202 protein-coding genes, 1 tRNA gene, 2 pseudogenes and 1 riboswitch (2 of these 206 cut by a window edge) are annotated in these 230686 nt (G+C 59.1%); of the genes and pseudogenes, 129 read left to right on the forward strand and 76 right to left on the reverse strand.

The window, feature by feature from the left end; translation table 11 throughout:
• The 3 genes from Q0931_RS01345 to Q0931_RS01355 form a co-directional block, all read left to right on the forward strand.
• On the forward strand, positions 1-1204 hold the 3' portion of the coding sequence (locus Q0931_RS01345; RefSeq protein ID WP_299256500.1) for an NAD-dependent succinate-semialdehyde dehydrogenase. It extends 263 nt beyond the left edge of the window; only the last 1204 of its 1467 coding nucleotides appear in the window; its start codon lies beyond the left edge, outside the window; the stop codon is at positions 1202-1204.
• 116 nt (positions 1205-1320) lie between these two features.
• Positions 1321-2301: a hydroxyectoine utilization dehydratase EutB gene (eutB, locus tag Q0931_RS01350; protein ID WP_299256502.1), complete on the forward strand. Its 981-nt coding sequence runs from the start codon at positions 1321-1323 to the stop codon at positions 2299-2301.
• A 28-nt stretch (positions 2302-2329) separates the two neighbouring features.
• Positions 2330-3286, forward strand: coding sequence for a cyclodeaminase (locus tag Q0931_RS01355; protein WP_299256504.1), 957 nt, complete (start codon positions 2330-2332; stop codon positions 3284-3286).
• Between the two features lie 56 nt (positions 3287-3342).
• On the opposite strand, the gene Q0931_RS01360 is transcribed toward Q0931_RS01355, so the two are convergent.
• Together Q0931_RS01360 and Q0931_RS01365 are read right to left on the reverse strand one after the other, a co-directional pair.
• A complete protein-coding gene (locus Q0931_RS01360) occupies positions 3343-3918 on the reverse strand; it encodes a hypothetical protein (RefSeq protein WP_299256506.1) in 576 nt (191 codons plus the stop codon).
• A 53-nt stretch (positions 3919-3971) separates the two neighbouring features.
• Positions 3972-5141, reverse strand: a complete 1170-nt coding sequence (locus Q0931_RS01365; protein ID WP_299256508.1) for a zinc-dependent alcohol dehydrogenase — start codon at positions 5139-5141, stop codon at positions 3972-3974.
• Between the two features lie 346 nt (positions 5142-5487).
• Between Q0931_RS01365 and Q0931_RS01370 the strand changes: the two genes are divergently transcribed.
• Positions 5488-6378 carry an NAD(P)-dependent oxidoreductase gene (locus tag Q0931_RS01370; protein WP_299256510.1) on the forward strand — a complete coding sequence of 297 codons (891 nt, stop codon included), beginning with the start codon at positions 5488-5490 and terminating at the stop codon, positions 6376-6378.
• 83 nt (positions 6379-6461) lie between these two features.
• On the opposite strand, the gene zwf (Q0931_RS01375) is transcribed toward Q0931_RS01370, so the two are convergent.
• From zwf (Q0931_RS01375) to argC, 3 genes are all read right to left on the reverse strand, one after another.
• Positions 6462-8084 carry a glucose-6-phosphate dehydrogenase gene (zwf, locus tag Q0931_RS01375; RefSeq protein ID WP_299256512.1) on the reverse strand — a complete coding sequence of 541 codons (1623 nt, stop codon included), beginning with the start codon at positions 8082-8084 and terminating at the stop codon, positions 6462-6464.
• Positions 8085-8195: 111 nt separating this feature from the next.
• A complete protein-coding gene (locus Q0931_RS01380) occupies positions 8196-9008 on the reverse strand; it encodes an ion transporter (protein WP_299256514.1) in 813 nt (270 codons plus the stop codon).
• 69 nt (positions 9009-9077) lie between these two features.
• Positions 9078-10034, reverse strand: a complete 957-nt coding sequence (argC, locus tag Q0931_RS01385; RefSeq protein WP_299256516.1) for an N-acetyl-gamma-glutamyl-phosphate reductase — start codon at positions 10032-10034, stop codon at positions 9078-9080.
• Between the two features lie 229 nt (positions 10035-10263).
• On the opposite strand from argC, the gene Q0931_RS01390 reads away from it, so the two are divergent.
• From Q0931_RS01390 to Q0931_RS01400, 3 genes are all read left to right on the forward strand, one after another.
• Positions 10264-10485: a DUF2188 domain-containing protein gene (locus tag Q0931_RS01390; protein ID WP_299256517.1), complete on the forward strand. Its 222-nt coding sequence runs from the start codon at positions 10264-10266 to the stop codon at positions 10483-10485.
• Between the two features lie 274 nt (positions 10486-10759).
• Positions 10760-12052 carry a sensor domain-containing diguanylate cyclase gene (locus Q0931_RS01395; protein ID WP_299256519.1) on the forward strand — a complete coding sequence of 431 codons (1293 nt, stop codon included), beginning with the start codon at positions 10760-10762 and terminating at the stop codon, positions 12050-12052.
• 107 nt (positions 12053-12159) lie between these two features.
• Entirely contained in the window at positions 12160-12666 is a 507-nt protein-coding gene (locus Q0931_RS01400; protein WP_299256521.1) for a copper resistance protein NlpE, read from the forward strand.
• A gap of 216 nt (positions 12667-12882) precedes the next feature.
• Here Q0931_RS01400 and Q0931_RS01405 read toward each other — a convergent pair.
• The 3 genes from Q0931_RS01405 to Q0931_RS01415 form a co-directional block, all read right to left on the reverse strand.
• Positions 12883-12972, reverse strand: a tRNA-Ser gene (locus Q0931_RS01405).
• Positions 12973-13072: 100 nt separating this feature from the next.
• On the reverse strand, positions 13073-13801 hold the full coding sequence (locus Q0931_RS01410; RefSeq protein ID WP_299256523.1) for a DUF2076 domain-containing protein: 729 nt from the start codon (positions 13799-13801) through the stop codon (positions 13073-13075).
• 90 nt (positions 13802-13891) lie between these two features.
• Positions 13892-14557 carry an HAD-IA family hydrolase gene (locus Q0931_RS01415; protein ID WP_299256524.1) on the reverse strand — a complete coding sequence of 222 codons (666 nt, stop codon included), beginning with the start codon at positions 14555-14557 and terminating at the stop codon, positions 13892-13894.
• 132 nt (positions 14558-14689) lie between these two features.
• On the opposite strand from Q0931_RS01415, the gene Q0931_RS01420 reads away from it, so the two are divergent.
• Entirely contained in the window at positions 14690-15616 is a 927-nt protein-coding gene (locus Q0931_RS01420; RefSeq protein WP_299256526.1) for a sugar kinase, read from the forward strand.
• Positions 15617-15720: 104 nt separating this feature from the next.
• On the opposite strand, the gene dps is transcribed toward Q0931_RS01420, so the two are convergent.
• From dps to Q0931_RS01435, 3 genes are all read right to left on the reverse strand, one after another.
• Positions 15721-16260: a DNA starvation/stationary phase protection protein Dps gene (gene dps / locus Q0931_RS01425; protein WP_299256528.1), complete on the reverse strand. Its 540-nt coding sequence runs from the start codon at positions 16258-16260 to the stop codon at positions 15721-15723.
• A 154-nt stretch (positions 16261-16414) separates the two neighbouring features.
• Positions 16415-17983 (reverse strand): sodium/solute symporter, encoded by a 1569-nt coding sequence (locus Q0931_RS01430; RefSeq protein ID WP_299256530.1) that lies wholly within the window; start codon positions 17981-17983, stop codon positions 16415-16417.
• 184 nt (positions 17984-18167) lie between these two features.
• Positions 18168-18947 carry an FCD domain-containing protein gene (locus Q0931_RS01435; RefSeq protein WP_299256532.1) on the reverse strand — a complete coding sequence of 260 codons (780 nt, stop codon included), beginning with the start codon at positions 18945-18947 and terminating at the stop codon, positions 18168-18170.
• Positions 18948-19176: 229 nt separating this feature from the next.
• Here Q0931_RS01435 and manD point away from each other — a divergent pair, with 229 nt between their 5' ends.
• The 16 genes and pseudogenes from manD to Q0931_RS01515 all read left to right on the forward strand — a co-directional run bounded on the left by manD (position 19177) and on the right by Q0931_RS01515 (position 36921).
• A complete protein-coding gene (manD, locus tag Q0931_RS01440) occupies positions 19177-20388 on the forward strand; it encodes a D-mannonate dehydratase ManD (RefSeq protein ID WP_299256534.1) in 1212 nt (403 codons plus the stop codon).
• 164 nt (positions 20389-20552) lie between these two features.
• Positions 20553-21497 (forward strand): TRAP transporter substrate-binding protein, encoded by a 945-nt coding sequence (locus Q0931_RS01445; protein ID WP_299257235.1) that lies wholly within the window; start codon positions 20553-20555, stop codon positions 21495-21497.
• Between the two features lie 95 nt (positions 21498-21592).
• Entirely contained in the window at positions 21593-22186 is a 594-nt protein-coding gene (locus Q0931_RS01450; protein WP_299256536.1) for a TRAP transporter small permease, read from the forward strand.
• A gap of 4 nt (positions 22187-22190) precedes the next feature.
• Entirely contained in the window at positions 22191-23477 is a 1287-nt protein-coding gene (locus Q0931_RS01455; protein ID WP_299256538.1) for a TRAP transporter large permease, read from the forward strand.
• A 31-nt stretch (positions 23478-23508) separates the two neighbouring features.
• Positions 23509-25008: a mannitol dehydrogenase family protein gene (locus Q0931_RS01460; protein ID WP_299256540.1), complete on the forward strand. Its 1500-nt coding sequence runs from the start codon at positions 23509-23511 to the stop codon at positions 25006-25008.
• A gap of 32 nt (positions 25009-25040) precedes the next feature.
• On the forward strand, positions 25041-26222 hold the full coding sequence (gene uxuA / locus Q0931_RS01465) for a mannonate dehydratase (protein WP_299256542.1): 1182 nt from the start codon (positions 25041-25043) through the stop codon (positions 26220-26222).
• Between the two features lie 154 nt (positions 26223-26376).
• Positions 26377-26955, forward strand: coding sequence for an NfeD family protein (locus Q0931_RS01470; protein WP_299256544.1), 579 nt, complete (start codon positions 26377-26379; stop codon positions 26953-26955).
• A 29-nt stretch (positions 26956-26984) separates the two neighbouring features.
• Positions 26985-27740 carry a slipin family protein gene (locus tag Q0931_RS01475; protein WP_299256546.1) on the forward strand — a complete coding sequence of 252 codons (756 nt, stop codon included), beginning with the start codon at positions 26985-26987 and terminating at the stop codon, positions 27738-27740.
• A 93-nt stretch (positions 27741-27833) separates the two neighbouring features.
• Positions 27834-28472, forward strand: a complete 639-nt coding sequence (locus tag Q0931_RS01480) for a YceI family protein (protein WP_299256548.1) — start codon at positions 27834-27836, stop codon at positions 28470-28472.
• A 1016-nt stretch (positions 28473-29488) separates the two neighbouring features.
• Positions 29489-30984, forward strand: a pseudogene (locus Q0931_RS01485) (SulP family inorganic anion transporter).
• An 11-nt stretch (positions 30985-30995) separates the two neighbouring features.
• Positions 30996-31862, forward strand: a complete 867-nt coding sequence (locus Q0931_RS01490) for a universal stress protein (protein ID WP_299256550.1) — start codon at positions 30996-30998, stop codon at positions 31860-31862.
• 101 nt (positions 31863-31963) lie between these two features.
• A pseudogene (gene cfa, locus Q0931_RS01495) lies at positions 31964-33106 on the forward strand (cyclopropane fatty acyl phospholipid synthase).
• 28 nt (positions 33107-33134) lie between these two features.
• Positions 33135-33644, forward strand: a complete 510-nt coding sequence (locus Q0931_RS01500) for an MFS transporter (protein WP_299256552.1) — start codon at positions 33135-33137, stop codon at positions 33642-33644.
• A gap of 162 nt (positions 33645-33806) precedes the next feature.
• A complete protein-coding gene (locus Q0931_RS01505) occupies positions 33807-34352 on the forward strand; it encodes an MFS transporter (RefSeq protein WP_299256553.1) in 546 nt (181 codons plus the stop codon).
• A 117-nt stretch (positions 34353-34469) separates the two neighbouring features.
• Positions 34470-35969 (forward strand): SulP family inorganic anion transporter, encoded by a 1500-nt coding sequence (locus Q0931_RS01510; protein ID WP_299256555.1) that lies wholly within the window; start codon positions 34470-34472, stop codon positions 35967-35969.
• An 85-nt stretch (positions 35970-36054) separates the two neighbouring features.
• Entirely contained in the window at positions 36055-36921 is an 867-nt protein-coding gene (locus Q0931_RS01515; RefSeq protein ID WP_299256557.1) for a universal stress protein, read from the forward strand.
• 78 nt (positions 36922-36999) lie between these two features.
• On the opposite strand, the gene Q0931_RS01520 is transcribed toward Q0931_RS01515, so the two are convergent.
• From Q0931_RS01520 to Q0931_RS01590, 15 genes are all read right to left on the reverse strand, one after another.
• Positions 37000-37467 (reverse strand): excinuclease ATPase subunit, encoded by a 468-nt coding sequence (locus Q0931_RS01520; protein ID WP_299256559.1) that lies wholly within the window; start codon positions 37465-37467, stop codon positions 37000-37002.
• An 84-nt stretch (positions 37468-37551) separates the two neighbouring features.
• Positions 37552-38151, reverse strand: a complete 600-nt coding sequence (locus tag Q0931_RS01525) for a class I SAM-dependent methyltransferase (protein WP_299256561.1) — start codon at positions 38149-38151, stop codon at positions 37552-37554.
• Positions 38152-38236: 85 nt separating this feature from the next.
• Positions 38237-38959, reverse strand: coding sequence for a 3-oxoacyl-ACP reductase FabG (gene fabG / locus Q0931_RS01530; RefSeq protein WP_299256563.1), 723 nt, complete (start codon positions 38957-38959; stop codon positions 38237-38239).
• Positions 38960-39055: 96 nt separating this feature from the next.
• A complete protein-coding gene (locus Q0931_RS01535) occupies positions 39056-39478 on the reverse strand; it encodes a hypothetical protein (protein ID WP_299256565.1) in 423 nt (140 codons plus the stop codon).
• A 31-nt stretch (positions 39479-39509) separates the two neighbouring features.
• Positions 39510-40688, reverse strand: a complete 1179-nt coding sequence (locus Q0931_RS01540) for a beta-ketoacyl-ACP synthase (protein WP_299256567.1) — start codon at positions 40686-40688, stop codon at positions 39510-39512.
• Entirely contained in the window at positions 40685-41302 is a 618-nt protein-coding gene (locus Q0931_RS01545) for a DUF3261 domain-containing protein (RefSeq protein ID WP_299256569.1), read from the reverse strand. Before Q0931_RS01545 ends, Q0931_RS01540 begins: the two co-directional genes overlap by 4 nt.
• Positions 41299-42615, reverse strand: coding sequence for a tryptophan 7-halogenase (locus Q0931_RS01550; RefSeq protein ID WP_299256571.1), 1317 nt, complete (start codon positions 42613-42615; stop codon positions 41299-41301). The genes Q0931_RS01545 and Q0931_RS01550 overlap by 4 nt, the downstream gene beginning before the upstream one ends.
• Entirely contained in the window at positions 42590-44911 is a 2322-nt protein-coding gene (locus Q0931_RS01555) for an MMPL family transporter (protein ID WP_299256573.1), read from the reverse strand. Before Q0931_RS01555 ends, Q0931_RS01550 begins: the two co-directional genes overlap by 26 nt.
• A gap of 2 nt (positions 44912-44913) precedes the next feature.
• Complete coding sequence (locus Q0931_RS01560) at positions 44914-45474, reverse strand: outer membrane lipoprotein carrier protein LolA (RefSeq protein WP_299256575.1); 561 nt, start codon at positions 45472-45474, stop codon at positions 44914-44916.
• Between the two features lie 83 nt (positions 45475-45557).
• Positions 45558-46520 (reverse strand): glycosyl transferase, encoded by a 963-nt coding sequence (locus Q0931_RS01565; protein WP_299256577.1) that lies wholly within the window; start codon positions 46518-46520, stop codon positions 45558-45560.
• Positions 46517-47305 carry a glycosyltransferase family 2 protein gene (locus Q0931_RS01570; RefSeq protein ID WP_299256579.1) on the reverse strand — a complete coding sequence of 263 codons (789 nt, stop codon included), beginning with the start codon at positions 47303-47305 and terminating at the stop codon, positions 46517-46519. The genes Q0931_RS01565 and Q0931_RS01570 overlap by 4 nt, the downstream gene beginning before the upstream one ends.
• Positions 47302-49023: an AMP-binding protein gene (locus tag Q0931_RS01575; protein WP_299256581.1), complete on the reverse strand. Its 1722-nt coding sequence runs from the start codon at positions 49021-49023 to the stop codon at positions 47302-47304. Before Q0931_RS01575 ends, Q0931_RS01570 begins: the two co-directional genes overlap by 4 nt.
• Positions 49020-49583 carry a hypothetical protein gene (locus tag Q0931_RS01580; protein ID WP_299256583.1) on the reverse strand — a complete coding sequence of 188 codons (564 nt, stop codon included), beginning with the start codon at positions 49581-49583 and terminating at the stop codon, positions 49020-49022. Before Q0931_RS01580 ends, Q0931_RS01575 begins: the two co-directional genes overlap by 4 nt.
• An 8-nt stretch (positions 49584-49591) precedes the next feature.
• A complete protein-coding gene (locus Q0931_RS01585; protein WP_243409211.1) occupies positions 49592-49867 on the reverse strand; it encodes a phosphopantetheine-binding protein in 276 nt (91 codons plus the stop codon).
• A 117-nt stretch (positions 49868-49984) separates the two neighbouring features.
• Positions 49985-50737 (reverse strand): beta-ketoacyl synthase chain length factor, encoded by a 753-nt coding sequence (locus Q0931_RS01590; protein ID WP_299256585.1) that lies wholly within the window; start codon positions 50735-50737, stop codon positions 49985-49987.
• Positions 50738-50933: 196 nt separating this feature from the next.
• Here Q0931_RS01590 and Q0931_RS01595 point away from each other — a divergent pair, with 196 nt between their 5' ends.
• Positions 50934-52586 carry a hypothetical protein gene (locus tag Q0931_RS01595; RefSeq protein WP_299256587.1) on the forward strand — a complete coding sequence of 551 codons (1653 nt, stop codon included), beginning with the start codon at positions 50934-50936 and terminating at the stop codon, positions 52584-52586.
• A gap of 22 nt (positions 52587-52608) precedes the next feature.
• Here Q0931_RS01595 and Q0931_RS01600 read toward each other — a convergent pair whose 3' ends face one another.
• The 4 genes from Q0931_RS01600 to Q0931_RS01615 all read right to left on the reverse strand — a co-directional run bounded on the left by Q0931_RS01600 (position 52609) and on the right by Q0931_RS01615 (position 57306).
• Complete coding sequence (locus tag Q0931_RS01600) at positions 52609-54147, reverse strand: ABC transporter permease (protein WP_299256588.1); 1539 nt, start codon at positions 54145-54147, stop codon at positions 52609-52611.
• Positions 54134-54829 carry an ATP-binding cassette domain-containing protein gene (locus Q0931_RS01605; protein ID WP_299256591.1) on the reverse strand — a complete coding sequence of 232 codons (696 nt, stop codon included), beginning with the start codon at positions 54827-54829 and terminating at the stop codon, positions 54134-54136. Before Q0931_RS01605 ends, Q0931_RS01600 begins: the two co-directional genes overlap by 14 nt.
• Positions 54830-54833: 4 nt before the next feature.
• Positions 54834-55685, reverse strand: a complete 852-nt coding sequence (locus Q0931_RS01610; RefSeq protein ID WP_299256593.1) for a putative selenate ABC transporter substrate-binding protein — start codon at positions 55683-55685, stop codon at positions 54834-54836.
• 178 nt (positions 55686-55863) lie between these two features.
• Entirely contained in the window at positions 55864-57306 is a 1443-nt protein-coding gene (locus Q0931_RS01615; RefSeq protein WP_299256595.1) for a sugar porter family MFS transporter, read from the reverse strand.
• Between the two features lie 609 nt (positions 57307-57915).
• Here Q0931_RS01615 and zwf (Q0931_RS01620) point away from each other — a divergent pair.
• The 3 genes from zwf (Q0931_RS01620) (at position 57916) to Q0931_RS01630 (ending at position 60879) form a co-directional block, all read left to right on the forward strand.
• Positions 57916-59397, forward strand: coding sequence for a glucose-6-phosphate dehydrogenase (gene zwf, locus Q0931_RS01620; RefSeq protein ID WP_299256597.1), 1482 nt, complete (start codon positions 57916-57918; stop codon positions 59395-59397).
• Positions 59398-59399: 2 nt separating this feature from the next.
• Positions 59400-60077 carry a 6-phosphogluconolactonase gene (gene pgl, locus Q0931_RS01625; RefSeq protein WP_299256599.1) on the forward strand — a complete coding sequence of 226 codons (678 nt, stop codon included), beginning with the start codon at positions 59400-59402 and terminating at the stop codon, positions 60075-60077.
• A 139-nt stretch (positions 60078-60216) separates the two neighbouring features.
• A complete protein-coding gene (locus Q0931_RS01630) occupies positions 60217-60879 on the forward strand; it encodes a bifunctional 4-hydroxy-2-oxoglutarate aldolase/2-dehydro-3-deoxy-phosphogluconate aldolase (RefSeq protein ID WP_108843099.1) in 663 nt (220 codons plus the stop codon).
• A 326-nt stretch (positions 60880-61205) separates the two neighbouring features.
• On the opposite strand, the gene Q0931_RS01635 is transcribed toward Q0931_RS01630, so the two are convergent.
• Genes Q0931_RS01635 through glk form a run of 3 tightly spaced genes read right to left on the reverse strand, consistent with a single transcriptional unit; the run spans position 61206 to position 63903 of the window.
• Positions 61206-62069, reverse strand: coding sequence for an aldo/keto reductase (locus Q0931_RS01635; RefSeq protein ID WP_299256603.1), 864 nt, complete (start codon positions 62067-62069; stop codon positions 61206-61208).
• A 5-nt stretch (positions 62070-62074) separates the two neighbouring features.
• Positions 62075-62944: a D-hexose-6-phosphate mutarotase gene (locus Q0931_RS01640; protein WP_299256605.1), complete on the reverse strand. Its 870-nt coding sequence runs from the start codon at positions 62942-62944 to the stop codon at positions 62075-62077.
• Complete coding sequence (glk, locus tag Q0931_RS01645) at positions 62941-63903, reverse strand: glucokinase (RefSeq protein ID WP_299256607.1); 963 nt, start codon at positions 63901-63903, stop codon at positions 62941-62943. The genes Q0931_RS01640 and glk overlap by 4 nt, the downstream gene beginning before the upstream one ends.
• Before the next feature lie 493 nt (positions 63904-64396).
• Here glk and gap point away from each other — a divergent pair, with 493 nt between their 5' ends.
• The 4 genes from gap to Q0931_RS01665 all read left to right on the forward strand — a co-directional run bounded on the left by gap (position 64397) and on the right by Q0931_RS01665 (position 67753).
• Positions 64397-65398 (forward strand): type I glyceraldehyde-3-phosphate dehydrogenase, encoded by a 1002-nt coding sequence (gap, locus tag Q0931_RS01650; RefSeq protein WP_299256609.1) that lies wholly within the window; start codon positions 64397-64399, stop codon positions 65396-65398.
• A gap of 103 nt (positions 65399-65501) precedes the next feature.
• On the forward strand, positions 65502-66182 hold the full coding sequence (locus Q0931_RS01655; RefSeq protein WP_299256611.1) for a haloacid dehalogenase type II: 681 nt from the start codon (positions 65502-65504) through the stop codon (positions 66180-66182).
• Between the two features lie 243 nt (positions 66183-66425).
• Entirely contained in the window at positions 66426-66746 is a 321-nt protein-coding gene (locus tag Q0931_RS01660; RefSeq protein WP_299256613.1) for a hypothetical protein, read from the forward strand.
• 167 nt (positions 66747-66913) lie between these two features.
• Positions 66914-67753 carry a dienelactone hydrolase family protein gene (locus Q0931_RS01665; RefSeq protein ID WP_299256615.1) on the forward strand — a complete coding sequence of 280 codons (840 nt, stop codon included), beginning with the start codon at positions 66914-66916 and terminating at the stop codon, positions 67751-67753.
• Between the two features lie 73 nt (positions 67754-67826).
• On the opposite strand, the gene pncB is transcribed toward Q0931_RS01665, so the two are convergent.
• On the reverse strand, positions 67827-68993 hold the full coding sequence (pncB, locus tag Q0931_RS01670) for a nicotinate phosphoribosyltransferase (protein WP_299257239.1): 1167 nt from the start codon (positions 68991-68993) through the stop codon (positions 67827-67829).
• A gap of 202 nt (positions 68994-69195) precedes the next feature.
• Between pncB and Q0931_RS01675 the strand changes: the two genes are divergently transcribed.
• A complete protein-coding gene (locus tag Q0931_RS01675) occupies positions 69196-70335 on the forward strand; it encodes a GNAT family N-acetyltransferase (protein WP_299256617.1) in 1140 nt (379 codons plus the stop codon).
• A 68-nt stretch (positions 70336-70403) separates the two neighbouring features.
• Complete coding sequence (locus Q0931_RS01680) at positions 70404-70976, forward strand: fasciclin domain-containing protein (protein ID WP_299256619.1); 573 nt, start codon at positions 70404-70406, stop codon at positions 70974-70976.
• A gap of 12 nt (positions 70977-70988) precedes the next feature.
• Here Q0931_RS01680 and Q0931_RS01685 read toward each other — a convergent pair whose 3' ends face one another.
• Together Q0931_RS01685 and Q0931_RS01690 are read right to left on the reverse strand one after the other, a co-directional pair.
• Positions 70989-72014 carry a nickel/cobalt transporter gene (locus tag Q0931_RS01685; protein WP_299256621.1) on the reverse strand — a complete coding sequence of 342 codons (1026 nt, stop codon included), beginning with the start codon at positions 72012-72014 and terminating at the stop codon, positions 70989-70991.
• Positions 72015-72123: 109 nt separating this feature from the next.
• Positions 72124-72606, reverse strand: a complete 483-nt coding sequence (locus Q0931_RS01690; RefSeq protein ID WP_299256623.1) for a DUF1007 family protein — start codon at positions 72604-72606, stop codon at positions 72124-72126.
• Positions 72607-72840: 234 nt separating this feature from the next.
• Here Q0931_RS01690 and Q0931_RS01695 point away from each other — a divergent pair, with 234 nt between their 5' ends.
• The 16 genes from Q0931_RS01695 to Q0931_RS01770 all read left to right on the forward strand — a co-directional run bounded on the left by Q0931_RS01695 (position 72841) and on the right by Q0931_RS01770 (position 99674).
• Complete coding sequence (locus Q0931_RS01695; protein WP_299256625.1) at positions 72841-73785, forward strand: metal ABC transporter substrate-binding protein; 945 nt, start codon at positions 72841-72843, stop codon at positions 73783-73785.
• Positions 73778-74587 (forward strand): metal ABC transporter ATP-binding protein, encoded by an 810-nt coding sequence (locus tag Q0931_RS01700; RefSeq protein ID WP_299256627.1) that lies wholly within the window; start codon positions 73778-73780, stop codon positions 74585-74587. The genes Q0931_RS01695 and Q0931_RS01700 overlap by 8 nt, the downstream gene beginning before the upstream one ends.
• On the forward strand, positions 74584-75462 hold the full coding sequence (locus Q0931_RS01705) for a metal ABC transporter permease (RefSeq protein ID WP_299256629.1): 879 nt from the start codon (positions 74584-74586) through the stop codon (positions 75460-75462). The genes Q0931_RS01700 and Q0931_RS01705 overlap by 4 nt, the downstream gene beginning before the upstream one ends.
• Entirely contained in the window at positions 75459-76382 is a 924-nt protein-coding gene (locus tag Q0931_RS01710; protein WP_299256631.1) for a metal ABC transporter permease, read from the forward strand. The genes Q0931_RS01705 and Q0931_RS01710 overlap by 4 nt, the downstream gene beginning before the upstream one ends.
• A gap of 40 nt (positions 76383-76422) precedes the next feature.
• The gene (locus tag Q0931_RS01715; protein WP_299256633.1) at positions 76423-77490 is read left to right on the forward strand and encodes a hypothetical protein; all 1068 of its coding nucleotides are present in this window, start codon (positions 76423-76425) and stop codon (positions 77488-77490) included.
• 432 nt (positions 77491-77922) lie between these two features.
• On the forward strand, positions 77923-79521 hold the full coding sequence (gene glgA / locus Q0931_RS01720) for a glycogen synthase GlgA (protein ID WP_299256635.1): 1599 nt from the start codon (positions 77923-77925) through the stop codon (positions 79519-79521).
• On the forward strand, positions 79521-81725 hold the full coding sequence (gene glgB, locus Q0931_RS01725) for a 1,4-alpha-glucan branching protein GlgB (RefSeq protein ID WP_299256637.1): 2205 nt from the start codon (positions 79521-79523) through the stop codon (positions 81723-81725). Before glgA ends, glgB (Q0931_RS01725) begins: the two co-directional genes overlap by 1 nt.
• Positions 81722-83518, forward strand: coding sequence for a malto-oligosyltrehalose trehalohydrolase (gene treZ, locus Q0931_RS01730; RefSeq protein WP_299256639.1), 1797 nt, complete (start codon positions 81722-81724; stop codon positions 83516-83518). Before glgB (Q0931_RS01725) ends, treZ begins: the two co-directional genes overlap by 4 nt.
• Complete coding sequence (malQ, locus tag Q0931_RS01735; RefSeq protein WP_299256641.1) at positions 83515-85515, forward strand: 4-alpha-glucanotransferase; 2001 nt, start codon at positions 83515-83517, stop codon at positions 85513-85515. Before treZ ends, malQ begins: the two co-directional genes overlap by 4 nt.
• Positions 85508-88429: a malto-oligosyltrehalose synthase gene (gene treY / locus Q0931_RS01740; protein ID WP_299256643.1), complete on the forward strand. Its 2922-nt coding sequence runs from the start codon at positions 85508-85510 to the stop codon at positions 88427-88429. Before malQ ends, treY begins: the two co-directional genes overlap by 8 nt.
• A 94-nt stretch (positions 88430-88523) precedes the next feature.
• Positions 88524-88997 carry a DUF2934 domain-containing protein gene (locus Q0931_RS01745; protein ID WP_299256645.1) on the forward strand — a complete coding sequence of 158 codons (474 nt, stop codon included), beginning with the start codon at positions 88524-88526 and terminating at the stop codon, positions 88995-88997.
• A 51-nt stretch (positions 88998-89048) separates the two neighbouring features.
• A complete protein-coding gene (gene glgX / locus Q0931_RS01750) occupies positions 89049-91271 on the forward strand; it encodes a glycogen debranching protein GlgX (protein ID WP_299256647.1) in 2223 nt (740 codons plus the stop codon).
• A gap of 105 nt (positions 91272-91376) precedes the next feature.
• Entirely contained in the window at positions 91377-93425 is a 2049-nt protein-coding gene (locus Q0931_RS01755; protein ID WP_299256649.1) for an alpha-1,4-glucan--maltose-1-phosphate maltosyltransferase, read from the forward strand.
• Positions 93426-93557: 132 nt separating this feature from the next.
• Complete coding sequence (treS, locus tag Q0931_RS01760) at positions 93558-97037, forward strand: maltose alpha-D-glucosyltransferase (RefSeq protein ID WP_299256651.1); 3480 nt, start codon at positions 93558-93560, stop codon at positions 97035-97037.
• On the forward strand, positions 97021-99258 hold the full coding sequence (glgB, locus tag Q0931_RS01765) for a 1,4-alpha-glucan branching protein GlgB (RefSeq protein ID WP_366941556.1): 2238 nt from the start codon (positions 97021-97023) through the stop codon (positions 99256-99258). Before treS ends, glgB (Q0931_RS01765) begins: the two co-directional genes overlap by 17 nt.
• A 221-nt stretch (positions 99259-99479) precedes the next feature.
• Complete coding sequence (locus tag Q0931_RS01770) at positions 99480-99674, forward strand: hypothetical protein (RefSeq protein ID WP_299256653.1); 195 nt, start codon at positions 99480-99482, stop codon at positions 99672-99674.
• A 9-nt stretch (positions 99675-99683) separates the two neighbouring features.
• Here the strand turns inward: Q0931_RS01770 and Q0931_RS01775 are convergent, their stop codons facing one another.
• The 4 genes from Q0931_RS01775 to Q0931_RS01790 all read right to left on the reverse strand — a co-directional run bounded on the left by Q0931_RS01775 (position 99684) and on the right by Q0931_RS01790 (position 102085).
• Positions 99684-100190: a PRC-barrel domain containing protein gene (locus tag Q0931_RS01775; protein WP_299256655.1), complete on the reverse strand. Its 507-nt coding sequence runs from the start codon at positions 100188-100190 to the stop codon at positions 99684-99686.
• Between the two features lie 110 nt (positions 100191-100300).
• The gene (locus Q0931_RS01780) at positions 100301-100636 is read right to left on the reverse strand and encodes a DUF3140 domain-containing protein (RefSeq protein WP_299256657.1); all 336 of its coding nucleotides are present in this window, start codon (positions 100634-100636) and stop codon (positions 100301-100303) included.
• 52 nt (positions 100637-100688) lie between these two features.
• Entirely contained in the window at positions 100689-100907 is a 219-nt protein-coding gene (locus tag Q0931_RS01785; protein WP_299256659.1) for a DUF2945 domain-containing protein, read from the reverse strand.
• A gap of 140 nt (positions 100908-101047) precedes the next feature.
• Positions 101048-102085, reverse strand: coding sequence for a YihY/virulence factor BrkB family protein (locus Q0931_RS01790; RefSeq protein ID WP_299256661.1), 1038 nt, complete (start codon positions 102083-102085; stop codon positions 101048-101050).
• A 203-nt stretch (positions 102086-102288) separates the two neighbouring features.
• On the opposite strand from Q0931_RS01790, the gene Q0931_RS01795 reads away from it, so the two are divergent.
• From Q0931_RS01795 to Q0931_RS01820, 6 genes are all read left to right on the forward strand, one after another.
• Positions 102289-103638: a hypothetical protein gene (locus Q0931_RS01795; protein ID WP_299256663.1), complete on the forward strand. Its 1350-nt coding sequence runs from the start codon at positions 102289-102291 to the stop codon at positions 103636-103638.
• 32 nt (positions 103639-103670) lie between these two features.
• Positions 103671-103985, forward strand: a complete 315-nt coding sequence (locus tag Q0931_RS01800; protein WP_299256665.1) for a glutathione S-transferase N-terminal domain-containing protein — start codon at positions 103671-103673, stop codon at positions 103983-103985.
• A 165-nt stretch (positions 103986-104150) separates the two neighbouring features.
• A complete protein-coding gene (locus Q0931_RS01805) occupies positions 104151-104318 on the forward strand; it encodes a hypothetical protein (RefSeq protein ID WP_299256667.1) in 168 nt (55 codons plus the stop codon).
• Positions 104319-104477: 159 nt separating this feature from the next.
• The gene (locus Q0931_RS01810) at positions 104478-104660 is read left to right on the forward strand and encodes a CsbD family protein (RefSeq protein ID WP_299256669.1); all 183 of its coding nucleotides are present in this window, start codon (positions 104478-104480) and stop codon (positions 104658-104660) included.
• Between the two features lie 169 nt (positions 104661-104829).
• Positions 104830-105108: a peptidylprolyl isomerase gene (locus tag Q0931_RS01815; RefSeq protein ID WP_299256671.1), complete on the forward strand. Its 279-nt coding sequence runs from the start codon at positions 104830-104832 to the stop codon at positions 105106-105108.
• Between the two features lie 210 nt (positions 105109-105318).
• Positions 105319-106311 (forward strand): adenosine deaminase, encoded by a 993-nt coding sequence (locus Q0931_RS01820; RefSeq protein ID WP_299256673.1) that lies wholly within the window; start codon positions 105319-105321, stop codon positions 106309-106311.
• On the opposite strand, the gene Q0931_RS01825 is transcribed toward Q0931_RS01820, so the two are convergent.
• Entirely contained in the window at positions 106312-107247 is a 936-nt protein-coding gene (locus Q0931_RS01825; protein WP_299256675.1) for an AEC family transporter, read from the reverse strand. It abuts the gene before it with no gap.
• A gap of 156 nt (positions 107248-107403) precedes the next feature.
• On the opposite strand from Q0931_RS01825, the gene Q0931_RS01830 reads away from it, so the two are divergent.
• Entirely contained in the window at positions 107404-108447 is a 1044-nt protein-coding gene (locus Q0931_RS01830; RefSeq protein ID WP_299256677.1) for a hypothetical protein, read from the forward strand.
• A 79-nt stretch (positions 108448-108526) separates the two neighbouring features.
• Entirely contained in the window at positions 108527-108931 is a 405-nt protein-coding gene (locus tag Q0931_RS01835; protein WP_299256679.1) for a glutaredoxin, read from the forward strand.
• A gap of 65 nt (positions 108932-108996) precedes the next feature.
• Here the strand turns inward: Q0931_RS01835 and thiC are convergent, their stop codons facing one another.
• Positions 108997-110958 carry a phosphomethylpyrimidine synthase ThiC gene (thiC, locus tag Q0931_RS01840; protein ID WP_299256681.1) on the reverse strand — a complete coding sequence of 654 codons (1962 nt, stop codon included), beginning with the start codon at positions 110956-110958 and terminating at the stop codon, positions 108997-108999.
• Between the two features lie 84 nt (positions 110959-111042).
• Positions 111043-111166: riboswitch (TPP riboswitch) on the reverse strand.
• Positions 111167-111966: 800 nt separating this feature from the next.
• On the opposite strand from thiC, the gene Q0931_RS01845 reads away from it, so the two are divergent.
• Positions 111967-112764: a hypothetical protein gene (locus tag Q0931_RS01845; protein ID WP_299256683.1), complete on the forward strand. Its 798-nt coding sequence runs from the start codon at positions 111967-111969 to the stop codon at positions 112762-112764.
• Positions 112765-112945: 181 nt separating this feature from the next.
• On the opposite strand, the gene tenA is transcribed toward Q0931_RS01845, so the two are convergent.
• Positions 112946-113611: a thiaminase II gene (gene tenA / locus Q0931_RS01850; RefSeq protein WP_299256685.1), complete on the reverse strand. Its 666-nt coding sequence runs from the start codon at positions 113609-113611 to the stop codon at positions 112946-112948.
• 178 nt (positions 113612-113789) lie between these two features.
• Between tenA and Q0931_RS01855 the strand changes: the two genes are divergently transcribed.
• Together Q0931_RS01855 and Q0931_RS01860 are read left to right on the forward strand one after the other, a co-directional pair.
• The gene (locus tag Q0931_RS01855) at positions 113790-115034 is read left to right on the forward strand and encodes an MFS transporter (protein WP_299256687.1); all 1245 of its coding nucleotides are present in this window, start codon (positions 113790-113792) and stop codon (positions 115032-115034) included.
• A gap of 117 nt (positions 115035-115151) precedes the next feature.
• A complete protein-coding gene (locus tag Q0931_RS01860; protein ID WP_299256689.1) occupies positions 115152-116027 on the forward strand; it encodes a pirin family protein in 876 nt (291 codons plus the stop codon).
• Between the two features lie 106 nt (positions 116028-116133).
• Here the strand turns inward: Q0931_RS01860 and Q0931_RS01865 are convergent, their stop codons facing one another.
• From Q0931_RS01865 to Q0931_RS01885, 5 genes are all read right to left on the reverse strand, one after another.
• The gene (locus tag Q0931_RS01865) at positions 116134-116502 is read right to left on the reverse strand and encodes a hypothetical protein (RefSeq protein WP_299256691.1); all 369 of its coding nucleotides are present in this window, start codon (positions 116500-116502) and stop codon (positions 116134-116136) included.
• Between the two features lie 77 nt (positions 116503-116579).
• Positions 116580-117239: a hypothetical protein gene (locus tag Q0931_RS01870; protein WP_299256693.1), complete on the reverse strand. Its 660-nt coding sequence runs from the start codon at positions 117237-117239 to the stop codon at positions 116580-116582.
• Positions 117236-118300 carry an amidohydrolase gene (locus Q0931_RS01875; RefSeq protein WP_299256695.1) on the reverse strand — a complete coding sequence of 355 codons (1065 nt, stop codon included), beginning with the start codon at positions 118298-118300 and terminating at the stop codon, positions 117236-117238. The genes Q0931_RS01870 and Q0931_RS01875 overlap by 4 nt, the downstream gene beginning before the upstream one ends.
• Positions 118290-119624 carry an amidohydrolase gene (locus Q0931_RS01880; RefSeq protein WP_299256697.1) on the reverse strand — a complete coding sequence of 445 codons (1335 nt, stop codon included), beginning with the start codon at positions 119622-119624 and terminating at the stop codon, positions 118290-118292. Before Q0931_RS01880 ends, Q0931_RS01875 begins: the two co-directional genes overlap by 11 nt.
• 77 nt (positions 119625-119701) lie before the next feature.
• Positions 119702-121231, reverse strand: coding sequence for an AbgT family transporter (locus Q0931_RS01885; protein ID WP_299256699.1), 1530 nt, complete (start codon positions 121229-121231; stop codon positions 119702-119704).
• 296 nt (positions 121232-121527) lie between these two features.
• Here Q0931_RS01885 and Q0931_RS01890 point away from each other — a divergent pair, with 296 nt between their 5' ends.
• Positions 121528-122013, forward strand: coding sequence for a YajQ family cyclic di-GMP-binding protein (locus Q0931_RS01890; protein WP_299256701.1), 486 nt, complete (start codon positions 121528-121530; stop codon positions 122011-122013).
• 26 nt (positions 122014-122039) lie between these two features.
• On the opposite strand, the gene Q0931_RS01895 is transcribed toward Q0931_RS01890, so the two are convergent.
• Complete coding sequence (locus Q0931_RS01895; RefSeq protein WP_299256703.1) at positions 122040-122987, reverse strand: lysophospholipid acyltransferase family protein; 948 nt, start codon at positions 122985-122987, stop codon at positions 122040-122042.
• Between the two features lie 85 nt (positions 122988-123072).
• Positions 123073-125097 (reverse strand): acyltransferase family protein, encoded by a 2025-nt coding sequence (locus Q0931_RS01900; RefSeq protein WP_299256705.1) that lies wholly within the window; start codon positions 125095-125097, stop codon positions 123073-123075.
• A 279-nt stretch (positions 125098-125376) separates the two neighbouring features.
• Between Q0931_RS01900 and Q0931_RS01905 the strand changes: the two genes are divergently transcribed.
• Complete coding sequence (locus Q0931_RS01905; RefSeq protein WP_299256707.1) at positions 125377-126717, forward strand: MFS transporter; 1341 nt, start codon at positions 125377-125379, stop codon at positions 126715-126717.
• A 13-nt stretch (positions 126718-126730) separates the two neighbouring features.
• Here the strand turns inward: Q0931_RS01905 and Q0931_RS01910 are convergent, their stop codons facing one another.
• From Q0931_RS01910 to Q0931_RS01935, 6 genes are all read right to left on the reverse strand, one after another.
• A complete protein-coding gene (locus tag Q0931_RS01910) occupies positions 126731-128332 on the reverse strand; it encodes a diguanylate cyclase (protein WP_299256709.1) in 1602 nt (533 codons plus the stop codon).
• Positions 128329-128763, reverse strand: coding sequence for a hypothetical protein (locus tag Q0931_RS01915; RefSeq protein ID WP_299256711.1), 435 nt, complete (start codon positions 128761-128763; stop codon positions 128329-128331). The genes Q0931_RS01910 and Q0931_RS01915 overlap by 4 nt, the downstream gene beginning before the upstream one ends.
• A 10-nt stretch (positions 128764-128773) precedes the next feature.
• On the reverse strand, positions 128774-129310 hold the full coding sequence (locus Q0931_RS01920) for a hypothetical protein (RefSeq protein ID WP_299256713.1): 537 nt from the start codon (positions 129308-129310) through the stop codon (positions 128774-128776).
• Positions 129234-129938 (reverse strand): hypothetical protein, encoded by a 705-nt coding sequence (locus Q0931_RS01925; RefSeq protein ID WP_299256715.1) that lies wholly within the window; start codon positions 129936-129938, stop codon positions 129234-129236. The genes Q0931_RS01920 and Q0931_RS01925 overlap by 77 nt, the downstream gene beginning before the upstream one ends.
• 181 nt (positions 129939-130119) lie before the next feature.
• On the reverse strand, positions 130120-130845 hold the full coding sequence (locus Q0931_RS01930) for a 2OG-Fe(II) oxygenase (RefSeq protein ID WP_299256717.1): 726 nt from the start codon (positions 130843-130845) through the stop codon (positions 130120-130122).
• Positions 130842-131471 carry a CoA pyrophosphatase gene (locus tag Q0931_RS01935; RefSeq protein WP_299256719.1) on the reverse strand — a complete coding sequence of 210 codons (630 nt, stop codon included), beginning with the start codon at positions 131469-131471 and terminating at the stop codon, positions 130842-130844. The genes Q0931_RS01930 and Q0931_RS01935 overlap by 4 nt, the downstream gene beginning before the upstream one ends.
• 116 nt (positions 131472-131587) lie before the next feature.
• Here Q0931_RS01935 and Q0931_RS01940 point away from each other — a divergent pair, with 116 nt between their 5' ends.
• The 12 genes from Q0931_RS01940 (at position 131588) to lpxL (ending at position 143238) form a co-directional block, all read left to right on the forward strand.
• On the forward strand, positions 131588-132163 hold the full coding sequence (locus tag Q0931_RS01940) for an NUDIX hydrolase (protein ID WP_299256721.1): 576 nt from the start codon (positions 131588-131590) through the stop codon (positions 132161-132163).
• A 154-nt stretch (positions 132164-132317) separates the two neighbouring features.
• Positions 132318-132683 carry a cell division protein FtsB gene (gene ftsB / locus Q0931_RS01945; protein WP_299256723.1) on the forward strand — a complete coding sequence of 122 codons (366 nt, stop codon included), beginning with the start codon at positions 132318-132320 and terminating at the stop codon, positions 132681-132683.
• Positions 132680-133423: a 2-C-methyl-D-erythritol 4-phosphate cytidylyltransferase gene (ispD, locus tag Q0931_RS01950; protein WP_299256725.1), complete on the forward strand. Its 744-nt coding sequence runs from the start codon at positions 132680-132682 to the stop codon at positions 133421-133423. Before ftsB ends, ispD begins: the two co-directional genes overlap by 4 nt.
• A 19-nt stretch (positions 133424-133442) precedes the next feature.
• On the forward strand, positions 133443-133928 hold the full coding sequence (gene ispF, locus Q0931_RS01955; protein WP_299257243.1) for a 2-C-methyl-D-erythritol 2,4-cyclodiphosphate synthase: 486 nt from the start codon (positions 133443-133445) through the stop codon (positions 133926-133928).
• The gene (locus tag Q0931_RS01960; RefSeq protein ID WP_299256727.1) at positions 133925-134983 is read left to right on the forward strand and encodes a tRNA pseudouridine(13) synthase TruD; all 1059 of its coding nucleotides are present in this window, start codon (positions 133925-133927) and stop codon (positions 134981-134983) included. The genes ispF and Q0931_RS01960 overlap by 4 nt, the downstream gene beginning before the upstream one ends.
• An 83-nt stretch (positions 134984-135066) precedes the next feature.
• Positions 135067-135843 carry a 5'/3'-nucleotidase SurE gene (gene surE / locus Q0931_RS01965; RefSeq protein ID WP_299256729.1) on the forward strand — a complete coding sequence of 259 codons (777 nt, stop codon included), beginning with the start codon at positions 135067-135069 and terminating at the stop codon, positions 135841-135843.
• Positions 135844-136015: 172 nt separating this feature from the next.
• The gene (locus Q0931_RS01970; RefSeq protein ID WP_299256731.1) at positions 136016-136969 is read left to right on the forward strand and encodes a DUF368 domain-containing protein; all 954 of its coding nucleotides are present in this window, start codon (positions 136016-136018) and stop codon (positions 136967-136969) included.
• Between the two features lie 9 nt (positions 136970-136978).
• Positions 136979-138055, forward strand: a complete 1077-nt coding sequence (locus Q0931_RS01975; RefSeq protein ID WP_299256733.1) for a peptidoglycan DD-metalloendopeptidase family protein — start codon at positions 136979-136981, stop codon at positions 138053-138055.
• Between the two features lie 109 nt (positions 138056-138164).
• The gene (gene rpoS, locus Q0931_RS01980; protein ID WP_299256735.1) at positions 138165-139145 is read left to right on the forward strand and encodes an RNA polymerase sigma factor RpoS; all 981 of its coding nucleotides are present in this window, start codon (positions 138165-138167) and stop codon (positions 139143-139145) included.
• A gap of 297 nt (positions 139146-139442) precedes the next feature.
• Entirely contained in the window at positions 139443-141002 is a 1560-nt protein-coding gene (locus tag Q0931_RS01985; protein WP_299256737.1) for a TolC family outer membrane protein, read from the forward strand.
• Between the two features lie 30 nt (positions 141003-141032).
• Entirely contained in the window at positions 141033-142184 is a 1152-nt protein-coding gene (alr, locus tag Q0931_RS01990) for an alanine racemase (protein WP_299256739.1), read from the forward strand.
• Between the two features lie 127 nt (positions 142185-142311).
• The gene (lpxL, locus tag Q0931_RS01995) at positions 142312-143238 is read left to right on the forward strand and encodes an LpxL/LpxP family Kdo(2)-lipid IV(A) lauroyl/palmitoleoyl acyltransferase (RefSeq protein ID WP_299256741.1); all 927 of its coding nucleotides are present in this window, start codon (positions 142312-142314) and stop codon (positions 143236-143238) included.
• 135 nt (positions 143239-143373) lie between these two features.
• On the opposite strand, the gene ettA is transcribed toward lpxL, so the two are convergent.
• The 3 genes from ettA to Q0931_RS02010 form a co-directional block, all read right to left on the reverse strand.
• Positions 143374-145035 (reverse strand): energy-dependent translational throttle protein EttA, encoded by a 1662-nt coding sequence (ettA, locus tag Q0931_RS02000; RefSeq protein ID WP_299256743.1) that lies wholly within the window; start codon positions 145033-145035, stop codon positions 143374-143376.
• 203 nt (positions 145036-145238) lie between these two features.
• Positions 145239-145427 carry a PA3496 family putative envelope integrity protein gene (locus Q0931_RS02005; RefSeq protein WP_299256745.1) on the reverse strand — a complete coding sequence of 63 codons (189 nt, stop codon included), beginning with the start codon at positions 145425-145427 and terminating at the stop codon, positions 145239-145241.
• A gap of 177 nt (positions 145428-145604) precedes the next feature.
• On the reverse strand, positions 145605-146042 hold the full coding sequence (locus Q0931_RS02010) for a PAS domain-containing protein (protein WP_299256747.1): 438 nt from the start codon (positions 146040-146042) through the stop codon (positions 145605-145607).
• A gap of 260 nt (positions 146043-146302) precedes the next feature.
• Between Q0931_RS02010 and Q0931_RS02015 the strand changes: the two genes are divergently transcribed.
• On the forward strand, positions 146303-146587 hold the full coding sequence (locus tag Q0931_RS02015; RefSeq protein ID WP_299256750.1) for a SelT/SelW/SelH family protein: 285 nt from the start codon (positions 146303-146305) through the stop codon (positions 146585-146587).
• A gap of 42 nt (positions 146588-146629) precedes the next feature.
• Here the strand turns inward: Q0931_RS02015 and Q0931_RS02020 are convergent, their stop codons facing one another.
• The gene (locus Q0931_RS02020; protein ID WP_299256752.1) at positions 146630-147610 is read right to left on the reverse strand and encodes a zinc transporter ZntB; all 981 of its coding nucleotides are present in this window, start codon (positions 147608-147610) and stop codon (positions 146630-146632) included.
• An 86-nt stretch (positions 147611-147696) separates the two neighbouring features.
• On the reverse strand, positions 147697-148338 hold the full coding sequence (locus Q0931_RS02025; protein ID WP_299257245.1) for an arylesterase: 642 nt from the start codon (positions 148336-148338) through the stop codon (positions 147697-147699).
• Positions 148339-148516: 178 nt separating this feature from the next.
• Between Q0931_RS02025 and Q0931_RS02030 the strand changes: the two genes are divergently transcribed.
• The 16 genes from Q0931_RS02030 (at position 148517) to Q0931_RS02105 (ending at position 170817) form a co-directional block, all read left to right on the forward strand.
• Complete coding sequence (locus tag Q0931_RS02030; protein ID WP_299257247.1) at positions 148517-149224, forward strand: ABC transporter ATP-binding protein; 708 nt, start codon at positions 148517-148519, stop codon at positions 149222-149224.
• On the forward strand, positions 149221-151800 hold the full coding sequence (locus Q0931_RS02035; protein WP_299256754.1) for an FtsX-like permease family protein: 2580 nt from the start codon (positions 149221-149223) through the stop codon (positions 151798-151800). Before Q0931_RS02030 ends, Q0931_RS02035 begins: the two co-directional genes overlap by 4 nt.
• Before the next feature lie 585 nt (positions 151801-152385).
• A complete protein-coding gene (locus Q0931_RS02040; RefSeq protein ID WP_299256756.1) occupies positions 152386-153339 on the forward strand; it encodes an ATP-grasp fold amidoligase family protein in 954 nt (317 codons plus the stop codon).
• A 281-nt stretch (positions 153340-153620) separates the two neighbouring features.
• Positions 153621-154883, forward strand: a complete 1263-nt coding sequence (gene glyA / locus Q0931_RS02045) for a serine hydroxymethyltransferase (protein WP_299256758.1) — start codon at positions 153621-153623, stop codon at positions 154881-154883.
• Between the two features lie 810 nt (positions 154884-155693).
• Positions 155694-157022 (forward strand): O-antigen ligase family protein, encoded by a 1329-nt coding sequence (locus tag Q0931_RS02050; protein WP_299256760.1) that lies wholly within the window; start codon positions 155694-155696, stop codon positions 157020-157022.
• Positions 157023-157096: 74 nt separating this feature from the next.
• Positions 157097-158434: a hypothetical protein gene (locus Q0931_RS02055; RefSeq protein WP_299256762.1), complete on the forward strand. Its 1338-nt coding sequence runs from the start codon at positions 157097-157099 to the stop codon at positions 158432-158434.
• Positions 158412-159587 carry an MATE family efflux transporter gene (locus tag Q0931_RS02060; RefSeq protein ID WP_299256764.1) on the forward strand — a complete coding sequence of 392 codons (1176 nt, stop codon included), beginning with the start codon at positions 158412-158414 and terminating at the stop codon, positions 159585-159587. The genes Q0931_RS02055 and Q0931_RS02060 overlap by 23 nt, the downstream gene beginning before the upstream one ends.
• Positions 159588-159590: 3 nt before the next feature.
• On the forward strand, positions 159591-160652 hold the full coding sequence (locus Q0931_RS02065) for a glycosyltransferase (RefSeq protein WP_299256766.1): 1062 nt from the start codon (positions 159591-159593) through the stop codon (positions 160650-160652).
• Between the two features lie 151 nt (positions 160653-160803).
• Positions 160804-161883, forward strand: a complete 1080-nt coding sequence (locus Q0931_RS02070; RefSeq protein ID WP_299256768.1) for a glycosyltransferase family 4 protein — start codon at positions 160804-160806, stop codon at positions 161881-161883.
• Between the two features lie 31 nt (positions 161884-161914).
• Complete coding sequence (gmd, locus tag Q0931_RS02075; RefSeq protein WP_299256770.1) at positions 161915-163039, forward strand: GDP-mannose 4,6-dehydratase; 1125 nt, start codon at positions 161915-161917, stop codon at positions 163037-163039.
• A gap of 2 nt (positions 163040-163041) precedes the next feature.
• Positions 163042-164016 carry a GDP-L-fucose synthase gene (locus Q0931_RS02080; protein WP_299256772.1) on the forward strand — a complete coding sequence of 325 codons (975 nt, stop codon included), beginning with the start codon at positions 163042-163044 and terminating at the stop codon, positions 164014-164016.
• Between the two features lie 13 nt (positions 164017-164029).
• Entirely contained in the window at positions 164030-165238 is a 1209-nt protein-coding gene (locus Q0931_RS02085) for a glycosyltransferase WbuB (protein WP_299256774.1), read from the forward strand.
• Positions 165235-166659, forward strand: a complete 1425-nt coding sequence (locus Q0931_RS02090; protein WP_366941557.1) for a mannose-1-phosphate guanylyltransferase/mannose-6-phosphate isomerase — start codon at positions 165235-165237, stop codon at positions 166657-166659. Before Q0931_RS02085 ends, Q0931_RS02090 begins: the two co-directional genes overlap by 4 nt.
• A gap of 21 nt (positions 166660-166680) precedes the next feature.
• The gene (locus Q0931_RS02095) at positions 166681-168063 is read left to right on the forward strand and encodes an undecaprenyl-phosphate glucose phosphotransferase (RefSeq protein ID WP_299256776.1); all 1383 of its coding nucleotides are present in this window, start codon (positions 166681-166683) and stop codon (positions 168061-168063) included.
• Between the two features lie 66 nt (positions 168064-168129).
• Positions 168130-169557 carry a phosphomannomutase gene (locus Q0931_RS02100; protein ID WP_299256778.1) on the forward strand — a complete coding sequence of 476 codons (1428 nt, stop codon included), beginning with the start codon at positions 168130-168132 and terminating at the stop codon, positions 169555-169557.
• Positions 169558-169677: 120 nt separating this feature from the next.
• The gene (locus Q0931_RS02105; protein WP_299256780.1) at positions 169678-170817 is read left to right on the forward strand and encodes a glycosyltransferase; all 1140 of its coding nucleotides are present in this window, start codon (positions 169678-169680) and stop codon (positions 170815-170817) included.
• A gap of 74 nt (positions 170818-170891) precedes the next feature.
• Here the strand turns inward: Q0931_RS02105 and mqo are convergent, their stop codons facing one another.
• The 3 genes from mqo to Q0931_RS02120 all read right to left on the reverse strand — a co-directional run bounded on the left by mqo (position 170892) and on the right by Q0931_RS02120 (position 173882).
• Entirely contained in the window at positions 170892-172595 is a 1704-nt protein-coding gene (mqo, locus tag Q0931_RS02110) for a malate dehydrogenase (quinone) (RefSeq protein WP_366941558.1), read from the reverse strand.
• 401 nt (positions 172596-172996) lie between these two features.
• Positions 172997-173206, reverse strand: coding sequence for a hypothetical protein (locus tag Q0931_RS02115; RefSeq protein ID WP_299256784.1), 210 nt, complete (start codon positions 173204-173206; stop codon positions 172997-172999).
• A 235-nt stretch (positions 173207-173441) separates the two neighbouring features.
• Complete coding sequence (locus Q0931_RS02120) at positions 173442-173882, reverse strand: hypothetical protein (protein WP_299256786.1); 441 nt, start codon at positions 173880-173882, stop codon at positions 173442-173444.
• Between the two features lie 288 nt (positions 173883-174170).
• Between Q0931_RS02120 and Q0931_RS02125 the strand changes: the two genes are divergently transcribed.
• The 4 genes from Q0931_RS02125 (at position 174171) to Q0931_RS02140 (ending at position 176809) form a co-directional block, all read left to right on the forward strand.
• Complete coding sequence (locus Q0931_RS02125; RefSeq protein ID WP_299256788.1) at positions 174171-174989, forward strand: mannosyl-3-phosphoglycerate phosphatase; 819 nt, start codon at positions 174171-174173, stop codon at positions 174987-174989.
• Positions 174990-175010: 21 nt separating this feature from the next.
• Positions 175011-176231 carry a glycosyl transferase gene (locus tag Q0931_RS02130; RefSeq protein WP_299256790.1) on the forward strand — a complete coding sequence of 407 codons (1221 nt, stop codon included), beginning with the start codon at positions 175011-175013 and terminating at the stop codon, positions 176229-176231.
• Positions 176232-176329: 98 nt separating this feature from the next.
• Complete coding sequence (locus Q0931_RS02135) at positions 176330-176473, forward strand: hypothetical protein (RefSeq protein WP_299256792.1); 144 nt, start codon at positions 176330-176332, stop codon at positions 176471-176473.
• 99 nt (positions 176474-176572) lie between these two features.
• Positions 176573-176809: an alkaline phosphatase gene (locus Q0931_RS02140; RefSeq protein WP_299257249.1), complete on the forward strand. Its 237-nt coding sequence runs from the start codon at positions 176573-176575 to the stop codon at positions 176807-176809.
• A gap of 215 nt (positions 176810-177024) precedes the next feature.
• Here the strand turns inward: Q0931_RS02140 and Q0931_RS02145 are convergent, their stop codons facing one another.
• Entirely contained in the window at positions 177025-179022 is a 1998-nt protein-coding gene (locus tag Q0931_RS02145) for an ExeM/NucH family extracellular endonuclease (protein WP_299256794.1), read from the reverse strand.
• Between the two features lie 7 nt (positions 179023-179029).
• Positions 179030-180772 (reverse strand): sugar phosphorylase, encoded by a 1743-nt coding sequence (locus tag Q0931_RS02150; protein ID WP_299256796.1) that lies wholly within the window; start codon positions 180770-180772, stop codon positions 179030-179032.
• 358 nt (positions 180773-181130) lie between these two features.
• On the opposite strand from Q0931_RS02150, the gene Q0931_RS02155 reads away from it, so the two are divergent.
• The 4 genes from Q0931_RS02155 (at position 181131) to Q0931_RS02170 (ending at position 184583) form a co-directional block, all read left to right on the forward strand.
• Entirely contained in the window at positions 181131-182141 is a 1011-nt protein-coding gene (locus Q0931_RS02155; RefSeq protein ID WP_299256798.1) for a TerC family protein, read from the forward strand.
• 116 nt (positions 182142-182257) lie between these two features.
• Positions 182258-183151 carry a 3-keto-5-aminohexanoate cleavage protein gene (locus Q0931_RS02160; RefSeq protein ID WP_299256800.1) on the forward strand — a complete coding sequence of 298 codons (894 nt, stop codon included), beginning with the start codon at positions 182258-182260 and terminating at the stop codon, positions 183149-183151.
• A complete protein-coding gene (locus Q0931_RS02165; protein WP_299256802.1) occupies positions 183148-184125 on the forward strand; it encodes a 3-hydroxyacyl-CoA dehydrogenase NAD-binding domain-containing protein in 978 nt (325 codons plus the stop codon). The genes Q0931_RS02160 and Q0931_RS02165 overlap by 4 nt, the downstream gene beginning before the upstream one ends.
• Positions 184125-184583, forward strand: coding sequence for a thioesterase family protein (locus Q0931_RS02170; RefSeq protein ID WP_299256804.1), 459 nt, complete (start codon positions 184125-184127; stop codon positions 184581-184583). The genes Q0931_RS02165 and Q0931_RS02170 overlap by 1 nt, the downstream gene beginning before the upstream one ends.
• Here the strand turns inward: Q0931_RS02170 and Q0931_RS02175 are convergent.
• The 3 genes from Q0931_RS02175 to Q0931_RS02185 form a co-directional block, all read right to left on the reverse strand.
• A complete protein-coding gene (locus Q0931_RS02175; RefSeq protein ID WP_299256806.1) occupies positions 184580-185581 on the reverse strand; it encodes a GlxA family transcriptional regulator in 1002 nt (333 codons plus the stop codon). The genes Q0931_RS02170 and Q0931_RS02175 overlap by 4 nt on opposite strands.
• A 52-nt stretch (positions 185582-185633) precedes the next feature.
• A complete protein-coding gene (locus Q0931_RS02180; protein WP_299256808.1) occupies positions 185634-185882 on the reverse strand; it encodes a GlsB/YeaQ/YmgE family stress response membrane protein in 249 nt (82 codons plus the stop codon).
• 202 nt (positions 185883-186084) lie between these two features.
• Positions 186085-186348 (reverse strand): GlsB/YeaQ/YmgE family stress response membrane protein, encoded by a 264-nt coding sequence (locus Q0931_RS02185; protein WP_299256810.1) that lies wholly within the window; start codon positions 186346-186348, stop codon positions 186085-186087.
• A 371-nt stretch (positions 186349-186719) separates the two neighbouring features.
• On the opposite strand from Q0931_RS02185, the gene nrdR reads away from it, so the two are divergent.
• From nrdR to lon, 9 genes are all read left to right on the forward strand, one after another.
• A complete protein-coding gene (gene nrdR, locus Q0931_RS02190; protein ID WP_299256811.1) occupies positions 186720-187229 on the forward strand; it encodes a transcriptional regulator NrdR in 510 nt (169 codons plus the stop codon).
• Between the two features lie 37 nt (positions 187230-187266).
• The gene (gene ribD / locus Q0931_RS02195) at positions 187267-188469 is read left to right on the forward strand and encodes a bifunctional diaminohydroxyphosphoribosylaminopyrimidine deaminase/5-amino-6-(5-phosphoribosylamino)uracil reductase RibD (protein WP_299257250.1); all 1203 of its coding nucleotides are present in this window, start codon (positions 187267-187269) and stop codon (positions 188467-188469) included.
• Between the two features lie 87 nt (positions 188470-188556).
• Entirely contained in the window at positions 188557-189711 is a 1155-nt protein-coding gene (gene ribBA / locus Q0931_RS02200) for a bifunctional 3,4-dihydroxy-2-butanone-4-phosphate synthase/GTP cyclohydrolase II (protein ID WP_299256813.1), read from the forward strand.
• Positions 189712-189821: 110 nt separating this feature from the next.
• On the forward strand, positions 189822-190340 hold the full coding sequence (gene ribE, locus Q0931_RS02205; protein ID WP_299256815.1) for a 6,7-dimethyl-8-ribityllumazine synthase: 519 nt from the start codon (positions 189822-189824) through the stop codon (positions 190338-190340).
• Complete coding sequence (gene nusB / locus Q0931_RS02210) at positions 190337-190843, forward strand: transcription antitermination factor NusB (protein ID WP_299256817.1); 507 nt, start codon at positions 190337-190339, stop codon at positions 190841-190843. Before ribE ends, nusB begins: the two co-directional genes overlap by 4 nt.
• A gap of 82 nt (positions 190844-190925) precedes the next feature.
• Positions 190926-191966 (forward strand): thiamine-phosphate kinase, encoded by a 1041-nt coding sequence (gene thiL, locus Q0931_RS02215; protein WP_299256819.1) that lies wholly within the window; start codon positions 190926-190928, stop codon positions 191964-191966.
• Positions 191963-192436, forward strand: coding sequence for a phosphatidylglycerophosphatase A (locus Q0931_RS02220; RefSeq protein ID WP_299256821.1), 474 nt, complete (start codon positions 191963-191965; stop codon positions 192434-192436). The genes thiL and Q0931_RS02220 overlap by 4 nt, the downstream gene beginning before the upstream one ends.
• A 95-nt stretch (positions 192437-192531) precedes the next feature.
• Positions 192532-193920: a DUF945 family protein gene (locus tag Q0931_RS02225; RefSeq protein WP_299256824.1), complete on the forward strand. Its 1389-nt coding sequence runs from the start codon at positions 192532-192534 to the stop codon at positions 193918-193920.
• 278 nt (positions 193921-194198) lie between these two features.
• The gene (gene lon / locus Q0931_RS02230) at positions 194199-196538 is read left to right on the forward strand and encodes an endopeptidase La (RefSeq protein WP_299257251.1); all 2340 of its coding nucleotides are present in this window, start codon (positions 194199-194201) and stop codon (positions 196536-196538) included.
• Between the two features lie 69 nt (positions 196539-196607).
• On the opposite strand, the gene Q0931_RS02235 is transcribed toward lon, so the two are convergent.
• Complete coding sequence (locus Q0931_RS02235; RefSeq protein ID WP_299256826.1) at positions 196608-198248, reverse strand: dihydroxyacetone kinase subunit DhaK; 1641 nt, start codon at positions 198246-198248, stop codon at positions 196608-196610.
• 77 nt (positions 198249-198325) lie between these two features.
• On the reverse strand, positions 198326-199249 hold the full coding sequence (locus tag Q0931_RS02240) for a hypothetical protein (protein WP_299256828.1): 924 nt from the start codon (positions 199247-199249) through the stop codon (positions 198326-198328).
• A 366-nt stretch (positions 199250-199615) separates the two neighbouring features.
• Here Q0931_RS02240 and Q0931_RS02245 point away from each other — a divergent pair, with 366 nt between their 5' ends.
• Positions 199616-200011: a hypothetical protein gene (locus tag Q0931_RS02245; protein ID WP_299256830.1), complete on the forward strand. Its 396-nt coding sequence runs from the start codon at positions 199616-199618 to the stop codon at positions 200009-200011.
• 125 nt (positions 200012-200136) lie between these two features.
• Here the strand turns inward: Q0931_RS02245 and nudE are convergent, their stop codons facing one another.
• A complete protein-coding gene (gene nudE, locus Q0931_RS02250; RefSeq protein ID WP_299256832.1) occupies positions 200137-200721 on the reverse strand; it encodes an ADP compounds hydrolase NudE in 585 nt (194 codons plus the stop codon).
• A 180-nt stretch (positions 200722-200901) separates the two neighbouring features.
• On the opposite strand from nudE, the gene Q0931_RS02255 reads away from it, so the two are divergent.
• The 6 genes from Q0931_RS02255 (at position 200902) to Q0931_RS02280 (ending at position 208963) form a co-directional block, all read left to right on the forward strand.
• Positions 200902-201294, forward strand: a complete 393-nt coding sequence (locus tag Q0931_RS02255) for a S4 domain-containing protein (RefSeq protein WP_299256834.1) — start codon at positions 200902-200904, stop codon at positions 201292-201294.
• 81 nt (positions 201295-201375) lie between these two features.
• Positions 201376-202263: an Hsp33 family molecular chaperone HslO gene (gene hslO, locus Q0931_RS02260; protein WP_299256836.1), complete on the forward strand. Its 888-nt coding sequence runs from the start codon at positions 201376-201378 to the stop codon at positions 202261-202263.
• A 239-nt stretch (positions 202264-202502) separates the two neighbouring features.
• A complete protein-coding gene (locus tag Q0931_RS02265; RefSeq protein WP_299256838.1) occupies positions 202503-204059 on the forward strand; it encodes a phosphoenolpyruvate carboxykinase in 1557 nt (518 codons plus the stop codon).
• Positions 204060-204223: 164 nt separating this feature from the next.
• Positions 204224-206584 (forward strand): Tex family protein, encoded by a 2361-nt coding sequence (locus Q0931_RS02270; RefSeq protein WP_299256840.1) that lies wholly within the window; start codon positions 204224-204226, stop codon positions 206582-206584.
• 215 nt (positions 206585-206799) lie between these two features.
• Positions 206800-208401: a glutamate--cysteine ligase gene (gene gshA / locus Q0931_RS02275; protein ID WP_299256842.1), complete on the forward strand. Its 1602-nt coding sequence runs from the start codon at positions 206800-206802 to the stop codon at positions 208399-208401.
• A 34-nt stretch (positions 208402-208435) separates the two neighbouring features.
• Entirely contained in the window at positions 208436-208963 is a 528-nt protein-coding gene (locus tag Q0931_RS02280) for a disulfide bond formation protein B (protein ID WP_299256844.1), read from the forward strand.
• Between the two features lie 86 nt (positions 208964-209049).
• On the opposite strand, the gene Q0931_RS02285 is transcribed toward Q0931_RS02280, so the two are convergent.
• Both Q0931_RS02285 and Q0931_RS02290 read right to left on the reverse strand, forming a co-directional pair.
• A complete protein-coding gene (locus tag Q0931_RS02285; RefSeq protein WP_299256846.1) occupies positions 209050-210519 on the reverse strand; it encodes an FAD-dependent oxidoreductase in 1470 nt (489 codons plus the stop codon).
• A 244-nt stretch (positions 210520-210763) separates the two neighbouring features.
• Positions 210764-211444 (reverse strand): HAD family phosphatase, encoded by a 681-nt coding sequence (locus Q0931_RS02290; RefSeq protein ID WP_299256848.1) that lies wholly within the window; start codon positions 211442-211444, stop codon positions 210764-210766.
• A 170-nt stretch (positions 211445-211614) separates the two neighbouring features.
• Between Q0931_RS02290 and Q0931_RS02295 the strand changes: the two genes are divergently transcribed.
• The 3 genes from Q0931_RS02295 (at position 211615) to Q0931_RS02305 (ending at position 215711) form a co-directional block, all read left to right on the forward strand.
• Positions 211615-212115, forward strand: a complete 501-nt coding sequence (locus Q0931_RS02295) for an RNA pyrophosphohydrolase (protein ID WP_299256850.1) — start codon at positions 211615-211617, stop codon at positions 212113-212115.
• A gap of 79 nt (positions 212116-212194) precedes the next feature.
• Positions 212195-214456: a phosphoenolpyruvate--protein phosphotransferase gene (gene ptsP, locus Q0931_RS02300; RefSeq protein ID WP_299256852.1), complete on the forward strand. Its 2262-nt coding sequence runs from the start codon at positions 212195-212197 to the stop codon at positions 214454-214456.
• Between the two features lie 226 nt (positions 214457-214682).
• On the forward strand, positions 214683-215711 hold the full coding sequence (locus Q0931_RS02305) for an acyltransferase family protein (RefSeq protein WP_299256854.1): 1029 nt from the start codon (positions 214683-214685) through the stop codon (positions 215709-215711).
• Positions 215712-215759: 48 nt separating this feature from the next.
• Here Q0931_RS02305 and Q0931_RS02310 read toward each other — a convergent pair whose 3' ends face one another.
• Both Q0931_RS02310 and Q0931_RS02315 read right to left on the reverse strand, forming a co-directional pair.
• Positions 215760-217103 carry a sigma-54 dependent transcriptional regulator gene (locus Q0931_RS02310; protein WP_299256856.1) on the reverse strand — a complete coding sequence of 448 codons (1344 nt, stop codon included), beginning with the start codon at positions 217101-217103 and terminating at the stop codon, positions 215760-215762.
• Positions 217096-218637: a HAMP domain-containing sensor histidine kinase gene (locus Q0931_RS02315; RefSeq protein ID WP_299256858.1), complete on the reverse strand. Its 1542-nt coding sequence runs from the start codon at positions 218635-218637 to the stop codon at positions 217096-217098. The genes Q0931_RS02310 and Q0931_RS02315 overlap by 8 nt, the downstream gene beginning before the upstream one ends.
• 175 nt (positions 218638-218812) lie before the next feature.
• Between Q0931_RS02315 and lgt the strand changes: the two genes are divergently transcribed.
• The 10 genes from lgt to Q0931_RS02365 all read left to right on the forward strand — a co-directional run.
• Positions 218813-219616: a prolipoprotein diacylglyceryl transferase gene (lgt, locus tag Q0931_RS02320; protein WP_299256860.1), complete on the forward strand. Its 804-nt coding sequence runs from the start codon at positions 218813-218815 to the stop codon at positions 219614-219616.
• 13 nt (positions 219617-219629) lie between these two features.
• Positions 219630-220424, forward strand: coding sequence for a thymidylate synthase (locus Q0931_RS02325; protein WP_299256862.1), 795 nt, complete (start codon positions 219630-219632; stop codon positions 220422-220424).
• A 20-nt stretch (positions 220425-220444) separates the two neighbouring features.
• Positions 220445-220972 carry a dihydrofolate reductase gene (locus Q0931_RS02330; protein ID WP_243409228.1) on the forward strand — a complete coding sequence of 176 codons (528 nt, stop codon included), beginning with the start codon at positions 220445-220447 and terminating at the stop codon, positions 220970-220972.
• 99 nt (positions 220973-221071) lie between these two features.
• Entirely contained in the window at positions 221072-221851 is a 780-nt protein-coding gene (locus tag Q0931_RS02335; RefSeq protein WP_299256866.1) for a ProQ/FINO family protein, read from the forward strand.
• 381 nt (positions 221852-222232) lie between these two features.
• Complete coding sequence (locus tag Q0931_RS02340; RefSeq protein WP_299256868.1) at positions 222233-223444, forward strand: porin; 1212 nt, start codon at positions 222233-222235, stop codon at positions 223442-223444.
• 311 nt (positions 223445-223755) lie between these two features.
• A complete protein-coding gene (locus Q0931_RS02345) occupies positions 223756-223989 on the forward strand; it encodes a DUF1656 domain-containing protein (protein WP_299256869.1) in 234 nt (77 codons plus the stop codon).
• Positions 223990-224002: 13 nt separating this feature from the next.
• Entirely contained in the window at positions 224003-224980 is a 978-nt protein-coding gene (locus Q0931_RS02350; protein WP_299256871.1) for an HlyD family secretion protein, read from the forward strand.
• Between the two features lie 2 nt (positions 224981-224982).
• Entirely contained in the window at positions 224983-227079 is a 2097-nt protein-coding gene (locus tag Q0931_RS02355; RefSeq protein WP_299256873.1) for an FUSC family protein, read from the forward strand.
• Between the two features lie 209 nt (positions 227080-227288).
• The gene (locus Q0931_RS02360; RefSeq protein ID WP_299256875.1) at positions 227289-228512 is read left to right on the forward strand and encodes an acetate/propionate family kinase; all 1224 of its coding nucleotides are present in this window, start codon (positions 227289-227291) and stop codon (positions 228510-228512) included.
• Positions 228513-228542: 30 nt separating this feature from the next.
• Positions 228543-230686 carry the 5' portion of a phosphoketolase gene (locus Q0931_RS02365; RefSeq protein ID WP_299256877.1) on the forward strand. It continues 271 nt past the right edge of the window, so the window shows 2144 of its 2415 coding nt (coding positions 1-2144); its start codon is at positions 228543-228545; its stop codon lies off the right edge, out of view.

A 230686-nucleotide genomic window follows, 5' to 3' on the forward strand; every position in this document is an offset into this window, starting at 1 on the left:
GGATCTGGCCCATCTGATGACCCTGGAGCAGGGCAAGCCGCTGCGCGATGCCCGTGGCGAGGTCGATTACGGTGCCAGTTTCATCCAATGGTTTGCCGAAGAGGCACGCCGCGCCTATGGCATGACGATTCCGAGCCATATTCCCAATGCCATGCTGGGCACCCTCAAGGAGCCGGTGGGGGTATCGGTGATGATCACGCCCTGGAACTTTCCGCTGGCCATGATCACACGCAAGGCCGGTGCGGCGCTGGCCGCCGGCTGTCCGGTGATCGTCAAGCCGGCCAACGAGACGCCGTTTACGGCGCTGGCACTGGCGGAGCTTGCCGAGCGCGCCGGCATTCCGGCGGGCGTATTTAACGTGGTCACCGGCGAGCCTGCCACGGTCTCCGAGGTGCTCTGCACCGACAGTCGGGTGCGCTCGGTGTCGTTTACCGGCTCCACGCGTGTCGGCAAGCTTTTGATCCGCCAGAGCGCCGGCAGCGTCAAGCGCATGTCGCTGGAGCTGGGCGGCAATGCGCCCTTTATTGTCTGTGAGGATGTGGATATCGATGAGGCGGCTCGTGAGGCGGTGGCGGCGAAGTTTCAGACCGCCGGGCAGGACTGTCTGGCAGCCAATCGCATTTTCGTACATCGGCGTATCCACGACCGTTTTCTGGAGCGCTTTGCCGTGCACATGAAAGCGCTGAGGGTTGGCAATGGCATGATGGAGGTCGATATCGGCCCGCTGATTCATCGTCGCGCGGTCGAGGCGGCGCAGGCCATTGTCGATGATGCCCTCGCCCAGGGGGCCCGGCTGGTGGCCGGGAACCAGTCGATGGCACCGGGCGCCAACTTCTTCATTCCAACGCTGCTGGCCGATATCACCCCGAACATGCGTGTCTTTCGCGAGGAGACCTTCTCGCCGGTAGCAGGCGTGTGCGCCTTCGATGATGACGAGGCGGTCGTGGCGGCGGCCAATGATACCGAATATGGGCTGGCGGCCTATGTCTACAGCAACGACGTCAAACGCATCTGGAAGATGATGCGCGGGCTCGAATACGGCATGGTCAGCGTCAATACGCTGAAGATGACCGGTGCGCCAATCCCCTTCGGCGGGGTCAAGCAGTCGGGGCTCGGCCGCGAGGGTGGCGCCCAGGGGCTGGAGGAGTATCTGGATACCAAGTACTTCTGTCTGGGCAATATGCCGGGCCCTTCGGGAAGCTGAACCTCCTTTAAAGAGCTGAGCCAGGCGTCTTGAAGCGTTCAGCTACATGCGCCAGGGTGGAACGGTTTTAGAGTGAAACACCCTGGCGCATTCGCCCTCCATCGACCGAGAACGTCATGAGCAGCTGTCCCGTTACCCTGCACGATATCTATCTCGCTCGCGCCCGGATTGCGGGGCAGGCGGCCAGAACGCCGCTGGTGAAATCCATCTCGCTGTCCGAATGCTTTGAAGCCGAGGTCCATCTCAAGCTCGAGACCCTGCAGCCCAGCGGCGCCTTCAAGCTCAGAGGGGCGCTGAACGCCATCGCTGCGCTGGATGAAGCAACGCTGGCCCGCGGAGTGACCACGGCCTCGACCGGCAACCATGGCCGGGCGGTGGCCTGGGCGGCGTCCCGGCTGGGGGCGCGCGCCATCATCTGCGTCTCCGGGCTGGTGCCGGCCAACAAGGTCGCTGCCATCGAGGCGCTGGGCGCCGAGGTGCGCACGGTGGGGCGCAGTCAGGATGACGCCTTCGTGGAAGCGCGCCGATTGGTCAATGAGGAGGGCATGACGCTGATCGAACCCTTCGATGACCCACTGATCGTGGCCGGGCAGGGCACCATCGGCCTTGAGCTGATGGAAGATCTCCCCGAGCTCGATCGGGTACTGGTCGGTCTTTCCGGCGGTGGGCTGCTGGGCGGGATTGGCCGCGCCGTGCGCGCGATCAACCCACACGTGCAGGTCACCGGCGTGAGCATGATGAAAGGCGCGGCCATGATCGAAAGCCTGGCGGCCGGCCGTCCCGTTGCGATCGATGAGGTCGAGACCCTGGCAGACTCGCTCGGCGGGGGTATCGGCCTTGAAAACCGCTGCACCTGGGCACTGGTACGCGAGGTGATGAGTGATCATTGTCAGGTCAGCGAGCACGCCATTGCCGCCGCCATGGTGCACTTTCTGGAAGTCGAAAAGATGCTGGTGGAAGGGGCCGCAGTCGTCGGACTCGCAGCGCTCGAGGAGCACGCCCTCGATATTCGCGGCGAGCATGTGGCACTGATCGTCTCGGGCAACGGGGTGGATATGGCCACCTGGCAGCGGGCCAGAGCCATGATCGATAATTGAACCCATAGACAGGACACGGGGAGCAGGGATGAAGCTTTACAACCGCACGCAGATTCAGGATGTCGTGCAGCTTGATCACGACGCGCTCGAGGCCGTGGAAGCCGGCTTTCGGGCGCTGGGCGAGGGGCAGGTGGTGCAGCCGCCGATTCTCTCCATGGCGATCGAGGAGTCCAACGGCGAGGTCGACGTCAAGACCGCCCACATTCGCGGCAATGACCGCTTTGCGATCAAGGTCAGTCCCGGGTTTTTTGATAATCCCTCACTGGGCCTGCCGAGCCTCAACGGACTGATGATTGTCTTCTCGGCCAGAACCGGACTGGTCGAGGCGGTGCTCTTTGACGAGGGGTATCTCACCGATATTCGCACAGCGCTGGCGGGCGCCATCGCGGCGAAGCATCTCTCGCGTCAGGACAGCTGTCGTGCGACCGTGATTGGGGCCGGCGTTCAGGCCGAGTTGCAGATCGCCGCCCTCAAACTGGTGCGCGATATCGACACCGTTGATGTCTGGGCGCGCGATACCGATCGCGCCAACGCGTACGCCGAGCGCATGCGGGCACGCTTTGACGGTCTCACCGTCAACGTCCATGGCGAAATCGACAGCGCCTGCCGTGAGGCAGATGTGATCATCACCACCACGCCGTCGAAATCCCCGCTGCTGGACGCCGCCCATCTGCCTGTCGGGGTGCACGTCACTGCCATGGGCTCGGACAGCCCCGAGAAGCGCGAGCTGGACGCGTCGGTAATGACGCGCGCCGATGTCTTCGTGGCCGATACCCGTGCCCAGAGTGAGACCAACGGCGAACTCAAGGCCTGGGCCGGCAAGGCGCCCCCCTTTGAGGTCCACGAGCTCGGGCATGTGATCGCCTCCGGCCAGTCGCCGCGCACAGGGCAGGATCAGATCACGGTATGCGATCTGACCGGCACCGGCGTGCAGGATACCGCGATTGCCGGCTTTGCCCTGTCACGTCTGACCTCCGGGCATTAATCTCGAAAGCCGCCCCGCATTGCATGGCGTAGCAGCGGGGCGAGCGACTGGGCGGGTCAGGTAATGATGCGCGGCTCGCCGGGCTGATAGCGCGGCATGGGCAGCGCGGCACGCATGTCCACAGGCGTCTCGAAATCCTTTGCGATACCGCGCATCTGCGCGATCGGTTTTGGAAAACCGGAGCGGCGGCTGTAGTCGGGTGTGATGCCCCCCATGTAGTCATGGCGGCGGTGCAGTTTCCCGGCGCACCAGACTTCCAGCGCCGTGACGGCCCCCACGGCCAGCATCGTGCGATCAATATTGCGCCGGTCGGCGTTCGGGTCGCGGCGTACCCAGGCCAGCGCGGCCAGATCCAGCGCGTCGCCGGCGACCCGGAGCTTGAGCGCGGGGGCGGGGTTATCGCTCAGGGCCCCCAGTCCGGTCATGATCTGGCGCACGCCGCAGGCACGCACCCAGTTCTCATGACCTTCGATACCCAGCGAACGCGTCATGCGTCCCGGCATGAAAAGCTCGGCAAGCCCCAGACCTACGCCGGCCCAGCCAATGACACGGGCCAGCCGGTCGCTGCCCTCCATCGAGCGTGGGCCGCCATGGTTGCCCGGGTTGGCGGACAGGTGATGCGATGTCGTCATTCAAGCGTCTCCTCTGCCTTTTGACGGGTATGTCCTTTATAAAAGCGTCAGGGTCACGGCTTGAGCACCACCTTGATGCAGCCATCCTGCTTTTCCCGGAAGGTCTTGTACATGTCCGGCCCCTGGTCGAGCCCCATCGTATGAGTAATGACAAATGACGGATCAATCTGGCCGTCATCAATGCGTGCCAGCAGGTCGTCGGCCCAGCGTTTCACATGGGTCTGGCCGGTGCGCACCGTCAGGCCCTTGTTCATCAGCGCGCCCACCGGGATCTTGTCGACCAGCCCGCCATAAACGCCGGGAATCGAGATCACCCCGGCAGGACGGCAGACGTAGATCATCTCGCGCAGCACGTGGGCGCGATCACTTTCCAGCATCACGGCCTGCTTGACCCGGTCATAGACGCTGTCCAGCGAGCGGGTGGCATGGGCCTCAAGGCCGACGGCGTCGATGCACTTCTCCGGCCCCTTGCCGCGGGTCAGTTCATTGAGCCGCTCCAGTACGCTCTCCTCGTCAAAGTTGATGGTGGTGGCACCGCCGGCACGGGCCATGGCCAGCCGCTCGGGGACGTTATCGATCATGATGATCTGCTCGGCACCCAGCATCAGCGCACTGCGTACGCAGAACTGACCCACCGGGCCGGCGCCCCAGATGGCCACGGTATCGGTGGGCTGGACGTCACACTGGACAACCGCCTGCCAGCCGGTGGGAAAGATATCGCCCAGAAACAGCACCTGCTCATCGGTGAGGGTATCGGGCACCTTGATGTGGGTGTGATCGGCAAAGGGCACGCGCACATATTCGGCCTGGCCACCGGCATAGCCGCCGGTGAGATGCGAGTAGCCAAACAGGCCGGCGCCGGCGTGACCAAAGGCGGCATCGGCCAGGGCTCGGTTGCGATTGGAGCGTTCGCAGACCGAGAAGTTGCCACGACGGCACTGCTCGCACTCGCCGCAGGTAATGGTAAAGGGCACCACAATGCGGTCGCCCACCTTGAGATGGCGCGTCTCGCTGCCGACTTCCATCACCTCGCCCATGAACTCATGGCCCAGCACATCGCCGGATTCCATGGCCGGAATGAAGTGGTCGTAAAGGTGCATGTCCGAGCCGCAGATGGCGCAGCTGCTGACATTGACGATGGCGTCGCGCGCATCCTCGATAGTGGGGTCGGGCACCGTGTCGTAGCGAACATCGTTCTTGCCGTGCCAGCAAAGCGCCTTCATGGCGTGGCCTCCCTGTCAAAACGAGCCGGAGAATCGGCGGCGTCATGGCGTCGCCGAACCATAAATAAGGGTACCTTTCCAATCTGGTTCAGTACGGCATAGGGCACAAGGCAAAGCGCAGGAGAAGGTGTTAACGCCGGATAAGAAAGGGACAAAAGAATGACGGGCTGGTGAGTTGTCGTCATCGTCACCGGCAGAACACGGCCGGGTCAGGCGGCCGCCGCGTCAGGCGAACGCTCTGTCGTTGGCCGGATAACGGCGTGCCGGGCAGGTCGCAGGGCGCATTGGCGCAACCGGTCGTTCCTTGCCAGGGTGTCATGATCGTTTTATCCATCGGGAGGACTTCATGCGCATTCTGTTTACCGGGGGCAGCGGCAAGGCCGGCCGCCATGCGAGCGCTTATCTTCGCGACCAGGGTCACCGGGTCACCAATCTGGACTGGGCGCCGTCCGACACGCCCGGCATCGCGCACCTGACCACCGATCTGACCGACGCAGGCCAGGTCTTCAATGCCTGCCGGGCCTACGCCAGCCTTGATGAACTGGCGCCGGGCACCGGTGTGCCAGATTACGATGCCATTGTGCACTTTGCGGCCATACCGGCCATTTTGCACCGGCCGGACAACGAGACGTATCGCATCAATACGTTGAGCACCTACAACGTGCTCGATGCGGCGACCAAACTGGGCATCCCCAAGGTGATTTTCGCCTCCAGCGAAACCACCTACGGCATCTGCTTTGCCGATGGCGAGAAGCAACCGGAATATCTGCCCGTGGACGAAGAGCACCCCACCGTTCCGCAGGACAGCTACGCCATGAGCAAGGTGGTCAACGAGGTCACCGCGCGCTCGTTTCAGGCGCGCTCGGGGATCGATATCTACGGCCTGCGCATCAACAACGTGATCGAACCCCACGAGTATCGCGAGAAGTTTCCAGCGTTCATGGACGACCCTGCCCTGCGCCGTCGCAACATCTTTGCCTACATTGATGCCCGCGACCTGGGTCGGATGGTCGATTGCTGTCTGAAAACGGATGGGCTGGGCTATCAGGTGTTCAATGTGGCCAACGATGATCTCTCGGTGGGTCTGACCACGGCCGAGGTGATCGAGCGCTTCTACCCGGAAGTACCGCTCGAGCGCGAGATGGGTGAGTTCGAAACCTTTTACAGCAACGACAAGGCGCGTCGTCTGGTCGGGTTTGCACCGGTGCATTCCTGGCGGGACGAACTGGCGCAGTAGCGCAAGCGTCAAGGCTCGGGCAGCGATCAATATAACGAGAACGCCAAACAGGGCGAAGGCGCCGGACGCCTTCGCCATACGGTCTAGTCTGTCTGGCGACGTGAGCCACCGGGTACCGGCGCCACGCCCGGGCCCGTGACCTCGCCGATCTTGTGCCACTGACGCCCATCGCGTTCGAGCAGGTCGTGTGCGCTCTGTGGTCCTTCGGAGCCGGCCTCATAGTCTTCGACGCTGTCATCCTCGGCCCAGGCATCAAGGAAGGGTTGAACGGCGCGCCAGCTGTTTTCGATCGTATCCACGCGCTGAAACAGCATCTGATCGCCGGTCAGACAGTCATAGATCAGGGTTTCATAGCCGGTGGCGGCGGGCAAATCGAAGAAGTCCTTGTAGGCAAAGCCCATCTTGACCGTATCCATTTCAAGCTCCGGTCCCGGACGCTTGGCCTGAAAGTCGAACCACATGCCTTCGTTGGGCTGCAGCTGGATGATCAGCCAGTTGGAGATCGTGCGATCCACGTCGGTGCCGCGAAACTGGGCGTAGGGCGCCGGCTTGAAGCAGATGGCGATCTCGGTGTCGCGTGCGCTCAGGCGCTTGCCGGTACGCAGATAGAAGGGCACGTTCACCCAACGCCAGTTGTCGACCATCATCTTCATGGCGACATAGGTCTCGGTATTGCTGTCCTCTTCGACGTCGGGTTCGTCGCGATAACCGGGAACATCCTCGTCCTGAAGCCGGCCGGCGCGATACTGGCCGCGCACCGAATTCTCGCGTACCTCTTCTCTGGGCCAGGGGCGCAGGGCACCCAGCACCTTGGCCTTTTCACTGCGCAGGGCATCGGCACCGAAGGCCGCCGGCGGCTCGATGGCCACCATGGCGAGCAGCTGAAAGAGGTGGTTGGGCACCATATCGCGCATGGCGCCGCTTTTTTCATAGAAGCTGCCCCGGGTTTCCACGCCGACGGTTTCGGCGGCGGTAATCTGGATATGATCGATATAGTGATTGTTCCAGAAGGGTTCGAACAATATGTTGGCAAAGCGGGCGACCAGAATGTTCTGCACGGTCTCCTTGCCCAGGAAGTGGTCGATCCGGTAGATCTGCTCTTCCTTCATGACCTCCAGCAGCTGCGCATTAAGCGCGCGGGCCGATTCAAGATCGTGACCGAAGGGCTTCTCCACCACCATACGGCGATAACGGCTTTCTCCTTCCTGCATCAGACCGGCCTTTCCAAGCTGCGTGGCGATCTCGCCGAAAAAGCGTGGGGCCGTGGCGCAGTAGAAGATGGCGTTGTCACTGGTGGCCTTTTCCAGGTGCTCACCAATCCGGGCATAAATGTCCGATTCGGTAAAATCGCCCTGGAGATAGTGAAGGCGCTGGGCAAAATCCTGCCAGTGCGCTTCATCGAGTTCCTGACCGCCGCCTTCGGCATGCCTGTCGGCGGCCTTGTCGGCGATAAAGTCCTTGAGATGACCTCTAAAACTGTCGTCATCGTGCTCGGCAATGTCGACGCCGACGATATTCATGCCGCGGTCAAGCAGACCGTCGCGGTCCAGGTTGTAAAGCGAGGGCACGAGCAGGCGTTTGACCAGGTCGCCGCTGGCGCCAAAGATGAACATGGTGGTGTCGTCGGCCGGTGGGGCAGCCTTTTGGTGCTGCCTGTCCTTTTGATGCTGCCCGTCCTTTTGATGCTGATGGTCGGTCTGGGTCATGTCATCGCCTTGTGCGTGGGGGCATGTGAACCGGGAGCGGCGCACCGTTCCCTTTTCATAAAGCGTAATGCAATTGCGACGTTATGCCCCATCCTTCCTTTAAGGCTCGGGTCATGAAGGTGGATCAGGGCGATGGTCGTTATCGGCAGGCAGGGAAGAGGCATCGGCGTTATCGTGCATCCGGTCCAGCCGGTCGCGTAGTTCACGCACTTCGCTGGTCAGCTCGATGATCTGATGATGAAGCGCGCGGGTCATGTCGCGCTGGGCGCGCGCCTCGCGGGATTCCCGCTCACTGTCATCGGCGATGAAGATCGAGCTGATATAGGCGGCAAAGCTGCCAAAAAGCCCCACGCCGCCGATCATCAGCAGCACGGCGACCACGCGGCCCAGCGTCGTCACGGGGTAGTAATCGCCGTAGCCCACGGTCGTGACGGTCACGATCGCCCACCAGAGCGCTTCTTCTGCCGTGTTGATCGGGCTTTCCGGGTTGGGGCTTTCCACCATCAGCATGGTAATGGCGCCAAAGGCGACCAGCAGCACCGTGGCGGTCGCGGCCGAGGCGAAGACGCCCTCGGCGCGGTTACGAAACAACAGCTGCCAGATCATTTCCATCGACTTGATCGCACGCAGCAGCCTGAGCACCTGCACCACGCGAAACATGCGGGCGCCCTGGAAAAACCCCGCCGGAATACAGGCCAGCAGATCGATCCATCCCCAGCGCATGTAAGCCAGCTTGCTCTCGGCACGCAGAAAACGCTGACAAAAGTCGATGAAAAAGAACAGGCAGACGATGTAGTCCATGTACTGGAACAGGCGGGAAAGCTCCGGGGGAAGCGTCACCAGCATGTTGATGGCCATGGCGGTGATGACGTAGATCGACAGCACCAGAATGAACAGCTGAAAGGGGGTGACGCGCTCTTTCATCGATAGTGTCCGCACGGCTGGGCCACGAATGGCCTCCTGACGCACCGGTGGCGCGTCAGGAGTCAGGGATTAATCGAGCCGACAGGTCAGGCCGGTGGTCTCTTCAAGCCCCAGGTGGATGTTCATGTTTTGTACGGCAGCGCCGGCAGCGCCCTTGCCCAGATTGTCCATGCGGGCCACCAGCGCGAGTCTTTCGTCGTTGCCAAAGACGCACAGGTCGACACGGTTGGTGTCGTTGCAGGCCGTGACATCGAAAAAGCCGTTATCCAGGGCGTCGCTGTCCTGTGCTGACAGGACATTCACAAAAGGGGCGCCCTCATAGTGCGTCTGCCAGACGCGGGTGATGCGCTCGGCGCTGGTGCCCTCGGGCAGGTGTGAACGCTGAAGCGGAATGTTGACCGACAGCCCCTTCAGGAAGTTGCCCACAATCGGGGTGAACACCGGCGAGCGCTCAAGGCCGCCGTGAAGGCGCATTTCCGGAAGATGCTTGTGGGCAAGCGTCAGGGCGTAGGGGCGCGGCGCGTCCAGCGAGCCGTCGCGCGCGGCTTCATAATCGGCAATCATTTTCTTGCCACCACCGCTGTAGCCGGTCAGCGAAAAGGCCGAAAAGGGATAGTCCGGCGGCAGCAGACCGGCATCGATCAGGGGGCGAACCAGCATGATGAAGGCGCTGGCATGGCAGCCCACGTTGGCAATGCGCTTGCTGTCGCGAATGCGCGCGCGCTGACCCGGCGTCAGCTCCGGCAGGCCGTAGGTCCACTCGGGATCGGTACGAAAGGCAGTGCTGGCATCGATCAGACAGGTATCGGGATTGTCGACCAGCGAGGCTGCCTCCCGGGAGGCTTCATCCGGCAGGCAGAGGAAGACGACATCGGCCTGATTGATCAGGCGCGCCCGCTCATCAAGATCCTTGCGGCGAGTGCTATCGATGCGCAGCAGCTCGATATCGTCGCGTGCCTGTAGATAGTCAAAAATTCTCAGGCCGGTCGTGCCTTCCTGCCCATCCACGAATACCCTGGACGTCATGGTCTACCTCGCATGGGAGTAATGAGTCGAATCTGTTGGCTGGAGTCATTGTACGCCTTCAATGCCTGCATGCATCCGGGACGGTGGTTAAATCAAATGATGACCCGAGACGAGCCGCCGATCATGGGCGCAAAGGCCTCTGGCAAAATGCATGGGGTGGCTTATATTTTATTTCTGAAATAGAGCCTGCCTTGACCACCATCGACATGACTGCCAGGAAGGGATCGCGATGTCTTTCAGCTATCTGGTAAGAAAACAGAAAGGGCGCTGGCTGGTGTGCGGTGAACATGATCAGATCATCAAGCGTTTTTATACCAAGCGCACGGCGGTTCAATGGGCCGAAAAAAGGGCACTTGAGCACCATGGCAGTGTCAGGGTATGCAAGACGGATGGTCGTCAGGACTATATCTTTAACCAGCATCACGACGAACACGTTGCCTCTCGCCTATAGCCGTGCCTTCAGAGGCGGATTGAAAAGTCTCGTTGTTCACTGTTTTGACTGACAAACAAGCACTGTCGGCGGCCTTCTCAAGTCGTGTTTTTGTTCAGCATCCTTTATTCCTCTCTACTTCTCGGGTTCCTGTGGCCTGTGCCATTTCTACCCTTTGCAATGCATTTTTGCGTTGAAAATGATGAATGCGTTAATCAGACAGGAAGCGCCAGAAACGGATGTTCATAATGTGTTTGTGAGTAATTTTTATGTAATTGAAGGTAATCATCACAAGATGAGTCACTGTCTGCCGTCCGCCGATGACTGCCCGTCCATCGAGGCACTCGACAAGCTGAACATCGCAGCACTGGTCTACCGGTGTGGCGAGCGCATCACGCTGGAAGGCGCCAATTATTCTGCCCGAACCCTCCTGAACTATTTTGATCCACTCGATGAGGAGGAGCCCTGGCAGTGGTATCCCGATAAAAAGGGAGCCCATCCTGCTCATGACTGGTGCCTTGATGATAAGGCCACCGAGTATGGGCAGTGCCCGCGCGTGCGCTGGCTCGGCTTCAAGGAGGGCCATCGACGCATGGCGTTGAGCCTCACCGGTTGTCGACTGGCTGGTGATGGAGAGACCGCTCGAGTCATGCTGGTACTGCAGGACTGTACCCGACAGATCGTTCAGCACGAAGAGCTCAGGCGCAGTCAGGAATGCATCTCGAGCATTATCAATGCGACACCCATGGGCATCTGCGTGCTGACCGAAGACGGCCGCTTTGAAATGGTCAATCCGGCCTACTGTCGCTTTCATGGCTACGAGGAACACGAACTGATCGGCCGGCCCTTTTCGATGGTCGTGCCCTATAGCAGTCATCAATATCTGCAGCGTCAGCAGCGCGGCGCCATGGGCAGCCATCATGGTCATACCCAGCAGTTTGGTGAGTGCGAGCTGGTGGCGCGCCACGGCGAGCGTCATACGGTGATTGTCGAAAGTGTGCGCATTGAGGGCGAGGATGGTCGGCCGCGTGATGTGGTCTTTCTTGTCGACATCAGCGATCGCAAAAAGCTCGAAATGGCACTGGAAGAAAAAAATGTACGCCTTGAGTATCTCGCCACGCATGATGAGCTGACCGGCATTCGCAATCGTCGGTTTGGTATCAGCAGCCTCGAGGCAGCACTTGAGCAGGCCGAGCGCCAGGGGATGGAGATCAGCGTTGCCCTGCTGGATATCGACCACTTCAAGCGCGTCAATGATGACTACGGGCATACCGTCGGTGATCAGGTGCTTCAGCAGTTTGCCGAAGTGCTGTCCCGTCAGCTGCGCGCCAGCGATATTCTGGTGCGCTGGGGCGGAGAAGAGTTCCTGCTGATTTTGCCGGGAATCGATGTCAGTGGCGCCCTTCAGGCCCTTGAGCGCCTGCGCCATTCCCTGGCACTCGAGTATCTGAGTCCGCGCGGGCTGCAGGTCACCTTCTCGGCCGGCATCATCAATGCGCGTGGCATGAGCTGCAACGATCTGGTGGAAGGCGTGGATCAAAAGCTTTATCAGGCCAAGGGGCGCGGGCGCGATCGAATCGTTTACTGAAGGCCACGACAGTTTGGTGCGACTCGACTACGTTTGCTTATAAGTCATACAGGGACAGGACCTTATAACCAGCGGTCAGGGCAGTTAACGGCAAACAGGGGCGCGTCATGAAAAAAGCTTTTTCCAGCGGCATCATGCTGGCAGCAGCAGGTCTGGCACTCGGGGGCTGCAGTCAGCAGCCGGAAGTGTCATCGTCACCGCAGGTCATGTCCGTGGCAGAAAGCTGGCAGGGCGTGCTGCCGTGTGCTGACTGCGAGGGGATCGATACCGAGCTGACACTGGTGTCTTCCGGCATGACCGGATTTGCGTCGACCTATACGCTCAAACAGCGCTATCTGGGCAACGGCCACGAGCAGGACGTGCAAACGCGCTCGGGTGACTGGGTCGTGACACGCGGCAATCAGGTGGACCCGCAGGCGGTAATCTATCGACTCGACCCCGAAAGCGCCGACAGCTGCATGAGTTTTCAGGTCATCGGCAATGACCGGCTACGCCAGCTGAACTGCAACGGCCAGCCCATCAATACCACGCACAATATAGAACTGCGCCATGTGGCCGAACCGGTACAAAAGGCGTCGGGAACGGCGGCGCAGTCGATGCCCTATCAGAGGTAGGTGCTCGAGCAGATCCAGACAATCTTGCACAAAAAACCGGCCACTGGGCCGGTTTTTTCATATATGGCGGAGAGGGAGGGATGGGCCTCGCTGCGCTCCGCCTGTCGGCGCTGCGCACCTCGATACGAACCCGAGGGTTCTCATCCTCTCCCTTGAAACGCAGCTGTCCGTCATGCGGACACAAAAAACCGGCCACTGGGGCCGGTTTTTCATATCTGGCGGAGAGGGAGGGATTCGAACCCTCGGTGGGCGCGAACCCACTCCGGTTTTCGAGACCGGCGCCTTCGACCACTCGACCACCTCTCCGAAGGCGCCATATATTACGGATGCCGGGATAAAATGTCCATGCCCGGAAGCCATCCGGGTGGTCGATCGGGTTCATGACCTGATACCCGGTCAGTGGCGTCTAGATCTCGTCAAAGTCGTCAAACCCGCCGGCATCACCGCCAAAAAAGGAACTGTCGTCCTGAAAACCGCCGTCATCAGGGGGCGCATCAGTCTGGGGATCGTAGTCGCTCGGCATAAAACCGCCCTGATCGGTGCTGCTATCCCCGCCGTCCATGGTGCCACCCTGATCCCCCTGGCCATCCGTGCCGACCGGGTCTTCGATGACATCGACGATCTCTTCGCTGTTGTGATGACCGAACATGCCCATCAGCATGTTGCCCAGCATCATGCCGCCGGCCACACCGGCGGCCGTTTGCAGGGCGCCGCCCAGAAAGCCGCCACCGCCGCGCATGGCACTGCCGGGAGCGCTTGAGGCCGGACCGTTGGTTTGCCAGTTCTGCCCCGGGCCGCTGGCGCCCGCGCGTCTTGACGCATCCATGCTTCGACTGCGTGTGGCAGACCCTTCCTCGCGCTGGTCGGCGCCAAAAATGCCGGCCAGAAAACCGCCGCTGCTGCGTTTCTCGCTCTTTTGTTTTTCCAGTGCCTCGATGCGGGCATTGAGCCGCTTGATCGCGGCTTCCTGCACCAGAATGGTCTGTGCCATGTAGTAGGGTGCGGCGGGCTGATCGCGCATGTGGTCATCGATGCGCTTCTGGGCCTGTTCATCGCGTTCGCCGCCGGTTTGCGCCTCGGCTTCCTTGAGGCGTGAAAACAGATCGTCGATCACTTCCTGTTCACTGCGTGCCATGGTGTTCTCCCTGATTCGACAATACATGGGCCCGGCAAGACATGGGGTCAATAATGGCTTTGACCACCATCGCTTGCCATGGTGCCTGACTCAGGCCTGATTCAGGGTTCGCACCAGTGCCGGCAGATCCTTCATGTGAAGCAGCTCATGCGCCCGTTCCGGCGTCTGCTCCTCATTGGGGAAATGATTGATGTGGGCCACCTGCATACCGGCATCCAGCGCGGCGGTGACGCCGACCGGAGCGTCATCGATCACCAGACACTCTTCGGGCGCCACGCCCATGGCTTGCGCGGCATGCAGGAAAAGCCCCGGGTCCGGCTTGAAGTGACCCACTTCATAGGCCGAAAAGAGGTGCTCACCGAAAAAGCGGCCCAGCCCGGAGACCTCCATGGATTGGCGAATCTTGTTGAGCGGCCCGTTGGAGGCCACACAGCAGAGATAATCGGGTGACAGGATATCCATGGACGCCTCAATGCCCTCGATCACGAGCAGGCTATCCTTGAGCCCTGCCATCAGGCGCGAGCGCATGCGCGCTTCGGCTTCCCTTTTCACTGTCTCGTCAACGGCGCCATGACGCTTTTCGAGTTCCGCCACGATATGGGCATAGACCACGCCGCGAAATTCGTTCATATAGTCGCTGGCACGAAAGGGCAGGCCGGCCTCGGGCAGGGTCTGTGCCAGTACGTCGGCGAGCAGGGGTTCGCTGTCGACCAGCGTACCGTCGCAGTCGAAAATCAGACATTTGATGCGTGCCATGGGGGCTCCTGAAGCTGTTCCCGCGGGAACGTTGTGACGTTTGAAAGTATCGTTTGGAAAGTATCGGTGCTGCTTGAGTCATACCAGCTTCGGGTGCATCGTCGCAAAACACAATGCAAAGGGAGAACCATCTTGCCATCCACCATCGCGCTTATGGGCGAGTGCATGATCGAAATGCATGGCCGGCCGGGACAGTCCGTTCACCAGACCTTCGGGGGCGACAGCTTCAACACGGCGGCCTATCTGGCACGCCTGGCAGGCGATGCTCTGAAAGTGGAGTACGTGACGGCGCTGGGCAGTGACGGTTTCAGTCAGGCCATGCGTGAGCGCTTTACACAGGAAGGGGTCGGCACCGACAACGTCAGAACCTTCGAGGCGCGCCTGCCAGGGCTTTATTTCATCGAGACCGACGAGGCGGGGGAGCGACGCTTTCACTACTGGCGAAGCGAAGCCGCCGCGCGCTTCATGTTTGATGGCGAGAAAGGCGAGCAGCTGCTGGAAGGGCTGGCCCACAGCGAGACGCTCTATTTGAGTGGCATCAGTCTGGCCATTTTAACGCCCGAGGGTCGGGAACGGCTGCTGGCGGGGCTCCCCGGTCTGCGCGAGCGCGGGGTCAGGGTGGTGTTTGACAACAACTACCGTCCCCGACTCTGGTCGAGTGTCGACACGGCCCGGCAGGCGCATCAATCGCTGCTGGATCAGGTGGATCTGGCGATTGTCACCTTCGAGGATGACCAGGCGCTTTTTGGCTTTGACACTCCCGAGGCGCTGTTTGCATTTTATCGCGACCGGGGCGTGGACGAGATCGTGATCAAGCGCGGTGCCGAGAGCTGCCTGATCGAGCATGCGGGCGTGCGTTACGAGGTGGCCGGTGAGCGGGTTGAAAAGGTGGTGGACACCACGGCGGCAGGGGACTCCTTCAGCGCCGGCTATCTGGCCTGTCGCCTGACCGGTGGCGATGTTGAAAAGGCGGCGCGCTGGGGTCATCGACTGGCGGCGACCGTGATCGGCCATCGCGGCGCCATCATCGATGTCGAGCATATGCCGGAGATGCCCTGAAGGCTGTGCTCATGCCCATGAAAACGGGAGCGCCCCGATGGAGCGCTCCCGTTGTTATTTTACGGTCTCCGGCGATGCGGCCGGCGACGTGATGACTGCAGGGTTCAGGCGCCTTCCTGCATGTGGGCTTCGATGAACCACAGGTTGCTGTCAAGGGTGCGCGACACGCCGGTCAGAATATCGGAGGAGTCGGCATCACCGAGTTCGTCGGTTTCATCGATGGATTTGCGCACGGTGGCACCCACGCCGGCATAGTGATCGGCCAGCGCCTTGAGGTGATCCTCGATGCGATGAATATCGGCCGGATAGCTTTCAAGGCTGGTGTTCTGAGAGACCTGCTGCACGGTACCCAGTGCCGTGCCACCCAGCTGTACCAACCGCTCGGCCACTTCGTCGACGTGAGCATCGATGCCGCTTCTGAACCCGTCGAGCATCTCATGTACCGCAATGAACTGCGGTCCCTTGAGGTTCCAGTGCGCCTGCTTGATGACCAGCGCCAGGTCGATCAGTTCGGCCAGGCGGGCATTCATGACCGCCACGACTTTCTGACGTTCGCCTTCAGGAATATCGTTGCGCGTCGGATAGAGCTTCTTCGCGGTTTTCTGATTGGCTTCCTTGATATTGCGTGTTGTAGCACTGCTCATGAGTCACATCCTTTTGTCGAGATCAGTGAAAACGGCCATATCCTGCCGCCGGCATGACGTGTCTGCATGGCACGCCATCACCTTCTGCTCATCATGGATTTTGGTACGTTCTGCCCCGATATCAAGGCCGGGTTCAGAAACCACTGCGTGGCGCTCAGGTTAACAACGTCGGCAGCCATACGCTGAACAACACGATAACCACGAAGAAAACGCCCAGCGCCGCGATGGTAGGCACATGAGCATCCAGTACCGGTCGTGGCATGACATCGCTGTGCGTGCGGCGATGCGTCACGGCACTTGTGATCAGGGCGACCATCAGCATGGTGATGGCCCCGGTCACGTTCCACCAGAACCAGAAAAGCTCCGGCACGAACAGCCACAAAAAGGCGTTGAGCCCGACGCCGGCGACCAGCCCGCAGTTGGCACCAATGCCGTTGATGGGACGTATCAGAATGGCGGCCAGAAAGGTGGCGAGCATCGGGCCGAAAAACAGCGAACCTACCTTGTTGATCGCCTCGATGATGGTTGTGGCGATGTTGCCGGTAAAAAAGGCCAGTGTGATGCAGACCACGCCCCAGAAAAGGGAGGTGAGTCGGGACAGGCGCATATAGCGCTTTTCATCGATCCTTCGACCACGCACGAAGAGGTCCTCCACGCTGGCCGCCGACAGTGAATTGATCGCCGAGCTGACCGAGGACATGGCCGCTGAGAAGATCGCCACGATCAGGATGCCGGTCAGCCCTGCAGGCAGGTAGTCGCGCATGAACAGCGGCACCATCAAATCCGGTTCGTCAGCAGGGATCAGCGCGCGAAACTCCGGATGCGTGACGGCAAGCGTGCCCATCACCAGCCCGAGCAGGCAGTAGCACAGGGTGACCGGAAAGCGCAGCAGCCCGTTGGCCAGCAGGGTATGGCGCACGGTGCGCGCGTCACGGGCAGACAGCAGCCGCTGTGCCTGGCTCTGATCGGCGCCGTAGTAGGCGGCGTAGAGAAAAAGCCCGCCAATCACCATGGGCCAGAAACCGAAGCCGCTGCTGTCCTGGCCGATGCCAACATCATCAAAGCGGACGGTTTCAAGACGCGCCGGGTCCACGTTGGCCATAAAGACTTCCCACCCGCCGAGCAGCGACAGGGCATACACCAGACAGACCACCAGCCCGATCACCAGCAATATCATCTGAATGACGTCGCCATAGACCACGGCCTTCATGCCGCCCTGACACGAATAGACCAGCGTGACCACCCCGATCACGACAATGGTGGCCCACAGGGGCAGGCCGATGGCGTGGGTAAGAATCAGGGCAATGGCATACACCATGACACTGGTGGCGAAGGCGCGTGACAGCTGGAACACCAGACTCAGCAGAATGCGGGTGCCGCGGCCGAAGCGTTTTTCCAGATAGCCGTAGATACTGACCACGCCGGCCGCGTAGAGGGTCGGGAAGAAGAGCACGACAAGCACGATCATCGCCAGCGGCACGGCGAATTCGTAGGTCAGCCATATCAGCCCGCCGCCTTCCTTCATGCCCACAAAGGCGGGTGCCGAGATGAAGCTGACGGCCGAAAGCTGCGTGGCCGCCGCCGACAGGGACAGCGGGAACCAGCCAAAGCCACGGCTGCCCAGAAAATAGTCCTCGCCTGAGTGCTGCTGCCTGAAAAGTTGCCCTAGCAGCAAAAAGCCGCCCAGATATGCCACGATCACTGCGTAATCCAGCCAGGCCATATCACCCTCCCGTTTTCGGTCAGCCCTGTTGCGCTGCCGCTCATCCGTATTGGTATTGTTCTCTGAGGCGCTGCCTGCCGACATTGGATGCGGTCATTGGCACGCTGCATCTACCTACATTAGGTCAGATGCATGAGGGTGGCGAGACGGACTGGGGGCACATGATCGATAAGGGCCAGCAAACTCAGGAGGACGAACGCTCGAGGCCGCGGGTGAAGAGATAGCCGTCAAAGCTCGGGTCATCGGTATCGGAATGGGTGAACAGCGTATGCATGACATGCTCGATGTGGTCCCACATCGCCTTGTGCGCCCCCGTGCTGTCGCGCTTTTTGAGAGAGGCAAGAATACGGTCGTGGTCATCGAGCCAGCTGCGACGATAGGAGAAGTCCATGATGCGCCCGTGCAGGCGTCGCCACATGGGGCTGCGGTCACGCTGCTCCCAGAGCCGATTGACGGCGTCCTCCAGCAGAGTGTTCTGACTGGCCCGCGCAATCAGCAGATGAAAGGCCCGGTCGGCCTGATCGGGGGCGTTGGTCAGTTCCTGCCCGCCGATGGAGGTCTCGATCGCCCGGCGCTCCTCGGCCAGCAGCGTTGACAGGGCACGAATGTCGCCCGGCGTCACCAGTTCGGCCGCGGCCGCGGCCACGGCACTTTCCACTATCTGACGTGCCCTCAAAAGCTCGAAGGGGCCAATATCCTCGGCAGGGGCGGGTATTGCCTGTGCTGCTGCAGGCGTGGGCCCGCGGTGATCGCCGGGGGGACAGACATAGGTCCCTGACCCCTTGCGTACCTCCACGCGTCCGGCCAGCTCCAGCATGATAAAGGCCTCGCGTACTACCGTGCGGCTCACGTCAAAGCGTTCGGCGTATTCACGCTCGGTGGGCAGTCGGTCGCCGGGACGATAGCCGTCGCGGTCGATCTGCTGACCGATCTGTTCGCCAATGGTCTGATACTGTCGGCGCATTCCGACCTCCCTGATGGCTCCAACCCGTGAGCGGCTACGCTCCGTTTGTTTTTTGACGGCTTATTGTGGCATGCCAGTTTCACCACGATGTGCTGATACAGCCTATCTGACAACACTTTAAAGCGCATTGCGAAGCTTTGTGACGCTGGTGTATACCAATGTCTATTTGGTATGCCAATCGCAATAGGGGTAGCCTGGCGTCGTTGATGGACACAGCCAGAGAGCCCTTATGAAGATTGTGGATGCACGCGTCATCGTGACCTGCCCGGGTCGAAATCTGGTCACCCTGAAGATCGATACCGATGAGGGGATCTACGGCATCGGCGATGCCACCCTCAACGGTCGTGAACTGGCGGTGGTGGCCTATCTCGAGGAACACGTGGCGCCGGCGCTGATCGGACGCGATCCTTCCAGCATCGAAGACATCTGGCAGTTCTTCTATCGCGGGGCCTACTGGCGCCGCGGGCCGGTCACCATGTCGGCGATCGGCGCCGTGGACATGGCGCTGTGGGACATCATGGGCAAGGCCGCCGGCATGCCGCTCTACAAGCTGCTGGGCGGCAAGAGCCGCGAGCGCGTCATGGTTTACGGCCACGCCACCGGCCATGACATCGAGGGCTGCCTGGAAGAAGTCGCCCGCCACGTCGAGCAGGGCTATCGCGCCGTGCGCGTGCAGTGCGGCATCCCCGGCATCGCCTCCACCTACGGCGTCGCCAAGAAGGCCGGCGAGCGCTATGAGCCGGCCGATTCAAGCCTGCCCAGCGAAAACGTCTGGAGCACGTCTAAATATCTCAATCATGTGCCGAAGCTTTTCCAGGCCGTACGCGAGCGCTTTGGCGATGACCTGCACGTGCTGCACGACGTGCATCACCGCCTGACGCCCATCGAGGCGGCGCGACTGGGCAAGGAAGTCGAGCCCTGGCATCTGTTCTGGCTCGAGGACTGCGTGCCGGCCGAGAATCAGGGCGCGTTTCGCCTGATTCGCCAGCACACCACCACGCCGCTGGCGGTGGGGGAAGTCTTCAACTCGATCCATGACTGTCGTGAGCTGATCGAGTCGCAGTCGATCGACTATATCCGCGCCACGCTGACCCACGCCGGCGGCATTACCCATGTGCGTCGTATCGCGGCGCTGGCCGAGCTTTACCATGTGCGCACCGGCTTTCACGGGCCGACCGATCTTTCCCCGGTCTGCATGGGCGCGGCGCTGCACTTTGATACCTGGGTGCCCAACTTCGGCATTCAGGAGCACATGCCCCACAGCGAGGAAATCGAAGAAGTCTTCCCGCACGCCTATCGCTTCGAGGATGGCCACTTCACGCCGGGCGAGACCCCCGGTCACGGTGTGGACATCGACGAGACGCTGGCCGCGAAGTACCCCTACAAACGCGCCAGCCTGCCGGTCAATCGACTCGAGGATGGCACGCTCTGGCACTGGTAGGCCGATAACGTCCTGCCTGAAAGCGGGCAGGGCGAGAGATACGGGCTGCCGGGCAGCCGATGATCCCACCGCTGGATTTGATCAGGGCCTGGGCCCTGAAGGAGCAAGGTATGTCGATGCATCAATTGTCACGTCTGCGTCTGTCACAGCTGATCGGTGCCGGTATGCTGGTCGCCGGTGTTCTGGCGATGGCCACCCCTGTACAGGCAGCGGATTACACGCTGAAATTCGGCCATCTGGCCAATGAGCAGAACGTCTGGAACAAGGCCGCCATGCACTTCAAGGAGGAAGTCGAGAAGAACTCCGACGGCCGTATCGAAGTGCAGGTCTACCCCAATGAACAGCTGGGCAACGAGATGGACATGATCAACTCCATCCAGCTGGGCACCGCCGACATGACCATTACCGGGGAGAGCCTGCAGAACTGGGCGCCCAGGGCCGCCATGATGGCTGTTCCTTATGCCTTTCGTGACAGCGAGCAGCTCAAAAAGGCCGTTGACGGCGATATCGGCAGCGAGATCGAGGCCCAGATCACCGAGCGTACCGGCTTGGTCCCGCTGACCTGGTTTGAGCGCGGCGCCCGTGAGCTGACCGCCAACCGCGAAATCAGGACACCGGATGATCTGGATGGACTGCGTCTGCGGGTGCCCAACGTGCCGCTGTTTGTGGATACCTGGCAGGCGCTGGGGGCACGGCCCACGCCCATGGCCTTCAGTGAAGTGTTCACGTCGCTGCAGCAGGGCACCATCGATGCCCAGGAAAATCCGCTGTCGCTGATCGAAAGCGCGAGCCTCTCCGAGGTGCAGAAGTTCGTCAACATGACCGATCACGTTCGAAGCTGGATCTATGTGGTGATCGGCAAGCGCCAGCTCGAGGGCATGCCCGACGATCTACAGCAGGTGGTGCGTGACGCCGCCGGCGACATGCAGAGCTACGAACGTGAGCTTTTTGCCGAGGATCAGACCCGTCTGGAGCAGGCGCTCAGGGACAAGGGCATGACCTTTGTCGAGGTCAACACCCAGGCCTTCGCCGACAAGGCCATGCCGGCCATCAAAAAGGCCCTTGATCCCGAGCAGACCGAGCTTCTCGAGCGCATCGAAAAGCTCTGATCGCTGCCGGCTCGTCTTCGAGTCATGGGTAAATCGCTGATCTTCATACCCCTTGAGCACCGCGCTCAAGGGGCGTGACAGCAGGGAGAAACAACGTGAGTAACACTGAAAAGCGGGCCAGCGATGCACTGGAAGCGCTCGACGTTCTGGGGCGCGTACCGCGCCTGGGCGGCGTGTTCGGCGCGCTGGTCAATGTGCTTGATCGATTGCTCGCCACCATTGCCGGTCTGATGCTGATCACGATCGCCGGGGTGGTGATCCTGCAGATACTGGGGCGTTTGATTCTTCCAGCGGCCCCGGTATGGACCGAGGAACTGTCGCGCTATCTCTTTATCATGATGATTGCCGTCAGTGCAGGCCTTGTCATGCGCCGCGGCAAACACATCAGTCTGGAGCTTTTTCATCACCGCTTCGGCGTCAGGGGCGCCTGCCTCTATCAGCTGCTGATCAGCGTGGTGCTGGTCGGTTTTGCGTGGCTGATCGTGCCCTATGCCTGGCAGTACGCCAGCATCGGTGCCTTCCAGACCTCGCCGGCGCTCAAGGTGTCAATGCAGTGGGTCTTCGGCGCTACCGTGGTGCTGTTTGCCATGGTCATCCTGTACGGCGTGATCGGTGCCATCGAAGCCGTGGCCGGGCTTGTGGGCCTGTCTCGTCGCGACAAAGCAACGCCTGCCGGCGAGCGGAGGTAGCACCATGGACGTCCTGATGCTGTTTGCGGTGTTTTTTGTGCTGCTGTTTGCCGGTATTCCGATCGCCTTTGCGCTCGGCATCTCCTCGGCGGCCTACCTGTTCACCGCCGGAATCCCGCTGACCATCGTGCCCCAGCGCATGTTTGCCGGCATGGATTCATTTGTCCTGCTGTGTATTCCCGGCTTCATTCTGGCCGGCAACCTGATGAACGTGGGCAACATCACCGAACATATCGTGCGCTTTTCCAACGCCGTGGTGGGTCATATCCGGGGTGGTCTGGGACTGGCCAACGTGGGCGGCTCGATGATCTTTGGCGGCATCTCCGGCACTGCCGTGGCCGATGCGGCCAGCGTCGGCGCGGTCATGATTCCCGGCATGGCGAAATCCGGCTACGACAAGCCCTTCGCGGCTGCCGTGACGGCGGCGTCCTCAACGATTGGCCCGATCATTCCCCCCAGTGTGCCGATGATCATCGTGGGCTCGCTGTCCGGCATTTCGGTTGGGCGCATGTTCATGGCAGGTGTCGTGCCGGGCATTCTGCTGGCGCTGGGCATGATGATCACCGTCTACGTGCTGGCGGTCAAAAGGGGCTACCCGAAGGAGAAGCGTGCCACGCTCAGGGAAATCCTGAGCGAAGGCAAAAGCGCGTTCTGGGCCCTGTTGATGACCTTCATCATTCTCTACGGGATTATCGGCGGGTTCTTTACGCCCACTGAGGCCTCGATCGTGGCCTGTCTCTATGCCCTGGTGGTGGGGATGTTCGTCTACAAGGGACTGAACTGGCGCAATCTGCCGGGGCTGTTTGTGGATGCCGCCCTGACCTCGGCGGCACTGATGTTGCTGGTGGGGCTGGCCAATCTGTTTGGCTGGATTCTGACCAGCGAGCGCATTCCGCAGATGATCGCCGACGGCATCCTGGGCATCAGCGATAACCCGCTGATGGTGATTTTGATCCTCAACCTGATCCTGCTGTTTGTGGGCACCTTCATGGAAACCATCGCAGCGCTGATCATCCTTTTCCCGGCCCTTCTGGGGGTGGCGACCGGCGTCGGCGTTGATCCGGTGCACTTTGGCATCATGGCGGTTTTGAACCTGATGATCGGTCTGACCACGCCGCCGGTAGGCATCTGCCTGTTTGTGGTCTCTGGAATAGGCGAGATCCGCATGAGTCAGGTAGCGCGCGCGATCATTCCGTTTTTGCTCTGCAATCTAATGGTACTGGGACTGGTGATGTACATCCCGGCCATTTCGCTGTGGCTGCCCAATCTGGTCATGGGGCCGGCAGGCTAGCCTGGTCGTCGGTGCCACAAGGGAGATAGTGATGAATCCATCCGACACCCACGAAACGCCCGATGTCGTACGTATTGCATCGCACGACGCCCCCGAGCGCATCGGCATCGTGCATCTGGGGCTGGGCGCCTTTCACCGGGCGCATCAGGCGCAGGTGGTGGCGCAGTGCATTGCCCGCGGCGAGCGGGCGTGGGGGATCTGCAGCGTCAATATCCGCGGCAATCGCGCGCTGGTGGACATCCTGCGCAACCAGGGGTTTCGCTACTACCTGGCCGAATATACCGACCGCGCCCATGTCACCCTGCGCGAGATTCGGGCCATCAGCGAGACGCTGTTTACCGGTACCGATCCGCAGGGGCAGCGGGGCGAGGATCTTCCGGCGCTGCTGGCTCGTCTGAGCCATGTCGATACCCGCATCGTCACGCTCACCGTGACCGAAAAGGGTTATTACCTGAGCTCCAGCGAGGGGGCACTGTTGGTCGATGATCCGGCCATTGCTGCCGACATCGCCCATTTTGAGGCACCTCGCACGGCGCCGGGCATTCTGGTCGAGGCGCTGGCGCGGCGGCGGCAGGCAGGCCTTCCACCTTTCACGGTGCTCTCCTGTGACAACATGCCGGACAACGGCGAGCGCACCCGCCGCGCCGTGGTGGCCCTGGCCGAGCGGCGCGATGCCGCGCTGGCCGAGTGGATCGACACCGAGGTGGCCTTTCCCTCCAGCATGGTGGATCGCATCGTACCGGCCATGGACGAGGAGGCCTTCGCTCGTCTGCAGGCCATCGGCTGTGACGATCCGGCGGCCGTGGTCAGCGAGGCTTTTCTACAATGGGTGATCGAGGATCACTTTCCGCAGGGACGGCCCGACTGGGGACAACACGGCGTCGAAATGGTCGAGGATGTCGCGCCCTTTGAGACCATGAAGCTTCGCATGCTCAACGGGGCGCATTCGCTGCTGGCCTATACCGGCCCGCTGATGGGACTGGAGACGGTGGCCGAGGCGGTCACCGATCCGCTGCTGCAAAGGCTCTTGCGCCGTTACATGCTGGAAGAAGCGGCGCCGACCCTGTCCATGCCGGAGAGTATCTCGCTTGACAACTACGCCGATGCGCTGATGTCACGCTTTGCCAATGACAGCCTGCGCCACCGGCTGCACCAGATCGCGATGGACGGCTCGCAGAAGCTGCCTCAGCGCTGGCTGCGCGGCGGCGAAGAGCGTCTGGCCGCAAGCCATGATGAGCAGGCACTGAGTGCCACCGTCTTCGGTGTGGCCGCCTGGATTCGCTATACCCGTGGTGTGGACGAGCAGGGCCGGGCCTACCCGGTCAGCGACCCGATGGCGGATCGGCTGGCGCAGTGTCATGACCATGCGCGCAGCGTTGATCGAGCGGCGGCCATCATGGGGATCGAGGCGATTTTCTCTCCGTCACTGGTCAGCGCGCCACGCTTTGGGGAACAGGTACAGCAGGCCCTGGCATCGATCGAACAACTTGGTATGCGCGCGGCGCTTGAACAGCATCTGGCCAGCGTTTGACAGAATTTCAGAGTTCACGACAGGAGAGAAGCATGGAACATACCTGGCGCTGGTTCGGCCCCGATGATCCGGTCACGCTATCCGAGATTCGCCAGGCCGGAGCCACCGGCATTGTCACCGCCCTGCACGGACACGCCCCGACCGTGCCCTGGTCAATCGAGGAGATCACCGAGCGCAAGGCGCTGCTCGAGGCGGCGGGACTGTCATGGTCGGTGGTGGAAAGTGTGCCGGTGCCGGAGGCGATCAAGCAGGCGCTGGATATTCCGGCCCGCGACCGTGCCATCGAGGTGTTCTGTTCAACGCTGGAAAATCTGGCCGCCTGTGGGATCGATACGGTGTGCTACAACTTCATGCCGATTCTGGACTGGACGCGCACCGAGCTTGAATGGCCCACCGAGACCGGTGGGCGAGCGCTGCGCTTTGATCAGACCAGCTTTGCGGCCTTTGAGCTGTTCATTCTCGAGCGCCCCGGAGCGCAGGCGCTCTACAGCGAGGCCGAAATCGAGGCGGCGCGTCGATGCTTTGAAGGCATGGATGAGCTGGCCCGTCAGCGGCTGGTCACCACCCTGATTGCCGGGCTGCCGGGGTCGGACCAGCACTACACGCTGGCGCAGTTTCTCGAGCATCTAAAGGCCTACGAGGCCATCGATGAAGATCGGTTGCGGGACAATTATCAATATTTCCTGCAAAAGGTGGTGCCGGTGGCCGAGCGAGTGGGCATGCGTCTGGCCGTGCATCCGGATGATCCACCGCGCCCCCTGCTGGGGCTGCCGCGCATTGTCTCGACGGCGGCCGATGCCCGCTGGGTGATTGATCAGGTGCAAAGTCCGGCCAACGGCCTGACGTTTTGTACCGGCTCCTGGGGCGTGCGCAAGGACAATGATCTTGTCGCGATGGCGCGCGAGTTTGGCCCGCACATTCATTTTGTGCACCTGCGCGCCACGCGACGTGATCTGGAGGATCCGCAAAGTTTTATCGAGGCGGATCATCTGGAGGGTGATGTCGACATGGTCGGCGTAATCCGCGAACTGATTGGCGAGGAGCGTCGCCGCGCAGGGGAAGGCGGTGCCCGACTGCCGATGCGTCCGGACCACGGCCACAAACTCTGTGACGACAATGCGCGTCAGACCAACCCCGGCTATCCACTGATCGGGCGTCTCAAGGGGCTGGCCGAACTGCGCGGCGTGGAGTGCGCCGTTCGTCGGTTGTGCTGACCGGCCTTTCCCTGAACCTGACCTTTCTGCGCCGGGCGCTGCCCGGTTCTGGGTCGCCTCGTCCTTTCCAGTGATTCATTCAGACAGGGTGCAGTCTGCGGGTGTACCCTGTTAATGATGGGTACCTGATGCAGCGCGCCTGCCGGGAGGTCTGATGAAATCTTCATCCCGCATTCTGATATTTCTTTCGCTCTCACTGGTGGCATTGCCTGCCTGGGCGGCGACGCCGCTGGCCGTCGAAGATGGGGTCCTGATCCTGCTGCTGGGGCTTTTATTGATCGGCATCGAGGCCGTGACGCCGACCTTCGGGGTGGTGGGGCTGCTGGGCCTTCTGGTCTTTGTCGTCGGCGCCTCGATGATGGTCAACGCAGGTTTGCTGCCGGGGGGAGATAGCGCCATGGGGATGGGACTGGTCATTGCCACGGCGCTGCTGATCGGCGCCTTTTTGCTGTGGGTCGTCATGCGTTTTTTGCGCTTTCGACGTATCACGCCAATGGGCGGACGTGAGGAGGTCATCGGCGCGGTGGCCGAAGCCACGCGTCATTTTACCGAACATCATCAGAATGAGTATCACGGCTATGTTCGCGTGCAGGGCGAGCGGTGGCAGGCGCACAGCGCCACACCCATGGCAGAAGGGGAGCGCCGCCTCGTCAACGACGTACACGGCCTCGTGCTGATACTGGAACACGAGGCGGTTTCCACCATGGATGGCGCACCCTCAACGCACAAATAATCCTACCAGGCCCTGTCAGGAGATCTCGCATGCTGACCTATCTGATTCCCATTGTTGTCATTGTTTTTATTCTTGCCGCTTCGGTAAAGGTGCTCCCCGAATACAAGCGCGGGGTGGTGTTTTTTCTGGGGCGCTTTCAGGGTGTGAAAGGGCCGGGGCTCTTTTTCATCATTCCCGTCATTCAGAAGATGGACATCGTGGATCTGCGCACCGTGACCCTTGATGTGCCGGGCCAGGACGTGATCTCCCGGGATAACGTGACGGTACGGGTCAACGCGGTGGTTTATTTCAAGGTGGTGGACCCCGAGCGCGCCATTATCCAGATCGAAAATTACGGCATGGCCACCAGCCAGATTGCGCAGACCACGCTGCGCTCGGTGCTGGGCAAGCATGACCTTGATGAGATGCTCTCCGAGCGTGACCGCCTCAACGATGACATCCAGGTGATTCTCGATCAGCAGACCGAGGCCTGGGGCATCAAGGTCTCCAATGTCGAGATCAAACAGGTCGATATCAGCGAGGACATGGTGCGGGCCATTGCCCGCCAGGCGGAGGCCGAACGTGAGCGCCGGGCCAAGATCATCGCTGCCGAAGGGGAGATGCAGGCTTCGGAGAAACTGGTGGAAGCCGCCGACATCATGTCGAGAAATCCGGCTGCCTTGCAGCTTCGCTATCTGCAGACCATGAGCGACATGAGCAACAAGAATGCCTCGACCATCGTGTTTCCGCTGCCCCTGGAGATCACCAAAATCTTTGAACAGATGCGCGGTCATTCCGGGGATTGAAGCGTGACGTCGGGTAAGACATGGTTAAGCAGATGGCGGTGATTTAATCTATGCTAAACATGCTATAGCAAGAATCATAATGGAGAGTGCCACGTGCAAAAAAAGACCGCATTGAGTGCTGCCGTACTGGCGGGAATGCTGAGCATCGCACCGGCCATGGCCGGTCAGCAGCAGCCCGAGACCGACAACATCAACGATGTACCGGCCGGCAATTACACGATTGATCCGCTGCATTCCAAGATCACATGGGGCGTGGATCATTACGGCTTTTCAAACTATGAAGGCCAGTTTGTCGATCTGTCCGGCTCGCTCAGACTGGGTGAAGACCCCGCCGACAGCAATCTGAAAATCGAGATTCCGCTGAACAAGGTGCTGACCGGCAGCGATCTGAGTGAGCATTTGCAGGGCGAAAATTTCTTCAACAGCGCCGAGCATGCCACGGCCACCTTTACCTCCACCAGCATCGAGATTGATGGTGATGACGAGGCCACGATCACCGGTAATCTGGCCCTCAACGGTCAGACCCATCCGGTCGAGATTGAAGCCGAGTTCAATCGTGGTGCGGTCTATCCCTTCGACGAGAAATATCATATCGGTTTCAACGGCGAAGCCACGATCAAGCGCAGCGACTTCGCCATCAACTATCTGATGCCCGAAGATAACAAGCAGGGCATCAGCGATGAAGTCACGCTTCAGATCGAGGCCGAGTTCGTGCCCGAGAAGAGTCAGTAACTGCTGCACTGACAGGGCGTGATATACGCTGCGCCCTGGCCTCAAGAGCCGTGATCCCTGCCGATCACGGCTCTTTTTTTAACCATGTTTTGCAGGCCTGAAGGCGGCCATTTCAGATATAGGCCTGCGGGATGAAAATTCGACATGAGGTGAGGGTGCAGGTCAAAGTCCGGATTGCTGGACTATGTTGTATCAACGAACCTGGATTCCGTTTGATCCCATGATCTCGATGCCTGTCACGACTTTCTGGCGCATGCCGCCGCCCTGAGCCTTCAGGGTTACACCGCTCCCATTGAGTGGCGCACTCGCCCGAGTGCCTTTGTCGTGACGTTTCCGGCGTCAAATCCTCCGAGTAAAAAAGTACATATATATGCTGTCGAGCAGGGTTCGACACTATTTTCGACCGTCACAAGGTGTATTGACTGCGCTGAATAGGAGAGTGGCCATGATGGACCATGTCGATCAGTTAACCATCGAGATTGATGACGGTTCTCGTGCCCTTGAAAAGGATTGTGACGCGAATGTTGTACCGGCCACCGCGCAACCAGGGTGTTGTCCTGGAATGCAGAGTGGGTCGCTGTCTGCTAGAATTCGCTCCATTAAATCATCAGACCTTTGGTCAAGATAATGATCTCGATGCCTGTCACGACTATCTGGCGTATTACGCCGCCCTGAGCCTTTCAGGGTTATACCGCTCCCACTGAGCGGCGCACTCGCACGAGTGTCTGTGTCGTGACGTCTCCGGCGTCAATTTTCCGTCAATTGTTGTAACGCGTGATCAAGCTGACCTCAGCTGCCATGGCCCTTGTGTCGTGTCTGCTTTCAGCCATGAATGGATTAAAAGCCCGGTGTCCTGCACCTCAACGGCAAGGGAGCCGAAGAGTATGGCACCCATGACATGCTGCACCTGAACTCGGCAGCTTTATCGAGCTCTTTCGGTGCGGCGGTGTCATGCCTGCTGTGCAGTGACGTCTGTGGCTCTCTGAATTTTTCAACCGTAAAAAGGAAAGGAGCGCATGATAGGTTCAATAAGGGAAACCTGGTTTTCCAATGTCAAAAACGATGGCCTGGCCGGGATCGTTGTCGCCCTGGCGTTGATTCCGGAGGCGATTGCCTTCTCGATCATTGCAGGGGTGGATCCAAAGGTCGGGCTGTATGCCTCCTTTTGTATTGCCGTAGTGTCAGCCTTTGCCGGTGGGCGACCGGGCATGATTTCAGCCGCCACGGGTGCCACGGCACTATTGATGGTGACGCTGGTCCGTGAACATGGCCTTGAATATCTGCTGGCAGCGACCATTCTGACCGGTGTGTTTCAGATTATTGCCGGCTATCTGAAGCTGGGCGAGCTGATGCGCTTTGTCGCGCGCCCGGTGGTCACGGGCTTCGTCAACGCACTTGCCATTTTGATCTTCATGGCGCAATTACCGGAATTGACCGGCGATAATGCGCGCCCACTGGTCTTTGCGCTCACGGCCGCGGGTCTGGGGATCATTTACCTGTTTCCCTATATTCCGGTCATTGGTAAATCCATTCCTTCCCCCATGGTCTGTATTGTCGTGCTGACGGCGGCGTCCATGATCATTGGCTTTGATGTGCGCACCGTGGGTGATATGGGCGAGCTGCCTGACAGCCTGCCGGTCTTTTTGATTCCCGATATTCCGCTGAATTTCGAAACCCTGGCGATCATCTTTCCCTATGCCCTGATGGTCATGCTGGTAGGCCTGCTGGAATCGATGATGACGGCCACCATCGTGGACGATCTGACCGATACGCCCAGCGACAAGAACCGTGAATGCCGCGGCCAGGGCTACTCCAATATCGTGGCCGGTTTCTTTGGCGGCATGGCGGGCTGCGCGATGATTGGTCAGACCGTGATCAATACCAAATCCGGCGGCCGTACCCGTCTCTCCACGCTGATCGCCGGTGTGGGCTGCTGATCATGGTGGTCTTTCTGGGTCCCTGGGTGGCACAGATTCCCATGGCCGCGCTGGTCGCCGTCATGATCATGGTGTCCATCGGCACCTTTAGCTGGGAGTCGATCAAAACGCTCAAGACGCTGCCGGTCAGTACCAACATTGTCATGATCGCCACCGTAGTCATTGTGGTCGCGACCCATAATCTGGCCATTGGGGTGATTGCCGGCGTGCTGCTGAGTGCGCTGTTCTTTGCCAACAAGGCCGGTCAGCTGCTGCATATTGATCGTCGCGTGCTCAACGATGGCGATATCCATGAGTATCACGTCATTGGCCAGCTGTTTTTTGCCTCGACCACCCGGTTTTCCAACGCCTTCGATTTTCGTGAAGCGCCCTCTATCGTGCGTATCGACCTGCATCGGGCGCATCTGTGGGGCACCACGGCGGTGGAAGCGCTTGATCGCGTGATTATCAAGCTGCGCCGCGAAGGGACCGAGGTATCGCTTGAGGGGCTCAATGAAGCCAGTGCTACGCTGGTAGACCGTTTTGCGGTGCATGACGACCCGGTAGCGGCAGAAAAACTGATGGGCGGACACTAAGGAGCGTCATCATGACAAATCAGATCATGGCCTGTATTGACGGGTCACGGCTATCGCACGCCGTTTGTGACTACGCGACATGGGCGGCCAGAGAAATGGCCGCGCCTATCACTCTGGTACACATGCTCAGCAAAAAGGGGGCTTCTCAGGCCGACGCTGATTACAGTGGTCGACTCAGCCTGGGAGGGCGAGAAGCCCTGATGGAGGAGCTGACGTCACTGGATGAAAAGCGCAGCCGGCTGGCCCTCGAGCACGGCAAAATGCTGCTTGAAGAGTACCGGGAGCGTGCTCAGACGCACGGGGCCACGGATGTTCACACCCGGCAGCGTCATGGCCGCCTGGTGGGGGCGTTGAGCGAGATCGAAGACGATATCGGGCTGCTGGTGCTGGGCAAGCAGGGCCGGGCCTCCGAGCAGGACAATGACAAGGAACACCTGGGCAGTAATCTGGAGCGGGTGGTCAGAACGCTGCACAAACCTGTACTGGTGACCGTGGGTCCTGAATTTGTCGAGCCCCGGCGCCTGATGATGGCGTTTGATAACAGTGATGTGGCGCGCCGGGGGATTGAGACGCTGGCCAATAGCAAGCTGGTCTCACGGCTTGAGTGCCATGTGGTGATGGTCGGTGATGATCAGCAGGAGGCCGAGCAGGCACTTCAGTGGGCGGAGGAGATTCTGAAGGCCGCCAGCGTATCGGTCGTCACGGCCGTGCGTCATGGCGAGGTCGCTCGGACGCTTGAGGATTACGCCGATGACAATGATATCGACATGATTGCCATGGGCGCCTATGGCCACTCCAGAATCCACTATCTCTTCTCCGGCAGTACCACGACGAAAATGATGCAGACCACCCATCTGCCGCTGTTGCTGCTGCGCTGAAACCATCGCGCTAAACCGGCCCTGCGGGAGGGGGTATCAGACCCTCTCGCAGGCGCCCTGTCAGAGGCCTTTCAGGAACAAGGAATCAAGCAGTGAAATCTCTGGTGAATTCGCAAAGCCGTTCAAGGGACAACGGGATGGAAAGCTGTGCCCGAAATTTACTGGCACAGGCCGATATTCAGATCAATGGCAGTCGTGAATGGGATATGCAGGTTCACGACAATGACGTCTTCAAGCGGGTATTTGCCGAAGGCAATCTGGGCCTTGGCGAAACCTACATGGAGGGGTTGTGGGACGTGCCCGCACTGGATGTGTTTTTCGACAGGCTGTTGAGTGCGCATCTTGATGAGAAGGTAAGGCCCGGCAAGCTCATGATACATGCCCTGCGGGCCAGAATGACCAACCTGCAGAGTGTGCGCCGGGCCTGGCAGGTGGGTGAGTCCCATTATGATCTGGGCAATGACTTTTATGCGGCCATGCTGGATCGCCGCATGACCTATACCTGTGGCTACTGGAAAGAGGCCGCAACACTGGATGAGGCGCAGGAGGCCAAGCTTGATCTGGTCTGTCGCAAGCTGAACCTCAAGTCGGGTATGCGCGTACTGGATATTGGCTGCGGATGGGGAAGTTTCATGGCCTATGCCGCCGAGCACTATGGCGTGGAGTGCGTTGGTCTGACGATTTCAAAAGAGCAGGCGGATTATGGTCGCACGCTCATGGCCGCAGCGTTGCCCATCGAGTTTCGGCTGCAGGACTATCGCGAGATTCATGAGCGCTTTGATGCGGTGGTCAGTATTGGCATGTTTGAACACGTCGGACGCAAGAACCATCGTGAGTTCATGGAAGTCGCCCATCGCTGTCTGAAGGACGATGGGCTTTTTCTACTGCATACCATTGGTAAAAATGTGCGTGAAAGTACGCCTGATCCGTGGATCGATCGCTACATTTTTCCCAATGGTGATCTGCCTGCCATTGGCCAGATCGGCGATGCAGCCGAAGAGCTTTTCGTGACCGAAGATCTGCATAATTTCGGTGCGGATTACGATAAAACGCTGATGGCCTGGCACAACAACTTCGAAGCTTCATGGCCGCTTTTCAAGGATCGCTTTGATACCCGATTCTATCGTATGTGACGATACTACCTGCTCTCCTGCGCCGCCGCCTTTCGGGTACGCGATATTCAGCTCTGGCAGTGGGTGTTTTCGAAAGAGGGGGTCAGGGATGGCTATCGTCGTATTACCTGATGCCCATGAAACATGACAGGAAAAGACCGTGAGCTATCCTCAGCTGCTCAAGCAGCATGCCGGACTACTGTTATTGGGGTTTCTGGCACTGTTTTCCGGCAATCTGGGACAGACCTTCTTTATTGGTCTGTTTCAGGCCCCCTTTGCCGAGCACTACCAGCTGACCTCGGGTCAGTTTGGCCTCTGGTATTCAGTGGTCACCTTGGCGGCCGGTTTTTTGATCTACTTCGCCGGCCCGGCACTTGACTGGGTCGCGCCACGCTTTTTTGGCGCGCTGGTAGTGGCAGGCATGAGTCTGGGGATCGTGCTGATGACGCTATCGCCCTGGGCGGCGCTGGGGATTATCGGGCTGGGGCTGGTGCGACTGTGTGGTCAGGGGCTGTTTACTCATCTGGGCACCACCGTAACAGGCAAGGCCTTCAGTCACGCCAGAGGCAAGGCGCTGGGACTGGTCACGCTGGGCATTCCAGTGGGGGAAGCCATCCTGCCTTCGGCGGCCGCTGCCCTGCTGGTGATCGTCACCTGGCGCGAACTCTAGTGGGGGTTGCTTGCAGGGCTTTTAATACTGTGGCTGCCGCTATTGCTGCGTTCGCCACACTGGCCGGCAGCAGACAGGGCAGCGCGCGACGCCAAAGGCAATGCAAATGCCAGGGGTCCGAGTCCACTGCGGGAGCGTCGTTTCTGGCAGCTCAGTCTATTGATGCTGTCCATCTCTATCATTAATACCGGTGTTTTTGTCTACCAGGCACAGATGACCAGTGAGTTTGGCGCCAGTACGGCGACCTACGCCCTGGGGTTGATCGGGGCGGCGGCGGCGCGCTTCCCGGGCGCGTTATTGGGCGGGCGCTGGGTCGACCGATTTGGTGCCGGGGGCATGGGGCGTCCTTATCTGCTGCCGCTGGGTCTGGGGCTCATTCTGGCCGTCTGGTGGCAGGGCAACGCCGGTATTGTGGCCTACATGGTGTGCGCCGGGCTGGTCGTGGGCATGCAGGAGCCGGTCAATACCAGTCTGCTGGTGCGGCTCTGGGGTGCCGAGCATCTGGCCCGGGTGCGCTCCACCCTGGTGGCGGCCATGGTATTTGCTTCAGGCATTGCCCCGGCGCTTTTTGGGGCGTTGATCGGCCTGCAAATACCCTTTTTTGTCATCATGCTGATGATGGTTGGACTGGTGGTTCTGGCATGGTTATTGGCGCTGGCGCCCCTGCGTGAAGTGCGACGACGGGAAGCCGGCCGGGAGGCCAAATGAACCATGACCAATGATAAAAGGGAAGCATAACGGCCCTGTTTCCCTGATAATCACGCCCGAAAATATAGACGTGGCATACGCGCTCTATGGCCATATTGTTTTACAACAGGAAGTCGCATGCGAGGTTCAATCAAGGAAAACTGGTTTTCCAATATCCGTCCTGACGTGTTGTCAGGACTGGTGGTGGCGCTGGCACTGATTCCGGAGGCGATTGCCTTTTCGATCATCGCAGGCGTTGATCCCCAGGTCGGGCTTTATGCGTCATTTTCGATGGCAGTCGTCATCTCGATTACCGGCGGGCGGCCAGCGATGATTTCGGCCGCGACCGGGGCCATGGCACTGTTGATGGTGACGCTGGTGCGCGATCACGGCCTTGAGTATCTTTTTGCCGCGACCATTCTGACCGGGCTTTTGCAGATTCTCTGGGGCGTGTTGAAACTCGGCAGCCTGATGCGCTTCGTGTCTCGCTCGGTCGTGACCGGGTTTGTCAACGCACTGGCCATTTTGATTTTCATGGCGCAGCTGCCGGAAATCACCGGTGCCAATGCCACGCTGACAGTCTACGCCATCATGCTGGGCGGGCTGGCCATCATTTATCTCTTCCCATATGTGCCGAAGATCGGCAAGGTCATTCCTTCGCCAATGGTCTGCATCGTGCTGATGACGGCTGTGGGGATGATCTTCGGGCTTGATGTGCGCACCGTGGGTGACATGGGCAGCCTGCCCGACAGTCTGCCGGTGTTTCTGATTCCCGACATCCCGCTCAATCTCGAGACGCTTTTGATCATCTTTCCCTATGCACTGACGCTTTCTGTCGTCGGGCTGCTGGAGTCAATGATGACCGCCACGATCGTGGATGATCTGACCGACACGCCCAGTGACAAGAATCGTGAGTGCCGCGGGCAGGGCATTGCCAACGTGGCGACCGGTTTTCTGGGCGGCATGGCCGGTTGCGGCATGATCGGCCAGACGGTCATCAACGTGAAGTCCGGCGGTCGGACCCGGCTTTCCACCATGACGGCCGGCGTCGGCCTTCTGATCATGGTGGTCTTTCTGGGGCCCTGGGTGGCACAGATCCCGATGGCGGCGCTGGTCGCGGTCATGGTCATGGTTTCGATCGGCACCTTTGACTGGGGCTCGATTCGTGATCTGCCCAAAAAGCCGTTGACGACCAATATCGTCATGCTGGCCACCGTGGCCGTCACCGTGTCGACCCATAACCTGGCGATGGGCGTACTGGTGGGCGTACTGCTGGCAGCGCTTTTCTTTGCCAACAAGATCGGCCGTATCCTGCAGATCGATAGTGTGCTTGCCGAGCAGGACGGCGTGCAGCAGCGTGACTATCATGTGCGCGGGCAGGTCTTTTTCGCCTCGACCACCCGCTTTGCCGATGCCTTTGACGTCAAGGAAGGTGTGGATCGGGTCTGCATCAATGTGACGCATGCCCATTTCTGGGATATCACGGCGGTCGAGGTGCTGGACCGGATTGTCATGAAGTTTCGTCGAGAGGGGATCGATGTCGAGGTGATCGGTCTCAATGAGGCCAGTCAGACCATGGTCGACCGCTTTGGGGTACATGACAAGACCGATGGCATTATAGAGCCGGGCGGTCACTGAGCGTCATCGTCATGCTCCCGGGCGGCGACATCTGCGTCCGGGACAAGCCACACTCGAACAACGAGACGTGTTTTCGGAGATTCTCATGAGCAGAACCATCATTGCCTGCTTCGATGACCAGGCGCGCGCTGACAGCGCCATCGGGGACTATGCGGCCTGGGCGGCGCGACAGATCAAGGCGCCCCTGTGTCTTTTGCATGTATTGGAACAAAAGACCATCACACACGAGGATTATTCAGGCCAGATCGGGCTGGGTACCCGTGAGCGACTGCTGGAAGAGATAACCGAAGAAGAAGGACGAATCATTCGTCAGGCGCGTGAAGAAGGGCGCCAGATGCTGGAGACGCTCAGAGCGCGTCTGACGGACGAGATGTTGACGCCGCAGGTTCAGCAGCGCCACGGTGCGCTGGCACCCACCCTGCGCGAACAGTGCAACAGCGAAGACCTGCTGGTGCTGGGACGTTGTGGCCATCAGCACAGCCAGAATCATCACCATCAGGGCGACGAGGATATGTCGCTGGGTGCGCATCTGGAGGATCTGGCGCAGCACCTGGACGTTCCCATGTTGATCGCCCCGGCACGCTTTCAGGTGCCGGCCCGTGCCATGGTCGCCTTTGATGGCAGCGATCGCGGCCTCGAACAGCTCTCGCGGCTGGTGAAATGGGGCTGGCTTGAAGGGCTTGAAACGCACGTGGTGCATGTCAGTGAACCCGCCAATTCGCAGCCTGCCGAGCGCGGTGCCGAACTGCTCGGCGCGGCCGGCCTTGATGTGAAGCCCGTGACGCTTGAGGGCGATGCCGGACGCAAGCTGCCGGCCTATGCCCGCGAGCAGGAAGTCGACCTTGTGGCCATGGGCGCCTACGGTCACAGCTCGCTGCGCCGCTTTTTGATGGGCAGCACCACCCACAAGCTGCTGGAAGCCATGCCGAGTGCCATTCTCCTGATGCGTTGATCAGGCAATGACCACCAGCAAAAAGGGGAACCCTCTCGGGTTCCCCTTTTTTGATCACATCACTATCACTGTGCGGACTTACTGCTCCAGCGTGACCATATCGCCCTTGAAGGCGGCTTCCGTCACGACATTACCGGCATGGCACTCATAGCGCTGGCTGTCCGGATTGGCACGCTGCTCGTAATAGCTGGTGATATTAACGATGGCATTGGCACCGACCTGCCGGGCGCGATCCTGCAGTGCCAGAAGCGACTGAAGTGCGGCCAGACGGCAGGATTCGGCATCGGTGCGCAGGGCAGCACGCACCTTATTGGCACTATAGAAGCCGCCGCGGCGTGTCTGAATGGCTGGGTGCTGCTGGTCGGCAAAATAGAGCCGGATCGAGGGATCGAGCTTTTCCTGCGCTTCGGGCTGAGTCATGACCTCGGCCAGTGGCTGCATCAGAAAGGTGTTACGTGCCTGTGCAGGGCCTGCCGTGGCCAGCATGATCAGGGCGCCCGTCATGGCGGCGGCCATGGAGACTTTAAAGGGCAGGTGGAAGGTCATCGAACGTCCTCCGGGAGGTATCAAAAAGGCAGGGTGCACAATGTAGCCTTTCACACACGTTTGCGAAAGACCGCAGCGCGGGCCTCAACCTGAAAGTGGTTTGCGAAAGGCCTGAAAACAGTGCTGGTTTCGCGGCAGCGCCACGACCCGGTGTGCGTCAAGTCCTGGCACCCTGACAGGCTCAAGCTGTGCAAGCGCCGGGATATCCTCGGGGCCGACCCGGTTATAGGGCGGCTGATCGTTCCACCCCAGAAGCAGCAGCCCTCCCGGGCGCAGACAGTCTACGCAGGCGGCAAAGGCCTGCTCGACGTCGGCCTGTTCATTGAGGCCCCAGCCCAGTACCCCATTGCACAAAATGGCGTCGAGACCCTCATGAGGGATATGATCATTCAGCGTTGTCAGATTGCCCACGATATGGCTGTCACCGCCAAAGGGGCGTTTGGCGGCGTCCAGATCGATGGTCGTGACCTCGGCGTCGCCCAGCAGTGACGGATAGTGATGGGTATACCAGCCGCAACCCACCATCAGAACGCGCCGAATGCTCCTGTCACTGGCGATGGCCGGCAGGATGCGGTTCTCAAACATGATGCGATCACGGTAAGGATAGCGCAGCCGCACACCGTAGTGATCCAGCGTGCGAAGGGTCGTGGCGGTCCAGCCATACAGCGCTGCCTTGAACGTCATGCGTCATCCTTTTCGTTATTGTCGTTATCCTTTACAAAACACGTGACGGCGTCGATCTGCCTGATGCCGGCCTGAAAAAGCGCAATCAGAACAGTCCGCCGTTGACAGCAATCACCTGGCGGGTCACGTAGCTGCTGTCGTCGGAGCATAAGAAGCTGATGACACCCGCGACCTCCTCGGCTTCCCCCATGCGCTGCATGGGCACGACCTTTTTGATGTCCACATCGATATTGTCGGTCATGTCGGTATTGACCCATCCGGGGGCAATACAGTTCACCGTGATGTTTCGTTTGGCCAGTTCCAGCGCCAGTGACTTGCTGGCCGCAATCAGTCCACCCTTGGCAGCGCCATAGTTGACCTGCCCACGATTGCCGATCACGCCGGCGGCGGAGGAGAGCACCACGATGCGTCCGGGCTTTCGACGCTGAATCATGGGCATGACCAGCGGCCTGAGCACGTTATAGAACCCGCCCAGATCGACATTGAGCACGCTGTCCCACTGTTCATCAGACATGCCGGGAAAGGGGGCGTCCTGATGAAAACCGGCATTGAGCACCACGCCATGGTAGGCCCCGTGCTCGGCGATATCGGCCTCAAGGCATGCGCGGGCCTCGTCGCGTGCGCCGACATCGAACTGCAATAGCCGCGCCTTTTGACCCATGAAGGTAATCTCGTCCGCCACGGCGCGTGCCTGCGCCTCGCTGTGGCGGTAGTGCACGACGATATCAAAGCCGTCGCGGGCCAGTCGCAGGGCGGCCGCCCGGCCGATGCCGCGACTGGCGCCGGTAATCAGGATGGTCTGTGACATGTCATTTTCCGATCGCGTGGTAGGGAATCGTCATTGGGCGTAGTGGTTGAGAATGATCGTGGGCAACAGGTTGCAGGCCCCGGGGAATCGCCGGCATTACCCGGCGGTCGTCTGCAAAACGCTCAGCGTCGCCCTGGCCAGCCAGCCATGCTCGGGATTTTCGCCGGGTCGGTAGAGCACACCATCAAAGGTGCCCAGACCGCTGTCGGCGAGGGTGTCCACGCTGACCCTGACTTCCAGCGGCTGATCAAATGTCAGGTGGTCAACCCGGGCCTCGAAGCGTCGAGCGCCCAGCAACATGCCTTGGCGGGGCGTACCGCCTTCGCGGGGCTGCAGGGTCGACCAGGCCGCCGAGGCCTGCGCCATCCACTCCAGCGCCACCTGCACCGGAATGCCCCGGGTGTCGGCAAAAAGATCCTCGGGTGACGGGGTCACGGCCACCACGATGTGTCGGTCATTGGCATCGATCACGTGATCGAGCAGACACATCGGCCCCTGGTGCGGGACCAGGGAGGCCACGGGAGGCCACGTTGACGGTCCGGAATATGCGTCATGCATCGCTGCGCTCCAGCACCAGCACGGCATTGTTGCCGCCAAAGGCAAAGGCGTTGGAGAGCGCCACGCGCGGCTGTCCGGCGCTGTCTTCGCTCACCAGCGACAGCGGCATCAGTGTCTCGTCAAGCGGCTGGTCATGAACATGGCGCGGCAGAAAACCGTGTTCCAGCGCCAGCCAGCAAAAGGCGGCTTCAAGCGCGCCGGCGGCACCCAGCGTGTGGCCGGTCAGCGCCTTGGTCGAGCTGGCCGGGGGCTGGCGATCGCCAAACACGTCATGAAGGGCCAGCGCCTCCATTGCATCGTTGTGCGTGGTCGCGGTGCCATGCAGGTTGAGGTAGTCGATATCATTGGGCGCTCGACCGGCCATGTCGAGCGCCTGGCGGATGGCCGTGATGGCGCCCTGACCGTCCGGCGCCGGGGCCGAAATGTGATAGGCGTCCGAGCTTTCTCCGTAGCCGGTCAGCTGAATGCCGCCGGCCTCGCGGGTCACGATAAACAGGGCGGCGGCTTCACCGATGTTGATACCACGCCGCTCGGCAGTAAACGGCTGACACGGCGTATCGCTGATCGCTCCCAACGCGTCAAAGCCATGCGCGGTCAGGTGGCACAGGGTGTCGGCGCCGCCGGCAATCACGGCATCTGCCTGCCCGGAGAGCAAAAGGCGCCGTGCCGCACTCAGCGCTCGGGCACCGGAGCTGCAGGCCGTGGAAATGGTCCATGCCGGCCCCGACAGCCCCAGATGGGCGCGAATGAAATGGGCCGGCGCGCCGAGTTCCTGATGGGCGTAGCGATAGTGCTCGTCAAACTCGTTGCCGGGCCCGGTGCGGGCAATGGCCGCCTCGGTTTCCGAGATGCCCGAGGTGCTGGTACCCATGACCACGGCGATGCGATGCGGCGCATGATGTGCCAGCGTCTCCTCCAGCTGCGGCCCCAGTGCCTCCAGTGCCGTGGCGATGAGCCGGTTGTTGCGACTGGCATGCTCGAAAGGCCAGGCATCAGACGAGACCAGCGGGACCGTGACATCCCCCAGCGCCAGCATTCGTCCGGGCGTATAGCGCTCGCTGCCGGTCAGCCCGCGCTGCCCTTTGGCGAGCGCGTCAATGATGGTGCCGTGGTTGTCCCCGAGACTGCAGATCACGGCAGGCGCGGAGAGTCGACAGTAAGCGGGCGTCATGGGGTCTCTCCGGCGCTATTGTCATGACCAAAGGGGGTGATGACCATGCGATAGCCGATCTGGAAATCGGTCAGCACGTCATGGGCCTGCTCAAGAGGATGATCGATGGTGTCGATGCGGGCGACCAGCGTGTCACCGTCGAGAATCTCGCGCACTCGACCATGCTCAAAACGCTGGTCCTGCACCTGCCATGTACTGCCCTGGAAGGCCGCCTGCAGGTCGGTTTCGGGGCGCAGACTCCACTCCAGGCGCTGGGCAAACCATTGGGCCGGGAAGGGGGGCCTGTCCATGATCGACTGGGTGTAGCGGGCGCCCTGGTCGTCGCGTACCAGGGTGAAAAGCCGCTGGCCGGTGGGGGTGGCGATGACCACGCGCAGCCCTTCATCGGAGAGACGAATCACCGACAGCAGTGTCTGCTCGGGGCGTGTCTCGTCAAAGGGGGTGATGGTCAGCCTGCGCTTGAGCGTCTGTGCCTCGCCCTGCCAGCCGGGCGCCGCCTGGGGGGCCATGGCCGGCACGCTACAGCCGGTCATCAGGGTCAGCATCAACAAAAGCGCGCACGGCCACAGGTGCCGGGTCAGAAGAGGCAGTGGCAGAAAGGGCAGTGCTGTCATGCGGCGTGTCCACACAGTTGGGCCAGCGTGTCGAGGTATCGACGCGGCTGGCTGACAAAGGGGTTGTCGTTATCCCAGGCGTAGCCTGCCAGGACGGCGCTGATCATGCGCCTTAAATAGGCCGGTGGCTCGGGATGAAAGATGATGGCCGGCAGTCGGCCATCGTACCAGGCCTCCACGAAGGCGCGAAAGGTATCGATGCCGTGGCGCAGCGGGCGTTCAAAATCCCCCTGCCAGTCCACGTCACGGCCTTCAAGCTGTGCCCTGACCAGCGGCGCGGCCAGACAGGCCGAACGTACCGCAATGGTCACACCCGAAGAAAAGATAGGGTCGAGAAACTCGCCGGCATTGCCAAGAATGGCGTAGCCCGGGCCGGTGAGGGTGGTGACGTTGCGGCTGTAGCCACCAAGTGCCGCGATGGGGCGGTGAGGCGTTTCGGCATCGAGCCAGCCGTCCAGCTCGTTAAAGGCCGTGAAGCAGGCCTGAAAGCCCTGCGCCTCATCCGTGGCCGGGCCGGTCAGGCGCGCCAGCTCATCAGGTGCGCCGACAAAGCCGGTCGAGGCGCGATCGTTGGCAAAGGGAATGACCCAGTACCAGACACTGGCCTGCGGATGCAGCCCGATCTGAATCTTGGTGCGATCAAAGTCATGCGACCGGCAGGCGTCCGGCTTGAGTGACAGATGGGTGAACAGCGCCTGGCGCTGTGTCAGATGGGTCTCTTCCAGCGTGCCCTCCAGGCGGGCCAGCACCTGGGCCAGACCGCTGGCATCCAGCACGAAGCGGGCCTTGAGTCGCCAGTGGGAGCCCTGCTCGTTCCGGATGGTCAATACCGGCGTTATAGGGTGGCGCTCGAAGGCCGTGACCCGCTGACCAAAATGCACCTCGGCACCGCGATCGCAGGCGGCCTCGATCAGGCGCTGATCAAAGTCGGCACGCTCGACCTGCCATGCCTGTCCCGTGCCTTCGCTCGACTTGTCCTGAAAGTCGATATCCACCCGCTGATCGCCACGGACAAAACGGGCGCCGTTTTTCATCTGATAGCCGGCCCTGTCGATCACGTCGGCCAGCCCTGCGTGCTTAAGGTCCATCAGGCACTGTGGCAAAAGACTCTCGCCGATGGAGAAGCGCGGAAAATGCGCCGCCTCGAGCACAAGGACGCGATGGCCGGCCTCGGCCAGCAGGGCGGCCGCCACGGCGCCGGCGGGCCCGGCGCCGATAATGGCCACATCGGTTTCCCTTTCAGGCATGTCGGCCTCAGGGGCGCGGGACATGGAAGTTGTCATGGCGTTATCCGTGGTCATGGGTATTGTCATGATGTGCCGGCTGATCCTTTGGAACGCGCCGCTGCACCAGCGCCGTGAGCAGCCAGACGCTGGCCAGCCCGATCAGGGTGGTCATGCCGATATGATGCAACACCGGCGTGGCACTGAAGGCCAGCAGGCCAAAGGCCAGAAGGCTTGAGATGATCGACAGTGTGATCGCAAGCCAGGCATGATGCGCTCTGGGATGTTCCTGCATGAAGATGCCGGCGTCCAGCCCGATGCCCAGCACCAGCAACAGCGCCAGCTGATGAAACAGATTCAGCGGTACGCCCAGCAGGGCGTACAGCGTGAGTACGGTCAAAATGGCGCCGCCGGCCGGGGCGATGACGCGCCAGGTGCGCCACCGGTAGCGCAGGGCCAGCATCAGGGTCAGCACGACAAGTGCGCCTGCCACCCATTGTGCGATCTGGCGGCGCAGCTTGCCCAGCACATTGCTGATCTGCTCGACGCGGTCGACCAGTTCGATGTGTTCATCGCTGCGCGCCAGGCTTTCCAGCTGCTGATGCGCGTGGTCATCGATGCCGCCGTTGAGGGTGACCATGCCGGCCACCTGACCCTTGTCGATGTTGCCAAGCCACAGGCGTTGATCACTTTCGCCAAGCGGGCTTGTCAGCCAGTGATCCAGCGTCAGCGGCGGGGATTGTGTCAGCGTCTCCAGCGCGCGCTCGTAAAGCGCCGGCGGTAGCCCTGCCGAGGCATACATCTGATCGAGCTGCTGCTGATACAGTCGGCGGGTCCGTTCAAGATTGGCACGCTGCCGGGCACTGGAGGGGACGTGATCGGCCAGACTGGTGTGACCACCCAGATGACCGTCCTTCACCAGCCCATCCAGCATGGGGTCGAGTGATTCGACCCGACCGAGAAAGCCTTCGTTGTCATGAGCGGTGATCAGTAGATAAACGGTACCGGTATCCCGCCCGAGCTCACGCTGGATCAGCGCCTCATCGCCCAGAAGCTGCTGTGACGAGGTATTGAGCAGCCGCAGACTGTCATCGCCTTGCAGACGCACACCGGCAATGGCAACGGCGATCAGAGCCAGCACCAGCGCCAGGCGCGGCCCGAGCCGGCCGCGAAGGCGGTCGAGCACCCGCCAGAGGCGTTCGGCCAGTTGCCGGGTGCTGGGCGTGGTGCGCACGCGCGTCATGGGTAGCCACAGCACGACCGTCAGCCAGGCCCCAAGCAGGCCGCAGCCAGCAAATATCGCCATCTGACGAAGTCCCGGCATGGGCGTGAAGGCCTGGACAACGTAGGCCATGACGCTGGTCACCAGCCCGAGCGCCAGACCCGGCAGCATGTGGCGCAGTCGAAAATTCCGGCCGGCAAGGGCGCGGGCGCACTGAAGATGCAGGGCATAATCGATGGCCACCCCGATCAGGCTGCTGCCAAAGGCAATGGTCAGCAGATGAATGCCCTCAAACCACCAGAGCGTGATGGCCAGGGCAAACACCCCCCCCGTGACCAGCGGCAGCAGCAGGGTGGCGATCGTGACCGGTGAGCGAAACACCACCAGCAGGATGAGCAGGACGCCGATCAACGAGCCCAGCCCGATGGTGCTGATCTCGCTTCGGGCCTGATGCGCGCCATCGGCGGCGTGAAAGACCATGCCGGAGCGCCATAGATGTGCTTTGGGGTGCGCCTTCTGAAACTGTGCAATGGCTCCGGTCAGACGGTCCTGCAGCCCCGTATCCCAGGCACTGCCTGCAAGCTCCCCGGTCATGACGACCAGTGCCTTGCCATCCACCTCGAGAGTGACCAGATCCCCCCGGGTATCAAAACGGGTAGAGAGCTGACTGTCGAGCCAGCGGTTGAGCAGTCCGAAAGGGTCGCGTACCGGGTGCTGGTCGATACCGGTGGGCATGACCAGAGACGCCAGCGCCTGACGGCGTAGCTCGCTGATATCCCCTCCGTCGATGGTGGCGCGCAGATGGTCATCCAGCAGGCGATAGCGCGACGGCCCCAGCACTTCCAGCAGACTGTCGAGCTGGTAGTCGCCCGGACGATAGCGCACCTCGCTGACCGCCCCGGCACGCTGTAGCGCCTGTGCCAGTTCCGCCGCGGCCTCGCCGGGTTGTTCGGCGTCCAGCAGCAGTACGAAGCGGTGGGTAAAAGGGGCGCCGAGCTGCTCGTTGGCGCGATCGACACCGGGAGACTGGTGCGTGTCGGGCAGCAGCGCCGTAATGCGCGTATCAAGGCTTGTGCCACGCAGCAGCTGCCAGCCACTGAATATCAGACAGGCCGTCAGTACCAGACCCCATAAAAGCGCCGGCAGGCGAGAGGTGCGCGTCATGGTCAGGGGGCCTGTTGCGAGGAAGCCGCGGCGGTGCCGGCGCCTTCTTCGGGGGGCAGCAGATGAATGTTGAGCCGGTCGCCATCGGCCATGGCCATGTTGATCCGCTCAAGGCGTGCATCGCCCCGCATATCGATATTGTGAAGATAGTTCGCCAGCCCCTGCTGGCGCGGGACCAGCGTGGCATGCCATGCCTTTTCATCGCCCTCGAGGGTGATATCAAAGCGATCGGCCAGCGCCGAGAACCGGCCGTTGAGCAGTTGCATGATCAGGGTCGCCACGCCTGCCGGATCATCGTCGATGCGCTCGCCGTTGCGCTGAATGCCCGCATCGGAAAGCTCCATGGTCTCTTCGACCGGTGATTCCAGCGCCCAGATCACACGATCGCCCTGCTCGAAGCGGTAGTGACCGCGACCGTCAATGCGGGTGTCCAGGTCGGCCAGATATCGAGTCTGCTCAAAGCGCCCGGCCACGTCGCCCTGGGCGGTCAGATGGTCTGCCAGGGTCTCAAGGCTCATGGCGTGCGCCGGCAGGGCCATGAGCCACAGGGGAAGGGTCACCATGAGAAGGGGCAGTGATCGTAAACGCGTGCGACAAGACATGTAATGTCAGCTCCTGGGCCGGCAGGACAGCGGGTGTCCATGGTTTAACGGGGTGGGCGTGCGTTTTGCTTTTCGGACTGCCAGAACGGGTAAAAGTTGAACCACTGTAGCGGATAACGGCAGCAGAAATGCTCCAGGCGCGTGACAAAGTGCGCCATGGTGTTGTCCATCCACACACTGCGCTCCCGGCGCGAGAGCCCGGTGGCATCGCCCAGGGATTCAAAGTGCACATGGTGTGTCTGCCCCTGGCGGGCGCAGACCAGCAGATACAGCGGGCAGTGCAACAGCATGGCAAGCCAGAAGGCGCCCTCGGGGAAGGGCGCCGGGCGGCCGAGAAAATCGATCCAGCGGCGTCGGGCGCCGGCCTCGATGGGCTCGCGATCGGCGGCGATGACCACAAAGCCACCCTCGGCCACGCGAGCCTGAAGGCGCTGGGCCGTGGCGGGTCCCATGTCGCTGACCTCGATGATCTCCACTGACAGGGGGCGGTCGATATCATTGAACAGGGAGTTGAATCGCTGGGCGTGATGGGTGTGCATGACCACGCTCATTTTCAGGTCGCGCCGCAGCCGCCCCAGCGCCTGACAGATCTCGTGGCTGCCCAGATGCGTGACCACGATGATGCCACCCTGGCCGGCATCGATGGCGGCCCTCAGGGTCTCGCGCTGCTCGATCTGGATGGACTCGGGGGCAATACGACCGTAAAGCGCCAGCACCTTGTCCAGAATGGCCGTACCAAAGGTCGTGAAGTGACGCACGGTGGTCAGGCGCGGCAGGAAGACCGAGGGGCAAAAGGCCTTCAGTTGCTTCTGGTACTCCTTTGAGGCGCGTCGGGCAATCGGGCGGCGCCACCAGTAGTAGAGTCCGACCAGAAACAGGACGCCCTGATAGGCGCGCGCCCCGAAACGGTCATAAATGGCCAGCATCAATTGAATGCCCCTGAGTGAGCCGGACTCACTGATGGCCGACCAGTGGCGCGGCGCGCGCTTGCGTTGCGGTGATGTCATGAAGGGCTCTTGTGTCGTTCGTCGCGGCGGTGCCGAGCACGTCCGAGTATCAGCTTCGGCAGGCGTATCAGCATGCCCAGCGTCAGACGCAGGTGCATGCGTGCCATCAGGACATTGTCCCGAAACAGGCGAAAGTGAGAGACGCCGTCGGTGGGATAGGTGACCCGCACCGGCAGATTGTCGACCGGGTGACCGGCCCAGAACCAGCGCACCAGCACCTCGGTATCAAACTCCATGCGGTTGCCACAGCCATGACGCGTCAGCAGGGCATTGACCGTGTCCAGCGGATAAAGACGCACGCCACACATGGTATCGCGCAGCGTGGTGGACAGCGTATTGCACCAGACCCAGACGTGCGTGATGTAGCGGCTGATAAAGCGGTGCAGCGGTACGCTGTGATCAAAGCGCGGATAGCCGATCAAAAGCCGCTCGGGGGTTTGCCTTGCCGCCTCGATAAAGGGCGGCAGGCTTGATTGATCATGCTGGCCATCGGCGTCGACCTGAAGCGCATGGGTAAACCCGAGCGTTTGAGCATGGGCAAGGCCGTGACGAACGGCGTAGCCCTTGCCGCGGTTGCGCGGCAGGCGCAGCAGGTGCACATCACTGGCCTGTGCCAGGTGATCGAGCACACTGGCGCAGCCCGCATCGCTGCCGTCATCGACGAGCACGATGGGCAGGTTCAGGGCGCTGAGGCCCTCACAGGTCGCCACGATGGCGTGTTCGTGGTTATACACCGGCACCAGCACGCAGGGCGAAAACGCTGCGCTGTTCTGGACGTGATTCATGAAGACTCCCCGTGGTCGGGCATCGGGTCGACACCGAGCAGGCGCATTTGCAGATGCTGGCCCCGATGGGAGGCCACGGTGATGTTCAGATCGCCACGCTGTCGGCTCAGCGTCATGACCGCGCGATCCCCGGGCAACAGCGGTGCGGGAAAGCGTAACCGGCGCATGTCGCGCCATTGATCCTGCTCGCCAAAAAGACGCTCGGCCTGCTGACGTGCCCAGTGGATCAGGGCAATGCCCGGCACGATCGGTCGTCCGGGGAAGTGACCCTCAAGTGCTGCCAGACGCTCCGGGATTTCCAGTGCGATCCGGTGTTGATCGGGCGTTGCGGACTCAAGATCCAGCCAGCGCGGCTGGCGCCGGTCATCCAGGTCATCAAAGAGATGACGCGCCATGGCACGGGTCAGCTTGCCCTGAGCGTTGACCGGGAAGCGGTGCACAAAACGCCAGAAACGCGGCAGCACCACCGGCTCAAAGGCGCGGGCCAGATGCTGCCGCAAATCGCTGATGAGTGCTCTTCGCGTGTCATGATCATGGGCAATGCTGTCGGATGCCATGGCCACGACGGCCCCGATGCGCCCACCCGAGTGATCGATGGTCAGACAGCGGGCGTCCAGGACGCCGGGGAAGTCCTTGATATGATGGGCCAGACCTTCCAGCGAGACGCGCTTGCCGGCCACCTTGACGATGCGGTCCGCACGTCCGTGCAGGGTGAAACGCACAGGATGATCACTGACAAGGCGAATGTGATCGGCCTGCTCGTGCCACTGTTCGGGCTCGGGCAGGCGCCTTGATCGAAGCAGCGTGCGCTCGCCGTCACAGTGCAGCATGACGTCGTCAAGCGCCTGCCAGGCGGTATCCTGACAGGGCCGTCGCCAGGCAATGGCGCCGCTTTCCGAGCTGCCATAGATCTCGATGAGCTCGCTGCCCATTAGCGCCTCGGCCTGCACGGCGGCTTCATGGGGCAGTGGCGCGGCGGCACTGAAAATGCGACCGGGCGCACGGTTCGGCATGCCAGTCGTGCTCTCGGGTAGTCGGGAAAGCTGAGGCGGCGAGCTGATCAGGGCGCTGACCGGCACGTTCATGAGCCACTCGGCCAGCGTTTCGGGCCAGGTCACGATCTCGAGCCCGAAGGGGTGAGAGGTCGCCAGCGCGCGCAACAGTCCGGCGGTCAGTCCCCAGGTGTGCTGATGGCTGACCTGGCTGATGACGACCCCTCCCGTGAGCGGCCAGTGTCGCTCGAAGGCGGCCACTTCGGCCTCGAGCTGGCCCAGGGTGCGAAAGATGGGGGCCGGCTCCCCGCTGGAACCGGAGGTGAAAAGCACCACGGCCTCCTGTTCAGGGGGCAGGTCGGGCTCGGGCATCACGTCCGAGACGGGCGGCGGTGGCGCCCAGGCTTGCGGAAATTCGCCCAGCAGGACCAGATCACGCTGGCGCAGATGATTAACGGTTTCGGGCAGATTGTCACCCGGCAGCCACACCCGATGGCCGGCATGCCAGAGGCCCAGCAGGGCCGCCGTAAACCGCCACGGATCGCTGTCATAAAGCGCCACGTCCCGACCGGTCGGCAGGCGTGTATTGGCCCAGCCCCTGATGGCCCTGATCAGCTCGCTGCGGGTGCGCCTCTTCTGTCCCGAAAGGGCCACGATGTCGCCGGCCTCTCCTGAAAGCCAGGGGCAGCGGGTCAGCGACGGTTCGCCATATCGAGGCTGATTCATGCGTGCACCACCCTGCGTCGAACGCGCCGGCGCACCAGCCACTCACCCATCATCAAAAGCGCCGCCAGCAGGTAGCTGATGGCGCCGGTCCAGGTCTGCCATACATGTAGCGGCGCCCATAGCGCCAGTGCCAGCGCAACGACGGCATTGAGGCTCATGAAAATGCCCCACACCCAGGTGACCCTGCGGGTATAGCGCACGCCCTCGGGAGGGAGATCGGGCTCTGACAGGCGCGCAAAACGCTCGATCAGGGGGGTGGCGCGCAGGCTGCCCAGAAAGATCAGTGCCAGCGAGGCATTGATCATGACCGGGTAAAGTCGGATGCCCAGTTCAGCCTGCCCCCCGAACAACAGCGCCAGCAGTACCAGCAGCACCATGGCCCAGCGGGTACGATGTTCGCCGGCCAGCCACTGGGCGCCTGCCAGAAGCACAAAAGTGATCAACAGGGCATGGATGCCCCAGAGGGGGAGAACGATCCACAGGGCCGCTGGAAACAGCACCATCGAGAGGGGTGACGACCAGTGACGTGTTCCGGGGCGACCGGCTGGCATGGCTTCCATTACAAACCTCAGTCGCTGCGGCGCTCGGCCACCAGGGCGCTGAGCTGCCTTAAACTTGCAAAATGTTCGCGGTTTTCCTCGGCGTCGCTGTCAAGGCGAATGCCGTAACGCTTTTGCAGCGCCAGTCCCAGCTCCAGCGCATCAATGGAATCCAGACCCAGCCCGTCACCAAACAAGGGCGCTTCGGGTTCGATGTCGTCGGCCGTAATATCTTCAAGCTCCAGCGCTTCGATGATCATGTTGGCGACATCGCGTTCGAGTTCGGTCAATGAGGTATTGGCCATATGGTGTTCTCCGGAATCCTTGTTGTCGTCTCCGGGCAGACGAGTACGCCGCTGGAGCGCCGTCTGCCCGCCTGTTCGGGCGGCATATGATGCCAGAACCGGATATCCTTTGGGGCGCTATCCGGTATGTGGTGTTGCCATTTCCGTGGTGGCCTGCCAGCAAAGAGCTGGGGTGCGCGTGATCAGATCCCTCCGCCCCATCAGCCAGTCGGCCAGCAGCGGCGGTGTCACGGTTTGCCCCCTGCTCTCGGCGTTATCGACCGATCGAGCCTGTAAACGCACGGCATCCAGCGCCGGTGTCAGCGACAGCTCCATCAGCATGGCGGAAGGAGCCTGTGGGGCCTGAGTCTGGATGCGATAGCGGTCGGGGACCGGTGAGTCGGTCAGGATCAACATGATGCTTTCATGTCCCTCGGCCAGATAGCCCCGGGCTTCGCTTAAAAGCGCCTCGAACTCTTCTCCGGCGGCAGCCAGCGCGGCCATCGAAGCGTGATTGCCAAAGGCGATCGAGTAGACACCCAGCACGGCATTATGCACCGACAGACCGAATCGGGCGGGCGAGAGCGGCTCACCCTCGAACAGCGTGTCGAGCATGTCCAGCGGTCGGTGGCCGTCACCGTGGCGCGAGGCATGGAGTACGGGCATGGCTGCCCGCTCATGGGCGCCCATGTCGCCGAGCAGCGTACAAACGGCGCGGCCCAGCGGCGTCAGGCGGCGTCGCAGCAGGGCCGGTACACTCGACGCTGCCGGCTTTTCATCGGTGATGACACACGCAGACGTGCCTTCGCCGGCGCGCTCGGGAAGCCAGGCACGCCAGCGGTGGAGGTAGAGCGTAGGTAGTGCTGTGTCAGCATGGGATAAGCAGTCCATGCGAGCCTCCCTAAAAGTGACATCTGATTGTAAGCGGCAGGCGTGGTTTCATAAACCACGAGTATGACAAACGTGACAGACGCACGTGGTGAGGGCTTCCGGATGGTGATCGCCACAATGGCATGGCAGCGTCTGTTCAAAACAGGTGTGATGGCACCCTGATTCAGGCCTTGTAAGGCTTTATACGGAGTTTTGAATGGCGCTTTCTACAGACGATCGCAATCGCCGACGCTTCATGCGTCGTGCACTGGCCCTGCTGCCTGTTGCCGGCATGGCGGGGGCATTGGCAACCCCGGAGCGTGCGCAGGCCAGCGAGTCACGAGAGCGATCCGAAGCGCTCGACATGACCGCCCGCAATAATGTTATTTACTGGGGTGCCGATCCGACAGGCAAGCGCGACAGCTCGGCGGCATTCGTGCGCGCGGCGCGCTCCAGCGTCGTTAACAGTCTTTATGTGCCACCCGGGCGCTACGCGATCGGTCAAACGGTCGATCTCAAGGGCAAGAATCTCATCGGGCCCGGTCGGCAGCGTTTCAGAAACGAGGGCAATGCCCTGTTGATGCCGTTTCACTCGCTGGGCGATGGCGTCATGTTCACCGGTCACGGCCCGGTCGTGCGGGATCTCAACTTTTCCAGCGGACACAAGGGCCGCTGGAAAGGCACCTTTATCGACAGCACCGGTTACAACACGGTGATTGAAAACGTCCATTTCTCTTCTGCCGACATCGCCATCCGGGTGCGAGAGATCATGGTCAACTATAGCCTGCTGCGCTGCACCTTTATCGGTGTGAGCGTCGGCGTGCAGGTGGATGATGAAAAGGGCAGCAATTCCACCACGGCGCGTTTTATCGGCAACGAGTTCAACTACGCCGATAACGGCATCATCTTCAAAAAGAATGTCTATGGTGCGACCTTTCAGGACAATATCTTCGAGGCCCTGAAAGGCGATGCCATTCGCGCCCGCCTGATCTATCGCTCGAGTTTTATCGGCAACTGGTGGGAGGGCCGCAACGGCGGCGAAGCGCCCTGGCCCTGCGTGCGCACCACTGAAAGCCAGCAGTTCATGAACTGTTTTGCTTCGTCCAATACCTGTGTTTACGGCTGGACCAACGTCTTCAAGGACGGCTCGCACAGCGGCAGCATGGGCGGTGTATCGCTGGATGGTGGTGAGATCGTCATTCGCAATTCAACCGGCAACGCGCTGCGTCTGTCGCCGGACTCAATGCGCGCCGAGGCGGACGCATGGAAACCGGCCACACCGCTGGTGATTCAGTCGAGTCACTCCGCCAGGACCCGCCAGACCAACCCGATCGTCTTTCGCCATAGCGGCCCCGAGGGCGCGGTAGTGTTTGACACCGACCGTGAGACCGGCAGCAAGGGTGTATGGGATGGCAGTCTGCGCTTCGCCTCGCAGGTCGATGGTGACGATAATGTGTTGTACGACGACTACCGTGTGAACCGTGGTCGCCCCGGCATGATTGGCAAGACGTCACTGGTGGACAAAAAGGGGAAGGTGCGTCATGCCCTGACCGGCATTCCCCAGTTCGTCAAATGGCGCAAGGGCGGTGACGGGCCGGGCTGCGATTTCTTCAGTCGCTGCGAGGCCGTCGACAAGGGGCAGGTCGAATTTTCCTTCCCCGATGGCGAAGTGGAACTGCGTGACCCGATCATAACCGTCACGGTAGATGATGCCGGCATTGTCCATGACGGCATCGAGTACCTGTCGGCCTATTCGGGTTCGGTAAAGTATCAGGCCTGGAAGGGTTTTCGGATCCGCTTTGTCGATCGCGAGAGCGGGCAGCCGGCCCTGCCTGAAAGCTTTAACCTCTCGATCTTCTACCCCGGCTGAGTGTGAGGCCTGGCCGGCGACATTAAACGCTTTCACCCACCGGTGCCGGTCGGGGCTGGTCGCGGCGCTCGGGCAGGGCGTTCGGGCGCAGGCGTCGCGACAGCACATCCACTGCCATGTTGATCACGGCCGTTACCATCAACAGGGCAACGGCCTGATCAAACATCAGGTACTCAAAGCTTGAGTCGATGTGAAAGCCCAGCGTGACCACCCCCAGCATTCCCAAAAGCGCTGTCTCGCGCATGATGACCTCGGCGCGATAGAACAACAGCGCCAGAATGCCAGGGTAGATGCGGGGCAGCAGCTCGTGGCTATAAAGATTGACCCCCCGAATGCCGGGAAGTCCCGGTATTACCTCATCGGCATGACGCGCCGCCAGAAAGGCAATCAGGGCACCATTGTGCAGCGAAAGCGCTATCCACGCCGGCAGCAATGACGGGCCGGTCAGCAGCAGCAGAATAAAGGCCAGCAGCAATTCCGGTGTTGAGCGCATGACAATCAGTGCGCCGCGCCCCAGAGTGCGCGTACCGCGGTTGCCGAAATGGCGACTGACCAGCGGCCATGCCAGCAGACAGACCAGCAGGGAGCCCACGGTACTCATCAGGCCCAGCAAAAGGGTATTGCCAATGGCGGGCAGCAGGTCCGGTAACTGTCCGAACCACTGCGGCAGTGCGGCAAAATCGCCTTCCAGCAGCGGCTGCGGCCAGATGTCATGGCTCACGAACTGCCATAAAAGCGTCGGATTAACGCTGGGCCAGGGCCCCAGCAAAAACGCCGTGCCCACCAGCCAGGGCACCAGCAGGCGACGATGGGCCCACCAGGGCAGCAGAGCGATCAGCAGATAAAAGGCCCACAGAAGAGCACCGCCTTCGTGATAACGTCCCTGACGAAAGGCACTTTCCAGGTAGTACCCAAGCGTTGGAAGCCCCACAAAGCCCAGCAGCACGCTGGCGCGCAGGGCGCATTCAAAACGATAGCGGGTGTAACCGGATAGTCGCTGCCAGGCCAGCGGCAGTTCGGTATAGACAAAGCGTGACAACCGATCGGTTCCGGGCGACAACGTTCGTGCCGGGCTGCGATCGATCTGGGTCAGAATTTCGGCGTAGACCTTGGCAAACGTCGCGGCATAGGGCAGGGCGATGGCGGCCAGCGCCGTTATGGCGGAGAGCCCGAAGACCTGGAGAAACAGCAGCGCCCAGAAAAGTTCATGGATGGCACGCACAAAGGCGCACAGGGTGCGTACCAGCCGGGAGCGCATGAAGATCAGCGCCAGCGGAAACCCGAGCACGATGCCCAGCATCACGCCCCACAGGGCAAAGGCAATGGTCAACAGCAACGCCCGCAGAGGCGATTCGGTGGCCGTGATATCCGGCAGGATCATCCCCTGAAGCATGCGCCCCAGTTCCTTCCACGGATAACGGGTCGTGATCGATAGATCCGCCAGCGGCAGCAGTATCAGGGTGATGGCCAGCATGATCAGGGTCAGGCGCAAAAGCCTTGCGCCGACATTGTCGCCACGCAGCCAGCTGAACCAGCCGGGGCGCGCGTCAGTCCGTGACATAGAGCACGTCAAGGTCGTCGGAAGTCAGCTCATTGGCAGGCGCATCGATGATGATGCGTCCCTCGTCCAGCCCAATGATGCGATCAAAGTGCGCCAGTGCCAGTTCACGCTGATGCAGGGCCACCACATAGGTCTGGTGGCGTGCGTTGATCAGCTCAAGCAGTCGAACGCCCTGGCGCGGGTCGACGCTGGCAACCGGTTCATCCCCGATAAAGACCGGGCGGTCCTGATACAGCGCCCGTGCAATGGCGACACGCTGTTGCTGGCCGCCGGAAAGCTGGTCGACCTGACGTCGCAACAGCCCGTCCAGCCCCAGTGTATCGGCAAGCGCACTGATCTCCCGCCAGCAGGTCCGGTCGGGGCGCAGCAGATTGAGCAAATTTTGCCAGCGCGAAAAATGGGCCAGGCGCCCCATGTAGATGTTGTGATAGGCCGAAAGCGTGGGCACCAGCGCATTGGCCTGTGGACACCAGGCGCCCTGGTCACCGAGTCGAATGCGCAGGGCATCGAGCAGGGTCGATTTACCCACGCCGCTGCGTCCCAGCAGGGCGATGCGATCGCCCTGCAAGATACGCAGTGTCAGGTCGGGAAAGACAACGTGATCGTCATGGCTCAGACAGGCATGATCAAACCCTGCAATCACGCCAGAGGCGTCTGGTCCGACAGTGGCGGTTTCCAGCATGGGCTTATCGCAGCAGTCCCAGCGCCTGACCGACCTTCTCGATGGGCGCATAGTCCTCATTGGAGGCCGGGATGAATCCTTCACGCGGAAAGCTTGCCAGCAGGTCGGGGTCGGTCATGTCCAGCAGGGCCTTTTGAACGTGCTGTGTCGTATCGGCACCGTAGTGATCATCGACATCGCCGCGAATGGTCCACTGATAATCCGGATAGGCCGGCGTTGACCAGATGACGTGCACCTTGTCGGTATCCACTCGGCCATCGGCCACGGCGGCGTCCCAGACGGTGTAATTGAGCGCGCCAATGTCAAAGGCCCCTGACTCGACCAGCGCCATGGTGCGGGTATGATCGCCCGAGTACCCGACGCGGGAGAACACCTTCTCCGGAGCCTCGTCAAAACGCTCGCGCAGATAGTAGTCGGGCATCAGACGGCCGGATGTGGAGGTCTTGGCGCCAAAGGTAAAGGTCTTGCCCTTGACCGCCTCCGACAGCTCGGACTGATCGGCCTTTAGGTCCGTATCGGCATTGGCAATGAAATAGGTCTTGAAGTCGGCGTCTTCCTTGCCCTGAGCTATCGCTTTCGAACCGGGCACGATCTGGCGCGCCTGAACGCCGGTCAGTCCGCCAAACCAGGCCAGCTGGACCTGATCGTTACGAAAGGCGCTGACAGCGGCGGCGTAGGATTTGACCGGCACGTACTCGACATCCAGCCCCGTTTTTTCGGACAGATAATCCGCCACCTTGTCAAAACGCTCCACCAGCCTTGCTTCATCCTCGTCGGGAATGGCCGTAAAGCGGAAGGTATCGGCGAATGCCGTGGTGCTGAGCATGACAAGCGAAAGGGCAACGAGCCTGCGCATCGGGGAAACTCCTCAGAAGCGTCGAGTGGGGTTGGGCGTGCATGCTAGCATGCTCTGATGCCTATATACGTTGTCGCTGATGTTTTTATGGGTTCCTTCCAATGCCCCACTGATCAACGACAGGCATAAAAAAACCCCCTCTCACGAGAAAGGGGGGGAACACGCAAGCACCGAAGTATCAGTTACCGATGTCTTTCAGCGGCTTGCCACTCATCAGGTTCTTTTCGATCTTTTCAAGCGAGATGCCCTTGGTTTCCGGGATCAGCAGCAGGGTGAAGATGATAAAGACCACGTTGAGAACCGACAGGATGCCAAACGTCATGGCGCCTCCAATGGCGGCAATCATGACCGGGAAGAACTGACCAATGGCAAAGTTGCCGACCCAGTTGGCCACCGTTGAGCAGCTCAGGCCAAAATCACGACCGTTGAGCGGCTGGATTTCGGCACACAGGGTCCAGATCAGCGGGCCGGCCGACATGGCAAAACCGGCCACGAAGATCAAAAGCGACGCCATGCCGGTGTACTGCAGGAAGGTCGTGGTCGGGCCGATGACCAGAATCGAGGCCAGAACGGCCATGCTGGCGGCCATGACGGCAAACCCGGCATAAAGGATGGGCTTGCGACCCAGACGGTCAACAAAGCCGATGGCAATGAAGGTGGCCAGCACGTTGACCAGACCGGTGGCAACCGTACTCCAGAGCTGAGCGGCCGTACCCTCAAAGCCCGACATCTGGAAGATCTGCGGGGCGAAATACATGATGGCGTTCATGCCGGTGAACTGCTGTACCAGCTGCAGGCAGATGCCCAGCATGACCGAGCGGCGGAAGTTGGGGTTCTCCTTGAACATCTGGAAGCCGCGGCTTTTCTGTTCGGCATTGATGCTCTCCTCGATTTCGCCCATCTCGTAATCGATTTCGGTCTTGCTGCTGCGCAGCTTGGTCAGGACTCCCCTGGCCTCTTCAAACCGGTCTTGCGAGGCCAGCCAGCGCGGACTGTTGGGGACCATGAGCACGCCGATGAACAGCATTGCGGCCGGAATCATCAAAACGCCGAACATCCAGCGCCAGCTTTCGATATAGCTGAAGGCCAGATTCGACATGAAGGCGGCCAGAATACCGACCGTGACCATCAGCTGATAAAAGGAGATGGTGGTGCCGCGGATGCGCTCGGGGGCTACCTCGGAAAGATACAGCGGTGCCGTAAAAGAGGCCACGCCTACGGCCAGTCCCAGCAGGATACGGGCAATGATCAGAACGTTCGGGCTGGTGGACATGACCGCGACCAGTGCGCCGATAAAAAACAAAAGCGAGCTGTACATCAATGCCTTTTTACGACCAAAGCGCTGTGATATAGCGCCGGCACCCAGGGCACCCAGCGCGGCACCGACCATCATGGAGCTAACGATCCAGCCTTCCATCAGGGTGGAGACATGAAACTCCTTGACGATAAAGGGCAGGGCGCCGGAGATGACACCAATGTCCATACCGAACAGCAGACCGGCAAGGGCGGCCAGACCGCAACTCAGCCATACCATGGGCACAATATCGGCGTTTTTGACGGCGTCCGGTTTCGCCTGATCATAATTTGCAGCGCTTGAGCTGCTCCCTGAGTGACCTACCATGTCATTTTTCCTTGTACCGCCAGGTTGAAAGGGCGTTGCTTAATCGTGTCAGCCATAAACTACCAGCGCCGCTGCCTGTGTACTGCGCCATTATGGGCATTTTCTGTTACGTGCAGAGAACGGAGGACAATGAAAGAAATGCCTTTCATGAGCCCGTGAGAAATGGTCAGCGATCGACAGTTGATGGCATCTTGAATCATGCGCACCATAATAAAGTTGTTAAGGTACGATAAGGCCAGCGATTATCGTTGTTTGTTAGACCAAAGGCTTATGACTCGTCCGCGAGCGGCATGGTCTTCACGATCAATGCGTTCCAAAAATGTCATCCCCAAGGTAAAAGAGTGCTGATATCATTGGATCTTCATGCAGCCTCGATGCCGCCGAACTATCCTGCCAAATGATGCATGGCCAGGGTTTTGCGCAACCGCGTCCGTGCAAACGGTCTGCCAGCCATGTCAGATGTACTGGTTCGACAGTGTCTACACCCTCAAGGGCAGACGAAGGGGCTGCTACCTGCTGCCCTGATGGAAGCGAAGCCATGTGTTGCGAGGATGATGTCCTGATGTCTAACGTTGTCGGAAATCTACCAAACCGGGAAGGGAGCACGGCATGAGTGTGAATGACGACAACAGTACTGCTGTCGATCTGGCGCTTTTCGGCGCGCTGGGTGATCTGGCCCTGCGCAAGCTGTACGTTGCGCTCTATCATCTGGATCGCGAATCGTTGATGGCGCCCGAGACCCGAATTTTGGGTCTGGCCCGTCAGGAATACGATAATGATGCCTTTCGTGCGCGCGTGCGCGACGCACTGGAAACGCGTGTGCGCGCCGATGAGCGCACCGAGGAGAGCATGAATCGGTTTCTGGCGCGGCTGGACTATATCGAAATCGAGTTTGCTTCTCCCGAGAGCTACAACCAGATTGCCCAGTGGCACGGCAACAGTCCGCGACCGCTGACCATCTATCTGTCGGTGCCGGCCCGTCTGTATGGCGAGATCTGCGCCAACCTGTCGACGAGTGGCTGCCTGGACGACGAGTCTCGTGTGGTGGTCGAAAAGCCGATCGGCTACTCGCTTCAAAGCTCCGAGGAAATCAACGACGCCATCGGCGCCGTCTTCGATGAGAGCCGGATCTATCGCATCGACCACTACCTGGGCAAGGAAACGGTCCAGAATCTGCTGGCCCTGCGCTTTGCCAACCCGCTGTTTGGCAGTCAGTGGAACCAGAGCCATATCTCGCACGTCGAGATCACCGTGGCAGAAACGGTCGGCATCGAGGGGCGCTGGGGCTATTTCGATCAGGCCGGTCAGCTGCGTGACATGGTCCAGAACCATTTGATGCAGCTTTTGTGCATGATCGCCATGGATCCGCCTTCCAATCTGGATGCCGACAGCATTCGCGATGAGAAGGTCAAGGTGCTCAAGGCCCTTCGCCCGTTTGAAGGCGAGCGGCTGGATACCGATGTGGTGAGAGGGCAATACATTGCCGGTACCATTGCCGGCAAATCGGTGCCGGGCTATCTCGAGGAAGAGGGCGCCAATGTTGATTCGCGCACCGAAACCTTTGTGGCCTTCAAGACCGAGATCCAGAACTGGCGCTGGGCGGGCGTGCCCTTCTATCTGCGCACCGGCAAGCGCATGCCGGAAAAACTCTCGCAGATCGTGATTCACTTTCGTCCGCAGTCGCATTATATCTTTGATAACGATCAGCGCAGCATGGCGGCCAACAAGCTCATCATTCGGCTGCAGCCCGATGAGGGCATTGCCCTGCAGGTGCTGACCAAGGACAGCGGGCTGGACAAGGGCATGCGCCTGCGTACCGGGCCATTGCATCTGGATTTCCATCAGGCCTTCCCTTCGGCGCGTATTCCCGATGCCTATGAACGCCTGCTGCTGGAAGTCATGAAGGGTCAGCAGTATCTCTTTGTGCGTCGTGACGAGATCGAGTACTCCTGGCGCTGGATTGATCAGTTGATCAAGGGCTGGGAAGCGCGTGACATCATGCCCAAGCGCTATCCGGCAGGTTCGTGGGGGCCGGTTTCCTCCATCGGAATGATCACTCAGGACGGACGTAGCTGGTATGAAGACTATTGATTATGAAAACGACTGACGCAGACGCACGCACTCGAGTGGCCCATGACCTGGCGGTCAGTGTGGCCGGTGCCCTCGGGGAAGATCTCGAGCAGCAGGAGCGGGTAACGCTGGTGCTTTCCGGGGGGAGTACGCCCAGGCCGTTCATGCAGGCGCTGAGCCGGATGCCGCTGCCATGGTCCAGAGTGGATATCACCCTGGCCGATGAGCGCTGGGTGGCGACCGATCACGAGGACAGCAATGATCGCTTCGTGCGGACGCACATGTTGATCAATGCTGCCGCCGAGGCGCGTTTTCATCCGCTCGTTAACGATGCGCCAACGCCTGAAGAGGGGGCGGAAGAGGTCGGTCAGCGCCTCACCGCGCTGACCTGGCCTGCCAGTGTCGTGGTGCTGGGCATGGGAGGCGATGGCCATACAGCATCGCTGTTCCCGGACAGCGCAGAACTTGGTAACGGGCTCGAAAGTGAGGCGCTGGTCATCGCGGCTCATGCGCCAAGCGTTGAACAACCCCGCATCTCCCTGACACGCGATCGCCTCATGCGCTCGCATCGTCGCTATCTGCATCTCGGCGGTGCCGATAAAAAAGCCGTGCTGGCGCGTGCCATGGCAGGCAGCGATCAACATGAATTGCCGATCCGGGCTTTTCTTGATGCGCCGCTGGCACTTTACTGGGCACCGTGACACGATAAAGATCAAGACACGACAAAGCATGTCCCGGTGCGTCAGGCGTTGCCGGGAAAGGAACAAGTTGGGTCGAGGATGTCTGTTTTCGATCTGTTTAGCGCGGCGCATACCGCCGGGGTGATGATCAGGAGGCTTCATGTCATCGGACAAGCAGTTACCGTCCACACGTACGACCGAAATTGACAGTATCTGTCAGCGGACCACGGTCATCCCGGTGTTGACCATTCATCGCATCGAAGACGCCGTACCGCTGTGCCGGGCGCTTTACGAAGGCGGGCTTACCGTACTGGAAGTGACCCTGCGCACCGACTGTGCCATGGAAGCGCTTTATCGCCTGCGTGACGAGTTGCCCGAAGCCAGCATCGGTGCCGGCACGGTACTCACACCCGCGCAGTATCGGCGTGCAGAAGATGCCGGTGTGGACTTTGTGGTCACCCCCGGTACTACCGATCGCCTCTACGAGTATGGTATTCAAAGCCCGGTGCCCCTGCTGCCGGGGATTGCAACGGCAACGGAACTCCTGACCGGCTGGCAGTACGGCTATCGTCGCTTCAAGTTCTTCCCGGCCGAGGCCAGTGGCGGTGTTGGCGCACTCAAGGCGCTTGCAGGCCCCCTGGGAGATGTCCAGTTTTGCCCTACCGGGGGCATTACGCCCGACAATGCAGCCAACTATTTAAGGCTTCGCAACGTCATGTGTGTCGGCGGTACCTGGGTGACTCCAAAGGAACTGATTGAAAATGAGGACTGGGACGGCATTCGCGCCATTGCGCGTGAGACCGTGGCCACCATCAAGCACTGAGCACGTTGAATTGGTATCTTGAGTTACCAGACGGCAGGGCATGCATGATCCTGTCGCTACCGGCTCTCTCGGCAGCCTCGGCTGTTGTTTTGCCCGTCTCGTTTGAGGCGGGCTTTTTTTGCGCTGATGGTTGAGAGGTTGCCTTGGCTCCTCCATCAATCATCGGGCGTGCGCAGACAGCTTGTCGTCCTGATCCTGCACCTGGCGTATCTGTCACGCCGGCAGTGCTGCCATTTTTGGCCACCTGCAGGGATGGGGTGAATGACGCATAAAAAAGGCTGCCCCTTCGAAAACGGGCAGCCTCCGATGCGCATGACCAAGGGAGATCAGGGCACGCGATAGGCGCGCACGGCTTCCAGCAGGGCGAACCACTCTGGTCGGCTCAGCGTCAGGCCGGCATCGTGTGCCAGTGCCTGCAGCCGGGCAGGGCGAAGCGTTCCCACCACGGCTCTGGGCTGCCCCGGGATGGTGTGAAGCCAGGCCAGCGCGATACCGGCAGGGCTGACCTGATGGGTGTCGGCCATGGCCTTGAGCATCTGACCCAGCTGGTTTTCAAAAATGCGCCCACCCCATAGTGGCGAACCGGCAAGGCCCGACATGTTGTCGCGGCGCATGCTGTCCCACATGCCATCAAAGAGCATCTGGCTGCGGGCGATCGACATCTCCATCTGCTGACAGGCCAGCGGTGTCTGCATGGCAGCCTGAAGATGCCGCCACTGAGCAGGCAGGAAGTTGGCCACACCAATGCATCCTGCTCGACCGCTCTCGACAATGGCATCCAGCGCCCGTCCGGTAGCCTCAACGTCCATCAGAGGATCAGGGCGCATGAGCATGAGGGTGTTGATCTGCTCTATGCCCAGCTGCTTCAGCGCACGATTGACGACCTCATCGAGATACTCGGGGCGGGTGTCGTAATACTTGGCGCCAAAGCGGTCTTCATTGCGCTGTGCCGGGACCACGCCAACACTCATGTCAAACTGAAGCTGTCGGGCCTGACTTTTCGGGAGCTGCCGGATCGCCTGCCCCAGCAGGCCTTCCTGTCCCTTTTCGAGATCACTGTGGTCGAACTCGCAAAGCCCCTCTTCGAGGCGCTGCTGAAACCAGCTCGCCAGTGCTTCGGGCGTTTGCAGGCTGTCGTAGTACGGTAGCTGGCGCAGACCGATCACAAAGGGCGCGGCTGTCATGCTCATCAGGGTTATTCCCGAGCAGAGGTTTCAGGACTTATGTGCATCGACAGGACGTGCTGTGCCCCGGGAGCAAGCCAGACCGGATCCAGCCGGGTACAGGCCGGTTCGATACAGATGAAGTTCAGGCGTTCACGGTCGGGGATATCGGTCGGCAGCTTGTCGCCCGGATGCCAGACAACGGTTGAGTCGCTGCCCTGCTTGGCGATTCTCAGGCGTCTGTGCCCATCATCAAGCACCAGCGGTCGGCTGGAGTGATGGATGCGATCCAGCGCGCCACGAATTCCCAGTACGCCGGTCTGTTCTGCCTCGGCGTAGTCGGCCAGCTTGTCCAGATAGCGCGCGCCGCCCAGCCCCTCGATACGACACTGGTGGGTGTCCGGAACTGCAAAATAGGCGTGCAGCGCCTGGGTCAGGCGTATCGGTGTTTCGCCGATGTGTTCGGTCACAAGCTCCATGGCCAGACGCTGGGCATTGGCATGAATGATCAAACGAGGCGCCAGGGTGTCATGCAACTGCTCTTCGGGCGAAAGATGAATTTCAACGCCACCTTCCACCCCTTCATCAACGGCGTCGATACGCCAGTTGGCGGTACGAGCAAGGCCGTGCATCGGGCCATTGCCATCTTCGGGCTCGCCAAACCAGGGCCAGCACAGCGGCACACCGCCACGTAAAGCCTCCGGCGATGCCTTGGGCGTGGAGGTGGTCCAGAGCCAGCCGCGATCTCCGACCGGCGCGTAATGCAGCAGATGGCCACCATGGCGGGACAGGACAAGCTGCCCCCAGTCATCGTTGATGACCAGCAGCGAGCGGCCCTGCCAGGTGGCATCACGTTGCCCCTGTGTGGACGACAAAAGCTCGCTCAATGCATCCGGGATCATGTCACCTCCTCGTTGTGCAGTGCTTCGGCGGCGCCCAGCAGTCCGGTCCATTTGGCGGTCACTACCCAGGTCGCAATATCGGCATTGTAGGGGCTCATGCGCCCCTTGTCGGCAAAGGCCTTGCGAAAATCGCTGATCCGAAGCGTATCAAGAATACGAGGCAGAATCCCCCCGCACAGATAAACGCCGCCGCGGGCACCCAGGGTCAGTGCCGCATCGCCGGTGGCATCGCCGAGTATCTTGCAAAACCGCAGGACAGCCTGACGGGCCACCGGGTCTTCTTCACTGCGGGCGGCTTCGCTGACGCAGGCCGGTGTGCTGAGGGCGCAGTCATGGCCTTCGAACTCGCACATGGCAGTGTAGATATCCAGCAGCCCCTGGCCGCACAAAACGCGCTCGATCGAGACGCGGCCATAGCGGCCTCGAAACCACTGTAGCAGGCGAATTTCGAAGTCATCGACCGGTGCGAAGCTGGCATGGCCGCCTTCAGCCGATAGTGGAATCCAGAAGCGCTGGCTGGGCGCCAGGCCTGCCAGCCCAAGGCCGGTGCCCGGACCAATGACCAGACGTGCACGACCGGGCTCGCTGTGGCCGTCGCCCAGGTTGACCAGGTCTTCATCGGGAATATGGGGCAGGCCCAGCGCCATGGCGGTAAAGTCGTTGATGACCTTGAAGTTATCCAGCCCAAGACGTTGTTTCATGTCGCTTTTTGAAAAGCGCCATGGATTGTTGGTCATCTTGATTTCATCATCGTGTACCGGGCAGGCAAAGGCCAGACAGGCTTCGATCGGTCGCTCACCATTAATGCTGGCAAGATAGGCGTTGACCGCATCATCGAGGTTGGCATGATCGGCGCAGGCCAGCGTCTGAATATCGTGCAGATCGAAAGCGCCGGGGGTCACCAGGGCGAAGCGGGCATTGGTGCCACCGATGTCGCCGACCAGGGCGGGGCGTGTCATGGCGGATGGTACTCCTGAAGTTCTATAAGTCTTTGAAACAATTCCTGCTCATCGATGCCGCCAGAATATCAGTCATTAGGGCAACACGCTGACGCGAGGTGGCCACACAGAATAAAACATGTCCTATCGTCAGGACTTTACCGGGTTGCGCCTTGTTTGACACGATTCACCTCTTTTGTAGAAACCATCAGGATGGATCCTCAGTCATGATCGGTCCTGTGATTTATGCGTCTCTTCTCTCAATGAGGACAGGCTCTGGCGTAATCGGTCGTCCCGGGCCAGACTTGTCCGGGCATCACATGACGCCGAATGGAAAAAACAGGGGGTTCGCCCGGGCCATCGCGGACACCTGAATGGGCAGGGCTTTACAACAGGACCATTGAGGTCAGAAAAAATGACCCCACGTTAGACATTCAGGGGCCGAAAACCGAGAGAATTGCGGCTCATTAATCTGTCGGTGATGAGCTTTATCCAAATCGCAGGAGGAGAAAACATGACGCTTCGTGTCGCAATCAACGGGTTCGGACGTATCGGACGTAACACCTTTCGCGCACTTTATGAAAGTGGTTATCGTGACCGTATCGAAGTCGTGGCCATCAATGATCTGGGCGACCCGGCGCTGAACGCGCTGCTGCTTGAAAACGATAGTACGCACGGCCATTTCAATGCCGATATTACCCATGATGATGAAAGTTTTACCGTCAACGGTGACCGTGTTCGCATTCTCTCCGAGCGTGATCCAGCCAAACTTCCGTGGGGCGATCTGAATGTGGATCTGGTCATGGAATGCACGGGTATCTTCACCAAGCGCGAGGCCGCGGCCAAGCATATCGAAGCCGGTGCCAAGCGGGTTCTGATCTCCGGTCCGAGCGGTGATGCCGATGCCACCATCGTCTTCGGTGTCAACGAGCAGGTGCTGGAAGCCGGCCATACGGTGGTTTCCAATGCTTCATGCACTACCAACTGCCTGGCGCCGGTAGCCAAGGCCCTCAACGATACCGTGGGTATCGAGACCGGTCTGATGAATACCATCCACGCCTACACCAACGATCAGAACCTGTCGGACGTTTATCACTCCGACCCGTTCCGCGCCCGCAGCGCGACCCAGTCGATGATTCCGACCAAGACCGGTGCGGCCTCGGCCGTGGCCAAGGTGCTGCCCGAGCTTGATGGCAAGCTGGATGGCTTTGCCATTCGCGTGCCGGTTATCAACGTCTCGGTCGTGGATCTGACCTTTACGGCTTCTCGCGATACCAGCCGTGACGAGATCAATCAAATCATGCGCGATGCTGCCGCGAAGTCGGGTGTTTTGAACATCAACGAGAAGCCGCTGGTCTCGATCGATTTCAACCACAACCCCAGCTCTTCGACCTTTGACACCAACCACACACGTGTCAACGGCCGGCTGGTCAAGGTCATGTCCTGGTACGACAACGAGTGGGGCTTCTCCAACCGTATGCTCGATACGGCACTGGCCATGGGCAAAACCCTCTAATCCGTTTCTCGCAGTACTATTGCAGTACCATTATGGTATCGCGATATCAAAGGACGCCTTCGGGCGTCCTTTTTTGACCCATCATCGTTTTCAAGGAGGAGACATGACACAAACACTATTGGCCTTTGATGTGTACGGCACATTGATCAATCCGAATGCCATGGCTGAGGTGCTGCGGCCCACGCTGGGCGAACAGGCAGAGAGCGTGGCAGCCCAGTGGCGTGCCAGTCAGTTGCAGCTTTCCTTTCGTCGCGGGCTCATGGGACGCTACGTTGAATTCTCGGTTTGTACGCGCGATGCCCTTGACGTAGCCATTGCCGCGCAAGAGGTCAATGTGGACTCAAGTACCCGTGATGACTGGATGGCGGCCTATTCACGCCTGCCCGCCTTTGAAGAAGTCGATGGCGCGCTGGCATCGCTGGTATCTGCCGGCTATCGCTGTGTAGCCTTCTCCAATGGCACTGAAAAGGCCATGCAGGAGGTGCTTCAAAATGCAGGGCTGGCCCATCATTTTGAAGCGCTGGTCAGTGTCGATGACATCAAGCGCTTCAAGCCTGACCCGGTGGTTTATCACCACCTGTCACGCCGCATGAAGGTGGCTCATGACAATGCCTGGCTGGTCTCGAGCAATAACTGGGATATTCAGGGCGCGCGCCATGCCGGTTTGAAGGCCGCCTGGATTCATCGTGACCGAACGGCCCTGATAGAAGACCCGTCCCTGGCCCCCAATCTTGAAGTCGACAAACTGGATGAGCTGACCGATAAGCTTGCGGGCATGCGTTGATATCGGGTAATGATCAGGGCGTTTATCGGCCCTGATTTTCGATGTTGACTGCCCCGGGGAAGACACGGGTGTCGCAGTATGGCGACAATTTAATTGACAAATAACCTGTGTTCTGATCAGTTGGTTATGTTAAGGTTGCGCTCTAAATCACATAAATTGTCAACCTTGAATTAATTATCTGTCCGCGTGCAGCAATGCATCCGAAATGACTGCCGTTCAATGGCAGCAACAGGTCAGCCAGCCATGCCATATGTATCCAGGAAACAATGTGTCAGCGGTGTGCATCAGCTTTTGGGGTCAACACTGAGAGATGCACGTCGGGAACGGCAGGGGCGTATCGTTGGTATTGATCAGACGCGGGAGCATCCGGTCATCGATGTGATCTGGCAGGGACAGCCCCGCGCCGAGCGCATCATCATTACCTGCGATCAGCTTCGCGATCTGGTCAAGGCAAGTCTGGCGCGCGCTGCAACAGATCTGCAAAAGACCACTTCGACAGACATCACAGGCGAGCCGTCACACGATAAAAGCCTGATTCTTCTGACCGAGCAGCGGCGCGCCTGAGTCACCCCAGAAATTTCTGTTCCTGAAAAGGGGCTTCGCCAGTCATGGTGAGGCCCCTTTTCTCATGATGACCATCAACACAATAATATCAGCATGCGTTATGTCTTCTTATACTGATAACAACAATGAGGTCACATAACGCGTTTATAACAGCACAGGGGAATTTCATGAGAACCATGTTTCTGGGACTCGGCATGGGATTGATGCTGGCCAGCGTCAATACCTGGGGGGATGAGGGCACTCCGGGGCGAATGGGCCCGAAGGTTGAAACGCAGACGCTGACCTATAGCGTGGACGGCGAGCAGTACACCGGTTATCTGGCCCGTGATACCGAGAAGGAGGGCAAGCGCCCGCTGGTACTGGTGGTCCACGAGTGGTGGGGGCTGAGCGACTACATTCGACATCGTACCGAGCAGCTGGCTGCGCTGGGCTATGTGGCCTTTGCCGTCGACATGTATGGCAGTGGCAAAACGGCCACGCATCCTGATGAGGCCGGCAGCTTTTCAAAGGCGGTCATGAGTGACTGGCCCGGTGCTCGCCACAATCTCGAAACGGCTATCGACGCCCTCAGGGACCAGCAGGGAGTGGATGCCTCGCGGATGGCCATCATCGGCTACTGTTTCGGCGGCGGTATCGCCCTCAATGCCGCGCTTGATGGCATGCCGTTCAAGGCAGCGGTCAGCTTTCACGGCAGTCCGGGGCAGGTGGTGGAAACCCCCAGCCATTTTGATGGGCGGGTCATCATTCAGAATGGCCTGAATGATCAGATGGTGGCGCAGTCGGCGCTCAAGTCACTGCTGGAGACCTTTGAGAGTGTGGAGACCGATGCCACGCTGATTCAGTACCCCGATGCCATGCACGCCTTTGCCAATCCGTATGCCGATGCAAAGGCTCGGGAGTTCGATTTGCCGCTGGCCTACAATGCTGCAGCCGATGCTGCCAGCTGGCAGGTCATGCTCAACGTGTTCAACAAGGTGTTTGCCGCGCCGCAGGCCAGCGCCAAGTAGATCAGCGCCACTCGTTAAAAGGGGCCGGCACGGTGCATACCGTGCCGGCCCCTTTTTCTGATCGCCTTGCGGACTACTGAGGCAGTGACAGAATGCGGCGTGCGAGATGAATCATGCTCGGATCGCCGGTGTTCTTGGCGCGAATATCGGAGAGCTTGACGACCGGCAGCCACTGATCCCCTTCGGGGCGGGTTTCGGTCATCTTGACCACCATGTTCATCGGCTTGAGGCCGACATCATTGGTGAAATTGGTACCGATACCGAACGACATGCCGATGCGGCCTTCACAAAAGCGGGTGATTTTCTCGACCTTGTGGGTGTCGAGAGCGTCGGAAAAGATGATGGTCTTGCTGCGCGGGTCGATGCCGTAGTGCTCGTAGTGATCGATGGTGGCCTTGGCGAATTCGATGGGGTCACCGCTGTCATGACGAATCCCGTCAAACAGCTTGGCAAACATCTTGTCGAAGCCTTCAAAAAAGACCTGCGTGGTGAAGGTGTCCGACAGCGCGATGCCCAGGTCGCCACGATAGACCTCGACCCAGTTCTCCAGTGCCAGGGTATTGGCCATCTTGAAGCCAAAACGGGCGGCGTGGAACATGAACCACTCGTGAGCATGCGTGCCCAGCGGCTTGACCCCGTGGCGATGGGCCATGTGCACGTTGCTGGTGCCGGTAAAGGTGCTGCCGCCGTAGCGCTTGAGGGTGCTGACCACCAGGTCGTGCACCTCGTAGGAGTGACGCCTGCGGGTGCCGAACTCGGCAATGCGCACGCCCAGTTCGCCGTAGTGCTCGATCTTTTCGCGCGTGCGCTGGGCGACCAGCTCATCGCTGTCGCGCTGTTCTTCGAGCATCTCGTACCAGATCTGACTGATCAGCGTCATCAGCGGCACTTCCCAGAGAATGGTGCGATACCACAGTCCCTCGATGGTGACGCTGAGCACTTCGCCCTGCTGATCGATGGTGACCTCATGGGGCTTGTAACGAAAGCCCTCCAGAAAATCATGATAGGTCGGGTCGAGATAGGGGCAGGTGATCTCCAGAAAATGGCGTTCCTCGCTGGTCAGCCGCAGTGCGGCCATGGCATCTACCTGCTCCCTGAGCCGTTCGCCAAAGCCGGGCGGGAAGGCATGCTCGCCACGATTGATAAAGCTGTAGCGTGCATGAGCGTTGGGAAACAGTTTCACCACGGCGTTTTGCATGGTGAACTTGTAGAAGTCATTATCAAGGATCGAATGCAGCATTGAGCGAGTCGGCATCTCTGTTGATGACCATTTAAACGATAGCTTGACAGCATAGCGCAGCCGCTACGCTGACTCCATCCCGAAGCGTTGACACAAGGCCTGACCCTGGCGCGTCAGGACCTTCTATTCTTTACCCCTGTCACTATCCTGTACCGCTATCACTATCCTGTACCCCTATCATGCATCTGGCTGGAGAAGCGCCATGAGTCTCGATATTCGCGATATCGGTGCAATGGCCGATATCGATGCGCAGCAATGGAATGCGCTGGCAGGTTCGGATTATCCCTTCATCCGTCATGAATTTCTCAACGCTCTGGAAGTGACCGGGGCTGTCTGTGCGCGCACCGGCTGGACCCCGCATCATCTGACGATCTGGCAGGGCGATCGGCTGGTCGGCGCCATGCCGCGTTATCTCAAGGATCACTCCTGGGGCGAGTATGTCTTTGACTGGCAGTGGGCCGATGCCTGGGAGCGGGCCGGCGGCGAGTACTATCCAAAGCAGTTGAGCGCCATTCCCTTTACACCGGCCACCGGTCCACGCCTGCTGCTCGCCGACAACATCGATACCGATGATGCCCTGATCATGATGGCCGAGCATCTTGAAAGTACGGGGCTGTTGTCATGGCATCTGCTGTTTCCGGAAGCGGCGCTGGCGCATCAATGGCGCCAGCACTGGCCCGAGCTGCTCGAGCGCAGCGGCATGCAGTATCACTGGTTTGATCGTGACTATGGCGATTTCGAGGGGTTTCTGGGGGCCATGACCTCGAAACGGCGCAAGGAAGTGCGCCGGGAGCGGCGCCGCGTGGCCGAGCAGGGACTGAGCATGCGACGTCTGGTGGGGCGAGACATCGACCGGACTGCCATCAAGCACTTTTATCGCTGTTATCAGATTACTTATATGGAGCATGGCCAGCGCGGCTATCTGGACATCAATTTCTTCTACCGTTTGCTGCAGGACATGCCCGATGCCCTGGTACTGATTCAGGCGCTGGATGAAACATCGCGACCCGTGGCCGCAGCGCTGTGTCTGCGCGGGTCGACTACGCTCTATGGACGCTACTGGGGCAGCGAGGTCGAGGCCAGCTGCCTGCATTTCGAAGCCTGCTACTATCAGGGTATCGAGCACTGTCTGGCCGCCGGGCTGTCACGTTTTGATCCGGGCACCCAGGGAGAGCACAAGATTGCCCGGGGTTTTGAGCCGATTGCCATCCGCTCACTGCACTGGCTGGCCCATGACGGGTTTCGCGATGCCGTGGCGGAGTTTCTGGGGCGAGAAGACACCGCCATGCAACAGATGCGCCTCGAAGCAGCTGCCATGCTGCCCTTTCGACGCGAGCGCTGATCGTTTGACATGCAAGCCACTGATCCTCGGTGGTGACCGATTTCCTGTATTCATGTCGTGGAGAAATAATGAAAATCTTGTATCGCAGTATGTGGATGGCAGCCTGTCTGGCGCTGGCGGGCGGGGGTATGGCGCCGATGGTGCAGGCTCAGTCAGGGGGTCAGAACGCGCCTCAGCAGCAACCGGGCGACATTACCGACCACGAAGATCAGACGCTTCTGGAAACGCTCAAGGCCAACGGCGATTTCACTACGCTGGTGAAGGCCCTCAATGAAGCCGGCATGAGTGACATGCTTGACGACAACGGTCCCTACACCATCTTTGCACCGACCGATGAAGCCTTCGCGCGGCTGCCTCAGAGCGAACGTCAGGCGCTGCTTGGCGGGGAACACGAGGAGTGGCTTGAAAAGGTGTTGAAGTATCACATGCTGCCGGGCACGGTGCCGGCCAGTGAGTTCAGGGTGTTGGGCCGCCCCCAGGCCCTGGTGGGACAGCTCGGTCTGGACGTGCAGGACGGCCAGTACCGGGTCAACGATATTCCCGTCGATCGACAGGAAATTCGCGCGCACAATGGCATTATTCATCCCATCAAGGGCGTGCTGACCCCCTGGGATGCCACCGGTCTGCGGCCGGATTCCTGAGCCTCGGGACCTCTAGCCCAGCGGCCCCTGCATCAGCGGTGACAGTGCCGTATCAGGGGCACTGATCAAAAGAGCGATGCCCAAAAGCGTGATCAGCGCACCGCCCAGCAGGGCGAGAAGATACCCCAGCCCCAGAGGGCGTCGCTGATCGGTTCGCTGAAAAAGATGGGTCATTAGTCTGCGGGCCATTACCGTCAGGGCGGCCAGAACGGAGGTCGACAGCGCCGTGCCCACTGACATGGCCAGTACCGCCAGCACCCCGGCCCACCAGAAGCCCAGCATGGCCGCGACGCCAAGCACCATGACTGCGCCACTGCATGGGCGCAGGCTGATTGAAAGGATGGCCGCTGTCATCTCGCGCCAGCGTCGGCCGCTGGTCATGGGGTCAATGTGGTAGGTTCGCCCGCAGTGACAGGGGCCATTGCCGACGTGGTTCAACGGCGTCACAACGCTGGTTCCGGCAGGCTGTGTCGGGGTCAGCCGCAGGATGCCGGGCTGAACGGTATCCTCGGATGATGCCGACAGGGGCGCCTTGCTCTGAAGGCCGCGACCGGCGCGCACCATGAGCCAGAGCCCCAGTGCCGTGACAGCGGCAAAGCTTGCCTTCTCGATCCAGACGGTGCCGGCCATCGCCTCCCGGGTCAGCCAGCCAAATCCCAGTACCAGAATCGTGACCATGACAATGGCTACCACGCCCTGAAGCAGGGCAGCGCTGGCGGTCATGATCAGCCCCCGCAGCAGGGCCGCGCGCTGGGTCAGCAGATAGGTCGCCACGACCGCCTTGCCATGACCGGGTCCGAGGGCGTGAAAAACGCCATAGCCCAGGCTCAGCACGATCAGATCCAGCCAGTCCCCTGCGCCTTCACGCCGGGAGAGCGCCATCATGGCGCTGGCCAGCCCCCGATGCAGCGTACGCTGCTGTGTGATGATCTCACCGACCAGCGGTTGCCAGAGTCCCTGACCGATCGTCGACAGCAGCAGCCCCGCCAGTACGATGACAGCAAGCGTTATCCACACCGGTTTCAAATATCCTGACACTTGATCACTCCGGTGTCGGCAAAAAGCCGGCCAATGCCCTCGGGCGTCTCTCCGGTCACATCAATGGCGGATACGTCGGCCACGACGGCAGGGTCCGGGTCGGCGTGTATCACCTCGCCATGACACTGCGAGGGGCATTGACCAGTTCAATGGGCCGCTCGGTCTGATCGTCATACAAAAACTCGATGAAATAGGTGTCATCGTAGACTTTCCAGCGAAGCGCATCGCTCAGCGGCTGCGGCTCGGCCAGCGTCACAATGAAGGAAAACTCGACCCGATTGTCGTTCAGGCGGGTGGTGTAGTCCTCGATGCCTCTCAGGGGTATTTCCTGCTCTCCATCGTACACATGGGTCAGGTAATGCTGGGTGGCCAGATTGACCGCGATCTCGTGGCCGAGCGCATCCAAACGCTGTGCCATGCTCTCGTCACCTGCCACGCCTTCCAGACCCTCCACCATGGTCAGGCTCTGAAACGGGTCCATCTTCCATGACTGCTCAAGCGCCGTGACCCGTTGCTGATCATCGACCATGACCGTGACGCGGTAATCGATCCAGCCGTGAGGGTGCGCCATGGCCGAGGCTGCTACCAACAAGATGACACCCCCTGTCAGCAGGACAGATACTCGCCTGAAACGCCGGGAATTCATGAGCACGCTTTTGCCTCTTCCAGTAACCGAAATGGCATGTTGCCCCAGCTCTGCGGGGGTTGCGAGAGATAACATCTACAGCCGGGCGTGGTTCATCAGGATGGATTAAGCAACCAGGGGTTTCTTTTTTAACCGTGGTTAAATAGGATTTCATGACGATACCGCCAGGGGAGATTCGTCATGATAAAAGAGATAAACGCGGCCACGATGATGGCGGCGCGCCGCCGGTTGTCAGCGGCTCGGGCCGTGGCGGTCTGGGTGGTGCCGGCGCTGATGCTGATGTCCGGTGCAACGCTGGCCCACGAGCGCAGGACGGTAGTGGCAAGCTTCACGATCATGGCGGACATGGCCCGTCAGGTGGCCGGCGACGAGCTGGAAGTGATTTCCATTGTGCCGCCTGGCGCCGAAATTCATGAATATGCGCCCACCCCGCGCGATATCCTCAAGGCCCGACGGGCCGATCTCATCCTCTACAACGGCATGGGGCTCGAGCGCTGGTTTCAGCGTTTTTATCAGGGCATGGACAATGTGCCTGTCGCCGTACTGACCGAGGGTATCGAACCGATTGGTCTGGGCGAAGGGCCTTACAGCGGCCATCCCAATCCTCACGCCTGGATGACCCCGCAAAACGGCCTGATCTACGTCGAGAACATTCGCCGGGCGCTGGTCGCGCTGGACCCGGCTCGGGTGGCGACTTACAACCGCAACGCCAAAGCCTACAGCGACCGGCTTGCAGCGCTGGACCAGGCGCTCAGGGACGCCTTTGCACGCATTCCCGACGCGCAGCGCACGCTGGCGACCTGTGAAGGTGCCTTTTCCTACCTGACCCGGGAATATGACTTTCGGGAACGTTTCCTCTGGTCGGTCAACGCAGAGCAGGAGGGAACACCGCAACAGGTGCGTCGCTTGATCGATGACCTCAACGCCGATGATGTACCGGTGACCTTTTGTGAAAGCACGGTCAATGACCGGGCGATGAAGCAGGTGACCTCTGAAACCGGCGCGCGCTACGGCGGTACGTTGTATGTCGACTCACTGACCCGTGACGACGGTCCGGTCCCCGATTACGAAACACTTTTGCGTTACAACGCAGAGCAGATACAAAAGGGGTTTGGCCTTGAGTAACCTGACTCAATATGACGGTGCCGCTATCGAGGTGTCGCGTACCAGTGTGCGCTATCCCGATGGGCATCTGGGGATCCAGGAGATTTCTCTGGCCCTGCCGGGTGCCAGTATCTGTGCCCTGATCGGTCCCAACGGCAGCGGCAAGTCCACCCTGTGTCGAACCATTTTAGGGTTTACGCGCCCGACCAGTGGCCGGGTGCGGCTTCTGCGGATGACCGTGCGCCAGGCCCAGAGGCGCAATCTGGTCGCCTATGTGCCCCAGGCCGAGGAGGTGGACTGGCAGTTTCCGGTGTCGGTGCGCGATGTGGTCATGATGGGACGCCAGGGTCAGATGAACTGGCTGCGTATTCCGTCGGCGACTGACCGGCGCTGCGTGGAAGAGGCGATGGCCCGCATGGAAATTACCGATCTGGCGCAGCGCCAGATCGGCATGCTCTCGGGAGGGCAGAAAAAACGCGTATTTCTGGCTCGGGCGCTGGCTCAGGGGAGCCGTATTCTGGTGCTCGATGAGCCCTTTACCGGCGTGGATGCCCATACCGAGCAGGGCATCATGGCGCTGATCCGCGGGCTGCGCGATGAAGGCGTGACCGTGTTGATCGTGACGCATGCACTGTCCAGCGTGCCGCAGTACTGCGATCACGTCGCCATGGTCTCAAGACGGCTCGTCGCTTTCGGGCCGGTATCCACGACCTTTACCCAGCGCCACCTGGCAGCCACCTTCGGCGACGTCATGGCCGAGACGGTGTTGTCGGCTACCGATACCAAGGCCAGCGTGCGCGCTGCGTCATGGAGTCTGTCATGAGCAGTGATCCGATCGCCTGGCTGCTGGCGCCGTTTGATTATCAGTTCATGACGCGCGGCATTCTGGTTGGCACGCTGATCGGGGCGGTCTGCGGCTGGCTTTCCTGCTATGTGGTGCTCAAGGGCTGGTCACTTCTGGGGGACGCCCTTTCTCATGCCGTGGTACCGGGTATTGCGATTGCCTATGCGCTGGGCCTGCCGTTTGCGCCGGCGGCCTTTATCAGCGCCTTGCTGGCGGTTGGCGGCATCGGGCTGATCAAGGGGCAGGGTGCCCTGAAAAGTGATGCTGCCATTGGCGTGGTCTTCTCTGCCTTTCTGGCGCTGGGGCTGGTACTGATCTCGCTCAATCCCGGGGGTGTGCAGCTCACCACAATTCTTTTCGGTAACCTGCTGGGCATCGGGGACAGTGAGACCGTTCAACTGATCATCATCTCGCTGGTCTGCATCGTGGCGCTGTCACTGCGCTGGAAGGATCTGATGCTGTACTGCTTCGATGAAGGTCACGCCCGGGTGATGGGCCTGAATACCGTCTGGCTCAATGTTCTGTTGCTGTCGATGCTCTCGCTGATGACGGTAGGGGCATTACAGGCCGTGGGCGCGCTGCTGGTGGTAGCGATGCTGATTACGCCCGGTGCCTGTGCCTGGCTGCTCACGGATCGTTTCGGCCACATGCTGTGGCTGGCGCCGCTGATCGGGGCGCTGTGCGCCTTTACGGGCAGCTGGGCGAGCTATTTCATGGACAGCTCGGTAGGTGGTGCCATCGTGCTGCTGCAGACGCTGTGCTTTTTGATCATTCTGGTGCTGGCGCCGCGTCATGGGCTGCTGGCCCGGCGACGTCGTCCGGCACCGGATGCCGCCAGTGAGGAGTGGCCATGAGTTCATTCAACGAGACGCTGACACTGCTGTTGCTGCCACTGACACTGGATTTCATGCGCCAGGCGCTGTGGATGGGACTGCTGGTGGGGACGGTCTGTGCCGTGCTGTCGTGTCTGATCGTGTTGAAGGGCTGGTCGCTGGTCGGAGATGCGGCCTCCCATGCGGTGGTGCCCGGCATTGTGCTGGCCTGGCTGGCCGGGATTCCCATGGTGATCGGCGCGCTGGCCAGCGCCCTGTGCTGTCTGCTGGGCGCCGGTCTGATTGAGCGACACTGCCGCATCCGCCCTGATGCGGTGCTGGGCATTGCCTTTACCGGTTTTCTGGCGCTGGGCATGGTACTGGTCGCCATGGTGCCCTCGGAGGTGCATTTCGTGCACATTCTGCTGGGCAACCTGCTGGGGATCGAGGCCTCGACGCGCTATCAGCTCATCGCTACCGGCATTGTCGTACTGGCCGTTGTGGCGCTTAAATTCAGCGATCTTCGGCTCTATTGCTTTGACCCGCAGCAGGCGCAGGTGGTGGGGCTTGATACTCGCCGCCTGCAGTTGCTGCTGACGGTTTTGCTGACACTGGCCACCGTCATGGCGCTTCAGGCCGTGGGCGTTGTATTGGTCATTGCCATGCTGGTCACGCCAGGCTGCACGGCCTTTTTGCTGACCCGCCGACTTGCCGCGATGATGATGGTGGCCTCGGCAAGCACCTGGCTTTCGGTGTTTGCAGGCGTGATGGTGAGCTTTCATGTAGACGTCGAAACGGGCGGTGTCATCGTGCTCATCCAGGCGTTTTTGTTCCTGCTGGCCTTCCTTTTTGCCCCCGGCCGCGGCGTGCTCTTTCAGAAGATACGCGTCCGGCGCGCCATTCGCGCCGACAGGGTGGCCGCTCGAAAACAGGAGGAGGTGGCCTCGTCACATCCCGTCTAGACTGTCAGCCACATGTTCTGCGCTGTACAAGGAGAGTGGCATGCGCTGGTATCCCCTGAAGCTGACGTCCTTTTATGCGCCCCATGTCTTTGGGGGACGGCAGATAGAGCAGGTGCTGGGCCGTCAGGGGCTGCCGGAGGGCCGGGTTGCTGAAAGCTGGGAAAGCAGCGATATCGAGGGCAAGGGCGCGCGGGTCACCAACGGTGAACTGGCCGGACAGTCCCTGCACGCCCTGGTCGAGCAGTACCCCGAGGCACTGGTAGGCGAGGACTTTGACGGGCCGCATTTCCCGGTACTGGCCAAGTTCATTGATGCCACCGGCATGCTGCCGGTTCATCTGCACGCCAACGGTCCCACTGCCCGGCGCAAGGGCACCTGGTCACACGGCAAGACCGAGGCCTGGCACATCCTGCATGCCGCACCGGGTGCCACGCTGCTGGCCGGCGTCAAGGAGGGTGTGGATCGTGACACGCTGCGCACGGCACTCCTGGAAGATCGCTTTGATGACGTGATGCATCGCATCGAGATTCGTCCCGGCGATACGCTTTACGTGCAGGCAGGGCTTTTGCACAGCTTTGGCCCGGAGACGTTGCTCTATGAAGTGCAGCAGCAGGCCGATCATCAGCAGCACGCCATGTCCTGGCAGATGGAAGATGGCAGCGAGATCAGCCATGCGCAGCGCCAGGCCAATATCGAGGCCCTGCTCGAGGAGATCGATCTCTCACTGCAGACCACCCCTTCAACGCCTCTGAGCGTACATGAAGCCGCCGGGGTGGAGCGGCGTTTTTGCTGCGCGGGTCCCTTCTTTGCACTCGAGCGCGTGTTGATCGATACCGTCTATATCCGGTCGATTGATCGCGCCACGCTGGTGTCCAATTTAGGCGCCCCCTTTACCCTGCATGCCAATGGTGAGGCCGTCCTCCTTGAGCGCGGCGAGTCCGTGCTGTTGCCGGCGGCGCTGGGCGAGGCCACACTTGAAGGTCGCGCCGATGTCCTGATGAGTTACGTCCCCGATCTTCAGGCACTGAAGGCTCTGCTTGAGGACGCGGGAGCGACGGCCGATGAGCTTGAGCGCCTTGGTGATATCGACGGAACCGAACCGCTTTGACCGGTAGCAAGAGGAGCATTCGATTGTCCAAAAAGAGACCGGGATTGCTCACCAATATGCCGCAAACAGCGTTTCTTTTGCCTGGATTTTTAATCCAGATCAACTTGTTTACAAAGATTACAAAATTGGTAACAGCGCCCTTAAAAGGGCTTTGACGCTGCTCTCGGTTCACGCTATATCTGGCTCATGGTTCCGACATGGTCGTGATGCTCGGGCACCATTTTTCTGATGGATTTATCAGGTAGCGGTGGTGCCGGATGCACAGCCGACCATAAGCGATCGTTTGTCGACAGGGAATGTCGATAGAGACGATGTCTGTACAGCGTCCGTGTGGTGCCGTCCAAAAGCGTCGGCGCTCTACAGGTCTGTCGACTGTACCGCTTAATGGCTCGAGACATTTCGGCGTCAGCGCACTTCGCGAGGAGGTCGCGCATGTCTCATTCAGCCGTTGATGCCACTTTGGCACACGCCACTCACGCTACAAAAACGACAACATCCATTACACCTGTATCTGACACCCTCGCACGTCATAGTATTTCTGCCGGGCAGAGCGAGCCGGCTGATCCTGTTTTATTCGTGACCTCGGAGCTTGCCGATTTCGTCAAGGTTGGCGGGCTCGGCGATGTCTCGGCCGCCCTGCCGCGCGCGTTGCTCAATCATTACGATGTGCGTGTTTTGATGCCGGCCTATCGCGAAGTCCTTGAAAGCATCTGGCCAATTCATGTTGTTGAATATCTGCCCGGGCTTGCTGATATTCCCGGCTGTGATCTGGGGCGTATCGAGCTACCTGAAGGGTTGACCGTCTATGTGCTGATCTGCCCCGAGCTTTATGACCGTCCCGGCAGCCCCTATCTGGATGAAAGCGGGCAGGAGTGGGAAGACAACGCCCTCCGCTTTGCGCGTCTGTCGCTGGCGGCGGCACAGATGGCGATGGATACTTCCGAAACCCGCTTCGAGGATCAGGGCTGGCACCCTGATCTTTTGCATCTGCATGACTGGCAGACCGGTCTGGCTGCGGGTTACCTGCGCTGGAACGGCGATAATACGCCCTGCGTCTATACCATTCATAATCTGGCCTATCAGGGGCTTTACGGTCCGGAATATCTGTCCCGACTGGGCGTTCCCGAGAGCGCCTTCACCCCGCAGGGGCTCGAGTTTTATGACCGGCTTTCCTTCATGAAGGCCGGCATCATCTACAGCAATCACATTACGACGGTCAGTGAGACCTACGCCCGGGAAATCACCACGCCGGCCTTTGGCTGCGGGCTGGAAGGGCTTTTGTCGGACTGTGCCCGCGACAAACGGCTCAGCGGTATCGCCAACGGCATCGATGACAGCTGGGATCCACAGACGGATGCCTATCTGGCCTGCGCCTTTGCCACCAATGACTGGGCCGGCAAGCGCGCCAACACCGATCATGTCCGTCGCATGTTCCGGCTGGCCGTCAGTCATGGACCGCTGTTTGCCGTGGTCTCCCGGCTGGTGCATCAAAAGGGGCTGGACCTCACCATTGCGGCGGCTGAATCGATCGTGCGCGCCGGTGGTCAGCTGGTCGTGATCGGCTGCGGTGAGCCGGGCATCGAAAACGCCCTGCGCAATCTTGAAGCGCGCTTTCCGGGGGCCATCGGCGTTCACATCGGCTTCAGCGAGCGCGAAGCGCGCTGCATCTTTGCCGGCAGCGATTTTCTGTTGATGCCGTCGCGCTTTGAGCCCTGTGGCCTGTCGCAGATGTATGCCCAGCGCTTCGGTTCACTGCCCATTGCCCACCGCACCGGTGGACTGGCCGATACGATCGAGGATGGCATCACCGGATTCCTGTTTGATGAGCTCTCGCAGCAGGATTTCCAGAAAGCCATTGAGCGCGCCTTTCGGATTTTCGGCTGCACCGAGCTTTTCTACGCCATGCGCCGTGCCGCCATGGCGATCCACTACCAGTGGCGACTGTCCGTCACCCCCTATCGACGCCTCTATCATCAGCTGATGGTTCCTGCAGGGGTAACGGCCCATTCGTTAAGACATGTGAGCATATAATGGCAACAGCATTTTCCAGCGCTTGCCAGGGCGAGCGTGACGCCCTGTCGCGCCTTGCGCAGGCACGACACGATGAGCCGTTTCGCTGGCTGGGCCCGCATGAGCAGGGCGATCAAACGCTGGTTCGCCTGCTGTTGCCGGGTGCCGAAGCCGTAGAGCTGATTGATGCCGCGCATCAGTTACTGGCTGTGGCCGAGCCCCTGGAGGGTGGTCTCTATCGAGCGCACCTGCCACTGGCGTCGCGCTATCGCCTTCGCATTACCTGGCCCGAAGGCGTTATCCAGATTACGGAAGATGCCTACCGGTTTGCGCCGCTGCCGGGAGAGCTGGATCTTCATCTTTTCAGTGAAGGACGTCACCGTGAGCTGGCCCGTGTATTCGGCGCCTGCCCGACGGCAATTGATGGGGTCGATGGCGTGCGGTTTACGCTCTGGGCGCCCAACGCACAGCGGGTGTCGGTCGTGGGCGACTTCAACGTCTGGGACGGGCGCCGGCACGCCATGCAGCGCCACGATAGCAGTGGCATATGGGCCATCTTTGTGCCGCACCTCAGGGCTGGCGAGCGCTATCGCTTTGAACTTGTCGATCGCGACGGACAGCTTCGCCACAAGGTGGATCCGCTGGCGCGTCGGACGGAGGCAGCAATACCGGATGTCTCCGTGGTGGCCGGCAATCGTCCCTTCAACTGGCACGACCATGCCTGGCTCAGGCGCCGCGATGCCAGCAATATTCGCACGGCGCCGCTGTCCATCTATGAGCTTCATGTGCTCTCCTGGCAGCACGATCATGACGGCAATACGCTGGAGTGGGACGCCCTGGCCTCCCGGCTGATTCCCTGGGTGGCCGATATGGGCTTTACCCATATCGAACTGATGCCCATCAATGAGCATCCCTTTGTAGGCTCCTGGGGCTATCAGCCCATCGGCCTGTTTGCGCCCACCTCCCGCATGGGTTCGCCCGAAGCCTTTGCCCGTTTCGTCAATGCCTGCCATGGCGCCGGCATTGGCGTCATTCTGGACTGGGTGCCGGCGCATTTTCCGGCCGATGAGCACGGGCTGGCGCGCTTTGATGGTACCTCGCTCTATGAGCATCACGACCCGCGTGAAGGTTTTCATCCCGAGTGGAACACGTTGATCTATAACGTGGGGCGTAATGAGGTCCGGGGGTTTCTGATTGCCAGCGCGCTGGAGTGGCTCGAGCACTTCCATATCGACGGGCTTCGCGTGGACGCTGTGGCCTCGATGCTCTATCGGGACTACAGCCGCCCCGATGATGACTGGCTGCCCAATATCCACGGCGGGCGCGAGAATCTGGAAGTTGTCGACTTCCTGCGCGAGCTCAATGCCACGGTTGCCGAGCGCTGCCCGGGGGTCATGATGATCGCCGAGGAGTCTACCGCCTGGCCGGGCGTCACGGCGCCGATCGCCACAGGTGGCCTCGGGTTTACCTTCAAGTGGAACATGGGCTGGATGCACGACACGCTGTCCTACATGTCCCGCGATCCGCTCTATCGTGCCTGGCACCATAATGACCTGACCTTTGGGCTGCAGTATGCCTTCACCGAGCATTTCGTGCTGCCGCTTTCCCATGACGAGGTGGTGCACGGCAAGGGGTCACTGCTGTCCAGAATGCCCGGTGATGAAGCGCAAAAGCTGGCCGGGCTGCGGGCCTATCTGGCGTTCATGTGGGCTCATCCCGGCAAGAAGCTTCTGTTCATGGGGACCGAACTGGGGCAGTGGCGCGAGTGGGATCATGACCGCGAGCTGGACTGGGAGCGTCTGGATGAGGCCGGCCCTCGCGGACTGTCTCGCGCCATTGCCGATCTCAATCGGATCTATGTCGAGGACCCGGCGATGCACGTTTGCGACGGTGAGTCGGCTGGTTTTTCCTGGGTGGTCGGCGATGACAGCACCAATAGCGTGATTGCCTTTTTACGCCATGCCGAGACCGGCAAGGCGCCCCTGCTGGTGGTCTGCAACCTGACCCCGGTGGTTCACCATCACTACCGCATCGGTGTGCCGGTCATGAGTGTCTGGCGCGAGATATTTAATAGCGACAGTGTGTTCTACGCTGGAAGTAACCAGGGCAACGGGAGTGCCTTGCATGCACACCCCGACCCCAGCCATGGCCATCCTGCGTCACTGCTTTTGACGCTTCCACCATTAAGTACGCTTTATCTGCGTCAGGGAGACTGGCCAACATGAGTGCTTCCGTATCCGAATCCACTGGTGATCGGTTTTCTTATCGCTGCCATTACGGTGCCATCGTACTGGACGATCACCGCACTCGCTTTACCCTCTGGGCACCCGATGCCGAGGCAGTCAGGCTGGAGCTGTCACGCACGCCCGGCGGTGAACCCGAAGTTCTCTCCATGGATAAGGGGCAGAACGGCCATTTTACGCTTGAGCTCGAGTGCCCACCGGGGGCGCACTATCGCTATCGCATCAGCGATGATCTGGTCGTGCCTGACCCGGCGGCACGTGCCCAGCATGAAGACATCACCGGGCCCAGTGTGGTCATTGACCCCCAGGGCCATGGCTGGAAAAACAGTCACTGGCAGGGACGGCCCTGGCATGAAACCGTCATTCTGGAAGTGCATGTCGGTGTGCTGGGCGGATTTGATGGCGTTCGAAAGCGTCTGCAGGACTGGGCCGGCATGGGCATTACCGCCATCGAGCTGATGCCCGTCAACGAATTCCCCGGGGCACGCAACTGGGGCTATGACGGGGTGTTGCCCTACGCCGTCGAAGCTTCCTACGGCACGCCGGACCAGCTCAAGGCCATGATTGATGAGGCTCATGGCCTGGGCCTGATGGTCTTTCTGGATGTGGTCTATAACCACTTCGGCCCGGACGGGAACTATCTGCCGCACTACGCCGGCGATTTCTTTACCGGTGAGCGAACGCCTTGGGGCGATGAGATCGATTTCGAACGCCCTCAGGTCCGGGACTTCTTCATTGATAACGCTCTGATGTGGGTTGAGGAATACCGCTTCGACGGCCTGCGCTTTGATGCCGTCCATGCCATCAATAATGACGGCTTCCTGCGCGAAATGAGCGAGCGGATCAAAGCGCAGGTCAACGACACGCGTCATATCCATCTGATGCTTGAAAACGAGCGCAACAGCGCCTCACTGCTGGAAAGCACCTACACCGCACAGTGGAACGATGACATCCACAACGTGCTCCATGCCCTGCTGACCGGTGAGCATGAGGGGTACTACGCCGACTACTGCGATCATGCTACCGACAAGCTGGCCAGTGCCCTTCACGGCGGCTTTATCTTTCAGGGCCAGAACGACCGTCGCGGCCATGCACGTGGCGAGCCCAGTGGCCACCTGCCGACCACGGCCTTTATCGCCTTTTTGCAAAATCATGATCAGGTGGGCAATCGGGCGATGGGCGAGCGCCTCATTTCGCTGGTCGACCAAAAGCGTCTTGAGGCGGCCACGGCCCTGCTGCTGCTGTGCCCGATGATCCCGATGCTGTTCATGGGGGAGGAGCTGGGCGAGCGCAATCCGTTTCTCTTTTTTACCGATCACCGCGATGAGCTGGCCGACGCCGTGCGTGAAGGCCGCCGCAGCGAATTTGCCGACTTCTCGCACTTCAAGGACGAAAAGACCCGCGCGCAGATTCCCGACCCCAATGCGGTATCGACATTCGAGCAGTCCTGCCTGAAAAGTGAGTCAATGGATGACCCTGAAGCCGCCATGTGGCGTACCCGTTACATGACGCTGCTGGATATTCGCCACGCTGAAATCATTCCGCGCCTGCCCGGTACACGTCCCATGGGCGCCGTGCCGCTGGGCGAGGGCGCGATCCTTGCACACTGGCGCATGGGCGATGGCACCGTGCTGGCCATTGCGGTCAATCTGGGCAAGCAGCGCGTCAGTATCGACGCTCCGGAAGGGCAGCGACTCTATGAACTTGGCGAATCGGACGATGCCACCACGCTGGCACCGGGGGCAATTCGCGCCTGTCTGAGCAGCCATTTATGAACCATGTACTGAAGTCACTGGCCGAAGCCGCCGGCATCGTGATCGTCTGGCAGGACAGCCAGGACCGTCCACAACAGCTGGATGAGGCCACCATCAAGGGGGTGCTGGAAGGGCTTGGCTACGCCACTGAATCGCCCGCCGACATCAAGGCGAGCCTGGCCGCCATCGAGCGCCTGCATTCACCGGCCACCGTGGCCGACTGGCCGCCGCTGATCGTCGGCGAGATCGAGCAGGGCATCGAGCTGCCCGGCACGGTGCCGGCCGGCACCGATTACACCCTCATCGATGAACAGGGGAGGAGCCTGAGCGGGCAGGTCGATGCCCAGGGCAGGCTGGAAGCCATCACCGAGCCCGGCTATTACCAGCTGCAGATCGAGGGGCAAAGGCGACGTCTGGCGGTCGCGCCGCATCGCTGTATGGACGTGGCCACGCTGGCCGGAGACGACTCGCCCTCGATGGCAGGCCTTGGCGTGCAGCTCTACGGCCTGCGCCGCCAGGGGGATGCGGGCATCGGTGACTGTGAAGCGCTGGGGCGTCTTGCCGAGCGCGCCGGACAGGAAGGCCTCGATGCGCTGGCGATCAGCCCGGTGCATGCGCTGTTCCCGCATCAGCCCGAGCGCTTTTCACCTTATTCACCTTCAACGCGACTGGCCTACAACCCGCTTTACAGTGCTCTGAGCCATCCGGCGGACGACCGTACGGTCGATGACAGTGACGATGCGGCACTGGTGGATTACGAGCGCGTTAGCCGGAGGCGCTGGCAGGCGCTCGAGCACGATTTCGCGGCGCTGTCCGAGGCCGATCGCCAGGCCCTGAACGCTTTTCGCAGGGAGAGCGGTGAGACACTTGAAAACCACTGTCGCTTTGAGGCCATCAGCGAAGCGCTGGGGCCCATGCACGAGTGGCCGGGTGATATGCAGGATGTCAAAAGCGAGGCGGTCGCGAATTTCAGTCAGGAACATGGCGAGCGCGTGGCTTTTTATGCCTTTGCGCAGTGGCAGATTGCCCTTGAACTGGCCTCCGTACAGCAGCGCGCCATCGGCGCCGGCCAGCGCATCGGACTGATCGCCGATATCGCGGTGGGCGTGGACCCCCACGGCAGCCAGGCCTGGAGTCGCCCGGAAGAGATGCTGGGCGGGCTTCGTATCGGTTCACCGCCGGATGATTTCAACGCCAACGGTCAGGAGTGGGGCGTCACGGGTTTCTCGCCACAGGGGCTGATCGAGTATGGCTTCGATGGCTTTATCGCCACCCTCAGGGCCTGCCTACACGGCGCCGGTGGCCTGCGTATCGATCACATCATGGGACTTTCCCGCCTGTGGCTGATTCCCGAAGGCGCCCCGCCCACCGAAGGGGCCTATGTTCGCTATCCCGAGCAGTCGCTGCTGCGTCTGATTGCGCTGGAATCATGGCGCCATCGCGCCGTGATCATCGGCGAGGATCTGGGCACCGTGGAGCCCGCCTTTCGTGAACGGCTGGAGCAGTTCGGGATTCTGGGCATGGGCGTGCTGTGGTTCGAGCGTGAGGAAACGACCTTCACACCTGCCAGGGACTATCCGGCGCGGGCCGTGGCGATGACCAGCACTCACGACCTGCCCACGGTGGCCGGCTGGCGGCTTGGGCGCGATCTGGACTGGCGTATCGAGCTCGACATGCTGGGTGAGGGGGAGACGCCCGACCAGCAGCGCGAGATGCGACAGCAGGACATCGTCGCGCTGGCCGAGACCTTCGGGATCAAGCCGGATGCCGACCGCGATACCTGGCTTGAAGCCGCGGCGCGCCATATCGGGGCGACGCCTTCGCCACTGGTGCTGCTGCAGCTCGAGGATCTGCTGGGGCTTGAAGAGCAGCCCAATCTGCCGGGCACACTTGATGAACACCCCAACTGGCGCCGTCGTTTGCCTTTGGCGGTTGACGAGATGTTTGAAACCTCCGGCGTCATGGCGAGACTCCGGGCAATGACCACCGCACGCGCAGGAGCAGGGCCGCATGAGTGAAGCATCCATGGAGGCAGCATCATCGAACACGCCGGATTTAAAGCCGCTGCTGTCGTGTCTGCGTCTGCAGTTTCACAAGGATTTCACCCTCAAGGATGCCGAGGCGCTGGTCGAATACTTTGCCGGACTGGGCATCACTCATCTCTATGCCTCTCCGCTGTGGGACGCGCGTAGCGGCTCGACCCACGGCTATGACGGCGTCGACCCCACTCGACTCAATCCCGAGATCGGGGATGAGGCCGCGTTGACGCATCTGGTTGAGCGGCTCAGATCCTTTGGTATGGGGCTGATCGTCGATTTTGTCCCCAACCATCTGGCGGTCGGGGGGCGCGAAAACCCCTGGTGGCTGGACGTGCTGCGCTGGGGGCCGTCCGGTCGCTTTGCCGACATGTTCGACATCAACTGGCGCGATAACGGCGACCCGACCCTGGATGGCCGGCTGCTGGTGCCGTTTCTTGGCGAGCCCTATGGTCAGGCGCTGGTGTCCGGCGACATGAAGCTCACCCTCGATGAGAGCACCGGCCTTTTCCAGGTCGATTATTTCGAGCACTGTTTTCCCATCGACCCGCGCTGCCACGCGCTGATGCTGCTGGAAGGCGGCATGGGCGAACAGGCTCGACTGTTTGAGCAGATCGAAGAGGCCGTCTCGCTGGAGGAGGGGGCCGAGCGGGCAGGTCTGGCCCTTGCCGAACATGTGCGCACCGGGGAGGGCCGCGCCGCGCTCGACACGTTGCTGGCGCGCTATAACCCGGAAACGCCGGAAGGTGCCGAGCGGCTGCACGTACTGCTGGAGCGCCAGCACTATCGGCTGGCCTGGTGGCGCACGGCCAATGACAGCCTCAACTGGCGGCGTTTTTTTGACATTACCGAACTCGGCGCCCTGCGGGTGGATGATCCGGCCGTGTTTGCCCAGACCCACGTCTATCTGCTGGAACTGATCGAGCGCGGACTGGTCGATGGCGTGCGCCTGGATCACGTCGATGGGCTGGCCGACCCGGCAGGCTATTGCCGCCTGTTGCGTGCTCGTGTCGATGAGGCGGCCACGCGCCGTCCCGGTGGAGCGCCGGAGACGCCGCTGCCGATCTTTGTGGAAAAGATTCTGGAGGGTAATGAGTCACTGCCGCTGGGCTGGGGCGTGACCGGTACCACCGGCTATGAATTCATGAACGTCGTCTCGAAGCTTCAGCATGACGCGGAAGGCGAGGCGCCGCTCAAGGCGCTGTGGCAGTCGCTGTCAGGTCGCGAGCACAGCTTTGAAAAAGAGGTCATTCGCGCCCGCCGCGAGATCATCGATACCGCTCTGGTCACCGAGTTCGAGCGCGCCGTTCGAGCGCTGTCCGATGTGGCGCGCCATGACCCCATGACCCGGGACACGACGCCTGCCATGATTCGACGCGTTCTGCGCGAGCTGGCCGTGCAGTTCCCCATCTACCGCACCTACGCCGATGATCAGGGCCTGGCGCCGCGCGACGAGAACTTCTTTGCGCACGCCGTGGCCGCAGCCAGAGAGTCGCTCACACCGCCGGATCAGGCAGTGCTTGATCAGATTTATGACTGGCTGGGCGGTGACGCCCCGGCCAACGATGACGAGCCGGGCTGTCGGCAAAAGCGCAACGCCATCGTGCGCTTTGCCCAGCTGACCTCGCCGCTGGCGGCGAAAGCCGTGGAGGATACGGCCGGCTATCGCAGCGCCGTGCTGATCTCGCGCAACGATGTCGGCTTTGACGGGGCACACTTTGCCTGCTCGACCGAGGATTTCCACCGCTTCAACGCTTGGCAGGCCCGTCACTTCCCCGGCACGATGGTGACCACGGCCACGCACGATCACAAGCGCGGCGAAGACGTTCGCGCACGCCTTGCGGCACTGTCGGAGTGGGGCGATCGCTGGGCGGAGCAGGTGCGGGGATGGCTGACCGCGTCCTCATCACTGCGTCAGTCCTGCGATGACGCCAGCACGCCTGCCGGTCCCTCGGCTGCTGAAGAGATGATGGTGTATCAGCTCATTGTCGGTGCCTGGCCGCTGACCCTGTCGCCTGACGATGGCCAGGGCCTTGAGCAGTTTGCCACGCGTATTGCTGACTGGCAGGAAAAGGCGCTGCGCGAGGCCAAGCTGAACTCGCACTGGCTTTACCCGGACGAGGCGCATGAGCGCCAGTGTCGCGAGTTCGTCATGACACTGCTTACCGATGATCGGGGCGCCGCCCTGCGTCAGTCGATTTACGACGTTGTGACCGCTGTCAGTCCGACCGGCGCTCTCAACGCTCTGGTGCAGACCCTGCTACGCATGACGGTGCCGGGTGTCCCGGATTGCTATCAGGGCACCGAGCGCTGGGACTTTTCACTGGTCGACCCCGACAACCGTCGCCCGGTCGATTTCAACGAACGCCGCGAGCAGCTGACGCAAAACCGGCCCATGACCGAGTTGATCGATCATTGGCGCGATGGCTGCATCAAGCAGGCGCTGATCACGCAGGTGCTGGGACTCAGACAGCGCCTGCCGACACCCTTTTTACACGGCGACTACCAGCCGCTGAACTTTGAAGGCGAGCGTGCCGGGCAGCTGATCGGCTTTACGCGCGAGCATGAAGGCCAGGCCGTGATGGTCATTGCCACACGCCACGGCGGCTCGCTGCTGGAAGGCGACACACTGCAGATTGACGCGTCACGCTGGGGCAATACCCGCGTGAAGTGTTCGGAAGATGACGCCCGGGGCTGGCAGTCGCTGGTGACCGGACAGGCCGTCAACCTGCAGGCCCCGGTGTCTGATCTCATGTCATCACTGCCGTTTTGTGTCCTGTTCCGGGATGCCGCCTCCGTGACCTCAAACGCTGAACACGCCCAACAGGCCGAAACCATTCATGCCGAGAGCACGCAGGCCAGCGTGACGCCGGGCGATCAGATGCAGTCGGTGTAACCATCGCCACTGGCGCCGGCCCGGGTCGGCGTCTTTCAGATAATACGGGTCTGCCGGACAGCAGCGGCATGACCCATGAAGGAGAATGGATCACATGGCAGACGATCAGCTTCGTATTCGCTTGCTGGCCTACCGGATCTGGGAAGCCGAGGGGTGCCCTGACGGACAGGCCGAGCGTCACTGGCACATGGCCTGTCGCATGGTGGCCGCAGAGCGGATTACCGATGTGCCTCAGGACGCCCAGCCGAAACCGGCTGTGCGCAGCACAAGGACATCCGAGCCGGTCGCGGTTGCGGCTACACAGGCAGCCGCTGACGCCACCACCGAGCCTGCGACCAAAAGGAAGGCGCCGACCAAGCGTGCCAGTACGGCGAAACGGCGCAGTGCCGCCAGTAGTGACGACAAGGCCACGGCATCCAAAACCGCGGCCGGCAAGACAGCGACAGGCGCTCGTAAAACGACCGCCACGAAAACGACTGCTGCGAAGAAAAAGACGACCGCCGCCAAGGAAACGCCGGCCAAACGCAGGAACAGTGACAGCAGCAACGATGACAAGTCAGACCAGTAGCCGTGCCTTTGCATGGCCGGAATTTTTGTATTTCCCTTTCGGGAGTAATGTATGACCACAACACCGATCCATCCCGGCGCACCGACACCCGGGATTACTTCGGGCGGGCGCGAAGCGCCCTTGAATTCCTCCGCCCAGCAGCGCAGCCGGGTTCGTGAAGGCCTGCCCTATCCGCTGGGCGCCAACTGGGACGGCCTGGGCGTCAACTTTGCGATCTTCTCGGCGCACGCCACTAAAGTGGAGCTTTGTCTTTTCAGCGAAGATGGTGAAGAAGAGCTTGAACGTATCGAGCTGCCGGAATTTACCGATGAGGTCTGGCACGGTTATCTGCCCGATGCCCGGCCGGGCCAGCTCTATGGTTACCGGGTACACGGTCCCTACGAGCCGGAAAACGGCCACCGCTTCAATGCCAACAAGCTGCTGATCGATCCCTGTGCGCGCCAGCTGGTCGGTGAGCTCAAGTGGGATGACGCCCTCTATGGCTACACCATCGGCCATGAAGACGGTGACCTGAGCTTTGACGAGCGTGACAGCGCGCCGTTTATTCCCAAGTGCCGGGTCATCGACCCTGCATTCACCTGGGGTCGTTCGCGCGAGATCCATGTGCCCTGGGATCGCACTATCTTCTATGAAGCCCACGTTCGCGGCATGACCATGCTGAACCCGAAGGTCAACGAGGCGATGCGTGGCACCTTCTCAGGTCTCAGCGACCCGGCCGTGCTCGATCACCTGCGCAATCTGGGCGTGAGCTCGCTGGAACTGATGCCGATCCACGCCTTTGCCGATGACCGTCATCTGCAGGAGAAGGGGCTGCACAATTACTGGGGTTATAACACCCTGTGCTTCTTTGCTCCGCACCCGGCCTACATGGCGACCAACACCATCAGCGAGTTCAAGCAGATGGTGGCCTGCTGCCACGCGGTCGGCATCGAGGTCATCCTGGATGTGGTCTACAACCACACCGCTGAAGGCAATGAGATGGGACCGACGCTCTCCTGGAAGGGGATCGACAACGCCAGCTACTACCGCCTGATGCCGGAGGAGAAGCGCTACTACATCAACGACACCGGCACCGGCAACACGGTCAATCTTTCTCATCCACGCGTGTTGCAGATGGTGACCGACTCGCTGCGCTATTGGGCTGACGAGATGCGGGTCGATGGTTTCCGCTTCGACCTGGCGACCATTCTCGGTCGTGAGCCCCACGGCTTTGACGAAGGGGGCGGCTTCCTCGACTCCTGTCGTCAGGACCCGCTGCTGTCGCAGTGCAAGCTGATTGCCGAGCCGTGGGACTGTGGCCCCGGCGGTTATCAGGTCGGTGGCTTTCCGCCGGGCTGGGCGGAGTGGAACGACAAGTTCCGCGACAACATGCGGGCCTTCTGGAAGGGCGATGAGGGCCAGCTGGCCGAATTTGCGACGCGCCTGACCGGCTCTGCGGATCTGTTCAATCATCGTGGGCGCAAGCCGTACTCGTCGGTCAACTTCATTACCGCGCACGATGGTTTCACCCTGCGCGATCTTGTGACCTACAGTGAAAAGCACAACGAGGCGAACGGTGAGGACAACAACGACGGTCACGACGATAACCACTCCTGGAACCACGGGGTGGAAGGCGAGACCGACGATCCGGAAATCCGCGAACTGCGCATGCGTCAGATACGCAATATGCTCGCGACCCTGATGTTCTCGCAGGGGACCCCGATGCTGCTGGCCGGTGACGAGTTTGGTCGTACCCAGGGTGGCAACAACAACGCCTACTGTCAGGACAGCGAAATCGGCTGGGTCAACTGGGAGCTTGATCAGGAAGGGCGCGATCTGCTGGCCTTTACCCGTCACATCATTGCCCTGCGTCGTCGCTATCCGATGCTTCATCGCAGTCGTTTCCTTACCGGCGACTGGAACGATGAGCTGGAAGTCCGCGATGTGACCTGGCTGACCCCGGATGCCGAGGAAATGGATGTCGGCACCTGGGAAGCAGATCATTCCCGTGCCATTGGTGTGCTGCTGGATGGTCGTGCCCAGCCAACCGGCATTCGTCGGGCCGGCTCACACAGTACGCTGTTGATGATCGTTAATGCCCATCATGAGCCGATCACCTGGACGTTGCCGGAAGTCTCCTCCGGCCGACACTGGGTCTTCCGGCTCAACACGGCCGCCCCTGCCAGCAGGGAGGGAGAGCACTTTGATTTCGGCAGCACCTATGAGGTCGAAGGCCGCTCGATGGTGATGCTGGAACTGGTGCGCGATGACAACGGTGCCATCCGTAACGGGTAGTCAAACCACGCCGCCGATGACCTCGGGTCATCGGCGGATTGCCGACAGCCCTGTCTGTGTCGAGCGAAGACAAGGGGCTGCGCCCAGGGAAAGGAGCGAGCAGCAATGTCGATGGTGCAACGCAATACATCCCGAAACGAGGCGCAACAGGATGCGCCGGTAATGCAGGCCGCCATGGCCGACCGCATTGCCATCGAACAGATTGAACCCAGCGTTGAGCAGGGGCGTTTTGCCGCCAAGGCCATCGTTGGGCAACCGGTCAATGTCACGGCGGTCATCTTCGCCGATGGCCACGATGTGCTTGCCGCACGTGTCCGCTGGCGCTGCACGCAGGGAGAGGCGCAAAAGGCCTCGGCGCTGACGGATCAATGGCACAGCGAGACACTGACGCTGGTTAAACCGCTGGGTAACGATCTGTGGGAAGGCGTCTTTACCCCCTCCGTCACCGGTACTCACGAATTCGTGATTGAGGCCTGGTGGGACCTTTACGGTACCTATCACTACGAGCTGAGCAAAAAGCACGCTGCCGGTGTGCCGATTGCCCTTGAACTTCAGGAAGGGCATGCGCATGTCTCCCGCGCGCTGGAACGCGCCGCTTCCAATGGGGGGCCGTCAGAAGCGCTTGAGGCGCTGCTGGCGCAACTCGAGGCCGCCGACAGTGAAAGCGAACAGATGGCGCTGTTGCTCTCGCGGGACACCCTGGCGTTGATGCAGCAGTGCGACCCACAGCATCACCTGAGCCGCAGTGAGGCCATGCCGCTGGAGGTTGATCGCGAGCTGGCAGGCTTTGCCAGCTGGTATGAGCTTTTCCCGCGTTCGGAAAGTTTGATACCCGGCCAGCACGGCACGTTCAATGATGTGCACGCCCGACTGCCGATGATTCGTGACATGGGCTTTGACGTGCTCTATTTCCCGCCCATCCATCCCATCGGCCATACGCATCGCAAGGGGCCCAACAATACCCTGACCCCCGGCCCTGATGATCCGGGCAGCCCCTATGCCATCGGCAACGAGCATGGCGGGCACGAGGCCATTCATCCGCAGCTCGGCACGCGTGAGGATTTTCGCGCGCTGGTCACGGCCGCTCGTGAGCATGATCTCGAAATTGCGCTGGATTTCGCCATCCAGTGCTCGCCGGATCACCCCTGGCTTGATGAACATCCCGGCTGGTTTGCCTGGCGTCCGGATGGCACGATCCGCTACGCCGAAAACCCGCCCAAGAAGTATGAAGACATCGTCAACGTCGACTTCTACGCCGAGGATGCCGTCCCCGGACTCTGGCTGGCATTGCGTGATGTCGTGCAGGGCTGGGTGGATGAAGGCGTGAAGATCTTTCGCGTCGATAATCCGCACACCAAGCCCTTTCCGTTCTGGGAGTGGCTGATCGCCGATATTCGTGGCCGCGATCCGGATGTTCTCTTTTTTGCCGAGGCCTTTACGCGTCCGGCCATCATGGCGCGGTTGGGCAAGGTCGGCTTTACCATGAGCTATACCTACTTTACCTGGCGCAATACCAAATCCGAGCTGACCGAGTATCTGACCCAGCTCAACGAGTCACCGCTGCGCGAGTGCTACCGGCCCAACTTTTTCGTCAATACGCCGGATATCAACCCGACCTTTTTGCAGGGCTCGGGCCGACCGGGTTTCTTGATCCGGGCCGCACTGGCGACCATGGGCTCGGGTCTCTGGGGCATGTATTCGGGCTTCGAGCTTTGTGAGGCAGCGCCGGTGCCGGGCAAGGAGGAGTATCTCGATTCCGAGAAGTATCAGCTCAAGGCGCGTGACTACTTCGCCCCTGGCAATATCAGTGCCGAGATCGCCCGACTCAACTGGATTCGGCGGCATAATCCGGCGCTTCAGACCCATCTGGGCATTCGTTTTGGCACCATCGACAACGAACGCATCCTGTATTTCATCAAGTCAACGCCGGACATGAGCAATGTGGTGCTGGTGGCCGTCAGCCTTGATCCCTTCCATGACCAGTCCGGGCATTTCGAGCTGCCGCTCTGGGAATTCGGTCTGGAAGACCACGCCGATGTGCACGGCGAAGACTTGATGACCGGTCACCGGTGGACCTGGCATGGCAAGTGGCAGACCACGCACCTGACACCGCAAATGCCCTTTGGCATCTGGCGCCTGCACTCGGCGCAGTAGTTCAGTCAACACGTTCAGCGGACGGGATGGTTTGTACGCCGCGGGCCGGCGCCCGCGGTTCACGCCTTTCTTCAGGCATGACGCAACACGATCGTCTCCGACCGCTGGTCGGGGCGAGGAGGACAAGGTCTCATGATGAATGCCAGTGATGTATCCGGATCATCCCAGCAGGCCATGGCGGCCGTTGAGGGAGAACCCGCCTTTATCCATGACCCGCTGTGGTACAAGGATGCGGTCATCTATCAGGTTCACGTCAAATCCTTTTATGACGCCAACAACGACGGTATCGGTGACTTTCAGGGGCTGATCGAGCGCCTTGACTACATTTCGGGCCTGGGCGTCAACACCATCTGGATTTTGCCGTTTTATCCGTCGCCGCGCCGCGACGATGGCTATGACATCTCGGAGTACTGCGCGGTCAGCCCCGATTACGGAACGCTGGAGCAGGCGCAACAGTTTATCAAGGAGGCGCATGCCCGCGGGCTGCGCGTCATTACCGAGCTGGTCATCAATCACACCTCGGATCAGCACCCCTGGTTTCAGCGTGCCCGTCATGCGCCCAAGGGCTCTCCCGAGCGCGATTTTTATGTCTGGTCGGACAGCGATACCCATTACAGCGACACCCGCATCATCTTTCTGGATACCGAGACCTCCAACTGGACGTGGGATCCGGTGGCCGGCCAGTATTTCTGGCACCGGTTCTACTCTCACCAGCCCGATCTGAACTTCGATAACCCCGTTGTTTTCGACGAGGTCATGAAGGTCATGCACTACTGGCTGGAAATGGGGGTGGACGGTCTGCGTCTGGACGCCATTCCCTATCTGGTCGAGCGTGAAGGGACCAACAACGAGAACCTGCCCGAAACCCACGATGTGCTCAAAAACATCCGGGCGGTCATCGACGAGCATTTCCCCGATCGCATGCTGCTGGCCGAGGCCAACCAGTGGCCCGAGGATACGCGTCCCTATTTCGGCGAAGGTGACGAATGCCACATGGCGTTCCACTTCCCGCTGATGCCGCGCATGTACATGTCGCTGGCTCAGGAAGACCGCTTCCCGATTACCGATATCCTGCGCCAGACCCCGGAGATCCCCGAGAACTGTCAATGGGCGATCTTTCTGCGCAACCATGACGAGCTGACGCTTGAAATGGTCACCGACCGCGAGCGCGACTATCTCTGGAACCACTACGCCTCCGACCGCCGCGCCCGGATCAATCTGGGCATTCGGCGCCGGCTGGCACCGCTGCTGGAGCGCGATCGCCGTCGTATCGAGCTGCTTAACAGTCTGCTGCTGTCGATGCCGGGCACGCCCACGGTCTATTACGGCGATGAAATCGGCATGGGGGATAACATCCACCTGGGCGACCGCGACGGTGTGCGTACCCCCATGCAGTGGACGATGGACCGCAACGGCGGCTTCTCGCGCGCCGATCCGGCTAGCATGGTGCTGCCGCCGATCATGGATGCGCTGTATGGTTTTCAGACCATCAACGTCGAGGCGCAGACCCGTGACCCGCATTCGCTGCTCAACTGGATGCGCCGTATGCTGGCCGTGCGCAGCCAGCAGAAGGCCTTCGGTCGTGGCGTGATGAAGCTGTTGTATCCGTCCAACCGCCGCATTCTGGCCTATATCCGCGAATACACCCATGAAGAGACCGGGCAGGTAGATACCATTCTCTGTGTGGCCAACGTCTCGCGCTCGGCACAGGCCGTGGAACTGGATCTTTCCCACTGGGAAGGCCATGTGCCGGTAGAGATGCTTGGCGGCAGCACGTTCCCGCCCATCGGGCAGTTAAGCTATCTGCTGACCCTGCCGCCCTATGGCTTTTACTGGTTCCTGCTGGCGCCGGCCACCACCATGCCGCACTGGCATACGCCGGCTCAGGAGATGATGCCGGAGCTTTTGACGCTGGTGGTCAAGCAGCGTCTGGACGAAATCGGCAGCGGACGGACACGTCGTTCGCTTGAAAACGAGAGCCTGCCGCAGTATCTGCCGCGAAGGCGCTGGTTTGCCGCCAAGAACAGCACCATCGACAGGGTCTCGCTTGCCTGGGCGGTGGGGCTGGACAGCGCTGCCGTCGATGATCGTGCCTCTGCTTCGCCGACGATCCTGCTCGGTGAAATCGAAGTGCAGGCTCATCAGCAGGGCGCGGAAGGATCATCTTCCGAGCGTTATGTACTGCCGCTGGGTCTGATCAGCGAGGATGAAACGGCGCTACTACCCCAGCAGCTGGCCATGGCCCGTATTCGGCGTGGCCGTGACGTCGGTCTTCTGACCGATGCCTTTGCGATGCCGGGCTTCCCGATGGCGGTGGTTCAGGCGCTGCGTATGGGCATGGTGCTGGATCTGACCCATAACGCCGTGGAAACGGACGCTGATGCACCACGTCCGGGCGAGCTGCACTTCAGATCCACATCGCTTTTGAGCGAGATGGAAATGTCGGCGCAGGACGTCGAAATGCGCTATCTGAGCGCCGAGCAGTCCAACAGTTCCGTGATCATCGATGACCGGATGGTGCTCAAGCTGATTCGACGCATTGAAAGCGGCATCCATCCCGAAGCGGAGATGGGGCGCTACCTGACCGAGCGCGGCTTTGGCCATATCGCGCCCATGCTGGGCGAAGTGACCCGCATTGATGACCAGGGCGTGCCGCATGTGCTGATGGTCCTGCAGGGCTACATCGACAACCAGGGCGATGCCTGGGAGTGGACGCTTAACACGCTCGAGCGCGCCATTCGCGATGTCAGCGAGATGGTGCAGGCCGAGCAGGATGGTGCCTATGATCCGCTGGCGACCCTGACCGGCTTTGCCGGGCTTCTGGGTCAGCGGCTGGGCGAGATGCATACCCTGCTGGCCATGGAGACGCCGGAGGCCGACTTTGCCCCTGAGATCGCCGACGACGCTCGGACGCAGGCATGGGCCGAGAGTGTGCGTGCTCAGCTGGCCCGTGCCATGGAGATTCTCGAAAGCCACAAGGGCAGCGCCAGCGAAGAGGATCAGCAGCTGGCCGACTGGCTCCTTGAGCGACGCGAAGCGCTCGCCGAGATGGCGGATTCGTTCGCCCATCACGCCCGCGGCAGCCTCTGCACGCGTACCCACGGGGATCTGCACCTGGGGCAGGTGCTGGTATCGCATGACGACGCCTACATCATCGACTTTGAAGGCGAACCTGCCCGATCGCTTGATGAGCGTCGCATGAAAAGCAGCCCGCTGCGCGATGTGGCAGGCGTGGTGCGCTCCTTTGACTATGCCTCGGCCATGGCGCTGGATAACGCCTACCGGGCTGATGTGGCCCACGACCGGGAGGCGGTCAGTCAGGAGGTCATCATCGACTACCGTCACCGGGTCACGCAGGCGTTTTTGCTGGCCTATCGCCAGGCCACCCATCAGGTAGGGCATGACTGGCAGTTCGAGGATGGCGCCAGCGCAGCGCTGTCGCTGTTCACGCTGGAAAAGGCCGCCTACGAGATTGCCTATGAGGCCGCCAATCGACCCGCCTGGCTGAGCGTGCCCATGCGGGGCCTGGTCGCACTCTTTGACGAACTGAGCGCACGCTCGGGCAATGACATGTCCCAATCAGGGGAGGGTCACCATGACGACTCGCAATAAAATGAACGTTCGCAGTGCGTCAACCGACATCACTCACCTGCACCCTGACGCCGCACAGGCGCTGGTCGAGGGCACCCATGGCGATCCCTTCGCCGTGCTGGGGCCGCATGAGGTAGATCATGAGATGGTGGTGCGGGCCTTTTTGCCGCGCGCCATCGGGGTAGAGCTGCTTGAGCGCGACAGCGACCGCGTTCTGACGCGGCTGCAGCCCGGGCAGGTGCCGGATCTCTTTGTCGGTCGACTTGATCGGCTGGTGCCCTACCGGCTGCGCATTCGCTGGCCGCATGGTGAGGAGATCGTCGAGGATCCCTACGCCTTCGGGCCGCTGCTGGGGGAGCTGGATCTCTATCTGATCGGCGAAGGCAATCATCGCGAGCTGGGCACCTGTCTCGGCGCACAGATGATGACGGTGGATGGTGTGGCCGGCGTGCGCTTTGCCGTCTGGGCGCCCAACGCCCGGCGTGTTTCGGTGGTGGGCGAGTTCTGCGGCTGGGATGGTCGGCGCTATCCGATGCGACTGCGCCAGCCCACCGGCGTCTGGGAGATTTTCATTCCCGGCCTTGCTGAAGGCAGCGTCTATAAATACGAAATCGTGGGGCAGCAGGGGCTTTTGCCGCTCAAGGCCGACCCGGTGGCGCGGGCGACCCAGTCGCCGCCCGAAACCGGCTCGGTGGTCGCCGCACCGCTGGCCCATGACTGGCAGGACCAGACGTGGATGGATGGACGGGCCGAGCGTCACGGCGCAGATGCCCCCATCTCGGTGTATGAGGTGCACGCCGCCTCCTGGCGGCGTCACGGCGGCGATGAAGGTGAGCTCTATAGCTGGAACGATCTGGCGCGCTGGCTGATCCCCTACGTCAAGGAGATGGGCTTCACCCATATCGAGCTGCTGCCGATCATGGAGCATCCCTTTGGCGGTTCCTGGGGCTATCAGCCGCTGTCGCAGTTCGCGCCCAGCGGTCGGTTCGGCAAGCCGCAGGAATTCGCTGCCTTTGTGGATGCCTGCCACCAGGCCGATATCGGCGTCATTCTTGACTGGGTGCCGGCGCACTTTCCGACCGACCCGCACGGGCTGGCCCGCTTTGACGGTACGGCGCTGTATGAATACCAGGACCCTCGAGAAGGGTTCCATCAGGACTGGAACACCTATATCTACAACCTGGGGCGCCACGAGGTTCACGGCTTCATGCTGGCCTCGGCGCTGTACTGGCTCAAGCACTTCCATGTGGACGCCCTGCGTGTGGATGCGGTGGCCTCGATGCTTTATCGCAACTACTCGCGCCAGGAAGGGGAGTGGATTCCCAACCGTCATGGCGGGCAGGAGAATCTGGAGGCGATCGACTTTCTCACTCATCTCAATGAGGTGGTCGGTGAAGAGGCGCCCGGTGCCATCATGATTGCCGAGGAGTCCACCGCCTGGCCCGGTGTGAGCCGCCCCGTGTCGGAAGGCGGGCTCGGGTTCAACTACAAGTGGAACATGGGCTGGATGCACGACACCCTCACTTACATGAGCGAGGATCCGCTGTATCGCAGCTACCATCACGGCGAGCTGACCTTCTCATTGGTGTATGCGTTTTCCGAGCGCTTCATGCTGCCGATCTCTCACGATGAGGTGGTGCACGGCAAGGGCTCGTTGATCAACAAGATGCCCGGCGATCGCTGGCAGCAGTTTGCCAATCTGCGTGCGTGTCTTGCGCTGATGTGGACCCATCCGGGCAAGAAGCTGCTGTTCATGGGCTGTGAGCTGGCCCAGTTTCGCGAGTGGAGTCATGACCGCGAGCTGGACTGGTTTTTGCTGGCAGACAGCCAGCATCAGGGGATTTCGGATCTGGTGCGTGATCTTAACGCGCTCTACACTCGTGAACCGGCTCTGCATGAGCAGGACTGTGTCCCCGAAGGGTTTGAGTGGGTGGTCGGTGATGATGCACAGAACAGCGTTCTGGCGTGGCTGAGATGGAGTCGCGACGGCGAGCCGGTGCTGGTGGTGATCAATCTCACCCCGCAGTCGCTGTCCGACTACGGCGTCGGCGTGCCTACGGCAGGCTACTGGCAGGAGTGCTTTAACAGCAATGCGCAGGTCTATGGCGGCACGGGTACCGGCAATGATGGCGGGCGCGAGAGTGAAGCACGTGAAAGTCATGGCCATCCGTTTACGCTGTCACTGCATCTACCACCACTGGGCGCCGTAATTTTAAAACCCGGCAAGCCCGCACTGGAGTAATTCGGTAGTGGAGAAGGTCGGTAGCAGGGTAAGTCGATAGTAGGGTAAGTCGATAGTGGGGTACATGGCGTAGCAGCACTACGCTATGTGCGACAAAACGTGCATCGCGGCGATTCGTTAAAGCTTCTTTAATATATGAGAGTGCTTATGAAGTCAGGGTCAGCCGCCTTGTATCGTCAGCCGCTGGTGGCTGTTCCCGGTTGAGAAAACGGGAGGTCGCCATGCGCCATCATCGACACTATCCCCTTGGTGATATCGCCATTTTTCTTGCAGTGATTCTGCTTGCCCTTCTTTTGCTGATGGGTGGCGACACCCTGACGCCTGACCGGGGCAATAATATGCCCGCCTGGTGTGAACACCATGACGGGCATTGTCCCGACGTTTCAGGCGACCCGGTGCGCAGCCTGAAAGGCTAGGCGCAGTGGTTAATTTTCGATCGCTTCACCAGCACGCTGCAGCAGGCTGGACGTGGCCTGGCGGGTATCCTGCCAGGCGCTGTTGGCAGCGTCGCTGGTCTTTTGCCATGTCTGCGAGGCCTGCTGGCGCGCGTTCTGCCACCAGTCGTTGCTCCAGGTGGGCTGCTGCTTGAGCGCGTCGCGGTCCAGATCGACGATAACGTTGTACTCCAGATTGTCCAGATCGGTATCGTTACTGGTTTCAACCGTGAAATCACCGCGCTGAATGACATAGCCATGATCCTGCGGATCAAAACTGTCGTCGTCGGTTTCAATCACGATGGCCTGAAGGGTCATGTCATCGCCGAACAGCAGGTCTTCCACTTCCCCGATGTCCTTATCTTCGTTTTGAAGATGGACATGAGCATCCATCAGTTTGTCGGCAGAGTAGAGGCCATCGGTCGCGGGCTGGCTGGCCTGGGCGATGGTCGCCGCGCTCATCATGACGGCGCCTGCGAGTAGTGAACGATACATCATTAGGGGTCATCCTTTTGTCATGTTTCCGGAAAATCATGGCACTCGACAGGTCACCCTGCCTGGCGTTGTCGTTGATCGACAGTTTCACTTAAGCGTTTGCAACCAGTTGGTTACGAGGATTTCAGTGGGTCGTGACCCCAGTTCATCAGGGAGTAACGCCATCGCGAGGTCCTTTTGTCCTCCTTTTGGGGCGGCTGCTTGAGATGGCGTGCCACATACTGGTTAACCTTTTTCATGTGGCTGTAATCGTCGTCATCCAGTTCTGCCTTGCGCTTTTTCCTGATCTCGACAATGCGGCGCCCCGATTGATGCCCGGTGGATTCGCCGTCGCTGCTGTCGCCCACCGATCTTGACTCGTCACTTTCCAGCCACTGTTCAAGCTCTTTCGGCGCCATGTTGACGCTGTCCCTGAAGTCCTGATAGATCGCTTCGTTGTCATCGCTCATGGTGTCCTCCCTGACACACGGTGTAATGAAAAACCTGTCCCGCCATGACGGCTCAGGCCTTGCGCAGTTCCTTGTGGAGCTTGAGGACGCGGTCGCCGTCATCCTGCTTGATCATGTAGGCCGGCTCATCGTCTGTGGCGTTGCGGGTGACATCGCTGCCCTTGATGCGGCGGGTGACCTTTTCGGTGTACTTGCGGGTGACCCTGCCTTCTGCCCAGTGATCGCCCCATTTCCATTTTACCCGCTGACGCTGGCGGTAGTGCTCACTCATCTCGACGCTCCCTGTCTGCGGTCTCTTACCAGCAATAGCCTGGCTCGCGTCAGGAGTTTGTACAAGAAAAACAAGCACGCCGCCCATTTTGTACAACAATGGGCGGCGCACTTGTACAGCTTATGGTGTGGTAAGCGGCGTCACTCCCGACGGACGTCCTCTTCCGGCGACTGGCCGGCATCAGTAAAGGCGTTCTGGCCGATATCCTTGTCATCGCGTGCCACGGTATCCGCCGCCCAGGCGCCACGCTTGCCCATCGGTCGCGGTTTGCCGGTGGTGGTGTCCTCGCCGGTCTGTCGTTCCAGCTCACAGTTCAGTGCCGCCCCCAGAAGCACGATAAAGGCCGACAGCCAGAACCACAGCAGCAGCACCATGACCGCGCCGATGGTGCCGTAGGTCTGGTTGTAGCTGCTGAAGTTGCGCACATAGATGGAAAAGCCGATCGACCCCAGCGCCCACAGCAGGGTGGCGGTAACGGAGCCGACGCTGAGCCAGCCCACACGCGAAGGCGCCCGGTCAGGCCCGTAGCGGTAAAGAATGGTGATGGCGCTGATCACCAGCAAAAGCAGGATGGGCCAGCGAATATAGGTCAGAAGGGTGGTGAGCGTGTCGCCAAAGGGAAGCCAGGCAATCAGGGGTGGGAGCAGCGCGATGGTGCCCAGCGTCACGATCGTCATCACCATCATGGCGCCGGTGAGTACCCAGGTCATCAGGGTAAGCTTGATCAGGCCGCGCTCTTCCTTCTCGCCGTAGACAATGTTCAGACCGGCCATCAGGCCACGCATGCCCTTCGAGGCGCTGTAGACCGTGAAGACAAGGCCTGCCACGGCGGTAATGCTCATGCCGGTGCCGGCACTGCTGTTGACCGACAGCGCCTGCTGTCGAATGATGCTGGCGGCATCTTCAGGCAGCACGCTGCTGAGCATTTCGATCTGGCCCTGAACCTGCTGCGGGTCAAAGGCCAGACCCCAGATCGAAATGAAGGCAGCGATGGCCGGGAAAATCCCCAGAAAGGCATAAAAGGCGATGCTGGCCGCAATCAGGGTGGCGTGATTGGCCTCTACCTGGCGCTTGACGCGAAAGAGCGTGTCCTTCCAGCCGCGTCCCGGCATGGCAAACGGCGACGTGGTGTGATGTCCCCGATCCCTGCCATGGTGCTTGTCGGTGGTGTCCTGCATGGTTTGGTTACCCCGGTTGAATGGTTCAGGCAGGTGCGTCATGCCTTCGGGTGCCTGGCGTGTAAATGAAATACCCTGTAGGGGCGTCTCCCAGTGTAGCGACAATAATGCCATCATTGAGATTCGAACCAGGTCACGACGTGAGTGTTCATGCGTTAAAGGCGGCAGTGCTCGGGTCACGTCATGCTTGAAGGGTTACGTTCTTGGTCAGTGTAGAGCGCAGGGAAGGTTTCAACATCAAGATCTCACGAGTGCTCAGGGAAGCCACCGAGCACGGGCTGGATCTGTATCTGTTTGTGCCCGCAGAGATCGATCTTCATCGCAATGTTGTCTCCGAGGGGAGTTTTTATCACAACGCCATTCACTTAAAGCGCACCTACTACAGCAACCAGCGCCACTTGCCGCTGGCCCATAGCCGTCTGGCGCGCCGCGATCGACAATCCCCTGAGCGTTATCGCCTGAGCCTGAGTCTTTATGCCTATCAATATGTGGTCGCGCTTGAGCGCCTGATCGCCCCGCTGGAGGGCGATGCTGACCGGATGAGCGTGGAGGCCCTTGAAGAAATCATTGAGCTGGCGCGTAACGTGCCCAGACGCATGCGGCGCAATCGACCCGGTGATGACAGTCAGCTCAAGTATTTCATCAATATCGACAACTATCTGTCCTGGATCACCGAACAGCGGCTTTTGAAGCTGGTCGCCGGGCTGCCCGAGGGCAATGACTCACAGACGCCGGCGCGCGAATCCCTGCTGGAAATCTGTCAGTTCGAAAACCGCTATCGCGAGGAGCATCAGTACAATTCAAGCCGCGCCGCCCAGAGTCCGTCGCGCATTTCCAACAAGATGCGCCTGCTGCGCCGGTTGATCGAATACCCGGTCACGCTCAAGCAGCGAACGCGCGAGCTGGGTGCGTGGGAAGAGCGCGGCGTCAAGGCACTGGCGACCGGCGTGGTAATGCTGGTGATCTCGGTACTGGTACTTGAAGCGCGCAATCTGGTCGGGGATCTGACCCTGCGCTTTGTGTTGATACTGGCGCTTTTGTACGCCATGCGTGAGGTCTTCAAGGAGGATCTGCGTAATACGCTGTGGCGCTGGCTGCGGCGGGGCAGGCCCAAGTGGATGCGTCAGTACTTTGATGTGCACAGCAACGAGATGGTCGGTCAGCAGCGCGAATGGCTCGACTATGTCCGGTTCAAGCGGCTCGATGACGAGATTCGCGCCACCCGCGGCGGCGGCGTGACCCAGCGTGAAGAGGTCATCCTGCAGTATCGAAGCCGCTCGAAAATGCTGCCGACCCGGTTTCTCAGCGGCTATGAAGAAACCCGCGAGATCATGATGCTCGATCTTTCAATGATCGCGAATCTGCTGGAAGACAGCCATCATCATGTCTATCAGCTATGCGATGGTGAGGTGAGTCGCGAAGTGGTCGAGCGACGCTATCAGATCAATCTGGTGGCACGCAGCATTCGCGGTTCCCAGAAAACGACCCTGCAGCGCTGGAAAATCAACATGAGCCGTTCGGGCATCGTGGATATCGAGGAATCCACGCCATGAAGGTAATGCTCAACCCATGCAAGGAGAGATCAATGCAGGACAATTTCGACGAAATGGTTCGTACGCCCGAAAAGCAGGCGGAAGTGGATCAGCAGTGCCGGTCTCTGGCCCTTTACGAATATGAAAGCTGCCCCTTTTGCCGACGTGTGTTGCATGAAATCGAGCGGTTGTCGCTCAATATTGAACTTCGCAACACGCGTGAGGATCCGGCCGCTCGTGAAGAGCTGCGTGAAGGTGGTGGTCGCACCATGGTTCCCTGTCTGCGCATCACTCAGGCCACGGGGGAGACGCACTGGATGTATGAGTCTGGCGATATTGTGGCCTGGCTGCGCCAGCAGTTCGCCTGATATACCGTTATCAAGGGCGCCGGCATGCTGCGGACCGACCATTCACAATCATTCACAAAATGTTGGCTGACGACCCGCCAGCACCGTCTATGCTGTGAAAAGGCACCGACACATGTGCAGTGCAGCAGAATCCGTCGGCGTCATCACGCAGAACAGGAGGTCGGCATGTCAGAGTCGAAAGGCGGCAAGGCAGAAGGAATGATCGACAAGCTTGGCGGCAAGATCCAGAAGGAAACCGGCAAGGCCGCAGGCGACAAGGACCAGATCGAAAAGGGTGAAAAGGATCTGGCCAAGGGCGAACGCAAGGCCAACTCCGATAAGCACAAGGATTGACCGGCGTTCACCATGTTTGTTTTGGCAATGTCTTTTGTGCCGATACAGCGATGACATTGGCAACGCGGCATAACCGTCTACACTGAGAAGGCGTATCACGGATACGCAGATACCTCCCAGAGGGTCAGGTATCACATTTTCTACATGGAGGTAACTGTCATGGCTACAGATTCCAAGTCCGACAAGGCTACTGGTGCACTCGACAAGGCAAAGGGCAAGGTCAAGGAAGCCGTAGGCAAGGCAACCGACAAGCCCGGTACTGAATCCGAAGGCAAGGCCCAGCAGTCCAAGGGACATGCCGAAAGCGCCAAAGGCAATGTCAAGGACGCTTTCAAAAAGTAAGGCTTTTGATGTTGAAGAGTTCTTTCAATGTAAAGAGTTAATAAAAGAGCCGCTCATCGAGCGGCTCTTTCCGTTGGTCGGTCATTTTTTGTATTTGAAGCACCCTGAGTGCTATGGCTGGTTTCTACCGCATCGTACAATCAGGGTTTTAACGGCAGGAGGCTCTTTCATGGCCCAGGCAAGTGCACGACATATTCTGGTCAACAGCGAAGCCGAGTGCGAAGCACTCAAAAGCGAGATCGAGCAGGGCAGGGACTTTGCCGACGTGGCGCGCGAGCACTCAAAGTGCCCCAGCGGTAAGCAGGGTGGCGATCTGGGCACCTTCGGGCGCGGGCAGATGGTGCGCGAATTTGATGAAGTCGTCTTTACCGGTGATCTCAACAAGGTGCACGGCCCGGTCAAGACCCAGTTCGGCTATCACCTGCTGGAAGTGACCAGCCGCAGCTGATGACGGCCTGTGCGCCATCCGACGGTGCCCCGGGGCTGCCTGCCATGGCAGCCCCTTTTTTGTGAACCCGGACCGCCCGGACTCGTCGCGGGCGCGACACTACGGGCCTGCTGGTTTATCCTGCCCGCTGTGAAACGACCCGGGTCGTTAATTTGATGAACCATCCGGCACTTCGGTGCTGATGGACGGCAGGACTGTGAGGAAGTGCTCATGAAAGACTGGCTACAAACGCTGCCCAAGGCGGAACTGCACCTGCACATCGAGGGCACGCTGGAACCCGAGCTCATGTTCGAGCTGGCCGCCAGAAACGATGTTGCGCTCCCCTATGGCTCCATTGAAGAGGTCCGCACGGCCTACAACTTCACCAACCTGCAATCCTTTCTCGATCTCTACTATCAGGGCATGAACGTCCTGCATACCGAGCAGGATTTCTTTGATCTGGCGATGGCCTATTTCGAGCGCGCCCATGAAGACGGCGTGGTCCACATCGAGCTGTCGTTTGATCCGCAGCCGCACCTCGCACGCGGTGTGGCCATGCGTACGCTCTTTGCCGGTCTGGGGCAGGCCCGGGAAGAAGCTGCGCGCCGCTTTGGCATGTCCACGGCCCTGATCATGAGCTTTCTGCGCGATCGCAGCGCAGACGAGGCCATGGACGTGCTTGAGCAGGCCGCGCCCTGGTATGACCAGATCGATGCGATCGGACTGGACAGCGCCGAACTGGGCAACCCGCCGGAGAAGTTTACGGCGGTGTTCGAGCGCGCCCGCACGCTGGGCATTGCACGGATTGCCCATGCCGGCGAAGAAGGCCCGGCGACCTATATCAGCGGGGCGCTGGATGCGCTGGATGTCTGTCGTATCGATCATGGCGTGCGCTGTCTGGAAGACGAGGCGCTGGTGGCCCGGCTTGCCAACGAACAGATTCCGCTCACGGTCTGTCCGCTCTCCAACGTCTATCTAAAGGTCTTTGAGCGTCTGGAAGACCACACGCTGCCCGGTCTGCTCGACCACGGACTGTGTGTCACGCTCAACTCCGACGATCCGGCCTATTTCGGCGGTGGCATGCTCAACAATTTCGTGGCCTGTCACGAGGCCTTTGGCTGGGATGAAGACGCCTTCCGTGTGCTGGCCCGTAACGCCATTGAAGCCGCCTTCATGGACGAGACCCGTCGTGACACGCTGTTGAAGGCCCTTGCCGAGTGCTGATCACCACCCGGTCTGGTGAATGAGCCAGAGCGCCGTGCTGATGGTGAAAAAGGCACCGGTCGTGGCGGCCAGCAGGGCCGCCGCGCAGAGACCGTCCATCGAAAATCGCGTCCCGAAGATGGGGTAGACGCTCAGCATGGGGGCGCTGGCAATCAGCAGTGCCCCGATCATCAGCTCGGTATTGTCGATGGGGAATATCTGAAAGCCCAGCAGCACCAGCAGCGGATGCACCACCAGCTTGGCCAGCGTGATCTGGGCCACATCACGATACATGCCCCGTACCCTGAGCCCGTAAAGCGTCCCGCCAATCACGAACAGGGCGGCCGGTGCCGAGGCGTTGGCCAGCATGTCGAGCGCCTTGTAAAGCGGTGTTGGCACGTCGATGCCGGTCAGCGAGATCGTGGCGCCGGTCACGATCGCAATGATGATCGGATTGCGGATCAGCTGCTGTAGCGTGGTCCCCAGCATGCGAAAAATCGACACGCCCTGCTGGCGGCCCGCCTCGGCAAGCGCCAGACTCAATGGAATCATCAGCATGTTCTCGACCAGCATGCACAGCGCCAGGGCCACCCCGGCGGCGGGGCCGATGACCATGACCGCAATCGGATAGCCGATAAAACCGCTATTGGCCGTCCCCATGCCCATGGCCATGATGGCGCCGTGGTCGAGCCGCTGGCCCTGCAGTCGCGTCAGCCCCAGCCCCAGCAGCAGAATCGCAAGCGACCCCAGCCCATAGGCCAGCAGGTAGTGGGCGTTGAAGACATCCGTCAGCGCGTGCTGGCTCAGCGCACGTACGATAAGCGCAGGCAGGGCAAGCGTGACCACAAAACGTCCTACGCCCTGGACATGCTCCCGGGTGACCACGCCGCCCATGACAGCAAGATACCCCAGCGCGATCAGCATGAAGATGGGGGCGGTAATGGCGAGTACTTCCAAGCACGGGTCTCCGGGACAGCGGCGTCATGGTCAGGAATCCCTGACATTCAGACCACGGATTGAACGGCGAATAATGGTTTGAAAGGTTGTATTTGCCGGCTTCTGGCGCCAGACAATGGTGATCCTTTTTAAACCGCTTTTTCAAAAGGTCATACCATGCAGGCACGTCTGTTATATCACAATACACTGCACTGTTTTCCGGCCGGGCTTGCCGATGAGCGCCAACAGCTGGTCCATGCTGAAGTCTCCGCCGTGGTGTATGACGGCGAGCGCCTGATTCTGGGCAGTGACAAGCCGATACCCGGCGCTGAACGCTCTTCGGTTTTTGCCGTCGATATCGATGACCAGGGGCATCCACAGGAAGAAACGCTGTCCTACTACACCCAGCCCCTGATTCGTCAGGCGATCAAGTATGAGGATTTTGCGCTGACCGTGGATGGCCGCCATGTGCTGGCCACTACCGGCTTTGATCGCATCCACCCCGAGGACCACTCCCTCAACGATTATAACCATCTGCTGATCTGGCCGCTTGGCGACCCTGATCGGGTACAGGTCGTGGACCCGGACCCGCGTGATGGCGTCGAGGGCTCGCTGGAGCTGCGCCAGCGCCTGACGGCCGCCATCGGCATGCCCTATTACAAGATCGAAGGGCTGGCGGCCATTCCATCTGATGAAGGCGATGGTCTGCTGTTGTTTGGCGTGCGTGAACAGGGCCAGCATTTTGATGATTTCCACTATGTCTGCCGCGTGGTCGGCGCCCACTATCGGATCAACGAGCAGGGGCAGTTGATATTTGTTGATGAGATGCGCGAGCACTACGCCTTTGATCCCGGCCGGTTCGAGGCCGTGGAACATCGCTGTGGCCTGTCGAGCCTTGAGTATGACCCGTATAACCACCGGCTTTATCTGATGACCAGCTTTGAAAACGAGCAGGGCGGTATCGACAGCATCGGCGGCTATCTATGGGTGATCGACATGGCAGATTTTGACCGGGGCAGGGCGCCGGCGCTGGTGGAAAACGAAGCGGGTGGCCCGCTGATCTTCAAGCACAAGGCGGAAGGGCTGGCGGTGCTGGATCATGAGCGTCTGTTTGTCGCCTACGACAATGATCGGGAGCTGGCGCTGGGCGACCATGATCCCGAGCGCGAACAAAAATATGCCTGTGAGGCGCCCTGGACGCTGTTACAGATGATCCCGTAGCCCCCCGGGGTCAACCGCGACGCCCGGGACTGATACCATGAGCGCGGTTTTTCCTGTTTTATCTGCTTACGGTGTCATCATGAAAATCGTCATGCGCTACTTTTTCAAAACCGTGCGGCTGGTGCTGGCGCCTGTCATGATCGCCCGTGACCGCTTCGGTCGTCCCGAGCCGGTCACGCGTGCCCCTCAGACGCAGGCCGAGGTCGATCGTGCCTGCCAGACGCTGACGCTTTACCAGTTTCGCACCTGCCCCTTCTGCGTGAAGGTGCGTCATGAAATGCACCGGCTGGCGCTGCCGATCGCCCTGCGCGATACCCAGCACGATAACGATGCCAGACAGGCGCTGAAAGCCGGCGGCGGGCGCGTCAAGGTGCCGTGTCTGGCCATCGAGGGTGACGATGGGCAGACCGAGTGGATGTATGAGTCCGACGCCATCAAGAATTATCTGCAAAAGCGTTTCGAGCCGCAGACCGCCGCGGCCTAGTCCGCGGGCGTTGCCTCATGAAAGGCCCCGGCAAGCCGGGACCTTTTTGCGTTGACGGGGACGGGTTAAACCTCCCTGTAGAGTTCGCTGCCACTCTCGCGAAATTTCTCCGCCTGTTCGGCCATGCCGCGGCGCCGGGTCTCTTCATCCGCTTCAGCGCCCCTGTCCTGTGTGCCGTGGTAAAAACGGTCACGCACTTCCTGGCTGATCTTCATCGAGCAGAACTTCGGGCCGCACATGGAGCAGAAGTGCGCCACCTTGGCCGAGTCCTTGGGCAGGGTCTCGTCGTGATATTCGCGTGCGGTGTCCGGGTCGAGCCCCAGATTGAACTGGTCTTCCCAGCGAAACTCGAAGCGCGCCTTTGAGAGCGCATTGTCGCGGCGCTGCGAGGCGGGGTGGCCCTTGGCCAGATCCGCGGCGTGGGCGGCAATTTTATAGGTGATGATGCCCGTCTTGACGTCATCCCGGTTGGGCAGCCCCAGATGCTCCTTGGGGGTGACGTAGCAGAGCATGGCACAGCCGTACCAGCCGATCATCGCCGCCCCGATGCCGGAGGTGATGTGGTCATAGCCCGGGGCGATGTCGGTGGTCAGCGGCCCCAGCGTGTAGAAGGGCGCCTCGTCACAGCACTCGAGCTGCTTGTCCATGTTCTCCTTGATCAGGTGCATCGGCACATGGCCCGGCCCCTCGATCATCACCTGCACATCGTGACGCCAGGCGATCTGTGTCAGCTCACCCAGGGTTTCCAGCTCGGCGAACTGGGCGGCGTCGTTGGCATCGGCGATTGAGCCCGGGCGCAAGCCGTCCCCCAGCGAAAAGGCCACGTCGTACTGCTTGCAGATCTCGCAGATCTCTTCAAAGCGGGTGTAGAGAAAGCTCTCCTCGTGATGGGCCAGACACCACTTGGCCATGATCGACCCGCCGCGCGAGACGATGCCGGTGGTGCGTTCGGCGGTCATCGGCACATGGTGCAGCCTGACGCCGGCATGGATGGTGAAATAATCCACCCCCTGTTCGGCCTGCTCGATGAGCGTGTCGCGAAAGATCTCCCAGGTGAGGTTTTCGGCCACACCATTGACCTTCTCGAGCGCCTGATACAGCGGCACCGTGCCGATCGGCACCGGCGAGTTGCGGATGATCCACTCGCGGGTCTCGTGAATATTCTGGCCCGTCGACAGATCCATGATGGTATCGGCGCCCCAGCGGATGCCCCAGGTCATCTTGTCGACCTCTTCCTCGATCGAGGAGGTCACCGCCGAATTGCCCAGATTGCCATTGATCTTCACCAGGAAATTGCGCCCGATGATCATCGGCTCGCTTTCGGGGTGGTTGATGTTATTGGGGATGATCGCCCGCCCGCGGGCCACTTCTTCACGCACAAACTCCGGCGTGATCTCCTCTGGCAGACGGGCACCGAAACTTTCGCCCGGGTGCTGATGGCCCAGAATGCGCTCCACCTCGGCACTGCCCGAGTATTGTGAAGAAAGCACCTGGCGGCGCTGGTTTTCCCGCAGGGCGATAAATTCCATTTCCGGCGTCACGATATTCTTTCGGGCGTAGTGCAGCTGAGTCACGTTGCAGCCCGCTTTCGCGCGGCGCGGCGTGCGTTTCAGCTCAAAGCGCAGGGTCGCCAGGCGCGGGTCTTCGGCACGGCGCTGGCCATATTCGGAAGTGGGGCCATCCAGCCACTCGGTGTCCCCCCGCTCATCGATCCAGCTGCGGCGCAGGTCCACAAGGCCGCGGCGGATATCGATGTCGGCGTCCGGGTCGGTGTAGGGGCCGGAGGTGTCATAGACCAGCAGTGGCGGGTTTTCTTCAATGCCGTCACGGGTCGTGGTGGGCGAGAGACTGATTTCGCGCATCGGCACGCGAATGTCCGGGCGCGAGCCTTCGATAAAGACCTTGCGAGAAGCGGGCAGTGGCGAGACGGAGGCGCTGTCGACGCGGGCACTGTCGGCCAGAAAGGTGGGGTGTTTCTTGCCGCGATGCGGTGATGATGCAGGTGTTGAGGCAGTGCGTTCAGTCATGGTGTGCTCCAGAGCGTGACATCAGTCAGGCGGCGCACAGCGTAGGCAGGAAGGGGCGGCGTGGCGAGATGCCAGGATGGCAGCGTGGACCCTTCGCTTGATCCCTACGCCGGTATTAGCCGGATCAGGTTCATCGGGATCCACCGTGGTATCGCAGAGCGATACAGGGTGATCTCAGCCGGTTCCACCGGCACCCCGTCAAGCAGACGATGGCTTTACCATCGCCGGATCAGTCTGTGCCGTTCAGCGCCGGGCGGTCAAGCCCTGTCCGGCGCCTTGCCTCGCAAAAGATGCATCGAGCCTGAAAGATGCCCGAAAACGCCCATGATCTCTTGATAGGAAAGTACGACGGGTAAACGTTGCGGGCACTTGGTACGACAAAAAATGCCCATATCGCCTAAAGGTTGCGCCAGCAAATGGCGATAGAAAAAATGATCGTGTTCAATGTTTGATGCTTTGCGACTGCTGGCGCATGCTTTTTATTGCCGGAGGCTCTAGAAACTGCTCTAACTCTACCTTGCATAATGGCGAGATGCTGCATGGCATGAAAGCGAAGGAAGGATCGAATCAAATAGCAATACCCCTAACGAATACATAGGTGCGTTCATTAGGGATATAAAGTTGAGCGTATAATTACTGTAAGAAATTCCGACAGTACGGATTTTTTCCGAGTAAACGTAGCTCTATCGCATGTCATTGCTTCAGTTATGTTGAAGAGCCAAACGCTTTGATTATCGTATTCTAAGAATAATCGCTTCAGACAAGGGGCGAGGCTGATGCTATTCTTTCCGCTTTTATTAGTTTTTACGATATTTATTGGCTTTTGGGTCAATCAGGAAGCGGTAATTGGTCGATGCCTCAGGTGATGGTGGCTGGTATGACTATGAATGCAATAGCTGTATGCGGGGCGATACCCTGCTTTCGAAATATCGCCTGGCTTTTTAACAAACCAGTGTCGCCGAATTAAAAGCGCCGTGAATATAAGCGTCAGGAAATTGAGGATCATTCGTGGGAAAAGAGCTTAAGCGACTGAGGAGAAGGAAAAGCAGCCAAGCTAAATTGGAGGACATTTGGGAGCATTCAAACTCCAGCTTGATCGTACACTATTCATGCGAGAGCTTTTATGACAGGGATGATGGCAAGACTCCAAGGGTTACTTCCATTGCTGCTCGAAATCTTGCATCTGGTCAAACAGAGTCCTTTTCTATCCACAAAATTGCTGAGCAGCGTAAGCTCCCATTTGATGAGATTGACGAGAACTATGACGAGCTAGAGAAAGAAATGCTTGGTGAGTATTTCGACTTTGTGAGGTCGCATCAGCATTTCAACTGGGTTCATTGGAATATGAGGGACATAAATTATGGATTTGCAGCATTGGAGCATCGATTCAGAGTGCTTGGCAGAGAACCAATAATCATTACAGAAGATAGGAAGTTTGATCTAGCGCGGGCCATGGTAAGTATTTATGGTCTCGGATATATCGAGCACCCAAGGCTTCAAAAGCTTATTGAAAAGAACCTTATTACGGATAAAGGCTTTCTCTCTGGTAAAAAAGAGGCCGATGCCTTCGAGCAGAAAGATTATATCAAGCTCCACCAGTCCACTCTTCGAAAAGCAGACATACTTGCAAATATCTTTGAGCGGACTGCCGATGGCTCTATAAAAACAAACTCAAGCTGGTTCGAGCAATGCGGTGTTCATCCCAAGGTATTAGTCGAGATCGTTCAAGATCATTGGCTTTGGACCTTGGTCGTGATAGTGGCGATTATAATCGGTCTAATATCTAGTGCTGCGGCCCTTTTTTAACCAGTATTTGTTGTCGGACATACCTGTGTTGTTGCTCTGGTACACCGCAATGCTAAGCGTTAACTATTCTTTGGAATAGAGTGGTAGAGTTTTGCTCATCCGCTTCATCGGAAGCCATCGTGATATCGCCTCGCGATACCACGATAATCTCCGCCGGTGCCACCGGCACTCCATCAAGCGCTCAGCGCGTGGCATCCAGCCCCATCTGCCAGAAGGCGCTTTCAAGACGAGTGGCATCACGAAAGGTCGTGGTCAGCTGCTCGAAGCGGCTCGGTGAGACTTCGGCCAGTCGGGCATCCAGCCACAGACGCTCCTGATGTGCCGCCTGCTGGTATTCGGCACCGCGGTACATGTCGATCCATGCCTGATAGGGGTTATCAGTGGTGACGGTCTGTGATCGCGTGCCGATCCAGTCGGCCACCTCGGCGTAGCCGATCAGGCACGGCGCCAGCGCCACATGCAGGTCCAGCAGATCGCCCCGGTGGCCGCAGTCCAGTACGAAGCGGGTGTAGGCCAGCGTCTCGGGCGCCTCTTCCAGATTGTGAAGGCTTGCCGCATCAATGCCCCACTCCCGGCAATAGGTGACGTGCAGCCCCATTTCGGTATCCACGATGGTCTTTAAATTGTCCAGCGAGTGACGAAGCTCGTTCATGTCGCGGCTTTTGTAGACGGCCAGCCCCCAGGCGCGGGCGAAATGGATTAGAAACAGATAGTCCTGCTGCAGGTAATGACGAAAGGCAGCAGCAGGCAGTGTGGCCTCGCTGACGCCGGTCACGAAAGCGTGCTGGATATAGGCCTGCCACTGGTCGCTGCAGACATTTTTGATCGTATCGAAACTCTGAGGCATATCGGGCTCCGCATTGGCGCTTGTTCGGGTCGCTCAGAGTAAACCATTGCCCGGTGCGCCCGGGATGTTATGGCAGGCATGCAATGCCATGAAATTTGCAAAGACGTCTTATAATATGAGGCTTAACGATTCATCCCCTGACGCCATCGTCTTTTTCCAGGGGCTACAGGGAGACAATATGGCCCGCACAAGTCATTCGGGCGGTGAAGCACCGGGTTCATCCGAGCAGGCAACACCCTTTATCGAACGCGGAGGCCCGGACTATCGACCCACCATGCTGGCGCTGTTTCTGGGCGCCTTTTCTACCTTCGCGTTGCTGTACTGCGTCCAGCCCATGCTGCCAATTTTGTCCGAGGCCTTCGGGATCGATCCGGCCAGCACCAGCCTGGTGTTGTCGGTGTCGACCGGCATGCTGGCAGTGGGGCTTTTGATCACCGGGCCGCTGTCGGACGCCATCGGGCGCAAGAAGATGATGTCGCTGGCGCTGTTGAGCGCCTCCGCGCTGACCATTGGTGCGGCGTTCATGCAGCACTGGGGCATGATTCTGGTCATGCGGGCACTGGCGGGGCTTTCGATGGCAGGGCTTTGCGGCGTGGCGATGGCCTATCTCAATGAGGAGATTCATCCGAGCTTTATTGGCGTCTCGATGGGGCTTTATATCGGCGGCAATGCCATCGGCGGCATGAGCGGGCGATTGATCAGCGGCGTGATGGTGGATTTCGTCCACTGGCGGGTGACGCTGGCCACCATGGGCATCATTTCGCTCATCAGCGCGCTTGCCTTCATGAAGATGCTGCCACCTTCGCGCCACTTCGAGCCCAGGAAACTGAGCGTGGCCAATCTGGCCGGCGCCTTTCGGCTGCACTTTCGCGATGCCGGGCTGCCGTGGCTGTTTCTGGAAGCCTTTTTATTGATGGGCAGCTTCGTGACGCTGTTCAACTACATCGTCTATCGTCTGCTGGAGGCGCCGTATCACTTCAGCCAGACCACGATCGGACTGTTGTCGATTGTCTATCTCTCGGGCATCTACAGCTCGGCCTGGGCGGGCGGCCTGGCCGACCGGCTGGGGCGCTCGCGCGTTTTCTGGGTCTTTGTGGTCGTGATGCTGGCAGGTCTTGCCCTGACGCTGGCCTCGCCCGTGGTACTGATCATGGTCGGCATGCTGATCTTTACCTTCGGCTTTTTTGCCGCCCACTCGATTGCCAGCGGCTGGGTCGGTCAGCGCGCCACCCAGGCCCGCGGTCAGGCCTCGTCGCTTTATCTGTTCAGCTACTATCTGGGCTCGAGCCTGGCCGGCACGCTGGGCGGCACCTTCTGGGCCATGGGTGGCTGGAACGGGGTGAGTGCGTTTATCGCTGCGCTACTGCTGCTGGCGCTGCTGGCAGGGCTGCGACTGCGCCGGTTGACCGCCAGCTCCTCATGACATCCGGGCAGGGGTTGATGTGATCCGCTCTCTTCACAACAGATCGCGGCACAACAGGTGGATGTGTCTTACACTTGACGCTATCAATGTTTCATTTAAATACAGGACTAGACACCGATGACCGCTCGAAAAGTACGGCATCTGCATACCGCCATTCGTGATGACATCGGCGATCTGATCACGCATCGGCCGTTGCCCGGCCCCTCGATCGACTATCTCGATCCTTATCTGTTTCTCAATCATCACGGCCCGCAGACTTACGCACGCGATAACCAGGGTCTGCCGTTCGGGCCGCACCCGCACCGCGGCTTTGAAACCGTGACCTTCATTCTTGACGGCTCGCTGGCCCACGCCGACAGCGGTGATCATGAAAGCATCATCAACGCTGGCGGCGTGCAGTGGATGACCGCCGGGCGCGGGCTGGTGCACTCGGAAATTTCCCCCGAGGCTTTTCGCCGCGAAGGTGGGCGCATGGAGATTCTCCAGCTCTGGATCAATCTGCCTGCCGAACTCAAGATGACCGAGCCGCGCTATACCGGGCTTCAGGCCGATGAACTGGTGCAGGTCGAGCTCGATGAAGGACGTGGGCATCTGACGCTGGTGGCCGGTGAATTCGACCAGCAGGGCAGTACCTTCCGCGGTCCCATCGAGACGCTGACGCCCACCTTCATGTCGATCATGACCATCAGGGAAGGTTCGCTCATTCAGCTGCCGGTGCCCGAGGATCACGAGATATTCTGCTATGTGGTGCGCGGCAATATCATGATTTCCGAGCAGGCCATTCGCCCCTGTCATTTGATCGAATTCGAGACAGAAGGCGATTATGTCGAGATTCGCGGCTCTGGCGATGCCACGCTGATTTTTGGTCACGCGCCGCGGCTGAAGGAACCCATGGTCTCTCATGGTCCGTTCGTGATGAACACGCGTGAAGAGATCGAGCAGGCCGTTGATGATTATCGCAACGGTCGCTTTGGTGGATTAAACACCGCGTAGTGAACGCGCCCTGAGAAAACAAAAAAACGCCCGCAGCCACTGCTGCGGGCGTTTTTCATGGGCGAAGGCTTGTATATGTGAAGAAAGGACCAACCAGAAAACGCGACTACCAGGCCCAGTTCAACAGGGGGGACGGGATGCGCCGACGCTCGAGCTCCCGCCAGCCGCGTACGCAGCGTACGATAAGCCACACCGTAATCAGCGGAAACAGCAACAGGCCGACGCCCAGAAACGACAGGATCGAGGCCAGTACCATATACAAAAGGCCGATCCAGAAGGTGCGAATCAAGAAGGTGTAGTGATCCGCCAGCCAGCCCGATGAGCGGCCGCGGTAGATATAGGCAATGACCAGCCCGGCCAGCGCCGTGATGCCGGTCAGAATGCTGATCAGATAGAGCACGTAGCCGATGCGGACCATCATCGGGTCGTCATCGGCGGCGGGGTGTTCATGAAGTATCGGGTCCCTGTCGGTCACGAAACGCTCCTCGGGGTAATGAGAGGGCATCATTATAACCCGACAGGGAAAGGGCTGCCTGCGCGTGCCGGTTCGACTCAAAAGGCCAGCGGCGAGGGCCTCACGCCCTGAGGAATGGGGCAGACGTAGGGGGCGCGTTCGTTGGCCTCGAACAGTTCCCGGCGCGCCTGGCGCACGCGCTCGGGCTCTTCCAGCAGCCGAACGGCCGTGCTGCCCAGAATCTCTGCGGCTTTCAACATGCCCTTGTGACCCAGCGCGCTGCGTCCCTGGGCCACCACCTGCCAGGTGTGCAGGGCGGTGCCGATGGCAAAGCAGCTCACGTAGCACTGCGCCGTCGGTACCACCCGGCTGACATCGCCGACATCGGTGGAGCCCTTCATGATCTCTCGGCCATCTCCCGGGGCGAGTACGCTGTCCGCCAGGGGCTGTCGTTCGAAGGCCTCGATATGGCCCTGGGTGTCATGGCCGGTCATCCGGCGCATGCTGTCAAGATCGGCCGCTCTGCCGGTGGGCGTGATGGTGTCGGCGATGGTGCGGGCATAGCGTTGATCACCCTCGTCAAAGGCAGGGGCGCCCAGCGCCTGCATCTGTTCGAACATCAGTGCTTCCAGGGTGCGGTTGGGCAGATAGCTGGAGCAGGCCTTGTCGAACGTCACCTCCACACTCGTGCCGGTCATCAGCGCCGCGCCGCGGGCCACATCCTGCAGGCGAGCGTAGATCTCTTCGGTCTCCGTCATGGCGGGGGCGCGCACCAGATGATGGTGTCGGCGATGGTGCGGGCATAGCGTTGATCACCCTCGTCAAAGGCAGGGGCGCCCAGCGCCTGCATCTGTTCGAACATCAGTGCTTCCAGGGTGCGGTTGGGCAGATAGCTGGAGCAGGCCTTGTCGAACGTCACCTCCACACTCGTGCCGGTCATCAGCGCCGCGCCGCGGGCCACATCCTGCAGGCGAGCGTAGATCTCTTCGGTCTCCGACATGGTCGGCGCGCGCACCAGATAAAGAACCTCGGCGCTGGATTGCACCACGTTGGGCGAGGCGCCGCCGCTGTCGGTCATGGCGTAGTGCAGGCGGGCCTGATCCGGCACATGCTCGCGCAGATAGTTGGCGCCCACGTTCATCAACTCCACCGCATCCAGCGCGCTGCGTCCCAGATGCGGCGAGTTGGCGGCGTGGGCGGCCGTGCCGTGAAAGCGAAAATAGGCCTGAATGTTGGCAAGCGTCGGGGTGGAAAAAAGCCCGGTGAAGGTCATCGGGTGCCAGGTCAGGGCGGCGTCAACGTCATCGAACAGACCTTCGCGGACCATGAAGGTCTTGCCGGAGCCGCCTTCCTCGCCCGGACAGCCGTAAAAGCGCAGGGTGCCGGCACCCTCGAGCCTGCCGCGCGAGCGCAGATCATCCCGCGCGGCCACGGCGGCGGCCAGCGCCGCCGTGCCCAGCAGGTTGTGGCCGCAGCCGTGACCGTTGCCGCCGGGCTCGAGCGGCTCATGGGCGCTGGCACCGCCGCGCTGGCTGAGCCCGGTCAGCGCATCGAACTCACCGAGCAGGGCAATCACCGGCGCGCCGCTGCCGATGCTGGCCACGAACGCCGTCTCCATGCCGGCCACGCCGCGCTCGACGTGAAAGCCCTCGGCTTCCAGCGCATCGGCCAGCAGGCGACTGGAAACATGCTCCTCAAAGCGGGTTTCGGGATGATCCCAGACGGCATCGGCCAGCGCGATGAACCGGTCGCGGCGCGCTTCGATCCGCGCGCTGATGCGCGCGGCCGGGGTCTCTTCAAGGGGCGCTTCAGCGGTCATGGCGGGCTCCCGGCAGGTCCATGTCAAAGGCGAGATGCGCCAGCGTACGCACCGCCAGCGGCAGCACGTCTTCATTGAAATCGAAGCACTGATGGTGGTGGCCGGCGGCCAGTTCGGTGCCAAAGATCATATAGGTGGCCAGCCCCCCACGGGACTGCACCTGCTTCATCATGCAGGTGGCATCCTCGGAGCCCGATGGCTCGCTGATGCGTGGCGTGACCACCTCGACACCCGGCAACCCCTTAATGCGGCTCTGAATGTAGTCGACCAGCTCGGGGCTTGCGGTACAGGTGTCGGCCTCGCCGGCGAGATGGTACTCGACGCTGACCCCCTGCATCTGCGCGGCCCCTTCGATCACATCGATGGCACGCCGGCGCATCTCCTCATTGATGGCCGTGTTTTCGCCGCGGGTTTCAATCTTCATCGTGGCCGTGGCAGGGACGACATTGCGACCGCTGCCGGCGTTGAGCACGCCCACGTTGATGCGCGAGGCCCCGGCGCTGTGGCGGGGGATGGCATGCAGCCCGACGGCGGCCTGGGCGGCAGCCAACAGGGCATTGCGGCCCGCTTCGGGCCGGCCGCCGGCATGGGCAGGCACACCGGTGTAGCGCACGTCGAGCTTGGTGGTGGCCAGGTAGCCATCCTGAGCGCAGACGATTTCACCCAGGGGAATGTCCAGACCGATGTGGGTGGCCATAAAGACGTCAACGTCATCAAGTACGCCGGCGGTGACCATGGAACGCGCCCCGCGCACACCTTCTTCGGCCGGTTGAAAGATCAGCTTGATGCGCCCGGAAAGGTCAGCCTCGAACGCCTTGAAAAGCCGCGCCAGTCCCAGCCCGATGGTGGTATGCCCATCGTGTCCGCAGGCATGCATCATGCCGGCATTTTGTGAGCCAAACCCCTGCTGGGCGGGGCGATGCGACGACTCGCGGGACTCGTCGAGATCCAGCGCGTCCATATCGATGCGATAACCGATGGTCGGCCCCGGACGGCCGGTGTCGAGCACACCGACCACGCCGGTAAATCCGCCGGAAAGCTGCGGCAACCACTTCTCGATGGCGCCCTGCGCTCTGGCGCGGGCTTCCTCGCGGGCCAGGGTATCGGCGTCCGGCACGCCCATGCGGGCGTTTTCCGCCACGACGTCACGGCCCAGCGTGACCGTGTAGCCCAGCTGATCGAGTTCCTCGGCCACGATCGAGGCGGTGCGAAACTCGACCCAGCCGGATTCGGCGTGCTGATGAAAATCACGCCGCCAAGCGGTCAGCTGCGGGGTCAGAGCGTCAAGATGGGGTTCAAGCGTACGGGCAAGGGTCTGTGACATGACAACATTCCTTTTAGGCAGCGGGCAGGCCGTAACCTGCCCGGAACAGGCGACTCAGGGGTTACATCAGGCCAGGGTTACATCAAGCCATAAACGCCCGGGCCGAAGGGCAGTCCCAGCAGGTAGAAGGCCACCAGCATGATGATCCAGAGCCCCAGAAAGGCCAGTGTGTAGGGCAGCATTAATGAGATCAGCGTGCCCAGCCCTGCCTCGCGGTCGTATTTTCGGATAAAGGTCAGCACCACCACCATGTAGGGATTGAGCGGCGAGATGATGTTGGTCGAGGAATCCGCGACGCGATAGGCCATCTGAATAAAGGCCGGATGGTAGCCCAGCTGCATGAACAGTGGCACGAAAATGGGGGCTTCCAGCGCCCACTTGGCCGAGCCCGAGAAGATCAAAAGATTCATGAAGCCGGTAAACAGGATGTAGCAGATAATGACCGGCAATCCGGTGAAGTTGATCGAGGTCAGAAGCTCGGCGCCGTTGACCGCCAGCCAGCTGCCGATATGGGTCCAGCCAAACCAGGCAATGAACTGCGAGGCGGCAAAGATCAGCACGATATAGCCGCCCAGATCCCGCATGGCGTCTGCCATGCGTTCCGAAACATCCCGGGAGTTTTTGATTTTGCCGGTGGTCACGCCATAGGCGACGCTGATGGTGATGAAAAAGAGCAGAATGATGGGGATGATGCCGGACAGAAACGGCGAGGGGATCAGTCCGCCGTCATCGTTTTTCAGCGGTGAATCGGGCCAGAGTACCAGCATGGCCAGTCCGCCCAGATAGAGCAGTGCTGCGATACCGGCATTGCGAAGGCCCCGTCCGGCGTTGTCCGGCTCATCGCTTTCGACCCTTTCGACATCGCCCTGGTAGGTGCCCAGGCGTGGCTCGGTAATCCGCTCGCTGATCTGGGCGGCCACCACGGTCAGCACCACCACCGACAGGCAGTTGAAGTACCAGTTGTCGACCGGCGTCACCACCATGGTGGGGTCGATCAGCCGGGCGGCTTCCGTCGAAATACCGGAAAGCAGCGCATCGGTGCCCACAATCAGAAGATTCGCCGTGAAACCGGCCCCGGCGCTGGCAAATCCCAGGGCCAGCCCCGCCACCGGGTGGCGTCCCAGACCGTGATAGACCATCGCTGCCAAGGGCGGCAGCAGAATCAGCGAGGCATCGGAGGCCACGTTCATCATGATGCCGGTGAAGGCGACCGTATAGGTGACCAGCTGGCGGGGCGCCGACATCACCGTGCGCCGGATCAACACATCCAGCAGCCCGATCTTTTCGGCAAGGCCGATGCCCAGCATCATCGAGAGCACCAGGCCGAGCGGGGCAAAGCCCGTGAAGTTGGTCAGCATCGACTCAAGGATGAAGCGAATGCCCTCACCGGATACCAGGCTGCGAATCGGCTGCGCTTCACCGGTGGCCGGCAGGACAACGCTGGCATCAAGGGCGGCGAAGATGACGGAGGCGATCAGAACGACCATGGCCAGCGCGACAAACAGCATAAAAGGGTCGGGCAGACGATTGCCCAGGCGTTCAATGGCGTTGAGCCAGCGCGTCGAGAGACGCTGGTCATGCGCCGATTGTTGCGTGGTAGCAGCCATGGCGGGGACTCCCGAGTAACGTATTATTGTTTGCCGTTCGATACCGGCGATTGTTATCGGTGACCTGATGCTGATGTGCGAGTGTTTATCGAAATGATCGACAACGTCGGTACAGGCAGGCCATGACACTGTAAGGGAAAGCAGCATTTGATCAATAGCCATCGCTGCGCTGTGGCGGATAATCGGTCCTGGGCCCTGCAGGGAATGACCTGCGCACATGAAGGCGGTCCGGGAATGGGCCTTGCCCGTGGAGTCGGCTAGAATCAGCCCTTTTGGTGTATTCAGGAGACCATGCCATGCCTTCTTTCGATATCGTGTCCGAATTCGACAAGCACGAAGCGACCAACGCCGTTGATCAGGCCAACCGGGAAGTGCAGACGCGCTTTGACTTTCGCGGCGTGGACGCCAGCTTCACCCTGGAAGGGGAAAAGGTATTGCTGGAAGCCGATGCCGATTTCCAGCTCAAGCAGATGCTCGATATCCTGCGCGCCAAACTGATCGCCCGAGGCATCGATGCGCGCTGCATGGATGAGCAGGAGCCCGTGCTGTCAGGCGTCAAGGCGCGCCAAGAGGTCCAGCTCAAGCAGGGACTGGAACAGCCTGACTGCAAGGCGATCGTCAAGCAGCTCAAGGAGTCGAAGCTCAAGGTGCAAAGCGCCATTCAGGGCGACAAGGTGCGGGTGACCGGCAAAAAGCGCGACGACCTGCAGCAGGCCATTGCGCTGTTGAAAAGCGAGGAAGGGCCGGACCTGCCGCTGCAGTTTGACAACTTCCGCGACTGATCCAAAGGCGGGTGGCGGCCCCGGTGTCAGAGCTTGCGGCCACCGCGCCCCTGTTTGTAAAAGCGCCGATCGCGCCAGCCGGGCGCGTTTTCACGCTGTCCGGGCGTGCGCCGGTAGCGCTTGTACTCCCACTGATACTGCATGGGGTCCAGCGCAATGGCGGCCTCGACGCTGGCGTTGACGCCTCTGGCCGACAACGCCTCGTCCTGCTGGGCATAGACCCGCTCATCGGCCTTGAGAAAGTGGATGTCAAAGCCCTGTCGGTCCTCGCGCCGTCGGGCCACGCCCGTGACCACCCGAGCATTGGTGCGTGAGACCAGCCGTGGCAGCAGGGTCGCGGTATAGGCCGGATAGCCAAAAAAGTCGGCAAACTCGCCGCTGCCCCAGTCCGGCACCTGATCGGGCAGAATGCCGATCGCCTCGCTGCGCTTGAGCGCCTTCAAAAGTGCCGCTACACCGCGGGACGTCGTGGGGACGAGCTGTGCCCCCATGCGCTCGCGCCCGTGTCGAATGACCGGGTCCAGTGCACTGATCTTGGGCGGCTCGTACATGGCCGTGAACGGAAAGTGGCTGGAAAGCCAGAAATTGAGGATCTCCCAGTTGCCAAAGTGGGGGGCCAGCACGATCACCCCGCGGCCTTCGGCGCGCGCCTCATCCAGCAGCTCGCGCCCGTGCACCCGGACAATCGATTGCTCCACGGCCTCGGGGTCTCCCTGCCAGGCAAATCCCAGCTCCATCATGGTGGCAATCGAGTGGCGCAGGCTGTCATGAATCTGCTGTCGACGGGCCTCTTCGCTTTTTTCCGGAAAGGCCTGACGCAGGTTCATGCGCGTAATACGTCTTTCGCGTACACCAATCAGGCTGTAAACAGGTTCAAATCGTGAGGCCAGACGCCACAGGGTGTGTGGCGTGCGCTGCGAGAGCAGGCGCCAGAGTGAAGAGATAATGCGGGCTTCCAGAGCATGCTTGGACATTGAAGCATCAAAATGCAGTGAACGGACCCTGAGTATAATCCAGGTCGCTGCCCCGGGTCAGTCCATGCGTTTCGGGGCAACGGGCTCAACGTTGCGAGGCAAATGCCTGCGATGACGACAGCGGCACGGCGGCATCGAACCACTGCGTCGCGACCATGGCGCCATGCGTGGTCAGATGCTGATAGTCGACATAGAAAATATGTCCCTGCCCCGTAATCTGACACCCCTGATCCCGGCAGAGATAGTGTTCGGGATCCACGACCTTCAGGTGAGGTTGGCTGGCGGCCACCCTGTCGATGACCGTATTGGCCTTTTGAGCTGGCTGCCACGCGTCAGGTTCGACCCGGTCACAGTGCTGCGTGGTTTGAACGTGCGGGTTGAGCAGCGTGCGAACGGCATTGGAGCAGGTCGCCAGACGCTTGACCGGCGAGAAGTCCATGAGGGGGACATCCCGTACCAGAACGACCTGTTTGCCGGCCTGATTCAATCGGTGAATGGCACGCTCAAGGCCCTGTTGCAGATACTCCTGCGCAGACAGCGGCAACGGGCCTTCGGCATCGGGCCGGTAGCTGGCCCGGGGATCTTCAAGGCCGGCCTGCCAGTAGCCTGTCATGACCACGGTCTTGATGTGCGGGGCGTTGATCAGGTAGTCAAGGACCTGGTCGTTGAAACGCCGGCACTCTGAAAAGTGGTCGGGGTGGTCCGTCTGAGGGCGACTGATATCGCTTAAAAAGGCGCATGAGGATTTGGTCATGACCACAAGGTCTTCCTCCCGTGTGGCCATGCGTTGACGAATGCCCTGCGCCATGGCGGCGGCATGGCTGTCACCGATCAGGGCCACGGCACCTGATGCCTCCCCGATGTCGGGCATGCACTGCGGCGAGTCATCGAGTCGGGTATCGCCATAGCCGGCCAGACAGCTGGGGTCGTAGGTTGAGGCCTCATGATCCATTTGTACAAAATCGGCCGGCCAGCGCTGTGGAAAGCCATGGCCTGCCACGGCCGCGCCGGTCATCAGCGTCACCACACCCATAATGGCAGCGTAGCGAACCAGCGAGCGGGTCTCGCTTGAGCGACTGCGCCGAAAGGGCGTTTCGATGAGTCGATAGCTCAGCCAGGCCAGAACAATGGAGATCACCATCAGTACCACGTGCAGGAAAAGCCCGGGCGGCTTTTCAAGCACCATGTGCGTCATGCTGATCAAGGGCCAGTGCCAGAGATAGAGCGAATAGGAGATCAGTCCAAAAAATCGCATGGGCCTGCAGGAGAGCAGGCGGCGATTGATCCAGGAAAGTTCGGTGTTGAGCAGCAGTACGGTCCCCAGTACCGGCGGCAGCGCCGCAAGCCCCGGAAAGGGAGTCTCGCGGGTATAAAGCATAATGGGCGCGATAATCAGCAAAAGCCCCAGCAGCGCACGTAGTTCAATGCCCAGCGAGGTGTGCAGAAAACGCAAATGGATCGGCGAGCGATGCGCCGTTAATATGGCCAGCAACACGCCGGCACCCAGTTCCCAGGCGCGGGTAGGCAACAGGTAAAAGGTCGGTGATGGCTTGTGATAGACCCCCCAGGCGGCCAGCATCAGTGAAAGGCCGATCAATATTGCCAGGGCCATGACACGATGGCGCACGCGTATCCGCGGCAGCAGCATGATGAGAAAGGGCGCAATAATATAAAACTGCTCTTCTACTGCCAGTGACCAGGTCATCAGCAGCGGATTGAGATCCGCGGTCGGATTGAAGTAGTCGATGGAGCGCCAAAGGGTAATATTGGATATCGATAATAGGGTAGCGACACCATCGCGCCCGAAAGTGCGCAGTTCGCTGGGCGTGGCCAGCAACAGCATGGCCATGTAGCTGACCAGCAGTACCGCGATCAGGGCCGGCATGATGCGACGGGCACGTTTGGCGTAGAAGCTCTTCCAGGAAAACGTGCCCTGTAACGCCGAGCGATAGATCTGACTACCGATCAGGTAACCGGACAGTACAAAGAAAACATCGACGCCAATAAATCCGCCGGGCATCGATAGATCAAAATGGAAGGCGACAACCGCCAGTACGGCGATGGCGCGCAGACCGTCAATGTCGCTGCGATACCCTTTGATGGCAGACAAGGTTCACGTCCTGTTGGCAATATGACGTGAAGCTACACTGCAGCTGAAGAACCCGATTGTGCTGAATAAGACATTCTTTTAATAAGCATCGCATAATTACAAAATTAATTATTATTTATCCTGATGTTACCTTGTTGACAGTCTATAGACTGGTTTCCGGCAGCTGCTCACCATGCCGAAAAGGTATTTTCTAAAAAAGAGAGGGTCATCCTGAACACGCTTTATCGACAGGCGTGAGGAGACCCTGCCTGACAACCGTTTTACAACCCGAGGTCATGCATGGCTCGTCCACTTCTGACCCTGATACTGCCGCCGCTATTGGGGCTTTTCATTCTGGCCCTGGGCAACGGGTTTCTCTCCACGCTTGTGACGCTGCGGCTGGACAACGCCGGCGCTTCGGTGGAGACCATCGGCTGGGTCTCATCGGCCTACTATGTGGGGCTGGCGCTGGGGGCGGTGTTCAACGATCGTTTGCTGCTGCGTATCGGCCACATTCGGGCCTATGCCTGTTTCGCTTCACTGGTGGCCGCTGCGGCGCTTGCCCAGGCACTGTGGCTGGATGCCGGCTGGTGGTTCGCCATGCGTCTGGTGGGCGGCTGGGCCACGGTGGGGGTTTATCTGGTGATCGAAAGCTGGCTTTTAACCAGCAGCGATTCGGCGCGTCGCGGCCAGATACTGGCCTTTTACATGATCTCGCTCTACGCCGCGCTGGCGCTCGGCCAGCTGTTGCTGGGGCTTTTCGAGGCGCCCTTTGATGCCACACCTTATGTGTTGATCGGCATGCTGGCCACGCTGTCGGTGTTACCGCTGTGCATTATCCCACGCGTGTCGCCACTGATGGAGCAGGCCGTGCCGCTGCCGCCCTGGCGGCTGGTGCGGGTCACACCGACCGGGGTCATGGGCGTCTTTGGCTCGGGACTGATCGTGGCGGCGCTGTATTCGCTGCTGCCTCTTTATCTGCAGCAGACGGGGTTGTCGGTGGAGCGGCTGGGACAGTTCATGGCGGTGGTCATCGTTGGCGGTATGGCCCTGCAATACCCCATGGGGCGCTGGTCGGATCGCCATGACCGCCAGATTGTGCTGATCATTCTGGGCATGACGCTGATTGCATTATCGCTGGCGCTGCCTCTGGCGGCTGCCGTCAGCGAACTGGCGCTGGGCGTTGTGCTCTTTTTATTCGGGGGGATGGCGTTTTCACTGTATCCAGTGGCCATGAGTCACGCCGCCGACCGGGCGCCACCTCAGGCGCTGGTAGGCATGAGCCAGGGGCTTTTGCTGATCAATGCCGTGGGCTGCACGCTCAGCGCGCCCATTCTCACCGGGATCATGGGACACACGGGCGGGAATGGTCTTTTCTATGGCTTTGCCATTATTTCGGCCCTCATGGCGCTTTTTTTCATGTGGCGACGCAGCGTCCGTCCGGCGCCTCAGCCGGTGGCGCCCTTTGCGGCGCATCCGGTGCAGTCGGTGGTCGGTGCCGAGCTTGATGTGACCGAGGAGATGGTGACTGGCGCCGAAATCCAGGCTGAAAAGGATGAGGCCGAGGAGGCTGCGTATCAGGACAATGCGCGTTATGACAGGGACACTCACCCTGATGAAGCAACGCGCTCATCGTCGTGAGGGTCGGCATCGATCAGATATCGAAGGTGATGTTTCGATCATGAAAACGCCAGGTATTACGGCCTTCACGCTTGGCCCGATACATCGCCTGATCGGCCAGCTGCACCAGGGCCTGTACCTCACGGGTGTCACTGCCCAGCACTGCGATGCCAATGCTGACGCCCAGTCGTACCTGCTGGCCGCTTGACAGTATCAGCGGCTGATTGATGCTGTCGATCAGCCGCTGTGCCATGCCGGCCAGGTCGTCCCGAGGTGTTCTGTGATCGAGCAGCAGCACGAATTCGTCACCGCCCAGGCGAGCGGGATAGTCATGCTGGCGTGATATGGCGCGCAACATGCCGGCAATCTGTTTGAGCACTTCATCGCCGGCATGATGGCCATAGACATCGTTGACCTGCTTGAAATGGTCGAAATCAAGCATCATCAGCGCATGCTGGTACTCCGGATGAAGACGCTGGTATCTGTCGATGACCCCGAGCCGGCGTTCGAAGCCCAATCGATTGCCGAGCCCGGTCAGGGGATCGGTCACGGCGAGCTTTTCGGCTGCCTCGGCGGCGCGACGACGCTCGGTAATATCGTGTGCCACGCCCTGTAGGCGTCCCTCTTCCAGACGACTGACCATGACATTGACCCAGCGTCTTCGATCACCTTCGCCCACGGCCATTTCCCATTCGCGGGTGCCGTCTCGTCGTGCCCGGCGCGTGGTGAGTTCCTGTAGCGTTGGTCCGCCTTCGCTGGCCAGTGTCGTAAAGGCGATCAGTGGCGCGTCGAGATCAAGTGCCCGGCCTTCCAGAAACAGACGACAGAAGGCCGGATTGGCCGATAGCAGCTGACCCTGATCGTCCAGCTCAAAGATGCCGGCCTCGACATTATCAAATAGGGTGCGATAGCGCCGCTCCTCGATTTCACGCGCCAGGCGCTGTCGGCGCTCCTCGCTCAGGCTGCTGACCAGGCGGTCAATCATGGCGTTAACGCTGTGCACCAGGGTGCCGATCTCGTCCTTGTGGTGACCACCGGGGGGCGGGAGCTTCTGACCTGTTTCCGCCTCGAGGGCATGCAGTTTTTGCGAGATATCACTGATGGGGCGGGTCACAAAATAAAACACCACCAGAATGACGCTCAGGCCGATGCCTGACAGCTGCAGCACCAGGGCAACGGACAAAAACCGCGTGGCGTTGTTGACCATGCTGTCGATCCAGTCCTGATCCGGTACCAGCATCAGCCTGCAGACTTGCCGCCCGGGTTCGAAAGGCGAGTTGATGGCCCGGGTAATCGGGGTGCCGCTGCTATGCTCATTGGCGTTTACATGGTCGGCCAGCGCGCTGCCATCGCCACGAATCAGTCGCGCTTCACGTACGATCCGATTGCTCAACAGTCCCTGAGTCACCTCGTCGGCCAGCTGGTGGTCTTCCAGAAAGCAGGCAATCTGGGCAGTGCGCTCGACCGTGGAAATCAGGCCTTCAAGGCGCGTCTGCTGGATCTTCTTTTCGGACTCGGCGCGCAGGTGCACGGCTGACAACAAAAAGGCGATGCCCAGCACGCCCACGATGGCCACAATGCTGGCGGCAGCCCGCAGCGCCAGGCGACTGCGAAAAAGCCTCAGGATGTTTGTCATGGTGATTCGCTGAGCGTCAGCAAAACGCGCATGTGAGGCGGCATGTGAGCGGCGTCTACATAGCCCAGCGCATTGTTGTTATGCGTCACGATATCAACGAGATCCTTCAGCGTGTCAGTCTGCTGCGGAGGCGAGGCCCGCCCCGAGAAGACCAGTCTCGCCCAGTAGGAGTTGATTTCGGCCATGTCCTTTTGCACTAGCGCCCTGTAAAAGCGTGCCTTTAGGGGGGCCTGATCGATCGGCAGAGCCACACTGTCGTTGGGCAGTCGCCGGTAGCGGCCCATGAAAATATTGACCGCTTCGCTATGACTGATCTGGCGTACCGCACTGGCCTCGTTAATGACGATGACAATATCAGCTCGGGCCGTGGTGGTACTGATGATGAGCAGGACCATTGTGGTGACGCGTGCCAGATGCATGAACCGGGGCATGGAAGTCTCCTTAAAAGATGAAATCCAGCCCGAGGCTGACAAGATTTGATTGATCGTCCTTCCAGTTGCCATCGGTGCCGCGCCAAAGAAGTCCCGGCACTCGCGTGTGGATGCGGTCAAGCTGCACCTTGAGTGCCATGTTGGTAATAACGTCATATCGAACTCCCAGCGACCAGGTATGCTGACCGACATTGGAGCCGATCGGATCCTCACGGCTGTCATGTGTTCTCACGCCTGACAGCATGGCGTAGGGCGTCCAACGGGTCATGCGCCACGCCGCCGAGACGAATCCGGTATCCAGCCAGGTGTCGCCATCGGCCAGAATGTCGCGATTCCAGATCGCCTGCAGTTGCAGGGGGCCTGCGCTGTAGGCCGCGCCCAGCGAATAGATTTGCAGTTCATCAAAGCCGATCAGATAGTTGAGATAGTGATTGGCATCGACGCTATAAAGCTGGCCAATCAGATCCGCATCAGTACCGCTGAAGCTGACCTCCGAGCGAACCCTGGTGTAGCCGGCGCGAAACCAACCGCCACGAACCGGTTTCATAGTTGAGGTGCCCGCCAAGCACATGATGGGCATCGAAATCGGCCTCCAGCGCGTCCGTCATGAAAAAACGGCTGTCGGAGCTGCCGGCAAAAAATCGTGCCCAGATCAGGTCATCGCCAAGCGGTCGGGTAAAGGTGACATCGGCGCCATCGATATAGGTCAGCTGCAGCACGCCAAAATGATCCACCGGTGGGCGAATCCAGGGGTAGGCGTAGCCGATATAGCGCGACTCCGAGAGCAGATCGACATCCCAGCCCAGGCGGCCGGCACGAAGTTGAAGACCCGGGTCGGGTGCATAGCGTACAAAGGCCAGCATCAGCTCGGGACTGAAGTCGCCCGAGCTGTGATACTGGCTCATGCCCTGCACCACACCATCCAGCTCGTCGGTCAGGCGCAGACTGGCCTGTAGCCCCAGGCGGGTATCGGCTCGAGCACTCCAGCCCTGTTCGGCGCCCTTTGGCTGGCCAACATCACGTACGAAGTCGGCCTCTTTCTGATCGTTGTGGATGAGCCCCAGCGTGCCGAAACCGCTTAGTGTCACCCGATCATCTACAAGGCGGGTCTGTGCTTGTACGCCAGCACTGCACGTCAACAGTAACGCTGTCAGCACAATGGGCAGGAATTTCATCGGAGCGGAATCTCACGGGGAAATGGGTCTGACAATCGCTCGGGCTCTGGCCTTTCGGATTGCAATTACCCCATGATGTCGGCCGCGCCGCGCAGGACTTTAATGAAGAGGGAGGCAAGGGCACGCCCCACGCCAGGCCTGCGGCGTGAACGGAAGCCATCGATCGATGAGTATCGGTGGCTCAGCGAGCGGGGTCGACCACGCCATTGACCGAGGCGTTGCGTCGAAACCAGCCCGCGATGCTGGCGCGTGGCAGTCGGGTGGGCAGCACCTCATGAGGCACGGACTCCGATAAAAAGCAGGCCAGCGTGCCGGCTTCAGGAAGTACCCGGACCATTTCCCGGATCGGGGCATCGGGGGCAGGCCCGTTCGGACCCTGCTGCTGGTTTTCAAACAGCACCATCTCGCCACCGCCGTCAACGGGCCAGTCGCGATTAAGATAGGTCACTGTGGAGATCACCCGGTTGGCACGGCCCTGAAAACTGTCCACGTGACGCTTGTAAAAGGCGCCCGGCGGGTAGCGGGCAAAATGGGCCTCGAACTCGAACAGACCGATAAAAAGCGCCCGGTTGATCTGCTCACGAAGTTCCTCCAGGCGCTGGAGATACACCTGCTGTGCCGGGCTTTCCCGATTCAGCCAGCGAATGGCGTCGCCACGAATGCTGGTGGCCAGCTGGTGCTCCTTGAGTCGACCGATGCCGGCACTTGTCAGGGCATCATGAGCCTCAAGACGTTCAAGATCGGCCAGCAAGGCATCAATTAACAGCGGGGAAAAGAAATCGCGCTGATGACTGAACCCCTGCTGGATCAAATCCTCGATGAGGGCATCGATACGCTCGGGAATCAGGGGAGAGGCTGCCAGCAGGGTGTGAACCTCGCGATCGAAATCATCGGTAACGGTGCTCATGACGGGCGCCTGCGTGAAGGTCGGGGCGGAAGATGGCGCAGTGTCGAGGTTTCAGGATAGCGATCAAGCCCGATATCCACATGAAAGGCCACGTTTAAAAGCTCGACGACCATCATCGCCGACAGCCCCCAGAGCGTGTGCTCGAAAATCGTGTAGCTGGGCACGTACCAGCAGGTCTCGTCATCGTGAATCACATCGGTGTGTTGACGCGGGTCGGTCATCAAGCGTGCCAGCTCGACTTCGAAAATGGTATCGATCTCGTCGGGATTGGGCGTAAAGCGCACATCAGGCTCGATCAGCCCCACAAAGGGCGTCACGATCATGCCGTTGGCCGAAAAACGATCGGAAAGCCGACCCAGCAGGCGAACCTTTCCGGGGGGCAGGCCGATTTCCTCGAAGCTTTCACGCAGGGCGCAGGCCTGAAGATTGGCATCCTCGGGGTCAAGCTTGCCGCCGGGAAAGGCGACCTGACCGGCATGAGAGCTCAGGCGCGCATTACGCCGGGTCAGCAACAGGGTTGGGGCATCATGGTTGACGATCGGCATCAGCACGGCAGCGCGCGGGTAGCGGCCGTCGAGCTGCGCCGGCCGGTAGTCCTTGAGTCGATGTTGTGCCGTTAGCAGCATAAGGACACTTTCCAGCAGAAAGACCAGTGTTTCATGGCAAAATCGCCAATCGACACGTGAGGTGATCAAACGTAGTGTAAAGCGTTCGGTCACGCGCCGTAAGCGACGAGGAACACATGAATTTTTGCAGCCATTGCGGCGCGCCGGTGCGCTTTGCCATTCCATCGGACGATGATCGTCCACGCTATCTGTGTGATAACTGCGGCACCATCCACTATCAGAATCCACGGATCGTGGCCGGCAGTCTACCCATTATTGATGACCGGGTGTTGCTGTGCCGGCGCGCCATCGCCCCACGGAAAGGATTCTGGACCCTGCCTGCCGGGTTCATGGAAAACGGCGAGACCACCCCCGAAGCCGCCATTCGTGAAACCCGTGAAGAGGCCTGTGCCGAGGTCGAACTGGGCGGGCTCTATACCATGGTCGATCTGCCTCACATCAATCAGGTCTACATGATCTATCTGGCCCGACTGCGTAACGACCTGACACCGGCTTTCTCTGCGGGGCCTGAAAGTCTTGAGGTGCGTCTTTTCCGGGAAGAGGACATCCCCTGGTCGGAACTGGCCTTCTCGACCATCACGAAAACCCTGGAATACTATTTCAGGGATCGAGCACGCCTTGAGCGCGAGGCTCTTGATGTTCAAACCCTGACACTTTATTCCCTGCACGCCGATGTGATTCGCCGCTGGTAGCCCGGCGGCGGGGCAGGTCATGCCCCGCCTGCCCTGGCAGCCGGGGTCGCTCACTGCGTTTCGATATGGTGCTCGCTGGACGATCCACCGCTGGATAATGGCATAATTGCGGCTTTCCCCAGGGCCGGTTCGGCCGACAACGATATAGATCACGATGCTCAAATGGATTTCAATCGCGCTGGTCGTCGCGCTGGCCGCGTTGCAGTATCAGCTCTGGCTGGGAGATGGCGGCCTTCTGGAGCACAGCCGGGTCAAGGCGCGCGCCGACGAGCTGCACGAGAGCAATCAGCTGCTGACCGACCGCAACGACCGTCTTGCCGCCGAGGTGGTGGATTTGAAAAACGGCCTTGATGCGATCGAGGAGCGCGGGCGCAACGACCTGGGCATGATCCGCGATGATGAGCAGTTTTTCTGGGTGCCCAGTGAAAAGGCCAGCCACAATCCCACGCCTGTGGCGCCGCCCGGAGCCGATCAAAGCGCCGATGAAGCCCGCGACCAGTTTGCCGGACGGGAGCAATGAGTGCGCCCCAGTGGCTGATCGTGCCGGCCGCCGGGCGCGGTACGCGCATGCGTGCCGAGTGCCCCAAGCAATATCTGCTGCTCGATGACGCCACCGTACTGGCGTGTACGCTGGCGCGATTGCACGACGCCTTCCCCGAGGCCACCCTGCTGCTGTGTCTGGATGCCGAGGATCAGTGGTTTCATGAATCCATGGTGCCCTTCGCGCGCTGGCAGCGTCTGGACGGTGGCGATGAGCGGGCGGACTCGGTCCGCGCCGGTATCGACTGGCTTGCCGATCACGCCCATGTTAATGACTGGGTGCTGGTTCATGATGTGGCGCGCCCGTGTGTCACCGTGGCGGATCTGCACCAACTGATGGACGCCATCCGACATGACCCGGTAGGTGGACTGCTGGCGGCGCCGGTCACCGACACCCTCAAGCGTCAGGATAGTGATCAGCGCGTCGAGGCGACCGTGCCGCGTCAGGGGCTCTGGCGTGCCCTGACACCACAGGGTTTTCGCTACGGCGTGCTGCGCGATGCCTTCATGACCGCCCTTGAGGCGCGCTTTCTGATGACCGATGAGGCTTCGGGCGTCGAGCAGCTGGGACATGCGCCCCTGCTGGTCACCGGGCGCAGCGACAATCTGAAAATCACCCATCCCGAAGACCTGGCGCTGGCCGGGAAGATCCTGTCTGCCCAGCGGGCCAGCGTTCATTTATCCCTGTCCGACAAGGAGTCCGGCCATGAGCCTGTCTGATCCTTCCCTGCTCGCCCGGCTGCGTATCGGTCATGGCTTTGACGTCCATCGCTTTGGCGAGGGCGATCATTTGATGCTGGGCGGCGTGCGCGTCGATTTTGATTACGGTTTTGTGGCGCACTCCGATGGTGATGTGGTGCTGCATGCGTTAAGCGATGCCCTGCTTGGGGCCGCCGCGCTGGGCGATATCGGCCAGCATTTTCCCGATACCGATGAACAGTGGCGCGGCGCCGACAGCCGCGCGCTGCTGCGTCACGTGGTGGCACTGGTCAACCGGAAGGGATTTGGGCTGATCAACGTCGATGTCACCATTCTGGCGCAGGCCCCCAAAATGGCGCCGCACATTGGCGCCATGCGCGAAGTGATCGCCAACGATATCGCGCTTGAAATGTCGAGTGTCAACGTCAAGGCCACCACCACCGAAAAGCTTGGCTTTACCGGTCGCGGCGAGGGCATTGCCGTGGAAGCCGTGGCGCTTTTAATGCGTCATGACGAGGCATCATGACCCGAGACATGAGCGAGGCCCCGGTTTCACCGCTGCCCGACTGGGCCAGAAGTCTGGGCCAGCCGCCCCATTCAGGGCGATTTCGTGAATTTCCCGAAGCCTTTCAGGTCGAAGAACAGATGTCCTTTACGCCCGAAGGCGAAGGGGAGCATCTGTGGCTGCACTGTGAAAAGCGCAATCTGTCCACCGCGCAGTTGGTTCGACACCTGTCGCACACGCTTGAAGTGGCCCCGCGCGATATTGGGGTCAGCGGTCTCAAGGATCACACCGCCCTGACGCGTCAGTGGATATCGGTTGCCCTGACAGGGCGGCCAACGCCCTCGGGGCTGGCCGAACAGGTCGAGATGGATGGAGTTCGGCTTCTGGATTTCGGTCGCCACCCGCGCAAGCTGCGCCGCGGCGTGCATCGCGCCAATCGATTTGCCCTGTATGTGACCGGCGAGGCTGTTGCGGAAGGCTCGCTCGAGGCGCGCTGGCATGAACTGGTAGTACACGGTGTACCGAACTACTTCGGGCCCCAGCGCTTTGGCCATCAGGGCAGCAATCTCACCCGTGCCCGAGCGCTGATGGCGCGTGGCTGGAAAAAGAAGCAGGATCGCGACGGGTTTCTGCTGTCGAGCGCGCGCAGTTTTTTGTTCAATCAGGTGCTGAGCGCGCGCATCGAACAGGGCAACTGGGCCAGCGGTCTGGCGGGTGATGTTTTCAATCTGGAGGGCAGCGCCAGTCAATTTAACGGTGAAGCACTCGATGATGATCTGAGGTCACGACTGGCCGCGCTGGATATTCATCCTACCGGCCCGCTCTGGGGGCGTGGCGACAGCGGCGTCAGTGGTGAAGCTCTCGCCCTTGAGCGTGCCGTTGCCGAGCGCGAGTCATCGCTTGCCGAAGGTATCGAAAAGGCGGGCGCCGCCCCCATGCGACGGCCCTTGCGACTTTGTCTTCAATCGCCCGGGCTTGAGTATGAGGGTGAAGGGCTCTGGCTTCGTTTTTCGCTGGCGCGCGGCGGATTTGCCACGGCCGTGCTGCGTGAGCTCTTTGCGCACCCGGCCCTTTAGGAAAGCGATGCCTTGAGCGGACAGACAGCCGTGTGCCCGGGTGGTCTTATTCATTTTTGAACCGACATGAACAGGGAAGTCCAATGCGCAGACTGCTTTTATCCAATGATGACGGGGTTCATGCCCCGGGACTCAGGGCGCTGCATGACGCCCTGGTCGATCAGGCAAGACTTCGGGTCATTGCGCCTGATCGCGACCGCAGCGGGGCCAGCAATTCGCTGACGCTGTCCTATCCGCTGTCGCTGACGCCGCTGGACAGCGGGTTTTACAGCGTGGACGGCACGCCTGCGGACTGCGTTTATCTGGGCGTGAGTGATATCTTCGATGAAACGGTCGACATGGTGATCTCCGGCATCAACCACGGTGCCAATCTGGGCGATGATGTGCTCTATTCCGGCACCGTGGCAGCGGCCATGGAAGGTCGCTCGCTGGGTCTTTCAGCGATTGCCATGTCGCTGGCGGGGCATCAGCATTTCGAAACGGCCGGCCGGGTGGCCGCCACCCTGGTCAGCGCCGTCGAGCAGCTGGCACTGCCGCCCCGAAGCCTTTTGAACGTCAACGTGCCCGATGTGCCCTGGGAAGCGCTCAAGGGATTTCGGGTGACCCGGCAGGGCCATCGTGGTCAGGGTAGCCAGCCCATACGGCTGCAGGACCCGCGAGGTCGCACCCGTTACTGGATCGCGGCCTCGGGGGCCAGCGCCGATATGAGTGAAGATACCGATTTTGCCGCCATTGAGGCCGGCTTTGTTTCAATCACACCGCTGCAGACCGATCTGACCCGTCACGCCTCGATTGCAGACGTCAGTGGCTGGCTTGAGGCATTGACCGGTCAGCGCCAGCAAGGCGGGGATCTGACCTGATAAAGCATGTCTGAACACCTCGGGGCAGACAGCCGTCAGGGGCGATGAGATACTCGCGCCCCTCGAGCCGACGGGTGCGTAACAAGCGCTGCACGTGTGTTGCGCCGATGCGCTCTTTTACAGGTTTTCCCGAGTCGGTCTTTGTGCCGCCCATCTATCTGGAGTAGAACAAGTGAAAAGGCATGTGACGCTTTTTCTGAAAGGCATGGGCATGGGGGCGGCGGATTCCGTGCCTGGCGTGTCCGGCGGTACCATCGCATTCGTGACAGGCATCTATCAGGAGCTGATCGAGACCATTCGGCGCTTTGGTCCGAGCGCGATCGGCGCGCTGCGTGAACACGGCCTGAAAGGTCTGATCGTTCATCTCAATCTCGGCTTTTTGATACCGCTGCTGGCCGGCGTGGCGGCCAGCGTATTGAGTCTTGCGCACCTGGTGAGCTACCTGCTGGAACACCAGACCCTGCTGCTCAATGCCTTCTTTTTCGGGCTGGTAGTCGCCTCGGCGATCGTGGTGGCACGCCGGCTGGATCGCTGGCGTCTCGTCTTTCTTCTGCCCCTGGCGCTCGGGGCGCTGCTGGCACACTTTCTGCCGGCCATCCTGCCCAGTGGCGGTGGGGCGCTGATGCTGTTCGTGGCAGGCGCCATCGCCATCAGTGCGATGCTGCTGCCCGGCGTGTCCGGCAGCTTTTTATTGTTGACCATGGGCATGTATCACACCGTGATCGACGCCATCAAGACCTTCGATGTCGTGGTCATGGGGCAATTTGCGCTGGGCTGTCTGCTGGGGCTTTTCACCTTTTCGCGCGTGCTGTCGTGGCTTTTCAAACATCACTATTCCACCACGCTCTATCTGTTGATCGGCTTTATTCTGGGATCGCTTCCGGTACTCTGGCCCTGGCGTTCGCTGGAAAGCTACACGATGTCCCCGGGTGGCGAAGTGGTACCACTGAAGTACAAATTGCTGTCGCCGGAGGCCTATACGGCCGTGACCGGTGAGCCGGCACACCTGTGGATCGCGCTGGCGCTGGCGCTGGTCGGTTTTATCGTGGTAGTCGCCGTGGGAGAGCGCTCCGGTGCTGATTCGTCACGGGTCTCCACGGACCGTCAATCAATGTCAAAGGAGTAGAGCAAAGACATGGTTCGATTTCATATGCGCATGCGGCAGGCCACTCTGGGCAGCAGCGTTGTCCTGATGGCGGTGCTGGGAGGCTGTGCCCAAATCAGCAACGCACCTGCAGTAGAAGAGGCCTCGTTCAATCAGAACTCCATGGCCAGCGGCATCTACCACGTCCAGCGTGGCGATACGATCTACTCGATCGGCTGGAAAACCGGCATCGATTTCCGGCGGCTGGCTTCACTGAACAATCTGGAACCTCCTTACGCCATCGAGCCCGGTCAGGCGCTGCGGCTCAACGACAATGTCAGCGCCCCATCAATGGCTTCTGCGTCGTCGGCATCGTCTTCGGGGACCAGTGGCACGCACGCCACGGCGCTCAGTGGTGCTCAGGGCACCGACAGCAGCGGAGGTGATGACAGCTGGCTGTCACCGGACGAGGACTCCATTAATCGCAATCGCAGCACCGGTGGCAATGCCGACTCACAAACACAGCTTTCCCAGGGGGCCATTGGTGCGGCCGCTGGTGTGGGCGCAGCCGCAGGCAGTGCAGCCAGCAGTGGCTCCGGAGGCAGTCAGGACAGTTCGCAGGGTTCGGCGCCAACACAGGACAACAGTGCCTCGTCCGGCAGCAGCAGTGCCGACAAGGAAGACACCGGCGGTGCTGCCGTGGCGGGTAAAACCACCAGTGAAGACCGTTCCGATCGCACCTATACCCCCACCAGCGATATCCAGTGGCAGTGGCCGACGCAGGGCAAAATTGTGGGTGATTTTGGTGACAAGACAAATCTCACGGCCGGGATTGATATTGCTGGTCAAAAGGGGCAACCTGTCAAGGCAGCCGGCCCCGGTATTGTCGTCTACGCCGGTGATGGCGTTCGCGGCTATGGCAATCTCATCATCCTCAAGCACAACGATCACTTCCTCAGCGCCTACGCGCATAATGACGCCTTGAACGTCAAGGAAAACGATGTCGTGCGTCAGGGGGAAACGATTGCCACCATGGGGTCCACTGACGCAGATGGCGTCAAGCTGCATTTTGAAATACGCCAGGATGGCCAACCGAAGGATCCGATGCAGTATCTGCCGGATCGCTAAGGCACCAGGGAGACCGCTCATCCCTATCGAGATGAGCGGTGTATGAGACCCGAAGGGTTGTCGATACGGTCGATGACACGGGGACCTCAAACGAAAAGGGGAAGTCGATATGAGCGTGGTTGAACAGGGATTGCACGACGACGTTGAAGTGGAAGAGAACGAAAAAGAGCTGACGCTCGATGATAATAATGACAAGGAAGTGGATAACGAAGACGCGTTCGAAAAAGCCCTGAACAGGGAAGAACGCCAGCAGCATCAAAGTCTTGATGCCACCCAGATTTATCTCAACGAGATTGGATTTTCCCCGCTTCTGACACCGGAAGAGGAAGTCCATTACGGCCGTCTGGCGCGCAAGGGTGACCCTGCCGGGCGCCAGCGCATGATCGAATCCAACCTGCGCCTGGTCGTCAAGATCGCACGGCGCTACCTCAATCGTGGTCTGACCCTGCTGGACCTGATCGAGGAAGGCAACCTGGGTCTGATTCGTGCGGTAGAGAAATTCGATCCCGAGCGCGGTTTTCGCTTCTCGACCTATGCCACCTGGTGGATTCGCCAGACCATCGAGCGGGCGCTGATGAATCAGACCCGGACCATTCGTTTGCCCATCCACGTGGTCAAGGAACTCAATGTCTACCTGCGCGCGTCGCGCGAGCTGACCCAGAAGCTCGACCATGAGCCCACGGCAGATGATATCGCCACGCATCTGGACCGTCCGGTAGAATCGGTCAAGCGGATGATGGGGCTTAACGAGCGTGTCTCTTCGGTCGACTATCCGGTCGGCAGCGAAAACGACAAGCCACTGCTGGATACGCTGGCCGATGAAAACGAGGCCGGGCCGGAGTCCGAGCTGGTCGATTTTGACGTCAAGGCGCATGTCGATGAGTGGCTTGGCGAGCTGACCGAAAAGCAGATGGAAGTGGTGGTGCGCCGCTTCGGGCTGCGCGGCCATGAAGCGGCCACACTTGAAGAAGTGGGTGAAGAAATTGGCCTGACGCGCGAGCGCGTTCGCCAGATCCAGGTGGAGGCGCTCAAGAAACTGCGTCGCATGCTGGAAAAGCAGGGTCTGTCTCTGGACGCCATCTTTGAGTAAGCCGCTTGTGGCCTGACACCGTCAGGCAAGCCATGAGCTGCCCCGGGCAGATGACCAAAAACGGCGCCAATCTGGCGCTGTTTTTTTAATAACTCCTCTGCCATGGCGAATCGGTAGGCATTCTCCGCCTTTAAACATTCAGGAATGTATGTAAAATCCTGCAATGTGCTAAGCTCGCCACCCCACAAGGTAGCTGCATTGTCATGACAGTGCGCTTGAGAGTGCCACAAGGTTGCCAGCCGGTCACAGAATACTGACCAGAGACGGCCATAACCGTTTTAGACAGGGAATCATTCGATGCGTAAGTTCAGAGTACTGCCACTGGTGCTTGCCGTCTCGCTCGCGGGCCAGGCCCAGGCGGCTGACCTGATGTCCATTGCACGCGATGCGCTGGTCAATAATGCCGATCTCGCCGCTTCAAGGTCCAGCTATAGCAGCGTGCAGGCCGGTGAGGACATCGAGCGTGGCGATCTGCTGCCTCAGGTCAGCGCTACCGGCAGCGTCACTCGCTACAACATTACCTCCTCCCAGAGCAGCACTCTCGCCGGGACAGGTACGAACAATGATACTGGCAGCGGTGGCGAACACTACACCGGTACCACGGTGCAGGTGCAGGCCACCCAGGCCCTGTTTGATGCCACCAACTGGTATCAGCTGGAAGCCTCGAAGCGCCAGACCGCTCAGGAAGCCCTGAACCTGCGCGTTGATCGCCAGCAGCTTCTCTACAACGTCGCTCAGGCCTATTTCGAGGTACTGCGGGCCAAGGAGCAGCTCGATACCCTGCGTGCCGAAGAGCAGGCCGTCTCACGGCAGCTTGAGCAGGTGCGCCAGCAGTTTGATGTCGGCATCGTGGCGGCGACCGATGTCTATGAAGCCCAGGCATCCTATGATCTGACCCGCTCGCAGCGCATCTCTCAGGAGAGCACTCTTCAGGTCAATTTCGAAGCGCTCGAGCAGCTGACCGGCAAGCAGTATTCCAGTATCGATGGTCTGGCCGATGACATGCCCATTGAGCGTCCGACGCCTGCCAGCCAGCAGGCATGGGTCGAAATGGCCTCCAGCCAGAATCTGGATCTGTTGGCCGCGCGTGCCGCCGTGGAGGTGGCGCGTGCCAATCTCGATACCTCGCGTGCCGGGCATCTGCCGACCCTGTCCGCCTTTGCCAACTATCAGTATGGCGATAGCAGCCAGGACAATCTGCGCGGGAACAACGAGCAGAATCAGATCGGGCTGGAAGCCACTCTCCCCATCTACACCGGGGGCTCGACCAGCGCCCAGGTACGCCAGAGCACCTTTTCGCTGGAGCAGACCCAGTATCAGCAGGAGTCGCAGCTACGCACGGCCGTCCAGCAGGTACGTTCCTACTACGCCCAGACGCTCAACAATGTCCTGAGCGTACAGGCACAGAAACGCTCCATCGAGTCCAATCGCAGCGCGCTGGAAGCCACCCGCAACGGCTATGAAGTCGGTACGCGTAATATTGTCGATGTCCTGCAGGCCCAGCAGAACCTCTTTACCGCGATCTCCAACTACGCCGATGCGCGTTACGATTACGTGCTCAACCTGTTGAGCCTGCGCCAGGAAGCCGGCATTCTGGATGTCGATACGCTGGAGGTGCTCAATGGCTGGCTGCGCGCCGACAAGGCGGTCCTGCTGAACTTTGGCTCGCAGGGGACAACGGGGCTTGGCATTGGCGATGATCAGCCTGACCCCGGCATGAATGGCCCCAGTCCGCTGGAAGGCAGTCAGGGGCGTACCGGACAGCGTCAGCTGCCACCGCCCAATCGTACCGCCCTGCCGGATGACAACGGTCTCAACGGTCTGGGGCGTGGCATGCCCGGCGATACCGGCTACTGATACCCATCCTTTTGCACGGGGTTTGACCACATGAGGCCGCTGACGGCGCATATTGATCTGGATGCGCTGCGTCACAACTACCTGCAGGCGCGCCAGTATGCGTTCGAGGCCCGCGCCATGGCCGTACTCAAGGCCAATGCCTACGGCCATGGCGCCACGGCCTGTGCTCGAGCGCTGCGTGATCTGGCACCGGCCATGGCGGTGGCCTGCCTGGAAGAGGGGCGGGCGCTGCGTGCCAGTGGCATTGAATGTCCCATCGTGCTGCTGGAAGGCTTTTTTGATGCCGGCGAGCTCGACGAAGTCATCACCGGCGGCTACTGGAGCGTGCTGCACACGCACTGGCAGGTGGATGCCCTGCTGGAGCGCCTTGAATGCTGGCCGCAGCATCGGATTACCGCGCTGGTCAAATGCGACAGCGGCATGCACCGGCTGGGGTTTGCGCCCGAAAGGGTCGGTGAGATCTGCCAGCGCCTGCGCTCGCACAAGGGAATCGAGCAGATACTACTGATGACCCATTTTGCGACCGCCGATGCCCCCGGTAGCCCGCTTTTGACCGCGCAGCTCGAGACGATCAATACCCTGCGTCGCCGGCTTGATCTGCCCGGCTGTTTTGCCAATTCCCCAGCCACCCTGGGCGTGCCGGCAGCCCGCCATGACTGGGTACGCCCCGGCGTCATGCTCTATGGCGTCAATCCGCTTGAGTCTCGACACACGCTGCATGACGAGGTTGATCAGGTACTTCGTCCTGTCATGACGCTGGAAAGCCGGATTATCGCCGTACGCGAACTGCCAACCGGTGAACCCATCGGCTATGGGGCGCGTCACGTCACTCGACGACCCACGCGGGTCGGCGTGGTAGCCTGCGGCTACGGCGATGGTTATGATCGTCATGCCAGAGAGGGCACCCCCGTACTGGTGGAGGGTCAGCGCGCGGCCATTGCCGGGCGCGTGTCCATGGACATGCTCACCGTGGACATCACCGAGCTGCCGGAAGCCGACATCGGGTCCCGCGTGACCCTGTGGGGGCGCGACACCAGCGGCGCCATACTCAGTGTCAGCGAGGTGGCGAGCTGGTGCGATACCATCGCCTACACGCTGCTGACCGGTATACTGCCGCGCGTCCCGCGTTGTTATCACGGTGGCGTCAGTGATCATTCGTCGGATACCGGCACTTCCTCCTGAACAGGCATTGCTCTTGATGACAAATGACTCAACGGCCAATATCTTGCGCCGCGATCCCTTAAAGTGTCTGCAGGGTGGTGTTCAAGCGCCATCGCGTCTGCCCGCAGGAAGTTACACAGGCTGATTGATGAGTAAACGCAAACGTCACGAATACCCCGAATCCTTTGCGCATCCGCGCTACTGGTCGACCTGGTGTGCGATCGGTCTGATGCGCGTGGGCGCTTTTCTGCCCTGGCGGCTCAAGCTGTGGGTCGGTACGGCCATCGGCGAGCTGGTGTGGCGCTTCGTCAAGCGTCGCCGCCATATCACCGAGACCAATCTGCGCCTGTGTTTCCCCGAGCTTGATGAGTGCGAGCTTGGAAAACTGGTGCGGCGAACCTTTCATGCCAACGGTATCGGTATTCTGGAAACCGCCACCGGCTGGTGTCGCGACCCGGAGCACCTGCGCCATCGGGTCAGCTTCAAGGGCACCGAGCATATGGAAGCCGCGAAGGCCCGCGGCAAGGGCGTATTGATCATTGGTATTCACTTCTCGACGCTGGATCTGGGCGGAGCGCTGCACTCGCTCTTTTTTGATGCCGACGTGGTGTATCGCCCGCACAATAACCCGCTGTTCGAGCGCTTCATGACCAAGGCGCGCCGCGGCATTTTCGGCGCCGCCATCGATCGGCATGATCTGCGTGGCGTGGTTCGGCGTATCAAGGGCGGTCATGCGGTCTGGTACTCGCCGGATCAGGATTTTGGTCGCGAAGCGAGCGTCTTCGCGCCGTTTTTCGGTATCGATGCCGCCTCGATCCGGTTGACCTCCAAGATTGCGCGCATGACCGGCGCCCCGGTCATGCCGCTGATGTTTCATCGCAACCCGGACAACCGGACCTATACGCTTGAGTACCTGCCGGCGCTGGAAAACTTCCCCAGCGGCGATGAGGTGGCCGATGCCGCCCAGGTCAACGCCTTTATCGAGATGGCCATTCGCAAGCACCCCGAGCAGTATCTCTGGCTGCATCGCCGCTTCAAGACCCGCCCGGAAGGGGAGGCGTCCTTCTACGACTAGCGTTGTCGTTGAGGCCGTGACAGAAGGGGCATGATGAAAGGGTCGTAAGGAAATGGGTGTAAGGAAAGGAATGTCATGAAAAAAGGGCCATCCCGACAGGGTGGCCCTTTTTGATGTACCGGATATCAAACCCGATCAGGCGTCGATACGCTTGTACTTCATGCGTTTGGGCGTGTCGCTGCCCACGCGCTTGTGGTAGTCCGCTTCATAGTCGGTGTAGTTGCCCTCGAAGAACTCGACGTGGGAGTCGCCTTCATAGGCCAGGATGTGGGTGGCCACACGGTCCAGGAACCAGCGGTCGTGGCTGATGACCATCGCACAGCCCGGGAAGGCCAGCAGGGCCTCTTCCAGCGCGCGCAGGGTCTCGATGTCCAGGTCGTTGGAGGGTTCATCGAGCAGCAGCACGTTGGCGCCCTGCTTGAGGGTCTGCGCCAGCTGCAGGCGACCACGCTCCCCGCCGGAGAGATCCTTCAGATACTTCTGCTGGTCGTTGCCCTTGAAGTTGAAGCGCCCGACATAGGCTCTCGAGGAGACCTCGTAGCCGTTGATGTTGAGCATGTCCTGGCCGCCGGAGACGGCTTCCCAGACGGTCTGGCGATCATCCATCGCATCGCGCAGCTGCTCGACGTAGGCGATATCGACGGTGTCGCCGACCACGACCTCGCCGCTGTCGGGCTGCTCCTGGCCGGTGATCATGCGAAACAGGGTCGACTTGCCCGCGCCGTTGCCGCCCACGATGCCCACGATCGCGCCCGGGGGTACGGACATCGACAGGTCCTCGATCAGCACCTTGTCGCCAAAGCGCTTGGTGACGTTGTGCAGCTCGATGACCTTGTCGCCCAGACGCGGTCCCGGCGGAATGTAGATCTCGTTGGTTTCGTTGCGCTTCTGGAAGTCGCCGGACTGCAGCTCATCAAAGCGATTGAGACGCGCCTTGCTCTTGGCCTGACGCCCCTTGGGATTCTGGCGAACCCACTCAAGCTCCTGCTTGATCGCCTTTTGGCGCGAGGCTTCCTGCTTGGCTTCCTGCTCAAGGCGCTTCTCCTTGGCTTCAAGCCAGGTGGAGTAGTTGCCTTCCCAGGGAATGCCGCGACCGCGGTCCAGCTCGAGAATCCAGCCAGCGGCGTTGTCCAGGAAATAGCGGTCGTGCGTCACGGCCACGACCGTGCCGCTGAACTCGGTCAGAAAGCGCTCCAGCCAGCCCACGGACTCGGCGTCCAGGTGGTTGGTCGGCTCATCGAGCAGCAGCATGTCGGGGCCTGACAGCAGCAGCCGGCACAGGGCGACACGGCGGCGCTCACCCCCCGAGAGATGCTCGACACGGGCATCCCATGGCGGCAGGCGCAGCGCCTCGGCGGCCACTTCCAGCTTGCGCTCGAGATTGTGGGCGTCGCTGGCCTCGATCATGTTCTCGAGGCGGGCCTGCTCGGCGGCCAGGGCGTCAAAATCGGCGTCCGGCTCGGCATAGGCGGCGTAGACGGCATCGAGTTTCGCCTGCGCCTCGGTAATCTCGGACAGGGCTTCCTCGACGGTTTCGCGAACCGTCTTGCTGTCATCGAGCTCCGGCTCCTGCGGCAGGTAACCCACGTTGAGATTGGGCATGGGTCGGGCTTCGCCGTGATAGTCCTGATCGACGCCCGCCATGATTCTCAGAAGGGAGGACTTGCCCGAACCGTTCAGCCCGAGAACGCCGATCTTGGCGCCGGGGAAAAACGACAGGGAAATATCCTTGAGGATGTCACGCTTGGGGGGCACGGTCTTGCCCACCCGATTCATGGTATAGACGTATTGCGCCATGGAGTGGATTCAGCCTCGTAGTCAATGGTGATAGGCAGGGTATCAGAGGCAGTCGTCTGCCAGTACCGTGATGATAGAGATCAGGGGCCATCACGGCCAGCGCAAAGCGGCAGGCAATACTGTCTTCACAGGATATTGTTCTTCAAAACGGAAAGGGCGCCGCGCGGGCGCCCTGCAAGAGGCAAAACGGGTCGACGGGCAGGCTATTCCTCCTCGTCCCATTCATCCCAGCCATCGATCAGATCACGCTCGAGTCGACGCTCTTCCAGCAGCGTTTCAACACGCCGGCGCGCGCAGATCTCGCCCTTTTTGGGACGTGCATTGGGTGTCCAGGTATCATCGTTGACGGCTTCAAGCTCATCGGGTGCTTCATCAAACAGCTCGGTACTCATGGTGGCTGCCCTCAGCTGCAAAAAAGGCTATATAGCGCCCTTTAAGACCTCAGGCAAGCGGTTTTTGTGTACTCGGGGCATCGACGATCAGCGATGGGATCAACGGGGAAGAAAGGCAGTCGAGCCCGCCGGTGGCGGGCTTCTGGTCAGGTCACTGACAGGGAGTAGCAAGATAGCTCAAGACATCTCTTCGACGCGGGCGCGCAGACGCTCAAGCTCCTGCTGTGATTCTACCAGGCTGGTCACATCCTTCTGGACCCCGATAAAGTACAGCAGCTGATCTTCTTCATCATGCACGGGCGTGATGGAAAGTTCGTTCCAGAACAGCGAGCTGTCCTTTTTATAGTTGCGAATGATTTCACGACAGGCCTGGCCTTCCTTGAGGGCATCACGAATGCGGTCAAGACCGGGCTGCTGGTTATCGCCATTTTGCAAAAAGCGGCAGTCGCGATAGAGAATCTCATCAGCGCTGTAGCCTGTCAGCCCTTCGAACCCGCTGTTGACGTAGATCAGGATATTTTCGTTGCCTTCCTGTTCCGCCACGACAATGCCGTCTCCCGAGGCATTGACGACTCGTTCGAGCAGCTCGGGGCTGATCATCCGCGGTGTTTGCATGATCGATGCTTCCTCAAATGAAAATGCTGCCCTGACATGCAGGTAGCCGTTTTTCGGTCATGAAAGATAGGCTTGCATGATATGAAGTCCAGCGGATGCGATGCCAGCATAATGAGTAGTAAAAACGCATTGCCCCCATGCCTTCATTAAATTATCTAATGGGTGGCCGGTTTTTTAAGTACCTCTGTTGCATGATGTAACCTCATGGTCCTGACCGGAAAGCCGGTATCGGCCCGGCGCCTCTTCTCAAGGAGTTGTTCATGAAAGTCACCATCCATTACTGCACCCAGTGTCAGTGGCTGCTGCGCGCCGGATGGTACGCGCAGGAGCTGTTGTCCACCTTTGGCGAGAGTCTCGAACAGGTCGCGCTGGCCCCCGGCCATGGCGGCCATTTCGAGATCGTGATTACCTCGGGAGAGCAGGGCACAGCCGAAGTGCTCTGGGAGCGCAAGCGCGACGGCGGTTTTCCCGACATCAAGGAGCTCAAGCGGCGCGTGCGCGACCGGCTCGATCCCGAGCGCGATCTGGGCCATATCGATCGCTGAGCCGATCAGGCGCCACCGCTCAGGGGACTGCCACCAAAAGGACTACCACCAGCGCCATTTTTTCAAAAGGCCCATGACACCGGCGCCGACCAGCATCGACAGCACCACGACCACGGCAAAGCCGGCCGGACTGTCGGCGCCGGGAATACCGCCAACGTTGATGCCCAAAAGGCCGGTCAAAAAGGTCAGAGGCAGGAACACGGCCGTAATGATGGACAGCAGGTACATGCGCTCGTTGAGCCGCTCGTTATGCGAGTTCCAGATCTGCTCCTGCAGAATCAGGGCGCGCTCCTGCATGGCGCGAAAGTCCTCGACATAGCGAAAGAGCTGGTTGGCGGCCTCCCGCAGCCACAGTCGCGCGGTCTCATCGAAGATCTTGTCCTCGGCCAGGCGCGTCAGACAGTGGTACTGAGGTTCCATGAAACGGCGCAGCGTGATCAGGGGCTGGCGGATATCGGTCAGATCCTCGTTGGTAATGGCAGCGGCTTCCCTGAGGGTCTGACGCTCTTCCAGCTCGCCCAGGGCATCATCAAGCTGATGGGTCAGGTCGCCGACGCGGTCGACCAGCGTATCGGCCATGCCGGCCATCAGTTCGCCCACATTGCGAGCGCCTTCGCCGGCGTCAAGATAGGCGCGTACCCGCGTAATCGACTGCAGCGGTCGCCGGCGCACGGTGATCAATCGATTCTCGGTCAGCCAGACCCGCAGCGAAATCAGATCATCCGGATCAGCGCCCGGGTTCAGGTTAATCCCCCGCAGGGTGGTGATCCTTCCGCCCTTGAACACTGCCACGCGCGGGCGGGTATCTTCTTCCGTCAGCGCCTCGATGATGTCGTCATCAAGCTCGGCGATGGTGCCGAGAAAGTGGTCGACATCCTTGTGGGTAAAGTCCAGATGCATCCAGAGCTGTGCCTCGTCGTGGTGCCAGGCACGAGAGAGTGCCTCCGGATCCAGCGGCGTACCGCTGCCCTGGCCATCCAGACGATAGGCCACCACAAAGGAGGAAGGAGAAGCAGAGGACATGTCAGGGGTTCCACCGTGCGTCGAAGAAAAGGGATATGGCGGCCGGGCCGCCGTGTTTGAATCCGTACCGGTTATTGAATCAGTACTTAAGGGCGGCTGGCCTGCTTGGTATCGCCTGGCGATGCTTCATCGAGCATCGATGCCACGGTCGGCCAGATATTATCGAGCATGAGGGGCTGACCCTTCGCGTTGGGATGAATGCGATCGTCCTGCATCAGCTCATCGTTGAGCGCCACGCCATCAAGGATAAAGGGCACCAGCGGCACATCGTAACGCCCGGCAAGCGTTGGGAAAACGTTGGCAAAGGCCTTCGTGTAGGTCTGTCCATAGTTGGGGGGAATCAGAATGCCCAGCAGGGCAACGCGAGCGCCACTGGCCTGGCTCTTCTCGATCATTTGCGCCAGGTTGTCCTGCATGCGCTCGGGTGGCAGTCCCTGTAGGCCATCATTGCCCCCCAGTTCCAGCAGCACGATATCGGGATGGTGTGTCTCGAGTGCCTCCGGCAGCCGCTCAAGGCCGGCCGCCGTCGTGTCACCGCTGATACTGGCGTTGATCACCGTATGCTGTCCCGGGGCCTCGGCTTCCAGCCGGTTTTGCAGCAGATTGACCCAGCCCTCGTCACGATCGATACCGCGGGCGGCACTGAGACTGTCGCCGACCACCAGCAGCGTTTCGGCATGAACCGGCTGCAGCGCCGCTGTCAGCACAACCGCCAGCATCATCAGCATGCGCCGGGCACGCGAGCCCGCGCGGCGTGAAACATTCATCCAATTCAGGTAGCGCAAGATGTCGACTCCAGAAACCAGAAAACAGGACGTTGAGCACCCCGGTCAGGATGATAGCCAGCGGGATGAACAGGAGGGTCATGCACGAAGCGCACGCCCACAGGATAGAACAACGATCCTGATGGCGCGCCAGCTTGAAAAGACCGTCGGCAGCGGATCAAGCGCCATCACCATCCTCAAGGCGCTGGATCTGGAGATCCACGCCGGTGAAAGCGTGGCGATCGTGGGCAGCTCGGGGTCGGGAAAATCCACGCTGCTGGCCTTGCTGGCCGGGCTGGATACGCTCACTCACGGCGAGCTTGCCCTGTTTGGCGAGCCGCTGTCCTCGCTGGATGAAGACGGCCGCGCGCGTCTGCGGGCCGGGCAGGTCGGATTCGTGTTTCAGAACTTTCAGCTGCTGCCGACGCTGACGGCGCTGGAAAACGTGCTGCTGCCGCTGGAGTTGAGTGAGAGCAGCGTCGATGCCCGTCAGGCACAGCAGTGGCTGGCGCGGGTGGGGCTTGAGGCACGCGTGCAACATCTGCCCAAACAGCTCTCGGGTGGGGAGCAGCAGCGGGTCGCGATTGCCCGCGCCTTTGTCACCCGTCCGGCGCTGGTATTTGCCGATGAGCCGACCGGCAATCTTGATCGTGCCACGGGCGACCGAATAGCGGATCTGCTCTTTACGCTCAACCGTGAATCCGGCACGACCCTGGTGCTGGTCACCCATGATCCACAGCTGGCGGCGCGCTGTGATCGTACCCTGATCCTTGATGAAGGGCGGTTGCACGCGCATGGCGATAGCACTGCTGCATCACACCATGAACCTGACGGAGTCGATCACCGATGACTGCCCGCTCGACCCCTGATGCGAGACCCTCGACACGCCACCCATCATCCGGGGTTGCCCATACACTGCAGCTGGGGTGGGCGGGGCTCAGGCGTGACCTGCGCGCCGCGGATGTCCGCGCGCTCTTTCTGGCACTGGTGCTGGCGGTGGCAGCCACCACCATGATCGGCTTTTTTTTGGATCGCATCGGCAGCGCGCTGGAGCGTCAATCCGGCCAGCTGCTGGGGGGTGATCTGGTCCTGGTGCAGGGCAACCCATTCGATACGCAGGTGCTTGATACGCTGGAAGACGCCGGGATGACCACGGCGCGACAGGTCAATACGGTCTCGATGGCCGGGTTTGATGACCGTTTTCAGCTGGCAAGCCTCAAGGGCGTGGCACCGGCCTACCCGCTGTACGGCAGCTTTCAGGTCGACTTTGGCGATGGGGCCGAGACCACCACCCAATTGCCCGAGCGACACACTATCTGGGTCGAGCCGCGGCTGGGCACGGCGCTCGGCCTGACGCTGGGAGATTCCATCACGCTGGGAGACGAGCCGTTTCGGGTCAGCGGCTGGATACTGGAGGAGCCGGATCATGATGTGGGCCTTGCCAGCTTCAACCCGCGCATCATGATCAATCTGCCTGATCTCGAGCGTTCGGGACTCATTGCGCCCGGCGCTCGCCTGACCTGGCGGCTGCTGGCGGCCGGCCCACCGGAGGCCGTACGTTCGCTGGATGACCAGCTCGAGACCTGGCAGGACCGCGGCATTCGCGTGATCGATGTGCGCAAGGACAGCCCGCGCATCGGTCGGGCGCTGGAACGCTCCCAGCAGTATCTGAGCCTTTCGGGGCTGGCGGCCGTATTGCTGGCAGGGGTCGCGGTGGCCATGGCTACTCGTCGCTACGTTGAGCGCCATCTGGATACGGCGGCCCTGATGCGCTGCTTCGGCGCCAGTCAGCGACAGCTTTCACGCATCTTTGCCGCGCAACTGGCCATGCTGGCCCTGACCGCTGCTGCGGCAGGCGCCGTGCTGGGGCTGATCGGCCAGTGGGCGCTATTGAGCCTGCTGGTGCAGTTTCTGCCGCTGGAGCTGCCGCCACCGGGGCCGCTGCCATTACTGCTGGGCATGCTCACGGCCGTGGCCATTCTGATTGGATTTGCCGGGCCGACGCTGTTGCGCCTCAAACAGGTCAGCGCTCTCAAGGTGCTGCGTCGGGAGCTGGCGCCGCTGCCGGCGTCCGGCTGGGTGGTCATCATTTGTGCCAGCCTCATGTTCGGTGCGTTGCTGTGGCTCTACAGCGGCGATCTCGTGCTGTCAGCCGGACTGTTGATCGGCGGGCTGGTAACGCTGGTCGTGCTGTGGGGGGTGGCGCAGGTGATGCTGTCGCTGCTGCTGCGCGGGGCCGCGCTGTTGCCACGGCACTGGCGCCAGGGCAGTCGACAGCTGGCACGGCGGCGACAGTCCAGCATCGGCCAGATTCTGGCCTTTGCCGTTACCTTCGCCCTGATGGCGCTGATCGCGCTGGTGCGAACCGACCTGATCGATGACTGGCAGTCGAAGTTGCCCGACGATGCCCCCAATCAGTTTGCGATCAACATTCAGCCCAGCCAGCGAGACGGCTTTATCAGCGCGCTGGATGAGATTACCGATAGCCGCTCGGAGGTCTATCCGATCGTGCGCGGGCGACTGGTCGAGATCAACGGCGTGACCGCGCGGGATGCGGTCCCGGAAAAGGCCCGTCACGATGGTAACCTGCGTCGCGAGATCAATCTGACCTGGGCGGCCACCATGCCCGACAACAATACGCTCACTGAAGGAGCATGGTTTTCGGACGAAGACGCGCGAGAGAAGCAGGCAGCGACGCGCGAGGCGCCGGTGGGCGTGTCAGTGGCAAAAAGCATGGCGGAGGATCTTTCCCTCGGGATCGGTGACCGGCTGACCTTCGATATTGGCGGGCGTGAAATTACCGCAGAGATTACCAGCCTGCGCAATGTCGACTGGGAGTCGTTTCAGCCCAACTTTTTCGTGATTTTCCCGCCCGGGCCGCTGGAGCGCTTCAGCCACAGTTTCATTACCGCCTTTCACCTGCCGCTGGATGAGCAGCAGGCACTGGGGCCGCTGGTGCAGCAATATCCTTCGGTCTCGCTGCTGGATATCGACGCCATCCTGCAGCAGGTGCGTGACCTGCTGCGTCAGGTCTCCCGAGCCGTGGAACTGGTGCTGCTGTTCGTCCTGCTGGCCGGTGTGGCCGTGCTGTATGCCGCGCTGACGGCGTCCCGACCGGCACGTAGCCATGAATGGGCGCTGCTCAGGGTGTTTGGTGCCGGCGATCGCCGGCTGGTGCGTACGCAGCTGGCGGAGTTTGGCTGGCTCGGCTTTTGCAGCGGTCTGCTCGGGGCCATGCTGGCGGAAGGCGTCAGCGCGCTGCTGTATGGCGTCTGGCTGGATCTCGACGTGCGCGTGCACCCGAGTGTATGGCTTTTGATGCCGCTGGGCGGGGCGCTTTTGATCGGCGGTATCGGCTATCTGCTCAGTACGCCGCTGCGGCGTCAGGCACCGATGGAGAGCCTGCGGTTGCTGGGAGAAGGGTAGGCAAGATCCTTTCGGAAGCCAGCGTCATTCAATGAAATGTCCGGTCAGAGATGGCCGGACATTTTAGCATTTAAAAGAGGGATGACGACAATTAAAGAGGGGTAACGACAAGGGGAAAGATGAACCTGTGGCGCTATCGCTTTATGCAGAGGAAAGAACGGCATTTAATGATTTATTGGTCATTAATTGTGATTGCTGGCCACCCTTATAAAAGCTTAATCCTTTTAAATAGAGACAATTAAAAGGAGGAGTTTAATGCCGCCAGGCTGTATCAGCCCTGCATCTTTTGTGAAAGATTAATATGTAGCAAAAATTCAACGCGCACTACTTTAGTGCGGAAATGCCCTCTTTTGGTGCTGAAAGCCCGCTTCTGCACAGTCGGTCCCGCCGCGCCTCTATACATTCTCCCCGTTCTGCACGCCTTTCTCATAACATCGTCGCTTTTCCAATCAACAGGGCTCGGAGAAGCCGTTGAATACCGACTGGCGATTGTAGATCGGTGAACAAGGGTGGAGGTGACAACCTGCCATGACTCATGAGCGGGTTTTCGCCATTGGTGTCAATACCATCAAGGGGCATGAACACATGAGAAAGCTGCGAAGCTTGATCTATCGGTTATTCAAGAAATCACCGGATATCATCTATTTTAACCTGACTTACCTGCGCCTTCATGGCCGCTTTTGTAATTTCAGATCGCCGAAAAGCGTCAGTGAAAAGATCTTTCATCGGATGCGTTATCCGCATCCCAGCTTTTCGACCCTGGCCGATAAAGTCGCGGTGCGCAGCTATATCAGTGAGCGCGCCGGCGCACAGTATCTGGTGCCCTTTATCGGTATTTATGACACGATTACCGAACGGGAACTGAGCCGGATTCAGGAGCCGTTTGTCATCAAGGCCAACCACAGTGCCGGCCAGGTGGCCGTGGTGAAAAAGCCCTGGCATACGGACATGTTTGCGCTGGCCTGTGAAGCCAACCAGTGGCTGCATTATGACTACGCAGGCCTGCATCGTGAGAAGCATTACCGCGCCATCAAACCGCAGCTGGTGATCGAAAAGGCGCTGCTCATTGATGGAGAAGTCCCGGCGGATTACAAGGTGCTGGTGCTGAACAACGGTGATGAGCAGGAAATCTATATTCAGCTGATTGCCGGGCGCTTTACTGATATTCGCTGTCAGTTCTTTACCGAAGACTGGCAGATTGCGCCGTTCAATCGCCGTGGCTACAAGCCCCTGCAGGGGGAAGAACTCAAGGCCCCAGCGTGTCTTGATGAAATGATTCAGGTCGCAAAGGCGCTCTCCGAACCTTTCGGCTTTTGCCGAGTGGACTTCTTCGTGGTGGGCGAGCGCTGCTATGTGGGAGAGCTGACCTTTACGCCCGTGGCCGGGGAGTTCGTGCTTGACCCGGTCAGCGCTGATATCGAGCTTGGGCGCAAAATCGGCTTCCCGGAAAACATTGATTTAACCAGGCCGGCCGAAAGCGCCATCAGGGTGCCTGCGCCGACGGCTACCGCAGTTGTGCCCGAAAGCGAACCGGCGTAACCCCGGGGCACTCGATGTTGAAAACGGGGCACTCGATGTTGAAAAACGGCAGCCCGTGGGCTGCCGTTTTTGTATGGCGGATATTATCGCGCAACATGAATCGCCCGGCGGTTACCGATTCTTGATGTCCATTTTTCTGGATGTCGCTCACGCATTCGAGATGGCCGCGTTTCAAGTGAAAGGCCCAAAAGCGTTGTGTATCATGACAGCCAACGTCTTTCCCCCACGCGCCTGTCCAGCCCGTCCGGTGCGTTTTCAACCTTCTGGTATCGAGGAAGTTCATGTTCACACGCGATATGACCATTGCCGGCTATGACGACGTACTCTGGCAGGCCATGCAGCAGGAAAACGGCCGTCAGGAAGATCACATCGAGCTGATCGCCTCGGAAAACTACACCAGCCCGCGCGTGCTGATCGCTCAGGGTTCGCAGCTGACCAACAAGTACGCTGAAGGCTATCCCGGCAAGCGCTACTACGGCGGCTGCGAGTTTGTTGACAAGGTCGAGGAACTGGCCATTTCCCGCGCCTGTGAACTGTTTGGCTGTGATTACGCCAACGTGCAGCCGCATGCCGGTTCTCAGGCCAACAGTGCCGTGTTTCAGGCACTGGTCAAGCCGGGTGACACCGTTCTGGGCATGAGCCTGGATGCCGGTGGTCACCTGACCCACGGTGCCAAACCCAACTTCTCCGGCAAGCACTACAACGCCGTACAGTACGGGCTCAACGACCAGGGCCTGATCGACTACGACGAAGTCGCGCGTCTGGCTCGTGAGCACCAGCCGAAAATGATCATCGCCGGTTTCTCGGCCTATTCACAGATCATCGACTGGGCGCGGTTCCGTGAGATTGCCGATGAGGTGGGCGCGTGGTTCTTCGTCGACATGGCCCACATTGCCGGTCTGGTCGCGGCAGGTGTGTACCCCAGCCCGCTCAAGCATGCTCATGTCGTCACCACGACGACCCACAAGACCCTGCGTGGCCCGCGTAGCGGCCTGATTCTCTCTGCCGCGGGCGATGCCGATCTCTACAAGAAGCTCAACTCCGCCGTGTTCCCGGGCGGACAGGGTGGCCCGTTGATGCATGCCATCGCTGCCAAGGCTGTCTGCTTCAAGGAAGCGCTGGAACCCGAGTTCAAGACCTATCAGCAACAGGTCGTCAAGAACGCTAAAGTCATGGCCGGTGTCTTCATGGAGCGCGGCTTTGACGTGGTCTCCGGTGGTACGGAAGATCACCTGTTCCTGCTCTCGCTGGTCAAGCAGGGCCTGACCGGCAAGGACGCGGACGCCGCTCTGGGTCGTGCCCACATCACGGTGAACAAGAACGCTGTACCGGGCGATCCGCAAAGCCCGTTCGTGACTTCCGGCCTGCGTATCGGCACCCCCGCTGTCACCACCCGCGGCTTCAAGGAAGACGAATGTCGCGAGCTGGCCGGCTGGATCTGCGATATCCTCGATGCCATGCAAAAGGGTGACAGCGCAGGTGCTGAAGAAGAAGTGAAGGGCAAGGTCGCCAAAGTCTGCGAAAGGCTGCCGGTCTATTCGTAAGTAAAGCTGTTTTGATTATGGCCGTGCTCATTTGGGCACGGCCTTTTCTTTACGTCTGTCTGACCGCCTGCCAGAACCATTTCAGAAGGCAACACGACCTTTTTTAACCCTGCCTCGGTAACGCTTGAGCCGCAGCCGATGGTGGATATCTGGTTGACGATATAGCTCAGCATGCAAGCGCTGATCACCGTTATGCTCCATCCGGCAATGGGCCTCCAGAAGGGTGTCATCCAGCCTGCATACACCTGACGGCATCTTTCTCTACCCCGGACCTTTGCTTCATGCAGGGTCTTTTTTCGAAAGCATGTTTAGACCCCTTCGTCGCTACTTCTGATTTTTTGCGTAAATCAGGTTCTGGCACCTCTAATGAGTAGTGTTTACCGAGAGACGTAGCTCCCAAAAGCTGTGGCTATGGGTACCATGCGTGATCTGTCTGTACCAGGCCAGCCCGGGAAGTACTTCAAACCATGGGTGCGCAGCGTGTGAACGGGGTGCCCAATATGGTGGGCATGGCAATTTTGGATCCTGCATCAGGGTGCACGAAGTATTTATCGTCATGAGCGAGCAGGGATCTCCTGGCTTGCTACAGGGCAAAACCAATTCCTTGAGGTTGCCAGACGCGGTTGCTTTGATTTTTTCGAATTAATAATGGATCTTCTTTATAATGCCGCGCGCTTAATTACTGTGCACTTTGATCTGTCATCCATATTTGCCTGAACAGTACTGACCCAACACCGTTACCCAGCTGTATGCCCGTGACCTGGAGCAGGCAGTATTTCCATAAGAGCTTTGAAACCAATGAAATTAGATATGACGACCTTTTGGCAAAAGCCTGCTCCATGGCACTGTCCTGCCTGGTTATGGTGGTCGGGAGTCATCGGCCTTGTTTTCTATGCAACCTTCCAGGTGCTTTGGCAGGATGTTGGCAAAATTGGAGAGTCTCTAACCGCCTTTCTAGGGCTGGTTGTCGTACTGCGCTATGGCCATGGCCTGCGTAACTCTACCGCTTTCTGGTTGTTGCTGGCGGCCCTGGTCGTACAGGTCATCTCCTGGGGGTTGGGTTACCTCCACCATCCCCAATGGGTGCCCGGCGACCCAAAACCTGATCGTCTTGCCAAACTGTTCATTTTTATCGGTGTGGCCTGGTGGCTGGGTGGCAGCACTCGCAATACGCTGGTGATCTGGTCGCTGGCACTTGTGGCTTTCATTATTGCCACCTTTGTTCATGGAGGCATCGATGACTGGATACAGGGGCTGCAGGGCACGCGTGTGGGGTTTGGTATCCGCAACAACCAGCATGCCTCCATGCTCTATGGCGTGGCACTGCTGGGCATTGTGATATTTGGCCGGCGCTTCGTGCATCCGGGAAGATTGATCATCTGGCGTCTCGTGCTCTGGCTGGCATTGCTACTACTGTGCTTAACGGCGCTGATGATTGGTCAGACTAGAGCAGTATGGGGAGGCGTAACCCTTGCGTTGCTTATCGCTGCTATTGGGTGGGGCGGCTGGAAAGTGTCACATTCCGGCGGTAAAGCCATCATCAAGCCGTTGATGATCGGCTTGATGGCCCTCGTTATCGTTGGTGCCATTGCTTCTGCCGTTTTCGGTAAAACGCTGCTGCAAAGGGCGACAGCTGAACACCAGGTGATCGAGCAGGTACTGGAAGGCAATCTTGATAGTGTTCCCTACAGCAGCGTTGGCATTCGAATCCACTCTTGGGTAGCGGCGAGCCAATGGATCAGTGAGCGTCCCCTGGTCGGGTGGGGTCCGGATGCGCGAGGACTGGTCATTGACCACACGCCCTGGTTGCCGGCCATGGTCAAGGATAACTTCGGCCATCTGCATAATTTCTTTATCGAGATATGGGTGGCCTATGGTCTGCTGGGTGTTGCACTGATTGCGGCGCTGGCCTTCTGGGTTGGGCGCTGTGCCTGGCTGGCATGGCGGGGCGGCATACTACCTGGCGATATGGCATTGTTTGCCGGATCATTCTTTATCTACTGGATGCTGGTCAACCAGGTCGAGTCCTATCTGTCATTCTGGACCGGTGTGTATGTGCACAATCTTGTCATTGGTGGGCTTGTCACGCATTACTGGCGCTGGAAACTGAGCTCTTTTCGCTCTCAGGCATATAAATGAACACTTTTAATATGCGAATAAATCTATGTTTACACTTTGGGTGTGCGAACTTAAAATTTTTCAAGGATTGATAGATGGAAATAACCATAAACACTATAGCTTTATTATCTTATATGTTTTATGCATACAGCTTGCTTAGATGTAAAGAAATAAGCTTGAACATGACGACAGGGGTTTTCTTATGTATTAGTCTTTTTTATGGTCCGCACACTGTAATGTTTGAACAGTTTTATCGTGAATCAAGCTTAAGTGTGTTAGATGAAAAAGTGGGGATGCATTATGCAGCATTAATGATTTTAACGTACATCGTTTTTGGGGCTGTTAATTTTTCCACAAACCATAAACTACTTACAGTTGGTAGCTGGCAAGGAGCGTTTAAAAAAAAATCAGGTGGTGGGATAGCTAACTTAATTGTTTTAATAGTAAGCGCTCTTTTCATAGCGATAAGTATTTTGCTTCAATCTGGCTGGACGATAACCGCTGAGCATCTCAAATACCTCATCGGTTTATCAGATTACTCTTATAATGAAATAAGAAGAGAATTATATGATGGGTCTGTTTGGGGAAAATATGCGGCGCAAATAAGGTTTAGCATTATCCCTATCCTGTATGGATACATGCTGACCCTGTCGATGTTAGAGAAAAGTAGATATAGAGTGTTTTACATTTTGATAGCCATAAGCTTGCCCATTATAACGTCAATTCAATTGAACAAGTTTTTCTATATATACTATTTGTTTTTAACAGCGTCAATACTGTATATGTGTTTGAGTAAAAAAAGCCTTGTGTTCAATGTTAGTATTAAAAATTTAAAATTTTACGCTGGATCATTTTTTGTTTTTGGTGTTGTCATAATTATGCTGTATTTAATGCAATACAGTTCAGCGTTGAGTGGCGGTTCTTTGTCTTTGGCACAAATGATTGATACTATTATTTACAGAGCTTTTTTTGCAAGTGCCGATGCACTTAGGTTGTGGATCGATTATTTTTATTATCAATACCATCCTGCAGGGCTGCAGTCAGTTGGAAAAGTTTGTGAATTATTTTTTGACGAATGCGTTAACGTTAATACGTTGATCCCCTATCATTATGCTGAAGCTATTAATACATCAATGCAAAGTGGCTTTTTAGGTAGTATTTATTCAGTTTGGGGCGTCTTTTCTGGCCCTTTGATAATTACCTTTGTTGCTTTAATGACAGTTGCTAATAATTTTCTCCTTTCAAAGGTTAATTATAGTTTGCTAGGTCTGGTTGCTGCTCCAGTGATGTTTATGTCTGCCTATTTTATAACTACATCAGAGTTAAATACGGCGATATTGTCAGGTGGGGGAGTTTTTAATGCGGTGTGCATATATATACTACATTTATTTATAAACAAAGAAAAAAGCGATGAAATTGATAGTATTAGCTAAACGTTTTTCTTGGGCTCTTTTAGGAAGAGTTTTTGGTGCTGTGGTTCAAGCATTAATGCTACTGTTGTATGCGAGGTGGTCAACTGTTGAAGAGTTTGGGACTACTATCTCATTAATGACAATATCTGTAGTTGCTTATGTTATAACGGATGTTGGGTTTTCACCATTTACAATTGTCGCATACGCAAAAAATGAAAATAAAAAAGTAGAATCCATATTTTGCTATGAGAAATGGGTGTTAATATTAACGGTTGTTGTTCTTGAAATAGTTTTTTTTACTGTTGGTCATCTTATGATGATGCTAATACCAATTTGGGCAGCTTTTGAAAAAAGAGCAGATTTGTGGTTGTGCTTAGCGCAAGCAGAAGGGGATAATAAAAAAATCTCTTATGAGATAATAAAAAGAAGGATGTTGTCATTGGTTGTTTATATTTCGTTAGTGGGGATGAGTATAAATAATATCTACGCTTTTACGGGGGCACTGTTGGCAGGAGGGGTATATTCATTGTGGTCGGTTTCAAAAAACAATGAAGTTTTTTTAAAAAGTAATGACGTTTCAGCGATATGTGTTTTAAAAGAGTCAGTGTTTTATTATATTAATTCAATAGCTGCACAAATGAGGAATTTAGATGTTCCTTTGGTGAACCTTTTTGGTGGAAATGTTCAGGGGGGGATGTTTGCGATAGTTAACAGGATTATATCGCCTATGACAATGGTTGCAACTTCTGTAAGCATGGTCATCATGCCAGCCATAACAAAAAAAGAAATAAAAGGAGAGAAGGTGGTAAGTCTTCTTTTTTTAACAATAGTGTTGTCTAGTATACCAATAGTTGTGCTCTATTTTTTTGCGCCGTATATTACATTGGTTGTAGGAAGTAAATATCAACATGCTGTTAAGCTTATTGAGCTAACTTGTTTGGGGCTCTTTTTTTATAGCGCTGCCAATATGTTTATTTCAGTACTTCAAGGAATGAGTAAAGCTAAAGTGACAGCAAGAGTTAATATAGCCTCAAGCTGCTTGTATATAATATTAATCCCCATGGTTGCGTTGAAATTCGGTGCCATAGGAAGTGTGTGGCTTTTAAATGCCTATTTCTTTATTTTGTTTTTAGGAAACGGTCTATTTGTTTTTCGTGAGATTGGAAAGGATTAGCATATGACTAAGCAGCGGCTATTGATAATACAACCAGCTATACCTCTATATAGAGTGCCTTTTTTTGAGCGTTTAAGAGAAAGCACTGTATTTAAAATAATCGCCTCCAACATGGATGAGAACGATGTTGTGAGCCGAACTGATAATACCAGTTTTGAGAGCGTCATATTAGATGATGTAAAAAAAATAAAAGGAGTTGTTTTTCAAAGAGGGGTCCTGAAATATATTCTTCAACTTCAAAGAGGAGATGTATTGGTTATAAATGGGAATCCTAGATATATTGTTAATGTGCTAGCTGCGATGCTAGTAAAGTTAAAGGGTGTGAAAATAATATGGTGGGGGCAAGTATGGTCTGCGAATACAACCAACAATAGTTTTAGAGTAAAAAGATGGGTTATGAGATTTTTTAACGCAGTTTTGGTTTATAATGACCAAGAAGCCAGTCTCTTAAAAAAATATTTAGGAGATAAAGTGTTTTCTATAAATAACGGAATTAATAATAAAGATATTTCTATTCTTAGAAAAGAATATGATGTTTCAGCTAGGGCAGGGAATGTATTGTATATAGGGAGGCTAACTGAAAAATCAAATTTTAGTTTTTTAATCGAAGCTCTAGACAGGGTAAGCAATATCACTTTACATGTAATAGGCAATTCTACAAACAGAGAAGATATTTATAAGCCCGATAGCAACGTGAAAGTGATTTTTCATGGAGAGCTTAATGATGAAAATAAAATATCAAATGTTGCTAATAAGTGTCTCTTCTTTATATACCCAGGGGCTGTAGGGCTTAGCTTGCTCCACGCTTTTAATTATGGGTTACCAGCTTTGATACATAACAAAAAGCATAAACATATGCCCGAAGCTAATTTGTTCGAAGAAAGAGTTAACGGGGTAAGTTTTCAATGTGATGATATAAGCGATTTGGCTAGTAAGATAATGTCATTAAATAATCATGAGTACGATTTGGGGAGAATGTCTATTAACGCAATTTCGGCATGTGAGAATGATTATAATACTGAGGCTATGGTTGGCCGGTTTTTGGGTGCGATCAACAGCGTATAATATAAAGCCAACAATTGGCTTTTTCTATTCAGGTGACGCTAGACTTACAAGAGTTTTTCATCGAGTACTTTTGTGACATGATTTATGTTGTGCATATCATTGCATTAGCAATTAAGTCGATGCGGTGCAGACAAATTAAGGGCTATTAGTTATGAAATATGATGTGATAATGGTAGGTCCTTTTCCTCCGCCCGTACATGGTATGGCCTCCATAAATTTATGCGTTTACAATGATTTGACTCAGAAAGGAAAGCAGGTCAAATGTTTAAACACCTCTGCGAGGGATTTGAAGAGAAACTATTTTTCAAGGCTGGCAAGGTTGCCAAGAGTAATTGCTACTTTTTTTCTTTTCATAATCAATGTCGGGCAGTGTAAGAACCTTTATTCAAGCGTTTCTGGTGGAAAAGGACAGGTTTATGAGGTTTTATTTATAGCTGTAGCCCGGGCTTTTAAAAAGAGAATCTATTTGCATCATCATACTTTTTCATATCTCGATAACTATAGCCGGCTCACGATGCTTATGACCAAGGTGGCTGGTCCGGAAGCAAGGCATATTGTCTTGTCCGAAGAAATGGCTCAAAAAATGAGAGATAAGTATGGTGCAAAAAGAGTAATAGCCGTTTCAAACAGTGCCTTTCTTGTCAACAATGAAAGTGCCACCATCAAAAAAGAGCCCAATAGTGACTTAATGTCAATTGGCTTTATGAGCAATATTGCCAAGGAAAAAGGTATTTTTGAGTTTCTGGATTTTTTTATCGAAGCCAATAAAAAAGGATTGCCTATAAAAGGGGAGATCGCTGGCCCCTTTCAGGATGATGAGGTTAAAAGCGTAGTTCTTGAGAGGCTGAAGAAGCTTCCTAACGTTGAGTATTTGGGGCCAAGGTATGGTGCGGAAAAGGAGCTTTTTTATAATGGAATTGATGTTCTTCTATTTCCGACTATTTATGCGAATGAAGCCGAGCCATTGACGATTCATGAGGCGATGAGTCATGGACTTCCGGTTATCGCTTATGGTCGAGGCGCCATACCCGAAATACTTGGTAAAGAAAGCGGTGTTGTCATTGATGTCCATCAGCCGTTTGTTAGCATTGCGTTGACACATATAGAAGAGTGGACAAAAACCCCTGTTCTTTTTAACAGGTTGTCTTGCAATGCTAGAGACACTTTTGGCAGATGCAGAAGTAGCAATATATCGATTTGGAATGAAATTAGTTCGCAGGATTTTGCTTAAACCTTATCTATGATTGCAGGCTGAAAATAGTATGGCTATGAAAAAAGCGTTGATAACCGGTGTGACAGGACAGGACGGTTCCTATCTGGCCGAATTTCTTCTGGAAAAAGGCTATGAGGTCCATGGCATCAAGCGTCGTGCGTCTTCGTTCAATACACAACGAGTGGATCACATCTATCAAGATCCCCATGTCGAACATCAGAATTTTATTCTTCACTATGGTGATCTGACCGACTCTTCCAATCTCACCCGCATTCTTCAGCAGGTGCAGCCGGATGAGGTTTATAACCTGGGGGCACAGTCGCATGTGGCCGTCAGCTTCGAGTCGCCTGAGTACACTGCCGATGTCGATGCCATGGGCACGTTGCGTCTTCTCGAGGCGATACGACTGCTTGGGCTGGAAAAGAAAACGCGATTTTATCAGGCCTCTACTTCCGAGCTGTACGGCTTGGTTCAGGAAACCCCGCAAAAGGAAACAACGCCTTTTCATCCGCGCTCTCCCTATGCCGTGGCAAAACTCTACGCGTACTGGATCACGGTCAACTATCGGGAAGCCTACGGTATGTATGCCTGCAATGGCATACTCTTTAATCACGAATCTCCGCGCCGGGGGGAAACCTTTGTAACGCGAAAGATCACTCGTGGGCTGGCCAATATTTCTCAGGGGCTGGAGCAATGCCTCTATATGGGCAATATGGATGCGCTTCGTGACTGGGGCCATGCAAAGGACTACGTGCGCATGCAGTGGATGATGCTGCAGCAGGAACAGCCTGAAGACTTCGTGATTGCAACGGGCAAGCAGATTTCCGTCCGTGATTTTATTGCCATGAGCGCGAAAAACCTCGGCATTACCCTGCGTTTTGAGGGAAGCGGTGTCGAGGAAGTGGGTATCGTTGAAGCGGTGGATGCGGAGTTGGCCCCGGGGCTTGAGTGTGGCAGTACCGTTGTGCGCGTTGATCCCCGTTATTTCCGTCCTGCCGAAGTGGAAACCCTTTTGGGTGATCCGGCGTACGCCAAAGCCAGGCTGGGTTGGGAACCTGAAATAAGTGTCGAGAGCATGTGCGCCGAAATGGTTCAGGAAGACCTGAAGGTCGCACAGCGCCATGCCCTGCTCAAGGAGTTTGGACACACGGTCACGATATCGGTGGAGAATTGATCATGCCGGAAAATCTGGATCGACCTGTATTCGTCGCAGGCCATCGCGGGATGGTCGGCGCGGCTATCGTTCGCCGTCTGCAGGCACTGGGCTATAGCAACATTCTGACGGCGAGCCGCAGGGAGCTGGATTTGCTGGACCAGCGAGCGGTGCTGGATTTTTTTGAAACCCATAAGATCGCAGAAGTGTATCTGGCGGCGGCTAAAGTGGGCGGGATTCATGCGAACAATACTTATCCTGCAGATTTCATTCATGAAAATCTGGTGATCGAAACCAACCTGATTCATGCCGCGAATCAAGGCAATGTACAGAAGCTTCTTTTTCTCGGTTCTTCCTGCATTTATCCAAAGCAGGCCGAACAGCCCATGCGTGAGAGTGCGCTATTGACCGGGCCGCTGGAGCCGACCAACGAACCCTATGCACTTGCAAAGATTGCCGGGATAAAGCTGTGTGAAAGCTTTAATCGGCAATATGGGCGCGATTATCGCAGTGTCATGCCCACCAATCTTTATGGCCCGTTTGACAACTTTCACCCGGAAAACTCTCATGTTGTTCCTGCCCTGATACGCCGCATTCATGAGGCCAAACAGCTCGGGTCTGAACAGGTCACTATCTGGGGCAGCGGCAAACCGATGCGTGAGTTCCTGCATGTCGATGATATGGCTGATGCCTGTATCCACGTCATGCAACTCGATCAAGAGGTTTACGCTGAAGCGACGGAGCCGATGCTTTCACATATCAATGTCGGTACGGGGGTTGATTGCAGCATCAGAGAACTGGCTGAAACGCTCAAAGAGGTTATCGGCTTCCAGGGGGAGCTGGTCTTTGATACCAGCAAACCTGATGGCACGTCTCGAAAACTGCTTGATGTTTCCCGGCTCAATGCACTGGGATGGAGTGCAGGGATCGGTCTGCATGAAGGGTTGCAGAATGCCTATCAGTGGTATTTGGAAAACATGGATCATGCAAGAACATAAAAATGGAATCTTGATGAAGATACTGCTTTATGGGATCAACTATAAGCCTGAGCTCACGGGTATCGGTAAGTACTCGGGAGAGCTTTGCGAGTGGTTATCAAATCAGGGGCATGATGTCCGTGTTGTTACTGCACCGCCTTACTATCCTGCCTGGCAGGTAGATCCTGGCTATTCACGATGGTGGTTCAAAAAGGAAAGGGTGGAAGGCATCAGTGTATTACGGTGCCCGTTATACGTGCCCAGGTCTCCGACCACCATTAAGCGTCTTTTTCACCTGTCTTCCTTTGCACTGACGTCCTTTTTTGGTCTGTTTTCCAATTTACGGTGGAAGCCCGATCTGGTTGTCTTGGTAGCGCCGACGCTTTTCTGCGCCCCGGCGGCTATTTCCTTTTCCAGATTGGTTGGGGCGAAAAGCGTTATTCACGTGCAGGATTATGAAGTCGATGCCATGTTTGGTCTCGGTCTTGCCCAAAAGGGTGGGGTCGAGAAAATTGCATACAAGGTAGAACGTTATCTGCTTGATGGCTTTGATTATGTGTCCACCATTTCAAAAGCCATGTTGAAAAAAGCAGTAAACAAGGGGGTCGAGGAGAAAAAGACGGTATTTTTCCCGAACTGGTCAGAAGTATCTCGATTTAGCGATGCCATCAAAAACAATGACTTTCTGTCTGAACTTGGCATCGACAGTCAAAAAAGAATAGTACTTTATTCGGGAAATATGGGAGAAAAGCAGGGTCTTGAATCGGTAATTGCAACTGCAGATATTCTGCGGGATCGATCGGACATACAGTTTGTCATGGTCGGAGAGGGCGGTGGAAAAAGCAAGCTTATCGAACTTGCTGAAAAACAAAAGCTGGAAAATATCATTTTCCTGCCCCTGCAACCCTATGACAAACTGCCGACTTTACTCGCCTCTGTTGATTGCCATCTGGTTGTTCAGCGTCGCGGTGCCGCTGATGTTGTTTTACCTTCCAAGCTGACGAACATTCTGGCTGTCGGTGGCAACGCGGTGATTACGGCGGACCCGGAAACGGAGCTGGGCATATTATGTCGGGACTACCCGGGCATTGCCGAGTGTGTCGAGCCTGAATCCACTCGTGCGCTGGCCGAGGGAATTCTGAGCGCTTTGGAGAAGTCTCAACCCAATGTTGTGGCTTCAGAGTATGCGGCCAGAAATCTTGACAAGGCTCAGGTGATTCAGACCTTCTTAAACTCGATTTGAGCACCCTAATCATGTTTTTACCTGTGATCATGGCCGGTGGCTCCGGCTCACGTCTCTGGCCGCTTTCTCGCCCCCTGTATCCCAAACAATTCCTGCCGCTTGAAAATAACGGTCATACCCTGCTTCAGCAGACCGTACAGCGGCTCGAGAAGCTTGAGTATTTACCTCCCCTTTTGATCTGCAATGAGGAACACCGATTCCTTGCCGCTGAGCAGATGCGCGTCAAGGGGACTGGTCATGGTGGTATCCTGCTTGAGCCCTTCGGGCGTAACACGGCGCCAGCGATCGCCCTTGCCGCCTTGAGAAGTATGGCCAATGGTGAGGATCCCGTTTTACTGGTACTGGCAGCAGATCACTACATGGATGATGTGGCTGCTTTTCAGGAGGCCGTGCTCAAGGCTCAAATGGCGGCTGAAGAAGGGTTCCTGGTCACTTTCGGCATTCAGCCAACGCATGCTGAAACCGGCTATGGGTATGTCAAGGCTGGTAAAACGGGGGCGCAGGGTTATGCCCACATACAGTCCTTCGTTGAAAAGCCCGATGAGGTGACGGCACAGCGCTATCTGGCGGAGGGGGGATACTACTGGAACAGCGGCATGTTCATGTTCAAGGCCAGCCGTTACCTAGAAGAACTGGGCAGGTATCGGCCGGATATTCTTGAAGCCTGTCAGCGCAGCATGGCGCATGTCAGCGTTGATATGGATTTTCTTCGTATTGACGCCGCTGCTTTTGAAGGCTGTCCATCGGAGTCCATCGATTATGCCGTCATGGAGCATACCGACAGGGCTGTCGTGGTTCCCATGGAGGCCGGCTGGAGTGATGTAGGCAGCTGGTCAGCCGTTTGGGAGGTCAATGACAAGGATGACGCGGGCAATGTCAGCCATGGCGATGTGGCCCTCCATCAGAGCAGCAACTGTCTGGCGTATTCACAAAGCCGCCTTGTGAGCCTGGTTGGGCTGGATAACATCATGGTGGTAGAAACCAAGGATGCTGTACTGGTGGCAAGCCGTGATAACGCTCAGGAGGTCAAAACGCTGGTAGAGAGGCTAAAGGCCGAGGGTCGCAAGGAAGTATTGCAACACCGTGAGGTGTACCGGCCTTGGGGGAAATATGATGCGATCGATTGCGAAGCTCGCTATCAGGTCAAGCGTATTACGGTGAATCCGGGGCAGAAGCTTTCGGTGCAAATGCATCATCACCGCTCGGAGCACTGGGTAGTCGTTTCTGGCACTGCCCTAGTAGGTATTAACGGTGAAGAGCAGCTGGTTGCCGAAAATCAATCTGTTTACATTCCTTTGGGCGCTACACATTTCATGGCGAACCCGGGCAAGATCCCTCTGGAGCTGATCGAAGTCCAGTCAGGCGCCTACCTGGGTGAAGATGATATTGTGCGCTTTGAGGATATATACGGACGTCAGTAGTTTCACGAGGTAACCGGGGTTGTGGCTAACAAGGGCGTATTATTAATTGAACGAGCACCACTGCCACTGCTCGCAATGGTGCTGGATGCTATCGCTATTCTTACTGGCGGTATGGCCGCTTATTTTTATCGCTTTGGTCATTGGGATGTTGAAGAGCGTTACTTCTGGGCGCTGACTGTCATTACCTTGCTGTTGTTGATGCTCAATAGTTCAGCGGACGCGTACCGGCGTTGGCGTACCCGCAGATTTTACGAAATTCTGTTCAAGCTATTGCTGGTGTGGGGTGGCGTGACCGTGTTTGCCACTTCCATCATCTACTTCGTTCATGTGGCTGAACGATACTCACGCCTGTGGCTGGTGCTGACAATGGCGCTTTCCCTTGGCATTGCGGTCTCTGTACGCTGGGCGGCCAGAGCCGTTCTGGCGCGCTATCGGTTACGTGGGCGCCACCGGCGCCATGTTTTCATGATTGGCCCCGGCGCTACTTTATTGAGTATTAGTCGTCATATACGAGTTCAGCAGGTCGCAGGATATTCCGTGGCTGGCGTACATCGTTTAAGCGGTGATATCGATCCAGAAAGTCTGGCCTGTATATCGCGCCGCGTTGCGAAATCCGGTTGCAGTGAAGTCTGGATATGCATGCCATTAAGCATGGGAAGCGTGGTGCAGAGTCTGATGTATGCCTTGCGCTATCAAACGGTAGAGATTCGCTTTTTTCCAGAGCTTTCTGACCTGCCACTGCTCAATCATCGGATCAGCGAAATCGTAGGGCTTTATAGCATCGACTTGAGCGTAAGCCCCATGGCCGGTGGGGCACGCCTGATCAAGCGACTGGAAGATATTGTTCTCGGCACGATTCTGTCCATTCTGGCATTACCAGTGTGCATCATCATTGCAATCGCCATTAAATGCTCGTCTCCGGGCCCCATACTTTTCAAGCAGCATCGTACCGGGTTCAATGGAAAGCGCTTCAAGGTCTACAAGTTCCGCTCGATGAAAGTCCACAAGGAAAATGGTGGGCAGGTAACTCAGGCGAGAAAGGGGGATAGTCGTCTTACTCCGATAGGCGCCTTCCTGCGCCGCACTTCGCTGGACGAGCTACCGCAATTTTATAATGTTCTACAGGGCCGAATGTCGATTGTCGGCCCAAGGCCTCATGCCCTGGCACACAACGAGCATTACAAGGAGCTGGTGCAATCCTATATGCAGCGCCACAAGGTAAAGCCCGGTATTACGGGTTGGGCACAGGTCAGCGGCCTGCGTGGCGAAACAGATACGCTGGAGAAAATGCAAAAGCGCGTTCAGCATGATCTCTGGTATATCGATAACTGGTCACTGAGGCTCGATTTAAAAATCATTATCCTGACCTTTGTGAAAGGGTTTATCGGCCAAAACGCCTATTAGCCGGTAGGACCGGTGTCAGGCATCAGGATGTTCGGCACCAAACTTTTAAAGGCGGAGCCCGATAGCATGCAAGTTGATTTGATTCTGAAACATTCAAACGTTGCCTTCGGCACCAGCGGCGCGCGCGGCCTTGTAGAACATTTCACTGACGATGTCTGTGCGGCATTCACAGTTGCATTCCTGAGTCTGATGCGTGACCAGGAAGGCGCTTCAAGCGTTGCTATCGGGTTTGACCGTCGGCCGAGCAGCCCGGCCATGGCAGCCGCCTGTACCGCTGCGGCGCGCGGTATAGGCTTTGAGGTTACCGATTACGGGGTTTTGCCGACGCCAGCCCTGGCGCTACAGGCAATGATCGATGGCGTGCCCGCTATCATGATCACTGGCAGCCATATTCCCTTTGATCGTAACGGCATCAAGTTTTACCGACCTCAGGGGGAAATTACCAAGCAGGATGAGCAGGCTATTCTTGAAGTCTCAGCGCCGCTGCCCGAGCTGAATAGCGTTGCCCGTGGGCCGGAAAGCGATGAGGCACGCACCCGCTATATCGCACGCTATGTTGAATGGTTTGAGGGAAAACCGCTTGCCGGCAAGCGAGTTGGGCTTTACCAGCACTCGGCTGCCGGTCGTGATCTTAATGCACAGGTACTTGAAGCGCTGGGCGCTGATGTGATCGTGCTGGGTCGCAGCGAGCAGTTTGTGCCGGTGGATACGGAAGCCGTCAGTGAAGAAGATCGCCTGCAGGCACGCCAGTGGGCGCGTGATCACAATCTGGATGCACTGCTGACCACGGATGGCGATGGTGATCGCCCGCTATTGGCCGATGAGCGGGGAGAGTGGCTGCGTGGCGACATTCTGGGGCTTCTGTGTGCTCGTGAACTGCAGATACAGGCTCTGGCTGTCCCCGTCAGCTGCAATACTGCCATCGAAGTCAGTGGTGTCTTTAACAAGGTCATGCGCACCCGTATTGGCTCTCCTTATGTGCTTGAGGACATGGCGCTGCTGTCTGATCAATACGATCGGGTAGCCGGTTTTGAGGCCAACGGTGGTTTTCTGCTGAACACGACCCTTGAAAAGGGAGATCGTCGGATGACGGCACTGCCGACGCGAGATGCGCTTTTGCCTGCCCTGTCCCTGATGGTGGCCGCCTCGCATCGCCAGCAGCCACTGTCAGCGCTTGTTGCCGACCTGCCGGAGCGCTATACCGCCAGTGACCGGTTGAAAGCGTTTCCTGTTGAGCACAGTCAATCGCTGCTTGCCGAGTGGTCAGCTCACCCCCGGAAAATGTGTCATACCTTGGGGTTGAAAGACGCCCTCCATGAAACGGATATGACGGATGGTTTACGTGTGACGCTGGAAAATGGCGACATTATCCATTTGCGCCCCTCTGGTAACGCCCCTGAATTGCGCTGCTATGTCGAGTCGGCAAGTTGGGAAAAAGCGCAGGATCAGGTGGCCCATGTATTGAGTCGTCTAAGAGAAATATCCGGGATTTAAAAACCTTGTTGTCGGCGGCCTGATAACCCATGACTGGCGCTGGCAGCTACAGGTGAAACATGAAAATACTCCGGAATCGCCTTCTATAAACGTCATCAAAGAGAGTACGGCACTTTAATCATGCGCACCCTGATTGTGGTAAGAAGCCTGAAAATGGGAGGCATGGAGAGAGTCGCTGTCAATCTGGCCGATGCCTTTGCCGATGAAGGCCATGACAGTCATCTTCTGGTCTTTCGCAGGCGCAAACAGGGGCTTTCCCCTTCCAGTCCGGCAGTTAAAACCCATCACTTTCCACTGCGCTGGTGGTTGCGCCTGACCGGTGTTGGGTTGCTTATCGAGTTCATCTCACGGCTGTTGCTGAATCCATTGATCCGGCGGTCCCATTTTGTCTGGACCGGCTATCTGGGCGGGTACCTTTTCAAGGCGTGGCTTAAATACTTTGAACGCCGGCACGGTCGGCTGGATCGCATCATCTTTCGAGGGATCGGCTCCTTTGAAATGGTCTGGACCTTTCGTGATGAGCGCGCCAGATTCGTGCTGGAGAATACGCTGCCTCAGGATGTGAATGCTCGTCAGTACCAGCTGTTTTCGCGCTGTCTATTTCACGACAAGCATCTGGTCGCGGTCTCGGGAGGGGTGAAGGCGTCGATCGAGGAGTCGCAGGCGATCTGGAAGTTCAAACCGGCCGCCATTTCCGTCATCGTGAACCCCTGCCCGATACGTCAGATTCGTCAGCTCATGGAGGAAGACATTCCGGATATTCCCGACGAGCGATTTATCGTCAATGTGGCACGTCTTGTACCGCAAAAGGATCAGGCGCTATTGCTGCGTGCCTATGCCATGTCCGGTCTGCAGGAAAGGCTGGTCATGGTCGGTTCCGGGCCGCTGGAACATGATTTGAAGCGGCTCTCCCGGGAGTTCGGGATAGAAGACCGGGTGATGTTTGCCGGCAACAGGAACAACCCCTATCCCTTCATGAAGCATGCTCGCCTGCTGGTTCTGAGCTCGCGTGTTGAAGGCATGGGCATCGTTTTGTTTGAAGCGCTGGCCTGTGGAACACCCGTGGTGTCGGTTGATTGCAGGGGCGGTATACGCGAAATTCTCAAGGGTGAACTTGAGGATTCGATCGCGGCCAGAAATGAACAAGCGCTGGCAGAAAAGCTGAAGGAAAAAGTGGCAGGCGATAAACCGGTGATCAAGGAAGCCTGGTTAAAGGACTTTCTACCAGGTCAGGTGGTGCGTCGGTTTTTGGAAATCTAGGAACGAACCCGTTCTGTTCCACAAAAAACGGCACCCCGCGGGGCGCCGTTTTTTTACGTCAACTTAAAAGCCGTTTAGACGTTTTCAACCGTCTCGGTCGCTTCTTCGCTGTCAGCATCGTCGGCCTGCTCGCTGCCGGGTTCCTGACCGCGGGCGCGGGCCTTGAAGGTTTCAAGGCGCCCGACGTTGCCAGCCGTGGGCTGCGTGTCATCGAGCTCCAGAACGCTGCTGGTGTAGGCACGTACCGCGTTGATCATTTCCGGGTTGCCATTCAGCGTCTGGCCGTAGGACGGAATGATGCGGCTGAGCTTTGACTTCCATGCGTTGGACTCAAGCTCTTCCGGGAAGATCTTCGCCATTAGACCCAGCATGATGGTCGGTGACGTGGAAGCCCCCGGTGAGGCGCCCAGCAGGGCAGACATGGTACCGTCTTCAGAAGCGACGACTTCGGTGCCAAACTGCAGCACGCCGCCTTCGTTATCCTTGTCCTTGATGATCTGGACGCGCTGGCCGGCGGTGATCAGTTCCCAGTCATCGCGCTTGGCTTCGGGGAAGTAGGCCTTGAGGGCTTCAAAGCGATCTTCCTCGGACTGCATCACCTGGCCGACCAGATACTGCACCAGATTAAAGTTATCCATTCCGACCTGCATCATGGGCACGGTGTTGTGCGTCGTCAGCGAGCCGAACAGATCCGTCCAGGAGCCTTCCTTCAGGAATTTGGTCGAGAAGGTGGCAAAGGGACCAAACAGCAGGCGCGGCTTACCATCCAGCATGCGGCGGTCCAGATGCGGGACCGACATCGGGGGGGAGCCTTCCGCGGCCAGGCCGTAGGCCTTGACGTCATGACGGGCGACCACCTCGGGGTTGCTGGTCACCAGGAACTGCCCGCCCACCGGGAAGCCGGCATACTGTTCGGCCTCGGGAATACCGGATGCCTGCAGCAGCGGCAGGGCGGCGCCACCGGCGCCGATAAAGACGTGGCGTGCATTGACGCTGTGCTCGCTGCCGTTGTCGAGATCGGCAATGGTGACTTTCCAGGTGCCGTCATCGTTGCGATCGAGGCCGCGGACTTCACTGCCGGTGCTCAGAGTGAAGTTCTCGTGCTTCTGGTCCAGCGCGCTGATGAGCTGACGCGTGACTTCGCCCCAGTTGGCATCGGTCCCGGCCTTCATATAGGTGGCCGCCACATGCTGGGAATCGTCACGGCCGGCCATCATGGCCGGGACCCATTGACGCAGCACTTCAGGGTCTTCCGTGTACTCCATGGCGTCATAGAAGGCGTTTTGATGCATGCCTTCATAGCGCTTGCGGAGAAAATCGACGTTGTCATCCCCCCACACAAAACTGACGTGCGGTGTGTTGTTGATAAAGGAGGAGGGGTCGTGCATGACGCCATTGAGAATCTGATAGGACAGAAACTGGCGAGTAATTTCAAAGGCTTCAGTAATTTTCGGCGGCCGCGAAACATCCACGCTGCCATCTTCAAGCTGCGGGGTATAGTTCATTTCGCAAAAGGCGGAGTGTCCGGTGCCGGCATTGTTCCAGCCGTTGGAGCTTTCCTCGGCGACATTGTCCAGGCGCTCGTACAGATTGACCTTCCAGTCGGGCTGAAGCTCTTCCAGATAAGTGCCCAGTACGGCGCTCATGATACCGCCGCCGACCATGACAACGTCTACGGTGTCGTCACTGCTGGTCGTGGTACTGCTTTCAGAGGCCAGAGTATAGCCTGAGACCATGCACAGGTTCATGCATAGCGCTGCTGTTAAATGTTTTTTCATGATTTGGAAATATCTCGACTTGCCAGTCTATGGCTCTACCCGGGGCCGGATAGAAGTCGCCTGTAGCAAACGGACAGGCAGGAATTAAGGAATACTCAAGAGTAAGTGCGTCACTTTAACGCAGTTTTGCTTATGGAAGTGATTATGTATTTATAAAAAACGCATGGCTGTTTTTTTAGTTCAAAAAGAAAGGGGATGGGTAGGGCGGCCATGACTGGTAGAGGCAGCAGGTCGGATCCGGATCCAGACAGAAAAAATCCGCAGCGGGCGGACTTCGAAAGGAGGGTCTGTACCAAAGCCAGCAGGCCGATGTTTTTTACAGAAAATGACCGTGTTGTTGCAGCCTGCAGGATTGAACACCTGCTGGCTGGAGGTCTCTTTTAAAAGACGAATCGAGAGTGTCAGGCGCGGCCTGATGCCGAGGCGTCATATTCATCATCGTTGGCACTGTCATCATGGGCGCGCGGTTTTGCAGCGCCCATGATAATCAGGGCATGTTCATCGCCCACGTGACGCGTTTGAGCGGCGCGTCCGAAACTGCTGGCAAGCCACACACTGATACCGCACCACGTGATCATTGCCACTGCCATCATCATCAACAAGGAAGCCATGAGCATTCTCCTGCGTGGGGTGTTGATGCTCATGGTGACGACATGACATGACGCCAGGACGTCAGGGAGATGACGCTTTGATGAATCCCGGGTCGAAAGGCGCATGGCCGCTTTTTTTGAAGTCGTCGCCAATTTGATACCGATTGAGCCCGTGCACTGAAGTACCACGACCTGACATACCCGATGGGGTAATGATCAGGCCTGGCGGAAACAGTCATTCGCATCAATAGGTTAGTCAGAGAGTTAATGTTTGAAGGGGTTGAAGAGTCATTCTTTTTGACATAAAGGCATTCGTTGGTATTGGTCGTCCAGAGAAAGCCTCATGCTCTGGTTCAGCAAGGCGTATGAGATCCCCACCTTTCTTTTGGCACAAACTGGTTAAAGGATCTGATAAGTACCTTGATACTGCTGGCTTATTTTGACGTTTAGGCCGCAAATCTGCACATATTGTTACTTCATGTTGCGTCATCTTTCCCTCGTTCACATTTACCGCATCAGACGGTGGAGACAGGGAAAAATGAGTCAGGCAACCATTGCACTTCTTATCATATTGTTTCTTGGCAGCGGCGTTGCCTGGTGGAACGGCAACCGTCACGACAGCAATCATGGTGGCCATGCCGGTTATCATGAAGGTGGCCATGGCGGCGGTAACGGCAGCGGCGGTGGCGGTATCCATTTCCCTGATCCGCAGCAGTGTTCCTGAGCCGGAACGGCTTGAAAGAATTTGATCGTGATTGAGGCCGTGGCAGCCGCCATGGCATCAGTCATGGTAAAGGGCCCATCGCACGCACTGCGATGGGCCCTTTGCGTATGCGGGGCATGGCCCCTGCAGGGCATATACCACGTGCCCTCTGCCAACCGGGCTGGTGTGGCTTTCATGACACGATATGGTGTGTTCGGGGCCAAAGAGGCTATTCTGATGCCCTTGTCGCCAATAATGGCCTTTTCTTATAGAGCGGACACCATGACATCAACGCCACAACAGCCGCTACTGGTGTTTACGGATCTGGATGGCTCCTTGCTGGACCATGCCACCTATGACTATACGCCGGCCATGACCTGGCTTGAGCGTCTTAGAGAAGGGGCGGTGCCGCTGATCATCAATACCAGCAAGACCGCGGCAGAGGTCATGGTACTGCATCAGGCGTTAGGGCTTGATGCGCCCTTTATTACTGAAAATGGGGCTTCGATTCATCTGCCGGCCTCCTGGTGTCTGGATGAAACGCCTGATGAGCGCGGCTGGGCCGATATTGTGCTTGGCGAATCCTACCGCCGGATTCGCGATGTTCTGGAGGCGATCAGGGCCACCGAAGGCTTCCAGTTCAGAGGTTTTGGCGATTTCGGTATCGAAGAGGTGGCCGAGCATACCGGGCTTGATATCCACGATGCCGAGCTTGCCCATCTGCGGGAAGCCTCGGAACCCCTGATCTGGGAAGACACGGAGGAGGCGCTCGAGCGCTTTCGCCTGTTGTTGATTGGTGCCGGCCTGAGCCTGACCCAGGGGGGGCGTTTCTATCACGTTCTGGGGGATAACAGCGGCAAGGGGCGCGCGATGGCCTGGCTGGTGGATCGCTATCACCTGCTCAAGGGGCAGCGTCCTCTGACCGTGGGTCTGGGAGATGGCCCCAACGATATACCGATGCTGGAAAGCGTCGACCGGGCGGTGCTGATTCGCGGTGAGCATGACACCCCGATCCGTATCGTCGAGACTATCCAACTTTATACAACAACACAAAAGGGCCCGGCAGGATGGTCGGAAGGTCTTGATCACTGGCTGGGTTGACCGCGACAGGGAAAAGACGCCATGAGCGATTTTTATCAAAACGGCATTATTACCAACTTCCATAATCTCACGCGGCGCCCGCTGGAAGCTCTGGAAAGTGACCTGCTGGGGTTTTCAAAACGCCGTCCGATGGGGCTGATTCTGCCTTCGCTCTATTCCGAGCTCGAAGGTCCGGCGCTCACCCGTATTATCGACCAGCTCTCGCAGGTTGAATATCTAAGCGAGATCATCATCGGGCTGGATCGCGCCGATCGGGATCAGTTTCTTCACGCCCGCGACTTCTTTTCCCGCCTGCCCCAGCGCCATCGCATTCTCTGGAACGATGGCCCGCGCCTGAAGGCACTGGATGCCGAGCTTGCCGCCGAGTCGCTCTCGCCGCAGGCGCCGGGCAAGGGGCGTAACGTCTGGTTCTGCTCGGGGTATGCCATTGCCTCCAGTCGCACTGAAGCGATCGCGCTGCATGACTGCGATATCACCACCTATGACCGCTCGATGCTGGCGCGTCTGCTCTATCCGGTGGCCAATCCGCACTTCAACTACGAGTTCTGCAAGGGCTATTACGCTCGCATTGCCGATGGCAAGCTCAACGGACGCGTCGGGCGGCTGATGGTGACCCCGCTTCTGCGGGCGCTGAAAAGGATTCACGGACCGCTGGACTATCTGAACTATCTCGACAGCTATCGCTATCCGCTCTCGGGCGAGTTCGCCATGCGCGCCGATGTGTTAAACGATATCCGCATTCCCAGTGACTGGGGACTTGAGATCGGCGTGCTTTCCGAAGTGCACCGCAATTACTCCACCAAGCGGCTGTGCCAGGTCGATATTGCCGACAACTACGATCACAAGCACCAGCCGCTCTCGCCGGAAGACGCCTCCACCGGGCTTTACCGCATGAGCACCGACATCGCCAAGGCGCTCTATCGCAAGCTGGCCACGCTGGGTGTCACCATGAGCGAGGCGCACTTTCGAACGCTCAAGGCCACCTACTACCGCACCGCGCTCGATATCATCGAAAACTACTACCATGATGCCATGATGAACGGCCTCAAGGTCGATCGTCACAGCGAAGAGCAGGCCGTGGAGCTGTTCGCCCAGAGCATCATGGAGGCCGGTGTCGCCTTTCTGGAAAGTCCGCGCGACAAGCCCTTCATCCCGAGCTGGAGCCGGGTACAGTCGGCCTTCCCCGATATGCTTGAACGCATGTATGACGCCGTGGAAGCCGATAACCGCGGCGACGTGTAAACCTGTCTCCCTTTTAGTCCCTGTCACCGCTATCAGGCCTGTGGTCCGGCAACGACACCCATGGGCGTCGGAGCCGGCGCTGGTGCCGGCCTTTCTGGATGCCACGAAATCCATTCTGGATGGCTGGCTACAGTCAGGCGCTGGGCCAGCTGAGCGAAGCCTTTCGCGATGTGCTGGCCGGTCAGGACGAGCAGCCGGGCCAGTCGCCCGATATGCCAGAAGAACTTCACCGCCATCCATGAGCAGATGCACAAGGAGGCCAGCGATCGCATCGAAACAGCCGGCCTGAGCAATGATGATGCTGGTGCTGCCTGGATCATGCAGACGCAGGCCTTGCGGCTCTGACGCAGACACTCAACGAATATGGCGGTATCAGCTTCAGCTCCGGCAACCACACGGCCGAAAACGTGCCGCTGTACGCCTCCGGTCCGGGTTCCGACATCTTTGCCGGCCTTCTGGACAACACCGAAGTGGGTCAGGGTCTGGCCACGGCCATGGGTCTTGAGTTCTCCGATCTGCCCGCAGCCGAGGTCATGGGCGTCGACACCATGGCGCAGAACGAGCTGGCGGTCGCCTGAGGCGCGGGCCACTTTCAGCGCCTCTGACGGTACCTTCTGAGGCCTGAAGGGGGCCTTGAGTATCAGAACGCTGGTCGTCGCCGGGGAAGGCGATACCAGAAGAAGAGCACGAAGAAGGGCGCCATGAAGGCGCCCTTTGTTATATCGGTACTTTTTTCTGATTTTCTGATTTCCAGTTCCGGCAACCTGTCGCTGCCGGAACCCGGCGGCCCTTTCTAGAAGCCCGCCGCCTGTTGATTATCGCTGCCCGGATCAATGCCGATAATGATGGGATCATGGTCCGAGGCGCGCCAGACATCATCACTGTAGAGCGTATCGATCTGGGCGTCCGATTTGTACTCGGTGTTGTAGTCCAGCACGGTGGGTTCGTCGGCGTTGATATGCCAGGTCGTGGTGCCGGTGACCTGATCATTCATCGAAGCACTCGCCAGAGCGTGGTCCAGCGAGCCCCACTGGCCATCAAAGCTGTAGGAGTAGTCGTCATCCAGCAGCGTGTAGCCCTCATCGCGCAGTGCCGTGATGGGGTCTTCCATGGCGTAGCTGTTGAGATCCCCCACAATCAGTACATCGCTGTCACCGCTGTCGGTAGGATCGGTCTCGATCCAGGCGGCGAGCTGCTCGGCGGCGTCAACCCGGGTCGGGTTATTGTTGCCCTGACCGTCACCGATTGCCTCTTCACCATCGATCACACTGCCCTTGGACTTGAAGTGATTGACCGCGACCGAGAAGGTTTCCTGGCTGTCGTTGTCCTGGAAGGTCTGCAGCATGGGGGCACGGTTGCCGGTGGCAAAGGCACCGCTGGTATTGATGGCGGCTTCCCCCGCGGGCGTGACGCTGTCAGCGCGGTAGATCATGCCGACGGCGATGGCATCGGTCCCGGGGGCCACGACGTCGCCGTTGTCATCGCGCGGCGTGATCCATGCCCAGTCACCGCCGTTGCTGCCATTGTCGGTCTCATAAGTATTGAGAGCCGAGACCAGCGTGGCGATGGCGCTATCTTCTGCGTAGCCATCATTGGCCACTTCCATCAGGCCGACCACATCGGCATCGGAAGCGCTGATGGCGCTGACCAGCTTGTCCTGCTGGCGGTCAAGTTCTACCTCGCTGTTGGCACCGCGCGGGGTATGCTCGATGCCGCCGGGCGTGGTGATCTCGTTGCCATTGGCATCCAGGGTGTTGAAGTAGTTCAGCACGTTGAAGGAGGCGACTTTCAGTGAAGCGTCACCGAGTGCCTGGGCATCCGGGGCCTCGGTGCGTTCATTGGTGGCCTGGAAATTCTGGCCATCGGTACTCTGCACGCGCCACTGCTGATGGCTGAAATCCAGTACGCCGTTGAGCTGATCCAGCGTATCGCCACCGCGCAGCGTATTGTCCGCCGACAGCGGCGCGCCGTTCCGCCCGAAAATAATCTCTTCGGGGTTCTGCGCACTGCTGGCGTCATCGAGCACGATCGAGCGGCTTTCGATCTGCTCCAGCCACTGCTGATGGCCCGCCTGGTCCGGCGTGTGCTGCTCGGTGTACTGCGCCAGCCGGCCGCCGGAAGAGAGCGTCACGCTGCCGTAGCGCCCCAGTTCATGGGTGTCGGTGACGGTCAGCGGCGTGCTGTCTTCGCCTTCGATGCTCACCCGCATGCTTTCAAGGGCGGCCAGATCCGACTTGTCTGCCATGGGCAAAGTCAGCGCCGTGGCGTCAGGCAGGGCCTGATCGGTGCCGGTGACTTCCAGCGCGGTCAGATCCGTCAGTTCGGTCTTGCCTTCATACTCCTTAACCGTGCCACTCAGGCGGACCCGGTCGCCGACGCTGATATCATCAAACTGCGCGTCCTGACCGTCCTGCAGATAGACAAAAATGCCTTCGGAGGTGGCGACATTGCCATCCTGGTCGGTCGCTTCTTCCTGGACGAAAAAGCCGCTCAGGCCGTCGCGGGCATCCAGCGTCACGATGGCCTCGACGCTGACCCGCTGGCCGGCCATCGCACTTTGCATACCGCTGCCCTGAATGGTGGAGATCATCTCCACGGGAGGTGCTTCCATGTTATCTCCTGGGTCATTGTCCCCGTCATCCTGCTCGCCAGTGTTTTGGTCATCACCGCCCTGATCGTTGTCACCGGCCTGACCGTTAACGGTGTCGTCGGCATTCTGAATCATCAGACCCGCGTCCGGTGATACTGTCAGCGGGGCACTGAACCAGGACGCGTGTGAAATGGGCGTCATGCCTGACTCAGGCCTCGCTGACCAGCCAGCAGCTGCGATAGGGCTTGAGCACGGGGAGCTCGCTGTCCGGATCGATGCGCTCCAGCAGATCGCGCCAGTGATGGCTGGCCCAGGCCTCGGGCAGATTCAGGGGATGGGACTGGTCGGTCACGTTGTGTACGGCCAGAAGCCGCCGACCATCGGGCAGCGGGCCGCGCAGGAAAGCGAAAAAGTGCGGGCCCAGATCGATGATCTTCTGCGGCACGTCGGGGTGAAAGCAGGGCTCCTGACGGCGGGTTTTCAGTCGCGTTGTCAGCGCCTCGAACACAATGTGCGTGGGCGTGCTGTAGGCCTCCAGCAGGGGCTCCAGTGCCTCGCGCTGCCAGCGCTTGCGGTTAATCGCCCGCAGTCGGCCGGTACGGGTCACGCCTTCATGATCGTTGAGCGTGGCGACCAGGCTATGAAAATAGACGGCCGGAATGCCCTGAAGACCCAGCATGATGGTCTGGGAGCAGATAAAGCGGGCAATCTGCCATGGATCGGCGCCGCGTCTTGTCCCCTTGAGCGCATCGAAATAGGTGATATTGATCTCGTAGGGTGAGTCCTGACCATCGGGGTCGGTCTTCATGCTGGTGAAGCCGCCAAAGCGCTGCATCAGTTCCAGCAGGGCATCGATGTCATGGCGGGGCAAAAGACCTTCAAGCGCGCGGACACCGACGCCGTCGTGGCTGGCGGTAAAGTTGAGATAGGTGCAGCCGACCGGCAGCGAGGGCAGGGTGGCGGCCCATTCGGTCAGGGCCCGGGCATCGCCGGTCGTCAGGGTATGCAGCAACAGCGGCGGCAGAGTGAACTGATAGATGATGTGCGCTTCATCACCGTTGCCGAAATAGCTCAGATTTTCATGATGGGGAACGTTGGTTTCGGTCAACAGCAGCGCCCCGGGGGCCACGCGTTCCATGATGGCGCGCAGCAGCCGTACGATGGCATGGGTCTGTGGCAGGTGAATGCAGCTTGTGCCCAGCTCCTTCCATAGATAGGCGATGGCATCGAGTCGAATCAGACGCGCGCCCTGGTTCAGGTAATAAAGCAGCACACCGACCATCTCGATGAGCACATCGGGATTGGCAAAGTTGAGATCGATCTGGTCTTCGGAGAAGGTCGCCCAGACATGTTGCATGCCCCGCCGGGTGGAAACCGGTGCCAGCAGCGGCGTATTGCGCGGTCGGGTCACGGATCTGACATCGGTCTGTTCGGGCAGTTCGATGAAGTAGTCACGCCCGGGCAGCGTGTCCGAGAGGTAGTCAATAAACCACAGCGATTCCCTCGAGACGTGGTTGATGACCAGATCAAACATCAGGTTGAAGCGTCCGGCGAGATGGCGTATCTGGGGCCAGTCCCCCACGGCGGGGCTGACCTTGCGATAGTGAATGACCGAAAAGCCGTCATCACTGCTCCAGGTGAAAAAGGGCAAAATATGCACGGCACTGAAGGTGTCCTCAAGGTGCTCGCGCATGAAGCGCTCCAGCACTTCCAGCGGGACGCTTCCCTCGCCTTCAATGATGCTGTCTCCGTAGGTAATCATCATCTGGGTCTGCTCGCTCCAGAGCGGGCGCGGCTCACGGGTGATGTCCTTTTGATGATGGGCGATCAGCTGTTCCAGGCGCCGCAGAATGTCAGGGGCCTGTTCCTTATAGACAAACGTCAGTTCGGCACCGGCACGGGCGTGAAAATCATCGCGGGAAAGCGCGGCGACTGTGGGGGCGGCAGACATGGCAGGACTCCGGTATCTATTATTGTATGACTTTAATCAAAGCCCTTGATGGCTGGAAATTCAAACTGTGTCCGGTCTGAAAAAACATTAAGGCTTAATTATTGGCTTGCGCCAATGTAAAAGCTGATCGACACTTGCCGCTGTTGAAGGAGGGGAGTATTCCCTGCAGGGCGCGGCGCCTGTTATCAGGCCTGCGTTTTTCTACAGCGGTGTCGTCATCACGGTGAATTGTCGCTTGAGGAGTGTCCCTTGAGACAGTCACCCGGTGCCGCTGGTCAGGGGTGTTGCCACGCAGGGATGTGGCACGCCTTTGGCGGAAGAGACCTCCGGTAAATCACCTTTGCCGGAGAACCAGGGCATGCATGTTCCTTTCTGGGTATGGGGAGCCACCATTGCGGGCTTCGCTGCCATGTTTTTGTTTGATTTCTTCTCGCACGTGCGCAAGCCGCACGCCCCGACCATGCGCGAGTCAGCGCTGTGGTCCGTGTTCTATGTCAGCCTTGCGGCCATTTTTGGGGCCGGTCTCTGGATGGTGTGGGGCCATGATCATGGGGTGGAGTATTTCGCCGGCTTTATTACCGAGAAGAGTCTGTCGGTCGATAACCTGTTTGTCTTTGCCATCATCATGGCCAAATTTGCCGTCCCACCTATCTATCAGCAGAAAGCACTGCTGATCGGCATCATTATGGCGCTGATCATGCGCGGCATTTTCATCGCCGTGGGCGCTGCCGCCATCAATCAGTTCAGCTGGGTCTTTTATATCTTCGGGCTTTTTCTGCTCTATACCGCTTTCAAGCTCGCCGTGGAAAGTGCGCAGGGCAAGGAAGGCGGCGAAGAGGATTTTGAGCCCAATGCGCTGGTAAAGTTTGCCGAGCGCCATCTTCCGGTGACCGATCAGTTCCATGAACAGAAGCTGATCGCTCGCGAAAATGGCAAGCGTGTCCTCACGCCGCTGTTTCTGGTGGTACTGACGCTGGGTGTCACCGATTTGCTCTTCGCGCTGGATTCGATTCCGGCCATCTACGGGCTGACGCAGGAACCCTATATTGTCTTCACGACCAACGCCTTTGCGCTGCTGGGGCTTTTGCAGCTCTATTTCCTGCTGGGCGGGCTGCTGGATCGACTGGTCTATCTGGGCTTTGGTCTGTCGCTGATTCTGGCTTTTATTGGCGTCAAGCTGGTGATGCATGCCATGGTCGAGAACACGCTGCCCTTTATCAATGACGGTCAGCCGCTTGAGTGGGTGCCGCATATTTCGACGGTGCTGTCCCTGTCCGTCATTGTCGGCATTCTGGTGGTGACGACCGTGGCCAGTCTTCTGAAAAGCCGACACAGCAGTAAAACGGCGTTGGATCAGAATCAGGGCTAAAGGCAGCCTGCGATGTCCTGATGTCCCAAAGCGTCAACAGAACGTCACCTGACGTCAGTTGATCATCCCGGGACACGCCGATACTGGGTCTTTCATCCTTGACCCGGGGCCGTCCCATGAACCATAACGTCATTCTCACCTGCGCTGTAACCGGCGCAGGTGATACCCCCCAACGCAATCCCGCTGTTCCCGTGACTCCCGAAGAGATTGCCCGTGCTGCCATCGATGCCGCGAAGGCAGGGGCCAGTATTGCCCATATTCACGTGCGTGATCCGGTCACCGGTGGCATCAGCCATGACAGCGATCATTTCCGCGAGGTGGTGGAGCGGGTGCGCTCGGCCGATACCGATATCGTGCTTAACCTCACGGCCGGTGGCGGCGGCGATCTGTTCCCCGAAATTGACAACGGGGTACTGCACGCCGGAGCCGGCAGCGATCTGCAGACGCCGGCCGAGCGTCATGCGCCGGTAGGCGAACTGCTGCCCGAAATCTGCACCCTGGACTGCGGCAGTCTCAACTTTGGCGACATGGTGTATCTCAATAGCGCCGACTGGCTGCGCGAGCATGCTGCGCTGGTCAGGGCCGCCGGCGTCAAGCCCGAGCTTGAATGCTTTGATACCGGGCACATACGGTTTGCCAAACAGCTCATTGATGAAGGGCTGATCGATGGGGACCCTCTCTTTCAGCTTTGTCTGGGCATTCCCTGGGGTGCCGAGGCGCAGACACAGACCATGCTGACCATGCGCGATCTGCTGCCGGAGAATGCCCGCTGGGCAGCGTTTGGCATCGGACGAATGCAGATGCCGATGGTGGCGCAGGCGATGTTGTTGGGCGGCCACGTACGGGTAGGCCTTGAAGACAACCTTTATCTCTCAAAAGGGGTCAAGGCAGATAATGCCGGACTGGTCGACAAGGCTGTCGGTATCGTCGAATCGCTGGGCGGGCGGGTCATGAGCCCGGTTGAAACACGCCAGCATCTTGGACTGCGTATGCCGGGGGGTGAAGCATGAGCGCCATACACACTCAGGCACCCGGAGTCATGGCCGTAGCAGGCTGTGGCGTCATTGGCAGCGGCTGGATTGCCCGCGCGCTGGCGGCTGGCATGCAGGTGCAGGCCTGGGACCCGGATCCCGATGCGATCAGAAGGCTCAGGGTCAATATCGATACCGCCTGGCCGTCGCTTGAGCGGCGGGGGCTCGCTGAAGGCGCCTCGCGCGATAACCTGAGCTTTACGACCGAGCTCGCCGACGCGCTTGATGGGGCTGATCTGGTGCAGGAGAACGCCCCGGAGCGTCTGGAAATCAAGCAGTCGCTGCTGGCGCAAATCGATGCGCTGACACCGGCGTCGGTGCTGATTGGTTCCTCGACATCGGGCATCAAGCCCAGCGAACTTCAGGCACAGTGTCAAAAGGCGCCGGGCCGTGTGATCGTGGCGCATCCTTTCAACCCGGTCTATCTGTTGCCGCTGGTCGAGCTGGTGGGCGGTGAGCACACTGAGGCGGCACAGCTTGAAAAGGCCAGCGAGCAGTACCGCGCGCTGGGCATGCGCCCGCTGATCGTGCAGCGCGAAATCGAGGGGCACATTGCCGATCGATTGATGGAAGCGCTGTGGCGCGAGGCGCTGTACCTGGTCAATGACGGGGTGGCTACTACCGAGGAAATTGACGCGGCGGTGGTCTACGGCGCGGGGCTGCGCTGGTCATTGATGGGCACCTTCATGACCTTTCATCTGGCCGGTGGCGAGGGCGGCATGCGTCATATGCTGGAACAGTTCGGTCCGGCACTGAAACTGCCCTGGACGCGACTTGAAGCGCCGGAGCTTACCGATACGTTGATTAACCGTGTAGCCGAAGGCAGCGAGTATCAGGCGGCCGGTCGCTCGGTAGCCGAGCTGGAAGCGCGCCGCGACCAATTCCTGACCGAGCTGCTGGCAGTGGTCGAGCGCTACTGGCCGGAAGCCGAAGGTCTGGGAGGACGCATCTAATGCCGCTACAACTGTTTACCCGCCATGTGCCGCATGATTGGGTTGATTACAATGGCCACATGAATGACGCCGCCTATGCGCTGGTATTTTCCCACGGTGTCGATGCACTGATGGATCATATTGGTCTTGATGAGACCGGGCGCGCCGCGCATGGCTATACCGTTTTCACCCTGGAAACCCATCTGTGCTATCTACAGCAGGTGCACGAAGACGCGCTGGTGGTCTGTGATGTCGTCTTGCTGGCATCCGATGCCAAACGCCTGCACCTCTTTTTCACCCTGAAAGACGAGGCGGGAACCATCCTGTCGACCAGTGAACAGATGTTGATGGGTATCGGTCTGCAGAGCGGACGTTCGCAGGCCTTTCCGGAGGCAGTGAGTACATGCGTCACGTCCCTGCCGAGGCTGGAGTCCACACACTGGCCCGAGCAGGCCGGGCGGCGCATCGGCCTTCGCTAGGCCTTTGGGTGGTTGTCAGCCATCTCCCCTTGAGCGCGAAACCGGCCGGGTGGGCAACCGTAATGGCGGCGAAAGGCATGAGCCAGGCCGGAAGAGGAGGTGAATCCACAGGCCTGGGCGACAGCGGTAATGCTCATTTCTCCTTCCTCAAGCAGCGTTCGGGCGCGTGTCAGCCGAAGCTTCAGGTACCACGCACCGGGCGAACTCTCCAGCTGCTCGACAAACAGTCGCTGCAGCTGTCGGCGCGAAACGCTGGCCTTGTCGGCCAGTGCCTGAATGGACAGGGGGTCCTCTATATGCTGCTCCATCAGGGCGATGGCTTCGATCAGCGGGCGTTGATGCAGGTCCAGGCGGCGGGCGATGGAAAGACGCTGCTGGTCTTCGCGCCCACGCAGACGATCATGAATCAACTGCTCTGCCACGGCATGCGCCAGCGCGTCACCATGATGTCTGGCAATCACGGCCAGACTCATATCCATTGCTGCTGCCCCGCCTGCGCAGAAAAAACGTCGATGTCCCAACTCGAAAAGCGTTTCGCTGGTCTTCAGATGTGGCCATCGTTCCTGAAAGGCAGGCAGGCTTTCCCAGTGCAGCGAAACGCGATCTGTTGGAGAAATCAGGGAAGCCTCGGCCAGTATAAAGGCACCGGTATCGATGCCTCCCAGCCGGCACCCTGCCTGATCAAGACGTTGCAGCCATTTTCGAAGTGTTCGGCCGGGGGAGGGCAATGGCGTAAAGCCCGAGCAGATGGCAAGCGCAAATGGCGAACCAGCATCGTCGGGGCAGCCATCGACCATTAAACGCATGTCGTTGGAGGCGCTTACCGGATGACCATCAAGGCTGAGCGTGAGCCAGGAGTAGAGTGTACGCTCGGCAATACGGTTGGCGATACGCAGGGGTTCGACGGCCGAGAAAAAGGCCATCATTGAAAATCGCTCGATAAGCAGAAAAGCAATCTCGCGATGGGGGGCGGACTCGAAGGTGTTTGAAGAGAGCATGAGAGGAATATCAGCGACTGTCCGGTAAGGGACAGCCGCAAAAGGTCAGGCGTTACTTTCTGACCACGCGATAGAGAAACAGCAGCACAATCGCACCTATCACGGCTACGACAAAACTGCCGAAATTGAAACCGTCAACGCTGCCAAAGCCCAGTGCCGTACCGATCCATCCGCCGACGACGGCACCCAGAATACCGATGATGATCGTGACGATGAAGCCACCCGGATCCTTGCCAGGCATCAGAAGCTTGGCGATGGCGCCTGCAATCAGGCCAAAGATGATCCACGCAATAATACCCATAGTCAGCTGCTCCTTGCTGTTACCGTGTGTCTGTCAGTTTTCAGTATGAAAAAGCCCGGGAAAAACATTTTTCCTTAATATTTTTACCCGGCTGCACTCAAGACTAGATGGACAGGCATGAGCTGGCAAGCAGACCGTGTTGTAGTATGTCACTGATTGCAAGGTATTATTTGAAAGGTACATCGTGACGAACCATCGCGGCTTATCCCTTGTTGTAGCGTACCATCCAGATCGTCATGACGGCGATGCCGCCCAGGGCCCCGACCACGGCAGCGGCAAGGCTTCGAACATCGAATTCAAGCTCGGCGGCAAAACCGAACACCGTGACGATAAAGCCCAGTACCACGCCGCCCAGCACGCCCATGCCGGCCGTACCAAGAAAACCGACACTCAGGCGCCGGGGAATGATCAGGTTGACCAGCATGCCCACGGCGATGCTTGCGAAAATCCAGGAGATAATGTTCATGTGGCTTCTCTGTCGGTAGACATTGTCGACTTCAAAATAGCGCTGTGGGCGATGGCGCTCAACTGCACGATGACGGCCGGGGGCGTGTCGCAGCCGTGAAGGGATGAGGAAGTTTCATCGCGTTTTCGCGGGAAACCGTGCATGTTCGCGCCCCGGGAGCGGGGATGCGTTTCAGAACACAGGGTAAAACGTTACAATATTATCCCCGAGTATGCGTCGACATGTCGCAACGCCAGACCGCACCGCCGAGTGCGTCATGCCCAGAAGGCCGCCGCCCTGATTGCGGTGTATTATGGTCCTGTCATTCACAGGGCCTGAAAGGCTCGGGGCATCGATTATCGGGTTTTTCATCGACGGAACAGAGAACATTCATGCATTGCCCCTTTTGCGGTGCGCAGGATACGCGAGTCACTGACTCCCGGCTGGTGGCCGATGGCGATCAGGTACGCCGGCGTCGCCAGTGTCTGGCCTGTGGCGAGCGTTTTACAACGCATGAAGCTGCTGAACTGGTCATGCCGCGGGTCGTCAAGGCCGACGGTTCGCGGGAAAGCTTTGATCCTGCCAAGTTGCGTGCCGGCATGCTGCGGGCACTGGAAAAGCGCCCGGTGTCCAGTGAGCATATCGAGGCGGCCATCGAGCGTATTCGACAGCGTCTTCGGGCGCGCGGTGAGCGCGAAATCAATGCACTTGCCATCGGCGAAGAGGTCATGGGCCAGCTCAGAGCGCTGGACCAGATCGCCTATATCCGCTTTGCTTCGGTATACCGGCGCTTTCAGGACATTGATGAATTCCGCGCCGAAATCGAACGCCTTTCCAGTGAGTCCGCATCGTCATCCAGCGCAGACAGTACCGGCAGGGATCAGGAGTCTCATGAGCATTGAGGATGCCGCAGAAGGGGCGCTGGCGCCCTTTTGTCGCATGGAGGGAAGCTCAAGCGTGACACGGCAACCCGAGGATTACATGGCTCGTGCGTTGCATCTGGCGCGTCGCGGGCTCTATACGACCGATCCCAACCCGCGGGTAGGCTGCGTGCTGGTGCGCGGCAATCAGGTCGTGGGAGAAGGCTGGCACGAGCTGACCGGTGAGCCTCACGCCGAGATACATGCCCTGCGCGCCGCCGGTGAGGCGGCGCGCGGGGCCACGGCCTATGTCACCCTGGAGCCCTGTTCACATTATGGTCGCACCGGGCCCTGTGCCAAGGCGCTGGCGGAGGCGGGCGTGGATGTGGTCGTCGCGGCCATGCTCGATCCCAACCCTCAGGTCTCCGGACGGGGTATCGCGATACTGGAAGCCGCCGGCGTTGGCACGCGCGTCGGCATGCTGGAGGCGGATGCCCGCGAGCTTAACGTGGGATTTATCTCGCGCATGTCGCGCTCGCTGCCCCACGTTCGGCTCAAGATGGCGATGAGCCTGGATGGTCGTACTGCCATGGCCAGCGGCGAATCGAAATGGATTACCGGGGAGCGCGCGCGTCGTGATGTGCAGCATCTGCGCGCGCGCTCGAGTGCCATTCTCAGCGGCGTCGCCTCGGTGATTCGCGATGACAGCCGATTGACCGTGCGCGTTGATCAGCTCAGCCGGCCGGAATCGCATGCCGTTCAGGTCTCGCATGAACGAGGGGTACGTCAGCCGCTGCGCGTGATTGTCGATTCGACCCTGTCCCTGCCGGCCTCGGCGCGCTGTCTGACAGAGCCGGGCCGCACGCTGGTGGCCACGGTATCGCCGACAGGCCCTGGTGCACTGGATAACCGGGATCACTTTCGTCGGCGGGAAGCGCTGGTGGCCGCGGGGGCCGAGGTGGTCACGCTGGCGTCAAGCCCGGGTGGCCAGGTCGATCTGGAAGCGCTGATGCACTATCTCGCTGATGTAGAACAGTGCAACGAAGTACTGCTCGAGAGCGGCTCGCGGCTCAGCGGTGCCATGCTGGATGCGGGGCTGGTCAACGAGCTGATCATCTATATGGCGCCGATTCTGATGGGCGATGAAGCGCGCGGGCTTTTGACCCTGCCGGGGCTTGAGAAACTGTCCCAGCGGCGACAGCTTTCCATCGTGGATGTTCGCGCCTTTGGGCCTGATTGGCGTATTATCGCGCGCCCCGTCAACGATCATGAAACCTCCTGATCAGGACAGGTTCAACGCCCTGATCATCAGGGAGGCACTCATTCAGGCAACCCTGCATCGAAAGGAGCGGCTCAGCCGGCAAGCGTTATGAGTCAGTCAACGGGCAACTTCGCTTCCATGGAAGCGCTGATCGAAGATATCCGCCAGGGCAGGATGGTCATCCTCATGGATGACGAAGACCGTGAAAATGAAGGTGACCTGATCATGGCTGCCGAGTGCGTGGAAGCTTCGCACATCAATTTCATGGCGCGCTACGCCTGTGGCCTGATCTGTCAGCCCATGCTGCGCGCACGCTGCGAGCAGCTTGGCCTGTCACTGATGGTCAATGACAACGGCTCCGGCTTCGGTACCCGCTTTACCGTCTCCATCGAGGCGGCCACTGGCGTCAGTACCGGCATCTCGGCCGCTGACCGGGCGCGAACGGTGCAGGCCGCGGCTTCCCGCGATGCCAGACCCGGTGATGTTGTCCAGCCCGGCCATATCTTTCCGCTGATGGCGGAAGCCGGCGGGGTTCTGCGGCGTGCAGGACATACCGAGGCGGCCTGTGACCTGGCCGCCATGGCGGGTTTCGAGCCAACCGGGGTGATCTGCGAGATCATGAACGAGGACGGCACCATGGCGCGGCGGCCGGAGCTTGAACGCTTTGCAGCCCGCCATGACATCAAAATCGGCACCATTTCCGATCTGATTCACTACCGCATTCACAATGAGCAGACCGTTGAACATGTGGAGTCACATCCAGTAGAAACGGACGCCGGCCCCTTTCAGCTGCACTGCTTTCGCGACCGGATCCAGGGCTCTCATCATTTGGCGCTGGTCAAGGGCTCTCCGGAAAGCGATCAGGCCACGACCGTTCGCGTTCATGTCGCCGATGCCCTGCGTGATCTGTTGGGGCTGCGCCGTGATGGCCAGCAGAGCTGGTCCTCGCGTGATGCACTCGAAGAGATCGCGGCCAGCGAGACCGGCGTGCTGGTACTGCTCGCCGACCAGCGGGGCATGGCGGATTTTCGTGATCAGCTCGATCTTTTTCTGGAGCGACGTCCGCGAGCCCAGGACCCGCAGACAGATGGTGCCGGCAACTATTTGAGTATTGGCACCGGGGCGCAGATCCTGCGCAGCCTGGGGGTCGGACGAATGCGTCTTTTAAGCTCGCCCTGGCGTTTTTCAGCGCTGGCGGGCTTTGGCCTTGAAGTCATCGAACAGGTCAGTAGCGTTGATGACAGCCGCCCGGCGCGGCACTGACAATAGCAATCAATGGCAACGACAGTTTCCGGAAGGGCCCGAAAATGACGGGTCCAATGGCTTATATTACACGCTGATGCGTTTTATCAGAGACAACAGGATTTCAAGACATGCAACCGATTGCACAACTGGAAGGGCGTTTCAACGAGATCGATGGCCGTTATGTCATCGTGGTCGGACGCTTTAACCATCACGTGGTCGACTCTCTGGTAGAGGGCGCCGTGGACGCGCTGGTGCGTCACGGCGTCGACGATGCCAATATCGATATTCTTCATGTGCCCGGCGCGTGGGAGCTGCCACTGGCGGTCAAGCGTGCGCTGATCCGTATCCAGCCGGATGCCATTATTGCCCTGGGCGCGGTCATTCGCGGCGGTACACCGCATTTCGAGCATGTGGCAGGCCAGTGCAACGCGGCGCTCAACCGTCTGCAGCTTGATTTTGATACCCCCATTGCCAATGGAGTGCTGACGGTCAATTCGATCGAGCAGGCCATCGAGCGTGCCGGTACCAAGGCGGGCAACAAGGGCTTTGAGGCGGCCATGGCGGCCATGGAAATGGTCTCCCTGTTGCGTCAGCTGGGCGGCAACGATGGTCTTGATGACGATGCCGATCATGGAGGTGTGGCGTGACCCAGCCCAAACGTGCCCCTTCAAAGCAGCAGCAGGCCCGAAGGGCAGCGCGCGAGCTGACGGTACAGGCGCTGTATCAATGGGAAATGACGGGCACGTCGATTTCCCAGGTTGAAACCGAGTTTCGCTCACAGATCGCCGATGACGATCTGGAACCGCACGAGAACTGGGTTCAGGTCATGAAAATCGCTGATCTGGGGCTTTTCCATCAGCTGCTTCATGGCGTGGCCAGACACTGTGGTGAGATGGATAATCTGATTGCGCCGGCGCTGGATCGCAAACTGGAAGAACTTGATCGCATCGAGCTTTCCATCCTGCGCCTTGGAACCTATGAGCTGGCGCACCGGCCAGAGGTGCCCTATATCTCGGTCATCAATGAAGGCATTGAGCTGGCGCGCTCGTTTGGCGCCACCGAAGGGCATAAATATATCAACTCCATTCTTGATCGATTAGCCAGGAAACTGCGTGAAGCCGAAGTTCAGGCACGCAGGCGCCGTGACTGAGCATGGCCCATCCGGAGCATGGCCTGTGCATGATGGTCACTGATCAGCGCTTTCCTTCACCTGTCAGGGAGATGTCCGGGCGATGAGCGATGCAGCCACTCCTGGCGAGTTTGAACTCATCAGGCGTTATTTCATGCAGGACGTTGAACCCGCCTGCCGCTCGGATCAGGTCTCGCCGCATCAGGCTCGCGCCGGGGTCGTGCTGGGGCAGGGCGATGACTGTGCGCTGCTGGCGCCGTCTCCCGGCTGCCGGCTGGCAGTCAGTGTGGATACGTCGCTGGCTGATGTGCATTTTCCGCGTGATGCCTCGGCAGAAGCGATCGGCCATCGTGCGCTGGCGGTCAATCTCAGCGATCTGGCCGCCATGGGGGCCAGACCGCGCTGGTTTGTGCTGGCCCTGACGCTGCCCGACGTCGACGAGCAGTGGCTGGAAGGCTTCGCGCGCGGGCTCTATGGCCTTGCGCGCGAGCATGACATTGCCCTGGTCGGGGGAGACATTACCCGTGGCCGGGAGCTCTCCATTACCATTACCGTGCATGGCGATGTGCCCGATGACAGCGCCATTACACGTCACGGTGCCCGTCCTGGCGATCTGCTGGCGGTGACCGGCGTATTGGGCAGTGCCCATGGTGGCCTGCGCGCCTGGTTTGACGGGCAACGCGATGAGCACCATCCGCTGGTGAAGGCGTATTTGCGCCCCGCCCCCCGCGTGGGTGAAGCCATGAGCATTCGTCATCTGGTCTCGGGCGGTCTTGATATCTCTGATGGTCTTCTGGCGGATCTGGGCCATCTTTGCGCCCGCTCCGGAGTCGGTGCCTGCCTTGAAGCGGGGGCCATTCCGCTGGATCAGGCACTGGTTGAATTGCTGGGGGCGCAGGAGGCGCTTGAGGCCGCACTTAACGGCGGGGATGACTACGAGCTTTTGCTGGCACTGGCCCCGGTGCAGGAAGACGCGGTGCGCCGGGCGCTTGAAACGCTGGGCGGCGAACTGCACGTCATCGGTCGGGTCACCGCAGAGCCCGGTATCACCGGCATCGTGTCTACCGGTCGGGGCTGGCAGCACTTTCACGCACAAGACCATCACGATGCAGAAGAACATCACGGCACGGGAGCTTCGCCATGAACCGTGCGCCTGCAAGCGTCTGGCGGCGCCCCGTACACTTTCTGGCCTTCGGGCTGGGCAGCGGCGCGGCGCCCTTTGCCCCGGGGACCTTCGGGACCCTGGCGGCCATTCCCTTTTACTGGCTGATGTCGACGCTGCCGCTGGGCATCTACCTGGCGATTCTGGCCGTGGCCACCATCATTGGTATCTATCTTTGTGATCGCACCTCGAAGGATCTGGGCGTACATGATCATTCGGGGATCGTCTGGGACGAGTTTGTCGGCTACTGGTTAACCATGGCTGCGGTGCCGTTTTCCTGGCAGTCCGCGCTGTGGGGCTTTGTTATCTTTCGGGTCTTTGATGTCATCAAGCCCTGGCCGGTGCGCACGGTGGATCGCCGTGTGGCAGGCGGTTTCGGCATCATGGCCGATGATGTTCTGGCCGGGGTCTATGCCTGGAGTGTGATGCACGTGTGGCTTTGGCTACATTGATAGGACGTAAAGCGTGAGTATCACTCTTGCAGAGGTCATCCGTGCCAGCGATTCCGGCACGATCGTGATCTTTTGTATCGACCCGGGGAGCGTTGATGAAAAGGAAAGTGACCACTGCACTGGTAGCCCTTGTCGTTCTGGCATTGACGCTCTGGCTGGGCGCCCTGGCCTGGAGTCGTCATGAAGTGCAGGCCCGTATGGCCGGAAAGGTCGCCGACATCAATGCGCTGGCCGGGGTTCGCGCCATCAATACCATCGACAACGATGGCTTTTTTTCCTCTAGTGGGACGCTCCGGGTCATCATGTCCGACAGCGACGCCGACGCTGATGCCCCTGCCGGGATGATCGACTGGCGTGTTGCCTATGGCGTTTTGAGTACACGGTTTTCGGGGCATGGCGATATCATGAGTCGGGACGGCAAGGCCCTGCTGGCCGATGAGCTCTCCGAGGGTGAAAGGCTCGATTTCGATGCCCATATTCAGCATCTAGGCCATGACCTGACGCTCAACGCCAGATTTCCCGACACGATGCGCTATCATGGCCAAAACGGACAGGGGCAGGGCCCGCAGACACAGGGCATGACCCTGAGGCTGTCCGGGGCTCGGTTGGGCCTTGCTGAGAATGAGCAGGGGCTGCGTCTTGATGGCCAGTGGTCAGAGCTGGCGCAGCAAGGTTCTCGGCGTCAGGTGCATTTTGGGGAAACACACTGGTCGATGCTGTTTCCAGCCGACGACGCTGACCAGACAGGCGATGCGCCAGAGGGCCGGCCCGGCCGGCTGGACAGTCTGGATATTAGCGATGCCCGTCTGCAACGACAGGGCGGACTCCCCCTGACACTGAACAATCTTCATCTCGAAGGCAGCACCCATCATGATCGCCAGGAGTTCAGCTATCTGTTGAAAGCCCAGCTGGGTAATGCTGCGTTTTCCGAGCAGCAGCTGGGCAGTGCCTCGCTGGATGCGGTGGTGCGGCGGATCAACGAGCCGGCAGCGCGCGCACTGCTACAGACCATGGGTCGTGATATCCGTCAGCGCTGGCAGAATGCTCGACAACAGGAGCCCCGGGACAATGCCGGATTGCAGGGCATGGCCGCCGATGACGGCGAATATCCGAATAACGTGCATGACCTTGCCTCGCTGATGGCGCTCTGGCAGGAAGCCTTTTTTGCCGTGATGAGCGACTCCCCACAGGTGGTGGTCCATCAGCTACAGCTGGAAAGCCCGATGCTGGATCAACACATGCATCTGGATGGCGAGCTGACGCTGGATGGTACAAACATCAAGACGACCCGTGTCGAGCAGTTGCAAACCTCATGGGGGCGGGCGGCGTTCAAGCGTCGACTTGACGGTCAATTCACGCTCCACAATGCACCACCGCTGCTGGCGCTGGTGGCCGGGCAGGCCCCTGATCAGGACACGCTTGAACTTGTCATTCGAAAAGGGGTCTTTTTGGTCAATGATGAGCCCTGGTTCCTGCTGAACTAGACTTTTGATCAGAACAGGGATTTGTCGGAAATGAATTACGCGGCTGCCTCTGGCAGCCGCTGTCGTTTTGAACCGGCAAACGTTTTAGTGTGCCTCCGGACTTGATAACGGCGTCCGGTGCCCGCATTGCCACAGACAACAGGTAACGCCGGCCACGTGTTGCTGCCCCAGGCATCACCGCCGGCGCACGGTTTCGATACGGGAGAGCAGGGTAGCCCATGAGTGAAGAAGATCAGTCCGACTACACCATCGAGTCCGGTGATGACAACGACAGTGCCATGACGCAGGCCGTAGTGCCTGCCAGTGAGTATCTGCCCGAAAGGCTCTATCTGCTGCCGGTGCACAATCGCCCTTTCTTCCCGGCACAGGTTCAGCCGCTGGTACTTAATCGCAAGCGCTGGAGTGATACGCTCGAGCAGGTCGGCAATACGTCGCACCATATTGTCGGGTTGACCTTTATCGGCGATACGGGTGCTGACCCATCGCCGGAAGAGTTCCCTGTCTATGGCACGGCCGTGCGCGTCCACCGTGCCGAGAACAATCAGGAGCAGCTGCAGTTCATCGCTCAGGGGCTGCGTCGTTTCAGGATTACCCGCTGGCTGTCACAGGAGCCGCCCTACCTTGTCGAGGTTCACTATCCCAAAGAGCCGGTCGAGAAGCAGAGCGATGAAACGCGGGCCTATGCGATGGCCATCATCAATGGCATCAAGGAGCTCCTGCCCATCAATCCGCTCTATGGGGAGGAGCTCAAGCACTACCTCAACCGTTTCAGCCCCAACGAGCCCGGCCCGCTGACCGATTTTGCCGCAGCCATCACGTCGGCGCGTGGCCCCGAGCTTCAGTCGGTGCTGGAGACCCTGCCGGTGCTGGAGCGCATGCAGGTGGTACTGCCACTACTGCGCAAGGAAATCGAGGTCGCGCAGCTGCAAAGCGAGATCTCCGAGCAGGTCAATGCCCAGATGCAGGAGCGTCAGCGCGAGTTCTTTCTGCGCGAGCAGCTCAAGGTCATCCAGAAGGAGCTGGGTATTTCCAAGGATGACCGGGAAAACGATGTCGATACCTTCCGCGCGCGTCTGGAAGACAAGGTTGTCCCGGAGCGCGTGCAGGCCCGTATTGATGACGAGCTTGGCAAGCTTTCAGTGCTGGAAACCGGCTCGCCTGAATATGGCACCACACGTAACTACCTTGACTGGCTGACCGCGCTGCCCTGGGGGATCACCTCCGAGGACCAGATGGATCTACCGCATGCGCGCCAGGTGCTCGATCGTGATCATGACGGCCTGCAGGATGTTAAAAATCGCATCATCGAATTCCTTGCCGAAGGCACCTTCAAGGGCGATGTCGGTGGATCGATTCTGCTGCTGGTTGGCCCACCCGGGGTTGGCAAGACATCAGTGGGCCGCTCGATTGCCGAAGCGCTGGGACGCAGGTTCTACCGCTTCTCGGTCGGCGGTATGCGGGATGAGGCCGAGATCAAGGGCCACCGCCGCACCTACATTGGCGCCATGCCTGGCAAGCTGGTGCAGGCGATAAAGGAGGTCGATGTCGAGAACCCGGTCATCATGCTTGATGAGATCGACAAGCTGGGCCAGTCCTTTCAGGGTGATCCGGCCTCGGCGCTGCTGGAGGTGCTCGATCCGGAGCAGAACGTCGATTTCCTCGATCATTATCTCGACGTGCGCATGGACCTCTCCAAGGTATTGTTTGTCTGCACGGCCAACCAGCTCGATACGATTCCCGCGGCGCTTCTGGACCGCATGGAGCAGATTCGACTGGCCGGCTACATTGCCGAGGAGAAGGTGGCGATTGCCAAAAACCATCTCTGGCCGAAGCTTTTGGAGCGTGACCGCATTCCCAAAAAGCGCATCAATCTGACCGATGCCGCGCTCAAGCATGTGATCGAGGGCTATGCGCGTGAATCCGGCGTACGCCAGCTTGAAAAGCAGCTGCATCGCATCGTGCGCAAGGCCGCCGTCAAGCTGCTGGAAGAGGAGCTCGACACGGTCAAGGTGTCGGTCAATAACCTTGAGGAGTTTCTGGGCGCACCGATGTTCCGCAAGGAAAAGGTGCTCAAGGGCGTGGGCGTGGTGACAGGCCTTGCCTGGACGGCCATGGGTGGGGCCACCCTGCCGATCGAGGCCACGCGGGTGCACGGTCTGCAGCGCGGCATCAAGCTGACCGGCAAGCTGGGCGATGTCATGCAGGAATCCGCCAATCTGGCCTACAGCTTCGTGCTCGGCCATCTGCAGGAGTTTGGCGCGCAGCCGGGCTACTTTGACCAGGCCTTTATTCACCTGCACGTGCCGGAAGGGGCCACACCCAAGGATGGCCCGTCAGCGGGGGTCACCATGACCACGGCGCTGCTGTCGCTGGCGCGCGGGCAGGACATCAACCGTCCGCTGGCCATGACGGGTGAAATTACGCTGACCGGACAGGTGCTGCCGGTGGGCGGCATTCGTGAAAAGGTGATCGCTGCCCGGCGCAGTGCCATCTTCGAGTTGATCCTGCCGCAGGCCAACCAGCGTGACTTCGATGAGCTGCCGGATTTCCTGAAAGAGGGCATGACCGTGAATTTTGCCCGCACCTATCAGGATGTGGCCAAAGTGGTGTTTGATTGATCAGGCACCTGACCCTGAACGCAAAAGCCGCCCTGACCGGGCGGCTTTTTTAATGTCGTCTGCGACCATTCAGCGGTGACCGGCACGCCCAGCCATCGCTTCAAACAGCCGGGCCACGGCTTCAGCGCCCGGATCGACCACTCCCTCAAGGGCCTGCTCCGGCACCAGCGAAGAGCGACCGGCGCCGGCCTTGCGCATGCCGGCGGTCTCGTCGGCACCCGAGCGGGCCGATTGGGCCGCCGCTTCAAGGCTCTGGCCATCAGCCAGCGTCTCGATGGCAGGGATCAGTGCGTCCAGCATGGTACGATCACCCTGCTGCGCACCGCCGTAATGCTGCATCCGCTCAATGCCTGCCTGCAGGGCTTTTGGCCAGCTGCCCTCTTCTTCCAGCTGCTGTGCGGCGCTGGTCATCAGAATCGACAGCAGTACGCCACTTGAGCCGCCCATGGCGGTGGCAAACAGGTGCCCCAGCTCGCTGGCCAGGCGCGCGTTTTCTCCGGTGGAGAGCCGGCCTTCATTCAGAGCGTTCAGTACGGCTCTTGCCCCTGCGGCAAAGGTGGCACCGGCGTCACCATCGCCGACTCTGGCATCGAGCTCGTCCAGCGCCTTCTCACTGTCCTTGAGCGTGGTCGCAAGGTGGGCGATCAGATGGCCGCGCGTCTCATCATGACGGCCTTCACCTGGCGAGGGCCGCTGACTGAAGCGTGGCGAAAAGGTTTCGATATCATGCACTGTCTGCGGTGTTGGCCAGGCCGGCGCCTGAACCGGTGCGTTCAGCGCCTCAAGGATTGTCTTGTCTGCCGGCGCCAGCGTGACGGAAAAACCGTGCATGTCCAGCGAGGTCATCAGCGGTGCGGGGCCCAGCAGTAGCGCCACATTGGCGCGACCGAGCTGGTCAAGGCAGGCGCGCTTGAGTACCTGCATCTCCTGCGGGGCGCAGCTGCCCAGATTGTTGAGCAGGACCACCCAGGGCCCGTTATCGGGACGGCCCAGCGCCTCAAGCACCTGTGTCACGGCGTCATCGGCGCTATCGGGCGTAACCTGACGGACACCGGGCTCGTTATGGATGCCCAGCCCCAGCTCGGATGTCTTGCGTGAAGACGCTTCCTGCCCGGGCAGGGTAGCACTGGATAGTGCCATGCCCATGGAGCGTACACGTGTGGCCATATCATGGGCTGCCTGGTGGACCGTTGCGAGATCATCGCCCCGTTCGGCGCAGTAGCCGGCCATCTTGTGGACCAGCAGGGTGCCGGCCAGCCCGCGCGGCTGAGGAGCGTCCGGCAGGGCCACGTCATCGGCCACGATCACCGTTTCTACCTGAAAGCCTTCTTCGCGGGCGCGTTCGGCGGCAAGTCCAAAATTGAGCCGGTCACCGGTATAGTTCTTGATGATCAAAAGACAGCCGGCGTCTCCACAGCAGGCGCGAATGCCGGCGAGGATGGCTTCTACGCCCGGTGAAGCGAAAACATCCCCGGCCACGGCCGCTGTCAGCATGCCCTGGCCCACAAAGCCCGCATGTGCCGGCTCGTGCCCAGAGCCACCGCCTGAAATCAGGGCGACCTGCTGGCGGCCTTCACGGTCCGGCTGCCAGTCCGAGCGCATGACGATGCGCGCATCCTGGTGATCGGAAAGGGTAACGCGGGTCGACATGGCCAGACCTTCAAGCAGTTCGCTGACCAGATGTGCCGATTGATTATAGAAATGATGCATAAAAGGCTCCTTTAAGAGGGCGCTTTCAGCGTAGAGGGTTCCGGGCGGAAACAGGAGTCCCTTGTGTCATGCAGAGCTCAGCCGGCGTTCGTTGGCGCTGGCCGACGGGGCGCTGGCCATTCGATCGGCCCCCGGTCGATCCCCGGATCCAGACGCCCCGGTTGCATTTCGGGCGTGCAATCCTTGAGGGCGTTGGCCAGCCGATTCAGAGCGGCCTGTCCGCTGGTGCCGGCAGTCACTTTTTCCCACCACTGTCGATGTACGGCACGCACGGTGACCGGAACGGTGGTCAGACCCAGGCGCTGTGCCATCGCCAGACGGTGCAGACCGCGATTAACCTTGAGCAGATGGCCTTCACGCGTCACGACCACGCCAAGCGTATCCTTGCCGCGAGTAGTGTCAAACCCGTGACAGGCCATGTCATCAAGAAAACCCAGATAGATATTCAGGTAAGCCAGAATTTTCGCTTCACTGTCCAGCACAATGCCTTCATGAGCCGACACCCAGGGGGAGCCCGCTTTCAGGCGCGCGGCATGTTCCTGAAAGCGTTGCGTCAGGGTGAGATCGTCACGGTGCTCGTCCAGATCGGTGATGAATTGATAGCGAGAGCCATGACGCAGATCGCCACGGCTTTGATCCCATTCGCCGTCCCAGAGAAAGGCGGAAGAGGAGGGACGTTTGCCGCCAACGCCCTTGAAGTTGACATCACGAATCATGTCTCGCGGATTGATATACACCACCAGTCGATCGCCCAGGCGTTTTTCAATGGAGCGTCGGGGGAGTCCCGCCCTTTCAAGGTGTGCACCGCCAGGCTTGCCCTTTAGCCAGCGCTGAAACCAGAATTCTTCAAAAGGTATACCCACGCGTTGCTGAAACGACGACTTGAACCACTCCTGAAGGTGGACACGCCGCATCGACCAGCGGAGACGATCGCTGCCCAAGCAGGCAAAGGCATTCTCATCCTGCGGGAGAGGGGAGTTGTGAAAAAACCTTGAAGACATGAAATGAACCGATAACTCGAGACTGGGTACGTATACGATAAGTTTATCATGTCGGACAGGGAATGCTGGAAAAGGCCGCACCAGGGGGGCAAATTCAGACATCGCAGGGCAGTTTATTTCTTGACCCAGGCTTTATCTCTCTTTGTACAGCACTTTGACAGACTGCGTTTTGTACCCTAATTTTACGCTTACTTACTCAGCGGTATCCTGCAGAGTGCCGCTGTGACTGTCTTGCATGCCATGAAAGGCAGACTGCAATACTGCTTGAGGTTTGTTGCAGGAAGTATCTGTGTACCCGGTCCCGGTACTGTGGCCTGAACGTGCTTGTGTACCGGAACGAAAATCAGAGTCACGGAGGAAGTATCCATGAAGAAAATTATTGCTGCCGCTTTTTGTGCCGCTTTTGTACTGCCTGCCATGTCTGTCATGGCCTCGAGTGAAGCTACTCAAACCGCTGCTGGCAGTGAGGGTCAGGAAATGACCGGTACAGCGACCACAGAGTCCTCCAGTGCCATGGATAACAGTGCCACCAGCACTGATGCCACGCCTACCGGTCAGGGCGGAAATGGAAGCTCGGCACAAATGAACGACATGGAAGGCATGAGTGATTCCAGCAGCGGCTCAATGGGCAACACTGGTACCAGTGCCGAAAATGCCGATGAGACCATGACCGGTCGACAGGGGCATTCCGCGCAGATGGAGTCCACTGATCCCATGGATGATGGTGATAGCACCGAACATGGCGACAGCCCGTCCAACTGATCCTGTCTTCGATGTAATAACTGCATTGAACGCGATTTGAAGAGGTCCGGCAGCCAACGCTGTCGGGCCTCTTGCTTTATCAGTGTTCATGGCGGGTCGGGCACGCGATCTGTATCGAGGGCTGGTTACCAGAACATGGGATCGGGCGTTTCCTGTCTGTCGCGAAGTCGCTCCCTGGCAATGAAGAGTGCTGCGATGGCACGTCCTTCGTGGAAATCGCCTCGGGTCAGCAGGGCCGCGATGTCTTCGATGGCATGTTTTTCGACGATCAGGGGCTCGGGTTCGTCGCCTGGTAGTTGTTCCTTGTAGAGCTGGGTGGCCATGACCACATGAATGCGGTGGGTCATGTAATTGGGCGCCAGCGTCAGTTCGATCAGGGGTTCGATCACGTGTGCGCCATAGCCACACTCTTCGCGAAGTTCCCGGTTGGCCGCCGTGACAATGTCTTCGCCCGGATCAATCACCCCCTTGGGGAGCGTCAGGGCATAGTCTTCGATACCGACCGCATACTCCTGAATCAACAGCACATGATCCGGGTCCGGCATCGCCACAATCATGACAGCCCCTGCACCATTTCCGTTGCTGGTCAGACGCTCGAAAGTACGCTGTTCGCCGTTGGAAAATTCGAGCTCCAGCGCTTCAATTGCAAAAAGCCGGCTCTGGGCGATGCTGCGCCGCCGTCCGATTTCGGGCTTTCCTGATGGGGACATGTTTCTACCTCCGGATGCTTCAAAAGACGGGAGCGGCGGATACAACGTGATCTCGATGCCTGAGCCACAGGTTATCGCATTGTGTTGTGGACAGCATCTGTTTGACCCTGCAATGACAGGGGCTTGAGAGCATGGCTTTTGCCCCCATATTGGCATTCAGAAACGGTGTGGAGACATGGCATGAGCGAACAGGTTCGACTCGATAAATGGCTCTGGGCAGCCCGATTTTTCAAGACCCGCGGGCTGGCGCAGAAGGCCATTGACGGTGGTAAGGTTCACTACAATGGTGCGCGCACCAAGGTGAGCAAGATCGTGGAGCCCGGCGCGCTGCTGACACTGCCCCAGGGGTGGGATCGAATCGAGGTGGAGATCATCGACGTCAGCGACAAGCGGCGCGGTGCCTCCGAGGCTCAGACGCTTTACCGTGAAACACCGGCAAGCATTGAGCGTCGTACCCGTGAAGCCGAGATTCGCCGCATGGACAAGAGCATGCAGCCCCCGAAGGGGCGCCCGGACCGTCGAGCCCGTCGCGATATCCAGAATTTTCAGCGTCACAAGCATGACGACTCCTAGCGCCTGCGCAGTGCTTTGATAACCGGGTTTTTCATGTTCATGCCTGCCGTGCCGATTACCCTTTTCCTTATCGAGCGACCCATGGATCATATTCAACGCTTTATCTTTGACGACACCAATGTTCGCGGCGAGCTGGTCAAGGCGGATGACACCTGCCTGAACATCATCAATCGCCACGGCTACCCCGATGTGGTCAACCGCCAGCTCAGTGAAATGCTGGCGGCGGTGGCGCTTTTGACCGCAACCATCAAACTCGATGGCGTACTGACCCTGGAGGTCAAGGGAAATGGCCCGGTCAGCCTCCTGATGGCAGAGTCCAATCCTGGCCATGATGAAAATGGTCAGCGACTGCGAGCGATCGCCCGCCTTTCCGAGGATCAGCCGCTGCCGGAAGATGGCGCGACGCTTCAGGCGCTGGCCGGGGAGGGGCATATTGTCATGACGCTGGATCCGCATGAAGGTCAGCGCTATCAGGGCATTGTCGCGCTGGAGGCGGACACGCTGGCGCAGTGCCTTGAGAGCTATTTCGAGCGTTCCGAGCAGTTGCCCAGCCGGCTGTGGCTGTCTGCTTCAAAAGAGCATGCCGCCGGACTGATGCTTCAGACGCTTCCCGAAGGTGACCGTCTCAAGGACACGGATGCCTGGCCGCGGCTCAATATGCTGGCCGATACCCTCAAGTCCGAGGAGCTTCTGGAGCTGCCGGCGCACGATATTCTGGTGCGTCTGTTTCATGAAGAGCAGATCAGGGTATTTGAGCCGGACCCCATCGGGTTTGGCTGCACCTGTTCACGCGAGCGTTTTGCCAGCGCTCTGCACCAGCTGGGCGCAGAAGAGTTGCGTTCGGTGGTTGAAGAACAGGGTGAATTGAGTACGACCTGCCATTTCTGCAACACGGATTACGTGTTCAGCGCCGCTGATATCGAGGCACTGATCGAGTCGCCCGATGCGCCCTCGCCAACGCTGCATTGAAAAATGTTTATTCCGGGCTGGCGCATCCTGCTTGTTGTAAAGGTGTGGTGCGCTGTGCCTTTGTGCGTCACGCTACCGTGATACATTCTCCCCTTGAAGCGATTTGATCATAATACGCTTTACCGCCTGGCCCGGGGCCGCTTCGTGCAGCGCCAGATCAGGCGGGAATATAACGCGAGAGGCAGATAACAAGTGCCCATCCGCTTAACGAGAGAGAACGGCTTATGCCCGGAATAGACATGACAACGAATATGAGTACGCCCCGTATCAATGCCAGTGCCGCCGAGCTGGTGGAATATGCCGTCTCAAGGGGTGAGGCAAGGCTTGCCGCCAATGGAGCGCTGGTGGCAGAAACCGGACGCCGTACCGGCCGCTCGCCCGTTGATCGTTACATTGTTGATGAACCTTCCACCAGTCACGAGATCGACTGGGGGAGGGTCAACCGCCCCTTTTCGGGAGAGCATTTCGATGCGCTATGGGAGCGGGTCGAGGAATTTCTGGCCGACAAGGGCGCTTTTGAAACCGAGTTGCACGTCGGGGCGGATCCCGAGCATTATCTGCCGATTCGTGTCATGGCCCAGTATGCCTGGCATACGCTTTTTGCTCGCAATCTCTTTGTGCGGGCACATCCCTTCAATCCGCGCGACAAGCATGAATGGCAGATCATGAGTGCGCCAGAGTTTGTCTGTCAGCCCGAGCGTGATCACACTCACTCCGACGGTACGGTGATCATCAATTTCGCCCGCCGCCGCGTATTGATTGCCGGCATGCATTACGCCGGAGAGATGAAAAAGGCCATGTTTACGGTGCAGAACTTTCTGCTGCCGGAAAAGGATGTGCTGCCCATGCACTGCAGCGCCAACGTGGGTGACAATGGTGAGACAACGCTCTTTTTTGGACTTTCCGGCACCGGCAAGACCACGCTTTCCGCGGACCCCTCGCGCTATCTGATCGGTGATGACGAGCATGGCTGGGGCGAGGGGACCGTCTTCAATCTCGAGGGGGGCTGTTACGCCAAGACCGTCGATCTGAGCGAAAAAAACGAGCCCATCATCTATCGGGCCATTCGCTTTCCGGCCGTGCTTGAAAATGTCGTGCTGGATGACGCCCGACAGCCCGTTTATGAAGATGCTTCGCTGACGCAAAACGCCCGGGCAGCCTACCCGCTGGAGCACGTCGACAAGCGGACAGCGGACAATCGGGCCGGTGAGCCGAGTGCCATTGTCTTTTTGACCTGTGACATGAGCGGCGTACTGCCACCGGTCTCGATCCTGTCACGCGAAGCGGCCGCCTATCATTTTCTCTCCGGCTATACTGCACGGGTCGGGTCGACCGAGATTGGCGCCGGCAGTGCTCTGGAAGCTACCTTCTCTACCTGCTTTGGCGCCCCGTTTTTCCCCCGTCCGGCCCATGAGTATGCCGAGCTCTTGATCAAGCGCATCGAGGCTTTCGACTCCCGGGTCTATCTGGTCAACACGGGCTGGACTGGCGGTGCCTACGGACAGGGCGGAGAGCGTTTCAGTATTCCCACTACCCGCGCCATTATCAGTGCCATTCAGAGTGGCGCGCTCAAGAATACTGAAACGGTCACGCTGCCCGGGCTCAATCTGTCGGTGCCTGTTGCTGTGGAGGGGGTGGATTCGACGCTGCTGGATCCGCGCAAGGCCTGGCAGGATCAGGCGGCCTTCGAGGAGCAATCACGGCTTCTGATCGAGCAATTTATCGATAATTTCAGTCGTTTTGACGGGGTGGATGACGCCATTACCCGCGCCGGGCCGAGTCTGGTTCAGCAATAGATCCGACCTGTTGCGATCTGCTTGCATCAAAGGCGCAGATCATCATGGCGATGGCCTTCGGGCTGTCGCCATTTTTTTATAGCGCTCTGCCCGGTGCCGACGTTATCCCGTCCACGGATGGTTTGTGATACCCTGGCGCCCTGTTTGGAAGGGGATGCGTTTTCATGACACAGATTTCTTCGATGGCAGAACGTCTGGCGGCAGAGCTTGGTGATGCTGCCGGTGCGACTGCCGTTCGTCCTGCCCAGATTGAGGCCACCATCGCCCTGCTGGACGAAGGGGCAACCGTGCCGTTCATCTCCCGCTATCGCAAGGAAGCCACTGGTGGCCTTGATGATAGCCAGCTACGCCTTCTTGAAACCCGGCTGCGCTACCTGCGCGAGCTTGATGAGCGCCGAGCAACGGTGCTGGCTTCGATCGAGGAGCAGGGCAAGCTCGATGACGCGCTGCGCGCCAGTATTCTGGCCGCCGATACCAAGCAGCGGCTGGAAGACCTTTATCTGCCGTACCGCAAGAAGCGGCGCACCAAAGCACAGATTGCTCGAGAGGCGGGGCTTGAACCGCTGGCCGATGCGCTGTTGAACGATCCCTCGCTGGAACCCGAGTCGCTGGCCGTCGATTATCTCAATGCCGAGCACGGTATTACGGATGCCCGCACCGCACTGGATGGTGCCCGGCAGATCCTGATGGAGCGTTTTGCCGAGTCCCCGGCCCTGGTCGGGCGGCTGCGGGACCGCCTGTGGCAGGAAGCCGAGCTGGTGTCCACGATGCTCGCCGGTCAGGAGAGCAGTGGCGCCAAGTTTTCGGACTATTTTGATCATCGTGAAAGGCTTTCCAGAACGCCTTCGCACCGGGCGCTGGCCATGTTTCGTGGTCGCCAGGAGGGGGTGCTGGGTCTGTCCCTCAAGCTGCCCGATGAAGAGGAAGCGTCCGTTCATCCCTGCGAGGTCGAGATCGCGCGCGAGTTTGGCATCCGTGATCATGCCCGGCCTGCGGATCGCTGGCTGAAGGAGGTGGTGCGCTGGACCTGGCGGGTCAAGCTCTATACGCATCTGGAAACCGAGCTGCTGGGCCAGCTGCGTGAACAGGCAGAAGCTACAGCCATTGGCGTGTTTGCCGATAATCTGAAGGATCTGCTGCTGGCAGCGCCTGCCGGCGCGCGTGCCACGCTGGGGCTTGATCCGGGCCTTCGTACCGGCGTCAAGGTGGCCGTGGTGGATGCCACCGGCAAGGTGGTGGATCATACGGCCATTTATCCCCACGCACCGCGCCATCAGTGGGAAGCCTCGCTGGTCACGCTGACCGAGCTGTGTCAAAAGCATGATGTCGGGCTGGTGGCCATCGGGAACGGCACCGCCAGTCGTGAAACCGATCGGCTGGCTGCCGACCTGCTGGATCGACTCAAGGGGCAGGACATTGCCAAAGTCATGGTCAGCGAGGCCGGCGCCTCGGTGTATTCCGCCTCCGAGTTTGCCTCGCGTGAGCTGCCGGAGCTGGACGTCACCATTCGAGGAGCCGTATCGATCGCCCGACGGCTGCAGGACCCGCTGGCCGAGCTGGTCAAGATCGATCCGAAATCGATCGGAGTAGGGCAGTATCAGCATGATGTGTCACAGCTGATGCTGGCGCGCTCGCTGGACGCCGTGGTTGAGGACTGCGTCAACGCCGTGGGGGTGGATCTCAATACGGCCTCCTCGGCGCTGCTGGCGCGTGTGTCGGGGCTCAACAACACCCTGGCCGACAATATTGTGGCCTGGCGTGATCGTCATGGTGCCTTTGACAATCGTCGTCAGATTCTTGAGGTCACCCGTCTGGGGCCAAAGACCTTTGAGCAGTGCGCGGGTTTTTTGCGCATCAACGGTGGCAGCAATGCGCTGGACGCTTCGGCCGTCCACCCCGAGGCTTATCCGCTGGCAGAACGGATCGCAAGGGCCGGGCGCCGTAATCTGCAGGCGCTGATCGGCGATAGTGATTTTCTACGCGGTGTTCGCGCGGCAGATTATGTCGATGAGCGCTTCGGGCTGCCGACGGTGAGCGATCTTCTAAAGGAGCTGCAAAAGCCCGGCCGTGACCCGCGCCCCGAGTTTCGTGCCGCGCAGTTTCAGGAAGGGGTCGAGAAGGTCAGCGATCTGGTCGCCGGGATGGTGCTGGAAGGCGTCATCACCAATGTGACGCATTTTGGCGCCTTTGTGGATGTCGGCGTTCACCAGGATGGTCTGGTGCATATTTCGGCGCTGTCGCATCAGTTCGTGCAGGACCCGCGCTCGGTGGTCAAGGCCGGTGACGTGGTCAGGGTCAAGGTCATGAGCGTCGACCTGGCGCGCCAGCGTATTGCGTTGTCCATGCGCCTTGATGATACCCCGGAGGCCGAGCAGGGCAGCAGGACAGAAGGGGCAGGGCGCCGCGATCGAAGCAAACCTCAAAAGCGCAGCAGTGAAGCTACCTCTTCATCGGAGCCGGTCGGTGCGCTGGGGGCAGCACTGCTCAAGGCAGGCGCCGGCAAGTCACGCGATCGAAAGCGTTGACATGATAAACTCGTTAGCATGCACACTTTGGCGCTTGAAAGGGCCGAGTCGCGCTTCATAATGAGCACACTATTGGCAGATGCCGACGCCTGACTGATGCAGTGTCATCAGGTGCCGGTCGACGAAAACAGTTCCGGAGCCTGTCCCGGCCACCTGCCGGCATGCGCGCGATAAAGCCACTGCGCGCGGGCTCCCGCAAGAGAAGGTGTTCAACCTTGTCCGAGCAATTCACTCGCCGCATCGATGGATTGAGCGCACCGGCGCAGCAGGGCCTTTTTGGCCGCATTCGCCGAGGCATTGAAAAGGAAGGTCTGCGCGTGGATTCTCGGGGGCATATCGTGTCAACGCCCCATCCGCATGCTCTGGGCTCGAAGCTGACCCATCCCTACATCACGACCGATTATTCCGAGTCGCTGCTGGAGTACATCACGCCGGTATTTTCCCGGCCATCGGATGCGCTTGCCTTTCTGGGAGATTTGCATCGCTACAGCTATCGCTATCTGGGACAGGAGCTCATCTGGCCCTCGAGCATGCCTGCAGAACTCGATGGCAACGATAGCGTGCCGATTGCCGATTACGGCAGTTCCAATGTAGGTACCATGAAGCGGGTCTACCGTAACGGTCTGGATATGCGCTACGGGCGCATCATGCAGTCGATCGCGGGTATTCACTACAACTTTTCGCTGCCCGATGAGCTCTGGACGCATCTACAGGACATTGACGGTCAGCAGGCAGTTTCGGCCCAGGCGTTTCGCTCGCGCGGCTATTTTGACCTGATTCGCAACTTCCGCCGTAACAGTTGGGTGCTGATGTATCTGTTTGGTGCCTCGCCCGCCGTGGATCGCAGCTTTCTGGAAGGACGCGATGCCGGGCTGCTGCCTCATGGCGGGCAAACGGAGCTTTCGGATACGGCGTCCACGCTTCGCATGAGCGATCTGGGCTATCAAAACAAGGTGCAGTCTCAGCTGCGCATCTGTTTCAACTCGCTTGAAAACTATATCGGTACCCTGCGCCATGCCATTGTCACGCCGTGGCCCGCTTATGAGCGTGAAGGCGTCGAAGTCGATGGGCAGTGGCGTCAGCTCAATGCCAACATGCTGCAGATCGAAAACGAGTACTACAGCGATATTCGTCCCAAGCGTGTGGCACGCCATGATGAAACGCCGACTCAGGCCATGGAGTCGCGCGGCGTGGAATATATCGAGGTGCGCTGTCTGGATCTCAATCCGTTTACGCCGCTGGGCATCGATGAGCAGCAGATTCACTTTATCGACACGTTCCTCGTCTGGTGCCTTTTGTCGCCCAGTCCCTGGATCAATGATGAAGAGTGTGACCGCCTCGATGACAATCGGGCACACGTGGTTCGTGGAGGGCGTGACGCGTCACTGATGCTGTCCTTTGCCCACGGTGATCGCCCTCTGCACGAGTGCCTGGAAGAGATTTTTGATGCCATGGTCCCCATCGCCGAACTGATGGACAGCGCTGATGAGCGCGCCTCCCATCAAAAGGCCCTGACCGAGCTGCGTAAGCTGATTCATCACCCCGAGAAGACCCCGGCCGGGCGCATGCACCAGCAAATGCAGGACAGTGGCAGCGATTTCGTGACCTGGTCGCTGGAACGTGCCCGTGAACATGCACAGTGGTTTGCCGATACGCCGATGGATCCGGCGCGTGACACGCTGCTTGATCAGCTGGTGGAAACCTCCCATCAGCAGCAGCGTGAAACGGAAGAGGGCGACGATGTTGATTTTTCGACCTTTATGCGGCGTTATTTCGAACATGCGCGTCAATTGAAGGTCAATAATGGCGCTCAATAACGAAATGACAACGTAAAATCGGTGGGAATCACGCATGACGAATCTGTTGAATCGGTCGGCACGCCAATGGTGTCTTGTTGGCAGCGTCTTTTGTATTGCCATGCTGGCCTTCGCGCTGGTGTTGCAGTATGGCTTCGGGCTTGAACCCTGTCCGCTGTGTACCTTTCAGCGGGTGGCCGTGCTGGCGGCGCTGGTGCCGCTGATCATCGGAGCGCTGCATAACCCCCGGGGATGGGGCGGCAGCCTCTATGGTGTGCTGGCACTGATCGGTGCCGGCGCCGGCATCTTTCTGGCCGGTCGTCATGTCTGGCTGCAGCATCTTCCCGCGGATCAGGTGCCCAGCTGTGGACCGGGACTGGATTACATGATGGAAGTGCTGCCGCTGAAAAGCGTGATTGCCACCGTGTTAAGCTCTTCGGGAGAGTGTGCCGATATCGAAGGCAGCTTTCTGGGCGTTTCCCTGCCCGGATGGACGCTGGTCGGATTCGTTGTGCTGACCCTGATCACGATGGGTCTGATCTCGAGTGCCATCAAGCGCCAGCGTTTGAATGCCAGCGCCTGATCACGCCGTATCGACAAGCATTGTGGTTAACATGAAAAAGGCACCTCAGGGTGCCTTTTTTTATGCCAGCAATTGCTTGCCGACCATCAGACGCCGGGGCCGACGCTTTTGTCTTCTTTTTCCTTTTCCTGCTCGGCATCAAGATCTTCGCCATGAGATGACTTCTCGGGCGACATCTGCGGTGCCTCATCAAGCCCTCGAAGTTCGACTTCACCCATCAGCAAATCGCGCTCGAAGGCTTCCTTGTCGATGTTAAAGCCCAGGAATTTCTGCGCCAGATACAGATCCTTCTCGGCGTTGCCCAGACAGCTGGTGCCACCGGGCGAGGGTGTCATGTTGAACACGATGCCTGTACCCGGGTCGATCTTGGCCTCGCCCATGACCAGCTTTTTGGCCGTCTTGTCGATCAGCTGGGGACGTACCCCACCAAAGCCCTTGGCAAACTCAACATCTTCGGCGCGCAGGCTTGGTACGATGCTCTTGATGCTCTGGTGGAAGAGCCTCTCGCGCAGCACCGGCACTTCATACATGAAGTTCTTGAACACGTAGTTGCGAATATCGCGAACCTTGAGCAGATCCCAGAAGACCTTCGCCACGCTGCCGTCGAAGCGGAAAACGCGCAGAAATTCCGTAAAGGTCTTGCTGTTATAGCGCTCAAGCAACGGCAGCATCAGGGCTGTGGGGCCAAAGCGGGTCTTGCCCTCGACCAGTACGTCCGGGTCACCGTGTACGGCCGCAAAGGGCAGGTTCTCGTTCTGGATGGTGTAGACCTTGCCGTTGAGTACCCTGGGCGTGAAATAAAACGACCCGGCCATCGGCAGGCAGGACTTGTCCAGACCATAGCCCATCTGGTGGGCAAACAGCAGCGAGTGACCGCCGGCGGCAACAACGACATAGCGTGCCTGCAGGGTACCCTTGTTGGGCGTAGTGACCTTGAAAAGGTCGCCTTCCTTTTCGATCCTGTGAACCGGCGTGGAAAGATGCAGATCGCAGGTCATGCCCTTTTTCTCGGCATCCTGCTCGGCATATTTTACAAAGGCTTCGGACAGCGTGGTGTAGTTGACGGCCGTATATTCGTTGGCAGAGCCCAGCGCCAGAATCTTCTCTGCAGGGTCTCGGCCTTCCACCACTTTCGGCTCCTGGGCGGCGATATCGTCGCGCTCCAGAAGACGCATGTTCGGGAAGAGTTCACGGAAGGTGTCAAAGCGCTTGCGCAAAAAATCACACTGCTTGTCGCCAACACCCAGCACCATCTTGGGGTAGCGATAGATGATGTGGTCGCGCTCTTCGGCGGCCAGCTTGGTGCCGAAATTGATGACCATGCCGGCGGTGCGCTTGGTCGTGCGCGCCTTGTCCAGCGTGTAGTTGGTCTCGATATCGCCGCAGTGAATGGTCTGGCTGTTGTTGCGACCATGCGAATTGACGATGGCAACCTTGTCATACTTCTCGATCAGACCGATGGCATTGACATCGGTATATCGAGCCAGTTCATACAAAAGGGCAGTGCCTGATACGCCGCCACCCACGATAAGGACATCATACGTCGTTGCTGCCATGGCTTCTCACGCTCGGTTTGATGCGAGATTTGCGTCCTGATCTGTCATCCTGACATGACACGGGGCATTACACACCGAGGAGTCATCGTCATGGATGGGTAGATGACAAACAGGACGCGCTGGGTCGAACGGCACTTCCATGGTCTGGCCGGAGGGCGGGCCCCGATCGGGGAGGGCGCTTGTCAATGCCTGTCCGGTTCAACCAATGGTGTCAAAGTGACACACTCCGCGATGGATATGTCGATTATAGGGAATCACGCCGTTCGTCGCGATCCCGCAGGGTAATGATTTGCCAGTGCCGCTGTCGGGCAACGTCAGCCAGTACCGGGTCCGGATCGACTGCCACGGGGTTGTCGACCCGTTCAAGCAACGGCAGATCATTTTGAGAGTCACTGTAGAAAAAGGCGCCCTCAAGCGAAATGTCGTGCGCCTCGATCCACTGTTCCAGACGGGTGATCTTGCCCTCGCGAAAGCTTGGAATGCCCGTTACGCGTCCGGTGTAGCGATCAGCTTCCATCTCGGGCTCCACGGCGATCAGGTGCTCAACGCCCAGCCTTTTTGCGATGGGGCCGGTGACAAAGCGATTGGTGGCCGTGATGATCAGGATCCGGTCACCGCGGCTACGGTGCTCCTCCAGCAGCGCCTCGCCACGAGGCAGGATGATGGGGTCGATGCGATCCTTCATGAAGTGCCGGTGCAGTTCATCAAGCTCTGTTAGGCTGTGGCGGGCCAGTGGCTCAAGTGCAAAGGCCAGATATTCATGGATATCCAGCGTGCCGGCATCGTAGGCACGATGGAAACGATCATTTTCACGACGAAAATGGTCACGATCGACAATGCCCTGTTCCACCAGAAAATCGTTCCAGGCGTGATCGCTGTCGCCGCCAAGCAGTGTGTTGTCGAGATCGAAAATGGCCAGCGTCAAGGGGAAGGCTCCCATCAAAGGCAAGGGTCGGTTTGTTTAATTTCATTATTACAAAGATGATCGCGCTTTAATATGCGCAACAACTCGCGCCTGCCTGCGCGCAGCATATTGATGCGCTTTCGCGCTTTGTGGAAGAATGCCTGTAATCTATTTTCAAAAGGTGGCAAGTCGTGATCGATCCCGACGGTTTCCGGCCCAACGTTGGCATCATTATTGCCAACTGCGGTGGTCAGGTGCTGTGGGCACGACGGGTAGGACAGAATGCATGGCAATTTCCACAGGGTGGGATCAAGGAAGATGAGACACCTCATGACGCCTTGTATCGAGAACTGAAAGAGGAGATCGGCCTGCATCCCGATGACGTCGATATACTGGCCTGTACGCGTGGCTGGCTTAGATATCGACTGCCAAAGGGACTGATTCGTACCCATTCGCGCCCGCTTTGCATCGGCCAGAAGCAGAAGTGGTTCCTGTTGCGCATGCGATGTCAGGAATCAAGCATTTGTGTGGATACCACGCCCAAGCCCGAGTTTGACGGCTGGCGATGGGTCAGTTACTGGTATCCTCTGGGTCAGGTAGTGTCTTTCAAGCGTGACGTCTATCGGCGCGCCCTGCGAGAGCTGGCGCCGCGTCTACCGGGAGAGGGTTCGGTGGATGCGGCCGGCCAATAGCGGCCATTGACGTGTCCGTTCGTCTGCCTTGTACAGGCGAGCGGACATGGCAGATATACAGGGATGAAAATATAACGCCATGCTCGAAATTCTTCGCCGCATCGTTCAGGAGGTTAATGGCGCTCGCAGCCTGGATGCGGCGCTGTCGATCATTGTGCGGCGCATACGCAAGGCAATGCAGACCGACGTCTGCTCGGTGTATCTGCGCGATGACGAGCGTGACTGCTTCATTTTGATGGATACCATCGGCCTGAATGCTTCGGCCATCGGTCAGGTCACCCTGAAACCGGGGGAGGGGCTGGTGGGTCTGGTCGGTCAGCGCGAAGAGCCTCTCAACATCGAGGAGGCCCCGTCGCATTCCCATTTCCGCTACTTCGCCGAAACCGGCGAGGAGCGCTATTCAAGCTTTCTTGGCGTCCCCATCATTCATCAGCGGCGCGTGCTGGGCGTACTGGTCGTACAGCAGCGCGAGAAACGCCAGTTCGGTGAGGGTGAAGAAGCCTTTTTGATCACCATGGCTGCCCAGCTGGCCGGTGTGCTGGTGCATGCCCTGTCGACCGGGGCGCTGGCGCGATTGAGCGACCCGGGCACTCAGGCGCTTCTCAACGGCATTGCGGCGGCACCCGGTATGGCCATCGGGGAAGCCTTTGTGGTGGTGCCATCGGCCAATCTCGAGGCAGTGCCCGAGCGTGTGCCCGACGATATCGAAGCCGAGGTCATGCGTCTGCGCGAGGCCATCGACTGCGTTCGTCACGATATCCGTCAGGCGGCGGAGCGGCTGGCCAGTCGTATTTCGGCACAGGAGCAGGCGCTTTTTGATGTCTACCAGCAGATGCTGGGGGACGCCGCGCTGGGCAATGAGGTCGAAAAGCGTATCCGGGAGGGGCAGTGGGCACCCTATGCGCTGTCGCGGGTGGTACAACGCCATGTCAACTATCTCGAGCGCGTGGATGACAACTATCTACGTGAGCGCGCCGCAGACATTCGTGATCTGGGACGTCGTGTTCTGGCTCATCTGCAAAAGGACAGCAGCGCCCGCAAGCCCGTCTATCCCGAGCGCACCATCCTGGTCGGTGACGAGATCAGCGCTGCACAGCTCGGTGAAATTCCGCGCGAAAAGCTGGCAGGTCTGGTAGCGCTGCGTGGCTCAAGCACTTCTCACGTGGCGATTCTGGCCCGGGCCATGGGGATCCCGGCCGTGATGGGCATGAACGATCTGCCCATTTCCCGGCTGGCTGGCACGCCCATGATCGTTGATGGCTATCGCGGTCGGTTGATCCTGCGCCCGCAGCCGGATCTGTTGGTGCGCTACGAGAGCATGATCGAGGAAGAAAAAGCGCTCACCTCGATGCTCGAAAGCGAGCAGTCCCTGCCCAGTGAAACCAGCGACGGGTTTCGTATCCGGCTGATGATCAACACCGGTTTGGCCGTGGAAATGAGTGGCTCGCCTGCGGCGCGAATCGACGGGGTAGGGCTCTATCGCACCGAAGTGCCCTTCATGATGCATCAGCGCTTTCCCAGCGAGAAAGAGCAGACGCGCATTTATCGCGAGCAGCTTCAGGGATTTTCCCCACTGCCCGTGGTCATGCGTACGCTGGATATCGGCGGCGACAAGTCGTTGCCCTATTTTCCCATCGAAGAAGACAATCCGTTTCTGGGCTGGCGCGGTATCCGGGTGACGCTGGATCACCCTGAAGTACTGATGGTGCAGCTGCGCGCCATGCTCAGAGCCGCCGAGGGGCTGGATAACCTTCGTATCCTGCTGCCGATGGTCACAAGCGTCGAAGAGGTCGATACGGTATGTCGTCTACTGGATCGCGCGATACAGGAACTGCGTGATGACGGCGTTCAGATCGAGCGCCCGCTGCTGGGTGTAATGCTTGAAGTGCCCGCGGTGATCTATCAGCTGGAGGCGCTTGCCTCGCGCGTTGATTTTTTCTCGGTGGGCAGCAACGATCTGATTCAGTACCTGCTGGCAGTCGATCGTAACAATGCGCGCGTCTCGGGGCTCTATGATGCCTGCCAGCCGGCAGTGCTCAGGGCGCTGGATTACATTGCCCGGGAAAGCCGGCGCTTGAACGTTTCTACCTCGGTGTGTGGCGAGCTGGCGGGGGACCCGATCGGCGCGCTGTTGTTAATGGGTATGGGGTATCAAGTACTCTCAATGAATGCCCCCAATCTTTCGCGGGTGCGTGCCGCGATACGACGTGTCTCGATGGAGGGGGCGCAGAATCTGGTCAACGACGTACTGGCCCTGCATTCGCTGACCGAGACGCGCGAGCTGGTTTATCAGCGCATGAAAGAGTGGGAACTGGCGCATCTGCTCCCCCCCCGGGACTGATTATGATATTGGTGCGTGTCGTTTTGACCCATGGCGATCGTGTGTCGTGACGACCCATGTGTCGTCGTGACACACGCAATGTGATTGTCCGGAACCCTGCCAGCACGATTTCCCCCATTAAAAATCTTTCAAAAACAATTGCTTGAAAATTTCCTTCATGGTCAGTCATGTTGGCATGGTCGTTGCTCCTCTCTGAAGCAACGACGTCAACGGATAGTGGCTGCCCATGGCTAAAAAACTTGAATGGATCAATATTCTGAAAGGACTTGGCATCATGATGGTGGTGTACGCCCACATGACGTCCGGGTTTGTGCGGGATTTCTTCTTTTTATTTCACATGCCGCTGTTTTTCATCATTGCCGGCTACCTCTTTAGACCGAATGCCGACCTCAGGGCGTATCTGGGCCGCAAAAGCCTGCATCTGCTGGTGCCCTACGGTTTTTTCATGGCCCTTTTGTATATGCCCGTACTCTATCAGTCGCTGGATGGCGATCAGACATTGTCACAGGCGCTGCTGAATATGGTGTTGGGCGGACGTGCCCTGATCTCGGGGCTGGCCGCCTTCTGGTTCGTGACCTGTTTCTGGGCGACGCAGCAGCTGATCAATGTGTTGCTGACGCGTCTGTCATTGCGCACTACCGGCATTATCATGCTGGCCATGCTCGGGCTTGCCACGGTCAACCAGTGGTTTTTCAGAGAGCTCTGGCTGATAGGCAATTTCAACGTGGTTCTGATGGCCGCGCCCTGTTTTTATCTGGGGCATCTGGTGGCGCATTACCGGATTGATGTCGAAAGGCCGCGTGTGCTGCTGCTGACCGCAGGTATTGGCGTACTGTCGATGTGGTGCGTTCACGCCGATCCACATTTTACGATGGACATGAAGTATGCCGATTACGGGATGCCGGTATTGAGCCTTCTGGGCGCTTTTGCCATAACCCTTGTGTTGATGGCGCTGTCGCGACAGCTCGCACGCGTGCCGGTGGTCTCCAGGGTCGTGGGCCTGATAGGGAAAGCCTCCATGGTGATCATGTTCCTGCACCTGAGCATTCAGGTCACGCTTGATCACCATGGCCTGGTAGAGGCGCTGGCGCCGCGCTGGCTCTTGATGCTGCTGCTGCCGGTACTGCTGTATCTGCTGGTACGCCAAAATGGCTGGGCACGACTGCTGTGCCTGGGAGACTCCACCGTGCTGACCGAGCGACGTGCCCGTCGACATGAGCAGCGCCAGAAGGGGATCACACTGGTTTCCAGTTAATGTCGCAGGGTTATGACCTGAATGTCGGATCGGAAGGGCAGGCCAGGGCTACTCCCGCTCTTCCAGACGGCGATAGAGCGTCTTGCGGCCGATACCCAGAATATCGGCAGCACGGCGCTTGTTGCCATCAACGGCGTCAAGCACGCGCTGAATGTAGCGCTGCTCCATCTGCTCAAGACTGAGCCACTCCTGAGTTTGAGCGTCATGGCCTTCGCGAGTGGTTGCTGCCTGGCGAAAGCGTTCGGGAAAATCATCGGGTTCAAGGATATTCGTTTGGGCCAGGGTGACGGCGCGTAAAATGGCGTTGTCCAGCTCCCTGACGTTACCGGGAAAGGGATAGGCCCATAGCAGCGATAGTGCCGAGGGCGACAGCGTCATGGGGTGTCGTCCCTGTTCCCGGCTGTAACGCTCGATGAAGTGCTCGGCCAGCAGGGCAATGTCATCGGGGCGCTCACGCAGGGGCGGCAGGGTCAGACTGAAGGTTTCAAGTCGATAAAACAGGTCCTCGCGAAAGTGCCCTGTCTCGATGCGCTCCGCGAGTGAGCGGTTGGTGGCCGCCACGATGCGAATATCGATCTGCTGTTCCTCTTCGCTGCCCACGGGCCTGACGCAATGGGTTTGCAGAACGCGCAGCAGTTTGACCTGCAGGGCAGGCGGCATATCGCCGACTTCATCAAGAAACAGCGTTCCACCATGGGCCTGTTGAAACAGGCCACGGCGGTGGGCAATGGCACCTGTAAAGGCGCCCTTGACGTGGCCAAAGCACTCACTTTCCATGACATCCGGAGCGATGCTGGCACAGTTGACGGCCACAAAGGGACCCTCTCTGCGAGGGCTCTCCCGATGCAGGGCATGCGCCAGCAGTTCCTTGCCGGTACCGCTTTCTCCCAGAATCAGGACGGCGGCCTGCTGCGCAGCAAGCCGGCGGGCCTGCTCGAAAAGGGCTGACATGGCCGGCGTGCAGCTGGAGAGCTCGTCCAGGTGAAAGATCTCGCGATTTTCACTGGCCTGCTGGCGGATTTTCAGGACGCGCCGTTGGCTCAGCCGGGCGACGCTGGCGCGCACCTGATCAAGATCCAGCGGCTTGGTCAGAAAGTCATCGGCGCCCCGTTGCAGGGCATCCACGGCCTGTTCGATGCTGCCAAAGGCGGTAATGATGATGACGGCGGGCCGGTCGGGCTGCTGTGCCAGTGACGCCAATAGCGTCATGCCATCCATGCCCGGCAGTCGGATATCGCTGATGATGACGTCAAACCCTGTTGTTTCAGACAGCGTCATGGCCTGCTCAGCGCTGTCGACACCGGTGACGATATGGCCGGCCTCCTCGAGCTCCTCGGTAAGGAGTTCGAGAATGGCCGCATCATCTTCGACAATCAGGATCTGATCAGTCATGGCCGTGGTTCCGTGGCATGGCATCCTCGGTGTGGTCCGTGTTTTCCATTTTGTTGCCGTCGGGCGTTGCGTCCTCGGCTGCGAGGGCCTCAGGCGGCAACAGGGTCTCGGCGGGCAGGGTGATCACGAAGGCAGCACCGCCCATTGGGCTCTCTTCCAGCGTGATGTGGCCGCCGTGATCTTCTACTACACGGTGCACGATCGTCAGGCCCATACCGCTTCCCTTGCCGGTTCCGCGAGTGGTGTAGAAGGGGTCAAAGATCTGACTGCGGTGCTTCGCTTCAATGCCCGGTCCGTTATCCTCAAGTCGCAGAACCACGCCTGTGGCTGAATAGTGCGCTGAAATAACGACGTCATCACCGCCGGCCTGGAAGGCATTCTTGATCAGATTATCCAGCAGTTGCTGAAAGCGCTGTCGATCCACGGTAATGGCATCTCTTGTCGGGAGATGTACCACAAGTCGTGGATGAGTCTTTTCAAGATGCAGGGCGTCGCGGGCCAGCCGCTCGGCCTCATGGATCATGTGCCCCAGAGAGCATTGCTCCGGATGCAGTGTATGACGACGGCCCATGTCCATCAGTTGGCGGATGGTGGCCTCCATGCGCCGGGTTTCGTGGCGGATTCGCGTCAGCCGCTGGCGGGCGTCATCGGGCAGGTCATCGCGGCGCTGCAAACGTTGAACCTGTCCATCAATGACCGTTAGCGGCGAGCCAAGTTCATGGGCCACACCTGCGGCCAGTACGCCAATTTCTGCCAGCCGTCGGGATTTCTTGAGGCTTCGCTCCAGTGCAAGCTGTTGCTGCTGCTGCGCGCGGACCTCCTGTTCCTTGTGGGCCACGGCATCGAGCATGGCATTGAACGCCTCACCCAGTTCGCGAAACTCTCTGGCGCCCCCGGGCGTCATGCGGTGCAGCCGATTGCCGCCCTGAACGGCCTTCATGCTGCGATAGAAGCTGTTGACCGGACGGTTCACATAGCGGCGAAAGCCCCACCACACCATCAGCACGACCAGAATGCCCACAACCGCGGCCAGCAACAGTGCCACGATGGTCATGAGGCTCATGTAGCGCTCGATGCCGGTGGCCAGACGATTGATCTGCAAAACGCCCAGCACGTCACCCTGAGCGTTCGTCATCGGCAGCAGATAGATGTAGAAGTTCTGCCCGCTCTGCTGCGAATAGCCTTCTGCTTCCCTGGCTGTACTGATCGCCTTTTGCAGCATGGCCTCATCCTGCAGACCACCGGCGAGGCCGACACCGGCAATCTGCTGACCTGAAGGCGACAGGACAAAGGCACCATAGAGTCTTGAGAGTGAAAAGGTGGTGCTCAACCCTTCCTGCAGGGCCTGCGGCTCGTGGCGAGCCAGTGCCCGGGTCAGCGGCAGGCGGATGCCGTGGGCAATCAGCCGTACCTCTTCCTGCTGACGCTGCTGCATGTTGTCTTCCAGTACCCAGAGCGCCACGGCGCTGAAGGTCGCAAGCGTTAACAGCAGAGGACAGATGATGGTCAACAGTATGGTATTGCGCAGTCTCATGGCGGCCCTTTTGATCAACGTCTGGCTACCTTAACGCGCCGTGCAGGAGCAGACGAGCGCTGGTGTAAGGGCGAAAAGGCCTGATGGTCATGGTAGACTCGCCGCTGTCGTTGGCATTACCCCGACAGGGGCGATGTTGTCGGGTCTGATAGGGCTCTTCTGCAGGGGAGGTTGCATGTTTCATCATCCGCAGTTTGATCCGGTAGCGGTCTCGCTTGGACCGCTGGCCATTCACTGGTATGGCCTGATGTATGTGGTGGGCTTTGTCGGCGCCTGGTGGCTGGCCCGCGTGCGCGCCGAGCGACTTGGGCTGACAAGGGACCAGGTCGGTGACATCATTTTTTACGGCGCCCTTGGGGTAGTGCTGGGTGGGCGTATAGGTTACGCCATCTTTTACGGCTGGGAGCAGTTTCTGGCCAACCCGCTCTGGCTTTTCAAGGTCTGGGAAGGCGGCATGAGCTTTCACGGCGGGCTTATCGGCGTGCTCATTGCGTCACTGCTTTATGCGCGTCGTCATCAGTTGACCTTTTTTCAGCTCACTGACTTTATTGCGCCGATGGTGCCCATCGGTCTGGGCGCCGGTCGACTAGGTAACTTCATCAATCAGGAACTGCCCGGACGCGTGACGGATGTGGCCTGGGGCATGGTGTACCCTCTCTATGGCCCCGAGCCGCGTCACCCTTCCGAGCTTTACGAGTTTGCCCTTGAGGGCGTGGTGCTATTTTGCATTCTCTGGAGCGTCTCGCAGACGCCGCGTCGGCGTGGGCTGATCTCGGGACTGTTTCTGATCTGCTATGGCGCCTTTCGCTTTTTTGTCGAGTTCTTCCGCCGGCCCGACCCGCAGCTTGGCTTTATCGCTTTCGACTGGCTGACCATGGGTCAGCTGCTGTGCATTCCCATGTTGCTTTTGGGAGTGGTGCTGGTCATCTGGTCGCGTCGTCAAAACGTTGACGACGCGCGTTCTTCTTCACGGATATAAACGGTTCAAGTACATGCAGCCCTATCTCGAACTCATGCAGCAGGTGCTCGATCATGGCGTGGAAAAGCATGATCGTACGGGCGTGGGGACGCGCGCCATTTTTGGTCATCAGATGCGTTTTGATCTCTCGCAGGGCTTTCCGCTGCTGACCACCAAGAAGCTGCATCTGCGCTCGATCATTCACGAGCTTCTCTGGTTTTTAAGCGGCGATACCAATATTGGTTATCTCAAGGACAATGGTGTTTCGATCTGGGATGCCTGGGCCGATGATGACGGCGAGCTGGGTCCGGTCTATGGCTATCAGTGGCGCAGCTGGCCCTCGCCCAAAGGCGGGGAAGTGGATCAGATCAGCCGGGTCATCGAGCAGATCAGGACCCACCCCGATTCCCGGCGCCTGATTGTCTCGGCCTGGAATCCGGCGCTGGTCGATGAGATGGCGTTGCCGCCCTGTCATGCGCTTTTTCAGTTCTTTGTGGCGGAGGGCAAACTCTCCTGCCAGCTTTATCAGCGCAGTGGCGATATCTTTCTGGGGGTACCGTTTAACATTGCAAGCTATGCGCTGTTGACCCACATGGTGGCTCAGGTGTGTGATCTGGCACCGGGGGAATTCATTCATACGCTGGGTGATGCGCATCTCTACAGCAATCACATGGAGCAGGCGCGCCTTCAGTTAACGCGTGCCACAAGGCCGCGGCCCACACTCAGGCTCAATCCTGACGTGAAGGACATTTTTGCCTTCCGCTTTGAAGACATCGCCATCGACGACTATGACCCCCACCCGCACATTCGCGCCCAGGTGGCCGTCTAATGCGACCGGAGAGCGAGATCATGCAGGAAACACTGGTCCCCATTGCCATGATTGCGGCGGTTTCACGCAATCGTGTGATCGGCGTCGAGGGCAAGCTGCCCTGGTATTTGCCCGAGGATCTGAAGTTTTTCAAGGCAGTCACATTGCACAAGCCGGTGGTGATGGGACGCGCTACCTTTGCCTCCATTGGCAAGGCGCTGCCCAACCGTCTCAATATTGTGGTCACACGCGATACGAGCTTTGAGCATCCCGGCGTGCGGGTATGCCATGATCTGGAAAGCGCGCTGGCGCTGGCAGACGATCAGGCCATGATCGAGGGCAATGAGGAGATCATGGTCATCGGGGGGGGCGAGATTTATCAGCAGGCACTGTCTTGCGCTTCCCGACTTTATCTGACAGAAATTGATGTCGAGGTGGAAGGGGATACCCATTTCCCTTCGCTGGATGAGCACTGGCAGGAAGTGGAGCGGGTAGCAGGCTCGCCCACTGAGGGGCAGCCCGGCTACGACTTTGTGCGCTATGAAAGAAACGACGCTGCACAGGCCTGATACTGGCTTGCCGGATGCTGGCTGCAGGTCCCATAAAATAATGTATGGTTCGATGGTGTCGAAGACAGACACCATCATGAAAAGGCTTGGGAGATGGGCGTGAGCGATCGTTTAGATGAAGTGTTCAGCACGCTTGAGCAGCAGGCAGGCGATCTGAAAGCACGTCTGGAGAGTGCAAGAACCCGCATTCGGGAGCTTGAAAACACCAATCGGGAGCTGATGGCTCGCCTGACACGCATTCAACAGATGTCGGGTGCTGACAATGAGACCTCGTCTGCACAGCCTGTACCGCCAGACAGCCTTTCAGAGAGCGTTGTCGTGACCGCTGAGGGGGCAGAAACCGGCAGTACGGAAGCGCCCGACAGTGACGTCTCTCGTTCGCCCATCTCCGAGGTGACAGTAGAACCCGACGCCTTGCCGCCGGCGCCAGACGAATCATCCACGCCTACAGAGCAGAACATGTCCGAAGTTGTTGAAACAGCACCGCTTGAGCCTGCCCGGGAAGACATCTCTCCTCAGGCGCTTCTCAAGCAGTGGTATCGTCGCTACCCCAAGACCTTTTTCGAGCGTCATACCCGGCCGCTGGCCATTGGGATCCATGAGTCGCTTTCGGCTCGCGAGCCCTACAGCGAAAAGCTGATTCGTCGGGCGCTGGCGGGCTACGTCAATTTGCCCCGCTATCTCAAGTCGGTACGGGTCAACGCAGCGCGTATCGATCTGGAAGGTCAGGAGGCCGGCAAAGTCGAGGAAGAAGATGCCCGGCATGCCAAGGAGCAGCTCAAGCGCCTACAGGATCGTCAGCAGGAGCGAGAGGCCGAAAAGCAAAAGCGCAGATTGGCACAAAAGATGTCCGAGTTGGCACATCGTCATCAGCGTTAAATAGAAAAAATGGAAGGCATTAATCGTTAAGCTGCAAACTAAATGGCACGCGTTTTGCCAGCATATATTTGTATGATGTAACGCTTTGATGTTTTTTGTTTTTACCAAAAAGGGCGCCCGATAAGGGCGCTTTTTTTTTGGTTATACAAAAGAGTTTGTCATATAAAAGTAACGATTTTATCCCAGAATACCGGCTTAGGAGCGGCGTTCTAGTCCAATAGTAAAAAGAACGAAAACGCTGTTTTTTTCTTGTTGCGTTAGTGAAAACGCCGTTATAAGGTAGCTCGGCGAGCAACAAACAATAACAGCTCGAACGTTACCGGCGTCGGGCATCTGCTACGGCAGACAATCGAACAGTTAGCCAGTTAAGGAAAAACCAAGATGAAAAAGACGCTCTTAGCGACTGCGATTGCCGGTGCGCTCGGCACGATGGCGGCTGGTGCCCAGGCGGCCACGGTTTACAATCAGGACGGTTCCAAGCTGGACGTTTACGGTAACGTTCAGTTGGGCTGGAAAAGCACTAAAGAAGCTCAAGAAGATGCTGATGGTAACTTTACAGGTCAATCTTCAACAGAAGATGATCTTTTTGACAACAGGTCGACCATCGGGTTCCGTGGCGAACATATTATCAACCCGAACCTGACGGGTTATTTCCGTGCCGAATTCGAGTTCAACGCCGATCGGCAGAAAGGTTATTACGATCAAGGTGGTTCCAATTCGAATGGTTCAGGTCTTTCCAAGGGTGACCAGGCCTACCTGGGTCTGACCGGCAACTTCGGTGATGTGCGTATTGGTTCCTGGGATAACCTGATCGATGATTGGGTTCAGGATCCCGTCTCCAACAATGAATATTTCAATAACACCGACAGCAGCGGTGATATCGGTGGCAGCACCTGGCAGGAAGCCAACAAGGTCACCTATACCTCACCGGTGACCGCTGGATTCCAGTTCGCTATTGGTACCCGTTATTATGGCGACGCTGAAGATACTCAAGCCTTCCAGGATGCTTATCTCAACGGCACTGTTGATCTGAATGACGATGGTGAGCCGGTCAATGGTCTTCAGAATGGTAGTTTTGCTGTTGATGATGACGGCAGTGCTTCCCTGTTCGGTGGCCTGCGTTACATGGTCGGTGACTGGACGCTGGCAGCAGTCTATGATGACCTGAAAAACTTCAAATATATCGAAACTGATGGTGATGAGCATGACTATGGTCAGCAGTTCGGTTTGAACGCGACCTGGCAGATGAACGATGATCTGCGCGTGTCTGCCAAGTGGGAGCAGTTGCACGGCCAGTGGGCTGACGATGCCGATGCCAACCGCTACGGTCTTGGTGCGCGTTACAGCTATGGCATGGGCGACCTTTACGGCTCTTACCAGTATGTTGATGCCGATCGCAACGCGGTTGCATTGATTGACCCCAGCAATTTCGCTGGAGTCGATCAGGGTGATGACGAGAGCTATAATGAATTCATTCTCGGCGCGACCTACAACCTGAGCAGCCAGATGTATGTATGGCTGGAAGGCGCCAAGTATGATCGTGAAGAAGATACAGGTGATGGTTTTGCAACCGGTATCGCCTACAGCTTCTAAGTGCCTGTCCTGATCGTCCCTATGACGTTCAAGACATATAATGAACCGGCTTCCAGAAGGAAGCCGGTTTTTTTATGCCGGTTACCATGCGCTGTACGATCCATATGAATGAGCGAGCTTGAACAAGCGTGCCTTTTCCTGCGATGCCTTCACGGAGCATGACGCGTACAATATCTCGGTTGCTGACCGGCTTATTCGACAGGAACAGGGTTTTTAACAGCGCCGGGTCGGCGGCACTGCACTATGCTTTGGGCACTTCATTACCGGTGAGTCCGCCATCATGAGCACTGCTTTCATGACTGATGACCTTGATGGAACAGAAACAGGAGAAGGGCGTGTTACTGCGTGAACTTTCCATTGGCGGTGTCTTCATCAGTCCGATGCTGCTGTTTGCGCTGGTGTCTCTGGCGATTTCGGCGTTGCTGCGAACCCTGATGCACAAGGCGGGTCTGACACGCTGGGTATGGCAGGAGGCGTGGTTTGACGTCAGTCTGTTCGTGATTGTGCTGGCCGTGGTGACCTACCTTTCAAGTCATGTGTTGTAGAAGCGAAACCTGAATGCGCACGATTATTAGAGTCTTCATTACGCTGGTGCTGGCCGCCATTGCCATCGCGCTGGGTGTCTGGCTGTGGCAGTACTACATGTATACGCCGTGGACGCGCGATGCTCGCGTTCGCGCTGATATCGTCACCATCGCCCCTGACGTCTCGGGCTGGGTCATGGATCTTGATGCCCATGACAATCAGCAGGTGAAGGTTGGTGATGTGCTCTTTACCGTCAATCACAAGCGCTACGAGGCGGCCGTGCGTCAGGCCGAGGCCACGCTTGCCAACCGGGAGTATTCCTGGCAGCTCAGCGAACATGAGTATGAGCGCCGCCGCAACCTGGGCAGCAACGCCATCAGTACCGAGGATCGCGAGACCGCACGGCTCAATGCGCAGATTGCCAGGGCGCAGCGTGATCTGGCACAGGCGCAGCTCGACAGTGCCCGCATCGACCTTGAGCGCAGCGTGGTGAAAGCACCGGTGGATGGCTCGGTGATCAATCTGCATCTGCGCCAGGGCAACTATGTCAGCCAGGGCAATGCGCAGATGTCGATCGTGCGCAACGGCTCCTTCTACATCACGGCCTATTTCGAGGAGACCAAGATCCCCTCGATCGATATCGGTGATGATGCCAGTGTCTGGCTGATGGGGGGAGACCAAAAGATGCACGGTCACGTCGTCAGCATCGGCCGCGGGATCGCCAATACCAATACAACACCCGATGGGCAGCTTTTGCCTCAGGTGCAGCAGACCTTTACCTGGGTGCGCCTGTCCCAGCGAATTCCCGTGGATATCGCCATCGATCATATCCCTGACGGCGTCTACCTGAGCTCGGGCATGACGGCCAGTGTGCGCATTGATGACCAGCATCAGGAAGATGACGGTGTGGATGGCGTGCGTCCGCAGGGCATGGGCAACGCCGGTGAGCAGGCTCGTGATCCGGATATCCCGCCGGCGGTAACCAGTAACGCCGAGCAGCGGGATCCCTGATCATGGCTCTTGGCCCCTGGGCGCGCGTTTACCTGACGCCGGACATCAACACCCTCAAGTTTGCGACCAAGGGTCTGGTGGCCATGACCCTGTCGCTTTATCTCGCCATGGAAATGCAGCTGGACCGGCCCTACTGGGCGCTGATCTCGGCGGTGTTTCTACAGATTCGCCCCCAGAGTGGGCTGGTCATTGAAAAGGGCTTTTGTCAGATTGGCGGCACCGTTATTGGCGGCGGCGTCGGTATTTTGATCATGGCGCTGAGCATGCAGATGCCGGCCATGGCGCTGATGCTCCTGATGATCTGGATCTTTATCTGCGCCACGTCATCGGCGCTGACGCGTAATTTCAACCTGACCTATGGTTTCGCGATGGGGGCCGCTACGGCCATCCTTGTCGTGGTGCTGACCATCGTGAACAACAATTCGAGTCAGGGCGTTTTTGATATTGCCGTCGCGCGCGTCAGCGAGATCGTGCTGGGAGCGACCTGCGCTACGCTGGTCAGCATGCTGCTCTGGCCCGAGCGGGTCAGATATATTATCCACAGCCACGCCAATACGGTGATCGATCAGACCTTCAAGGCGCTCGTCATGCATCTTGATGCCAGCGTCTCGATGAACGACGCGCGTCAGCAGATCATGGCGGCGCTGGAGCAGGCGTTGACGCTCAACAATGACAGTAGTGCGGTCGTCTATGAAGGTCCGCACGGTCCCGGACGTGCCCGGGCGGCTTATCTTTTATCCCAGCGGGCGCTGTCCATGATGGCTGAAATGCAGACCTATGCGCGCCTGGTCCGCGAACACCCGACGCTGGCAAGCGAAGCGTTTGAAAATGCGCTCAAGGATATCCGCGATACCATGGAGCGGGTCCGTTCGCGCCAGACCTATAGCGAGCGCAAACGTGAGATCAACGGCCTTCGACAGCGTATTCAGAAGGCCGAACTGCATCGTCATGGCACGCCGCTGGCCAGGCGAATGGCGCAGGGGCTGATGATGTTGCTGGGTTATGCCAGCGTCATGGTCGAGGCGCATCACGCCATCAACGATGCCGAGAACACCCGACTCAAGGCGCCGCGGCTGTCACGTCATCGTGACTATATGCCGGCGTTGACCATCGGCATTCGATCCAGTCTGTTGTTTGCCATCGGCTCAGTGATCTATGTCTCGACCCAGTGGGGGTCCGGCGTGCTGATGATGGTCTTGCCCGTGATTTTCGGCACCATGTTTGCCTCTTTTCCTTCCCCGACGGTCATGTTGAAAAACGTCATGAAAGGGGGCGCTGTCGGCGCCATCGCCGCGTTGGTGTTTGGTAACATTCTGCTGGCACAGGCGCCTCATGAATACCTTATGCTGATCATGGTCTTCGGGGCACCGCTCTTTCTGGGCTTGATGGCGCTCAATAATCGTCCGGTTCTGGCCAATGGGCTGGGCTTTTGCATCATCTACACCATCCTGACCATGCCCAGTAACAACATGACCTTCGACATCAGCAGTTTCATGGATCGCACGCTGGCCATCGCCCTGGGCCTGATCATTCTCTATACCGTCTTTCGGATCGTGCCTTCTCCCAACGCTCTGGTGCTGCGCCGTCGTGTCATCCGGGCCATTACCGATGACATGGAACAGCTGTGGGCACGCTCCTGCCGGAATTCGCGGGAAGGAGCGGCTGACTGGTTCAACGGTCGCATGGTGGAGCGCGTGCAGCGCCTGGCCAACTTTGACAGTCAGCTGCCGGAAGATCAGCGCTATCTGCTGGATCTGGGCATGACCGGCCTGAATCTGGGGCACGTGATTCTGGCCAACTATCGACGAGTTATCAGCCTGGATGATACGTCACCGACCCGGGAAGCCCTGAGACAGTGGCAGACGGCGCTGGCTCATGCCTATCAGGCCTGCGCCTGGGGAGATTTTGATGAACGCTTTACCGACGCCAGTCAGGCGCTTTTAAAGCAGTTGCGCGTCGCCGGTGAGATGGAGGAAGAGCAGATCGAGCTGGTCGAGGGCATGATCAAGCGTCTGGATATCACGCTGCATCGCTTTGCCAAAATGAGCAGCAGTCGTGATCAGCGCGATATTGACAGCGTGCTGCAGCAACCGTCGTAAAACCCACGTTGATCCAGTGCTGTCCCGGGCGGTGCGCGAAAGCGTACCGCCTTTTTTAATGCGTGACCTTTAATGTGTGATAGCGCCAGGACAAGCCTCACGTCCCGCGCTTTGACCCTATCGCCTTCATGCACTAATCCTTTAGGGGGCCAGAATGGTCCCGTGCTGACAGGGGTAACATCCATCGCATTCAGACAGGGCAGAACACCATGGCAAAAGAGACCGTGCCAGTCGTTATCGTGGTCAATGCAGGCTCTTCCAGTCTCAAGCTTTCGGTGTATTTTCTGGAAGATGACGACGCCCTGCGTCTGGCGGCTCACGGAGCCATCGAGGAGATCGGTGCCGAGTCCCCCCATCTTCAGGCGGATATGGCGGACGGCACCAACATTGCCGATAAAAATCTCTCGGCCCAACAGGTGGGCGACCATGGTGATGCCTACCAGATATTGCGCGAGTGCGTGACCAATGCCCTGGATCAGGTCCATCCAGTGGCTGTCGGCCATCGGGTACTGCATGGTGGGCGCGATTTCAGCGCCCCGGTGATTATCGACGAGCAGGTTCGCCGGCGCCTTGATGACTTCATCCCGCTGGCGCCCCTGCATCAACCGCATAACCTGACCGGTATTGATGCGGTCTCGCGCTACGCACCTGACGTGCTGCAGGTGGCCTGTTTTGATACCGCCTTTCATCACCAGCGCCCCGAAGTCTCCATGATGACCGGGTTGCCGTGGTCATGGTTTGAAAAGGGGCTTCAGCGCTACGGCTTTCACGGCCTCTCCTATGAATATATTGCCCATCGTCTGCCCGAGCTGGACCCGGCGCTGGCAAAAGGACACGTCATCGTGGCGCATCTGGGCAACGGTGCCAGCCTGTGTGCCATGAGTGACTGTCAAAGCATGGAAACCACCATGAGCTTTACGGCGCTGGACGGTCTGCCCATGGGCACCCGCTGTGGTGCGCTGGATCCGGGCACCGTACTGTATCTCCAGCAGCAGCACGGGCTCGATCATGATGCCCTGCAGGACATGCTTTACAAGGAGTCGGGGCTCAAGGGCATCTCGGGCATCAGCAGCAATATGCAGATCCTGCTGGAAGACGACTCACCGGAGGCTCGACGCGCCATCGATTTTTTCGTCTATCGCACCGCGCAGGAAGTCGGACGCATGGCGGTGGCGCTGGGCGGGTTTGACGGTCTTGTCTTTACCGGGGGCATCGGTGAACACGCCGCCCCCATTCGACAAATGATCGTTGAGAAACTCGCTGCAATCTTTCCCATGGTGCTGGATCAAAAGGCCAACATGTGTGAGGCCCCCGACCTCATTTCGACTCAGGAAAGCGCCATTACGGTCAGGGTGGTTCCGACTGATGAAGAGGGCATGCTGGCGCGTCATACCGTCAGTCTACTGCGCCGCCATACCACTCAAAACGGCTAAAACCGTCAATCGCTTAAACGGGAGGAGATCATGTCAGCTACCACACAGGCAGCCACGGACAGACGTACGCTGGATCACCAGACGCTGGAACATCTGGATGCCTGGTGGCGCGCTGCCAACTATCTCGCGGTCGGCCAGATTTATCTCAGGGATAACCCTCTGATGCGCGAGCCGCTCAAGATCGAGCACATCAAGCCGCGGCTGCTGGGGCACTGGGGCACGTCTCCCGGGCTGAATCTGATCTACACCCATCTCAATTATCAGATCAAAACGCGCGACCTCAACATGATTTATCTGGCCGGGCCCGGACATGGCGGTCCGGCCATTCTGGCCAATGTCTGGCTGGAAGGCAGTTACAGCGAGCATTTTCCGGAAGTCAGTCGGGATGAAGCCGGCATGCGCGCGCTCTTTCGCCGTTTTTCGACGCCCGGCGGCATTCCGAGCCACGTCAGCGTGCCCACGCCGGGGTCCATTCACGAAGGCGGTGAGCTGGGCTATGTGCTGACGCATGCCTTTGGCGCAGTATTTGATAATCCGGATTTGATCGCGGCTGCCGTGGTCGGCGATGGGGAGGCGGAAACCGGCCCGCTGGAAGGCTCATGGAAAGGCATTCGCTTTCTCAACCCGAAGCGTGACGGCGCGGTGCTACCGATCTTTCACCTCAATGGCTACAAGATTGCCAGTGCTTCGGTGATGGCGCGTCAGAGTGACGAGACCCTGACGCACTATTTCAAGGGGCATGGCTACTCACCGCGCTTCGTGGAAGGCGACGATCCGATGCAGGTCCATCGCGATATGCATGCTGTCCTGTCACAGGCGCTGGAAGATATTCGCGAGATTCAGCATCGGGCGCGCGAGCAGGACAGCCAGGAGATGCCCGAATGGCCCATGATTGTCATGCGCACCCCAAAGGGCTGGACCGGGCCGGATCGCGTGGATGGGGTGCCGATCGCCGGCAGCTACCGTTCCCATCAGGTGCCGCTGGGCGGCCTGAAGGATAACTCTGAACATTTGAAACTGCTGGAAGAATGGTTCAAGAGCTACCGCCCTGAAGCGCTTTTCGATGAGCAGGGGCGCCCGAACGCTGCGCTTGTTGATCAGGCGCCACAGGGCGAGCGTCGCATGGGCTCCAATCCGAATGCCAACGGCGGGCGGCTGCGAAAGCCCCTGACACTGCGCGACTGGGGTGATTATGGCGTCTCAATAGATGACGACAATCGCGGGCGCGAGATGACCAGCTCTACCGAGCGGCTGGGGCAGCTCATGCGCGATATCTATCGCGACAACCCGCACAATTTTCGCCTTTTCTGCCCGGATGAGACCAACTCCAATAAGCTCGGTGCGGTTTTCGAGGCTTCAGACCGCTGTCTGATGAGCCCGGTCAACGAGGACGACGAGCATATCTCGCCCGATGGTCGGGTGATGGAAGTACTCAGCGAGCACAACTGCCACGGCTGGCTGGAAGGTTACCTCCTGACCGGCCGGCACGGGATGTTTGCCAGCTACGAGGCGTTTGCCACCATTGTGGATTCAATGGCCATGCAGCACGCCAAATGGCTTGAGCATGCGCGCGATGTCGCCTGGCGCGAACCGATCCCCTCCATGAACTATCTGTTGACCTCGACCTGCTGGCGCAACGACCACAACGGGTTCAGCCATCAGGGGCCGGGCTTTATCGATAATCTCCTGAACAAGCAGCCGGAAGTCGTACGCATCTACATGCCGCCGGATGCCAACTGCCTGCTGTCGGTGGCCGATCACTGCTTCCAGAGCACCGACTACCTCAACGCCATCGTGATCGACAAGCACCCGCAACTGCAGTATTTGAGTGTTGATGAAGCACGTAAGCACTGCGCGCACGGCGCCAGTACCTGGCACTGGGCCAGCAACGAGCGTGACGATCAGGAAGACCCCGATATCGTTATGGCCTGTGCCGGTGACATCGCTACCCAGGAGATGCTGGCGGCCGTCGACCTGCTGCGTCACTACATGCCCAGGCTCAGCGTGCGCATGGTCAATGTGGTGGATCTGATGAGTCTGCCGCCGCGGGAGACCCATTCCCACGGCATGAGCCAGCAGCATTTCGTGGAGCTGTTCACGGTCGGCAAGCCCGTACTGTTTGCCTTTCACGGCTATCCGGGTGTGGTCCATCAACTGCTTCACGGCCGCTCCAG

Source organism: uncultured Kushneria sp., assembly GCF_947497025.1.
GTDB lineage: Bacteria > Pseudomonadota > Gammaproteobacteria > Pseudomonadales > Halomonadaceae > Kushneria.

Bases quoted from the DNA above. Each gene is read 5' to 3' on its own strand.
- Q0931_RS01820 (WP_299256673.1), top strand. From the start codon at position 105,319: ATGAAAGACTGGCTACAAACGCTGCCCAAGGCGGAACTGCACCTGCAC.
- Q0931_RS01515 (WP_299256557.1), top strand. From the start codon at position 36,055: ATGAGCAGAACCATCATTGCCTGCTTCGATGACCAGGCGCGCGCTGAC.
- Q0931_RS01855 (WP_299256687.1), top strand. From the start codon at position 113,790: ATGGCCCGCACAAGTCATTCGGGCGGTGAAGCACCGGGTTCATCCGAG.
- treS (WP_299256651.1), top strand. From the start codon at position 93,558: ATGATGAATGCCAGTGATGTATCCGGATCATCCCAGCAGGCCATGGCG.
- Q0931_RS01360 (WP_299256506.1), bottom strand. From the start codon at position 3,918: ATGACGACATCGCATCACCTGTCCGCCAACCCGGGCAACCATGGCGGC.
- Q0931_RS01775 (WP_299256655.1), bottom strand. From the start codon at position 100,190: ATGATGTATCGTTCACTACTCGCAGGCGCCGTCATGATGAGCGCGGCG.
- Q0931_RS02005 (WP_299256745.1), bottom strand. From the start codon at position 145,427: ATGAGTACCGAGCTGTTTGATGAAGCACCCGATGAGCTTGAAGCCGTC.
- Q0931_RS01815 (WP_299256671.1), top strand. From the start codon at position 104,830: ATGGCCCAGGCAAGTGCACGACATATTCTGGTCAACAGCGAAGCCGAG.
- Q0931_RS01615 (WP_299256595.1), bottom strand. From the start codon at position 57,306: ATGGTAGGTCACTCAGGGAGCAGCTCAAGCGCTGCAAATTATGATCAG.
- fabG (WP_299256563.1), bottom strand. From the start codon at position 38,959: ATGTCACAGACCATCCTGATTACCGGCGCCAGTCGCGGCATCGGCCGG.
- Q0931_RS01805 (WP_299256667.1), top strand. From the start codon at position 104,151: ATGTCAGAGTCGAAAGGCGGCAAGGCAGAAGGAATGATCGACAAGCTT.
- glgB (WP_299256637.1), top strand. From the start codon at position 79,521: ATGGCAACAGCATTTTCCAGCGCTTGCCAGGGCGAGCGTGACGCCCTG.
- Q0931_RS02035 (WP_299256754.1), top strand. From the start codon at position 149,221: ATGACTGCCCGCTCGACCCCTGATGCGAGACCCTCGACACGCCACCCA.
- Q0931_RS01395 (WP_299256519.1), top strand. From the start codon at position 10,760: ATGAGTCACTGTCTGCCGTCCGCCGATGACTGCCCGTCCATCGAGGCA.
- Q0931_RS01565 (WP_299256577.1), bottom strand. From the start codon at position 46,520: ATGACATCACCGCAACGCAAGCGCGCGCCGCGCCACTGGTCGGCCATC.
- Q0931_RS02235 (WP_299256826.1), bottom strand. From the start codon at position 198,248: ATGCATCATTTCTATAATCAATCGGCACATCTGGTCAGCGAACTGCTT.
- tenA (WP_299256685.1), bottom strand. From the start codon at position 113,611: ATGCCTCAGAGTTTCGATACGATCAAAAATGTCTGCAGCGACCAGTGG.
- Q0931_RS02055 (WP_299256762.1), top strand. From the start codon at position 157,097: ATGGAAATAACCATAAACACTATAGCTTTATTATCTTATATGTTTTAT.
- Q0931_RS02165 (WP_299256802.1), top strand. From the start codon at position 183,148: ATGAGCGCCATACACACTCAGGCACCCGGAGTCATGGCCGTAGCAGGC.
- Q0931_RS01455 (WP_299256538.1), top strand. From the start codon at position 22,191: ATGGACGTCCTGATGCTGTTTGCGGTGTTTTTTGTGCTGCTGTTTGCC.
- Q0931_RS02220 (WP_299256821.1), top strand. From the start codon at position 191,963: ATGAACCGTGCGCCTGCAAGCGTCTGGCGGCGCCCCGTACACTTTCTG.
- Q0931_RS02360 (WP_299256875.1), top strand. From the start codon at position 227,289: ATGGCAAAAGAGACCGTGCCAGTCGTTATCGTGGTCAATGCAGGCTCT.
- Q0931_RS02305 (WP_299256854.1), top strand. From the start codon at position 214,683: ATGGCTAAAAAACTTGAATGGATCAATATTCTGAAAGGACTTGGCATC.
- Q0931_RS01875 (WP_299256695.1), bottom strand. From the start codon at position 118,300: ATGACCGCTGAAGCGCCCCTTGAAGAGACCCCGGCCGCGCGCATCAGC.
- Q0931_RS01415 (WP_299256524.1), bottom strand. From the start codon at position 14,557: ATGGCACGCATCAAATGTCTGATTTTCGACTGCGACGGTACGCTGGTC.
- Q0931_RS02340 (WP_299256868.1), top strand. From the start codon at position 222,233: ATGAAAAAGACGCTCTTAGCGACTGCGATTGCCGGTGCGCTCGGCACG.
- Q0931_RS01710 (WP_299256631.1), top strand. From the start codon at position 75,459: ATGAGTTCATTCAACGAGACGCTGACACTGCTGTTGCTGCCACTGACA.
- alr (WP_299256739.1), top strand. From the start codon at position 141,033: ATGAGGCCGCTGACGGCGCATATTGATCTGGATGCGCTGCGTCACAAC.
- Q0931_RS02265 (WP_299256838.1), top strand. From the start codon at position 202,503: ATGACAACGAATATGAGTACGCCCCGTATCAATGCCAGTGCCGCCGAG.
- Q0931_RS01470 (WP_299256544.1), top strand. From the start codon at position 26,377: ATGAAATCTTCATCCCGCATTCTGATATTTCTTTCGCTCTCACTGGTG.
- Q0931_RS01390 (WP_299256517.1), top strand. From the start codon at position 10,264: ATGTCTTTCAGCTATCTGGTAAGAAAACAGAAAGGGCGCTGGCTGGTG.
- Q0931_RS02255 (WP_299256834.1), top strand. From the start codon at position 200,902: ATGAGCGAACAGGTTCGACTCGATAAATGGCTCTGGGCAGCCCGATTT.
- glk (WP_299256607.1), bottom strand. From the start codon at position 63,903: ATGACACGCCCCGCCCTGGTCGGCGACATCGGTGGCACCAATGCCCGC.
- Q0931_RS01695 (WP_299256625.1), top strand. From the start codon at position 72,841: ATGATAAAAGAGATAAACGCGGCCACGATGATGGCGGCGCGCCGCCGG.
- Q0931_RS01940 (WP_299256721.1), top strand. From the start codon at position 131,588: ATGAATTTTTGCAGCCATTGCGGCGCGCCGGTGCGCTTTGCCATTCCA.
- Q0931_RS02070 (WP_299256768.1), top strand. From the start codon at position 160,804: ATGAAATATGATGTGATAATGGTAGGTCCTTTTCCTCCGCCCGTACAT.
- Q0931_RS01555 (WP_299256573.1), bottom strand. From the start codon at position 44,911: ATGACGCGCACCTCTCGCCTGCCGGCGCTTTTATGGGGTCTGGTACTG.
- Q0931_RS01800 (WP_299256665.1), top strand. From the start codon at position 103,671: ATGCAGGACAATTTCGACGAAATGGTTCGTACGCCCGAAAAGCAGGCG.
- Q0931_RS01635 (WP_299256603.1), bottom strand. From the start codon at position 62,069: ATGAGCATGACAGCCGCGCCCTTTGTGATCGGTCTGCGCCAGCTACCG.
- Q0931_RS01915 (WP_299256711.1), bottom strand. From the start codon at position 128,763: ATGCCCCGGTTCATGCATCTGGCACGCGTCACCACAATGGTCCTGCTC.
- Q0931_RS01505 (WP_299256553.1), top strand. From the start codon at position 33,807: ATGCTGTCCATCTCTATCATTAATACCGGTGTTTTTGTCTACCAGGCA.
- Q0931_RS01910 (WP_299256709.1), bottom strand. From the start codon at position 128,332: ATGACAAACATCCTGAGGCTTTTTCGCAGTCGCCTGGCGCTGCGGGCT.
- Q0931_RS02015 (WP_299256750.1), top strand. From the start codon at position 146,303: ATGAAAGTCACCATCCATTACTGCACCCAGTGTCAGTGGCTGCTGCGC.
- Q0931_RS01780 (WP_299256657.1), bottom strand. From the start codon at position 100,636: ATGAGCGATGACAACGAAGCGATCTATCAGGACTTCAGGGACAGCGTC.
- Q0931_RS01655 (WP_299256611.1), top strand. From the start codon at position 65,502: ATGACACAAACACTATTGGCCTTTGATGTGTACGGCACATTGATCAAT.
- Q0931_RS01715 (WP_299256633.1), top strand. From the start codon at position 76,423: ATGCGCTGGTATCCCCTGAAGCTGACGTCCTTTTATGCGCCCCATGTC.
- Q0931_RS01880 (WP_299256697.1), bottom strand. From the start codon at position 119,624: ATGTCACAGACCCTTGCCCGTACGCTTGAACCCCATCTTGACGCTCTG.
- dps (WP_299256528.1), bottom strand. From the start codon at position 16,260: ATGAGCAGTGCTACAACACGCAATATCAAGGAAGCCAATCAGAAAACC.
- Q0931_RS01550 (WP_299256571.1), bottom strand. From the start codon at position 42,615: ATGACAATACCCATGACCACGGATAACGCCATGACAACTTCCATGTCC.
- Q0931_RS01830 (WP_299256677.1), top strand. From the start codon at position 107,404: ATGCAGGCACGTCTGTTATATCACAATACACTGCACTGTTTTCCGGCC.
- Q0931_RS01540 (WP_299256567.1), bottom strand. From the start codon at position 40,688: ATGACGCCCGCTTACTGTCGACTCTCCGCGCCTGCCGTGATCTGCAGT.
- ettA (WP_299256743.1), bottom strand. From the start codon at position 145,035: ATGGCGCAATACGTCTATACCATGAATCGGGTGGGCAAGACCGTGCCC.
- Q0931_RS01660 (WP_299256613.1), top strand. From the start codon at position 66,426: ATGCCATATGTATCCAGGAAACAATGTGTCAGCGGTGTGCATCAGCTT.
- Q0931_RS02270 (WP_299256840.1), top strand. From the start codon at position 204,224: ATGACACAGATTTCTTCGATGGCAGAACGTCTGGCGGCAGAGCTTGGT.
- Q0931_RS01675 (WP_299256617.1), top strand. From the start codon at position 69,196: ATGAGTCTCGATATTCGCGATATCGGTGCAATGGCCGATATCGATGCG.
- Q0931_RS02080 (WP_299256772.1), top strand. From the start codon at position 163,042: ATGCCGGAAAATCTGGATCGACCTGTATTCGTCGCAGGCCATCGCGGG.
- pgl (WP_299256599.1), top strand. From the start codon at position 59,400: ATGAAAACGACTGACGCAGACGCACGCACTCGAGTGGCCCATGACCTG.
- Q0931_RS02135 (WP_299256792.1), top strand. From the start codon at position 176,330: ATGCCACGAAATCCATTCTGGATGGCTGGCTACAGTCAGGCGCTGGGC.
- Q0931_RS01610 (WP_299256593.1), bottom strand. From the start codon at position 55,685: ATGCGCAGGCTCGTTGCCCTTTCGCTTGTCATGCTCAGCACCACGGCA.
- Q0931_RS02125 (WP_299256788.1), top strand. From the start codon at position 174,171: ATGACATCAACGCCACAACAGCCGCTACTGGTGTTTACGGATCTGGAT.
- Q0931_RS02020 (WP_299256752.1), bottom strand. From the start codon at position 147,610: ATGTCCTCTGCTTCTCCTTCCTCCTTTGTGGTGGCCTATCGTCTGGAT.
- Q0931_RS02145 (WP_299256794.1), bottom strand. From the start codon at position 179,022: ATGACGCCCATTTCACACGCGTCCTGGTTCAGTGCCCCGCTGACAGTA.
- Q0931_RS01585 (WP_243409211.1), bottom strand. From the start codon at position 49,867: ATGGCCAATACCTCATTGACCGAACTCGAACGCGATGTCGCCAACATG.
- Q0931_RS01680 (WP_299256619.1), top strand. From the start codon at position 70,404: ATGAAAATCTTGTATCGCAGTATGTGGATGGCAGCCTGTCTGGCGCTG.
- zwf (WP_299256512.1), bottom strand. From the start codon at position 8,084: ATGACCCAGACCGACCATCAGCATCAAAAGGACGGGCAGCATCAAAAG.
- Q0931_RS02050 (WP_299256760.1), top strand. From the start codon at position 155,694: ATGACGACCTTTTGGCAAAAGCCTGCTCCATGGCACTGTCCTGCCTGG.
- Q0931_RS01770 (WP_299256653.1), top strand. From the start codon at position 99,480: ATGCGCCATCATCGACACTATCCCCTTGGTGATATCGCCATTTTTCTT.
- Q0931_RS01490 (WP_299256550.1), top strand. From the start codon at position 30,996: ATGACAAATCAGATCATGGCCTGTATTGACGGGTCACGGCTATCGCAC.
- Q0931_RS02155 (WP_299256798.1), top strand. From the start codon at position 181,131: ATGCATGTTCCTTTCTGGGTATGGGGAGCCACCATTGCGGGCTTCGCT.
- Q0931_RS01475 (WP_299256546.1), top strand. From the start codon at position 26,985: ATGCTGACCTATCTGATTCCCATTGTTGTCATTGTTTTTATTCTTGCC.
- lgt (WP_299256860.1), top strand. From the start codon at position 218,813: ATGTTTCATCATCCGCAGTTTGATCCGGTAGCGGTCTCGCTTGGACCG.
- Q0931_RS02105 (WP_299256780.1), top strand. From the start codon at position 169,678: ATGCGCACCCTGATTGTGGTAAGAAGCCTGAAAATGGGAGGCATGGAG.
- Q0931_RS01580 (WP_299256583.1), bottom strand. From the start codon at position 49,583: ATGGAAGCCATGCCAGCCGGTCGCCCCGGAACACGTCACTGGTCGTCA.
- manD (WP_299256534.1), top strand. From the start codon at position 19,177: ATGAAGATTGTGGATGCACGCGTCATCGTGACCTGCCCGGGTCGAAAT.
- Q0931_RS01460 (WP_299256540.1), top strand. From the start codon at position 23,509: ATGAATCCATCCGACACCCACGAAACGCCCGATGTCGTACGTATTGCA.
- Q0931_RS01510 (WP_299256555.1), top strand. From the start codon at position 34,470: ATGCGAGGTTCAATCAAGGAAAACTGGTTTTCCAATATCCGTCCTGAC.
- Q0931_RS02170 (WP_299256804.1), top strand. From the start codon at position 184,125: ATGCCGCTACAACTGTTTACCCGCCATGTGCCGCATGATTGGGTTGAT.
- hslO (WP_299256836.1), top strand. From the start codon at position 201,376: ATGGATCATATTCAACGCTTTATCTTTGACGACACCAATGTTCGCGGC.
- Q0931_RS01930 (WP_299256717.1), bottom strand. From the start codon at position 130,845: ATGAGCACCGTTACCGATGATTTCGATCGCGAGGTTCACACCCTGCTG.
- glgX (WP_299256647.1), top strand. From the start codon at position 89,049: ATGACCACAACACCGATCCATCCCGGCGCACCGACACCCGGGATTACT.
- lon (WP_299257251.1), top strand. From the start codon at position 194,199: ATGACGCAGGCCGTAGTGCCTGCCAGTGAGTATCTGCCCGAAAGGCTC.
- Q0931_RS01705 (WP_299256629.1), top strand. From the start codon at position 74,584: ATGAGCAGTGATCCGATCGCCTGGCTGCTGGCGCCGTTTGATTATCAG.
- Q0931_RS02310 (WP_299256856.1), bottom strand. From the start codon at position 217,103: ATGACTGATCAGATCCTGATTGTCGAAGATGATGCGGCCATTCTCGAA.
- Q0931_RS01745 (WP_299256645.1), top strand. From the start codon at position 88,524: ATGGCAGACGATCAGCTTCGTATTCGCTTGCTGGCCTACCGGATCTGG.
- glgB (WP_366941556.1), top strand. From the start codon at position 97,021: ATGACGACTCGCAATAAAATGAACGTTCGCAGTGCGTCAACCGACATC.
- Q0931_RS02175 (WP_299256806.1), bottom strand. From the start codon at position 185,581: ATGCTCTCTTCAAACACCTTCGAGTCCGCCCCCCATCGCGAGATTGCT.
- Q0931_RS02185 (WP_299256810.1), bottom strand. From the start codon at position 186,348: ATGAACATTATCTCCTGGATTTTCGCAAGCATCGCCGTGGGCATGCTG.
- eutB (WP_299256502.1), top strand. From the start codon at position 1,321: ATGAGCAGCTGTCCCGTTACCCTGCACGATATCTATCTCGCTCGCGCC.
- Q0931_RS01885 (WP_299256699.1), bottom strand. From the start codon at position 121,231: ATGGCTGCTACCACGCAACAATCGGCGCATGACCAGCGTCTCTCGACG.
- Q0931_RS02240 (WP_299256828.1), bottom strand. From the start codon at position 199,249: ATGTCTTCAAGGTTTTTTCACAACTCCCCTCTCCCGCAGGATGAGAAT.
- Q0931_RS01545 (WP_299256569.1), bottom strand. From the start codon at position 41,302: ATGACAGCACTGCCCTTTCTGCCACTGCCTCTTCTGACCCGGCACCTG.
- Q0931_RS01905 (WP_299256707.1), top strand. From the start codon at position 125,377: ATGGCTCGTCCACTTCTGACCCTGATACTGCCGCCGCTATTGGGGCTT.
- Q0931_RS02130 (WP_299256790.1), top strand. From the start codon at position 175,011: ATGAGCGATTTTTATCAAAACGGCATTATTACCAACTTCCATAATCTC.
- Q0931_RS01410 (WP_299256523.1), bottom strand. From the start codon at position 13,801: ATGGCACGCAGTGAACAGGAAGTGATCGACGATCTGTTTTCACGCCTC.
- Q0931_RS02150 (WP_299256796.1), bottom strand. From the start codon at position 180,772: ATGTCTGCCGCCCCCACAGTCGCCGCGCTTTCCCGCGATGATTTTCAC.
- gmd (WP_299256770.1), top strand. From the start codon at position 161,915: ATGGCTATGAAAAAAGCGTTGATAACCGGTGTGACAGGACAGGACGGT.
- Q0931_RS02030 (WP_299257247.1), top strand. From the start codon at position 148,517: ATGGCGCGCCAGCTTGAAAAGACCGTCGGCAGCGGATCAAGCGCCATC.
- Q0931_RS02245 (WP_299256830.1), top strand. From the start codon at position 199,616: ATGAAGAAAATTATTGCTGCCGCTTTTTGTGCCGCTTTTGTACTGCCT.
- Q0931_RS02010 (WP_299256747.1), bottom strand. From the start codon at position 146,042: ATGCAAACACCGCGGATGATCAGCCCCGAGCTGCTCGAACGAGTCGTC.
- ptsP (WP_299256852.1), top strand. From the start codon at position 212,195: ATGCTCGAAATTCTTCGCCGCATCGTTCAGGAGGTTAATGGCGCTCGC.
- Q0931_RS01575 (WP_299256581.1), bottom strand. From the start codon at position 49,023: ATGAATCAGCCTCGATATGGCGAACCGTCGCTGACCCGCTGCCCCTGG.
- Q0931_RS01810 (WP_299256669.1), top strand. From the start codon at position 104,478: ATGGCTACAGATTCCAAGTCCGACAAGGCTACTGGTGCACTCGACAAG.
- Q0931_RS02085 (WP_299256774.1), top strand. From the start codon at position 164,030: ATGAAGATACTGCTTTATGGGATCAACTATAAGCCTGAGCTCACGGGT.
- Q0931_RS02350 (WP_299256871.1), top strand. From the start codon at position 224,003: ATGCGCACGATTATTAGAGTCTTCATTACGCTGGTGCTGGCCGCCATT.
- Q0931_RS01365 (WP_299256508.1), bottom strand. From the start codon at position 5,141: ATGAAGGCGCTTTGCTGGCACGGCAAGAACGATGTTCGCTACGACACG.
- Q0931_RS01935 (WP_299256719.1), bottom strand. From the start codon at position 131,471: ATGCTGCTAACGGCACAACATCGACTCAAGGACTACCGGCCGGCGCAG.
- ribD (WP_299257250.1), top strand. From the start codon at position 187,267: ATGGAGGGAAGCTCAAGCGTGACACGGCAACCCGAGGATTACATGGCT.
- Q0931_RS02280 (WP_299256844.1), top strand. From the start codon at position 208,436: ATGACGAATCTGTTGAATCGGTCGGCACGCCAATGGTGTCTTGTTGGC.
- surE (WP_299256729.1), top strand. From the start codon at position 135,067: ATGCGCAGACTGCTTTTATCCAATGATGACGGGGTTCATGCCCCGGGA.
- ftsB (WP_299256723.1), top strand. From the start codon at position 132,318: ATGCTCAAATGGATTTCAATCGCGCTGGTCGTCGCGCTGGCCGCGTTG.
- pncB (WP_299257239.1), bottom strand. From the start codon at position 68,993: ATGCTGCATTCGATCCTTGATAATGACTTCTACAAGTTCACCATGCAA.
- Q0931_RS01975 (WP_299256733.1), top strand. From the start codon at position 136,979: ATGGTTCGATTTCATATGCGCATGCGGCAGGCCACTCTGGGCAGCAGC.
- Q0931_RS02060 (WP_299256764.1), top strand. From the start codon at position 158,412: ATGAAATTGATAGTATTAGCTAAACGTTTTTCTTGGGCTCTTTTAGGA.
- thiL (WP_299256819.1), top strand. From the start codon at position 190,926: ATGAGCGATGCAGCCACTCCTGGCGAGTTTGAACTCATCAGGCGTTAT.
- Q0931_RS02355 (WP_299256873.1), top strand. From the start codon at position 224,983: ATGGCTCTTGGCCCCTGGGCGCGCGTTTACCTGACGCCGGACATCAAC.
- lpxL (WP_299256741.1), top strand. From the start codon at position 142,312: ATGAGTAAACGCAAACGTCACGAATACCCCGAATCCTTTGCGCATCCG.
- Q0931_RS01665 (WP_299256615.1), top strand. From the start codon at position 66,914: ATGAGAACCATGTTTCTGGGACTCGGCATGGGATTGATGCTGGCCAGC.
- Q0931_RS01895 (WP_299256703.1), bottom strand. From the start codon at position 122,987: ATGTCCAAGCATGCTCTGGAAGCCCGCATTATCTCTTCACTCTGGCGC.
- Q0931_RS01560 (WP_299256575.1), bottom strand. From the start codon at position 45,474: ATGGTGACCCTTCCCCTGTGGCTCATGGCCCTGCCGGCGCACGCCATG.
- Q0931_RS02100 (WP_299256778.1), top strand. From the start codon at position 168,130: ATGCAAGTTGATTTGATTCTGAAACATTCAAACGTTGCCTTCGGCACC.
- gap (WP_299256609.1), top strand. From the start codon at position 64,397: ATGACGCTTCGTGTCGCAATCAACGGGTTCGGACGTATCGGACGTAAC.
- Q0931_RS01755 (WP_299256649.1), top strand. From the start codon at position 91,377: ATGTCGATGGTGCAACGCAATACATCCCGAAACGAGGCGCAACAGGAT.
- Q0931_RS01785 (WP_299256659.1), bottom strand. From the start codon at position 100,907: ATGAGTGAGCACTACCGCCAGCGTCAGCGGGTAAAATGGAAATGGGGC.
- Q0931_RS01860 (WP_299256689.1), top strand. From the start codon at position 115,152: ATGACCGCTCGAAAAGTACGGCATCTGCATACCGCCATTCGTGATGAC.
- thiC (WP_299256681.1), bottom strand. From the start codon at position 110,958: ATGACTGAACGCACTGCCTCAACACCTGCATCATCACCGCATCGCGGC.
- mqo (WP_366941558.1), bottom strand. From the start codon at position 172,595: ATGAAAAAACATTTAACAGCAGCGCTATGCATGAACCTGTGCATGGTC.
- Q0931_RS02225 (WP_299256824.1), top strand. From the start codon at position 192,532: ATGAAAAGGAAAGTGACCACTGCACTGGTAGCCCTTGTCGTTCTGGCA.
- Q0931_RS01525 (WP_299256561.1), bottom strand. From the start codon at position 38,151: ATGACGTTCAAGGCAGCGCTGTATGGCTGGACCGCCACGACCCTTCGC.
- Q0931_RS01790 (WP_299256661.1), bottom strand. From the start codon at position 102,085: ATGCAGGACACCACCGACAAGCACCATGGCAGGGATCGGGGACATCAC.
- Q0931_RS01355 (WP_299256504.1), top strand. From the start codon at position 2,330: ATGAAGCTTTACAACCGCACGCAGATTCAGGATGTCGTGCAGCTTGAT.
- Q0931_RS01985 (WP_299256737.1), top strand. From the start codon at position 139,443: ATGCGTAAGTTCAGAGTACTGCCACTGGTGCTTGCCGTCTCGCTCGCG.
- Q0931_RS01380 (WP_299256514.1), bottom strand. From the start codon at position 9,008: ATGAAAGAGCGCGTCACCCCCTTTCAGCTGTTCATTCTGGTGCTGTCG.
- Q0931_RS01600 (WP_299256588.1), bottom strand. From the start codon at position 54,147: ATGTCACGGACTGACGCGCGCCCCGGCTGGTTCAGCTGGCTGCGTGGC.
- uxuA (WP_299256542.1), top strand. From the start codon at position 25,041: ATGGAACATACCTGGCGCTGGTTCGGCCCCGATGATCCGGTCACGCTA.
- Q0931_RS02345 (WP_299256869.1), top strand. From the start codon at position 223,756: ATGGAACAGAAACAGGAGAAGGGCGTGTTACTGCGTGAACTTTCCATT.
- Q0931_RS01595 (WP_299256587.1), top strand. From the start codon at position 50,934: ATGGCGCTTTCTACAGACGATCGCAATCGCCGACGCTTCATGCGTCGT.
- Q0931_RS01890 (WP_299256701.1), top strand. From the start codon at position 121,528: ATGCCTTCTTTCGATATCGTGTCCGAATTCGACAAGCACGAAGCGACC.
- glgA (WP_299256635.1), top strand. From the start codon at position 77,923: ATGTCTCATTCAGCCGTTGATGCCACTTTGGCACACGCCACTCACGCT.
- Q0931_RS01605 (WP_299256591.1), bottom strand. From the start codon at position 54,829: ATGCTGGAAACCGCCACTGTCGGACCAGACGCCTCTGGCGTGATTGCA.
- nudE (WP_299256832.1), bottom strand. From the start codon at position 200,721: ATGTCCCCATCAGGAAAGCCCGAAATCGGACGGCGGCGCAGCATCGCC.
- zwf (WP_299256597.1), top strand. From the start codon at position 57,916: ATGAGTGTGAATGACGACAACAGTACTGCTGTCGATCTGGCGCTTTTC.
- Q0931_RS01590 (WP_299256585.1), bottom strand. From the start codon at position 50,737: ATGGACTGCTTATCCCATGCTGACACAGCACTACCTACGCTCTACCTC.
- Q0931_RS01435 (WP_299256532.1), bottom strand. From the start codon at position 18,947: ATGCGCCGACAGTATCAGACCATTGGCGAACAGATCGGTCAGCAGATC.
- Q0931_RS02180 (WP_299256808.1), bottom strand. From the start codon at position 185,882: ATGGGTATTATTGCGTGGATCATCTTTGGCCTGATTGCAGGCGCCATC.
- Q0931_RS01370 (WP_299256510.1), top strand. From the start codon at position 5,488: ATGCGCATTCTGTTTACCGGGGGCAGCGGCAAGGCCGGCCGCCATGCG.
- Q0931_RS01630 (WP_108843099.1), top strand. From the start codon at position 60,217: ATGTCATCGGACAAGCAGTTACCGTCCACACGTACGACCGAAATTGAC.
- Q0931_RS01920 (WP_299256713.1), bottom strand. From the start codon at position 129,310: ATGAAACCGGTTCGTGGCGGTTGGTTTCGCGCCGGCTACACCAGGGTT.
- Q0931_RS01640 (WP_299256605.1), bottom strand. From the start codon at position 62,944: ATGATCCCGGATGCATTGAGCGAGCTTTTGTCGTCCACACAGGGGCAA.
- Q0931_RS02285 (WP_299256846.1), bottom strand. From the start codon at position 210,519: ATGGCAGCAACGACGTATGATGTCCTTATCGTGGGTGGCGGCGTATCA.
- argC (WP_299256516.1), bottom strand. From the start codon at position 10,034: ATGACGTCCAGGGTATTCGTGGATGGGCAGGAAGGCACGACCGGCCTG.
- Q0931_RS02325 (WP_299256862.1), top strand. From the start codon at position 219,630: ATGCAGCCCTATCTCGAACTCATGCAGCAGGTGCTCGATCATGGCGTG.
- ribE (WP_299256815.1), top strand. From the start codon at position 189,822: ATGCAACCGATTGCACAACTGGAAGGGCGTTTCAACGAGATCGATGGC.
- Q0931_RS02040 (WP_299256756.1), top strand. From the start codon at position 152,386: ATGAGAAAGCTGCGAAGCTTGATCTATCGGTTATTCAAGAAATCACCG.
- Q0931_RS01960 (WP_299256727.1), top strand. From the start codon at position 133,925: ATGACCCGAGACATGAGCGAGGCCCCGGTTTCACCGCTGCCCGACTGG.
- malQ (WP_299256641.1), top strand. From the start codon at position 83,515: ATGAACCATGTACTGAAGTCACTGGCCGAAGCCGCCGGCATCGTGATC.
- ispD (WP_299256725.1), top strand. From the start codon at position 132,680: ATGAGTGCGCCCCAGTGGCTGATCGTGCCGGCCGCCGGGCGCGGTACG.
- Q0931_RS02120 (WP_299256786.1), bottom strand. From the start codon at position 173,882: ATGGATACCGCCACCGCCGCTGCCGTTACCGCCGCCATGGCCACCTTC.
- glyA (WP_299256758.1), top strand. From the start codon at position 153,621: ATGTTCACACGCGATATGACCATTGCCGGCTATGACGACGTACTCTGG.
- Q0931_RS01570 (WP_299256579.1), bottom strand. From the start codon at position 47,305: ATGAATCACGTCCAGAACAGCGCAGCGTTTTCGCCCTGCGTGCTGGTG.
- Q0931_RS01400 (WP_299256521.1), top strand. From the start codon at position 12,160: ATGAAAAAAGCTTTTTCCAGCGGCATCATGCTGGCAGCAGCAGGTCTG.
- treZ (WP_299256639.1), top strand. From the start codon at position 81,722: ATGAGTGCTTCCGTATCCGAATCCACTGGTGATCGGTTTTCTTATCGC.
- Q0931_RS02115 (WP_299256784.1), bottom strand. From the start codon at position 173,206: ATGGCTTCCTTGTTGATGATGATGGCAGTGGCAATGATCACGTGGTGC.
- Q0931_RS01925 (WP_299256715.1), bottom strand. From the start codon at position 129,938: ATGAAATTCCTGCCCATTGTGCTGACAGCGTTACTGTTGACGTGCAGT.
- Q0931_RS01870 (WP_299256693.1), bottom strand. From the start codon at position 117,239: ATGACGGAGACCGAAGAGATCTACGCTCGCCTGCAGGATGTGGCCCGC.
- Q0931_RS02315 (WP_299256858.1), bottom strand. From the start codon at position 218,637: ATGAGACTGCGCAATACCATACTGTTGACCATCATCTGTCCTCTGCTG.
- Q0931_RS01445 (WP_299257235.1), top strand. From the start codon at position 20,553: ATGCTGGTCGCCGGTGTTCTGGCGATGGCCACCCCTGTACAGGCAGCG.
- ribBA (WP_299256813.1), top strand. From the start codon at position 188,557: ATGAGTCAGTCAACGGGCAACTTCGCTTCCATGGAAGCGCTGATCGAA.
- Q0931_RS02330 (WP_243409228.1), top strand. From the start codon at position 220,445: ATGCAGGAAACACTGGTCCCCATTGCCATGATTGCGGCGGTTTCACGC.
- Q0931_RS01430 (WP_299256530.1), bottom strand. From the start codon at position 17,983: ATGGCCTGGCTGGATTACGCAGTGATCGTGGCATATCTGGGCGGCTTT.
- Q0931_RS02160 (WP_299256800.1), top strand. From the start codon at position 182,258: ATGAACCATAACGTCATTCTCACCTGCGCTGTAACCGGCGCAGGTGAT.
- treY (WP_299256643.1), top strand. From the start codon at position 85,508: ATGAGTGAAGCATCCATGGAGGCAGCATCATCGAACACGCCGGATTTA.
- Q0931_RS02065 (WP_299256766.1), top strand. From the start codon at position 159,591: ATGACTAAGCAGCGGCTATTGATAATACAACCAGCTATACCTCTATAT.
- Q0931_RS01835 (WP_299256679.1), top strand. From the start codon at position 108,527: ATGAAAATCGTCATGCGCTACTTTTTCAAAACCGTGCGGCTGGTGCTG.
- Q0931_RS02025 (WP_299257245.1), bottom strand. From the start codon at position 148,338: ATGCTGATGATGCTGGCGGTTGTGCTGACAGCGGCGCTGCAGCCGGTT.
- Q0931_RS01520 (WP_299256559.1), bottom strand. From the start codon at position 37,467: ATGACCTTCCACCTGCCCTTTAAAGTCTCCATGGCCGCCGCCATGACG.
- rpoS (WP_299256735.1), top strand. From the start codon at position 138,165: ATGAGCGTGGTTGAACAGGGATTGCACGACGACGTTGAAGTGGAAGAG.
- nrdR (WP_299256811.1), top strand. From the start codon at position 186,720: ATGCATTGCCCCTTTTGCGGTGCGCAGGATACGCGAGTCACTGACTCC.